Origin of the sequence: Rhizobium vallis, from assembly GCF_003985155.1 — a bacterium.
GTDB classification, from domain to species: Bacteria; Pseudomonadota; Alphaproteobacteria; order Rhizobiales; family Rhizobiaceae; genus Rhizobium; species Rhizobium vallis.
In genome coordinates, this window is the sequence record NZ_ML133687.1 from 675,182 (window position 1) to 897,918 (window position 222,737).

A 222,737-nucleotide genomic window follows, 5' to 3' on the forward strand; every position below is an offset into this window, starting at 1 on the left:
CCCAGAAAATCACCGGGAACTGATCGAATTCGTAGTCGGTGAAGCCGATCTGCTCGGCGCGCTTGGTGAGGAAGTCCTTGGGCTCGCCCTTGGCGGCGATACCGGAAAGATCGCCCTTGATGTCGGCTGCGAAAACCGGGACGCCAGCGCGCGAAAAACCTTCGGCCAGCACCTGCAGCGTCACCGTCTTGCCGGTGCCGGTGGCGCCGGTGACCAGGCCGTGACGATTGCCGAATTTCAGGTCGAGATATTCCGGCTTGTTGATGCTGTCATCGGGATTGCGGCTCGCGCCGATGAAAATCTTGCCTTCCTCGATCATTCGGAATGCTCCCTTCGGGCTCTGCCGCCATTTGTGTGCGAAGGCCTGGCGTTCTCTCTCCGCCACCTTCATCGAACCATCGTTTCCCTGTTATAAGCAGGGAGATGGATGCGGACAACTGTTTGCATTGAAAGCCAAACCGGGCAAAGGGCAGCCCGGAGGGCCCGGCTTGAGTTGCCGTGAAATATCGATTAACGTTGACGTTAACGTCAAAATAACAGGAGGCTGACGATGAATGAAATTGTGACCCAGATCGCCGATCGTGTGGGAATTGCGCCTGACTTGGCCGAAAAGGCGCTCGGCATGATGCTCGGCTTCCTCCAGCGCGAGGCAGCCGATGGCCCGGTCGCTCGGATGATCGAAGCTATCCCCGGCGGCGCCGAACTCGTCGCCCAGTTCAGCGGCGAGGGCGCCGGCGGCGGTGGCCTGCTCGGCGGGCTGATGAGCTCGCTCGGCGGCGGCGGCATCATGGCGCTTGGCCAGCAGCTGATGGGCGAAGGCCTCGGCATGGGCGAGATCACCTCGCTTGCCAAGGAAACCATCGCCATCGCCAAGCAATATGCCGGCGAAGAGGTCGTCGACGAGGTCGTCGCTTCCGTCCCCGGCCTCAGCCAGTTCGTCTGAGTGATGATGAAACTGAAGAGCCTCGCGGCATCCGCTGCGAGGCTTTTCTATTTTGCGGGTCTGCGGGTACTCCTCTCGTCGAACCTTCCTTGCAAACCATGCCGATCGAATAGGGACTATCTGGGAAGGAGAACCGCATGGCCGTCTGGCGTCCGCCGCAGCAGATCAGGGTGAAGGTCATCGGCCTTGCCTGGCGCGGAGACCGGCTGCTTGCCGCGGAAGTGGAGGATGACAGAGGCCGCATCAAGGGCGTTCGCCCGCTCGGCGGCTCGATCGAATTCGGCGAGAGCCGGGAGCAGGCCCTGCACCGGGAATTCCAAGAGGAACTCGAAACGGCAATCCGTATCGTCGGCCCCTGGCATCTTCTTGAAAACATCTACGAGCATCATGGCGCAATCGGCCATGAATTCATTTTCGCAGCCGATATCGAACTGGCCGATCCTTCGCTCTACCGTCGCGACGAAATTCGCTATTCCGAGCTCGACGAGACGGCCGCAACCGCGCGCTGGTTCGGCCGCGACATGCTGCGCGACGCCGGCATAGAACTCTACCCGACGGGCCTCGAAAACGTGCTGTCGCGCTGGCGCGATTGAGCGGAAACGGCGCGGCTCCCAAAGCCCACATGCCAATCGCCAAACTTTGATCGTCCGTCCCGCTGAAGGGGAACAAGGAAGATCGAATTGCTGTTATTATCGCATCGTTGAAACCGGAAGGAACAGCATCATGCGCAGGTTTATTGCAGCAACTTCGATCGCTCTCCTCAGCCTCTCAGCCCCGGTCCTCGCTCAGTCCAATATGGGCATGGATGCCAGCGGTCGTATCGACGGCTCGCCGCCGCTCGGCACCGCGCCGGGAGCCGAACCGCAAAGCGGGCTAACGATCCCGCTCGACTCTATAGAAACCGGCAGCGTCGACAATGGACCGGCGAGCGGTCGCGTCGACTGGGCGCGCTGCCCGCCGCGTAAAGTCCGCGGAGCGACTGCCACAGAAGGCGGCAATAGCGGCGCCTCCGTCAGCGCCGCATGTCGTGACCGAAACCAATAGCGTTGGGGGAGGGCGTTATTTGCCGTTCTTCCCATCGTGATGCAGCACAACGCCGAGTTCATGCCACCGCCGCCCGTCGCGCTCGATGAGCTCGGCGGCGCAGGTCGGTCCCATGCTGCCCGGCGTGTAGCTTTCCGGCGTGCTCGGGTCCTTCGCCCAGATATCGAGGAAGGGCTGCACCGCCGCCCAGCCGGCCTCGATGCCGTCGGCGCGCTGGAACAGCGTCTGGTCGCCGATGAAGAGATCGTAGAGCAGCGATTCATAACCGGTCGTCTTGCCGATATCGAATTTGTCGGCATAGCGGAAGTCGAGTGAAACAGGGACGGTATCGACCGAAAGCCCCGGCGACTTGATCGAGATCTCCATGCTCATGCCCTCGTCCGGCTGCACCTGGATGACAAGCCGGTTCGGGGGCAGGCGGCGGCTGACTTCGGTCTCGCGGAATTGCGCGAAGGGCACCGGCTGGAACGTGATGACGATCTCGGTATCGCGCGCCGTCAGTGCTTTGCCGGTCCTGAGATAGAAAGGCACGCCGGCCCAGCGCCATGTATCGGCATAGAGCTTCAGCGCGACGAAGGTTTCGGTCCGGCTATCAGGTGAAACGTCCTTGCTGTCGCGATAGGCCGGAAGGTCGACACCGTTGAGCGGGCCGGCGCCGTAAGTGCCGCGCACGCCATGTGTCTTGGCCTCCTCGGGCGTATAGATCCGCAGCGCCTTCAGTACCTTGCTCTTCTCGTTGCGGATCGCTTCGGCGTCGAAGCTGTTCGGCGGCTCCATGGCGATCATCGCCAGCAACTGGAAGAGATGGTTCGGCACCATGTCGCGCAGTGCGCCCGTTGCGTCGTAGAATTTGCCGCGGCTGCCGACATCGACGACCTCGGCGGCGGTAATCTGCACATGGTCGATGTAACGGCTGTTCCACAGCGACTCGATGATCATGTTGGCGAAGCGCGCCGTCATCAGGTTCTGCACCGTCTCCTTGCCGAGGAAATGGTCGAGCCGGTAGACTTGGCTTTCTTCGATCTGGGCAAGAATCTGGGCGTTGAGAGCCTGCGCTGAGGCGAGATCGGTACCGAACGGCTTCTCGATGGCGACGCGGCGGAAGACGCCGTCGCTTTCATCTGTCAGCCCGTGAGCGGCAAGTTTCTCGACGATCGTGCCGAAGAAGGATGGCGGCACGGCGAGATAGAAGGCGGCGTTGGCATTCGGTCCCAGCCGGTTGCCGATCTCGACGAAAATGTCGTCCTTGGTGAAATCGCCCGATGTGTAGGAAATCCGCCCGCGCAGGCTCTCCCAGGCCTCGTCCTTCACCGTCGGTTCCTCACCGCTCAGATGGTTTAGGAATTGGTCGAGCCGCCCGCGCAGGAATTCGTCGTCGCCGGGCTCGATGCCGATGCCGAGAATGTGGAGGTCCTCGCCGACGAGGCGCTCACGCGTCAGGTTGATGATTGCCGGCACCAGCAGACGGCGCGTCAGGTCCCCCGTGGCGCCGAAGATGACGAGGGTGACCGGCGGAGTGGGGGCAGCGTCCATGTGTGTCATCTCCCTTGATTTTCCGGCCGACTATAATCCGTGCTGGTTTTGCCGCAAGCACCATGCCTGCGAGGGATAACAAGCATTTGACACCCTTCGGGCCGCTCTACCCCTTCACCGCCACCATGAAAATCCTCGGAAATCTGAGCAGCACCCGCCCGTCCGACATCTTCGGATAGGCCTTGTCCACGCGTTCCAGATAGTCCGCCAGAAACGCTTCGCGGTGCTCCTCGCCGGCATGGGCGAGGTAGGGCATCAGCCCGGTTCCCTTCACCCATTCGACGATATCAGCTGCATCCGTCATCGGGTGATTGTAGGTGGTGTGCCAGATATCGACGCGCGAGGATTTGGCGATCAGCCTGCTATAGTAAGTGGACGGCGGCGGCAGCGCCCTACGGCGGACGCTCTTTCCCTCGAAGGCGGCCTTCCACGGACCGGCATGCGCGGTCTCTTCCATCGCCAGATGCGAGGGTTCGCCGAGATTGTCGGGCATCTGCACGGCGAGCACGCCGCCTTCAGAAAGCCCGTCCATCAGCCGGTCGAAAATGTCGAGATGATCGGGCAACCATTGGAAAACGGCATTGGCAAACAAGAGGTCGGCGAGTTCTGCCGGCTGCCAGCTGCCGAGATCGGCCTCGACGAAATCAGTGCCCGGGAGCCGCTTACGGGCCGCTTCCAGCATGTTCGTGTCGCTGTCGAGACCGGAGACGCCAGCCGCCCCAAAGCGCTCGATGATGAGTTCGGTCGAGTTACCCGGTCCGCAGCCGAGGTCGACGGCGTGGCGGAGGCTCTGCAGCGGCACTTGCGCCAGAAGATCACGCGCCGGTCGCGTGCGCTCGTCTTCGAATTTCACATATTGATGGGCGGACCATGCCATGGCGTTCACTCCTGCTGTGCTGTGTGGCACCCGCCGATCTTCAATCAGCAGACACAAGTATTTTGTCCACACGCCTCCCGTCGAGATCGATGACTTCGAAGCGCCATCCGTCTCTCGTGAAGCTTTCACCTAATTCCGGCAAATGTTTCAACTCTTCCAACACCAGGCCGGCCACGGTCTGATATTCCAGGTCGTCATCGAGCTTGAGATTCAAGAACTCAGCGAATTCGTCAATCGGCGTCCAGCCGGACACCAGGTACGAACCATCGTCTCGACGAGCGATGGCCTGCTCATCGACAGGTCCCTCCTGAAGAGCCCCCATGATCGCTTCCAGAATGTCACCTGACGAAACAATCCCCTCGAAATGGCCGTACTCGTCGAAAACCAGCACCATATGGACTGGCGATTTCCTGATTGCTTCAATCACATTGATGGCGGTTGAAAGATCTGAAACCACCGGGACGTCTTGCGTCAGAGCCTTGATGTCGGCATTGCCGCGTTCGGACATGGAGTCGTAGAAGTCCTTGACTGGAAGGATGCCGATCACTTCGTCCGAGCTGCCTTTGCGAACGGGCAACCGAGACCGTTTCGTTCGGTGCAACTGGGTTCGAATTTCATCAAGACTGTCGTCGATATCGATAATTTCGACGTCTCGCCGGGGCGTCATGAGCGCTCGGGCGGTGCGGTCCGCCAGCCGCATGACGCCTGATATCATCGCGGACTCTTCGCTTTCGATCACTCCAGCCGACTGCGCTTCGGCAAGAACGGTCTTGATCTCTTCGTCGGAGACATTGTCGCCACTTTTTCCCGTCTGGCCCAGGAGTTTCAGGACAAGATTTCCGGAGGCGTTCAGAAGCCATACGAGTGGCAGGGCAATTTTTGAAAGTACCGCCATGGCCGGTGCGACCTTCGCCGCAACCGCTTCGGGTTCTCGAAGTGCGATCTGCTTGGGAACAAGCTCGCCGACGATCAGCGAAAGATATGTGATTGCCACGACGACCGAACCTACGCCAACGGCATCAGCGGCCGTCGATGACATTCCCTGGGCTTCCAGCCATCCGCTCAGGCGGCCCCCGAGCGTGGCCCCTGAGAAAGCTCCGGAGAGAACGCCGACCAGCGTGATGCCGATCTGCACCGTAGAGAGAAAACGACCTGGGTTGTCGGCAAGTATGATCGCTTGAGCTGCCCCCTTGCTTCCGTTGTCGGAGAGAACCTTCAGGCGGGCCGTTCGAGAAGACACGACGGCCAGTTCCGACATGGCGAGCACACCATTCAGGATGGTGAGAAACGCCACAATTCCAATTTCCAGAAACACAGGGATCCTATTCGTTGAGGTTGTAATGCCGCATTCATCGGGCGACGCGGCGAGGAGCGGTCGTCGTCACGAAAGACCGCTCCTCTGAAGTGGAAGTCATATGCCGTCGGCAAGACGGAACCGGCCATGCGGGGCCAGTCGTCGGCAAAGCTATGGAAAGCGGACCGTTCTGCGCGAGCCGCGACAGGCCCGAGGCGAGACGGGCATCGCCGCGCCGTCTACAGTGGTCACCCGCTTCTTCGGCCGGGAGATCCCGGTTCGAACGGGCGGAACTGGTACTGGATGGGTCGCTGTCGGGCATGGCGCAATTTTGGCGGTGAAACGCTTCCGACGCAAGAGGCACCGGGCGAAAATCCTTTTACCGCACTGATGTGACAGTTTCGACAACGGCTGCAGCGCCGCGTTCTGATTGAAGATTTTGGAGGATTCTTTTGCCTTTATAGACATGCATGGCTCGAGGCGGCAGGTGTTGCCCGATGAAGGGATGAGAGCATATTGGCGCATTATGCAAGTGCTTTGGCATTCCTCGTCAGTGATCGAGCGTCCAACGAGCCGTAAGCTCATCCCATGACAAAGAGAGGTCGACATGATTGACAAGAAAACCGCGCTCGTCACGGGCGCATCCTCCGGAATGGGCAAGGCGATCGCCAAGCGCCTGCTCGCCGATGGCTACAGGGTCTACGTCGCCGCACGCCAGGTCGAGAAGATGGAGGAGCTTGCCCGGCTGGGCGCAACGCCCTTGCGCATGGACATATCGAAGGAAGATGAGATCAAAGCCGCGGTCGAAACCATTCTGGCGGAAGTCGGCGTTATCGACGTGCTCGTCAACAATGCCGGTTTCGGGCTCTACGGCCCGGTCGAGGAGATCGGTATCGACGAAGCCCGCTATCAGTTCGAGGTGAACATGTTCGGCCCCGCCCGGCTGACGCAGCTTCTGCTTCCGGCGATGCGGGAGAAAGGCGCCGGCACGATCGTCAACATCACCTCCATGGGCGGCAAGATTTACACCCTGCTCGGCGCTTGGTACCACGCCACCAAGCATGCGCTTGAAGGTTGGTCGGATTGCCTGCGGCTGGAGCTTGCTCCGTTCGGTATCCGGGTCGTGATTGTCGAACCGGGCCTGATCGAGACGGGATTTGGCGATGTCGTTGCCGACGGGCTGCTCAAGCGTTCGGGGAAGGGCCCCTATGCTAAGGTCACTCAGGCGGTCGCCAGGTCGACGCGTGCCGCTTATGGCAATGGCAGCGGCACCGATCCCGGCGTCATCGCCGATATCGTTTCCAAGGCGGCCAAGGCAAAGAGGCCGCGCACCCGCTACGTTGCCGGCAAATATGCCAAGCCAATGATCATGATCCGCAAATGGTTCGGCGACCGTATCTTCGACCGTGTGATCATGAGCCAGATGCGATAAGGGAGGCAGCCATGAGCGGAGCGCCGGCAGACAGGTGCAAGATACCGCGGGCTTTCTGGCTTGCGGTCGAACATGTCGGTGTGCCGCCGGCAGCACTGCTGCGCCAGGCGCGCCTGCCGGCAACACTGCATCTGAATGGCCAGGGTCTGGTGAGCACGGCGCAGTTCTTTGCCCTGTGGCGGGCGCTGGAAGAGCTGACGGCGGATCCGGGCCTCGGGATCAAGCTGGTTGAATCGGCGGAAACTGCCGTACACCCGCCCTCGAGCCTCGCGGCTTTCCATGCCCGCGACTATCGGGACGGCCTGTCCCGGTTAGCCCGGTTCAAGCGGCTTTGTACCCCCGAGCAACTGCACTTTTCCGAGCAGGGCGGGGAATGCGCGATCAAGGTCGAGTGGCTTTACGCGGCCGAACCTGAGCCGGCAATCGCTGTGGATGTCGACTTCGCCACGCTGGTTGAACTGGGCCGTCGTGGCACGGGACAGCGGCTGACGCCGGTTCGCGTCGAATTCCAGCGCGCCGATCCGCAGAGCGAAGCGCATCGGTCCTATTTCGGATGTCCCGTCCTATATGGGCAATCTCGCAACGCTCTGATCCTCAAATCCGCTGATCTCGACCGGCCTTTTCCCGGGCACAATCCGGAACTACTCGAACTTCTCACGCCCGCCCTTGCCTCGGCGCTTGGCGAAATCCAGGCGCGCAATTCGATCCGGGAGCAGGTCAAGATCGTTCTGAAGAGAAGCCTGGCGAGCGGCCGGCCGGAACTGTCCGACGTGGCTTTCGACCTGGGCATGAGCGAGCGCACGCTGCAACGCCGGATCACCGATGAGGGCTCGACCTTCCGCGAGTTGCTCGTCGAAGCACGTCAGGAATTGGGAAGGCAATTGCTCTCCGATCCCTCAGCCGGGATTGACGAGGTGGCGTGCCTGCTCGGCTACCAGGATACAAGCTCCTTCTATCGCGCTTTCCGCGATTGGGAAGGTGTGACGCCCAACCAGTGGCGGGAGCGCTATGTACAGGACGTCGGAACCCGTCCGGCCCCCGACGTCTCGATGCATTAGTCCGTCATGCCGCGAGGATGGTGATCCCGTAGGCGTTGGCCGCCGCCGTCATCCGGGCGATGGTCTCAGTCGAAGGGCTGGTCTTGGGCGGCTCGGTCGCACCTTCCGCTTCGATGAACTCGGCCATTTCTAGATCGACGACCGCGGAAAAAACCGCGGGCACGTCGCCGCGGTTGGCATAACCATGCACCACGAAAGGCGGGATGGTAACGATGTCGCCGGCGCTGGCCTCGATCTCTTCGGGACCGTTGTCGGTCAGGCGCCAGATCGTCAGGCTTCCCTCGAGAATGCGGAACACCTCAGGGCTCGCATGCGCATGTTTCGGCGTCCGGCTGCCTGATGGCACGGTGACGTCGAAGATGTTCAGCCAGGTTCCGCTGATCCGGAGCCGTCGCTCGACCCGATCACCGAGCACGAAGAAGCGCTTCGCCTCTTCGCCGGCATGCATTTTCACAAATGAGTTGGACATCATGTCTCTTTCTTTTTCTTACGGGCTTTTCTTACAGGCCCTTTCTTGCGGGCGCAGCCGTTAAACCCTTGCGCCGCCTTTGGCAACCGCCCTTTTGTCGGGGGGCACCGCGGGCAAACAGCTCCGGCACGGGATACATATCCGCGAATCCGGCGGGGCTGATATCGGTGCGGCGAACCGTTTTCGCAAGTCCGCCAATACCGCGCCGGGTGCGTAGAAATGACCAGGGCAAAAGGTTTCGAAGGGCTCCGCGCCTGTAATACCGTCGACATAGAAGGGGCGCATAGAACGCGGCGACTGTTCCTGCCCGTTCCTTGGCCGTCCTCCCACGCCGTCCCGGCATTCACATAGATGGAGCGTATCCATGTCTTCTCTTCCCGTCGTCGGCGCCGCCATGACGCTCGATGAAGTCGAGCTTCACCGCGGCTGGCTTTTCGAAAAGTCCCGCGATCTTGAATTGCAGAGCTTCGTCGATGCCGACATCCTGAATGGCGACTGGGCGCCGCTTGCTGCCCGTGCCAGGCGGCTTCTCGACGGTCACAGCGGCCGGCTCGGCATTCACGGCCCGTTCTGGGGTTTCACCATCGCCTCGGAAGATCCCGATATCCGTGCGGTCGTCACACGGCGCCTGCTGCAGGGCCTGGATGTCTGTGCCGTGATCGGCGCCACGCAGATGGTCATCCACAGCCCTTACACCTCCTGGTCCTACAACAATCTCGACAATAATGACGGCGCCCGCGAAGCTCTGGCGGAGCGCACGCACATGACGCTCCGCGACGCCGTCAAGCGCGCCGAGGATATCGGCTGCACTCTGGTCATCGAGAATATCGAGGACAAGGATCCGCATATCCGCGTCGCACTCGCCGATAGCTTCAATTCGCCAGCCGTCGCGGTTTCGATCGATACCGGTCACGCCCATTATGCCCATGGCTATACGGGGGCTCCGCCGGTCGATTATTACGTCAAGGCCGCCGGCAACCGCCTGCGGCATGTCCATCTGCAGGATGCCGACGGATATGCCGACCGCCACTGGAGCCTCGGTGAAGGCTCGATTCACTGGCATGCCGTCTTTGCGGCCCTTGCCAAGCTTGAAAGCAAGCCGCGCCTGATCATCGAGATCAAGGACAAGTCGAAGATCCCGGCTTCATCAGCCTATCTCGCTTCGATCGGCGTGGCTCAATAAGGCTCGTTGCCAAGCGGGAAGTCTGGGAAACACTACCTTATGGGAGCAGTGAGGTTGCTATTCCCTCTTCTCCCCAGCGGGGACTGTTGCGTAATGGACGTTGACGCTTGCTGAACAGCCTTGCGAGCATGTGTGATTGCCCCACTTCGGTGTGAAGCGGGGTGTTGGTGGCGGAGTTTGGTGATTTGGCAGGCGACTGGACACAGTCCGGCCGTTGGCTCAGCTGGTCAGCGTCACCCAGCGGCGCATGTTGAAGGCGATGGCGGCGATCAGCACCTGGGCCTCAGCCTTGGCCAGTCCGCGATAGCGGATGAGCGACAGGCCCATGCGCCGCTTCCATGTGGCAAAGGTCGTCTCGACGGCAGCCCGCCGCTTGGCGATCAGAGTGTTCAGGCGCTGTAGCCGCGGCGGCAATGTCTTATGATGCCGGTTCGGTCGGCGCATCAGCCGGGCCTTGATGCCTCTGGCCTTCAAGTCTTTGGCCCGGGCATGGGTATGATAGGCGCTGTCGGCCAAAAACGCCCGTTCATCGCCGCAGATCAGAGCCTCGGCGCACACCGTGTCGTTGACATTGGCCGGCGTCGTCTTCACCCGGCGGATCAGGCCGGAGCCCTCATCGACGCCGACATGGGCCTTGTAGCCATAAGACGAGCCCGCTCGGCCCTTGCGGCGCGTAAAGCGGGCATCGGGATCGCTCAGCTTGAGCGGCGAAGCCGCCTCTCCATCTGCCGGTCTCTCGTCCGCCTGCGGTTCCGGCACCTGCTGTCCGGGCAGCCGCTCGCGTGGCGGGCGCGCCGCGCCGGTCTCGATGATCGTCGCATCCAGCATCGTGCCGCGCCGCAGGATCAGCCCGGCCGCATCCAATTGCCGGTCGAGTTCGCCAAATAGCTTCTCCAAAAGCCCTGCTTGGCTCAGCAGGTTGCGGAACCGGCACCGCGTCGTGTGGTCGGGAACCGCTGCCTCCAGGCTCAAGCCGGCAAACCGGCGAAACGACAGCCGGTCATACAAGGCCTCTTCCAATTCCGCATCCGAAAGACCGTACAAGGACTGCAGCAGCAGCGCCTTGAACATCACCAGCGGCGGATAGGCCGGACGACCCGCCGACGTCTCGGCACGCAGCCCCCGTAACAGCTTCTCAAACCGATACCACTTCACCAGAGCAGACAGCCGATCAAGACGCCCACCGCCGCCTGCCTGCGGCAACAACGCATCCACAAAGCTAAATTGACCCGTCTCTTTGACCGCCATCCAAGTCATCCCCGTTCAAAACAAGGGAATCACATCCTCGATATTTTGCAACAGTCCCCAGCGGGGAGAAGGTGCCCGTAGGGCGGATGAGGGGGCCGCACGGCACGCCATTGATTGCCCTTCGCTGGCGCTCAGTGCATTCGCGGCCTTGCCGCTCACCCCCTCATCGACTCGCTATCGCTCCGGCACTTCTCCCCGCTGGGTAGAAGAGATTCGCAGCGGCCCTTTGCTCCCTCTCATGCTCGCTATGGACGGGAGCGGAATTCCCTCACGAAAACCGCGTAATCACGCTGATCCCCGTCGTCTCCGCCTTGTCGAGCGCCATCAGTGCCGGCACGGCCTCTTCGAGGCTAACCCGCCGTCCGATCAGCTTCTGCGGCGCGATCTTGCCGGCCGAAAGCATCGACAGCATGGCGTCGTAACGCCAGGCCTGCATGCCGTGGCTGCCGTAGATTTCCAATTCCTGGCTGATCACCTGCGCCATCGGAATTTGAGGGGCAGCGTGCTCACCGAGCATCAGCCCCACCTGCACATGCCGCCCGCGCCGGCGCAGGTTCTTGATCGAGTTGAAGCAGGTGGCGGGGTGGCCGAGCGCGTCGATCGAGACATGCGCGCCGCCCTTGGTAATCTCGCGCACCGCCTCTGCCACGTCTGCGACACCTGACGCGTTGACTGTCGCCACCGCCCCGCAGGCCCGGGCGAAGGCGAGCTTCTCTTCTGATATGTCGATGCCGATCGCATTGGCCCCGAGTGCGGTGGCGATCATGATCGCCGACAGGCCGACGCCTCCGCAGCCATGCACCGCGATCCATTCGCCGGGTCCCGTCCGCGCGTGATCGGCGACGGCGCGAAACGAGGTGGCGAAGCGGCAGCCGAGGCTTGCCGCCGTCGCATCGTCGATCGTATCGGGCAGGTGGACCAGATTGGTGTCGGCATAGTCGATCGCCACATATTCGGCGAAGGAACCCCAGTGGGTGAAGCCCGGCTGGAACTGGTTGGGGCAGACCTGCTGGTTGCCCGAATGGCATTCGGCGCAATGGCCGCAGCCGGAAACGAAGGGCACCGTCACCCGGTCGCCGACCTTGAAACGCATGACGCCGCGGCCGGTGGCGACGATCCGGCCGGCAAGCTCGTGCCCCGGCACATGCGGCAGGCGGATATCGGGGTCGTGGCCCATCCAGCCGTGCCAGTCGCTGCGGCAGAGCCCGCTTGCGCCGACTGATATGACGACGCCGTCTTCGGTGGGTGTCGGGTCGGGCAGGGTGCGGATCTCAGGAGCCTGTTCGAAGGCTTCGTAGAACATGGCTTTCATCGGCGTCTTCCCTTGCTGTCTCTCCGCGATTGCGTACGCATCATGGCATGCGGCAAGCGGCCGTTCCAACATTCTAATCCATCATTTTTGCTGATGCACCCATCGCGTAAGCGCCTGCCGCCGCGCACGAATATTGCGCGCCCGATGGCATCGCTGGGCATTTTCTTGCTTCCGCATTTGCGGCTCGGATTTGTCCTTGACCGGGCTCGTCACGGTGGTTTTTGCTTTCCCGGCTTCATAAGGGAGGGCAAAATGGCCGTCGATACAACACCCCGTTCAACCACCTGGACTCATGTCGACGGAGAATGGCTTCCGGGCAATCCGCCGCTGATCGGGCCGACCTCGCATGCCATGTGGCTCGGCTCGTCGGTCTTTGACGGCGCCCGCTGGTTTGACGGCGTCGCGCCGGATCTCGACCTGCACTGCCAGCGCATCAATCGCTCGGCGCTTGCCATGGGCCTGAAGCCGGTGAAATCAGCCGAGGAAATCGCGGCGCTCGCCTGGGAAGGGGTTGCGAAATTCGATGGCGCGACGGCGATCTACATCAAGCCGATGTATTGGGGCGAGCATGGTTCACCCGGCAGTGTCGTCTCCGTCGATGCGGAATCGACCCGCTTCGCGCTCTGCCTGTTCGAGGCGCCGATGGGCGGCCACGGCGGCACCAGCCTCACGGTCTCGCCCTATCGGCGTCCATCGCCGGAAACGGCGATGACCGAGGCAAAGACCGGCTCGCTCTATCCGAACAGCGGCCGCATGATCGCGGAAGCTCGAGGCCGAGGCTTCGACAATGCGCTGGTGCGCGACCTGAACGGCAATGTCGTCGAGACCGCCTCGTCGAACGTCTTCATGGTGCGCGACGGCGTGGTGATGACACCGGCCGCCAACCGCACCTTCCTCGCCGGCATCACCCGCGCCCGCGTCATCGGCCTGTTGCGCAAGGCCGGTTTCGACGTCGTGGAAGCAACACTGTCTGTCGAGGATTTCCTTCAAGCCGACGAGATCTTCACCACCGGCAACTATTCCAAGGTCGTCGGCGTCACCCGCCTTGACGGCCGCGATTTCCAGGAAGGCCCTGTTACCCGCAAGGCGCTGGAACTCTACATGGACTGGGCCTACGGCAGAAGCGAAAGCGAGGAGTGAGGGTGAGGAGCGGTTCGGCGCAGCCGAAGCAATCGATCCAGTGAATCGATTGCAGCGACGAACGCCCGAAGCGCAAGCGCTGGGCCACGGTCCCACCTGGCGAAATTCGCGCCAACTACACCTTTCTCGCTTGCCCCAATGCCCGGCTACATGCTTGAAATGACCTCGCCTTCTCGTATCTTCGCCGCACTCCCCAACATCTAGGAAAAGACCTCATGACCGTGCTGTCCGACGAACAAGGCGAGATTATCAGCGAGCTGGGCGTTGCCGCCGATATCGACGTCGAGCACGAGATCGAGCGCCGGATCGCTTTCCTCAAAGATTATCTGGTCGCCTCGGGCATGCGCGGTTACATCCTCGGCATCAGCGGCGGCGTCGATTCGCTGACGGCGGCGCTGCTGGCGCAGAGGGCCGTGCGCGAACTGCGTGACAACGGCCATGCGGCGGAATTCATCGCCGTGCGCCTTCCCTACGGCGTGCAGGCGGACGAGGCCGACGCGAGCCTGGCGCTGGAAACGATCGGCGCCGATCGCAACGTGGTGGTCAACATCAAGGCGGCGGCGGATGCGATGCTGGCCGCCGCCCAGACCGGCGGTCTCGCCTTTGCCGATGTCGGACGGCGGGATTTCACCCTCGGCAACATCAAGGCCCGCCAGCGCATGATCGCCCAGTTCGCACTTGCCGGAGCGCTCGGCGGCCTCGTCATCGGCACCGATCATGCGGCCGAGGCGGTGATGGGGTTCTTCACTAAGTTTGGCGACGGCGCAGCCGATATTTTGCCGCTCGCCGGCCTCAACAAGCGCCGCGTTCGCCTGCTGGCGAAGCGGCTCGGCGCTCCCGAGGAACTGGTGTTCAAGGTGCCCACAGCCGATCTCGAGGACCAGCGCCCGCTGCGCCCCGACGAGGAGGCTTATGGCGTTACCTATGACGAGATCGACGATTTTCTCGAAGGTAAGCCGGTCGGCGAGATCGCCCGCCGCCGGATTCTTGCAGCCTATCGGGCGACCGCCCACAAACGTGCCCTGCCGGTGGCCGTGAACACACTCTGACGATTGCCGCTGTTACGGCCGCACCGGCTCGCCCGTCCGTCCGGCCGAGGCGAGATAGGCATGTGGCGCGAAATAACCGCCGTCGGCATCGAACGCCTCGAGGTCTTCGGCCTGCAGCGCCTCACGCACCTTCGGGCGCGCCGCCACCCGTGCCATGAAGCCGTGCAGCGCCGGCCATTGCTTGAGGTCGATATCGGTCCAGGGCGACCAGTTCAGGCAGACGAAGAGATAGGCGTCCGCCACGCTGAAGGCATCGCCGGTGAGGTAGGGGCCGGTAAGACGGCTATTGAGCCACGCGAGACGCTTCGAGACCAGCGCGCGGATCTCGTCATGAACACTGGAATAAATCGGATTGAAGAGCAGCACCATCGGCTTGTGCAGCTCGGCGGTGATGAAGTTGAGATAGGACTGGACCTCGTTGCGGCGGAGATCGCCGACCGCAGGCAGCAAGCTTGCCCCATGGGGCACGCTGTCGGCGAGGAACTGCACGATCGCCGGTCCTTCGGTCAGCACCTTGCCGTCATCGAGCATTAGCGCCGGGACATAGCCGTTGCCGTTGATGGCGAGATAGTCCTCGCCTTTGCTCGTCCTGTGGCTTTGCCGGTCGACCTGGACGAGTTCAATGTCGAGCCCCAGTTCGCGGCAGACGATATGCGGCGAAAGCGAACATGCTGCGGCGTGCATATAGAGTTTCATTGCGGTTCTCCTCTCTTGCGCAGGCGATCGATGTCGCCTGGCGATATCGTTGGACATTTGTACTGTTTCGCATAAAATATCCTTCGTCAAGATTTTAATGCGAAATGGTACAAAATATGAAAGTTGAGAAGAAGCGCGGCCGCCCGAGGGCTTTCGACACGAAGGCGGCGATCGGCAAGGCGCGGGATGTCTTCTGGGACAGGGGATATGCCGCCGCCTCGCTCGACAATCTGAGTGCGGCGACCAACCTCAATCGCCCAAGCCTTTACGGCGCCTTCGGCGACAAGGAGGATCTTTATCTCGATACGCTGGAAGGGTATCGCCAGGACGGCATGGACGTGCTGACCGAAGCGCTCGATCCGTCACTGCCGCTTCGCGACAATATCGCCCGCGTCTATGCCGGGGCGCTTGAAATCTATCTGCACGGCGATACCGCCGCCCGTGGCTGTTTTCTGATCGGCACGGCGACCGCCGAGGCAGTCCAGCATGAGCGCGTCCGCGAGGTGCTCGGCCGCAGCCTCAACGATTTCGACGGCGAAATCGAAAAGCGCATGCGCCTTGCCGTGGAGAGAGGCGAGCTCCCTGAGGGCGCCGATCCGCAGACGTTCGCAAGGCTTGCCTCCGCCGTCATGCATTCGCTCGCCGTCCGCGCCCGCGCCGGCGACAGCCGCGAGGTGTTGGAAGCGATCGCCCGGTCGGGTGTCGAGCTGATCTGCGGCAGCGCCTTAGGCCGAGGCTGATCTCTCGGTATCGCTCGGCCGCACCGCCCAGGCATAGGCAGCGCCAGCCAGAAGCAGCAGAGAGGTGCCGAGGAACACAGCCCGCATGCCGACATGACCGCCGACGAAACCGCCGAGGATGGGACCGGCCACCTGACCGACATATTGCGACGAGATGGAAAGGCCGAGAATGCTGCCGGCCGCACTGTCCGGCACGCTGTGGCGGATGACGGCCGCGATGCAGGGCAGGAGCCCGCCGAGCGCCACACCCATCAGGAAGCGTAGGAGAATGAGCTGCCACGAGCTGGTGACGAAGGCCTGCGGGATCAGCAGCAGCCCGGCGACCGCGAGCGCGCCTGAAATTACCGGCCAATGGCCGATCCTGTCGGCAAGCTTGCCGAGCCGTGAGGCCGAAAGAATGCTGCCGAGGGCAGCGGCCGACATGACGATGCCCGATATCAGAGTCACCTGGTTCTCGACGGATACGATTTGGGCGACATAGACAGTGATGATCGGCTCGATGGACATGTTGGCGAACATCAGCAGCATTCCGGTCGCCAGCATCGCGATGACGGGCCGCTTGTCGGCGATGGATTTCCACCCGCCGCTTGCTTTCGCCGCCTGTTTGCGCGCGGGCGATTTCTCTTCCTTGATCAAGAAGGCCGTGGCGAGGAAGGCGAGGAAAATCATGCCGCCGGCGGTGAGAAACGTGCCGCGGATGCCGATGATGGGCGGCAGCGCCCCGCCGAGCAGCGGCCCGACGAGATTGCCGGCCATGATGCCGGAGGAGAGAACGCCGAGCGCCCAGGCCGAGCGGTCCTTGGGTGTCTGCGTCGCCACCAGCACCATCGAGCCGGAGGAGTAACCGCCGGCAAGCCCGACGAAGAGGCGTAGCGCCACCAACTGCCAGACATTGCCGGCCATGCCCATCAGCGAGATCGCCACCGTCATGCCGAGACTGGCGCGCACCAGCATCAGCTTGCGGCCATAGATATCACCGAGCCGCCCCCAGAGCGGCGCGACGAGAGCCGCGGCGAAGAAGGTGGCGCCGTAGGCGATGCCCGACCATTGCACGATCGCTGCGTGGTCGCTGACGCCGAGTTCCTCGACATAAAGCGGCAGGAAGGGCAGCAGCAGCGTCATCGCCACGATCGTGGTGAAGGAGCCGATCAGCGAGATGGCGAGGTTGCGCTTCCAGTAAATCGAGCCCGGCCTGGCGCTGGCGGCGTCCCATTGCGTATCGGTCATTCTCTCGGCCTCGGCATTGATCGTAGAACGCAGCTTCGCCGCGCCTGATGAAACGATGTGCCCCTTTGCCGCGACGAGCGGGTCGGCGCGGGTGAAACTGTCCTGAGATCGAGCTTTCTACGTCAGGCGCATGGAGACCGTAGCGGTGCACGCGCTCGTCGTTCCAGGGCGGGCACGCGCCCATATAACCGCCGTTCGGACCGTCCTTCAAGACGGTGCGACCGGTATCGCCATTGCAATCTGGACCATCTCAGGCGAAAGTGCTAAACAGATTGCATTACGCAAGCGGTCAGGAGGAGGGCATTTCCTATGAGCGACATGCGCATATCGCGCGAGCAGACAGTCCGCGATCTCTATGCCGCCTATCTCGACGATCGCAGGGATGTCGCAGGCGCCATGCTGACGGAGGATTTCACCTTCTCCAGTCCGCGTGACGACCACATCGCCCGCGCCGTTTATTTCGAGCGCTGCTGGCCGAAGGAGCCGGTCTTTCGTGGCTTTCACATCGAGTTCCTGGCGATCGACGGCGACGAGGCGGTCGTCCGCTACCGCGCCGAAAAGCTCGACGGCACCAGTTTCCGCAATATAGAAAGTCTCCGCTTCCGCGATGACAAGATCGCATCCGTGGAGGTCTATTTCGGCCGGAACCTGTAACCCCGATGGGCTGGCTTTAAAATATCCGTATCGCCGACGTTGCGATGATGATCATCGAGACCGCCACCATCAGCGGCCGCATCGGCAGGCGTTTGACGAGGATCGCTCCGAAGGGTGCCGCGATCACGCCGCCGATGATGAGGCCGATCGCGGAATCGAGTTGCGACCAGCCAAGGGTCAGGATGAAAGTCAGGGAAATCGTCAGCGTCACCGCAAATTCGGTGAAGTTGGTCGAACCGATCACCCGCCTCAGGTCATGGCCGCGGCCGATGAGTGTGCTGGTGACGATCGGTCCCCATCCGCCGCCGCCGATCGCATCGAGCACGCCGCCGCAAAGCCCGACGGGCGGCACGGCCCAGTCGCGCACCTCGCGCCGCACCGGCGGCCGAAAGGCCTTGTAGAGGATCAGCAGCCCGATCAGGACCAGATAGGCCGACACGTAGGGTTCGATCGTCTTGCCGTCGATGTTGACGAGCAGATACGCGCCGATCGCGCCGCCGATCATGCCGGCCGGCGCAAGCCGCGCCACCAGGCGCCAGTCGACGTTGCGATGATAGGCGTGCGAGAGACCCGACGCAGCCGTCGTGAACATCTCCGCCACATGCGTCATGGCGCTGGCATTGGCCGCCGGCACGCCAAAGGCCAGAAGGCTCGTCGTCGACAGCACCCCGAAGGCCATGCCGAGTGCACCATCGACGATCTGCGCACAGAAGCCTACGGCGATAAAGAAGAAGATATCCGATGTCATGCGGTCTCTCGGACGAATGATGGAGGCGACGCGGGAGGCGCCCGCCTCAGGCGACAAATCCGCGCTGTTTCAGCCGGACGATCTTGAAGAAGCCATTTGGAAAGACCGGCAGGATCTCGGCAGCCGCAAAATCGCCGCGGCGCTCGGCCCAGGCGATGATGCGATGGATACGGAAGGCGGAGGACCAGCCGATGTGGCGCACCAGCGGCGCCACCGCCACCTCGATCGCGCCCTGCAGACCGGCGCCGTCGCCAAGCTTGCTGGCGAGGATGATCTCGCCGCCCGGCCGCAGGACCCTGGCGCATTCGTCCAGCGCCCGTTCGGGATCTGGGATGAGCGTGATGACGAAGGGCAGGCAGACCGCATCGAAAGACCGGTCGGCAAAGGTGAGCGCATGCGCATCCATTACCTCAAGTGCCTGCACATGTTGTAGGTTTTCTCGTCTCGCCTTTTCGCGCGCCCGCGCGATCATGTGTTCGGAAATATCGATGCCGGTCACAAGGCAGCAGAGCGGATAGTGCCCGAGCGTCAGGCCCGTGCCGACGCCGATCTCGAGTATGTCGGTGCCAGCCGCGGCCGCGAGCGCTGCAAGCTTGCGGTGACCATCGCGCAGGATGCCGCGATAAACGCGGTCATAGACCGGTGCCCAGCGCTGATAGATTTTCTGCTGATCTTCCGCCCTGTTGCGAAGCTGTGACATGCCGGCGCCTCCCCAAAGCAATTCCGGCAAAAGTGCATAGCGGTTTTGCGTTCGGAATCGCGTAAAGCAGAAAAGTTAGAGCGGTTCCGCGCTTTCACAAAAAGCTGAACCGCTCCAAATCCCAGCCCCTAAACTCTTGAGGGCGGCCTTGGGTTCCTCACGGACAAGGTGCAAAACGCTAATTGGCGCCATGGCGGCCTATTTCGCCGGCATCAACCCGAGCTTTTTGCCGTCCAGTTCGCTGCCGATCTCGACGGTTTTCTTCTGCTTGTCGTAGACGCATATCTGGGCGATCAGCCCCTTGGCACCCTTCGGTTTGCCTGTCAGCAGGGCGAGCCCGTAATGCTCGCTGCCGAAAGAATCGACGGTGGCGACAGGCTTTTCGATCGTGACCGCCGCCTTCTTGCACTTGGCTTCCACATCAGCAGCGAACTGCTGCCAGGCCATGTCGGAGGAAGCGTACGCCGCACCTGCGAGGGAAAGAAGCGTGGCTGCGGCCAGATGCCGGATTATATTCCTGTTCATGTCGGTCCTTCCTTGATTGACGTCGCCGGCGAAACGGTTTTCGGGGCAAGCATCCTGGGTGATTTGCAGGCGCGATTTCAGCCCTGCAACTGAGGCAAATTTTCCTCTGGCCGGTCGTTTTTTGATATTTCGCCGGTTGCCTCTCCCCCTTTCCCCTCCTATGTTCCGCCTCACCTGCCGATGACGCAATCTATTGCCAAGAGGAGATCTGACATGGCTTTCGAATTGCCTGAACTTCCCTATGATTACGAAGCGCTTGCTCCCTTCATGTCGAAGGAAACGCTGGAGTTTCACCACGACAAGCACCATAAGGCCTATGTCGACAACGGCAACAAGCTCGCCGCCGAAGCCGGTCTTTCGGATCTCTCGCTCGAAGACGTGGTGAAGAAGTCCTTCGGCACCAATGCCGGCCTCTTCAACAACGCTGCCCAGCACTACAACCACATCCACTTCTGGAAGTGGATGAAGAAGGGCGGCGGCGGCAACAAGCTGCCGGGCAAGCTCGAAGCGGCTTTCACGTCCGATCTCGGCGGCTACGACAAGTTCAAGGCCGATTTCGCTACTGCCGGCGCCACCCAGTTCGGCTCCGGCTGGGCCTGGGTTTCCGTCAAGAACGGCAAGCTCGAAATCTCCAAGACCCCGAACGGCGAAAACCCGCTGGTTCATGGCGCGACCCCGATCCTCGGCGTCGACGTATGGGAACATTCCTATTACATCGACTATCGCAATGCCCGCCCGAAATACCTCGAAGCCTTCGTCGACAGCTTGATCAACTGGGACTACGTCCTGGAGCGCTACGAAGTAGCCACGAAGTAAGCGGCATTCGATTCCTGAATTCAGCACCCGGCGTTCAAAGCGCCGGGTGTTTCGTTTTGTAAAAGAAGCTCGTCACATCCCTGTCACCAGCCGCTCCTAATCACGCCCCATGTCTTCCTCTGTTTCACCCTTGTTCCGCTTCGGCATCATCGCCGACCCGCAATATGCGGCAATCGCGCCGCATGCGGGCATGGACCGCTATTATGCCAACAGCCTTGCCAAGGTCGCCGAGGCGATCGAGATATTCAACCGCGAGGATCTGAGCTTCGTCATGACGCTCGGCGATGTCATCGACCGCAGCTTCGCAAGCTTCGACGATATCCTGCCGGTCTATGAGAAGCTGCGGCATGAGACGCTCTTCCTGCTCGGCAATCACGATTTCTCGGTTTCTTCAGGACATCTGTCCGAAGTCGCTGAGCGCCTCGGCATGCCGTCGCCCTATTACAGTTTCTCCCGCCACGGTTGGCGCTTCGTCGTGCTCGACGGCAACGAAGTCAGCACCTTCGCGCCGGCTGAAGGCCATCATCATCGCACGCTTGCCGCGCGGATGCTGGCGGAGCTGCAGGCCAAAGGCGCAAGGAATGCTCATCCATGGAATGCCGCACTGAGCGACGAGCAGTTCGCGTGGCTTGGCGATGAGATCACAAAAGCGACCGAGGCCGGTGAAAAGGTGATCGTCATGAATCACTATCCGGTGCATCCGCCGAGTGAGCATGGCATGTGGGACAGCGAGCGCATCGTCGCGCTGCTCGCCGCGCAGGACAATGTCGTCGCCTATCTCAACGGCCACGACCACGCCGGCAATTACGGCAAGGCCGGCGCCTGCCACTTCGTCAATTTCAAGGGCGTGGTCGACACCGAGAGGGAAAATGCCTTCGCGATCGTCGACGTTCATGCCGACCGCATCGAAATCCGCGGCTTCGGCCGCGAAGAGAGCCGCACGCTGCTTTATTAGATTGTGCGAGACGCCGGCGGGCATCACGCCGGCACGGTCGTCTCCGTCCAACCGCTGGTCCAGATTTCCCGCAGCCTGTCGCCGTCGCCCTTGAAGAAATCCTCAGTTGCCGCGCAGCGCTCCACTCGATCGCTGCGGAAATTGCGGATCGCCTCGCGCAGTTCGCACCAGGCGACGATATTGGCGGTCTGCGAATAATAGATCAGCGCGATCGGCCGGATCATCCGCTCGCTCGCCCGGCCGAACTCGTCGCGGTAGCCGAGCAGGAGTTTGCGTTCGTCGCGGATCGCGCGGCGCACGATCGCAAGGTCGAATCCAGCAGGCGGCTGCGCGATCGTGCCCCAGGCGTAAAGCGCCTTGCTATCCATCGCCTGGCGCAACGGTGCCGGCACGGCGCCTGATATCTTCCGATTGACCCGGCGCGCGGCCTGTTTCAGCTCTTCGTCCGCTGTCCGTTCGAGCAGCGCCAGCGACAGTACGATCGCCTCCATCTCCTCGATCGAGAACATCAGCGGCGGCAGGTCGAAGCCCGGCCGCATGATATAGCCGATGCCACGTCCGCCTTCGATCGGCACCCGCATCGCCTGAAGCGCTGAAATATCGCGATAGATCGAGCGCACGGTCACTTCAAGCGTCTCGGCCATGTCAGCCGCCGTCATCGGCTTTTTTGCCAGCCTGAGGATCTGAATGATCTCGAAGAGCCGCGAGGCCTTGCGCATTTTCCTGCCTCCCACCCAACGCTCCTGACAATACACTGTCAGTTGGGTTCCGCTATAGAGCCGCCTATCGAATTGAAATCAAACACGGTCTTTCGAAAGACCCGAAAGACCCTCAGGCGGACAACTGACATGAATTACCACGAAAACCTCTGGCTTTTCTTCACCCTTCTCTTCGGCATCATCATCGTGCCAGGCATGGACATGCTCTTCGTGCTTGCCAATTCGCTGACCGGGGGCACCAAACGCGGGCTGGCGGCGACCGGCGGCATCATGGCCGGCGGCGCCGTGCATTCGGCCTACGGCGCGGCCGGCGTGGGTGTGCTCGTCACGATGCTGCCGCAGCTCTTCAACCTGCTGCTTTTTGTCGGCGTCGCCTACATGATCTGGATCGGCATTTCGCTGGTCCGCAGTTCGATAACCATCGAGGCCGTCGGGCCGGGGACGGCGCGCTCCGGCTGGCGCGCCTTCCGGCAGGGCGCCGTCACCTGTCTCGTCAACCCGAAGGCCTACATTTTCATGTTTGCCGTCTATCCGCAGTTCCTCAGACCGGAATATGGCCCGATCTGGAGGCAGGGCCTGATTATGGGTGTCATGACTGTCCTCACCCAGCTCGCCGTCTACGGCACGCTGGCGATGACGGCCGGCCGCAGCCGCGATCTGTTGGTTGCAAATCCTGACGCCACGGCCTTTGTCGGCCGCTTCGCCGGAATGCTGCTGATTGCGGTTTCCGCCTTCAGTCTTTGGCAGGGGTGGAAAACTGCTTGAGCCGCTGTCGCTTATCACATTGTTTTTATGCCGATACGGCAAAACGTGACTGTCTTCTGTCATAGATTTTGTCACGCTCTCGGTGCAGATTGGCCAGCGGCCGCCTTGGCCGAGGAAAAATGGAGAGGGAATATGAATTGGAAAGCAGTAGCTGCCGCCGTGGCGATGGCCGGCATGGCCTTCGGCTCGGTGACCGCCGCCGACGGAACCCATGATGCGCGCGTTGCTCTGATGAAGCAGATCGGCGGTTCGGCTGGCGCGTTGGCCGCCATCGCCAAGGGCACCAAGCCTTACGACGCCGACGCGGTGAAGACGGCGCTGACAACCATCGCCGCAACGGCCAAGGTTTTCCCCGATCATTTCAAGCCGGGTACGGAGACGAACGACGAAGGCGCGAGCCCGAAAATCTGGGAAAACATGGACGACTTCAAGGCGCGCGCCGCCAAGCTTTCCGGCGATGCCGAAACCGCGCTCGCCGAGCTTCCGGCCGACTCCGCGGCCGTCGGCGCAACGCTCAACACGCTCGGCGCCAATTGCGGCGGCTGTCATAAGGCCTATCGCCTCAGCAAATGAGCGATAGGTCGTTCTGATCTAAAGCAATTCCAGCAAAGGTGTGCAGCGGTTTTGCGCCCGGAATTGCGCAAGCGAAACATCCCCGATCCGCGCCGGCCTTGCCGCTGGCGCGGATCACCTTATTCTCCGCCCGTGCGGGCTGGTCGCAGAATCGTTCCGCGCAGGAAAATCTCGGCAAAAGGGGAGGCGGAGCATGGTCCGCAGGTTCATCCGGTTACTGCTCTGTCTGATCGGCGTCGCCGTCCTCGGCGGTGGCGCCTTCTATCTCGTCACCGCCCCCGATCCGCTGCCGGAGAGCCATTGGGTGGGTCTCGGCGCGCCTGATATGGCGAATGGGGAAATGGTCTTTTGGACGGGCGGTTGCGTCAGCTGTCATTCGGCGCCCGGCTCAGAGGGTGACGCCAAATTGACGCTTTCAGGCGGGCTTGCGCTGAAGAGCCCTTTCGGCACCTTCCATGTGCCGAACATCTCGCCGGATGAAAAGGAGGGCATCGGCGCCTGGACGCTTGCCGAGTTCGGAAACGCGATGAAGCGCGGCGTCGGCCCCGGCGGGCAGCATCTCTACCCATCCTTTCCCTACGCCTCCTACTCCCGCATGAGCGATAAGGACGTCAACGATCTCTTCGCCTTCCTGAAATCCCTGCCAAAGAGTACAAACGTCGCGCCGCCGCACGAGCTGCCGTTCCCCTTCAATATCCGGCTTGCGCTTGGCGGCTGGAAGTTCCTCTATTTCAACGATCAGCCGCGCGTGGCTCTGGCAAAGAGCGACGACAAGGTGAAGCGCGGGCAATATCTCGTCGAAGGCCCCGGCCACTGCGGCGAATGTCATACGCCGCGTGATGCGCTCGGCGGCTTCCGGGCCGACATGTGGCTAGCCGGCGCCCCCAACCCGGAAGGGAAGGGCCGCATACCCGACATCACCCCGGCTTCAAAGAAAATCGGCGGCTGGAGCGAGGCCGATATCGCGAGCTACCTCGAAACCGGTTTCACGCCCGATTTCGATTCCGTCGGCGGCTCGATGGTCGATGTGCAGAAGAATATCGCCCATCTGCCGGCCTCCGACCGCGAGGCGATTGCCGCCTATCTGAAGGCCGTGCCAAGCCGTTAGAGCCTGTCGCGATCAAGCAATCGACTGCATGTAGCGCATGCCGGTAACCGGGCGCGGGGTGAAGTCCAGCTGTTCGTAGAAACGGTGGGCCAGCACGTTTCCGGTCGCGGCGCTGACGGAAAGGTAGCCGCAGCCGGCATTGCGGGCCGTCTCGCGTGCCCGGTCGACGAGCAGCTGGCCGGTGCCGTGGCCGCGATGGCCGTCGCGCACGAAGAGATGGTGCAGGTCCATGCCGCGCTTGCCTTCCTGCGCCCTGTAGAGCGGCACGAGAATGGCGTAGCCGATCAGCCCTTCGCTGGTTTCCGCGACGAGCGCGGTGATCCAGGGCAACGGGCCGAACAGATCGCGCTCCAATTGCTCCGGCGTCGTGACTGCGGGATCGCCGTGATGGGCGGCAAGCAGAGCGATCATCTCGTTAAGCTCGGGCAGGTCACGCGGCTTGGCGGTGCGGATCGTCACCACAGACGGGCGCATCAATGAAATTTCGCTGTCTTCGATTTCGGTCATGGTCTTCGCGTCCTTTGATATTCTGCCGTCAGGACGCTGCCGATACAACAAAGCCGCCTGACGGCGGCTTGTTGACAATATGATCTTGTCCGGCCGCCCTTTACAGGTACAGCCAAAAATACGAGCGGCTCTGGTGCGCGTTTTCGATCATGGTGCATAGATCGTCGGAAACGCGGCTTTTGTCAATGGCGGATCGTGCCGGGCGCGGCTTTCAGCGGCAAGTGCCCTCGTCGCGCTGGAGTGGCGTCGTGCCATTTCAATGGACCGCTTCCCCGAAATAGTATACCCCCCTATATTAAATCGAGGTTCGCCATGTCCCACACCGCCTTGCAGAAGAAGAAGCTCATTGCCCGCATCAGCCGCCTCAAGGGGCAGATGGAAGCGGTCGAGCGCGCGCTGGAGGCGGAGCGTCCCTGCGGCGAAATCCTGCAGCTCCTCGCATCGGTGCGCGGCGCCCTGACGGGACTGACCGGCGAGGTCCTGGACGACCACCTGCGCGAACATGTGCTGAATGCCGAGGACGATGCCGCAAGGGCAGAGGCGGTCGAGGAAATATCGGAAGTGCTGAGAACCTATATCCGCTGAATGCCTGTGAAGAAGGAGCCTGCAATGAATGCCGGGATCGACAAGGCTGCAATGAATGCCCTGGAACATGACCATGTATTCCTCGGCGCCGATCATGCGCGCAACGAGCGGCGCATCTGGCTGGTGATCCTGCTGACGGCGGTGATGATGGTGGCAGAAATCGCCGCCGGCACCATCTACGGCTCCATGGCGCTCGTCGCCGATGGCTGGCATATGTCGACCCACGCCAGCGCTCTTCTGATTTCGGCGCTCGCCTATCTTTTCGCCCGCCGTCAGGCGCACAACCCGCGTTTCACCTTCGGCACCGGCAAGCTCGGCGATCTCGCCGGTTTCGCCAGCGCTATTATCCTTGCCCTGATCGCCTTGCTGATGGCCTGGGAAAGCGCACTCCGCCTCTCCAATCCGGTGCCGATCGGCTTTGCCCAAGCGATCGCGGTGGCGGTTATCGGCCTCGCCGTCAATCTTGCCAGCGCCTGGCTGCTTGCCGGCGGCGGCAATGTCGCGCATGGCGATCACGCGCATTACGGGCATGACCATTCTCATGGCCATCACCATGGGCACCATCATCACGGTCATGATCGCCATGGAAAGGCTGGTGACAACAATATTCGCGCCGCCTATCTGCATGTCATCGCCGATGCCTTGACCTCGGTCCTCGCCATCGCAGCGCTCACGCTCGGCAGCCTCTATGGCTGGTCGTGGCTCGATCCTGTCATGGGCATTGTCGGCGGGCTGGTCATCGCCAACTGGTCCTGGAGCCTGATGAAATCCTCAGGGGGCGTTCTTCTCGACGTCGTGCGCGAAGGCGAGACGCTGCCGAGGGAAATCCGCGATGCCATCGAGACCGAGGAAGACCGGATCACCGATCTGCATGTCTGGCAAGTCGGTCCCGGCCATCATGCCGCTATTGTCGCCGTCGTCAGCTCGAAGCCTCGCGACCCGGCTTTCTACAAGGGGAGGCTTTCGGCGCTCGAGGAATTGTCGCATGTGACGGTCGAGATTACGCACGCCGCCTGATCGCGTGCGGACGACAAGTCACCGCGATGACGAGATGCCGCCGCAATCGCCCTTTAGCTCTATCCTCCCCACCCGCCGGAGGATTTCATGGATCTCAGTTTGACTCGCCGCCTGCTGATAGGCTCGGCACTTTGCCTGCCCGCGCTGGCGCTTCCCGCCAATGCCCAAGAGAAGGTCGAAGAGAAGGCCGAACAGAATGCCGAAGAGGGTGACGACGACATCCAGCGCCGTCTTGCCGCACTCGAAAAACGCACCGGCGGCCGCCTTGGCGTCTCGGTGCTCGACACCCAGACGAGCATCTCCTTCGGCTATCGCGGCAGCGAGGCCTTTCCGATGTGCAGCACCTTCAAGGCACTGGCCGCGGGCTTCGTTCTTGCCCGAGTCGACAAGGGCGAGGAGAGCCTCGACCGCCGGGTGACTTACGGCAAGGAAAAGCTCGTCGATTATTCGCCGCTCAGTGAAAAACACGCCGGCGCCGACGGCATGACGATCGCCGAACTCTGCGAGGCGGCTGTGACCGTCAGCGACAATACCGCCGGCAACCTGCTGCTCGAAAGCTTCGGCGGGCCTCCCGCGTTGACCGACTGGCTGCGCTCGATCGGCGACGGCACCACGCGTCTCGACCGCACCGAGCCGACTTTGAACGAGGGCAGGAAGGGCGATCCGCGTGACACGACGGCACCGGATGCGATGCTCGACACGCTTGGCAACTTGACGCTTGGTTCGATCCTTACTGAGGCCTCCTGCGACAAGCTGATTGCCTGGCTGGTGGCGAGCACAACCGGCAAGGAAAGGCTCAGGGCCGGTCTGCCGGCCGATTGGAAGGTCGGCGACAAGACAGGCACCGGCCCGAACGGTTCTCTCGGCGATATCGCGGTGATCTGGCCCCCGAATCGCGGTCCGATCGTCGCCGCCGTCTATATCGCCGAGGCAACGGTGCCGGCGAAGGATCTCAACCCGGTCTTTGCCGAAGTCGGTCGCATGATCGTCGAGATGGTTTGATTCATAAGAATGCGGCGGAAGGGGCTCTCCGCCCCCTGTCGATCGCCTTTTCCGGCAGTTCAGACGGCGGTGACATCGTCCGTCGTCTTGGTTTCGTCATCCTCGATACCGGCCATCTCACGCTTGATCTGGTCGGCAATTTCCTTCTCGATCGCGGCGCGCTGGTCGGCCGGCATGGCGGCCAGAGCGGCTTCGGTCAGATCGTGCTGCTCGAGATAGCGGGCGCGGATACCGGCGTCATATTGCCCCATTTGGAGAACTCGTCGACCAGTGAGTCATGGGCAGCACTCGCCGCGGCTTCCTTATCGGAAGGCGGATTGATGTAAGGGCCTTGGCTGCTTTGCAGAGCCCAGATGGTATTGGCGATCGAAGGCGGTATGCTGCTTGGTTCGAGACCGGCCGCGGCGCCACGCGCAGTGCTGTTAAATTCCGTCGTCTGCTGATTCTTGGATTTGGCCGACTGATCGAAAAGGCTGCCGACCCCGTAATAATTGCGAATAGTACTGCTGATTTCCATAAAATTTCTCCCCGAAAACCGGGGAGAGAATGGCGTTGCAACCCTGCCTAGAGCTTGCGCTGGACCTTCTTCCTGCGGAGGAAGTTTCAATATCAAGGCAGCGTATAGGCGATCACGTAATCGCCGGGCTTCGTACCGACCGAGCCGTGGCCGCCGGCGACCATGACGACATATTGCTTGTTGTCATCGGTCGTATAGGTCATCGGCGTCGCCTGGCCACCGGCGGGAAGCCGCGCCTCCCAGAGTTGCCGGCCGCTCGTCACATCGTAGGCGCGCAGGTAGTTGTCGACCGCGGCACCTAGGAAGGCGACGCCGCCTTTGGTCAGCATCGGCCCGCCGATGCCAGGCACGCCCACCTTGAAGGGCAGGGGCAAGGGCGTCATGTCGCGCACCGTGCCGTTCTTATGCATATAGGCGATCTTGCCGGTGCGCAGATCGACGCCCGCGACATAGCCCCAGGGCGGCGCCTGGCACGGGATTTTCAGCAGCCCGAGGAAGGGCCCCATGAAAACGCCATAGGGCGCGCCGTCATTGCGGTTGAGTCCCTGTTCGCTGCCCTTCTCGTCCTGGCCTCTCGGCGGAATGTCGGCGGCCGGCACCAGGCGCGAGGTGAAGGAGAGGTAGGTTGGCATGCCGAACATGATCTGCCGCTCCGGATCCACCGCGACCGAGCCCCAGTTGAAGGTGCCGAAATTGCCAGGATAGACGATCGTGCCCTTTAGCGAGGGCGGCGTATAACGGCCCTCATAGTAGTAACGATGGAAGTCGATGCGGCAGGCGAGTTGGTCGAACAGCGACACGCCCCACATGTCTCTTTCCCTCAGCGGCTCAGGCGAGAAGGTGAGATCGGAAATCGGCTGCGTAGGCGAGGTATGATCACCCGTAACCGCTCCGCCGGGCGCCGGGATTTCCTTGACCGGGATGATCGGCTCGCCGGTACGCCTGTCGAGCACGTAGATATCGCCCTGCTTGGTTGCGCCGACGAGCGCTGGAACGACGGCGCCATCCTGCTTCGTCAGGTCGATCAGCGCAGGCTGGGCCGGGACGTCCATATCCCAGAGATCGTGATGCACCGTCTGGCGCACCCAGCGCAGCTGGCCCGTGGCGATATCGAGCGCGACAATCGATGAGGAAAATTTCTCGACATTGTCGTTACGGCCGATGCCAAGCTGGTCGGGCACCTGGTTGCCGAGCGGGATGTAGACCATCCCTAGCGCTTCGTCGACGCTGGAGACCGACCAACTGTTCGGCGAGTTGGTCGTGTAGGTCTGACCCTCGGCAATCGGCGTCGTGACATCCGGATTGCCGGAATCCCAGTTCCAGACCAGCACGCCGCTATTGATGTCGAAGGCGCGGATGACACCGGATTGTTCCTGCGTCGAATAATTGTCGTTCACCGCTCCGCCGACGATGATCTTGCCCGCCACCGCGACCGGCGGCGAGGTGGAGTAGTAATAGCCGGCCGGATTGTAGCGCATGCCGGTTTCCAGATGCAGCACGCCCTGGTCGGCAAAGCTGGTGCAGATCTTCCCATCCGCCGCATCGAGCGCAATCAGCCGGGCATCTGATGTCGGCAGGTAGATGCGCTCGGCGCAGGGCTGGCCGGCGGCAACGGCCGGATCGGCATAATAGGTAACGCCGCGGCAGGTCTGATGCTGTCGGTTGGGGTTCATGCCTGAATTGGCGTCGTATTTCCATTTCTCCTTGCCTGTTTTGGCGTCGAGCGCGATCGCCCAATTATGCGGCGTGCAGAGATAGAGCGTGTCCTTCACCTTGAGCGGCGTCACCTGGTACGTGGTCTCGCTGATATCCTCCGGCCGCTTGACGTCGCCGGTCTGGTATCGCCACGCTTCCTTGAGGGTAGAGACATTCTGCGCCGTGATCTGGTCGAGTGGCGAATAGCGCTGGCCGAAGGGCGTGCGGCCGTATTGATGCCACTCGCCGTCCGGCACGCTGCCACCGAAGGCGGGGCTGGCGGCGACTGTATCCGCCGGCAGCTCGCCGGCAAGATCGTGGGGGTCCGTCGTCATCGAATAGATGGCGACGAGGATGGCGAGAATGACGGGCACGGCGAGCGGCCAGGGATTGGCGCCGTAGGTGAAGCCGGTCGGGCTGAGCAGCCCAAGCGGCCGGCGGATCCAGGGCGTCAGCAGCCAGAGCCCGAGCAGGATAATCATGCCGCCTCGTGGACCGAGCTGCCACCAGTCGAAGCCGACCTCCCAGACCGCCCAGGCGAGAGCTGCGACGACGAGCACCGCATAGACCCACAGCGCCACCGCCTTGCGCATCAACAGCAGCCCGGCGGTGAGGAGGAACATCAGCCCGGCAAACAGATAAAAGACGCTGCCGCCGAGTGTGACGAGCCAGAGCCCGCCGCCACCGAGCGCAAGCCCGATGATGATGAAGAAGATCGAGGTGATGACGATCGCCATAAGGCTGTCTCCCGCTGAAGTGAGCCGGGGTGGAGGATTGGCGGAAAAGTCCCGCCGATCAGCCAGATAGCGCGAAGGAGATGCCTTTCAACGGCCACATTTGCCGCAGGCCGGGGTCAACTGCGGATGCGCCGGACTGGGTGTGATGCTGTGGGTGAGGGATGGGCGATGGCCGTCACGTACCGCAGAAGGTCGCCAGCACCCGTTCGTCCGGCTTTGGCGGTTGCAGATAGGCGGCAAAACCCGGCTGGTCCTCATAGGGGTTTGAAAGCACGGTGAGCAGCGCCTCGAACAGCGAGAAATCGCCATTCTCGACCGCGGCCTCGATCGCCTGTTCGACCCGGTGGTTGCGCGGGATGAAGGCCGGATTGACGCGACGCATGGCGATGGTGCGCTCAGCGGCCGTCTGCGGATCGCGCGACAGCCGCTCGCGCCATTGCGCAAGCCAGGTAGCGCAGGTCTCAGGCTCCCGGAAACACGCCGCAAAGGCAGGCTCTGCGGCCTCGTCGCCGGCAAGGTCGGATAGCAGGCGGAAGGTCAGGGTGAAATCGGCTGCCTGCGCCTGCATCAGCGCCAGCAGCGCCTGCACGAGCTCGAGATCGCCATCCTCTTCGCCGGCCAGTCCGATCTTTGCTCGCATGCCGGCCAGCCAATGTGCCTGGAACCGTTCGCCATAGGCCCGGATCACCACATTTGCCTTGTCGACCGCGCTGTCGGGCTCGGCGTCGATCAGCGGCAGCAGCGTTTCGCCGAGCCTTGCCAGGTTCCATTGGCCGATAGCGGGCTGGTTGGCATAGGCATAACGACCATGCTGGTCGATCGACGAGAAGACGGTCGCCGGGTCATAGGCGTCCATGAAGGCGCAGGGGCCGAAATCGATCGTCTCGCCGGAGACGGTCATATTGTCCGTGTTCATCACGCCGTGGATGAAACCGACATGCAGCCAGCGGGCAATCAGCGCTGCCTGGCGATCTGAGACGGCATCGAATAGCGCGAGATAGGGGTTCTCAGCCTCTTTCAATGCGGGATAATGCCGATCGATCACATAGTCGGCGAGCGCCCGCACGCCGTCGGTATCGCCCCTGGCCGCAAAATACTGGAAGGTGCCGACCCTGACATGGCTGGCCGCAACGCGGGTGAAGACTGCACCCGGCAGCACCTCTTCGCGATAGACCGGCTCGCCTGTCGTCACCGCCGCCAGCGCCCGCGTCGCCGGAATGCCGAGCGCAAACATCGCCTCGCTGATGATATATTCACGCAACACCGGCCCGATTGCAGCCCGCCCATCGCCGCGGCGCGAAAAAGGCGTCGGGCCCGCACCCTTCAGCTGGATGTCGAAGCGTCTGCCGCTGCGGTCGAGCACCTCGCCGAGAAGGATCGCCCGCCCGTCGCCGAGCTGCGGCGAGAAGCCGCCGAACTGATGCCCGGCATAGGCCATGGCAAGCGGCTCGGCCCCCTCGGGAAGGAGATTGCCGGAAAAGATCGCCGCGCCGTCGCGACGCAAGGCCTCGACATCGAGCCCGAGCTCGGCGGCGAGCGGCTCGTTGAGCTTGATCAGCCAGGGCTCGGCCACCGGCGTCGGCGCCTGCGGCGCAAAGAAGTGCTGGGGCAGGCCGACATAGCTGTTATCGAACGGAAAGGCCGCGCCGGGCCGGTTTTGCTGAAGGGTGGAGGTCATGGTTCATAGGTAGGGTCGGGGCGCGCACGGCGCAAGGCGGTTTGGATGAAGCCCCCGAAGTCCTTCACGAAGAACAGGCCGATGCAAGGAATCGTGATCCGCTTTTACCTCTCGTCAAAGCAGCTTTGCCATAAAGGACATAGCGCCGCCACGATCGCAGGCGTATAGCAAATCGTCTCCCCTTGGCCTTGCGCCATGTCATCCCCGCGGCCTTGCTGCCTCCTGTGCTCCGCCGCGCCACCGCGAGTGATTCCGCACGATGCCGGACCAGATTTACCAGGCGCCGATGGTTCGGCGCCCCGCGCCCAATTTCCGGGTGATCGCGATGATTGTCGCGAGTGCGATGCTGATGGAAAACGTCGATGCGACTGTGCTTGCGACCGCGCTGCCGACTATGGCGCGCGATTTCGCCGTCAGCGCGCCTGCCATGTCGATCGCGCTGACCTCCTATCTCTTGAGCCTTGCGATCTTCATTCCGGCCAGCGGCCGAATGGCCGACAGTTTCGGCTCGCGCACCGTCTTTCGTGCGGCAATCGCCGTCTTCGTCGCCGGCTCTATCCTCTGTGCGCTTGCGCCGACACTGTCCTTCCTGGTGCTGGCGCGGCTGCTGCAAGGCATGGGCGGTGCGATGATGATGCCGGTCGGCCGTCTCGTGCTGATGCGCAGCGTCGACCGCAAGGATATGGTCAGCGCCATGTCCTGGCTGCTCGTCCCGGCGCTGATCGGTCCCATCGTCGGTCCGCCGCTCGGCGGCTTCATCGTCACCTATCTCGACTGGCGCTGGATTTTCTACATCAACGTACCGATCGGCATCATCGGCATGATCTTCGTCTCGATCTACATCGACGAGGTGAGGGGCAAGGCGAGCGGTCCCTTCGACACGGTGGGCTTCGTCCTCTCCGGCATTTCGCTCGGCTCTCTGCTCTTCGGCTTCGAAATGTCGAGCCATGAAGGCGAGGGCGCCTTCTCGATCTTCCTGATCGCGCTTGGCCTCATCTTCGGCATCGCCTATCTCAAACATGCCCGCAAGCATCCGTCGCCGATCATGGATTTCTCGCTGATGAAGGTGCCGAGTTTCGGCACGTCGGTCATTGCCGGTTCGCTGACGCGCATCACGCAAGGGGCACAGCCTTTCCTGCTGCCGCTGCTTTTCCAGATCGGCTTCGGCCTGTCCGCCGCCGCGGCCGGTCAGATCATCATCGCGACCGCGCTTGGCGCACTCGCCATGAAGCCGATGGCGAAGTTTGTCTTCCGCCGGCTGGGCTTCCGCAGAAGCCTCATGATCAACGGCATCCTCGGTACGATCGGCTACGGCCTCTGCGCCGCCTTCCGGCCGGATTGGCCGATGCCGCTGATCTTCGTCGTCCTGGTGCTCAGCGCCTTCTTCCTGTCATTCCAGTTCACGGCCTATAACACCATTGCCTATGACGAGATCAGCAAGGAACGGATGAGCTCGGCCACGAGCTTCTACACCACCTTCCAGCAGCTGATGCTCTCGCTCGGCATCTGTATCGGGGCCTTGGCATTGCACGGCTCCATGGCCTTGTCTGGCACAGAAACGCCCGCGCTTGGCGATTTTTCCACCGCCTTCATCGTCGTCACGATCATCTCGATCACCGCGACCTTCTGGAACCTGCGCTTCTCGCCGACCGCCGGCGAAGAAATCACCGGCTACAAGGCCAAAGGCACGAAAGGCGCCGCCTGAGGTCAGCCCCTGCCTTCCATCTCGGCGGCCATTTCGGCGAGTTTGCGGACGGTATTGAGATTGCGCGAGGTTCCAGGCTTTAGCGCCGGCAGCTTCAGCTTCGACCGGCCTGAGCCATTGGGATAATGCACATAGATTTCCCGCTCCGCGAGCTTGGCCTCTTCACCGTCGGGTGCAGCCATCTTTTCCAGTGCATCGCCCGGCGGCTTTTTCGGTAGGAAGTAGACGAGCAGGAAATTCGGCTTTGCCTCGGGAAAGGGCGCTTTGTCGGCAATGCCCTCGAGTTCTTTCCGGCTACGCACCATCACGCCCGGCCGCTTGCCCATTTTTTTCCCGAGGGCCTCGTCGAGCTTGTGCTCCACCGTCTTTTCGGATTCATCCGAGCGGAAGAGCACGTTGCCGCTCTGGATGTAGGTCTTCACGTCAGTGAAACCGAGGTCTTCGCATATCGCTTTCAGTTCGGCCATCGGCAGGGCGCCGGTGCCGCCGACATTGATGGCACGAAGCAGAGCGATATAGACGGACATTTCTCTCCCCTTCGTCGGCAAGCCGTTCCCGCCCCTCCGGCGGCAGGGCAAAGGGGGTGCCAACGGCACCCCCCAACCTTTACATCTTCCCAGCCACCTTGATCGCAAATGCATACTCAAACGCGATCTCCTCCAGCCGCTGGAAGCGGCCGGAAGCGCCGCCGTGGCCGGCGTCCATATTCGTCTTGAGCAGGATCGGCGCGTTGCCGGTCGTCTTGTCGCGCAGCTTGGCGACCCATTTTGCCGGCTCCCAATAAGTGACGCGCGGGTCCGTCAACCCGCCGAGTGCCAGGACCGGCGGGTAGGCTTTTGCATCAACATTGTCATAGGGCGAGTAGGAGGCGATCTGCTCATACTCTTCCTTGCTGTCGATCGGATTGCCCCATTCCGGCCATTCAGGTGGGGTGAGCGGCAACGTGTCATCAAGCATGGTGTTGAGCACGTCGACGAAGGGAACGGCGGCGATGATGCCGGCGAACTTCTCCGGCGCCATGTTGGCAACCGCGCCCATCAGCATGCCGCCGGCCGATCCGCCCTCGGCGATGATCTTCGAGTAGGACGTGAACTTCTCCTGATTCAGATAGTCAGCGGCGGAAATGAAGTCCTTGAACGTATTGGTCTTCTTGTCCATCTTGCCGTCTTCGTACCAGGCAAAACCCTTGTCCTTGCCACCGCGGATATGGGCGATGGCATAGACGAAGCCGCGATCGGCAAGCGACAGGCAGTTGGTGTTGAAGCCGGCCGGGATGGTGATGCCGTAAGCGCCATAGCCGTAGAGCAGGCAGGGCGCGCTGCCGTCGAGCGCGGTATCCCTACGATAGAGCAGGGTGACCGGCACTTTCTCGCCATCCCAGGCGGGAGCGAAGACGCGGCGGGTGACGTAGTCGTCGGGATTGTGGCCCGAAGGCACCTCCTGCGTTTTCAGGAGTGTGCGCTCGCGGGTCACCATATTGTAGTCGTAGAGCTGCGACGGCGTCGTCATCGAGGAATAGGAGAAGCGGATGACATCCGTATCGTATTCCGCCGCTCCCGAGAGTCCGAGCGAATAGGCTTCCTCGGCAAAGGCGATCGCATGTTCCTCGCCGCTCTTCCGGTCGCGGATCATGATTTGCGGCAGTCCGTCCTTGCGCTCCAGCCACAGAAGATGGCGGGCGTAGGCCATGTGGCTGATAACAAGCGTACCGGGCTTATGCGGAACGACTTCGCGCCAGTTTTCCTTGCCCGGCTTATCAACCGGCGTTTCCATGATCTTGAAATCCTTGGCGCCGCCGTCATTGGTGAGGATGTAGAAGACGTCGCCGCCCTCGGTCAGCGAATATTCGATGCCTTCCTCGCGCGCCGCCACCAGCTTCGGCTCGGCGGCGAGGTCCTTGGTCGACAGCAGCCGGTATTCGCTGGTCTCGTGGTCGTGAATGTCGATATAGATGAAGTCGTCGAGCAGCGAGCCGCCGACACCCATGAAGAAGCCGGCATCCGGCTCCTCATAGACCAGCCGGTCTTGCGACTGCGGCTGGCCGAGAATGTGGTGGAACACTTTCGAAGGCCGGTGGTTCTCGTCGAGCGCCGAATAGAAGAAGCTCTTGCCGTCGGGCGCCCAGACGCCGCCGCCGCCGGTATTTTCGATCCGGTCGGCAAGGTCCTCGCCTGTGGAGAGGTCACGCACCTGCAGCGTGAAGAATTCCGAGCCCTTGTCGTCATAACCCCAGATGCCGCGGCTGTGGTCGCTCGTATGGTCGAGACCGGCGAGACGGAAATAGGCCTTGCCTGATGCCTCCTTGTCGCCGTCCAGCAGCACTGTGCGGATCGTCTCGTCGGCGACATCGCCGTCGCGGGGAATACGGAAATAGCGTGGCTGCTCGCCGCCGGTCACATAGAATGTGCCATAGGCATGGGCGCCGTCTTTCATCGGCACCGAACTGTCGTCTTCCTTGATGCGGCCGCGCATTTCCGAAAACAGCGCCTTCTGCAGTGGCTTGGTGTCTTCCATCGCCGCGTTCATATAGGTGTTTTCGGCTTCGAGATGCCTCCGGATGTCGGGATCGAGGATCGAGGGATCCTTGAACATCGCCTGCCAGTTGTCGGCGCGCAGCCAGGCGTAATCGTCCGTGCGTGTGATGCCGTGGCGCGTATCGGAGGCGGGTTTCTTCGGTGCGGCGGGCGGGGTCGGCAGGCTCTTGAAAGCGGACAAAGAATGGCTCCGTGGGAATGTCGGGTTTGGCAAGAGATAGAGGCGCTCCGGCGCCGGATCAAGCGGCAAGGCTGCGCCAAGGGTACAGATGCCCTTCCACAGACAAGGAGGGTGCTCTGACCGTCTTGCCTTGATGTCACCACAATATTTAAGAAAGTCCGCTCTCGTCGCGCGAAATTTGCACGTGCCAAGCCCCCGGCAAGCCGGCTGTGGCAGGGTGAAGAATGGACAACAGCAAGGGATTTTCTCCGCAATGCCGAAACGTCTGCTCCTGTTTGTATCCCTCGCAAGCCTTGCTGCCCCCGCCTTTGCCGTCGATCCCGCCATCAAGAAGCAGCTGGAAAAACTCGATCCCTCGACCCGACTGGAGCAGAGCTGCGACACCGAGGCGATGAGCCGCATCAACAACGACAGCACCGGCTTCAAGCCCGACAAGGTCATCGCCTATACCTTCAAGGACCCGATCCCCGGCGACAATTCGCTGGAGGCGCCGGGTGCGGTCTTCCGCAGCAAGGGCGATTGGTATCATCTCTCCTACAATTGCATCACCGGCCCGCAGCATATCAACGTGCGCGAGCTCAAATACGAGATCGGCGACAAGGTGCCGCGCGAGAAGTGGGACAAGTATTATCTCTACGATTGATGCTGTTGCATTTGTCCAAGCGGCTTCGGTGACATCAGGCCACATGGCGGCGGGCGAGAGCAATCGCTAAAATAGGCAGCTCGAATCATAGAAATCCACGATATGAACCGCATTCTGCTCGCTTCGGCATTTTTTCTGGCCACCGTATCAGCCGCGTTAGCGGATGAGATACCGTCGGCGCTGCCGGCCGCGGCTGCAGTGGGTTCGGCCCCGAAGGCGCCGGCGCCAAAACTCGTAGAGCCGCATCTGCATATCGCCCGTTCCAACGTCGCCGGCCACGCCCGCATCGCGCTCACCTTCGATGCCTGCATGGGGCAGGCGGACGAGCGCATATTGTCGACGCTGGTGCGGGAACGCATCCCTGCCACGATCTTCGTCACCGCCCGCTGGTTGAAGCGCAACCCCGCTGCTGTTGCCGTCTTCCTGCAGAATCCGGATCTGTTTGAACTCGAAAACCACGGCGAAAACCATATACCTGCCGTCGACACGCCGACGCTGATCTACGGCATCGCGTCTGCCGGCTCGCCGCAAGCCGTCAGGCAGGAAGTCGAAGGCGGAGCTGCCGCGATGGTCGCAGCCGGCATTCCGGCGCCCCGCTGGTTCCGCGGCTCGACCGCCAAATACGATCTTTCCGCCATCGGCGAGATCCGCGCCATGGGCTATCGCATTGCCGGCTATTCGGTGAACGGCGATGGCGGCTCGCTGCTGGGCGCGGCCATTACTGAAAAACGCATCGCCTCGGCCAGGGACGGCGACGTCATCATCTCCCACATCAACCAGCCGAACCATGCGGCGGGCGAGGGGGTGGCCAAGGCGCTGATCGATCTCAAGGCGAAGGGTACGGAGTTCGTCCGCTTGGAGGACGTCGAGGATACCGGCGACGATAAGACGACGGAGTAGTTCTGCGGTGCGGCACGCCACCCATGCGGCGTCGCTACCTCAGCTCATCGCCGACCCGCACCAAATCCTCCGCAAAACGGCGCAATCCCGGCCCGTCGCGGTCGAGTGCGAAATCTTCGAACCAGTCCCGATGCATGCCCGCCATCATCGCGCCGATCATCTGGGCGGCGAGATAGGAAAAGGTGATGCCGTTGCCGCCGTAGCCATAGGCTGCGAACACGTGCAGCATTTCCGGCAACGGGCCGATCAGCGGCAGGCCGTCGGCCGTCTCGCCGAAGGTGCCGCACCAGGTGTGTTCCACCCGCGTATCCGCCTTCGGCCACAGCCGCTTCATCTTCTCCTGTATCGCCACGATCTTTGCCGGCAGCTTGCGGTTGCGCGCCTGCGGATCGATCGTCCCGTCGTCCTCGCCGCCGGCGACGATGCGATTGTCCGCCGTCGTGCGCATGTAGAGATAGGGGTGATTGTCCTCCCAGATCAGTGCTCTGTCGCGCCAGAAATTTGCCGGATCCTGGGATACGGTGGCGAGCGCCCAGCTCGAGCTCGACCGGTGCAGTTTCGGCATGTCGAGGCCCGGCATCGAATAACCGGTCGCAAGCACGACATGCTGCGCCTCGATGAGGTGACCTCCATCCGTCTCCATCGTAACGCGATCGCCTTCGCTGTGAAGTGCCGCCACGGACGCGCTGACCAGCCGCGCACCGCGCCGCACAGCCATCTCGATCAACGCCCAGGTCAGAAGCAGCGGATCGCACTCGGCTGAACCCGGCGAATAGATCGCGCCATCCCGGTCGAGTTCGAATTGGGTGAAGAGATCGGGATGTTCGAGATAGACGCCGGGCAGCCCCGCCCGACGGCGAAGCTGGCGCTCCTCCAGCATGTTGCGCGCGCCTTCCTGATTGGCGGCAAGATAGAGCGTGTTGCGTGGTCTGAAGCCGCAGGGGATCCCGTTGGCGGCGATCAGCTTCGAAAGCCCGGCGACCGCGGCGCCGCTGCGGCGGTAGATGCCGGCCGCACGCTCGAAGCCGTAATAATCTTCAAGCTCGGCGAGCGTGCTGTCGATTTCCCATTGCAGCATCGCCGTGCTCGCTGCGGTGCTGCCGAAACCGGGCTCTTCACGGTCGATGACAACGACGGAAAAACCGCGCGCCGTCAAATGTTCGGCCACCAATGCGCCGGTGATACCACCGCCGATCACCGCCACATCGGTGGAAAAGCTCTGCTCGATCGGTCGCCACGCGGGCCGTATACCACTTTTCCCCCAGAGAGAACGACCGCTCACCATCTGGTCGTGGTCGGATTTATCGAGATCGAGATCGGATGCCATCCACGCCTCCCGTTCCCATCACTTCGGCAATTGCGGTTGCGGCTTTTCCTCGATCAGCAATTCCTCGATTATGGTGATGACGATCAGCGACAGCGGCAGTGCCAGCATCGCGCCGACGGCGCCCCACATCCATGTCCAGAACAGGATGGCGAGGAAAACGACGAAGGGATTGATTTCCAGCCGTCGTCCCATCACCGCGGGGAAGATCAGGTTTTCCATGAGAAGATGCACGGTGAAGAAGGCTGCGGCCGGCATCAACCCGACGAGCAGACCGTCATGGGTGAGGATGCCGGCGATGGCCACAGCAAGCGTCATCAGCGTGATGCCGAGATAGGGGATGAAGCTCGACAGGAAGGCGAAGAAGCCCCAGAGCACCGGCGCCGCCAGCCCGCCCGTATAGGCGATGACCGTCATGACGACGCCGAGACCGACATAGATCAGCGAGGCGGTGGCGAAATAGAAGCCGAGGACCTGTTCGACCGCGTTGATCACGCGGATTGCCGCCAGGCGCTGGGTGCGGGTGCGGAAGGTCATGATAATCGTCTTGCGCAGGTTGACGCGGCTGGCGAGAAAGAGCAGCAGCGCCGCAAAGAAGATCATCCCCTGCACCACCGCCGGTGTGAGGCTGGTCGTCACGATATGCAGCACGTTGCCGGTGTTTTCGAGCAGCGCGCCGATCGACATCGGTCCGCTTTCGAATGTCGCCGGGGTGATGTGCAGCCATTCGATGCGTTCGAGATAAGGCATAACGCGATTGATCGTTCGCTCGGCGAAGGCAGGCCCCTCATTGGCAAGCGTCATCAGCGGGTCGGCGAGCGAATTGATCAGCAGGAAGATGACCAAGGCAACGCCGCTCGACAGCATGAATGCATTGGCAAGCCGCGGCACGCCCATCTTGCTGAGCTTTTCCGCCGCCATGCCGAGGATCATGCCGACGACGACGGCAAGCGTGATCGGGATGAGGATCAGAGACATCATATAGACGGCGGCAAGGCCAAGTATGGCGAAGATTCCGATGATCGCCCAGGCCATGCTGATATCAAGCCCGTCCTTTTCCAACCGGTGCAGCGGTGGCGGGGGCAGCTCTTCCGCCGCCTCTTTCAGCGTCTGCGCCCAGGCGCTGGTATGGCGTTCGCCGATCGCGATCTTGTTAGCGTGTTTGCGGATGCCGTTGGCGATGCCCATGCGGTGCGGTCCCCGAAGCCCTATTGCTTCGCGATGGAAACGCGCTGATGCGGTTCCGGTTCCCTGGGGCTATAGGGGCGCTGGCAAAGCGCATCCCGCATGCCTCTACGCGCATCTCATTCTCGCGTGACGTCAACGTCTTCAACCGTCAAGGTTGATCTGCAGCAACTTGGAAATTACGCCGAAAGCGTCAAGCCGATCCCCCAGGGATCGCGCAGGAACACGCCGCCATCGCGCTTCTCGCTCTTGATTTCCAACTGATCGAGCTTGGCGACAGCCGCGTCCAGTGTTTGCGTGTCGTTGAAGCGGATCTTGTAATCCGAAAGCCCGGTCATGTTGCCGGCGCGCGCCGTCGCGCCGCGGCTGTTCCAGATATTGGCGGCGAGATGGTGATGATAGCCGCCGGTCGCAAAGAAGCTCGCGCCGGGACGGCTTGCCATCAGCTTCAGGCCGAGGACGTCCCGATAAAAGGCATCGGCCTGCGGGATGTCGCCGACCTGGAGATGCAGGTGACCGATCGCCGTGCCATCTGCCATGCCGCCCCATTGTTCATCGGGCGCGCTATTGTAAAGCGCCTGCAGGTCGAGGCGCAGCGTCGCCATCTCGACCATGCCGCCCTGATCGAATTTCCATTGTTCGTGCGGCCGGTCGGCATAGATTTCGATGCCGTTGCCTTCAGGGTCGGAAAGATAGATCGCCTCGCTGACCAGATGATCCGAGGCGCCGTCGAGCACGACGTTGTTGTGGGCGGCATGGCGCAGCCAGCGTGCCAGTTCGGCGCGGTCAGGCATCAGGAAAGCAGTGTGAAAAAGGCCGGCGGCGTTGCGCGGCGCAATGCGGGCATCTCTCGCCGTCGTCAGCGTCAGCAGCGGCACGCCGCCGACACCGAGCACTTCCCCGCTTGCCGTCTTCTCAATGACCTTCAGGCCGAGCATCGATTGATAGAAGCCGGAAACGAGACCAAGGTCGGTCACCACAAGATGCGACTGGTCGATATAGGCAGGCCGCGTCAGCGCATAGGAAGTTTCGGTCGTCATGGATTGTTCTCCTGCTGAATTGGCCCGTGAAAAGGTGTACCGGCGGTGGCGGCAACCATGCCGCCTGTGGCAAGCCCGAGGAAGTTTCGCCGGTTCATTCTTTGATGTCCCCTCGGCTGCCGTACTTGCATCCTATATGGCGCATTCCGATTGTTCACAGAAGATCCGTTTCTGAGGATGAAGCGTTGAGTAAATGTTGACGATGACTTGCGCCCACTTGATCGCGGTCAATGTATCCATATCTTCTTTAGAGGAAGCTTATGTATCTCAGTCATGGAGGGAAGCCATGTACAGGAAAATCATAGTCGCGATCGCGCTCGGGGGCATCGAAAAGGGAGAAATGATCCTCCGCAAGGCCGCGAGCCTGCTCGACGACGGCGGCGAGATCATAGCGCTCAACGTCATCGAGGACGTGCCGACCTATGTCGCGATCGAACTGCCCGCCAACATGCTCGAGGACGCAATGAGGGACAGCCGCGACAAGCTAAAAGAGCTGATCGACGCAACCGGCATTGCCGCAACTGTCGAGATCCGCAATGGCCCGCCCGCCAAGGCGATCATCTCGACCGCCGAGAGCCACCACGCCGACCTGATTATCGTCGCTTCGCACGTTCCGGACTTTTCCAACTACTTCATCGGCGCCACCGCCGACCGGGTGGTGCGCCACGCCAAATGCTCGGTGCTGGTCGACCGGCAGAAGGTTTGACGTATGCAGCTGCATTGCCGCTGGCTGTCAAAGGCCGGCAGGTTTGCGCCTGTCACGAAGATTTACCGCCGCGCGGTTCGTCGCAGTTGCGCACCTGCCCGTTCGATGAGACGATCTTCTTCGGGTTGTGAAACGGATGGGCGTGCATGGCCGAGTTCAACGGCATTCGCTGGGCTTACGACAGATACGAACTGATCGCCGACGGCATCGTTCACGGCGTCGGTCTGGTGCTGGCGCTGATCGGAGCGACGGTGCTAATCTTCTATGCGACGGTCTGGAGTTCCTATGGCGCACTTGCCGCCGCCTGGATCTACAGCATTGGGCTGGTGCTGACGCTTGCCATTTCCTTTTCCTACAATGCCTGGCCCGTCTCGCGCACGAAATGGTATCTGCGCCGTTTCGATCATTCGGCGATTTTCATCCTGATCGCCGCCACCTATACGCCGTTTCTCGAACGTGGCGCCGACGATCCGCTGCTCTTGTTCATGCTGATCGCGATCTGGCTGTTCGCTGTCGCCGGCATCGTCCTGAAATGCGTCTTTCCCGGGCGCTATGACCGTTTGGCCATCCTGCTTTATCTCGCCATGGGTTGGAGTGGAGTTCTGGTCGCCGAACCCGTCGCCTCGCGCATTCCTTTCACCTCGATGTTGCTGATCATCATCGGCGGCGTCCTCTATTCGCTCGGCGTCATCTTCCATGTCTGGGAGAAACTGCGCTTCCAGAACGCCATCTGGCACGGCTTCGTCGTCACGGCCGCTGCCGTGCACTATTCGGCCGTGCTCACCTGTTTCAGCCTGTCGGCGCCGGGTCTCTGAACCACGCCCGTTTGAGGATCTTCCGTCTTTCGCATTCGCCGTTTACATCTCTCGGGGCGGGGCGTATGCCACGCGGCAGTCAATTTGAACTGGGCAACCATGACAGACGCCGTTCTCCTCCGCGACGCCACCGAGGCCGATCTTCCCGCCATCCGCGATATCTACAATCATGCCGTCGAGCACACGACGGCGATCTGGAACGACACGCTGGTCGATCTCGAAAATCGGCTGGAATGGTTCAAGGCGCGTAAGGCGAGGGGCTTTCCTGTCATCGTTGCCGAGATATCAGGCAAGGTAGCGGGTTACGCCTCTTATGGCGACTGGCGCGCCTTCGACGGCTACCGCCACACGGTCGAGCATTCCGTCTATGTCGACAAGGATTGCCGTGGCGCCGGCGTGGGCGAGCGCCTGATGCGGGAACTCATCGCGCGGGCCGCGGCCGGCAATATTCATGTAATGATCGCCGGCATAGAGGCGGAAAATGCGGCTTCGATCAGGCTGCATGAAAAGCTTGGTTTTCGCATCGCCGGCAGATTTTCCGAGGTCGGCACCAAGTTCGGCCGCTGGCTGGATCTTACCTGCATGGAGCTTCGCCTGCCCGGCAAGACGGATTGATCCGCCTGCCTGGCAAGACTGGCTGATCCGGCAAATCGATCGTCGGCACGTTCGCCATCTTTTTATTGTAGCCTGAGCTGTGTAGAAATGAACGGCGGCCTGCTTCGCCAGAGGTCGCCTGAAAGCGTCATGGAGGTGAACAGTTCAATGGCAATGCCCAGATCGCCGCTCGGCCTCTTTGCCTTCGTTCTTCTTGCCTTTGCCCCGATCTCCACGCGAGCTGCCGATTGCGGCAGCACGGCGTCGCCGAAGCTCGACTGGCAGGAATGCACCAAGAAGAACCTGATGCTGCAGGACAGTGATCTCGAAGGCGCCAATCTCTACGGCACCGATTTCTCGCTGACCGATCTCGCCGGCGCAAACTTCAAATCCGCCAATCTCGAGAAAGCGACGCTGGTGCGCGCCTCGCTCGAGGGTGCCCACGCCGAAGGCGCCAATTTCGCCAAAACAGAGGCCTATCGCGCCAGCTTCACCAATATCGTGGCCGACGGTGCCTCCTTTGCCGGCGCTGAGCTGCAGCGTGCCAATTTTGCCGGCGCGCGGCTCTCCGGCGCCACTTTCGAAAAGGCCGAGCTGGGCCGCGCCGATTTCGACAAGGCGGTGCTGACAGGAGCGAGATTCTCTTTCGCCAATCTCTCCCGTGCCGATCTCTCCGGGGCGACCTTTGAGGGCCCGGCCGCGTTCGACCGCGCCTTCATGTTCCTGACCCGCATCGAGGGCCTTGACCTCTCGGCCGCAGCCGGGCTCGAGCAGGCGCAGATCGACCTTGCCTGCGGCAACGCCTCGACAAAGCTACCGGCTGGCCTCTCCACACCCGCAACATGGCCTTGTCCCGCCGATCACGAGTGATCGGCGAACCGGCGTCTTCGGCCGTCAGCTCTATGTCCAGTCCGTGATGGAGAGGTAGAACTCCATTCTGCCGCCTTCGGGAGGTACCGGTTTGACGAATGTCTCCCGCCGCCGATGCACCCGCTCGGCAACGCGCCCGGAGGGGATGTTGTCGGGCCGGACGATCGAGACGATGCGCGCAAGGCCAAGGGCGTCAAGAGCGTGGTCCCGGCAGGCAGTGGCCGCCTCGACGGCGTAGCCCTTGCCCCAATGATCGCGCCAGAGGTGGTAGCCGATCTCGGGTTCCATGCCGGCGGATGTTTCCTGCAGCGTGATGCCGCAATCGCCCAGCAATGCGCCGCTCTCTCGGTCAACCACGGCCCAGAGGCCGAAACCGTGATTGGCGTAGCTGTCGAATGCGAGCCTTCGAAACCAGCTTTCGGTTTCCTCGAAGGTCTTTATTCCGGGGTAATAGCGCATGCATTCCTCATCGCCGAAAATGCGGTGGAGGAACGGCAGGTCGCCAAGTGTGATCTCCCTCAGTCTCAGCCGGTCGGTGCTCAGGATATCTCGCGCCATCGGCCTTTTCCTGCAGGTGGGATTAAGGGCTCATCGACAGCGCGAGGAACCGAGAAATCAGCGGCCCATCGCACGGGATGAGCCGCTTGCCGAACACAGGCCCGGTGCTTACTTCCCGGGCTCGAACACCATGGCGTGCCCGTTGATGCAGTAGCGCAGGCCAGTCGGCGGCGGGCCGTCCGGGAAGACGTGGCCAAGATGGGCGTCGCAGGTGCCGCAGCGGATTTCGGTGCGCACCATGCCATAAGTGGTGTCGCGATGCTCGCTCACCGCATCAGGCGACACCGCTTCGAAATAGCTCGGCCAGCCGCAGCCGGCATCGAATTTCGTGTCGGAGCGAAAGAGCGGCGCGTTGCAGCCGACACAACGGTAAAGCCCCGTCTCGAAAGAATCCCAGTAGGGGCCGGTGAAGGCGCGCTCGGTGCCGTGCTGGCGCGTGATGCGGTATTGCTCGGGGGTGAGCTGCTCTTTCCATTCGGCATCGGTCTTGTTGATCTTGGCGGTGGTTGCAGTTTCGGACATGACGTGCTCCTTTCGCCGAGGGGCGGTTCCGTTTCGCGCAAAATGTGGTGCGCCGTCTGCGATTCATCAAGTCTTGGGCACTATCCTGCCCAATTCGCGGCGTACCGCAATTGGGAGAAGGCGGTTGTTTTTATATCCGTTAGAAATTTTCCGTTAGGGTTAATAGGGCATGCATTGGAGAGTCACTGTTGTTTGAAGCTGCAATCTTCCTGCTCTACGTCCTGGTGGCCGTGGCCGCCATGGCGGTCACGATGTTGGAAGGCTGGGCCAACCACGACGGCTTGACGCTGCATCGTCTCGCCGGGCTCTTTGCCTGCCTCGTCTGGCCGCTGACGCTTTTGCTCTTTATCCTGCACGGCTGCCTCGCCCGGCTGCTGACGCGCCTTTCCCGGACGATGGCCTGATACGCTTCGAACATCGCCCTGCAGCTTCGCCCTGTGATCGAAATTGCTTGAGGCCCTCTACCATTTCGCCTAAGTCAGAAGATGAGCTGGCCCCGCCGGCCTTCGTCTGTTGCCGGTAGAGGAGGAGACATGGCCGATGTCACGGCTTTGACATTTCTGGCCTTGTGTCTGCCGCTCGCCGGCGCTCTCGCTGCTCCCTTCGTCATCCGCGTCTTCGGGGCAAACGGTGCCTGGCTCCTGGCGATCGCTCCTTTGCTTGCCTTCCTGCATTTCCTGCGTTTCGTTCCCGTTATCGCGCGCGGCGAGGCCGTCGCCGGCGGTTATGCCTGGGTGCCGAGCTATGATCTTTCCTTCTCCTGGTTCCTCGACGGCCTGTCGCTGGCTTTCGCGCTTCTGATCACCGGCATCGGCACGCTGATCGTACTCTATGCCGGCGGTTATCTCAGAGGTCACAAGGATCAAGGCCGCTTCTTCTCCTTCATCTTCCTCTTCATGGGGGCGATGCTCGGCGTCGTCGTTTCCGACAGTTTCCTGATGTTCTTCATCTTCTGGGAACTGACATCGATCACCTCCTTCCTGCTGATCGGCTTCGATCACGAGCGCGAGGCGGCTCGCCGGGCAGCGCTGCAGGCGCTGGTCGTTACGGGCGGGGGAGGTTTGTTCCTGTTGGCCGGCCTGCTGCTCCTTTGGAACATGTCAGGCGTCACGCAGTTGTCGCTGCTCATCGGATCTGGCGATGTCGTGCGCGAGAGCCCGCTCTATCTCGCCGCTCTCATTCTGGTCCTCGTCGGCGCCTTCACCAAATCGGCGCAATTTCCCTTTCATTTCTGGCTGCCGAACGCCATGGAGGCGCCGACGCCGGTTTCGGCCTACCTCCATTCGGCCACCATGGTGAAGGCAGGCGTCTATCTGCTGATGCGGCTTAATCCGGTCATGGGCGCGACACCTGCCTGGGAAATCCTTCTGCCCTTCTTCGGTGGGTTGACGCTGGTGGTCGGCGCCGTGCTCGCCATCGGGCAGACGGACCTCAAGCTCAAGCTCGCCTATACCACCGTCTCCTCGCTTGGCTTGCTCGTCCTGCTGGTCGGCTTCGGTTCGGAATATGCGGTGGAGGCGGCGGCGCTCTATCTGGTGGCGCATTCGCTCTTCAAGGGCGCGCTCTTCATGGTCGCCGGCATCATTGATCATGAGACCGGCACGCGCGATATCACCAGGCTCGGTGGCCTGATGCGGGCGATGCCGCTGACGGCGATCATCGCGCTTGCGGCCGCATTCTCCATGGCCGGCCTGCCGCCTTTCTTCGGTTTTCTCGCCAAGGAGGAGATCTATGCGGCGCTCGCCGGTAGCGATATTCGCGCGCTCACCTTTACTTCGATCGTCGTCTTCGGCAATGCGCTGATGTTCGCCGTCGCCTTCGCCGTGGCGCTGAAGCCCTTTCTCGGACGATCGGTGGAGACGCCGAAACATCCGCACGAAGCGCCCGTCCTGCTCTGGCTCGGCCCGGCCATCCTCGCTGTCCTTGGTTTCTTTGCGGCAGTCTTTTCGAGCTCTACTCATGCAGCCCTGTCCTCGCCGATATCGGCCGCCATCCGCCAGAGCCCGGTCGACATCGACATCTCGCTCGCGCCGCATATCGGCCTGCCGCTGGCGCTCTCCGTCCTGACCGTGCTGCTCGGCATCGGCGTCTACTGGCAGTTCGCCCGCGCCCGCTCGCTGATGACAGTCCTTTTGCGCGCAGCGGGACGGGGGCCGGATCACGGTTTCGACCTTGCCGTCTCGGGTCTCGTCCGCCTCGCCGGCCGCATCACGCGTTTTACCCAGCCGGGGCGGCTCGATATCTATGTTACCTGCACCTTCGTCTGCGTCGCAGCTATCCTGTTGGTACCGCCCATCGTCTATGTCGAACTGCCGCGCCTTCCCGTCTGGCCGGCCGATGTCAGGCTCCATGAATGGGCGGTGTTCCTGATCGCCGCCGTAGGCCTTGCCGGCGTGCTCATCGCCCGCGACCGGCTGACGGCGATCGTCTCGCTCGGCATTCAGGGTTTCGCTGTCTCCATCATCTTCCTGCTGTTCGGCGCACCGGATCTATCCTTCACCCAGTTCATGGTCGAAACCCTTTCGGTGGTCATCCTTGCCCTCGTCATGACCAGGCTTCGCCTCGTCGCCGCAGACCGGCGCCCATTCGGCCGCCGGATTTTCGACGGCACCCTCGCGCTTGGCTGCGGCCTCGGCTTTACGCTTTTGCTGATGCGGGCGACGCAGATGCCGTTCAACGATGCGCTGACGGCCTTCTTCAACACCTATTCCAAATCGATTGCCCACGGCGCCAATGTGGTCAACGTCATCATCGTCGATTTCCGCGGCACCGACACGCTCGGCGAAATCGCCGTTGTCGCGGTCACTGGCCTTGCCATCCTGGCGCTGATCCGCATCCGCGCCGGCACGGAGCGCAAGCTTGCCGCCAATGATCCCCACGCAATCGAGGCGGAGGGCTGATCGCGTGAACACCCTGATCTTCCGCACCGTCGCTCCGTTCCTCACCGCGCTAATGCTGTTTTTTTCGGTCTTCGTGCTGTTGCGCGGCCATAACGAGCCGGGCGGCGGCTTCATCGGCGGGCTGATCGCAGCCTCTGGACTTGCGGTCTACGGCATTGCTCGCGGCGTTTCCGCCGTTCGCCGCGCATTGTTCTTCCATCCGCTATCGATTGCCGGCGCCGGCTTGCTGCTTTCGACGATGGCGGGTCTTCTCTCGATCTTCTTTGCGGTTCCCTTCATGACTGGTCTCTGGATCTATCCGAAACCTTTCGGCGTGGAGGTGCCGCTGTCGAGCGTCCTGCTCTTCGATGTCGGCGTCTACCTGGTCGTGCTCGGCGCCATCACGTCGATCGCGCTGGCGCTTGAGGAAAAGGAGGTGGAATGATGGAGCCGCTTCTGGCGATCCTCGTCGGCCTGTTCTTTGCCGCCGCGGTCTATCTGATGTTGTCGAAATTCTCGATCCGCATCATGCTCGGCATCGCCATCCTCGGCAACGCCGTCAACCTCCTGCTCTTTACATCAGGCCGGCTGACCCGCGAAGTGCCGCCGATCATCCCGGCGGGTCTCGACGCCTTGCCCTCCGGCACGGCGAACCCGCTGCCGCAGGCGCTCATCCTGACGGCGATCGTCATCTCCTTCTCTTTCCTCGCCTTCCTGCTGGTGCTGACCTACCGCGCCTATCAGGACCTCGGCACCGACAACACCGGCGAAATGCATGCCGCCGAGCCCGACGACCGGCCGCTGCCGCCATTGGGGTATTGAGGCAGATGCTGCTGCGGACGGTGACCCCAAGGCAAGCCCTCTCTCGCGACAGCGGAGGCGCCATCTGATGGCCGCCCCCACGCCCCCCATCGATCTCTCCGCCGCCATGATCACCGCCCCGGTGTCGATCGGGCATTGGCTCGCCATCCTGCCAGTCGCCCATTGCATCACGCTCGGCGCCGTTCTGCTGATGCTGCGCGCCTATCCCCGCCTGCAGGCCTGGCTTGCCATATCAGGTTTAGGGCTGCTGGCGTTGATGGATGCGGCGCTGCTCGCCAAGGTCGCGGCCGAGGGACCGTTCACCATGGTCATGGGTCGGTGGCTGCCGCCCTTCGGCATCGCCTTCACCGTCGATCTCTTCGGCGCGTTGATGGCGTTCACCGCAGCCCTTGCCGCTCTCGCCGGCGGCATCTATGCGCTGGCCGATATTGGTGAAAGCGGCCGACGTTACGGTTTCTTCCCACTGCTCATGCTTTTGATGGCAGGCGTCACCGGCGCCTTTATGACCGGCGATATCTTCAATCTCTATGTCTGGTTCGAGGTGCTGCTGATCTCGTCCTTCGGGCTGATCATCCTTGGCTCCGAACGCGAGCAGATCGACGGCGCGCTGAAATATGCGGTACTCAATCTCATCGCCACGACTTTGTTTCTGGCCGGCGTCGGCATCCTCTATGCCATCTTCGGCACGCTCAACATGGCCGATATCGCCGCAAAGGCGAGGGATTTGCGCGGCGTGGCGCCGCTGATGACGCTCGCAAGCCTCTTCCTGCTCGCCTTTGGCATGAAGGCAGCGGCATTTCCGGTCAATTTCTGGCTGCCGGCCTCCTACCATACGCCGCGCATCGTCGTCTCCGCGCTCTTTGCCGGCTTGCTCACCAAGGTCGGCATCTACGCGCTGATCCGGGTGATGGTCATGCTGTTGCCGGTCGAGCGAGAAGAACTGGGCTTCCTGATCGCGCTCGCCGCGGCCGCGACCATTCTCGTCAGCGCCCTCGGCGCGCTTGCCGAAAACGATATCCGCAGGCTGTTCGGGTATGTCGTCATCTCGGGCATCGGCAACATGCTTGCCGGCGTGGCCCTCGGCGGGCCTGGCGGCATCAGCGGCGCGGTCTTCTATGCGGTCCATTCCATGGTGCTGATGACGGCGCTCTATCTTGCCGCCGGCGAGATCGCCCGGCGCGGCGGCGGCTTTTCGCTCTCGGCTCTCGGCGGGCTCTATAGGCAAAGCGGCGGTTTCACCGCGGTCTCCTTCGTGCTCTTCCTTGCCGCCTGCGGTCTGCCGCCCTTTTCGGGTTTCTGGCCGAAAGTCATCCTCGTCAAAGCCTCCCTCGATCTCGGCGCCTGGTGGCTGGCGACCTCGATCCTCACGGGAGGTTTTCTGACGACGATCGCCTTCGGACGCCTCTTCCTGCTCGTCTACTGGCGGCCCGCGCCGATGGCACTCGCCCCATCGAGGACATGCTGGCGCACCGGTCTGCCGCTCGCCGCGTTGACGGCGCTGGTCGTCGGTTTCGGCATCATGCCGGAACAGTTGTTGCGATTGTCGCAGTCGGCCGCTGCCGGTCTCGTCGATCGTCAGGCCTATCTTGATTCAGTCTTTCCGGGAGGCGCGCCGTGACGGCTTTCCTCTTCAGGCTGCTGCTTGCCATTGGCTGGGTCGCCGTCACCGGCAGCGCCTCGCTGCTCAATCTCATCTTCGGCTTCCTGCTCGGGGCGTTCGCACTCTTCATCATTCGCGAACCCCTCGGCGGCAAGACCTATCCGCGTCGCGTTTGGCCCGTACTCTCGCTCGCTGCTCTGTTCCTTAAGGAGTTGTCGCTGTCGGCCTGGAGGGTCACGGTCACTGTCCTCTCACCCGACATGAAGCTGAAGCCCGGTATCTTCGCTTTCCCTCTGACGGTGACGAGCGATTTCGAGATCACTCTTCTCGCAAATCTCATCACGCTGACGCCAGGCACGCTTTCGGTCGACGTCTCCGCAGATCGCCGCACGCTCTATGTTCACGCGCTCGATTGTTCCGATCCCGAGGCGACAAGACGGAATATCGCCAACGGTTTCGAACGCAAGATCAGGGAGGCCTTCCGGTGATTACGCCCGCCGCCATCATCACGGCCGCTTCCTCGGCCGCCCTCGTCATCCTTGCCCTGGCGCTGCTCCTGACCGTCTGGCGGGTCATTGCCGGCCCGACATTGCCGGATCGTATTCTCGCCCTCGACATGCTGACCGGCACGGCGATCGGTTTCATCGCCGTCATCGCGATCAAGACCGGCTTTTCGCTCTATATTGATATCGCCATCTCGCTCGGCCTTGTCGGCTTCCTGGCGACCGTCGCCTTCGCCCGCTTCGTGCTGTCGCGCGGCAACATCAAATCCCCGCCTCCCGCCGCAGCGGCGAAGGGCGGCGCCAAAACACGCCCGGCAGGGAGGAGGAGGCGATGATGGATTATATCGTCGCTGCCGTCACGGCTCTGCTGCTGGTCGTCGGTGCGCTCTTTGCGCTTTCTGCGGCGATCGGCCTCGTCCGGCTGCCCGATCTCTATACCCGCATGCATTCGGCTTCGAAGGCAGGCACTGTTGGCTCGGGGTTGCTGCTCTTTGCCGCCGGCCTTTATTCTGAAGATCCGATGATTCTCGCCCGCGCCCTTGCCGGCTTCATCTTCTTCCTGCTGACGGCGCCGGTGTCCGCGCACCTGCTTGCTAGGGCAGCCCACCATTCGGGATATGATCTCGGCGGTATCTCGGTCCGTGACGATATGCGCAAGCGCTGAGAGATATGCTTTTCAGCGACTTTACCAGATTTATGCAAAACTTATGCACAGGAAGCTGTGAGTAAAGCTTGATAGCAGGCCCCTCAATTCTTCGTCAGCTATTTTTTCTCAAGAAAAACGACAAATAATAATTGGCCTTTCGGTCAAACGATGGTATTTGAAAATGCAAGTAGAGTTCTGATTGTGAATTACAATCGTACTGCTTCCAAGTCCCTCAGTTTTGATTTTTAATGTCTAACTGAGGCCATCGCCTGGGGCATGACGTAGTGGTTTTCCGTCAGGCAGTATAAGAACAGGTCTCGCTCTTCGGAATCTAGGGGTGGATTCGCGTTTTTCGGAACAGAAGGTCGCTTCCTGTACTTTTGCTGTTTGATTCTATGAGGAGGGTCTTTGACGCGTCAGTCGAGGACCGTTTGAGCATGCTAACAGGAGAAAAAATATGACGGATATAGCGACCGGCAATGCGCCGGAGCTGCTTGTGGAACTGACGGCCGACATCGTCGCGGCTTATGTCAGCAACCATGTTGTACCGGTCAGCGACCTGGCCAATCTGATTTCCGACGTGCATTCGGCACTCAGCAACACGTCCGTACCGCAGCCCGCTGCGGCGATCGTCGAAAAGCAGAAGCCTGCAGTTTCTGTCCGCAAATCGGTGCAGGACGAGCAGATCACGTGTTTGGAATGCGGCGGCAACTTCAAGTCCCTTAAGCGTCACCTGATGACGCATCACAGCCTCTCGCCGGAAGAGTACCGCGAGAAATGGGATCTGCCGACCGATTACCCGATGGTAGCGCCCGCTTATGCCGAAGCGCGTTCGCGCCTGGCAAAGGAAATGGGCCTGGGGCAGCGCCGCAAGCGCGGCCGCGGCTGAGCTTTTTCGAAAGCAACCAACGTCAAAAAGCCGGGTCTCACGCCCGGCTTTTTTGTATTCATTCGGGACAAAGAAAATAATCCCTCCAGTATTTCGCGCATTTGCAGCGAATCCAGGCGTGGGAGAAGATATTGGGAGGTGTCCTGTCTTATGCTTATCCAAGAGGTGTAGATTGTATTCCTCTACTGTGGGTAAGCGTTGATATACTCAGCTTCCGGGGTGGCGCTCCGAATCGATCAGGTTGCCGCGAGCTTTGTCGACGCCAATCAGCGCCAACAGAGTTCACGCCGCGGCGCGAACTCTTGCCTCTTCCCGGATCCTGTTCACCATCGACCGCAATCCGTTCGAACGCTGCGACGACAGATTCTCCACCAGGCCGATCTTCGAGAATATCTCGAAGGCATCGAGGCCGGCGATCTCGGTTGCTGCCTTGCCGGAATAGGTGGCAAGCACGATGGCGACAAGGCCCCGCACGATGTGCGCATCCGAATCACCCTCGAAACTCATGACGGGATTGTCGGGATCGCCTGTCGTATGAGTCACCAACCACACCTGGCTGGCGCATCCCATCACCTTGTTCTCGGAGGTGCGCTTCTCCTCCGGCAGTTCCGGCAGCGCCTTGCCGAGTTCGATGACATAGCGATAGCGGTCTTCCCAATCGTCCAGGAAGGTAAAGTCGTCGATGATCTGGTCGAGGGATGCCATGGGAAAGCCTTTCACTATTAGAAGTGCATATAGGTGAAAGACCGGCAGATTTGAACAGTTAAAGCAATTCCAGGCCAAGCGCGAAGCGGTTTTTCCAGGCAAGCACGAAGCGATTTGCCGGGAGATGCGCAAACACGAGATAGAAAAAACGCCGTGAGGGATGGGCATCCTCACGGCGCAGCAACATGCTGAATTGAAACAGGGCAGGCACGTCAGGCATGGGGCATTTCCGCGTCATGCGGACCACCGATGCAAGCTCAGGCAATTCCAATGTGCGTAACGGTTTTCACAGGAATTGGAGAAGTCAGGAAATGTTACGGGCGCATGCCGAAAAATCTCGTCAGATCGCCGGTTTCGGCGTCGGCAGCGGAATAGCGCCTGTGACCACCGTCTCGGCTGTATCTTTGTCGTCGACCGGCGGACGGTAAGGCATCGGCTGGTTCAGCGCCGCCTTTGCCTCGCGCAGCTTCTCCTGGATGGTGGGCGCAGCGAGGGAAGGCATGCTGAGTGCCTCCGGCGTTTGCGGTCCCGCAGGCTTTGCGGCGGCCGGGGCCTCGTCCTTGAACTGGCTGTCGAGGAGCTCGTAGGCGACGCGGGCGCCTTCACGGGCCCGGTGGCCAAGCGCTGTGAAGGTCTCCGAGCCCTTGGCGCAGACCTCAGGCTTTTCCGAGCACATGCCTGTGAGATAGTCATAGGCGCCGGTTGCCGCTGTAAACGCGTCGGAAAGCTGCAATTGCGGGCCGTTGGCCAGCTTGTCGGAACTCTCCGTGCTGAAGACGGAAAGAAGCACGAGCACAAGGCCAAACCAGAAGGATCCTTTGATCAGAAACCACATTGTCGTTGCCCATCCTGTTGTCCCGTCCGGTTCTTGTCGCCGAATCAGGCCGGTTGTCCGGTGTGCTTTCACCCTACCGCCAAGTTGCGAATGCCGCTTTTCGAAACTCACCCGCATTTGCGGCAAATTTAGTTCAAATTTTAGCAACGGGTATTTGAGCCGCATTTTACTCGAATGTGAGCGATCGCCGTTAAACATCGGGGCAGCACCTCCTTGCAATTGCAGGGCTTTTGGCAGCTCGCCTTGCCACAGGAGTTAACGCGATACTGAAATATGAGGAAAATCCGTCGCTTACCTGCCATTAACCACAAAAGGCAAAGAGGCTTCCATATGCCTCAAAACGGGATTTTCGGCCCTTTCGAGCTGTGAACAGCGCTTTTGCCTTATCCTTTCTTTAAGTCGCCGGGGCCTATTGTCCGGATCAACAGACAGCCTTTTCGGCGGGTATTGCGTGCGTGTATTGAGTGACATTGGCGGCTGGGTGACAGCCCTCGTAGACCGGGCAGCGACAAGCTGGCTCTCCCGGACGGGAGGCGGCGAAGCCGTGCGCCAACGCGAGCTTGCGATCCTGCGCCGCCTCGTCCTCATGTCGTCGGCCGCTCTTGTTGCTGCTCCGATCGGGCTTTCGGCCGTCACCAGCCCTGCCGTCGCCTTGCCGGCGGGTGTCGCTATGGTTTGCGCCGCCTTTCTCTTTTCCGCTGTCGGCAGCATCGCGCTCGCCCGTCAGGGCTCGCCCGCCGGCATTGCCACGCAGTCGGCCGAGGATTTTTTCCTGACGGCCACCCCCGGCCTCGTCTTCTTCCTCGATCCGCACGGCAGCGTCGTGACCGTCGGCGGCCGCGACCACCGCGATTTCCTCGCCTGGATGCGCAATCCCAAGGGCAGGGGCTTCCTCGAGCAGGTGCATGTCTCAGACCGCATCCTTTTCCTGCGGGCGCTCGATCTTCTGCGCCGGGGCGATGATGCCGCGAGCGTCGATCTGCGTCTCGACCGGCCGTCGGTCTCGCGCGATCAACGCCAGTTCGCCTATCTGAGGATGGACATGACCGCCCGCCGCGATGCAGACGGCGAGCTTGCCGCCGTCATCGCCCAGCTGCGCGATGTCTCCGTCGAGCAGCAGTTGCGGGACGAAGCCCAGAACCGCGCGGCCGATGCCGAATCGGCAAACGATGCCAAATCGCGCTTCCTTGCCGCCGTCAGTCATGAACTGCGCACGCCGCTGAACGCCATTCTCGGCTTTTCCGATATCCTGATCGGCGAATATTTCGGCAAGTTCGAAAACGACCGCCAGCGCGAATATGTCGGCTTGGTCCGCGAATCCGGCGCGCATCTGCTGTCCGTCGTCAACACCATGCTCGACATGAGCAAGATCGAGGCTGGTCGCTACGAACTGATCCTCGAAGCTTTCGACATCGCAAGTTCCGTCAAATCCTGCGAATCGATGCTGGCATTGCAGGCCAAGAGCAAGGGCGTCACCCTGACGAGCCGCATTCAGCGCGGACTTGGCGAGATCGTCGCAGATCAGCGAGCCATCCAGCAGGTCCTCATCAACCTCGTTGGCAACGCCGTGAAGTTCACCGAGGCCGGCGGCGTCGTCTCCGTCGATGCGGCTGCACGTGACGGTATCCTGAAGCTGACGGTTAGCGACACCGGCATCGGCATTCCGGCCGACAAGCTGGCATTGCTCGGCCAGCCTTTCGTCCAGATCCAGAACGATTACACCCGCCGGTTCGAAGGCACCGGCCTTGGTCTTTCGCTGGTCAAGGGGTTGGTGGCGCTGCATGGCGGAAACTTCGCCATCGCCAGCCAGCCCGGTGAGGGTACGATCATCACCATCGAGATCGCGGTGGATGGCTCAGGCGCCAAACACGCCGAAGATGCCGGCCATGCCGCGACTGTCGAATTTCCTCCGCGGCTGAAGGGCGCGGTCAATACCGGGGTAGATTTGGAAGAGGGGCTTTTCGATGGCCGCGCGCAAGCGAAAATCGCCTAAGGGAAAAAAGGGTCGGCAGCAGCCGGGCCTTTTGATAACAGGTGCTGCGGCCCTCGGCGGCTTCGGCCTGCAGGGCGCATCCGTGCTCGGCGGCGTCATCGGCCGCAATCCGTCGGTCGCCGGCGGCACGATAGCCTTCGTCGTCATCTTCTCCTTCGTCGCCGCCAATGCGCTCTGGTATCAGCCCGGCTCGCATCCGCACCCGATTTTCCGCACCCGTGACCCGCAGTTTCCGAATGTGCTCGGCGCCCGTCGCCCGGCCGAGGAACAGCAGGGCGACGTCACCACCTTCCGGATCGAACGGCCGGAGGATGCAGCCGCCACCAACGCGACGCCGGCGCTTGCCGCGCCGGGTCAGCAGCCCAATCAGCAGCCCAGCCAGCTCGTCATGGACATCCAGCAGCAGCTGGTGCGCCGCGGCCTCTATAACGGCATCCCCGACGGCGTCATCGGCCCCCGCACCAGTGCGGCCATCCTCTTTTTCGAGGAGACGGTCGGCATGGCTCAGAGCGGAGATGCGACGCCGGAGGTCCTGGCGGCACTGAAAACCGATGCTGCCGGTCCTTCGACCGTGCCCGCCGAAAAGCCGCGTGAGGATGTGAGCTCGAAGGCGTCGACAGAAGACCCGGTCGCTGCCGCGATCCGCAGCGCCGAAAAAACGATCAAAACGGCGCCATCGGCCGCAAAGCAGGTTCCATCAAGCGAAATCGCCAATGTTGATCTGGTGTTGAAGATCCAGAAGGGTCTTTCCAATATGGCCTATGCCAATGTCGGCGTCGACGGCGTCGCCGGCGAGCAGACCCGCGCGGCCATCCGCCATTTCCAAAAACACTATAACCTGCCCGAAAACGGCGAGCCGAACGAAGCGGTGCTGAAGAAGCTCAGGGAAATCGGCGCGATCTAGCAGCACCGCATCTTTCCCAGTCCTGACCGGCAGGTGAGACATGGGCGCAGCAATTTCGTGGTGACGAAGGATACCGCCCCATAACCGTCCGGAGACGGCATCGGGAAGGCTGGCGATCAAGGTCTTCCTCTTGGACGAAGGTTTGACCCCGGATTGCCGCCGCCGGCGCGCCGGTCTATACCGCGCCGATGAGATTGCGTGCCGACATCTTCGTTTCCGCCCTCCTGCGCCGCGTCTTCGCCAGCGGCGATTTCGCCGCCGTGGAGAAGAAGGGCGCAGAGGAGGCGGGTGCGATCTTCATCCGCCAGCACTTCCGCGACGGACTGGAAACGCTCTACGCGCCGGCGCCGCAGACCGCCTTCGACGAGGGTGAGGCCGGTGTCCGCCTGTTCGAGATCCGCCTGTCGCGGGCCGAGCCGGAAGCGGTGCACGCGATGCTGGAGCGCGAGCGCAGGTTCGACCCCGATCTCTGGATCGTCGAGTTGGAGGCGGAAGAATTGGGCGATTTGATCCCGCTTGCAAGGGACGACGGATAACGGTCGTTCGCCGAGCACTCTCGAGGTGAAAATCTCCGGACGCAGTTGGCGTTCAGGAAAACGGCCTGTTCCGCGCTATGCGGCAAGTCGGTCCGTCTATGGCTCTCAGCGAGACCGCCGGCCCATGACGCGCATGTCGCGCTGCGGCGGTGCCTGGCGAATGAAGCGGTAGTTGGCCGCTTCCGAAGGCGCAGGCGCATGCGGAACGTCGGATTTATAGGTGTAGCGATCGGCGCGCCGCCAGGCTTCCACGCGCTCGTGGCACTCTTCCGGGTCGAGCGCGTCGAGCACCATCCAGCCGCGCGTGACGTTGTGCTGCGGTTCGGCAAGGTGGGGATAGAGCTTTTCAAGCACGAAGACGGCATCGAGAAAGCCCATGCCGAGGCTCGTCAGCGTCGTGGCGAGTTGCTGGCCGGAAAGATCGAGCATGATGCGCTCGGCGAGCCAACGGCTGGCAGAAAGCGCATCGGCCAGCGCGGTTGCGAAATGCGTCGCTTCGCGGGAGCGGGCGAAGCGCACCAGCAGCGCTTCCTGAATGTCACTCAGCGTGCGCAGGCCGAGCCTGTCCTCATCGTTGCGGCCGAGATGACCGGCAAGGTCGAGGATGCGCTCGCGCAATGCCTCTTCATTGGCAACCCGCTGTTCCTTCAGCGCGTCAGCCTCGTTCGTTTCAGTCGGCATCGGTGCAAGCGGCACGGCCGGCGTTTCGGTCATGGGAGCGATAGGGGCGGCGGTCCTCGGGCCGGCCTGGCGCAATGCCACCAAGGCGTCGATGACCTTCGGCGAGAGCGAATCGCGGCTGACGATCGCCTTCACATGCGCCTTGCCCTGCGTGCGGGCGATGGTGATCAGCGTATCGTCGCTGATTGCCCGTGAAGCGGCAATGAAAGGCGCTGCAATCTCGATCGGCTGGCTGCCGATGAACAGCGCCACGGCTGCCGGTATGTGTTCGCATTGGGACAGGGCGGCGACCGCCTGGCGCTTGGCCTCGTCCGAGGAGGCCTGGAACAACGGCGTGAAAAGCTCGGCAAACTGGCGCAGCTCGGAACGTGTCGGATGAGACAGATTCTCGAAACTGCTGACAGTCGCCATCAATACCACGTCCTTTTTCCTGACGGCCAAGGGGCCTTCTAGGTCTCTAAACCGGTCACGCACAAGCACACCCTGAAAACGCAGAACAAGGGGAACCACGGGCCAATATGCGCTGGCGGAACGCATGTCAGGCCATACGGTTATGAACAAATCCTACACCGGTACGGTTAATGCATGCTGAAGATTTTATTAAAATGCAACAGAAATACACACGTTTAGCGTGCTCTAATATTATTAGCCGGCAATATAAATCGGCTTGTTTTTGAAGGGGCATTGCGGCGATTGAGCATCGAGTTGTGGCTCTGGAAAGGTCAGGTGTTTCGGTGGTCGCGCGACGCGTGCAGCAGCTCTCGAAGCTGTCGTGACCGGCATGATAAAGGTCGAATGCCTTAGATGCGTCAGATTGCGCCTCGACGCTCTTGATGTCGGCGCGTCGTTCCACTCTCCTGGTATCCAGCGTGCTGGGACAGCATGTCGAAATCCCTGGGCGAAAACATCGCTGGCCCTACGCATCTCCGCCAAGGGGTAAACGATCCCCGATCGATCGCTGTCTGGAACGGTTGGTCAGCGCGGGCGAAAATACGAATATTTTCGTGACGTATATTTGCAACGCCACCCCTTGCGGCCGGGATAAACTGAAGCATTCTCGCCAACTATATGAATCTCTTTCAATTTTATGGCCCGATTCACGCGGCGCTTTTGTGTGGGCGGCGTGAAACCAAAACAACTGTCCATGCGTTACAAGCAAATGACGTGAACTATGTTTGGCATCAGCTGAATATTAGTAAACTGTTAACTGTCATGTGTCTCAATTCGGATGGGAACGACGCGATTTGAGTATCTGGATCGTTGAAACTCCGCATCACGGTATTTCGATCAGGTGCCGTGGGAAAGGCGCGAATGCCCTCGGTCCGGTTATCCCGGCACCGCAGGACGCGCCGGCCCGCAGAATGGCGGGCAGGGTGAAATCCGTCGCAAGTTCATCCGTCTCGGGCAGTGCATGGAGACGAGAATGGCAACAATAGTCGCATTGGCGGATCGGCGGCCACGGGCACCGCGTCGCCCGGATAAAGAGCCTCGCGAGGGCAAAATCCTGTGGTTCACCGGCGTTCGTTATGAGCGATTGGCCGAGAGCCCGAAGCATCGCCCGGCGCCTGCGCCGCGCGTCAATAAGAAGTAACGCGTATCAACCTCAGCGCGTGGAAAATTGTTCGCAGCCGGCTTCGGTGAGGAAGTTCTGTGCGGCTTCATCGAAGCTCGCTTGCGGCGCCAGCGTACGCAGCACGGCATAACCGTCCGGCCGCGCCATTTCCACCAGGATCGTCTGCTGCAGCTCCTGCGGCAGGTTTTTGCGCAGGTCCGTAAGCTGGATCGGACCACCCGCCAGCACATCGAGCGCGCCGCCGACCGATGTCCGGTCATTCATGCTGAAGACCTCGTTGGAGGCGCTGTCGTAGATCGCGATCGACCAGAAGGGTACGTTGCCTCTAGCCGTGAAGTGCACCGGCGCATCCTCGACATCGAAGGAGCAGACGGCGGTGCGCACGAACGGATCGCCGTTGGCAAGGCCGGCATCGTCATACTGACCGCTCAGCAGGTAGAAATTGTTGAGATCGCCCTCCGCCTCTATGCGGGTGGCTGCGTCCTTGCCGGTGAAGTGGGGCAGCGAAAGGATGATGACCAGGTGCAGCAGCGCTGCGCCGAAAAGGCCGGTGAGGACCGCGAAGAATATCCTAAGCATTGCCGCATCCGGTCTTCGTGAGCTTCGGCATAGCGAGATCGATTACGCCGGAACTGCCGGCCGTCGGCGTATCGAACAGCGTCAACACCAGCCGGAACGTGCCGGCCTGCGGCAGCGCCAGCCAATTGCCCGGCTGGGCGACGGCTGATATGTCGATCGAGAAGCTGCTATCGGGTTGGCGAAGCGCTGTCCACGAGTTCAGCGCAGAGGGAAGCCCGGGTTTCACTGCCGCCGGATTACCGCCATTGTCGGCGGTGAAGAGGGTCCAGAGCCGGGCAGGGGGTGTCTGCCCGCTGATGCGGTAGCGGCAGCCGGCATTCAGCCGCGCGCCTTCGTCGTCGACGCTGGCCGTGAAGGTCAATCCCTCGGCGCTGCCATAAAGCAACTTGCCGGCGCGTGCCCGGTGCGACTTGGCGTAAGGGTCGGCATCGACGGTCTGCAATGCCGGAAAGGCTTCCCAGGCGCCGAGCTTGATCGCTCCAAAACCCTGTGTCGCATCCAGCGCATAAAGCGAAATCATGATCCCGCCGCCGAAGGCGACGATCAGCGTGATCGCAATAAAAAGGGGAAATCGAAACACGTCATGACCTTGGAAACCGAGATGAAAGGGTTACCACTGATTCTGGCGGGGTGGAATGCCACGCCGGGAGATAGGCGCTGATCTATCCACGGTCAGGGCAGCACAGGAATGCCGGCTTAAGCGACATCCGCACGCCGGCTATTCCGCGCTCGCCACCTTGGCCGACGCGAGCGGCGCAGCATTCTTCAGCTTCTCGCCGAGAGCCTTGAGGATGTCGGTGGATTGAACCGAGAGCATGCGCGGCCGGATGAGCTGCGGCAATCCGTCCTGCGGCTTGGCGGCGGTCTTGGCGAGATCTTTCTCCGAGGCCAACGGGTTTTCGACGCCGGGGATGGCCCGCAGCGTCACGCCCTGATGGGCGTAGTCCATGGCCCGCTTGAAGGTCATCGCCGGCAGCGAGCCGCCGGTCATGTTGTTGGTCGAGGTGTAGTCGTCATTGCCGAACCAGACGGCGCAGGTGTAATTGCCGGTGAAGCCGACGAACCACGCGTCGCGATAGGCTTGGGTCGTGCCGGTCTTGCCGGCCGTCAGGACGCCGTTGTCGAGGGCTGCCTTGCGCGCCGTGCCGACATAGGGAACGCGCGAGAGCATCTGGTTCATATAGGCGTCGGCCTGTTCGGACAGCACGCGCTTTGCCGCCGGCTCGTCACGATCGAAATCGTAGAGCACGTCGCCGCCGTAATCGAGGACCTGGGTGATGCCGTGGCGGCGCGACTGGTAGCCGCCGGCCGGGAACGTGGCATAGGCGGTCGCCTGGTCGAGCACCGTCACTTCGGACGTGCCGATCGGGATGGTGACGTCGTCGCGGATCGGCGTTTCGACGCCGAGGTTCTTCGCCATCGCCCGGATCGGCTGGATGCCGAGCTTCTCCTTGGCAAGCCGTACCGGTACGGTGTTGATCGACTGGGCTATCGCGGTCTCGAGCGTTATGCGGCCGGCATAGCGGTTGGCATAATTGTGCGGGCTCCAGTTGCCCCAGGAGATCGGCGCGTCGACGATCGTCGTCTGCGGGGTCATCCCACTCTCCATGGCCACCGAATAGGTATAGACCTTGAATGAGGAGCCCGGCTGGCGCAGCGCCTTGGTGGCGCGGTTGAACTGGCTCTCGCCATAATCCCGCCCGCCGACCATCGCGCGCACCGCGCCGCCATTCTCGATCATCACCATGGCGCCCTGCTTGGCGTGATAGGCCTCGCCATATTCGCGCAGCGACGTCTCGATCGAATCCTCAGCCGCCTTCTGGATGCCCATGTCGATCGTCGTGCGCACGATCAGCGAATGCTGGTGGAAGCGCGGAGAAAGCCGCTGTACCTCGTCGAAAGCCCAATCGAGGAAGAAATCGGGCGATTCCACCTCGTTGCGGTCGACGACGGTCGCCGGGTTGCGCCTGGCGGCGATCACCTGGCCTTCGGTCATCAGCCCGCTTTGCACGAGATTGGTCAGCACCTCGTTGGCGCGTGCGCGTGCCGCCGGCAGGTTGACATGCGGCGCATATTTCGCCGGCGCCTTGAACAGGCCGGCCAGCATGGCCGATTCTGCAAGGTTCACGTCGGTGATGTTCTTGCCGAAATAGAACTGGGCCGCCGCAGCAGCGCCAAAGGTGCCGCCGCCCATATAGGCGCGGTCGAGATAGGTAGAGAGGATTTCCTTCTTGGAAAGATTCGCCTCCAGCCATAGCGCCAGGAAGGCCTCGGTGATCTTGCGGTCGATCGAGCGCTCATTGGAAAGGAAGAGGTTTTTGGCGAGTTGCTGCGTCAGCGTCGAGCCGCCCTGCACGACTTCGCCGGCCTGGGCGTTGGTGACCATGGCGCGGAACAGACCGATGGCGTCGATGCCGAAATGGTCGAAGAACCGCCGGTCCTCGGTGGCGATGACCGATTTGATCAGCGAATCCGGCAACTCGTCGATCGGTACGGAATTCTGGTGGATGACGCCGCGATGGCCGATGACGTTGCCGTAGCGGTCGAGGAAGGTGACGGCGAAATCGCCGCGGTTGCGCCAGTCTTCCTTGGTGGCCTCGAAAGCCGGCTGGGCGAGTGCCAGCATCAGCACCATGCCGGCGGCGCCGAGCGTCAGCCCTTCGCCCGCCAGTTCGAAGACCATGCGCTTCCAGCCGCGAACCCGGAAGCGGCGGAAGAAGATGGTCGTGTCTTCCCAGATCTCGGCGGCGCGGAAGCCTGTGTTCCAGACGGTCGAATCGATCCACGAATCGATGCGCAGCAGAATGTGACGGCTCTTCACCGGCCGCCTGTCTGCTTCCTTTTCTGGCCCGTTTTCTGGCCCATTTTCTGGGTTGTCCGGATCCTGCACGTCCTGTATTCCCGCCTGATCGCGCTTCGCTCATGTCCGGCTGCCAAACGCGGCGAAAGCGCAAGGCCCGCATATGGCCGTGAACTCTCCGGTAGCAGGAGCATGCTGAAGAATTGATTGATTTCTCGGCTGATAACAAGAGAGATAGAATGCGGTCACATCAATTTGCGGCTGCTGTTGCAAGAAACGAGTGATGAACGACCTGCCCTTCTGGAAGAGCAAGACGCTTGCCGAAATGACCGTCTCCGAGTGGGAAAGCCTCTGTGACGGCTGCGGCCTCTGTTGTCTCAACAAGATCGAGGAATGGGATAGCGGCGACATCTATTTCACCTCGGTCAGCTGCAAACTGCTCGACGGCGAAAGCTGTCGCTGTTCCAGCTATGAGAACCGCTGGGATTTTGTGCCGGACTGCGTGCAGCTGACGAAGGAGAACGTGCCCGACATCGCCTGGCTGCCACCCACTTGCGGCTACCGGCTGGTCAACGAGGGCCGCGACCTCTACTGGTGGCATCCGCTCGTCTCCGGCGACCCGGAGACCGTGCATGCCGCAGGCATTTCCGCCCGGGGCCGCACGATCAACGAAAATGAGATCGATATCGACGATCTCGAGGATTACGTCGTCGACTGGCCGCTGACCGTGGGCGAGGAGAAAGACGACGAAGAAGCATAAGCAGGCTCAGCATTGCACGGCTGCGAGGAAGCGTCGCAGCTCGGTTTCCACATAGGCATCCACCGGCCCGTCTGCGCCAAAGCCCCACCAGAGAAGAGAGCCTTGCCATTGCGACAGCATCAGCCGAGCGATGGTTTCCGGCGCCGCAGCCGATCCGAAACATTGGGCGATCGCCGCCGTCAGCGCCGCACCCCAAGCGCCACCCCGCGCACGTAGCACCGGATCGCGGAAATCCTCGCGAAGTACCAGCAACCCCTCGCCATAGGCGGCGGCATCGTCGCCGTAATCCTGAGACAGGCCGACGAGCAGCGCGACCGCGCCCTCAGGCGTTTTCGCCACCGCCTCGGCAAGCCGCGCCGTCTCCGCGTCCAGCCGGTCCCAGGCGTAAAGCAGCGCCGCGCGCAGCATCGCCGCCTTGGTCGTGAAACGCTGCACCAGTGTCGAGCCGGAAAGGCCGCTTACTTTCGCCACTGCTGCAAAGGTTGCAGCGTCCGGCCCCTCGGCCTGGATTACCCCCAGCACCATGGCGAGAAGCTGCTCATCGGAAAGGGTGCGGCGGCGCGGCATGAAATTCCTCTTGCACAAGGCTTATTTATAAACGATCATTCGTTTATATGCAATAGATGGCAAACACGGCCGATCAGTTCTCACTACGGCATGAAGGCCGTTCTATCGAGGAGGATGGAAAGATGACAGCGGACTTGCGGGAGAAAGTGGCTTTGGTGGCGGGTGCAACGCGCGGCGCCGGCCGTGGCATCGCCGTGGAACTCGGTGCTGCCGGCGCCACCGTCTATGTGACGGGGCGCACGACACGCGCTCGGCAATCCGAGTATGCCAGGCCGGAGACGATCGAAGAGACGGCCGAGCTGGTGACATCGGCCGGCGGCAAGGGGATTGCAGTGCAGGTTGATCATCTGGTCAGCCAGGAGGTCGAGGGGCTGGTCGCCCGTATTCGCGGCGAGGCCGGCCGGCTCGATATCCTTGTCAACGACATCTGGGGCGGCGAGAAACTGTTCGAATGGGATAAGGCTGTCTGGGAGCATTCGCTCGACAAGGGCCTGCGCATGTTGCGGCTCGGCATCGAAACGCACCTGATCACTGCCCACTACGCCCTGCCGCTGATGATCGAGCGGCCGGGGGGGCTGCTGGTGGAGGTCACCGACGGCACGGCCGAATACAATGCCACGCACTATCGGCTTTCGCCCTTCTACGACCTCGTCAAGACAGGCGCCACCCGCATGGCTTGGGCACATGCGCAGGATTTGGCAAAACACGGGGCCACCGCCGTTTCGATCACACCCGGCTGGCTGCGTTCCGAAATGATGCTGGAGGCCTATGGCGTGCGCGAGGAGAATTGGCGCGACGCGACGAAGGTGCAGCCGCATTTTGCCATTTCCGAAACGCCGCGCTTCGTCGGCCGCGCCGTCGCGGCCGTGGCCGCCGATCCTGACCGCGCCCGCTGGAACGGTCAGTCGCTGTCGAGCGGGGGATTGGCCAAGACCTATGGCTTTGACGACATCGACGGTTCGCGGCCGGATTGCTGGCGCTACATGGTGGAAGTGCAGGAGCCGGGCAGGCCGGCCGATGTGACGGGCTACCGCTAAGACGGCTCGCTATCGTACGGCGGTGAGCTGCGCCGCATCGCGAAACGAGACCAGCCGCTTCGTCTGTTCGTCCCACAACACCAGCTTGACGCAGCGCAGGCTCTCCATGAGCGTGATGCGGCCGATCTCGGCAAGTTCAGGATGGTCCCGCAGCACCTCGGGCAGCCGGTAGTAGGGCACCCGGCTCGACAGATGATGCACATGGTGGATGCCGATATTGCCGGTGATCCAGCGCAGCACCGGCGGCAAATCGTAATGCGAGGCGCCGTGGAGGGCAGCATGCTGGAACTGCCAGTCCGGCTTCTTCGACCAATGCGTTTCCTCGAACTGGTGCTGGACATAGAACAGCCAGACGCCGGCTGCACCCGCAAGCAGCACAATCGGCAGATGCACCAGCAGAAACGGAATGATCCCGATTGCCCAGATCAGCAGTGCGGCGGCCGCCGCGATGGCAAGGTTGGTCGCCATGGTCGAGATCCAGGGCAGGGCGCCGGAGCGCATCATGCCGAAAGGCAGGCGCTGCTTGATGATGAACAGCCATGCCGGTCCGATCCCGAACATTACGATCGGGTTCCGGTAAAGCCGGTAGCCGAGCCGGCCCCAGCGCGAAAGCGCGTTGTATTCGGCGATCGTCAGCGTCTCGATGTCGCCAACGCCGCGCTCGTCCAGATTTCCGGCCGAGGCGTGGTGTTCCGCATGTGCCCGGCGCCAATAGTCGTAAGGCGTCAGCGTCAGGATGCCTATCGTGCGTCCAACCCAGTCGTCGACGCCGCGACGGGCGAAAAACGAACCGTGGCCGCAATCATGCTGGATCATGAACAGCCGGAGCAAGAAAGCGGCGGCAGGAATGACGAGGATCAAGCCGGGCCAGAAGCTGTAATGAACCGCTGCCCATGCGGCAGCCCAGAACAGTGCGAAGGGAACGACGGTGACGGCAAGCTCGAACACACTTCGTCCGGCTCTCGGCTGGCGATATCCGGCAAGGATCTTCAACCAGCGCTTTTCAGCGAAAAGCGTCCCGTCTCCTCCGGGCTGCTCCGGGTTTTCGCCATGTTTGCCTGAAGGCGCAACTCGGATTTCCTCGTAATCGTTACGGCGCGCAGATTCGATCACAGAGCGGCGCCGTGAAAGGGAGCGATGGCCGAAAAGCCGGGTGCAATCACCACGGCCTTGAGGAAGAGCGGATTATCGAAATGGTAGGTCGTATGAAGAACGGTCATGGTGGCAGCAATTCCTGCTTTTTTCGAAACATGTCAACGGGTGATAGTGTCGCGCCGGAACGCGGCGCGTCCGAAGGGAGCGCTATCACTTTGAATTCACGCATAATACTCTCGCAAATCGATCCTGATTTGCGCTGTCATGCGCTGGGAGGGTGAAGCCGGCGGCTCGATAAGAGGCTTTATTTCTTTGGAGCACTGCCGTGCGGGGCGCTTGCGGTCGCCGTCTTCATCTGGTTGGCGAATGTGCTTTCCACCTTCGCCGCTTGCTTGTCCTTCTTCGGCTTCCGGACCTCGCGATTGCTTCTTACTTGTCCTTTTGCCATGGATGGATCTCCCTTTAGATCGAAATTGAAAGCTGCAGCCTGCGTGGTATTCGCCCCGCTTGTCGGTCGCGACCAGTGGCCGCGTGATCGTCATGTGGGCAACCCGACAACACCGGGACGCAGGAATGGAATGAAATGATGCCTGCTGAAACCGCATCGCAGTCTGGAGGCGGATGACCGGAGAGGTCACCGAAAGCCAAACCCGACATTGAGACGGGACGTCACCATGCTTTCGCGATCGGGAAAATGGCGGGGCCGGAAATCCGGTCACCGCAATGCCGCATCGGCCAAATCAGCGAGCCATCTCTATAGAATAAAATTGCGGTGCCATTAAGGCCGTTGCCGCAGGAAAGCCATATTTCCACAAGGGCTTCAGTCATTGGGAAACAGGCGGATCAGCTTGGTTCTTTCCATTTCCGCTCCGTCCCGCACAATAATCCTTCAGTGATACAAACGGATAGAGCGTTCTTGGTGCGTCTGAAGAGATGCTCTAGCCGGCAGCACGCCTTTCGCGGGGCAATCCTTGTATCGCATAGCGATTGCAGACAGGGGTGATTGGTTTCGGCGGCGCCTTCGGCTTGCCGAAATGGTATTCGAGCGCCCGCGACAGCAGGACCGGCGAGGTGACGCCCTCCTGGAACAGTCTGATCAGCAGCATGGCGGCGACGTTGAAAACCCGTTCGTCGTCGATCAGGATTTTGGCATCGTAGCCGGCGTCGTCGAGCACGCCCTGAAGCATGTCGAGATCGGATGAGGTCAGATATGGCTTTTCGGAATTGGAAGACATCGGTCCTCCTTTCGTCGGGGCGAGGGTATGCAAACCCTCAGTCGGCAGCGCCCGTACCATGGCTGCCGAAGTTGCGACCATGCGCCTTTCGCTAAGGCAACGCAACGGGATTCTTGGTACGATATCGCTCCGGTTAGTGAGTAGCCCGCACCGGTTAGGGTGCGGGCCGTCAGGGTCATTCCGCCGCCTGATAGGCCGCCGGCCGTGCGGACGATGTCCGTGGCCCCGCGGCTGCAAGCAGGGTGATTGCGACTGCAAGCAGCGCCACGAAGCTGATGCCGGCGATATAGGGATTCCAGCCGAAATTCGGTGCGGCGGCGAAGACCGCCGAGGCGGCCGCGAGCACAATGCCGCCACCGATCTGGAAGGCGGCAAAGAGCAGTCCGGAGGCGAGCCCCGACTTGTCGTCTTCGACGTCGGCAAGGGCTGCGACCTGCACCGAGGGGTAGGTCATGGCGTAGCCTAGGCCGAGCGGGATCTGCGAGAAGATGACGAGCAGGATCGGGTCAACATGGCCGAATGCGGTCACCCAGAAGATGTAGCTGAACGCCTGCAGGCCGACACCGGTGGCCATCAGGCCGGTGGTGCCGCGGTTCTGCGCAATCGTTGCGAAACGTGGCGCCAGGAACATCACGAAGACGCCGCCGAGGGCAAAGCAGAAGCCGGTCGTGAAGGCCGACCAGCCGATGACATTCTGGTAGTAGAGCGTCGCCAGGAACTGGAAGCCGACATAGGCGCCCTGGAAGAGCGCGGCGATCGCATTGGAATGCCGGAGCTTGGCTCGGCGGAACATGCCGAGCGGCACCATTGGATCGGCATGGCGTGCTTCGACTACGAGGAAGAGCAGGATCAGCACCAGCGACGCCAGCAACGAACCCCAGGTCGGGAAGGCTCGCCAGCCGGTTGCCGCGGCATTGGTGATGCCGAAGACGAAGAGCAGCAGGCCTGGCGTGATCGTCAGTGCTCCGGCCCAGTCGAAGGCGGGCCGGGGCCCCGTCCTTTTGGGGTCTGCGGGCAGCACCAGCGGCGCAAGAACGAGCGTCAGGATGGCAACGGGCGCGCCCATGACAAGCGTCGCCCGCCAATTGAAGATCGTCGCCGCACCGCCGAGCACCATGCCGAGCACGAAGCCGGCGGCGCCGGTGGAAGAGAAGACCCCGAGGGCTTTTGCCCGCGCTGTTCCCTCGCCGAAGACGGAGAGCAGCAGTGCAAGGGCCGCGGGCGCCGTGAAAGCGGCGGCAATGCCCTTGATCAATCGGGCGGCGATCAGTGTCGGCCCGCTGTCGACGAAGCCGCCGGCGATGCTGGCGGCGGCAAAGATCGCCAGCGACCACAGGAAGACGCGGCGATGGCCGAAGACGTCGGCGACCCGGCCGCCGAGCAGCAGGAAGCCGCCATAACCGAGCACATAGGCGCTGACCGCCCATTGCAGCGATGTCGCCTCCATGCCGAGTTCGGCCTGGATGGCAGGGAGTGCTACGCCGATGGTGGAGACGTCCATGGCGTCGAGAAAATTGGCGGCGCACAGCAGCAGCAGTGCCAGCCATGCGCCATTTGGCGATTTGGAAAGAGTCATCGAAATCGTTCCTTCTTTGCTGCCGCCTCATCGGGGGAGATTGCCGGGCGGCAGGGAACGAGAAAATGTACAGCTTCCTTTCCTATTGCAAATTGATAGTAGCCATGTCGGGTATTACTCACGATGATGAATGACGCCACTCTTCGTAGGATCGACCTCAATCTCCTGCTCGCCTTTTCGGTGCTAATGCAGGAGCGCAATGTCAGCCGCGCTGCCGAACGTCTGCTGCTCGGCCAGCCGGGCCTGTCGGCCGCACTGCGGCGCCTGCGCGAGGCGCTGGACGACGAATTGTTTGTGCGCGTCGGTCGCGGCCTGCAGCCGACGCCGCGTGCCCTTTCCATCGCCCCGGCAATCGAGGATGCGCTGTCCGGCATCGAGCGCGCCATCCGCCCGCAGGACGAATTCGATCCGGCAACTTGGCAGGGCGAGTTCCGCATCGGCATGTGCGACAACCTGGAATCGGCCTTCTTCGGGCCGCTCGCGGCCCGCCTTCTCCAGCTTTCTCCCGGCGCCCGGCTGATCGGTATCGCGGCGGAAAAGCGCGATGCCGCCCGCCGGCTGGATGATGGCGTCTTCGATTTCAGCGTCTCCGTGCACGAGGAGCCGGCCTCCTGGCACATCCGCGCGCCATTGTTCGACCAGGTATCCATCTGCATCTACGACGCTACCCAGCTCAGGCTGAAGGCTCCGTTGAGCCTCAAGGATTTTGCCGATGTCGCCCACGTTACCGTCTCGTTTGAAGGTAACGTCTCGACCGGCATCGACATGGCGCTGAACCGTACCGGCCAAAGCCGCGAAGTGGTGGCGACCGTACCGCGCTTTTCCGCTCTGCCGATGGTGCTGAAGGCGATGCCTGCCATCGCCACCGTGCCGGAATCGATTGGACGCTGCATGGCGCAGCTGCATGGGCTGACGCTTTGCGAGCCGCCGCTTTCGTTGCCGGCCGATCCCGTGACGATGCTTTACCGCCGGGTCGACCAGGCCGACGGCCGCTCCCGCTGGTTCCGCCGCCTGTTTATCGACGTCGCCAACGAAGCGCTAAAGGCCTCCGGCTGCTGCGTATCGATTCCGAGGGCCGCCGCCTGACCGTCCGTTACAGCTCGCCTTTGTGGAAATAGGCTTCGAGGCGGTAACCATCGGGATCGATGATGAAGGCGGCATAATAGAACCGCCCGTAATCCGGCCGGATACCCGGTTCGCCATTATCGGTACCGCCGGATGCGATGGCTGCCGCGTGGAAGGCATCGACGGCGGCTTCATCAGGGGCGACGAAGCAGAAATGCAGACCGGACTGCATGTCGGCGACAACGGGATGCTCGACTTGCATCACCCAGAACCCGACCTTGTCGGGCCCGTAGCCGATCAGGCCATCGGAATTGGATAGCCGCTCATATCCGAGCGGCGACAGCGCCGCGTCGTAGAACCGGCGGGCTCTTTCGAGATCTTTCACGCCGATGGAGACATGATCGAACATGGACCGCAAACTCCTTCTCGTCGGTTCATCCCGGGGGATGGTTGCCCATCCCGGAGGTGGCACGACGCCACCATCTTTCAAGCGATATCCGAAGTCAACGAAGTCCCGCCACGCTGGTCGCAGCGATGGTCACGTCGGAGAATCTTTGAAGCGGATCAGAGGACTGGCTCGGGCCTTACTGCAATTGCGGCTTTCTCAGAAAGCTGTTGCGGTCGGCGGATTTGATGCGCAGCCATGCTTCCCGGCCGTTTCTCAATATCCGCAGGGGAATCTCGGCGCCGGCCGGGCCGCTGCTCCACACCTTGCGATAAAAATCGGCCAGGCCATCGACCTCTTCGTCCCGGATTTCCGAGATGATATCACCCTGGCGCAAGCCGGCCTGGGCGGCAGGACCGCCTTCGGCCACGCTCATGACCACCACGCTACCATTGCTCTCGGCGGCGAATGCGCCGAGCCAAGGCCGGGGCGGCCTGTTGACCTGGCCCCGGTTCAGCAGGTCGTCGAGAATCGGCAGCAGCAGGTCGATCGGTACGACCATATTGATATCGGCGGTCTCGTCGCCCTGGCTCATCTGCAGGCGAAGCGAACCGATGCCGAGAAGCTTGCCATCCGAGCCGATCAGCGCAGCACCTCCCCAGGACGGATGAGCCGGCGCGATAAAAATCGCCTCATCAAGCAGATATTCCCAATAGCCGGCGAATTCCTGCCGGGCGACGATATTCGCCTCTACGAATTCACCGATCCCATCGGCAAGCACGACAGGGTCGCCGGGCTTGGCCCCGGGCGCGTCGCCGAAAGCCACTGCCGGGGCATCGAGGGCGCCGAGCGCCTGTACCAGGCCGAAGCCGCTCTCCTGATCGTAGGCGAGGGGATGAGCGGGAACCACGCGCCCGTCCTGGGTCGTCAGCCAGACTTCTTCGGCTTCGGTGATGAGATAGCCGATGGTCAGCACCAGCCCATTGTCACGGATGACCACGCCACTGCCTTCTCGGATCGTGCCCAGCGTCTCCGCTGTGAAGGCATTTTCCGGAATTGAGGAACGCACGGCCACGACTGACCGCAAAATCGGATCGATATTCATGCTTTCATCCCATAGGGCGCCGGCCCGGAAGGCTGAAAGCCGGCACATCCCGCATTGAATAGGTAAGAAGATGGAGGGGCGGAGGCAAGGCTTGCCGAACGGAATTTCCATGACGCGCCGCAATGCCACATTTTTGATGACAGGAGCGGAATGCAACAATATACAGTCAATGCAATCAGAATTGGACCGACACGGATTACAAGATGAAGGACTGGCATCCCGATCTCAGCCGCAGCAGCAGCCCCCGCTACATGGCGATCGCCGATTTGATCGAAATGGATCTGCGCAGCGGGCATCTGGCGATCGGGGACCGGTTGCCTCCGCAACGCGAACTTGCCAAGCGGCTGAATGTCGATTTCACCACTGTGGCCAGAGGTTATGTGGAGGCGCAGAAGCGCGGTCTCGTGGATTCACATGTCGGCCGCGGGACTTTCGTCACCGGTGGCGCGGGTGGGGGAAGTCAGGGTTTCGCGCCCGACACCGCGCCCGATCCCCGCCGCGCATCCGTCGTCGATCTGTCGATGAACATGCCGCCGGAGCCTGACGATCCGGAACTAATCGCCCGCATGCGCGAGGGCATGTCGGCCGTGGCGGCGAACCTCGTTCCGCTTCTGCGCTATCAGGGCTTCGGTGGCTCCGGTATGGATAAGGAAGCCGCCGCCGCCTGGCTCGGCCGTCGCGGGCTCAAGCCCTCGCAGGAACGGATATTCGTCACGCCTGGCGCCCATCCGGCGCTGCTGGCGATCTTCGGCCTGCTCGCAAAGCCCGGCGATACCGTGCTTTCGGAGGTCGTCACCTATCCCGGCATGCGTTCGATCGCCGCCCAGTTGCGGCTCAATCTCGCCGGCCTGCCGATGGATGAGGATGGCATCATGCCGGATGCCTTTGCCAGAGCCTGCGAGAGATTGAAGCCGAAGGCGCTCTATCTCAATCCGACGCTGCAGAACCCGACGACACTGACCATCCCTGCCCAACGGCGCGAGGAAATCTCAGCTGTTGCCCGCAAGTATCAAGTGCCGCTCGTCGAGGATGATGCCTACGGCTTCATTCCGCTGCAAGGCCCGCCGCCGCTTGCGGCAACAGCGCCTGATCTGACCTGGCATATCGGCGGACTGGCGAAATGCATTGGTGCGGGCCTGCGCCTTGCCTATGTCGTGGCGCCGGATACCAAGGTGGTCTGGCCTTTCGTCAGCGCCATGCGCGCCAATAATGTCATGGCCTCGCCGTTGAATATGGCGCTCCTCACCCGCTGGATCGAGGACGGCACGGCCGATGCGATCCTGCGCTTCATCCGCGCCGAGACCGCCGCCCGCCAGCAGATGGTCGCCGCCATGCTGCCTGCCGGCAGCTACCGCGCCGATCCGATCAGTTTCAACATCTGGCTGCCGCTGTTGAATGGTTGGACCCGCTCCACCTTCGCCAGCCATATGCATTCCTCCGGCATCGGTGTGCTGGCAAGCGATGCCTTCACCGTCGAGGGCCCTGCGCCTGAGGCGGTGCGGGTGTGCCTTGGTGGCCCTGTCACCCGGGAGAAATTGCAGGGCGCATTGGAATTCATGGCGCATGCGCTCGAAGGCCCGCCGGAGATGGCGGCTTCATTTTTCTGACAGGCAAGCCGCCGACCTGCTTGCCGGCGCGATCGAACGCCGGGCGGCTAGGATCAAATCGACCGCGACATCGACTTTCTGGCCTGCCTCGGCTCTCAAATTAGCTTGTGAAATCGCGATCGGCTTGATGCCGACTGGCGGGCGATCTGCGTCATTCTGACAAATTGATTGGTAAATCTCCGATGATGTAACTATATTGAATGCATACATTGATGGACATTGATCGTATCTATGTCCACGGCGCACGAAAGCGAGATCGTTATGGACACCGAATATCCTCCGCTTCCTCCAATGCAGACCGGCATCAGGGGACGCTGCCCGCGTTGCGGCCAGGGACACATGTTCCAGGGTTTCCTGACATTGCGGCCCGAATGCGAGGCTTGTGGCCTCGATTATTCCTTCGCCGATCCGGCTGACGGTCCGGCCTTCTTCGTCATCTGCTTCGCCTGCATACCGAGCGTACTGCTCGGCGTCTGGCTGGAGGTGGCTTTCTCTGCGCCTGTCTGGGTGCAACTCCTGGTCACCGGCCCCTTCATGCTCGCCACCTGCATCCCGCCGCTGCGGCCGCTGAAGGGCTGGCTGGTCGCCAGCCAGTATTTTTACAAGGCGGAAGAGGGCAAGCTCGCCTGATCCTTACTCAGCGTCGCCCGCAGGCGCGGCGTCGCGAAATCGATGAGCGCCCGCAATTTCAGGGGCACCAGCCCCTGCGCGGGATAGACGAGATGTACTGGTGCCGGCGGCGGTTCGAAATCTTGGAGCAGCGGCGCGAGGAGACCCGCCCCCTCGGCGCGTGCGGCCTGATAGGAGAGCACGCGCGTGATGCCGAGGCCGGCGACAGCCGCGTCCACCGCGGCCTCGGCGGTGTTGACGGCAAGCCGTGAGCGGATCGGCACGATGAGATCGCGTTTTCCCTCGGTGAATGTCCAACTCAACGACGACGACATGTTGTCGAAGGTGATGCAGTCATGCGCGGCGAGATCGCCCGGATGCCCGGGTGCTGCGTGCCGGCTGAGATAATCCGGGCTGGCGTAGACCGTGCGGCGGATCGCGCCGAGCCTGGTGGCAATCAGGTTGCTGTCTGGCAGGTTGCCGATCCGGAGCGCCACGTCGATGTGATCCTCGACGAGATTCGACAGCCGGTCGCCGAGCATCAGTCGCAGATTGATATCGGGATAGGCTTTCAGAAAATCCACCACGACAGGCAGGACATGCAGCCGCCCGAAAACGATCGGCGCGGTCATCGTCAGCTCGCCCTTCGGTGCGCTATATTCGCCTGCGGCCGTCCTTTCCGCCTCTTCCACCCGGTCGAGAATCTCCCGCGCCGCCTCCACATAGGAGCGGCCTGCCTCCGTCAGCGCGACCTTCCGGTTGGTCCTCTGCAGCAGTTGGGCGTTGAGGTGGGCTTCCAGCTCCGAAACCTTGCGGCTGACAGTTGCGAGCGGAGACCGCAGATGCCGTGAGGCCGCCGACAGGCTGCCCTGTTCGACAACGGCAAGAAGCACTGTCATGGCGTCGAGGCGGTCCATTCTATCCTTCCATGAATTGGTAACATGCCTTCCATATTAGCATTCTACTGCGCTCAATTGGAAGGCAGTAGTTTGATCTACAGATAGTTCGAAAGATCATCGCCAACCGCATCTCGTCGATCAGAAGACCAGAGGAACCATCATGAAGCTCTATCACCACCCGCTTTCCGGCCATTCCCACCGGGCTCACCTGTTCCTGTCGCTGCTCGGCGTCCCTTACGAGCTGGTGGAGGTCGACATGGCGGCACGCGCCCACAAGGCTCCGGATTTTCTGACGCTCAATCCCTTTGGCCAGGTGCCGGTGCTAGACGACAATGGCACGATCATCACCGATTCCACGGCCATTCTCGTCTATCTCGCGCGCAAATACGGCCGCACCGACTGGCTGCCGGAAGAGGCATTGGCAGCAGCCAGAGTACAGAAATGGCTCTCGGTCGCCGCGGGTGAGATCGCCTATGGGCCATGTGCCGCTCGCCTGGTCACCGTCTTCGGCGCCGATTTCCGCACCGACGAAGTGATCGCCCGGGCGCACCGTATTCTGGCGCTGATCGAGGCGGAACTCGACGGCCGCAGTTTCCTGCTCGGCGACAATCCTGTGATCGCCGATATCGCGCTCTACAGCTACATCGCCAATGCGCCGGAGGGTAACGTCGATATCTCGGCCTATTCAAACCTCCGCGCCTGGCTCGCACGCATCGAAGCGCTGCCGGGTTTCGTCGGCTTCCGCAGGACCAAGATCGGCCTTGCCGCATAAAGCCTTCGGGGCGCGGGACCGTCGCCCCGGTTTCCAAAAGTGATCCCCGTAAGGAGGCCAGTAATGCTGGAGCAGGCAAGACAGGACGCGCAGTCACCCTGGCATGAGGGTGAACTCGCCATGCAGCGCAGTGTCGGCGTTGTCGAGCGCATGGACGGGCCGGGACGGAACTTCGTCCGCAAGGCCATGCCGGAGCAGCACCGTGCCTTCTTTCCAATGCTGCCTTTCGTCGTGCTCGGCGCGGTGGATGCCAAGGGCGATGTCTGGGCGACAGTGCGGGCCGGGCACCCGGGTTTTTTGGCCTCGCCGGAGCCGGAGCTCCTCGATGTCAGTCTGGCGCGCGACCCGGCCGATCCGGCCGACGCCGGCATGGAGGATGGCGACGCCATCGCGATGCTCGGCATCCAACTCGAGACCCGGCGACGCAACCGGCTGAACGGCGTGATTCATAGGAGAGAGGCCAAAGCTTTCCAAGTCCGCGTCGGCCAGAGTTTCGGCAATTGCCCGCAATATATCCAGCCTCGCTCTTCCGCCTTTGTCCGCGATCCCGATCGAGGCACAGCGTTGCAGCCGCTTCGTTCAGGCCGGCTCGACGATCGGGCGCGGCGAATGATCGAGGGTGCCGATACGTTTTTCGTCGCCTCCTATGTCGACCGCGACAATGGCGAGCGGCAGATCGACGTGTCGCATCGTGGCGGCAATGCCGGCTTCGTGCGTATCGATGCCGACGGCGTGCTGACCATTCCCGATTTTCCCGGCAATCGGTTCTTCAACACGCTTGGCAATTTCCTCGTCAACCCGAAGGCGGGGCTGGTTTTCCTCGATTTTGCAACCGGCGACATGCTGCAGATGGCGGGCAGGGCGGAGGTGCAGCTGGATTCGCCTGAGGCCGCCACCTTTGAGCGGGCGGAAAGGCTGTGGCGTTTCACGCCCGAAGAGATCGTGTTTCGCCCGGATGCTTTGCCGCTGCGCTGGAGCAGCTTTAATCGCGACCTCTGAGGCGAACGCCGCCTCGCGCCGACTTGCCAATCAATGTACCGATAGGTACAATGGAAACCAAACAGTACAGGAGAGCACATGTCCAGCCTTGTCCCACCCTTCACCCTCGAGACCGCCACTCAGAAAGTCCGCCTGGCCGAGGACGGCTGGAACAGCCGTGATCCCGAGCGCGTCTCGCTCGTCTATACGCCCGACAGTCGATGGAGGAACCGCGCCGAATTCATCACCGGTCGCGCCGAGATCGTCGCTTTCCTCACCCGCAAATGGGCCAAGGAATTGGATTATCGGCTGATCAAGGAGATATGGGCCTTCACCGATAACCGCATCGCGGTACGCTTTGCCTATGAATGGCACGACGACAGCGGCAACTGGTTCCGCTCCTACGGCAACGAGAACTGGGAGTTCGATGCCGCAGGCTTGATGCAGCGCCGCTTCGGGGAAATCCACGGGTGAAAACCGTCTATGAACGCGCCGACATCGTGCCAATGCTCGCGGAGATCTTCCGCGAGTTCGGCTACGAGGGCACGTCGCTCACCCGGATCACCGAACGCACCGGCATCGGCAAGGGCAGCCTTTATCACTTCTTCCCCGGCGGCAAGGAGGAGATGGCAAGCGCCGTCATCGCCGAGGTCGACGCCTGGTTCGAGCAGGCGATCTGTCGGCCGCTGAAGGGTGACGACGCCCATTCGGCGATCGAGGCCATGTGGGCTGATGTGAATGATTATTTTCGCTCGGGTGGCCGCATCTGCCTTGTCGGGGCCTTCGCGCTTGACGAGACCCGGGAACGGTTTTCGGCGGCGATCGGCGACTATTTCATTCGCTGGATCGACGCATTGCGCTCGGCGCTGATGCGGGCAGGCTGCCCTGAGCAGGAAGCGCGAGCGCTCGCCGAAGAAAGCATCGCCGGCATTCAAGGAGCGCTGGTGCTGTCGCGCGCGTTGGATGACAGCGCGGTTTTCACCCGGTCACTGCAAACGCTGGCGAAACGGCTTGAGGCTGCCTTGCGATGAGGCTGTCGGCGGTTCCTGCATCGAGGACGTCCGCCCAGAGCCAGACGGCATCCACGTCCCCGTCGATCAATGCTCCGAAACGTGCTGGCCATGACAATACCCGGCCGCTATGAGCTGGCCGGGCATGGGTCGAACTTGGCGGCGCACGAGGCGGGGAAGCGTGAGCGGAGGCAGACAGGCGGCTCGATTGACGGTTGCCCTTACATCGACGCCGCTTTGTGTATATTTCTCAGCGTTGTTGCTGAGGCTGCTGGGCCGGACGGGGATTTTCCCGTTCAAGGCGAATCTGGCGCCACTCATTTTCCATCTGGTCGACCAGGTGCTGGGGAATGGTGGTTTGCGTGTTGGCGGGCGTCTGCATCGGAAGTCTCCTCTTTCGGGGTCAAGGCTTCAGGGCAGGGAGATGCATTGCACAAGACAAAAGGCGTGTAAATCAGTGGCTTAAACACTTTAAACGATTAAATGGATTTTAATCGATTAAGACGGTTTTAACCATGATATTTGTGGGAAGCGCGGAATGGTTGTCCACATGGACCGGGTATTCTTTTTCGATGCAGTGCGGGACGGGCTCTTCAAAGGAAAGCTGACTCAGCCTCAGGTAGTGGGTATCACGGCGATTCTCGACGCATGGGAAAAGCGGTTTTCCCATGCCGACCAGCGGTGGCTCGCCTATATCCTCGCCACCGCTTTCCACGAGACCGCCTATACGATGCAGCCGGTACGGGAGACGCTGGCGGAAAGCGATGCTCGCGCGGTCGAGATCCTTGAGGCGGCCTTCGCCGCGGGCCGGCTCTCCTGGGTGAAAACGCCTTACTGGCGGCCGGACGAGGACGGTCGCAGCTGGCTCGGACGCGGGCTGGTGCAGCTCACCCACAAGCGGAATTATGAGGCGATGAGTGTGCTGACGGGTATCGATCTCGTTGCCGATCCCGATCGGGCGATGGAGATGGATGCGGCGGTGACGATCCTGATCGACGGCATGCTGCAGGGCAGTTTCACCGGTCACAAGCTCGAGGATCATCTGAATGCGGCGACCGAGGATTGGGTGAACGCGCGCCGCATCGTCAACGGCACCGACCGGGCGGAAAAGCTGGCAAGCTATGCGATGGCCTTCCATGCGGCGATACGTCCCGAGGCGGCGCCTAGCTTGATCGATCGGTTGAAGGCCTGGGGCTCACGTGTTATCGCGCGGCTGCCTAGAATTTGACAGGAGCTTCCGCGTGATCCGCCATATCGTCTTCTTCACCGTGCAGGAGGAACATCTGGAGGAGGTGAGGGCAGGGCTTTCGATCCTGACCGCCATTCCGCATGCGCGGCTGCTGGAGATCGGCACCAATGTTAAGACTGATCAGCTGGGTACCGAGATCGATCTCGTGGTCTATGGCGAATTCGACGACGAGGCGGCCCTTGCCGCCTACAAGGCGCATCCCGATTATCAGCTCTCGATCGAGCGCGTGCGGCCGCTTCGGGAAAAGCGCATCGCCGCCGACTATGACAGCCATGCCGCAGTGACGCGGCCGCTCTGAATTCCATGAAGAATACGCAGCACGGCTGCTATTTCATTGGAAGTTCAGATAGATGACTGGCTCTTCGGAATCGGGCCGTTGCGAAGTTGATTCAACTTCTAAGCCGCCGGACTCGACTTGTGAAAAGGCGACGATAGGCGATTCAAAAGATTCGCCAAAGTGGCTGCACACTTATGGAAGGTCGGTCGCCGCGGCCTGCTTGCGTAGACGCAAAAGCCCTTTCATTCCGGCCGAGACGACAATCGAAAAATCTGAAGAATGGCTGATGTTCCGGCGGATGCCGGAGTATCGGCGACGGCACTGCGGGGTCACGAAACGGCCGGACTCGGCTCCGACGAGCGAGCCCCGCGCACCAGCGCCATCAGCATCAGCACGAAGGTCAGCGCCGCCGCTGCGAGAACGGCGCAGGCAAAGAGCGCCGGGCCGGTGCCGGCGCGGTCGAGAATGGCGGTGACAACAACCGGAGCGACGGCGTTGGCGAGGTTTTGCGGCAATGACAGCCGGGCCGATTGCAGGCCGAATTCGCGCGGCGAAAACAACGCCAATGGCAGCAGCGCGCGGGCGACGGTCACCACGCCGGAGCCGAAGCCATAGAGCAGGACGAAGGTGATGAGCAGCGGCGTTGAAGAACTGGTGACCAGCATCATCAGAAAACTTGCCATCATCAGGCTGATGCCCATTGCGGCGCTGAGGATGGGGTTGCCGCGTCGGCCGAGCAGCAAGTCGAGGAAACGTGCGGAGATGCCGAGGACACCGCGTGCCGAGCCGAGCTGTAGCGCCAGCGCCGGGGAGGCGCCGGACTGGCGGAAGATTTCGAGCAGCGACGGCGAGAGACCGAAGGTAACGAAGGTCGAGATCGTCGTGGCTGCGGCAATCAGCAGGAAGGCTTTGCGCTGCGCCGCCTTCGAAAGTGGCACGGGGGCGATTTCTGCCGTGCCGCCTTCGACATGTGTGATGATCGGTCTCGGCAGGGCGAAAAGATGCAGCGGCAGGCAGACGAAGAATTGCAGCGCCGCGCAGGCGAGGAAGGTGAGGCGCCAGCCGACTGCCTCATTGAGCAGGCTCAGGATCGGCCAGAAGATGGCGCTCGAAAGCCCGGTAAACAGCATCAGGATGGCGATGACGCGCTTGCCGTTCGCACCTTCACGCTCGACGACTGCCGTATAGGCCGGCGCCGAAAGGCCGAGTGCGCCGCCGATGCCGATGACAATCCACGCTGCGGCATAGAGCACGATGCCGTTTGCGGCGGCAAGCAGAAGTAGGCCGAGCGCGAAGACCAGCGAGGCCGCCGAAAGCACGCGGGCAGCACCATAGCGGCCGAGCCAACGGCCGGTCGCGGGACTGACAATTGCGCTGACCATCATCATGATCGTCAAGCCGGCAAACACCACCTCGTTCGGCAGGCCGAGATCGGGCGCCACAACACGGCCCATGACGCCGAGCATGTCGAATGTCGTGCCCCAGCCGATGAGCTGGGTGATGGCGAGGACGGAGACCGTCTGCGCCGAGCGGAAGCGGGAGGAGTTTGGCATTGGTGCTGGAACGGTTTGAAATGCGGGAGCGGCAAGAGCGTACCAATTTCAATCGGCGGGTGAAAGCGACGATCGGACCTCGGTGAGCAGCGGCCTGCACTTTTCCTTAAACGGAGGAAAAGATGGAATGATGACAGGAAACATTGGTACAATTTCAGCGTGACCGGCGCGGGAAGTCCGCTGCCATCGGCCGGTGTGTCAGGCATCGATACGGCGTGGCCGATTCGGGAGCGGAGGCCATGGTAAGACTCACCCGGGTTCTTCACTTCGTGGAAGGTAATGGCAAGCTCGGTGATCCCATGAGTGAGGGATATTTTTCCATTGGGAGGGAGGCTGCCGAAGCTTGCCGCAGGGGCCGTTTCCCATGGCGGAAATCGATCGTCCCGAACTGTCGAGAACAGTTCTAAACGCCCTGTGTTACCGTGCATTCATTTGCCATTCAGGTCGCGTGAGTACATATTCGGGTCAAGTTGGCATTACCTTGAAAGCATAAGACATGGCCTTTCCTCTGAGCGTCGCAGCATTGGCCGCCGGACTGGTGGTATCGGCGCCCTCACCGGACGCCGCAGGCACTCTCGTCGTGCGCGTGACGAACGATTGCAGCGCCGCCGCAGCCCAGGTCGTCGAGGAGACGGGCGGCCAGCTTCTGTCCGTACAACCGGTGGGTGATTCTTGCATTATCACCGTTCTCGTGCAGGGCAACGGACAGCGTCCACGCAAGGTGACGGTAAAGGTTCCGATGTAAGCGGAATCGGCTTATTCATGACATGATCGATTTGAAGCGGACGAAGGCGGACCGATGCGCATCCTCGTAGTCGAAGACGACGTTAATCTGAACCGGCAACTGGCCGACACGCTGAAGGAGGCCGGATATGTCGTCGACCAGGCGTTCGACGGCGAGGAAGGCCATTTCCTCGGCGATACCGAACCCTATGACGCAATCATTCTGGATATCGGCCTGCCGGAGATGGATGGCGTCACGGTGCTTGAAAAATGGCGCGGCGCCGGCCGCGGCGTGCCGGTGCTGATCCTGACGGCGCGCGACCGCTGGAGCGACAAGGTCGCCGGCATCGATGCGGGCGCCGACGACTACGTCACCAAGCCCTTCCATGTCGAGGAAGTGCTAGCGCGCATTCGGGCGCTGATCCGCCGCGCGGCCGGGCATGCTTCGTCCGAGATCATCTGCGGACCGGTGCGGCTCGATACCAAGTCGTCGAAGGCGACGGTGAACGGCACGACGCTGAAGCTGACTTCGCACGAGTATCGCCTGCTTGCCTATCTCATGCATCATATGGGCGAGGTCGTCTCGCGCACGGAACTGGTCGAACATATGTACGACCAGGATTTCGACCGCGATTCAAACACGATCGAGGTGTTCGTCGGCCGCCTGCGCAAGAAGATGGGCGTCGACCTGATCGAAACGGTGCGCGGTCTCGGTTACCGCATCCAAGCGCCGAAACATGCGAATTAAGTCGCTCACCGCACGTGTGTTGTTGCTGACCACGGTCTGGTCGACGGTGGCATTGGTGGTTATCGGGCTCTTGATCTCCACCCTCTACCGCAAGAGCGCCGAGCGCGGCTTTCAGGATCTCTTACGGGCACAGCTCTATAACGTCATCAATTCGGTGACTATAGGCGATCAGGGGGCTCTGAGCGGCAGTCCGCAGCTCGGCGACCTTCGCTTTGCCCAGCCGAAGACCGGCTGGTATTGGGTGGTGGAACCGCTCGGCACCTATACGACCGCGCCGCTGGTCTCGCCGTCACTCGGCTCGGCGCTCATTCCGGTTCCCTCAGTCGTCGAGGCGCCCTTCGATAAGAATTATGAGCGCTACTATCAGGTGACGGATGCCTCCGCGAACCGCGTGCAGGTGGCCGAAACCGAAGTGGTGCTCGATACTGACGGGCGCGCGGCGCGCTTTCGCGTCACCGGCAACGTCGATGTCGTCGAAGACGACGTGCGCACCTTTTCCCACAGCCTCTATCTGGCGCTCGCCGGTTTCGGTGTCGGCAGCCTGATCGTCAATGCGCTGGCAATTCTCTACGGCCTGAAGCCGCTCGATAAGGCGCGCGCCGCCCTGGAGCGCATCCGTGCCGGCGAGAGCGAGCAGCTGAAGGGCGATTTCCCGCGGGAAATCCTGCCGCTCGCCAACGAGGTGAACGCGCTGATCGACAGCAATCGCCGCATCGTCGAGCGGGCGCGTATGCAGGTCGGCAATCTCGCCCATTCGCTGAAGACGCCGATCGCCGTCTTGCTGAACGAGGCGCGGGTGCTTGAAAAATCCCATGGCGAGCTGGTGCGCAGCCAGGCGGAATCGATGCAAGGACAAGTGCAGTCCTATCTCAATCGGGCGCGCATCGCCGCGCAGCGCGAATCCGTGCTCGCCCGCACCGACGCGGAACCCGCGCTGGAGCGGCTGGTGCGCGTCATGCGCCGGCTGAACGTGGATACCGAATTCGACCTCGTGGTTTCGCCGCCGCATCTGGCCGTCGCCATGGAGCAGCAGGATCTCGAGGAGACTGTCGGCAATCTCCTGGAGAATGCGGCGCGTTTTGCCAAAAGTAGGGTGCGGCTTTCGGCCGTCGAAGCCGGCGAGGACGTGAAGGGGACGGAGGCGAGCGCGCGCCGCCACTGGGTGGAGCTCGCCGTCGAGGACGACGGGCCGGGTCTGGAGCCTGACCAGATCCGTGAGGCGCTGAAGCGCGGCCGCAGGCTCGACGAAAGCAAGCCCGGAACCGGGCTCGGCCTTTCGATCGTCACTGAGATATCCAACGAATATCAGGGGCGGCTCGAGCTTTCCCGTGGCGAGTGGGGCGGGCTGAAGGCGAAGCTTATCCTGCCCGGCGTCACAAAGGATGTTGCATGAGCAACTACTTGATGTCACAAAGATAGTGGCAAATGTATAGCATGCTTTGCCTTAATGCTGACACGGGGACGCTGCACTTCGATCGGCTGATTTTGACCCCTGATCGTGGTTCGACGCAATGATTTTACGCTCGCAAGGCATGATCGTTTCCGCCCTTTTTGTCGCCGTCGCGCTGTCTGGCTGCGTGACGACGAAGGGCGCCACGTCACGCGGCATTTTTTCAAGCAAGCCCTCTGCATCGGCCGCTTTCATCACTGCGCTTGAGGGTGGCCTCGTCGGCCGCAGCGGCGTCACGCTCACCGACAGCGACAAGCAGCGGGCGCTCGAGGCGGAATATCGGGCGCTGGAGGGAGCTGCCGTCGGCCAGCCGGTTCTCTGGACCGGCAAGGACATCAGCGGCAAGGTCGTCGCGGCCGCACCCTATCAGGTCGGCTCGCAGAATTGCCGCCAGTATACCCACACGCTGACCGTTGACGGCAAGGACACTGTGGTGCGGGGCGCCGCCTGCCGCAACGACGACGGAAGCTGGTCGCCGCTTGGCTAAATTGGTTTGATATCTGAGTGGTTTCACATCTCTATTGCGGCCAATAGCCTCAAATCTTCGTCATTCCGGCTTTGGCAGTTGGAATGGCGGCGCGCTTCAAGTATTTGAGCCGATATGCTGTTCTGGATTCTCGTTGCCGTACTGACGGCAGTCGTCGCCGCCATCCTGCTCTACCCCCTTCTGCGCGGAGCGAAGGCGGCGGAGAAGAGCCGCGCGGGCGAGGCGGCAGTCTATCGCGACCAGTTGCGCGAACTCGAGCGGGATCTCAATGGCGGGCTGATCACGGCGGAGGAGGCCGACTATGCGAGGGCCGAAATCGGCCGGCGGCTGATCGCCGTCTCTGCCGATGAGCCCGGAGAGGCGCCGAAGGCGCCACGGCATCACCGCCTTACCGAAGCCTTCGTCCTCCTGCTCCTGCCGGTTCTCGGGCTCTGTCTGTATTTGACGACGGGCAGGCCCGACCTGCCATCACAGCCGCTGGAAGCGCGGCTGGAAAACCCCGGTGACGACGTGGCCGTGCTGATCGCCAAGGCGGAACGGCATCTGGCGCAAAATCCCGATGACGGCAGGGGCTGGGATGTGCTCGCGCCGATCTATGTCCGCACGATGCGGGTGAACGACGCGCAAGTGGCCTATCGCAATGCCATCCGGCTTCTCGGCCCGAGCCCGATCCGGCTCGACGGCCTTGCCGAGACGCTGATGGCGGTCTCCGACGGCGTGGTAACGGAAGAGGCGCGTCAGGTGCTCGAACAGTCGCTGACGCTGGAGCCGGACAATCCGCGTGCCCGTTTCTACGTCGCGCTCAGCATGGAGCAGGCGGGAAAGCCCGACGAGGCGCGCCGGGCCTTCGAGGTGCTGGCGAAACAATCGCCGGCCGATGCGCCCTGGCTGCCGCTCGTCAACGAGCATATCGCCATGAATGGCGGCGCGCCGGCAAATCTCGGTACCGATCAGGCCGCCCCCGGCAATCCGACGCAGGAAGATGTGGCAGCGGCTGAGAACATGAATGCCGGCGACCGACAGCAGATGATCCGCGGCATGGTCGGAAGCCTCGATGCCAAGCTCAGCCAGGATCCGAACAATTTCGAAGGCTGGATGCGGCTCATCCGCTCTTACGCCGTATTGAACGACAAGGATCGCGCGGCCGGCGCCCTGAAGCGCGGCCTTGCGGCTTTTCCGCCGCCCGGCGAACAGGGCAGGCAATTGCTGGCGCTTGCCAGGGAACTCGGAATATCAACGGAAGGAATGGCGCAATGACGCGCAAGCAGAAGCGCTTGGCGGTGATCGCGGGCGGCATGGGCTTCATTGCCGCCGCCGTGCTGCTTGTCATGTTCGCCTTCAGTCAGTCGGTCGCCTATTTCTACATGCCGGCGGATCTGGCAAAGACGCCGGTGGCGCCGGAAACCCGCATCCGGCTCGGCGGCCTGGTCGGCGAGGGCAGTGTCGTGCGCGATACCGGCTCGACCGTGGAATTTTCCGTCACCGACGGCAGCGCCAATGCCGTGAAGGTCAAGTATACCGGCATCCTTCCTGATCTTTTCCGTGAGGGCCAGGGCGTCGTCACTGAAGGCATGTTTTCTGCTGGAACGAACGTCTTCATCGCCGACACCGTGCTCGCCAAGCATGACGAGACCTACATGCCGAAGGACGTGGCCGACCGGCTGAAATCCCAGGGGCTGTGGAAGGAAGGCCAGGGAGAGGAAGCGAAGGCGACGCAATGATCATCGAGATCGGCCATTATGCGCTGGTGCTGGCGCTTGCAACGGCGCTCATCCTCTCCATTGTTCCGGTGTTGGGGGCTCGCCGTCACGACCGGGCGATGATGGATGTGGCGACGATCGGCTCGGTCACGATGTTTTCGCTTGTCGCCTTCTCCTTCGGCGTTCTGACCTATGCCCATGCCGTCTCGGATTTCTCGGTGGAGAACGTCTGGGAGAATTCGCATTCGCTGGTGCCGCTGATCTACAAGTATTCCGGCGTCTGGGGCAATCACGAGGGATCGATGATGCTCTGGCTATTGATCCTGACGCTGTTCAGCGCGCTGGTCGCCGTCTTCGGGCGCAATCTGCCGGAGACGCTGAAAGCCAACGTGCTGGCCGTTCAGGCCTGGATTTCGGTCGCCTTCACGCTTTTCATCCTGCTGACCTCTAATCCCTTCCTGAGGCTTGACCCGGCGCCGGCCGAGGGCCGCGATCTCAATCCCGTCCTTCAGGATGTCGGGCTGGCGATCCACCCGCCGCTGCTCTATCTCGGTTATGTCGGCTTCTCCATCTGCTTCTCCTTTGCGGTTGCAGCCCTCCTGGAAGGACGGATCGATGCCGCCTGGGCGCGCTGGGTGCGGCCCTGGACGCTGGCCGCCTGGACCTTCCTGACGCTTGGCATCGCCATGGGCTCCTACTGGGCCTATTACGAACTCGGCTGGGGCGGCTGGTGGTTCTGGGACCCGGTGGAAAACGCCTCCTTCATGCCGTGGCTCGCCGGCACCGCGTTGCTGCATTCGGCCCTCGTCATGGAAAAGCGCGAGGCGCTGAAGATCTGGACGGTGCTGCTTGCCATCCTCACCTTCTCGCTGTCGCTGATGGGCACATTCCTGGTGCGCTCCGGCGTGCTGACCTCGGTACATGCCTTTGCCAGCGATCCGAGCCGCGGTATCTTCATTCTCTGCATCCTGCTGATTTTCATCGGCGGCGCGTTGTCGCTGTTTGCCTTCCGCGCGCCACGGCTTTCGGCCGGCGGGTTGTTTGCGCCGATTTCGCGCGAGGGTGCGTTGGTCGTCAACAATCTGATCCTGACGGTTGCCTGCGGCACGGTGCTGACCGGCACGCTCTATCCACTGCTGCTGGAGACGCTGACCGGCGATAAGATCTCCGTCGGGCCGCCCTTCTTCAATATGACTTTCGGCCTGCTGATGGCGCCGCTGATCTTCATCGTGCCCTTCGGGCCGTTGCTTGCCTGGAAGCGTGGCGATCTGCTCGGCGCCCTGCAGCGGCTCTATGTCGTGGCGGGGCTGGCCTTCGTTGCGGCGCTGATCTTCTTCTATATCGAACATGGCGGGCCGGTGCTTTCAGTGCTCGGGCTGGCGGCCGGGCTCTTCCTGATCCTTGGTGCCGCGGCCGATCTCTGGTATCGCGCCGGCATCGGCAAGGTCGCAGGCGGTGTCGCCTGGCGGCGTCTGACCGGTCTGCCGCGCTCGGCCTTCGGCACGGCACTCGCCCATGCCGGGCTCGGCGTCACCGTGCTCGGCATCGTCGCGGTCACGACCTTCCAGACCGAGCACGTCATCGAGATGAAGCCCGGCCAGACGGTGGATGCCGGCGGCTATAGCCTGAATTTCGACGGCATGCAGCCGGGCAGAGGGCCGAACTATACCGAGGACCGCGGCCACTTCACCATCTGGCGCGGTGGTGTCGCGGTTGCCGATACCTGGTCGGCCAAGCGCCTCTACACCGCCCGCCAGATGCCGACGACGGAGGCGGGTATCCTGACCTTCGGGCTCAGCCAGCTCTACGTTTCGCTGGGCGACGCCACTAAGGATGGCGGCATCGTCGTGCGCATCTGGTGGAAGCCGTTCATCCTCTGCATCTGGGGCGGAGCTGTGATCATGGCGTTCGGCGGCATGGTGTCTCTCAGCGACCGCCGCCTGCGCGTCGGCGCCCCGCGCAGAAAGGCGAAGGCAAAACCGGCGGTGCCTGCAATGGAGCCGGCCGAATGATGCGGCGTCTCCTCCTGGCTTTCGCTTTGCTGCTGATGGCAGCCCCCGCCTTCGCCGTCAATCCGGACGAGGTGCTGACCGATCCGGCGCTCGAGGCGCGAGCCCGCGCCCTTTCGGCCGAACTGCGCTGCATGGTCTGCCAGAATCAGTCGATCGACGATTCCAATGCCGATCTGGCCAAGGACCTGCGAATTTTGGTGCGCGAGCGCATCACCGACGGCGACAGCGACGACGCGGTGCTGAATTATATCGTCTCGCGCTATGGCGAATTCGTATTGCTGAAACCGCGTGTCAACAGGAAGACGCTGCTGCTCTGGGGAGCACCGGTGTTGTTGGTGCTCGCTGGCGGGCTGTCGCTGCTGGCCTTTGCGCGCAAGAGGGCTGGCAAACCGACCGGAAGCAAGCTGACGGCGGACGAACAGGCGCGGCTGAGCGAACTTCTGAAGAAATAGCCGACCGAGCGGCAATTGGGGGCGAACCGAGAGGCGGGATTTCCGATCGCGTCCGGTCCATCCGGCTGCGCATTTTGGCCGTTTGCCAAACATTGCAAACATTACGAATTTTTCATTGGCCGGACAGTTCGCAGTAAGGTGCGGCATCCTATATCTTTAGTCATCGACTGATCCGGCGCCGCCGGTCTGAAGATCTAAGAACAAGAGAAGGTGCTCCAATGCTTAAGAATTTCAACGGACGTCCGTCCCTCGCCACTGTGCTCAAGGCTTCTACCGTCGCCGGTATCGCAGCCGCTGTGCTCGCAACCGGCGTTCCGCTCGAAATCACCCGGTCTTATGCTGAAGCCGTCAAGGTTCAGGCGCCCGCCGTTCCGAGCTTCGCCAATGTCGTCGACGCCGTTTCGCCGGCCGTCGTTTCCGTCCGCGTCGAAAACCGCGTCAATCAAGTCGCCGACAACGACGGCTTTTCCCTCGACGGCCGCGGCTTCGACGATCTTCCCGACGATCATCCGCTGAAGCGCTTCTTCAAGCAGTTCGGCCAGGACCCGAATGACCAGCAGGGCCATCCGCGCCGCTTCGGCCAGAATGGCCCGAATGGCGGTCCGAACGGCCCGGGCGGCAAGGGCCGTCTGCGCCCCGTCGCCCAAGGGTCCGGCTTCTTCATCTCTGAAGACGGCTATATCGTCACCAACAACCACGTCGTTTCCGATGGCCAGGCCTTCGTCGCCGTCATGAATGACGGCACCGAGCTTGACGCCAAGCTGATCGGCAAGGATCCGCGCACCGATCTCGCCGTGCTCAAGGTCGACGGCAAGGGCAAGAAGTTCACCTACGTCAACTGGGCCGACGATAACAACGTCCGCGTCGGCGATTGGGTCGTTGCCGTCGGCAACCCCTTCGGCCTCGGTGGAACGGTCACTGCCGGCATCGTCTCGGCTCGCGGCCGCGACATCGGCTCCGGTCCTTATGACGATTACCTGCAGGTGGATGCGGCCGTGAATCGCGGCAACTCAGGCGGTCCGACCTTCAACCTCAGCGGCGAAGTCGTCGGCATCAACACCGCGATCTTCTCGCCGTCGGGCGGCAGCGTCGGCATTGCCTTCGCCATCCCGGCTTCGACCGCAAAGGATGTCGTCGCCGACCTGATGAAGGACGGCCAGGTTTCGCGCGGCTGGCTGGGCGTCCAGATCCAGCCGGTGACCAAGGATATCGCCGAATCCATCGGCCTTTCCGAGCCGAGCGGCGCCCTCGTCGTCGCCCCGCAGGCCGGATCGCCGGGTGACAAGGCAGGCATGAAGGCAGGCGACGTCGTCACCGCCCTCAACGGCGAAACGATCAAGGATGCCCGTGATCTCAGCCGCCGCATCGGTGCGATGCAGCCGGGCAGCAAGGCCGAGCTTTCGGTCTGGCGTGCCGGCAAGGCGCAGTCGCTCACCGTCGAACTCGGCACGTTGCCGGCCGATCAGAAGGATGCCTCCGCCGATGAGAACATTCAGCCGCAGCAACCTGAGGCGCCGGCTTCCGAGAAGGCGCTTGCCGATCTCGGCCTGACGGTCGGTCCCTCCGACGACGGCAAGGGCCTGGCGATCACTGGTATCGACCCGGACTCCGACGCTGCCGACAAGGGCATCAAGGAAGGCGAAAAGATCACCTCCGTCAACAATCAGCAGGTCTCCACCGCTGCCGATGTCGTCAAGGTGCTGAACCAGGCCAAGAAGGACGGCCGCACCCGCGCTCTCTTCCAGATCCAGTCCAGCGAGGGAAGCCGTTTCGTAGCGCTTCCGATCAACGGCCAGGGCTGATCCCCGGGAAACAACAGCCCGCGCGGACGAAAGTCCGCGCGGCTCGATTCCTCTGATCTTTGAAGGATGATCTCAATGAGCGCCGCCCCGCAGGAACATGCTTTGAGCCTTGCCGAAACGCAGCCGGCGGGTAATGTCGGCCGCATGAAGATTCTCATCATCGAAGATGATCTCGAAGCCGCAGTCTACCTCACGAAAGCCTTTCGTGAGGCGGGCATCGTCGCCGATCACGCCAGCGACGGCGAGAGCGGCCTGTTCATGGGGTCCGAAAATACCTACGACGTCATCGTCATCGACCGCATGCTGCCGCGCCGGGACGGGCTGTCCGTCATCAGCGAGCTGCGCCGCAAGGCCATCCATACGCCGGTCCTCATCCTCTCCGCGCTGGGTCAGGTCGATGACCGTGTGACCGGTCTTCGCGCCGGCGGCGATGACTACCTGCCGAAGCCTTATGCCTTCAGTGAATTGCTGGCGCGTGTCGAAGTGCTCGGCCGCCGCAAGGGCACGCCGGATCAGGACGTCGTCTATCGGGTCGGCGATCTCGAACTCGACCGGCTTTCCCACGAGGTGCGCCGCGGCGGCAAGGAGATCCTGCTACAGCCGCGCGAATTCCGCCTGCTCGAATATCTGATGAAGAATGCCGGCCAAGTGGTGACCCGCACCATGCTGCTCGAAAACGTCTGGGATTACCATTTCGACCCGCAGACCAACGTGATCGACGTGCACGTCTCGCGCCTGCGCTCGAAAATCGAGAAGGACTTCAGCCAGCCGCTCCTGAAGACGATCAGGGGCGCGGGGTACATGATCAAGGATGAGGGATGAGCCGCTTCAGGGTTCTCTTCAAGTCCACCGCAGTCCGCCTTTCGGCACTCTACATCCTGCTTTTCGCCATCTGCGCCGCGACGCTCGTCTTCTATGTGACGGCGATGTCGGAACGGCTGCTGACGGGCCAGATCCGTGATGCCGTCAGGCAGGAAGTGGAGCAGGTACAGCGCGCCTATGACACCGGCGGCATGAACCTTCTTCTGCGCACCATGGAGCGGCGGGCCCGCCAGCCGGGCGCCAACCTCTACATCATCGCTGGTCCCTCGGGCGATATTCTCGCCGGCAATGTCGCCTCGGTGCAGCCTGGCGTCTTCGAGGAGATTGGCTGGACCTCCGCGCCTTTCGCCTATCAACGCTACACTGACGGTGGGGGTGTCGAGCGCCGTCATCGGGCGATCGCCAATATCTTCGTGCTCGACAACGGCTTGAGAATCCTCATCGGCCGCGACCTCGGCGACCCCGAGCGGTTCCGGCTGCTGGTCCGCCAGGCGCTGATGGTGGCTTTGGCGATCATGGGTCTCGGCGCAATCATCATCTGGTTCGCCATCGGCCGCAATGCGCTGAAACGCATCGACCGCATGTCGGATGCGAGCAAGAAGATCATGGCAGGCGATCTCTCGCAGCGCCTGCCGGTGGGCGGATCCGGCGATGAATTCGACCGGTTGTCGGTGTCGCTGAACACCATGCTGGAGCGGATCGAGAAGCTGAACGAGGGGCTGCGGCAGGTCTCAGACAACATCGCCCACGATCTCAAGACGCCGCTGACGCGGCTGCGCAACAAGGCGGCCGACGCGCTTGATATGACCGACGGCGATACCCGGCGCGTAGCTCTTGAGGGCATCATTTCAGAATCGGACCAGCTGATCCGCACCTTCAACGCGCTGTTGATGATCTCCCGAGTCGAGGCTGGATCGGTCGCAGCGGAAATGTCGCCGGTCGAGCTTTCGGCCATCGTCTCCGACAGCGCCGAGCTTTACGAGCCGGCGGCGGAGGAAGCCGGCCTCGGCCTCAGCTCCAGCATCGAGCCCGATGTCGAAGTGCAGGGCAATCGCGAACTGATCGGCCAGGCGATCTTCAACCTGCTCGACAATGCGATCAAATATTCCTCCGACACGGAGGGAGCAGGCGTGGTGTCGCTGAAGCTCGCCCGCCGCCCGGACGGTATCTGCCTTTCGGTGGTTGATCACGGGCCGGGTGTCCCGGCCGAAAGGCGCGATGACGTGGTGAAACGCTTCGTTCGCCTCGACGAAAGCCGCTCGAAGCCCGGAACGGGGCTGGGGCTTTCGCTTGTTGAAGCCGTGATGGAACTGCACAACGGCCGGCTCGAACTTTCCGATACCGATCCAGACAAGCCCGAACGGCGCGGATTGACCGTCAGTATGATCTTCCCGGCCAAGGCTGCCTGATCTCTTCCGCCGAATTACGATCGGGTGAATCGCGTATTGGCGGTTTTATGCCGAGACCCTAGTTTAATGCCGATCGAAGGAAGTGGCTCGCGATTCTGTGTGACTGTTTCCCTCCATGGTAAAGCAGGGAGAGCGCATGCTGACGAAATCGACGCACGGCCTGAAGGATGTCGCCGAGGGGCTGCTGCGTCCATTGAACCAGACGGAGCTGAAGCTGGCGCTGGCCGACCTTCAGGAGGCCGGCAGACACGAGCCGTCGGTGGCTGCGATGCTTAAGACGGAGGGACCGCTGCGCGATTTCATCGCGGCGGTGCTGACGCTGTCGCCTTATTTGCGTGAAATCGTCAATCTCGATCCCGCCGTGCTTGCCGGCGCCATTACGCAACCGCTGGAGCCGCAGATCGAGGCGCTGGTCGCCGAGGCGCGGAGCTGCTGGCGGCCAGACTGCGAGGGGGCGGCGCCCCCAGAATCCGTAGTGATGAGCAGGCTGCGCATCATCAAACGCAAGGTGGCCTTCCTGGTCGCAGCCGCCGATCTCTCGCGCATTATTGACGGGCGGGCGACGACGGCCTGGCTGAGCGAGCTTGCCGAGGCTTCAGTTGCCGCCGCCATCGACCATCTGCTGCTTTCGGCGCATGAAGGCGGAAAGCTGCGGCTGCCGGACCCGGCGGCACCGAGCGAGGGCTCCGGGCTGATCGTGCTCGGCATGGGCAAACTCGGCGCATGCGAACTCAACTATTCCTCCGATATCGATCTCGTCGTCTTCTTCGACGAAGAGGCAGGCATCGTGCCCGACCCCGATGACGCGATCGAGGTCTTCCCCAGGATGATGCGTCGGCTGGTGCGCATCCTGCAGGAGCGGACTGCAGACGGTTATGTCTTCCGCACGGATCTCAGATTGCGCCCCGATCCCGGCTCGACGCCGCTGGCGATCCCGGTCGATGCGGCGATGATCTATTACGAGGGCAGGGGCCAGAACTGGGAGCGGGCAGCCTTCATCAAGGCGCGCGCCGTTGCCGGCGACCTCGCTGCGGGTGCAGACTTCCTGCGCGGGCTCGCCCCTTTCGTCTTCCGTAAATATCTCGATTACGCGGCGATTGCCGACATCCATTCGATCAAGCGGCAGATCCACGCGCATAAGGGCCACGGTGCGATTGCGGTCAAGGGCCATAACGTCAAGCTCGGCCGCGGCGGCATCCGCGAGATCGAATTCTTCGTCCAGACCCAGCAGCTGATCGCCGGCGGCCGCATGCCGGCGCTGCGTGGCCGGGCGACGGAGGAGACGCTCGGTGAACTCACCAAGGCGAAGTGGATCGACGCGGAGACTCGTGACGAACTGACGGAAGCCTACTGGTTCCTGCGCGATGTCGAACATCGCATCCAGATGGTGCGCGACGAGCAGACCCACCTGCTGCCGGAGACAGATGCCGACCTGAAGCGCATCGCCTTCATGTTGGGCTACACCGATACGCCGAGCTTTTCCGAACGGCTGGTCGGCGTGCTGAAGACGGTGGAGCGACGTTATGCCCACCTGTTCGAACAGGAGAGCAAGCTTTCCACGGACACTGGAAACCTCGTCTTCACCGGCCAGGGTGACGACCCGGATACGCTGGAGACGCTGAAGAAACTCGGTTTCACCAGGCCGTCCGACATTTCCCGCATCATCCGCACCTGGCATTATGGCCGCTACCGCGCAACGCAGTCGGTCGAAGCGCGCGAAAGGCTGACGGAACTGGCGCCGGAGCTCCTGCGGGTCTTCGGCGAAAGCAAGCGCGCCGACGAGGCGCTGCTGCGCTTCGACAGCTTCATCTCGGGCCTTCCCTCCGGCATCCAGCTTTTCTCGCTGCTCGGCAGCAACCCGGCGCTCTTGTCGCTGATCGTCAACATCATGTCCTCGGCACCCCGGCTTGCCGAGGTGATCGCCGCCAAGCCGCACGTCTTCGACGGCATGCTCGACCCCGGCCTGATGGCCGAGCTGCCGACGCGCGAATACCTCGGCGAGCGGCTGAAAGGCTCGCTCGCCCAGGCGCGCCACTATGAGGAAGTGCTCGACCGGCTGCGCATCTTCGCCGCCGAGCAACGCTTCCTGATCGGCATCCGCCTGCTGACTGGCGCGATCAATGGCGCGATGGCGGCGCGCGCCTTCACCCATCTCGCCGACCTCATCATCACAGCCGCGCTTGACGCCGTGGTGAGCGAAATGCGGGCAGCACACGGCGACTATCCCGGCGGGCGCATCGCGGTCGCCGGCATGGGCAAGCTCGGCAGCTTCGAGCTGACGGCTGGTTCCGATATCGATCTGATCCTGCTCTACGATTACGACGACGCGGCCGGCGAATCCGGCGGGCCGAAGCCGCTCGACGCGACCCGTTACTTCACCCGCATCACCCAGAGGCTGATCGCCGCCTTCTCGGCGCCGACTGCCGAAGGCGTGCTCTATGAGGTCGACATGCGGCTGCGTCCCTCCGGCAACAAGGGGCCGGTCGCAACCCGCATCAACGCCTTCGGTAAATATCAGCGCGAGGAGGCATGGACCTGGGAGCATATGGCGCTCAGCCGCGCCCGGCTGATCTGCGGCGACGACAGCCTCATCGCCGAGGCGGAGCAGATCATTCGGGCAGTGCTGTCGGCCGACCGCGACATCGCCAAAGTGGCGCATGACGTCGGCGAGATGCGCGAACTAATCGACAAGGAAAAACCGCCTTCCGGCCCGTGGGACTTGAAGCTGATCCCCGGCGGCGTCATCGACCTCGAATTCATCGCCCAGTACCTGGCGCTGATCGCGCCGACCAAGGGTGTCGGCATTGCCGTGAACGGCATGAGCACAGGCGAGGCGCTGAAGGTGCTGGGCGACCGGCTGATGGCAACGGCCGATCTCGACCTGTGCCTCGAGGCCTTCGCGCTTTATACCGGCCTTTCGCAGCTGATCCGTCTCTCCATCGACGGTCTGTTCGATCCGAATGATGCGCCATCAGGCCTCATCGAGCTCGTCTGCCGCGCCGGTGACTGCCCCGACATCAGGATGCTGGAAGGGGAGGTGAAACGGTTGTCAAAGGCAGTCAGGAAAATATTCCTGACCGTTGTGAAGACCTAGCAATTCCAGCGCTGTCCGGCAGTTCAGCGCGGATCAAAATTCCTCCCACGTCTGAGCGGCATTAGCCTTGCTCCCGCCGCCGAAGGCGCCGGCAATCTTCCGGGTAAGTGCGCGGGCAGGTGAACTTACAGGCTGGCTGGCATGATTGGCCACTCGCGGTGCCGCCGCTCCGAGTTTGAAGCGCGCGACGAGGTCGCGAAGCTTTGCGGCTTCCTGTGCCAGGCTTGAGGCGGCAGCTGTCGATTCTTCCACCATCGCCGCATTCTGCTGCGTGCTCTGGTCCATCGAATTGACCGCGGTATTGATCTCCGCCAAACCCGTCGCCTGCTCCTTTGCGGAGACGGAGATCGAGCTCATATGGTCGTTGATCTGCCTGATGAAGCTACCGATGACGTTCAATGCCTCTCCGGTATCGTGCACCAGCTTCACGCCGCCTTCCACTTCGGCCGTCGAATTTTGGATCAGGTCCTTGATCTCCTTGGCTGCCTTGGCCGAACGTTGCGCCAGTTCGCGCACTTCCTGCGCGACGACCGCAAAGCCCTTGCCTGCCTCGCCGGCACGCGCCGCCTCGACCCCGGCGTTGAGCGCCAGCAGATTGGTCTGGAAGGCGATCTCGTCGATGACGCCGATGATGTTGGAGATTTGCTGTGCGCGCTGCTCGATCCGCCGCATCGCCTCTTCGGCCTGTGAAACCACCTCGGCAGATTTCGCCGCACTCTGGTTGGCCTGGGTCGCGACGGTGCGGGCTTCTTCCGTCGTCTTCGTTGACGAGCTGACATTGGCGGTGATCTGATCGAGCGCGGCTGCGGTCTCCTCCAGCGAGGCAGCCTGCTGCTCGGTGCGTTTGGCGAGATCCCCGGCGCCAGTGGCGATTTCGCGTGTGCCGCCGTCCATTATGGTGATGCTCTCAGCCATCGTCGACAGAGCTGTATTCAACTGGCGGACCGACTCGTTGAAGTCATGGCGAAGAGGTTCGAAGTCGGATGCAAAAGCCTCGTTCAGCTGAAAAGCCAGGTCGCCGGCCGCCAAGCGCTTCAGGCCGGCGCCGAGATGTTCGGAGGCAAAGCGCAGTTGCTCGGCTTCCATTTCCATGCGCTTCTGGGTCGCGGCCCGCTCGGCGTCCTGTTGTTCACGCGACGCCCGTGCGTCACCTTCGAGACGGCTGTTGGTGATGGCCGCTTCCCGGAACACGTCCACCGCGGCCGCCATTGCCCCGATCTCGTCCAGACGACCGACGAACGGGACCTGTGCCGTTGTATCGCCGGAAGCGAGATTGCCCATCGCGCTGGTGATCCGCGCAATCGGTTTGGCGATAGCGCGGCTGCCGAAAACAGCGGAAGCTGCGAGCGTCATGAGAACAAGCATGCCAACGCCGAGATTCAGCTTTTGGGCCAAACTTTGAATGTCGATCTTGTCAACGTCTGCCTGCTGCGCACTCTCCTTGGCGGCGTTAACGCCCTCGTCCAGCGTCTTGGTCGCCTTTTGAGCAATTCCCAGCAGCTTTGCCCTAAGTTCTTCCTCTTGCCCTTTCAGGTTTGCATCAGTCGCCGGTTGACCGAGCTTTGCTCTGATGACCTTCGCGAGATCGCCCGCCAAGGCGAAGTAAGCGTCGGTCATGCCTTTGACATTCTGCATTCGATCCGAGTCGACGCCTACTGCCATGGCGGACATCGCCTCGTTCAGGTATTTGCTCGCCGATTCGTGGTTCTCGGCTATGAAGGCAACGGCTGTCGCAACTTTGTCCGTCGAATCGGCAAGGCGGAGGTCGCGTACGCCGACCTGCATGCCTCGGACAGAAGCCTTGATATCCACGGCAATGCGCGAAATGATCAGCTGTCGCCGTTCGAGACTGGAGCTTTCGCCGACCATTCGGTTCGTCAGCCAAGTGGTTGTCAGCATGGTGATGACCATCACCATTCCGAGACCAGACATGATTGCCAGTTTGGAGCTAATGCGGGAGAAGATGGATGACGGCAACATTCGGTTTCTCTGTATGGAAAACAGGATGTCGTCATGATCCCTGTCTTAAGATCCTGAGAATAGCTCGCAGAAACGGTGGCCGGATGAGTGATTCACCCGACGGAAATTGATTTGTTTAAGCTGAGCAGGCAGATGAAGAATGTTTGTCAGCTACACGCCCGTTATCGGTTGCGGCAGTTGCTAAATCGTTACCTTCGCATATCCGCATAAATTGTGCGGCGTAAACGCAAATTTTACTTCGCATTTTGGATACATTAGTGTTTGCGCAAGTTCCGTCTGTGGGCGCAGGACTTCGCGGAGCCGTATGACACAAGCATCACAGGGCCGGGCAATGACGGGCGTTAGATGGAGTTCGAAACCATTGCCGGAGCACGTGATCCATCGCCGCTTGCCCCGAGGCAGAGGGATAACCGACTCATTCATCAGGTGCTTGACGCAGTCGTCCTGAAGCTTTCCTTCAATATGGAGCGACCCTAGACATCATCCGGAATGCGCAGCGAGATCACGGTACCCACCGCCTCGCGGGAGCGGATCTTCATGCGGCCGCCATGCAGCGAGGTCAGCGAGCGTGAGATGGCGAGCCCGAGGCCGGAGCCGCCCTTGCTCTTGGCGTACTGGCTCTGCACCTGTTCGAAGGGCTGGCCGATCTTGGATAGCGCCGAGCGCGGAATGCCTATGCCGGTGTCGGCGATGGTGACGAAGACGGCGCCTTCGACACGGCGGGTGCGCACCGCGATGCGGCCGCCATTGTCGGTGAACTTCACAGCATTGGAGAGCAGATTGAGCAGCACCTGTTTCATCGCCCGGCGATCGGCCATCAGCGTGAGGCCGGAGCAGATGCGCTGGTCGATGACGATGTTCTTTTCAGCCGCCGGAATGGCGGTGAAGCGCAGGCTTTCCTCGATCAGCGGCACGAGGTCGATGCGCTCGCGGTGCAGCTTGAGGTGGCCGGCCTCGATCTTCGACATGTCGAGAATGTCGCTGATGACGTTGAGCAGATGTTTGCCGCTGTCATGGATGTCGCGGGCATATTCGTCGTATTTCAGCGAGCCGAGCGGCCCGAACATCTGGTTCTGCAGGATTTCCGAGAAGCCGAGGATGGCGTTGAGCGGCGTGCGCAGCTCGTGTGACATGTTGGCGAGGAATTCCGATTTCGCCTTGTTGGCGGCCTCGGCGCGCTCTTTTTCCGCCTGGTAGTTGGCGTTGGCCGTCGAAAGCTCGGATTTCTGGACCTCCAGCGTCTGGCGCGAGGCTGATAGATCGCCGATCGTTGCCATCAGCCGGCGTTCGGATTCGCGCAGCCGCTCCTGGTGGCGCTTCATCAACGTGATGTCGGTTCCGACCGAAACCCTGCCGCCGTCGCGGGTGCGCCGTTCGTTGATCTGCAGCCAGCGCTCGTCGGCAAGCTGCACCTCGGTCGTGCGCGAATAACCGGAGCCGTCGGCATCGGCGATTCGCCGTTCGATGACGGGGCGGGCGGCCGCGGCATTGACGATCGAGCGCTCGGTGCCAGGCACCAGCACGCTGTCCGGCAGCCCATAGGCCTGCTGGAAATGGGTGTTGCACATGACAAGCCGATCGTTTTTATCCCAGAGCACGAAGGCTTCCGAGGTGCATTCGATGGCGTCGGCGAGCCGTTGGTCTGCTTCCGCGTAGCGTTGGGCGAGCCGATGCTGTTCGGTCACGTCCATGGCGATGCCGATCAGGTGCATGCGGCCGGAATTGCTGCGGATCACCTGGGCGCGGGCGCGCATCCAGACATAATGGCCGCCGGCATGCCGCATGCGAAAGATCTGATCGACCTGGCCGGAATGGCCCTTGGCGATGGCACGCGCGATCTCGTAGAGCCCGCCGTCATCGGGATGCATCAGCCGAGCAGCTTCGCCGAAGCCCATCGTCTTGTCGGAACCGGGCAGGCCGAGCATATCGTACATCGAGCGCGACCAGAAGAATTCCCGATTCTCGAAATCGAAGTCCCAGAGGCCGCAGCGGCCACGTGACAGCGCCGTCTCGACCCGCAGGTTCGATTCAAGGAAGATGTCGTCGGCGTCGCGGGCGCGCTTCACCTGCGTGTAATAGGCATAGAGGATCACGAGCAGGATCGAGGAAATGCCGGCAAACAGCGTGACGTTGAGCGCCAGTTCCTCGCGCCACAGCCGGCTGATCTCGTCGAGCGAAGTGGCGGCGACGATATAGCCGCCGGCATTGCCCATCAGTGTGATCTCGGCATAGTGCGGCACGCCGCCGATCGTCGTTTCGATGACGCCGGCACGATCGCCGAAACGCCGGATCGCCGAAACCTCGGGGAAGAAATCACCGACATTGCTGCCGACATGCGAAAGCCCGGCGGTCGTCGCGGCAAAGACCTTGCCGCTTGCCTGCACGAGCAGCACGAAGGCGCCGCTGTCCAGCCGGTCCTGCGGCAGGAACCTGGCAAGCCGCGCCTGCGCCTCAGCGATATCACCGCTGTCGAAGATATCGGCGGCGTCGGCAAATACGGCGGAGGCGGTCGCCGCCGAAAGCGCCGTGGCATGGCGGGCCGATGCCTCCAGGCGGGCGTATTCGCTCATCATGCCGAAGAAATGCGAGGCGGCGACGACGGTGAGGAAGGCAACGATCAGCGCCGGAATGGCGCGCTTCAAGATGAGCTCCGCCTTCGGCAGATGGCGAAGAAGCGGTTCCGATGTCGCATGACCGGAAAGGCTGTCTCGCCAGGCTTTCAGCCCGTCAAAATCGACACGCAGCCGTCCTCCGGCCACGGTTGCCCGCCGCACGTCCATCATCTCTTCGCCTTGTCCCTCATGTGATTCGCGCGCCGCTCGCTCGAACCTGACCTAGAGAATCATGGGTGATTCGCCTTGTCCAGAGGTAAAGGTAAAAATCCGTTAACTATTTCTGATTTCGCGCTTTTCCGCCGATTCGGGTCGCCGGATGGAAGGCCGGCGCATCGTTGCGACGGCCCGTCCGAAGTCGATCACCCTTTAAGCGTGCGTTCGACGATGTCGCGCACGTCGGTCGAAAGAGCTGGAGCCCGCTCGATCTCAAGGAGTGCTGCGCGGGCATGGTCGGCACGCACCGGCTCCAGCGAGCGCCAGGAGCGCATGGAGGTGAGGATGCGTGCGGCAAGCTGCGGGTTGCGCCCGTCAATATCGAGAATCTGGGCGGCCAGGAAGCGATAGCCTTCGCCATCGGCGCGGCCGAAGCCGGTCGGATTGCCGAAGGCGAAGCTTCCGACCAGAGAACGCATCCGGTTCGGGTTGGTCCGCTTGAAAAGCGGATCGTCCATCAGAGCGCGAACCCGATCCAGGGTTTTCGCGCCGGGAATGCCGGCCTGGATCGCGAACCATTTGTCGATGACGAGCGCATTCTCCGCGAAACGGTCACGGAATGTCGCCAGCGCCTCGCTGGCCTCCGCGCTGTCGGGGAAACGGTGGGCCAGGATCGTCAGCGCATGGCTGAGATCGGTCATGTTATTGGCCGCATCGAAGGCGGTCTTGGCGCGAGCCGGCGTCTGTTCGGTATACGAGAGATAGGTGAGGGCGGCATTGCGCAGCGCGCGCAGACCGGCGCTTTTCGCGTCAGCATTGAAATCGCCCGATGTCGTCATCGTTGCGTAGAGGGCGGCAAAGACGTCCTTTCCGGCATCGGCGATCTGTTTCAGGACCGCTTGCCTGCCGGCATGGATGGAATCGGGATCGTTGTTGCCGCCGAGTTCGCGGGCGATGTCGGATTCGCTCGGCAGCGCCAGCGCCTGGGCGCGGAAGGCGGGCTCGAGGCTCTCGTCGGCGGCGGCCGCAATCAGCGTCTCGACGAAGGTCGCCTCGCAGGCGACCGGCTTGCCCTCGCGGGCGTCGCGCGCTGCTTTCAGGAGGTTCGGCAGCGCAAGGTCGGTCAGCGCCTGCCAGCGGGCGAAATGATCCGTCTCATGGCGAGCGAGATGGGCGAGATCGGCCGGGCTCTGATCGAAATGCAGGTTGATCGGCGCCGAGAAGCTGCGGTTGATCGAAACGACCGGCCGCGAGCCAACGCCATGGAACACCGCCGTCTGCGTGCGGCCTGTGAGATGCAGCACGTCGCCGGCGTATTCCGCGCCCTCGACGGAGCTCGGCTCGATCTTGCCGCCGTTTTCACCGAAGAGCGCCACGCTCAGCGGAATATGCATCGGCTCCTTGACCGATTGGCCGGGGGTAGCAGGCGTCATCTGTTCAAGCGACAGGGTGAAGCTGGCCGCCGCCGCATCGTAGCTGCCCGACGCAGTGACGAGCGGCGTGCCGGCCTGGTGGTACCAGAGCGAAAATTGCGCGAGGTCGCGCCCGCTTGCCTCTTCGAAGCATTTGACGAAATCCTCGATCGTCACCGCCTGGCCGTCGTGGCGGTCGAAATAGAGGTCCATGCCCTTCTTGAAGTCGCCTCTGCCAAGCAGCGTCGCGATCATCCGCGTGACTTCGCTGCCCTTCTCGTAAACCGTCGTCGTGTAGAAATTATTGATCTCGCGATATTTCGTCGGCCGTACCGGATGGGCAAGCGGACCGCTGTCTTCGGGAAACTGCTCCGATTTCAAATGACGCACCTCGGCGATGCGCTTGACCGGGCGCGAGCGCTGGTCGGATGAAAATTCGTGGTCGCGATAGACCGTCAGGCCTTCCTTGAGGCAGAGCTGGAACCAGTCGCGGCAGGTGATGCGATTGCCGGTCCAGTTGTGGAAATATTCATGCGCGATGATCGTCTCGATATTGGCATAGTCGGCATCGGTCGCGATCTCGGGATCGGCGAGCACGTATTTGTCGTTGAAGATGTTGAGGCCTTTGTTCTCCATGGCGCCCATGTTGAAGTCGGACACGGCGACGATCATGAAGATATCGAGATCGTATTCGCGGCCGAAGACCTCTTCGTCCCACTTCATCGACCGTTTCAAGGCGTCCATGGCATAGGCGGCGCGCGGCTCCTTGCCGTGCTCGACATAGATCTTCAGCGCCACTTCACGGCCGGACATGGTCGTGAACGTGTCTTCGACGACGCCGAGATCGCCGGCGACGAGCGCAAAGAGATAGCTCGGCTTCGGATGCGGATCGAACCAGGCGGCGAAATGCTTGCCGGGGCCGTAGCCCGCGCCGCCGAGAAAGTTGCCGTTCGACAGGAGCAGCGGGTTGGCGTCCTTGTCGGCGATGATGTTGACCGTGAATGGCGCGAGCACGTCCGGCCGGTCGGGGAAATAGGTGATGCGGCGGAAGCCCTCAGCCTCGCACTGTGTGCAATAGATGCCGCCGGTGCGGTAAAGGCCCATCAGCTGGGTGTTGGCCTCGGGATTGATGATTGTCGTGATCGTCAGCTCGAACGGCGCGCTTTCCGGCAGGTCGCGCACCGTCAGGCTGTCCGGCGTCGCGTCGTAGCGCGAAGGGTCCAGCTCCACCTGGTCAAACAGCAGCCCCGACAGCGTCAGTTCGTCGCCGTCAAGAACGATTGGCGCCGTGGGATCGGCGCCCGGGCGGCGGTGAAAGATGAGGCGGGCCTCGACCTTTGTCTCCGTCGGGTCGAGTTCGAAGGTCAGGTCCACGCGTTCCAGCTCGAAGTCGGTGGGGCGGTAATCTGCCAGATGAATAACCTGGCCGGTATCTGTTCGCATGGTGGTTCCTGAAGACCGTTATTGGACAATCGCGGAATACAGAGGCGGGCGCACTCTGCTATAAATTTGCCGGGCATGATTACATTAAAGTCTGAACTAAAGTTAAAGCAAATTGCCCGAGAACATGAAGTTCCCGGGCAATTACTCTGTTTGTAACCGTGAGGCGCGATTTCAAGTGGCCACTATTTTAGGTTGAGCGCTATCTTGATCGCCGCATCGCTTTCCGTCCGCTGCACGACGACGCCGTACCAGCCGAGTCCGTCATAGTCCTCGTAGCCGAGGGTGCGCGCGAAGGCGACGATCGAGCCATTGTTGTCGTAGTAGCTGCCTTTTGCCTGGCCGGATGGGTTGGCGAGCGCAAAATGGGAAAAGAGGAACGCGGGATTGGTGGTGGCGATGACCCGGCTCTTGCCGTCGAGCAGCATGACCGTCGTCTTTTCCGCCAGCTGCGGCGGCAGGTTCGCCTCTTTCTCGACGATCGCCTGGCCTTGGTTCTGCCAGTCGAAATAAACGCCGAGCGTGCCGATCAGCCGCCCGTCAAGCTTGCCGTTTTCGCGGATGCCGGTGGCATAGACGAGCGCATGCCTGTTGTCGTGGAGAGGGCTGGATTTGACGTCATCGACGATATACGCGTCGCCGGAAGCGCAGGCCGACGCAGCACGGAACCATGGGTCGCCGGCAAGGCTCGTTCCCGCGAGCTTGCGCTGGAAATGGGGATTGGCCGAGGCGATCACCTTGCCCGAGAGATCGGTCATGACGAGATCGAGATAGACGGTGTAGAAACGGTTAATGGCGCCGAGACGCTCCGCTGCGAAGGCAACGGTTTCCCGGCCGGGTTCCTGCAGCGCCTGCCAGAGTGCCGGGTCCGTTGCCCACCAGCGCACATCGGCCGTGCGCTCGAAGAGATTGCGCACGATGAGCTGCACCAACGTTTGCGCGAGATCCGTCAGGCGCACGCCCTCCATCTCTTCGACAAGTGAATCGGCCATGGCGCGGCTGAGGCCGATGCGGCCGAGCACGTTGCTCTCGAACTTGCCGGTGATGTCGGTTGCGATCTGAGCCAGCCGCTGTACCTCGTTGGCGACGACCGCAAAGCCCTTCCCGGTCTCGCCGGCTCTTGCCGCCTCGATCAGCGCATTGATCGCAAGCAGCTTGATCTGCTTGACGATATGCGTGTTGTCGGCGCTGAAGCGCTCGAGATCGGTGCTGATGCCGTCGGTAACGACGCGCATGGAGCGCGGTGTCGCATTCTGCGATTGGGCAATTGTTTCTGCGCTGAGCGGCTTCATCAAAGTATCCTGGAGGGTGGGCAATCGTTTGGCGGTGAAGGTGATTTTTGAAATGGATGACGAAAAACGATGCTCGGCTATGGTTTTCAATTGGTTAATGCCGAGCGGCCGCGCTTGGACATTTTAGGGTGAATGGCCTCAGGGAGGAGAATTTTCGGCGCAATGCGGATGTAGCTGCGCAGATCGAGCCTCCGCGGAAGCGAAATTGCGATTCTCCCGGATTTGACTGCGGTTTTTTCGCCCATCGGAAATTTCTTTCGATACGATGCGGGAAATCATCCGCTGCGTTCCCGAGTCGAACGCATCTCCCCGCCGTGTTAAGTCAGTATCAAGAGCCAGGATCATGCACTCGGTTCTCAGAAATCCGATGAGAGGCATCATGCTGAAAGTCTCGTCGGTCGTGGTCTTCCTGGCCATGCAGACTTTCATCAAACTGGCCGGCTCGGACATTCCGCCCGGTCAGGTCACTTTCTTCAGGTCCTTCTTCGCGCTTTTCCCGATCATGGCCTTTCTCGCCTATAACAGGCAGTTGCGGCCGGCTTTCTACACGGCCAATCCGATTGGGCATCTGAAGCGCGGCACGATCGGCATCATGTCGATGGCTTTCGGCTTTTACGGCCTCATGCATCTGCCGCTGCCGGAGGCGATCGCGCTCGGCTATGCGTTGCCGCTCGTCGCTGTGATCTTCGCCGCGGTTTTTCTCGGCGAGACCGTGCGCGTCTATCGCTGGAGCGCTGTTTTGGTCGGCATCGTCGGCGTCGCCATTATCTCCTGGCCGAAACTCACCCTGTTTCGTGACGGCGGCATGGAGGCAGAACAGGCAATCGGCGCGCTCTCCGTGCTACTTTCGGCCGTTCTCGGCGGCATGGCCATGATTCAGGTTCGCCGCCTCGTCGAGGAGGAGAAGACCACGACGATCGTGCTCTATTTCTCGATCACCGCATCGGTCTTTTCGCTAGTCTCGCTTCCTTTCGGCTGGCTCATGCTGCCATGGCCTTCGGCGCTCTGCCTGATCGCGGCCGGCTTCTGCGGCGGCGTCGCGCAGATACTGCTGACGGAAAGTTACCGTCATGCCGATGTCTCCACCATCGCACCGTTCGAATACACGTCGATCCTGCTCGGCGGTATCGTCGCCTATTTCGTCTTCGGCGACGTGCCGAGCGCCACCATGCTGATCGGTACGGTCATCGTTGTCGCCGCCGGCATCTTCATCATCTATCGCGAGCATCAGTTGGGTATCGAGCAGAGGGAGGCGCGCAAGGCCACCACGCCGCAAGCCTGAGCAGCAAGCTCATGATATAGAAGGTTTTTAACCCAGGAATTGCCGCGGTGCGAAAGTTGCGCTCAAAGGCTGAAAAGAATGGTGAATTTTTAGGATATCGCCGGCCTGCGAAATATGATTGTAGAACGTGAGAGACTATCATTTATTCGAAGCTGTGCATGTCTGAATGGCCGCTGATGCCGGAGGAGCTTCCGGTATCGCTGCTCCGAACGCTGGCCTGTGAGCGGGGGTGGAGAAAAGCATAATGGCGTTCACGGCGGAGCAATTGGCGGGGAACTCCTCCTTTCTGATGAGCATCCGCTTTTTGGCTGGCCGGACGCGCGGCATGTTCGATGCCGGTCCTCGGCTGGCGCGGCTGCTCGCCTCCCACCAGCGCTGGCTTCTGACCCAGACTGCCTATGCTCTCAACCTCGAATATGATCCGCGCGATCCGACGTCGGGCTTCACCGCCGTGCGGCTGACCGGACGCATCACTGCCCACAAGGTCGCGAGCCGCAATACAGTGCTCGCCTTCATCGAAGAACTCCATACTTACCGCTTCATCGTGCATACGCCGGGCGACGAGCGGCGGCGGCCGCGCCATTTCGAGCCGGCCGAAGTCAGCCATCAGGCGATGTTCGGGTGGATTCTTGCCAATCTCGCCGCGCTCGACCTGCTCGATGGCGGTCAAAGGGCAGCTTTTTTTCAGGCAAACCCCTCTTTGATGAAGCTCGCCCAGCCGCGCATTGCCCGCCATTGCCTCGAAGATGCCGCCTGGCGCGAACCGCCGGAACAGGTGGCGCTGTTTCTCTGGACAGAAGCCGGCGGCCTTGTCGTCGATCACCTCATGGCCCGGATGGATATCGAAAACGCGGAGCCGGAAAGGTTCCCTGTCGGCCGCGTCGAAACCCGCGCGCTCGCCGGCGATTTCATGATGTCACGCACGCACCTGCAACGGCTGCTGGCAAAGGCGGCGCAGCGCGGCTGCCTCGGCTGGCACGACGAAACGCGCAAGACGCACCTTTGGATATCGCGAAATTTCGTCGAGGAATATTGCGCCTGGCAGGCGGTCAAATTCGCCTATGTCGATGAAGCCTTCGAATGGGCGAAAGCCCAGGGCGAGGAAATGACCGCCTGATCAGAGAACGATTGCCGCAGCGCCTGCGCCAATTCGTTTGTCCGCATCGGCCGGCTTGACGGAAAGCTCGCGCTCATATTCCCGCGCGGCGCAGACCGCTGCACGGATATGCTCGAACGTGTCGATGTTGCTCAGAAGCGATATCAGGATCGTGGACATTTCAGGGTACTCTTGACATGAGAGGGCAGGCTGCGCGGCTGAAAAGACGCGCGGCGCTGCGGAGCCTGCCGCTCAATACTGCTGGAAGTCCGCGAAGATAGCGGTCGGGCGCGCGATACGGCTGCTGACGCCGGTGCCGCGGGCAACCATCTGTTCGTTCGTGGCAAAGCCGAAACGGCTGTAGCCCTGAGCGGAACGAAGTTGATCGCCGGCGAGGCGAAGGGTTTCAAACCCGCAATGGATAGGACGAAAACGCTTGTTCATGGCCTTGGTTCCTGTGATTCCTCCCAAGACACAGAGTTATATTGCGGTGCAGCATAGATTTCGCAATGCACTGTGGCGCGATGCAGCTATGCGAAAAATGCATAGGCAGCTTCATAAATTATTCAACTTTGGCTAATTTCTAAGCAAAGAGAGGGACTTAAGCTTCGCCTGAAAGGCGAGCAGATCATTCCAGGCCAGCCGTTTATTGACAGGCGCGGTCAGGAGATCCTGCGGATGCAGGCTTGCTATGGCAGGAATGACACAGTCCGCAACGGCGATCTCCTTCCAATGACCGCGCAGGCCATGAATCGTGTCGTTTTCGCCGAAGAAGAACCGCGCCGCAAAATTGCCGAGCAGCAGAATCACCTTGGGTTCGGCCAGCGCGATCTGCCGCTCGATGAAGGGCCGGCAGATATCCATTTCCGCCGCAGAGGGCGCACGATTGCCGGGTGGCCGCCAGGGGATGACCTGTGTCAGCAGGATAGTCGAGCGGCTAAGCCCGATCGCGGCCAGCATCTTGTCGAACAGCTGGCCGGATTTTCCCGAGAAGGGCACACCTTCGCGATCATCCTCGGCGCCCGGCGCCGAACCGATCACCATGATGCCGCTTTCGGCATCGCCGGCGGCAAAGATGGTCGAGCGGGCGCTGTGCTTGAGGTTGCAGCCGTTGAAGGTTTCGATCGCCGTCTTGAGCTCGCCGAGCGATCGCGCACTTTCGGCAGCGAAGCGAGCCTGCTGCACGGCCTCGCCGTCGGGAATGGCAGGTTGCGGGCCGGACGCTGCGCGTTCGGCCGGGGCCGGGCGCGCCGCCGCATTCGGACGCGGTGATACCTGACGTTCCCTAGGGGCAGGGCGCTCCTGCTGCGCGGGTGTCGCGGGACGGCGGGCGGCCTTCATCGCCTCGAACTCGGCGAAGCGGTCGATCGCCTGTTCCTCCAGCAGCCATTCCACGCCGGCATCCGCATGGAAATGCAGAAGCGCTGCTAGCTCGGCGGGCGAAAGGTCGTTGGCGGAGATCATGCGGCAAGTCTAGCGGAGAGAAATGGGCATTGAAAGGGCGGGCGGCGCATTGCCGGCCCTTGCTCGTTCTATTGCACAGTCCATTGCGAGATGTCGTCGCGTTCGCCGATCAGCGCCAGGCCATGGGCGATCGACAGCAGTTCGCCGCCGCTTTCGATCCGGTCGCGCTCGAAGCGCTCGGTGAAGATGCGGCGCACCGCCGGGACGAAGGAGGTGCCGCCGGTCAGGAACACCTTGTCGATCTCAGTCGCTTTCGTTTCGGTCTTCTCGAGCACGTCGTCGAGCGCGCCTTCGATGCGCGCAAGGTCCTCGGCGATCCAGCCTTCGAAGTCGCGGCGTTTGATGCTGCGATGCCCGCCGCGGCCAAGCGGCGCGAAATCGAAAGCTGCCTCTTCCGAATTCGAGAGCGCCATCTTGGTCGCCGACACCGCCTGATAGAGCGGATAGCCCTCGTCATGGTCGATGAGGTCGATGAAGATTTCGAGCTTTTCCGGCTCCAGGCTGGTGCGCACCAGCTTCTTCAGATCCTCGAATTCGCGCGTGGTCTTGAAGATTGACAGCTGGTTCCAACGGCCGAAGCTGGAATAGTAGTTGGAGGGCACTTCGAGGATCTTGTCGAAGCTCTTGAAATGGCTGCCCTTGCCGATCAGCGGCGCAACGATGTTGTCGATCATCCTATAGTCGAAATGATCGCCGGCGACGCCGACGCCGGAGTGACCGATCGGCGTGGCGGTGAGCTTGCCGGCGATCGTCTCGAAGCGGATCAGCGAATAGTCGGTCGTGCCGCCGCCGAAATCGGCCACCAGCACCGTCGCATCCTGCTTCAGGTTCTGCGCGAAGTAGAAGGCGGCGGCGACCGGTTCGTAGACATAGTGGATTTCGGGAAAGCCGAAGCGCGACAGCGCCTCATTATAGCGTTCGGTCGCCAGCACAGGATCGGGGCTCGCTCCGGCAAAATGCACCGGTCGGCCGGTGACGATGCGGCTGACATCCGAAGGCCAGTGATCACCGGCATAGTTGCGCAGGCGCCTGACGAAAACCTCCATCAGATCCTCGAAATTATGCCGCTTGGCGAAGATCAGTGTGCCCTGGAACAGGGCGCTGGCCGCAAAGGTCTTGATCGACTGCAAAAAGCGGCATTCGCCGGGATTGTCAATGAATTGGCGGATCGCCGCATGGCCGGCCTCCACCTTCAGTGCTGACGCGCCGAGCTGCGCATCCTTCATGAAGGAAAGTGCCGTGCGCATGCTGTCGGCCGTACCCTCCGTGCTCGTGAACGCCATCGAGCGTGTCGTCCCGCCGTCCGCCATAGCGAGAACCGTATTCGTCGTGCCGAAGTCGAAACCCAGCGCCTGAGCCATGCTCGCACCTCTTCATGCCGATTGTTATTGAAGACGGAGCATCGCTCCGCAATGGGCGCCCGGGCGCCCGGATTCAGGAGGGCGGGTGATGCCACAGGGGCGTGACACATTCAAGGGGATTGAAGGCTCATATGACCACGGGCGCACTTCGTCTTCCGGCTAGAAAGAAGAAGTGCGCCCTGGGCTCATCGGTTATGCCGAAATCAGCAGGCTGTCGTTACTCGGCGGCCATCGCCCTTGCCTCTTGCACCTCCGGCTCCTGGACCTTCTTCTCGCCGATCAGGCGGCCGAGGAAATTACCGAAGCGGTCCATCTCGACGAAGATGACGGGGGTGATGAAAAGCGTCAGCATCTGCGAGACGATGAGACCGCCGACGACGGCGATGCCGAGCGGTTGGCGCAGCTCGGAGCTTGCGCCGCTGCCGAGCGCAATCGGCAGGGCGCCGAGCAGGGCGCAGAAGGTCGTCATCATGATCGGCCGGAAGCGCCGCACGCAGGCCTCGTGGATCGCCGCCGTCGCCTTTTCACCCGTCGTGCGCATCGTCTCCACCGCCACGTCGATCATCATGATCGCGTTCTTCTTGACGATGCCGATCAGCATCAGGAGGCCGATCAGCGCGATGATCGAGAGGTCGAAGCCCATGATCTTCAGCGCCAGCAGCGCACCGAAGGCCGCGGCCGGCAGGCCGGACAGAATAGTGAGCGGATGGATGAAACTTTCATAGAGCACGCCGAGCACGACATAGATGGTCAGAATGGCCGCCAGGATCAGATAGGGCGTATTGCCCTGCGACTGCTGGAAGATCTCGGCCGTACCGCCATAGGAGGTGAAGACGTCCGCCGGCGTGGCGATGTCCTTCTTGATCTGGTCGATCGCCGCCGTCGCGTCGCTGAGCGAGACGCCTTCCGGCAGGTTGAAGGAAACCGTCGTCGAAACGAGCTGGCCGGTCTGGTTGATGGTGACGGGGCCGGTGGTGCGCTGGACATGCGCGAAGTTCGAAAGCGGCACCAGGCTGCCATTGGCCGAGGCGACGCGGATCTCCGACAGCTTCTGGTCGTCCCAGGGTTTGCTCGTATCATATTCGACGATGACGTTGTAGCTGTCGCCGGTCGATTGGATTTCGGCTGCCGTATATCCGCTGAAGGATTCCTGCAGGGTCTTGCGCAGCGTGCCGTTGTCGATCCCGTAGGCGGCAGCCCGCTCGGTATCGATGACGATATTGGCCTGTAGGGCGTTGTTCTGGGCGTCCGACGTCACGTCGGTGAACTGCTGGCGATCCGCGCGCATCGCCGCCTGGATCTTGCCGGCCCAGAGGTTGGTCTGGTCGGTATTCAGCGCCTGCACGACCAGCTGATATTGGCTGGCGGTCTGGCGGCCGCCGAAGCGTAGGCTCTGGTTCGGCGTCACGAAAGCCTGCAAGCCGGGGATCTTGTTGATCGCCGTGCGCAGCTCGCGCAGCGTCTGGTCGAGCGGCGGGCGCTCCGTCTTATCCTTGAGCTCGACGAACATCGAACCGTTGTTCTGCGGTTTGTTCGGGTTGCCGCCGATCGTGGACATGACGTGATTGACCGCCGGGTTGGCCTTCACTGCGGCTGCCGCCTGCTGCTGCAGCGCTTCCATGGCGGAATAGGAAATATCCTGGCGGGCCTGGGTGCTGATCGTCAGGCGGCCGATATCCTCCTGCGGGAAGAAGCTCGTCGGCAGCGTCATGAAGAAATAGACCGTCAGCGCGACCGAGCCGAGGAAAACGCCAAGGATCGTAACGCGATGACGCAAGCACCAGCCGACCGACCTGTCGTAGCCGCGCAGGGTCCGCTCGAAACCGGCATCGAAGAGGCGGATGAGGAGCGGCGGGCGGCTGTGGTTGTTGGACAGACGCGAGCCGAGCATGGGCGTGACGGTCAGCGAGACGATCGCCGACGAGATGATGGCGATGGCGACCACCATGCCGAATTCGTTGAACACGCGGCCGACGACGCCGCCCATCAAGAGGATCGGGATAAAGACCGCGATCAGCGAAACCGACATCGAAATGATGGTGTAGCTGACCTCGCCGGCACCCTTGATCGCCGCCTCTCGCACCGGCATGCCTTCCTCGACATGGCGGAGAATATTCTCGAGCATCACGATCGCGTCGTCGACCACGAGCCCCACCGCGAGCGTCAGCCCGAGCAGGGAGATGTTGTCGATGCTGTAGCCCAGCACATACATCATGCCGAAGGTCGAAATCAGCGATAGCGGAACGGCAAGCCCGGGAATGATCGTCGCCGTCGCATGGCCGGTGAAGAGGTAGATGACGAGAACGACGAGGCCGATCGTCAAGAGCAGCGTGAACTTCACGTCGGCGATGGCGGCGCGGATCGGTTTTGCCGCATCGTTCATCACGACCGTGGCGACCGAGGGCGGAATTTCGGCATGAAGCTGCGGCAGCTTGGCGTTGATCGCATCGACGACATCGACCGTGTTGGCATCCGGCTGTCGCTGGATGGCGAGGATGATGCCGCGCTGGCCGTCATACCAACTGCCGGTATATTGGTTCTCGACGCTGTCCTGAACATCGGCGATATCGCCAAGATGGATCGGCGCGCCGTTCGGAGTGGCGATGACGAGCGAACGGAATTGGTCGGCATTGGTGCGCTGCGTATTCGCAGTGATGGTCATGGCCTGCGAATTGTTCTGCAGCGTTCCCACGGGCTGCTGGCTGTTGGCGGCAGCAAGCGCCTTGTTGACGGTATCGATGCCGATGCCGCGGGTGAGCAGCTTGTTGGGATCGACCTCGACGCGCACGGCATAGGTCTGCGCGCCGTAGACGCTGACCTGGGCAACGCCAGGAAGTGTGGAAAGCGACGGCGAGATGATGTCCTCGGCGATCTCGTCGAGCTTGCTGCGCGGCATGGTGTTGCTCTGCACGGAGAGCAGCATGACGGGCGCATCGGCGGGGTTTGTCTTGCGGTAGCTCGGCGGCGTCGTCAGGTTGTCGGGCAGCTGGCGGGTCGCATGCGAGATCGCGGCCTGGACGTCGGCTGCAGCCGAGTCGATGTTGCGGTTGAGGTCGAATTGCAGCACGATGCTGGTGCTGCCGAGCGAGCTCGACGCACTGATTTCGCTGATTCCGGGGATCGTCTCGAATTGCTTGATCAGTGGCGTGGCGACCGAGGTCGCCATCGTCTGCGGCGAGGCGCCGCTCAGTTGCGCCGAAACGTTGATTGTCGGAAAGTCGACCTGCGGCAGCGCCGCGACCGGCACGAGCTGATAACCGGCGAGGCCGGCCAGAATGACGCCGATGGCAAGCAGCGTCGTCGCGACGGGGCGCTGGATGCAGAAATTGGGGATCATTGCTCAGCTCCCACCGCGATCGTCTCGGACTGCTGCTGTTGCCGAGGCTTTTCGGCGGACGCGACATCGAGCGTCTTTTCGTCGAACTGCTCCTTGATGGCCTGCTGGTCGCTGAGCTGGCCCTGGCCCTCGACGACGACGTGGTCGCCTTCCGAAAGGCCCGAGGCAATTGCGGTAAAGCTGCCATTGGCGCGGGCAACGGTGACGGGCGTCAGCTGTGATTTGCCGTCCTTGGCAACGAAAGCGAAAAACCCATCCGGCCCGGGGCTGACGGCAACCGTCGGCACGACCACCTGCTGTTCCTCATTGTTGAAATGCACCACGATGTTGACCGACTGGCCCGGCCACAGAGCGCCGGAGGCATTCTCGAACTTCGCCTTGGCGAGGATCGTGCCCGAGGCCATGTCGACCGTGTTGTCGTAGAAGCTGATCTCACCCTTGCGGACCTTTCCCTTGGTGGAAGAGGGAACCGTGCTGACCTGGACCGGCCCGGCTGCGAGAGCGATCTTCAGCTCGCGCAGATAGCGTTCCTGCAGGTGGAATTTCACATAGATCGGATCGTATTTGGCGATGGTCACGATTGCAGCACCAGCATTAAGAAAAGCGCCCTTGCTGATGGCGATATCGCCGAGCCGTCCGTCGAAGGGAGCGCGGATATCGGTATGCTCGAGCAAGATCTGATCAGAGGCAAGGGTCGCCTTGTCGGCGTCGACCGTTGCCGCGGCGGTATCGCGGGCGGCGACCGCCTGGTCGAGGCTCTGTTGGGTGCCGGCTTTCTGGTTGAAGAGGTCCTGCGCGCGCGTCAATGCGGTCTCGGCTTCCGAACGGGTCGCCGTATCCCGCACGATCATCGCATTGTCCTTGTCGACGGCCGCCTTGGCCGTCCGATCGTCCAGCTTTGCGATCAGGTCGCCGTCTTTGACGGTCGCACCATCCTCAGCGTTGATGCTGACGATCAGGCCCTGCTCCTGCGCCGCAATGGTTGTGTTGTCATCGGCATCGGCCCAGCCGGTAGCCGTCACATCGGTCGGCAGCGCCGTTTTCACGGCGGCAACCGTCTTGACGACAGTTGGGCCGCCGCCGCTGCGTCTACGGCCGCCACCCTGATGCTGCCCGCCATCCGGGGCTTGATCGGTCTGTGCCTGTTGTCCGCCGCCATTGGCGCCTACCGGCTGCTTGATGATCTGCGAAAGATAGGGAATGCGGGATGCATAGGGGATGAGATTCCCGAATTGCCAGATGCCGACGGCGGCGACTGCGATAAGGCTGACGGTGATCCAAAATTTCTTCATGGGTGAGACCGGACTTTGGGCAAGGTTGCTGGGGGCAAGGTTGCAAAATTTTATGCCCTGATTGAACCACTTCTATTGCGGCGCAAAAAAGACATAATTGTCCGTCCACGATCACTAAGTGGTTATAACGGCTTAAATTTTTGTAATGAATATTCCGTAATATTCAAACACTACTAATATAGTGGCCTGCGCAACTTGATGCAGTCCGACGGCTGTAGCGTATGCCTTTCGTTGCGCGGAAAAACGCAGAAAAAACAGAAAAGGCAGGTCGTCATGACTGAGTTGGACGCCAGCGAGTTTCGCTCTCTCATCACAAGCGTGTTTCCTCATCTCACCGGGGCTGTCTTCAGACTGGCGGCGAAGGGCTGGGATTCGATGGCGATTGACGTCGACGACACGCTGATTTTCAAATTTCCCCGCACTCTCAGTGCGGAACGAGCGCTTCAAAAGGAAGCTGCCTTGCTCGACGTCATCAGGCCGTCGCTTTCGATAGCGGTTCCCGACATGCATATTCATGACGGTCCGCCGGTCTTCTCCAGCCATACCAAGATCGAGGGCGAACATCTCATCACCGAGGATTACGAGGCGCTAGGCGGCGGCGACCGTCAGCACCTGGCGGAGGATCTCGCGCGGTTTTACGCCGAGCTGCATGTGCTCGATGCCGGTCGCATGCGCACCGCTGGCGCAACCGCAATCCTGCCATGGCAATCGCCGGAGGCGGTCAGGTCCAAGGCTTTGCCGCTGTTGCCGCCCGATATCGGGAGCTTTGCGGAGGCCATCATTTGGGATTTCCAAGCCTTGCCGCCCGATCCTTACGGCAACGTCTTCGGCTTTTTCGACGGCCACGGCTGGAACATGGCCTTCGATCATGCGCATAGGAGGCTGAACGGCATCTACGATTTCGCCGATTCTGGCTTCGGCCCGTTGCACCAGGAATTCATCTACTCGAACTTCATTTCGCCTGATCTGACCGCCCGCATCGTATCGGCCTATGAAATTCTGACCGGACGCAGGCTTGACCGGCGGCGCATCGCAATCCTGACCGGTTTCCATCGTCTTTCCGAACTCGCCGAAATCGCGGACGATCCGGCCAATGTCGAGCAGATGATCCGAAGTGTCGCGACATGGACCGCCGCCGCGGCCCGCGTCGGCTAAGGTTAGACAGATCGCGCCGCGCCGCCGTCGCAGCGGATGAGCGAGCCGGTGATATAGCTTGCCGGCTGGCTGCAGAGGAAGGCGGCCGTTGCGGCAAATTCCTCGACCTTGCCATAGCGACCGACCGGAATGCGCGTTTCCTTCTCAGTGCGGATTTCGTCCAGGCTCTTGCCTGTCCGCTTTGCCGCAGCGCCGTCGAGATCGTCGAGCCGCGCGGTCAGGATGCTGCCCGGCAAAAGCAGGTTGGTGGTGACGCCGAAGCGCGCGACTTCCGAGGCAAGCGTCTTGCTCCAGCCGGCTAGCGCTGGGCGCAGCGTATTCGACAGTGCCAGATTGGCGATCGGTTCGATCACGCCCGAAGAGGCAACGGTCAGGATGCGGCCCCAGCCCTGCGCCTTCATGCCGGGCAGCAGCGCATTGGTCAGCGTGATGACGCGGGCGACCATGGAGAAGAAATAGGTCTCAAGCTTTTCGACCGTCATGTCCTCGGTTGTCCCGGGCGTCGGCCCGCCGGTATTGTTGACGAGGATATCGAGCCCTGCGAATTTCTCTTTCACCGCCGCCGTTGCTGTCTCGACGAAGCGTTCGTCGCCGAGATCGGCCCAGATCCAGTCGGCCTTGCCCTTGCCTTCGGCATTGATCGCCTTGCAATTGGCCTCCAGCTGTTCGCCGCTGCGCCCGCAGAGCAGTACGTTTGCGCCCTCCCGCGCCAGCGCCACAGCGATGCCGAGGCCCAGGCCGCGTGAGGAGGCGAGAACGAGCGCGCGTTTGCCTTCGATGCCGAGATCCATGACTTTGTCCTCCGATGTCTTCGAGCGAGGTATAAGGCGCAAACGGCGAAAAAGGAAAGGCTGCGTGATTGGGCTGGCGACGTTTGCTAATTGACGTTAACGTAAACGTTATGTCATCCTCGTGCAGGACGCGTATCATTGTGCGAATTGGAAGATCGGCTGTCGTATCCCGGCTCGACAATCCCTTCTCGTTTTGACAAGAAAGTGCCGATCAGGGGATGACGGCCGCCTGCGGCCAAGTGGAGACGAATGGATGACCGAGCTGAGTGAGCTGCCCGAACGCGAAAGCATGGAATTCGACGTGGTGATCGTCGGCGGCGGACCTGCCGGTCTGTCCGCGGCGATCCGCCTGAAGCAGGTCAATCCTGAACTGTCGGTCGTCGTCCTGGAGAAGGGCTCCGAGGTCGGTGCCCATATCCTGTCCGGCGCCGTCGTCGATCCCATTGGCATCGATCGGCTGCTGCCGGGCTGGCGCAGCGAGAGCGACCATCCCTTCAAGACCGAGGTCACGGCCGATCACTTTCTGGTCCTTGGTCCGGCAGGCTCGATCCGGCTGCCGAATGTGCTGATGCCACCCTTGATGAACAATCACGGCAATTACATCGTCTCACTCGGCAATGTCTGTCGGTGGCTCGCGACCAAGGCGGAAGAACTCGGCGTCGAGATCTATCCGGGCTTTGCCGCAACCGAAGTGCTCTACAATGATGCTGGCGCGGTCATCGGTGTGGCGACCGGCGATATGGGCATCGAGAAGAACGGCGAGCCTGGGCCGAACTATACCCGTGGCATGGAACTGCTCGGCAAATATGTGCTGATCGGCGAGGGCGTGCGCGGCTCGCTCGCCAAGCAGTTGATCGCCAAGTTCGATCTCTCGAAAGACCGTGAGCCGCAAAAGTTCGGCATCGGCATCAAGGAGCTCTGGCAGGTCAAACCGGAGAACCACCGGCAGGGGCTGGTGCAGCACTCCTTCGGTTGGCCGCTCGGCATGAAGACCGGCGGCGGCTCGTTCCTCTATCACCTGGAAGACAATCTGGTGGCCGTCGGTTTTGTCGTCCATCTGAACTACAAGAACCCCTATCTCTATCCCTTCGAGGAATTCCAGCGATTCAAGACGCATCCCGCGATCCGCGGCACCTTCGAGGGCGGCAAGCGCCTGTCTTACGGTGCGCGTGCGATCACAGAGGGTGGCTACCAGTCGGTGCCGAAGCTGTCCTTCCCCGGCGGGGCGCTGATCGGCTGTTCAGCCGGTCTCGTCAACGTGCCGCGCATCAAGGGCAGCCACAATGCCGTGCTGTCGGGCATGCTGGCGGCCGAAAAGATCGCTGCGGCGATCGAAGCCGGTCGCAGCCATGACGAGGTGGTCGAGATCGAGAATGAATGGCGCAAGGGCGACATCGGCCAGGATCTAAAGCGGGTTCGCAACGTCAAGCCGCTGTGGTCGAAGTTCGGCACGGCGATCGGCGTGGCGCTCGGCGGTCTCGATATGTGGACGAACACGCTGTTCGGCTTCTCCTTCTTCGGCACGCTGAAGCATGGCAAGACCGATGCCCAATCGCTCGAACCCGCCTCGCAGCATAAGCCGATCGCCTATCCGAAGCCGGATGGCGTCCTGACCTTCGATCGTCTGTCCTCGGTGTTCCTGTCGAACACCAACCATGAAGAGGACCAGCCGGTGCATCTGCAGGTGAAGGACATGGGCCTGCAGAAGCGCTCCGAACATGACATCTATGCCGGTCCATCGACGCGCTACTGTCCGGCCGGCGTCTATGAGTGGGTGGAGAAGGACGGCAAGGACGTCTTCGTCATCAACGCTCAGAACTGCGTGCACTGCAAGACCTGCGACATCAAGGACCCGAACCAGAACATCAACTGGGTGCCGCCGCAGGGCGGCGAAGGACCGGTCTATCCGAATATGTGAGGCGGATCGGCATCGCAGCCGGCAATTTCACGGGTTGACGCTTTCGTGATCGTTTGCCGGCGGCGGGTCTTAGCTATTCGTTAACCATAAATTCCTTAGCTTGCGACATCTTCGTGACGCACTAAGGACACTTTCATGACGATCTCCCGCCGGGGCTTTCTGATTGCTCTGCCCCTTGTCGTGGCCGGCTGCTCTTCGACAGGTTTGAACAGCCAGACGAATTACGCAGCACTTCCTGATGAGAAATTTCCACTGAGGCAGGTGCCGATCGACAAGATCAAGCCGGAGCTCCGTCGCCAGGAAGTCGCCTACGAAACCACGCATGCAGCGGGCACCATCGTCGTCGATACGCCGGCGCGTCGCGCCTACTATATCCTCGGTGACAACAGGGCGATGCGTTACGGCGTGGGTGTCGGGCGCGAGGGGCTGGCCTTTGCCGGCGACGCCTATATCGGCCGCAAGTCCGAGTGGCCGAACTGGACGCCCACCGAAAACATGCAGCGCCGCGAAGAGCGCTATCGCAAGCTTGCCGGCGGCATGCCGGGCGGCCCGAACAACCCGCTCGGCGCACGCGCTATGTATCTCTATCGCGGTGGCAACGATACGCATTTCCGCATTCACGGCACGAACCAGCCGGAATCGATCGGCCTGGCCATGTCGAGCGGCTGCATCCGTATGATGAACCACGACGTAATCGATCTCTACAGCCGCGTCGATGTCGGCGCCAGGGTTGTCGTTATCCAAGCTACGGCCTAAGCCCAGGGCCGAAAGCAAAGCGATGCGCTCAGGGCGAGCACGGCGAACATCGCTGATGGAAGTGATTTGACGAACGGGACAAGTGTGCTCAGTATACTGCAGTCTTTTCATAGAGGGAGGCCGCAATGCGTAGTATAGGCGTAATAGTTTCTATCGTGGCACTGTCTGCGTTTGCCGGTGCTTTACCCGTACTGGCGGCCATCAAGACCGTTACGCAGAGGCCGACAACTCAGTCATTGCCGGCGGGACATGCGGTGCTTTTTAATGACGGGCAGTGTCCTGCAGGGCAGATTGCCAAATTCGTGCATAAAGAGAAGTCGGGTCAACTCAAAAAATCCTGCGTTCATTCGAACTGAACCGCCGCAGCATATCGCTGACGGCGGCTCTTGATTGATCGAAACGCTCAGCGACGCTTGGCGGCAATGCCGGTCGAAAGCGCCACGCCGATGCCGGTGGTGACAGCGGCGCTGATTTCGGCAAGGCCCGTCTGCTCGCCGAGCAGGAAGCCGCCGCCGAGCGTCGCAAGCACCGGCGTCAGCGCCGTGAAGGCCGCAGCCTGTGTTCCCCCGAGGGTGCGAACGGCCGTGCCATAGGCGACCATGGCGACGAGACCGGAAAGAATGCCCTGGCTCAGGACCTGCAGGCCGACTTCAGGGAGCGGAGCCTGCGGCAGCGAAATTCCGAAGACGAGAGCAAGTACGGCCATGATCAGGAAAGACCAGACGGCAATCAGGGCACTGGCCTGAACGGCAGTCAGACCCGAGCGGCGAAAGGCATGTGTATAGCTTGCCCAGAGCGCTGCGCCGGCCGGCAGCATGACAAAGCTCGTCCAGGGCAGGGAGGCATCGGCAAGGCTGCGGCCCAGCAGGATCAGCACACCGCCAACGATTGCCGCCAGCCCGGCGATGCGCGTAACATCCGGACGTTCCCGAAACAGCAGAATGCCGATCAGCGCGGTGGCCAGTGGCATCGAGCCGCCGAGCAGAATGCCCGATGAGGCGGCCGGTGTGGAGTGAATGGCAAGCGTCGTCACCAGGAAGAAGATCGCGCCGCAGCCGGCGACCATGATCGCCAGCAGATGAAGCGGCAGGCCCTTCGGAAACAAGCCGGTACGAAGCCAGACCGGCGAGAGAACGAGCGCCGGAATACCGAAACGGATGAGCCCGATATCGATCGAGCCGAGCGATGTCGCGGCACTGTGGCGGGTTGCCAGAAACCAGGTCGACCAGATCAGCACGGTGATCGTGCCAGCGGCATAACCCAGCGTCTGCGACGGCGATCTTTCATTTGAAAATGCAATCGTGCTCATCGTCCTAATCCTTTCCTTCATCCGGATCTGTCCGGTCGAAGAGAAGATTAGCGCCAGATGCCGAGGCATGTCCTTGCTATCTGTGGCTCGAAAATCGTATCATGCGCAATCTTCTGCCAATTGATGTCAATGGATATTACGAAAATGCCAAATCTCGATAAATTCGATATTGCCATCCTGAAATGCCTGCAGGAGGATGCGCGGGCCACCAATGTCGAAATCGCCGAGAAGGTCAATCTCTCGCCGTCACCCTGCCTGCGCCGCATTCGCAATCTCGAGCGCTCCGGTATCATTCGCGGATACACCGCCGACATCGATCGCAAGGAGGTTGGTCTCGGCCTGACGGTCTTCGTGGAATTCAAGGTGGTCCATCACAGCCGCGAGAATTCGGAGGCGCAGCAGAAGGCGCTGCTCGCCATCCCCGAGATCGTTTCCTGTTTTCTGATTTCGGGCACGGCCGATTTCCTCGCCGAAGTGGTGGTGGAGGATCTCGCCGCCTATGAGCGGCTTCTGACCGAGACGCTGCTGACCCTGCCGAATGTCAGCGACATCCGCTCCAACTTCGCCATCCGCAGCATCAAGACGCATGGACCGTTGAAGCTGCCCGAGCGAAAATAATTCCCCTCGGGCTTGCCGCATGCATGTTCTACAGCAGCGTGCCGCTGAGGATGAGCAGCGCCACCGAGAAGTAGATGACGAGCCCGGTGACGTCGACCAGCGTGGCGACGAAGGGGGCGGAGGCGCTGGCCGGATCTAGCCGCAGCTTCTGCAACACGAAGGGCAGCATCGAGCCGCAGATCGAGCCGAAGGTCACGATGCCGATCAAGGCGGCAAACACCGTGATGGCGACCATCTGCCAGTGCGGGCCATAGTCGTAGAGCCCGGCCGATTGCCAGAAAACGATGCGCATGAAGCCGACGAGGCCGAGGATTGCGCCGAGCACGATGCCGGTCGGCAATTCGCGCAGGAGCACCTTCCACCAGTCGGAAAGCTTCAACTCCCCGAGCGCTAAGGCCCGGATGATCAGCGAAGTTGCCTGCGAACCGGAATTGCCGCCCGAGCTCATGATCAGCGGGATGAACAGGGTCAGCACCACGGCCTTCTCAAGCTCGCCTTCGAAATGCTGCATGGCGCTTGCCGTCAGCATCTCGCCGAGGAACAGGGCAGCCAGCCAACCGGCGCGCTTGCGGATCATGCCGGCGAAGCTGATCTTCATGTAGGGCTGGCCGAGCGCTTCCATGCCGCCGAATTTCTGGGCCGCTTCCGTCGTGTCTGAGATCATCGTATCGATCACGTCGTCGACCGTGACGATGCCAAGCACCTGCCCATGTTCGTTGGTCACCGGCAGGGCGAGCAGATCGTGTTTGCGGATCAGGCGGGCGACATCCTCCTGCTTCATCAACGGATCGGCTGAAACCGGGGTTCCCTTCTGAGCCACCGAGAGGATGGAGGCGTCTGGCTCGCCGGTAATCAGGCGGCGCAGCGTCACCACATGCATCAGCGCGTGGCTCACCTCGTCGAGCACGTAGATGGCATAGACGGTTTCGCGTGAGCGTTCGACCTGGCGCACATGGTCCAGTGTCTGGGCGACGGTCCAGCTCACAGGCACGCTGACAAACTCTGTCGTCATGATGCCGCCGGCCGTGCGCGGCGGATAGCCCATCAAGTGCTGGATAGCGATGCGCACCGGCTCGTCGAGGCTGGAGAACAGACGGGCGCGGGTCTCGCCGTCGAGTTCGAGCAGCACGTCGGCGACGCGGTCGTTTGACATGCCGTGCAGCAGCCGTGCTGCGTCCTCGTCGCTCATCAGCGCTAGAATCTGTGCGGCGTTGCGAAGCTCCGGCCGGTCGAGAATGTTGACGGCATAGTCCATCGGCATGCCGGACAACACGCGCCCTGCGTCCTGGACGGTCAGCGCATTCAACGCATCGACGTGTTCGGCGATCGTTGCGCCGCGGCTATTGTTGATGAAGGCACGGGCGGCATGGCCTGCCCGAAGTGGGAAGCGATTGATATTCATATAAGGCTCGCCTTTCCGTCGATCCGCCGTAGCGTCCGACGAGCGAGCCGACAGGAGTCGGTCAGCGCACGAGGGCCGCGTACGGCAAAGGCAATCGACTGCTACTGTCGCTTGGCATCGTGAAGATGGCTCCGTTGAAATCCGCGGAAGACAAGTGCCGTCCACGTGAGATGCTAGGTGGTCCCGAACGCGAAAAAAGTCAAGCGGGGTAAATGCTTAACGCCAGAATGTCGCACCCCCCCCGCGCCTTGCGGACGTGGATGCTTTAGGCAGCCTGCGCGCTCCGGCCACGGCGTTCCAGGCGGAACGACGCTGCAAAGACGAAGAGGCCGAGGAAGGAGAGTGCCGCACCGACATAACCGGTTGCCGCAAAACCGTAGCCCCAGGCGATGACGAGGCCGCCGAGCCAGGCGCCGATCGCATTGGCGATGTTGAAGGCGGAATGGTTGGACGCGGCGGCAAGCGTTTGCGCATCGGCGGCGACATCCATCAGCCGCGTCTGCAGCGCCGGACCGGCGGCAAAACCGCAGCCGACGAGGAAGACGCAAAGACCGAGCATATAGGGGTTGGCGGCGGTCAGCGAGAAGGTCGTAAGCACGACGATATTATAGACGAGCGAGCCGCCGATCGTGCCGAGCAACGACTTGTCGGCGAGCCACGAGCCGATGAAATTGCCGGCATTCATGCCGACGCCGAAGAGAACAAGCATGATCGGAACGGCGCTTTCCGACAGCATCGCCACCTCGGTCGTCGTCGAGGCGATATAGCTGAACATCGCAAACATGCCGCCATAGCCGACGGCGGCGATGCCGAGGGTCAGCCACACCTGCGGCCGGCGAAAAGCGCCGAGTTCGCGCAGGAACCCCGCTTCCTCGGAAACCTTGTCCCTGGGAACGTAGAACCAGATCAGCGCCACCGTCAGCAGGCCGACGAAGCCGACCGAGAAAAACGCGACCTGCCAGTCGAGCGACTGGCCGAAGAACGTCGTCAGGGGGGTGCCGAGAAGGGTCGCGACGGTCAGGCCGAGCATGACGCGTCCGACCGCGCGGGCGCGCCGCTGCACCGGCACCATCGAGGCGGCAACGAGGGCTGCGACGCCGAAATAGGCGCCATGCGGCAGGCCGCTTACGAAACGCATGAACGTGAATGTCTCGAAGGTCGGCGCCATGGCGCTTGATATATTGCCGGCCGCAAAGACCAGCATGAGCGTCAGGAGCAGGGTGCGGCGCGCCATCTTTGCGGCCAGCACGGCAATGACCGGCGCGCCGATGACGACGCCGAGCGCATAGGCGCTGATGACGTAGCCGGCCTGCGGCGTCGTCACCGAGAAAGTGTCGGCAACATTTGGCAGCAGTCCCATGATCGCGAATTCGCCGGTGCCGATGCCGAAGCCGCCACAGGCAAGCGCCAGCTGAACCAGCGCCACTGTCGTTGCTGACGGCAGCTCTTCAGCCGGTTGGCTATCGATGGAATCATTAATGGCGATCTCACTCACGATAGCTCCTCGAGGCGGGGATTTGCTTGGCAATGGCCCCTGGCGCAAGCACGGTCATGGGCCGATCGTTGGAAATGGCGGGAAGTGGAGAGATCTCTCCGATATATGATCTATCCGTGATGCATCGGCAGGCGTCGAGTGCATTTTTCGCAGTGCAGCGTCCTGCTATGTGCATATGTCCGTTGCAGTATTTGCATTTCTGCCATTTTTCGGGGGAAGCGCCGGCGCTTGAAATCGCCGATACCGCAACCATCTCAGGGGCAAAGGCAGGATCATTTCCGCGCCAGAGACAGGAGCCCTCATGAAGCTTGTAGGCTTTTTTAATCGCGACGGCGGTACCTTCAAGACCACCGACATGCTGGCCTACGAAAAGAGGGCGGAGGAGGCATTCCGCGACGCGGGGCACGATTTCGACGCCATCGTCTTCTCCGGAAAGGAAATCATTCCCGCCATGGAGCGGGCGGCCAAGCGCGACGATATCGACGGGATCGTCGCCGGCGGCGGCGACGGCACGATTTCGGCGGCGGCATCGATCGCCTGGAAGAACGGAATTGCGCTTGGTGTCGTGCCGGCCGGCACCATGAACCTCTTTGCCCGCTCGCTGCGCGTGCCGCTCGATATCTGGCAGGCGCTCGATGTGCTTGCCACCGGCGAGATTGACAACGTCGATATCGCCAGCGCCAACGGCCGGCCCTTCATCCATCAGTTTTCTGCTGGCCTGCATGCCCGCATGGTGCGCTACCGCAACGCCTACAGCTATCGCTCCCGGCTGGGCAAGATCAGGGCGAGCACGAAGGCGGCCTTGGGCGTCGTGTTCAATCCGCCGGAGTTCGAGGTCGAGTTCGAGGCGGCCGGCATGCGCGAGCGCCGCTGGGTATCGGCGATCTCCGTCTCCAACAATCCCTTCGGCGAGAATGCGCTGCTTTACGCCGACAATCTGCGAAGCGGGGAACTCGGCTTCTACACGGCAAATCCGCTAAAGCCCCTCGGCGTCGCCCGTCTCGCCATCGACATGCTGCGTGGCAAGGTCCGCGAGAATGCCGACGTCATGGTGATGCATCCGGCCGAGGTGCATCTCCATTTCCCCAAACTACGCTCCAAGGCCAATTGCGTCATGGATGGCGAGCTATTGCCGCTTCAACGCAACGTCTCGATCCGGCTTCATCCCGGCGAATTGAAGGTCTTGGTCAAGCAGGGTCTCGCTGCCCAGGTGAATGCGGACGAACGCCGCGAGCCGGCTGCGTAAGCCGGCCTGTCGCTCGAGGGATTAGAGCCGCGGCAGATAAGTGCGATAGTCGAAATCGGAGACGGTGCGCAGATGCGCGAGCGCCTCCTTGCGCTTGGTATCGCCATAGAGCGCCTGATAGCGGGCGCCGAAGATATCGGCGATGAAGGGCGAGGCGCGGAAGGTCTCGACGGCGCTCAGGAAGTCATGCGTCAGCCGCGCGGTATTTGCAGGCGTAAACGAGGGTGTCGTTTCCTCGCCGGGGTCGAGTTCGCCGTCGAGGCCGGCCAGCATGCCGCCAAGGATTGCAGCCAGCAACAGATAGGGATTGGCGTCGGCGCCGGCGACGCGATGCTCGATGCGCGCGGCCGGCCCATCCTTGTCGGGTATGCGGATCGCGGTGCCGCGATGGCCGCTGCCCCAGGTGAGATCGACCGGCGCAAACGAGCCCGGCTGGAACCGCCGGTAGGAATTGGCGAAGGGGGCGAAGATCAACTGCGCCTCGCGCATGCTATCGAGCAGGCCTGAAATGACCGATTTGATGAGCTTCGGCTCGCCGCCTTTGGCATCGAGGATGTTGCGGCCTTGACCGTCGATGATGCTCGCATGCACATGCAGGCCGGAGCCGGCATGTTCGGAATAGGGCTTGGCCATGCAGGTCGATTTCAGCCCGTGCCGGCGCGCCGCCTGCTCGGCGATGCGCTTGAGATAGAGGCAGTCGTCGGCAGCGGCCAGCGCATCGGGACGGTGCAGCAGGTTGACCTCGAACTGGCCTGGGCCGAATTCCGCCGTTGTCGCATCCGCCGGCAGTCCCTGCGCCCGCGCATAGGCCCTCAGCGTCCCAAGGTAGTCGTCGAGTGCGCCGACGGCGCTCATGTCGTAAAGCTGGAAGCCGTTCGGTTCGCCGCGATAGGTGAGGCTTTCGGGCGGGGAGGGACGCCCGGTTTGGCGCCAGTCCCCTGACATGACATAGAATTCCAGTTCGGTCGCCACGACCGGCGTCAATCCGCGCGCGGCATAACGCTCCAGCACCGAGGCGAGGATGGCGCGCGGGTCCATGAAGCTCGGGCTGCCGTCGAATTCGTGCATGGTGGCGAGCACCTGCATCGATCCATCGGGCGCCCAGGGCATCGGCGTGAGGCTGCGCCGGTCGGGAATGAGCTTGCCATCGGGATCGCCGATCGTCAGCGACACGCCGGTGATGTCGTCATTGTCGTCGCCCCAGATGTCGAGCGATTGCGTCGAGGTCGGCAGGCGGATTTCGCCGGCCCAGACCTTGTCTTCGGCGCCTGATGGAAGCTGCTTGCCGCGCAGGTCGCCGTTCATGCCGACGATCAGGATCTCAAAACGCTTGTCGCCGCCTTCGGTCTTGCCGTCCATCCTGTCGCTCGCCATGGCCTTGAAAATTCTCCGGAACAAGGCCAAGCTCCTATCTCATCGACTGCAGCCTTTCAATCCGCGGGGGGGCTTTCACCAGCCACGCCAGATACCTACCCATCCTCGAACCTCGCCGCGATCGACGCCACGCACCCTCCTGCTTTCGCAATGGGGCTCTTGCCGATGCCAGGTCACCGCAGCTGTTGTCGGATAATGGGCAAAGCCAAGGTGAGAAGCGCGGCGAAAACCATGACGACGCCATAAGGTACCTTCCGGCTCGCCCGGATTTCCTCGATGCGCATGAAAAAGGCGAGATGTGCGACAGGCAGTGGCACCGGCAGTCGCAGGAGCAGGAGCGTCACGATGCCGAGGACGAGAAGCAAAAACGAAAACGGCAGCATTCCGTGCCATCCGATAAAAAGGCCGATCGGCAGGAAAAGCTTGGCGTCTCCTGCGCCAAACAGCCGGAACGCCCAGAGCGCCACCCCAAGGGCGAACATCAGTAGACCGGCCGCGAGGTCGCCGCCAATTCCGCTCGAGGCAAACAGCGCAGCGCCGACATCCTGTGAGCCAAGTATCACGGCCACGGTGCGTAGCGCATAAAGTGCAACGAGCGCGAGCACAATCGCGTTGGGGATCTTCCATGTGCGGAAATCGGTCCAGGCGGCGTAGAGAAAAACAAATACCGAAAGCGAATTAATAACATCGATCATTTGCGGCATGGTATTCACCCTTTTGGGCTATTATAGCCTGATTTGCAAGTTGTTATACAGTAAATCCAGACGACTGAGTCAGTTTTTACGAATAGACGCCGGGACTTTGGTCTTAACCATAAAGTATAGATGTCGAGAGGCCACGTATAAATCGATTGACTAAATTAGAGTTAAGAGATTATTAATAATCCCAGTCGAAGAGGCGGTCTCGACGACAAGGCGGCCGGGGGGAATTACGGCGCACAACTTATCTGGGAGGAAATTCTCGATGAAAGCCTTTGTAAATAGCGTACGCGCTTTCGCGCGGGAAGAAGATGGCGTCGCACTCACTGAATACCTCATTCTGCTTGCCTTGTTGGTTGGTGGCGTGATCACGGCGGTGACACTGGCCGGCACCAATCTGGCTGCCGTTTGGAACGGTTGGGCAGGGTGGTTTACGACCAAGCTGGCCGTCCCGGCCTGATATTGGCGTTCGAGAGAGAGAGGGGTTTTGTTAACCCCTCTCCCCTAAATTAGCATCAATGAATGGATGCGCTCCGTCCAGTGTAGCGAGTAACCGCGATGCGTTCTTCAACGATTTTAAGTCTCGTTATTGCGTTTGTTCTCGCAGCAGCAGCCGTTTTCGGCATGCGCGAGTATCTCTCCGATCAGAAGGCCCGGCTGCTGGCGATGAACGGCGTGAAGGCCGAGGAAAGAACACTCATAGTCGCCGCCAAGGCAATGCGCTTCGGCGACCGGATCCGATCCGAAAATCTCAGGGCCATTCCGTGGCCCTCGAATGAAACACCCGCAGGCTCGTTCGTCAGCATCGAGGCGGTTGTTGGCAGCGATGCCCAGCCGCGCTATGCCATGGCGGCGATCGACCCCGGCGAGCCGGTGCTATCCTCGAAAATCACTGGTGCCGGCGAACGCGCCACGCTGTCGGCGGCGCTCGACCAGGGCATGAAGGCGGTTTCCATTCGCGTTAACGACGTGCTTGGCGTCGCCGGCTTCGTAAGGCCTTCCGATCGCGTCGACGTGCTTCTGACGCGGGTCGTCCGCGGGCCGGAAGGCAACGATCAGACCTTCGTCGACGTGTTGCTGCAAGGCGTCAAAGTGCTGGCGGTGGACCAGACGGCAGACGAGCGCAAGGACGAGCCGTCCGTCGTGAAAACCGTGACCTTCGAGGTCACGACCGACGAGGCGCAGCGCCTTACCCTCGGCTCCAGTATCGGCACGCTCTCGCTGGCGCTTCGCAATGTTGCCTCTTCCTCTATCGAGCAAACCCGTCCGATCACCGTCGCCGACCTCGGTGGCGGGGCGATGGCGACGGAACTCGGCAACGATCTGGAAAAGAATAAGTTGCCAGAACCCGAAAAACAAGTGCAGATTGTGGAACAAAAAGTCGAGCCGGTATTGCCGGTCGAGCCGAAGTGGGTAACGGTGGGGGTCTGGAACACGACGAAGCGCGAGGAGCACCGAGTCGGTCTGATCCAGTGATGTTTATGCGGCCTGCCGCAGGTGCGGCCGGCCGAATGAGGGGGGCTAACGCAGGCATGGCGAACGGCAAGAGAAGAATCGCAAGGACGAAAAGCCTTGCGGCATTGGCGGCAGTGTTTTCGGCCTGTGTGTTTTTAGGGCCTGGATTTACCGGCTGCGCCAACGCACAGGAAAAGTCGGTCACCTTAGGCAAATCGGTCCAGCGTGTGACATTGCCTCCGAACGCGACGCTGACGCTCAATACCGGCCAGACCTTCGGCGATCTCGTCATCGGCAACGCCGAAATGATCGACGTGGTCCCGCTTTCCGACCGGTCGCTTTTCATTCGCGGCAAGAAGATCGGCGCCACCAATATCTCGGTCTATGGCGATGACAAGTCGCTTCTCGGTGTCATCGACATCCGCGTTGCCAGCGATTTCACCGAAGTCGCCTCCGCCATTCGCTCCGCCGCGCCTTCGGCCCGGGTTACCGTGGTCAACTCCAACGATCGCATTCGTCTGACAGGCATGGTCCGTGACGGCGTTGAATTGCAGCGGGTGATGGAAGTCGCCCAGTCCTATTCCGACCAACCGGTGCTGAACCAGTTGCGCGTCGGCGACAGCCAGCAGGTGATGCTGGAGGTCCGTGTCATTGAAGCCTCACGCCAGACGGGTCGTGACCTTGGGATCGGTTGGTCCGGGCGCGGCAACAACGGCATCGGCAAGGCAACGACCAGCCAGGGTATCGGCGTGGACGACAACGGCAGCTTGGTCCGCACCCTCGTTGACCCCAAGGGCGCGGCAACGGGTATGCTGCCCTTCGGCCAGTTGATCGCCAAGGTTCTGGAAATTTCGGGCGGCCGCATCGACGTGGTCATCAATGCGCTCGAGCAGAAGGGATTGGTGCGTCGTCTGGCCCAGCCGAACCTCATCGCAATGAGCGGCTCGACCGCCAGCTTCCATGCCGGCGGTGAAGTGCCGATCCTGAAGACGACGAACAACGGCACGACGGTCGCCACCGAGACGGACTATCGCCCCTTTGGTGTGCGGCTGACCTTCAAGCCGGTGGTGCTTGACGACGGCGTTATCAATTTGGAGATCGAGCCTGAGGTTTCCGAGATTGACCCGTCGATCAACGTCAACGGCAATCCGGGTTTCATCTCGCGCGCTGCCAGCACCACGGTAGCGCTTCGCGACGGCCAGAGCTTTGCCATGGCGGGCCTGCTGCAGTCGATCAATGCCAAAGACATCCAGCAATTGCCGGGCCTCGGGCAGATACCGGTCCTCGGCGCACTGTTCCGTTCGACGAGTTTCCAGAAGAAGGAATCCGACCTCGTTATCGTCGTCACTCCGCACATTGTGCGACCTGCCCGCCCGGGTGAGGACCTCTACAGTCCGCTCGATCAGACGCGTTCGTCCAACGACGCCGAGCTTTTCGCGCTCGGTGTCTTGGAAGTCGACAAGGATATGCTCCGACGCTTTCGCAATGGCGAAGGCGTGACTGGGCCCTATGGCCATCGTCTCGACCTGAACCAGGGAGGCCAAGTTGCTCTTACAAAACGCTAAACGCGTCCTTTTTGTCCTTGCTGCCGCCGGCCTGACTTCGGGCTGTGCCGACTACATGAACCATCGCGATACGATCACATTCGGGGCCGGGAACGCCATGGAAGCAAACAAGGCCATCCATACCGAGGACCCGTTCCCGCCGGAAGCCCAGCGAACCCGTATCGCAAGCGACGGCAAGGTGATCCGCAGGGTGGTCACTGAGTACCAGAATGGCGGGGCGGGCGTTATTCAGCCATCGCCTGCCATGGAGGCCAATGGTGCGGCCAGTGGGGCCACCGTTAGCCAGTAGCTGTTCGAAAGGCATGAACGGCGGCAGCGCGCCGGAAGGGAAAATGCACGAAACTGGGTCGTCACGGCGATAGCGCCGTGATGGGGGTATGCCAATGCTGAGCAGGGTTGTCAGACGGTTCTGGAACGATCATCGTGGCTATGTCATCGCCTTGACGCTCATCGCCATGCCAATGCTTCTCGGCTTTTCGCTGTTGGTCATCGATGTCGGCCGCAGCAGCAACCTGCATACCGATCTCCAGAACGCGGTCGATGCGATGGCGCTGGCGGGAGCCCGCGAACTCGATGGCCGCGATGATTCCATTTCGAGGGCGCAGACGGCGATCAAGAAAATCGCCAATAGCGCGGCTTTTTCCGGGGGCGGGACCGGCATGTCGCTTGGCTCGTATATTACCGTTGCCTACGACCCCGGAAACGATGCCGCGAGCACTGTCAACGTGCGTTTTCTGAAGAGCATCCCGGCCGACGACGATACGCCCATCCCGTCTTCGATGGAAACGACCACGGCCAGCGAAGCTTCCTACGCCTGGGTCATCGCCAAGCCGCAGGCGATGCAGACGATCTTTCCGATCCCGGTTGGCTTCACCCGCAATACGATCAACATCGCTGCGGACGCCGTGGCGGTATACCACGCCAGCGCCTGCGACGTGACGCCGATCTTTATCTGCAATCCGTATGAGCCAGCGGGCAACACGAGTGAAAGCGCCAGCGACGTTGCAGCTGCGGCCTTGCACACTAATTTTGCGGCCGGCAATCTCTACGGGCGACAGATCGAGCTTCACAGCACTTCGGCGTCCAATCCCGGTCCCGGCAATTTCGGGTTCCTGCGGACCCCCTTGGGCAATGGTGCCTCCGTGCTGGCGGAGGCTCTTGCCACCGGCAATCCCGGTACCTGCTACACACAGGACAGCCTCGATACGGAGACCGGCGCAAAGGCGGGGCCGGTCGAGGACGGCGTGAATACACGCTTCGGCTTTTACTCCTCGTCGTTCAACAAGGCGAACGGCGACTATCGTTACCGACCGGCGCAAGATGTACGCTCCGCTCAGACAATCAGCGGTAAGGGAAAGAAAGCCTGCGATACCTACGATCCGGTCATGGCCGGAGCCGTTGTCGGCGATGCCACCAAGGCTTTGCCGCTCGGCTACGGAGCGTCCATGACTTCGCTTTCCGGCGGCAAGATCAGCAGCAGCAACAATTGGCAGTACACGACATATTGGAATGTCGCGCAGGGGACGGCCGTACCGTCGGTGAGCACTGTCCTCAGCAACTACTCCAGTTATCCAGCGCCGACTGGAGCACCAAACCAACCATCCGCTTACGACGTTTATCGTTACGAGCTTGCAAACCCGTCTCTCATCAACCATGCCTCGGCGAATGGTGAGACCGGAACACCGGCAACTGGCGGCCAGTGCTATACCGGCCCGGACCTTTCGAACTATACGGCGGCCGAATATGGTGATCGCCGCGAGATCTTCTCAGCCATCGTCAATTGTGGTTATGAAGCTTCGGTCGGCCATCTAAACGGTCACAAGGCCACCCGCGCCGTGGCCTTTGCGCGCATGTTCCTGACCAAGCCGGCGATAAAGGATTCCAGCGAACGATACCTTTCCCTGGAGATGATCGACATCACCGGCAAGGGTGGTCGTGGCACGCTGGACGAATTCCTGCGGGAAGAAGCGGAGTTGGTCAGATGATGGCGCTCCGCAACTTTATCAGGCATCGGCTTTGCCTCGGCTTCTGGCGGCGGGAGGAAGGCGCGGTGCTTGCCGAAGCGCTGCTCGCGATTCCCTTTGTGACGATCTTTGCAGCGGGGATACTGGAGTTTGGCAGCATCTTCTGGCAGCGCATGCAGATCGACGCAGGGTTGCGCGATGCGGGTCGTTACCTTTCGCGATGCCGACCGGTGTCGGGAACCTATGTGCCGACATGTAATCAGGCGACTGCGAAGACGATCGCCTTTTACGGAACGCAAACACCTGCCGCAGGCGCTATACCCCGCGTCCCCGGCTGGAACGACCCTGCCGACATTACCATCACTGCACCCGATGCAGACGGGAACATCACCATCTCAACCGCTCATCTCTACCAGACCTCGCCGGTGTTCGGCTTTCTGGGAATCGATGCGATCACGATCAGCTCCTTCCATGAAGAGAGATACATCGGATGGTGACCTCTAGGGCGATCAAGACATTCTGGCAGGATAACAGTGGTGCCAGCCTTATCGAAGCATTGCTTACCTTTCCGATCGTCATGCTGGTATTCGCCGCCTTCATCGAGTTCGGCTATGCCATGTCGCAGTGGAATCAGACGGTCAAGGCACTGCAATATGGTGCCCGTTTGGCCGCTGTATCCGATCCGTTGACAACGAATTTCAATGCCGTCTTCCCGATCTCAGCTGCCGATCCACTCAACAACGGCAAAGCGGCGCCGAACGATGCAACAATATCCTCGACCTGCGGACCGGCCCTTGCGAACTGCACGGCGGCATTGAACCGGATCGTGCTCGGAAGCGACGGCGTTTGCAGCGCCGGAACTGATCCTCACCCCGGCATTTGCGACCTGAATTGGCGCATCGAGCCGAAGAATTTGGTGGTCACCTATCAGCGATCGGGGCTTGGCTATTGGGGCCGGCCGGACGGGCCCGTCCTGACGATGCGGCTGGAGGTGCGCGATATCACCTTCGATCTGCCGGTCCTCGGCGGGCTGTTGGGGCTTAACAAGATCACCATACCGGCCCATCCGGTGACGATCACGACGGAAGATCTAAAGACGTGCTCCACCTGCTGACTCCTTAAATCACGCGTAGGAAAGCGAAATGACAGCTCACATGAACATAGTCGCATCTACCAAGATCCTGGTTCTCTCCGACGATGCGGCTGCAGCGAGCTTGATGCTCGATACGTTCGGGTCGCTTTCTCGTTACGATGTCCGCCATCTCTCGCTGAAGGCGCTCGGAGAAAAGGGCCGGTTCGATCCGACGCAATTCAACCTGATCGTTCTCGACGTCGACAATGGGAACTTACTACACCAACCGGAGCTTTTCGCGTTTCGCACCAGTTATCGGGACATTCCGCTCGTGGTCGTTTCCGAAGACCTGCCTGATGACATGCTGCGGCTGCTTTTCCGCCTGAACGGCAATGACTGGCTGAAGAAGCCGCTCGAGCGCCGCGCACTGATCGAGATGATTTCGACCCATGCGCCTGGCACTGGGGCCAGCGACAGCCGGGTGCATGCCGTGGTCTCGGCCGTCGGTGGCGCGGGCGCCAGCATGATCGCTTCGTCGCTTGCGCATGTGCTGGCCCAGCCGACCAAGAATTCCACGCCGCGGATCGACTTGTTCGACACGGATTTTTGCTCCGGGGCGCTTGGCTATTATCTCAACCTTGTCAACGACTACGACCTGAAACCAGTCATCGCCAATCCTTCCCGGGTCGATCTGGAATTCATCGATCTGGTCCGAAAGCGCCATTCGGGGGGCTTTTCACTCCTGTCCTTCAAGCAGCCATCAGTTCTTCTGGCGCCGAAGGGCCGTGAACTCGTGCTGCGTATGCTCGACGTGGCCGCCTTCGAGAGCGATCACACGATCATCGACATTCCCTATTATGACACGCCGTGGAAATACGAGGTGCTCACTTCCGTCAACAGCATCTGCATCGTCACCGAAATGACGGTCCCTGCGCTTTCTCAAGCCAAGGATTTGTTTGCCAATCTGGTACGGCTGCGCGGCAGTTCGGATCAGATATTCATCGTCATCAACAAATACCGCTCCAAGCTTTTCGGCCTGGGCCTGCGCCGACAACAAACGGAAAAGATATTCAAGGAGATCCCCACACATGTCATTGCGGATGACTGGGAGACTCTGAGCGAGGCGGTCAACCGCGGCGTGCTGCCATTTCAAGTGAATTCCCGGGCGCGCTTCTGCGGCGCGGTCGGTAAGCTTGGAGCGCTGGTGCGATGAAGGCGATCGGTGTCGGCCTTGCAGTTTTGGCAATTCTGGCCACCGCCGGGGATACCGCGGCGGGCGGGCTTGTGCCGCGAAGCCTTGGGCCGACGACAAGTGCCGTGGTGACGATCGAAAAAAGCTACCCGGCTGGGACAATCGTCATCGCCAGCGGCAATCGTACGCTGGATCTCGTCATCTCCGAAGGACGCGCGATCCGTTACAAAATCGGAGTCGGACGAGACGGATTTCGCTGGAGCGGTACCGTCAAGATTGGACGCAAGGCAGAGTGGCCTGACTGGCGCCCGCCTGCCGAGATGAAGGCGCGCGCAGCTGGACTTCCGGATCTGGTGCCGGCCGGGCCGCTTAATCCATTGGGTGCCCGCGGGATCTATCTCTACAAGGGCGGGAGCGACACACTCTACCGCATTCATGGAACGAACGAGCAGTCGACGGTCGGCGGTTTCGCGTCATCGGGCTGTTTTCGCATGAGCAATGCCGACGTCATCGATCTCTATGCGAGGGTGAAAGTCGGTTCCACGGTCATTGTAAAATAAGAGTTCGGGGGCGGGATATGGCGAACGGTATCATCGGGCGTTTCTACAAGCAGCGGGAGCCGGAAAACCTGGAACATCCGGAGGCGGCCGAACTGTCTTTGGTCGGCGCAGTTGAGAACATGCCAGCACAGCCTGCTTCTGACGCCGCCGCGGCGAGTGACGAAGAGGCTTCGCTCGGGCCGGATATGGTTTCCGAGCGGGTCAACCTGCACCGCTACCTGCTCGATCGCATCAACCTCGGGATCCTCGACACGCTCGACAACGAGGAGATCGCCACCGAGATCCGGCCGTTGGTCAAGGACTATATCCGGAACAACAACTTTCCGCTGAATGCCAAGGAAATCAATGATCTGATCCGCGATATCACCGACGAGATGCTTGGGCTCGGACCTATCGAGCCGCTGCTGGCCGACGACACGATCGCAGATATTCTCATCAACGGCTATAACAGCGTCTATGTCGAGCGCAGCGGCAAGCTCGAGAGCACCGCCGTGCGGTTCAAAGACGAGGATCATCTCCTTCGGGTGATCAACAAGATCGTCTCGGCGGTCGGCCGCCGTGTCGACGAGTCGACGCCGATGGTTGACGCCCGCCTCAAGGATGGTTCGCGTGTCAACGTCGCCATCCGGCCGATCTCGGTCGATGGGCCGCTCGTTTCCATCCGCAAATTCACGCGCAAGCCGCTGACGATGGAGCGCCTGGTGCAATATGGCGCCATGGCCGATGCGATGCGCATCCTTCTCAGCGCCGCGGTCAAGGGCAAGGTGTCCATGGTCATTTCAGGCGGCACCGGTTCTGGCAAGACTACCTTGCTCAACGCGCTCTCGTCGCAGATTTCTCCAAAGGAGCGCCTTATCACCATCGAGGATGCGGCCGAGCTTCAACTGCAGCAGCCGCATGTCGGGCGTTTGGAAACCCGACCGCCGACGCTCGATGGGCGCAACGAGATCCGTCAACGCGAACTTTTGAAAAACGCCCTGCGCATGCGTCCCGACCGAATCATCGTCGGCGAAGTACGCGGCGACGAGGCGTTCGACATGCTGCAGGCGATGAATACCGGTCATGAGGGGTCGATGACGACCATTCACGCCAACACGCCGCGCGACGCCGTCGGCCGACTTGAGCAGATGGTCGGCATGGCGGGGATGCCGATGTCGCAGTTGAGCATTCGCTCGCAGATCTCGTCCGCCATCACCATGATCGTGCAGGTCCAGCGCCTGAGCGACGGCAGCCGCAAGATTGTCTCGATTTCCGAGATCACCGGTATGGAAGGCGAAGTCGTGCAGATGCAGGAGATCATGAAATTCAAGAAAATTGGCACCGATGAAGGTGGGCGGATCCATGGAGAATTCCGCGCCACCGGCATCCGGCCGCGGTTCGTCGAGGAATTTGCCGAACTCGGGATCGAGATCCCTTTGACGATTTTTGATCCCGGCAAACCGCTGCAAACGGGACCTGTTCAATGACCCTGACTCTCCTTTACGCCGCCGTTTTCACCGCCGCCCTTGTTGCCGTCGAAGCGATCATGCGCGGCTACTTCAAGACGTCCGAACGCCACCGCGCCGTGAACCATCGGTTGAGCTTGCTCGAGGTCAGCGACGATCATCGCAAGACCTATCGAGATATGCTGAAGGAGCGCGGTGCCGGCGGTGGTTGGCGGCAAACCCCCATCATGCAGCGGCTGTTGCAGTTCTACGCCCAGTCGGGAATCAAGTTCGATGCCAGGCGATTTGCTCTTTTCGCGATCGCGGGCGCCCTTTTGACGTGGCTGGCCGTGGGGTTTCTCGTGCCGAGCACTCTGTTCAGGATCCCCGTCTTTCTCCTCGTCTGCCTCCTTATCCCGACACTGGTCGTCTGGCGCGCCCGGGCGCGCCGCATGAAGAAATTCGAACTGAAGCTTCCTGAAGCACTCGATGTCGCCAATCGCAGCTTGGCCGCCGGCCACCCGCTGCCGGCGGCGATTTCTTTGGTGGCACGCGAGATGCCTGATCCGATCGGCACCGAGTTCGGCCTCCTCTCGGATGAGCTCACCTACGGCGTGACGCTGGACGATGCCCTTGTCAACTTGGCCGACCGGGTCGGCGTCGAGGACCTGAACCTGCTTGCGATATCGCTGAGCGTACAGGCCGGAACCGGCGGAAACCTAGTGGAGATCCTGCAGAACCTGTCGAAGACGCTGCGCGACCGGTATATGCTGAAGGCAAAGGTCAAGGCGATTTCCTCGGAAGGACGCATCACCGCGATCTTCATGTCGATGTATCCGTTCCTCCTCTACGCGATGATCAAGGCGTTGTCGCCGACCTACTTCGATCCCGTTTGGGATAGCGGCCACGGAGCCACGGTGGTGAGCGTGCTGCTGGCCGTCATGGCGATCGGCAATGTCATTCTCTACAAGATGGTCAACTTCGAGTACTGAGGCGGTCATGTCGAGTGAGTATGGAATTTACCTCATCGTCTTCTTTGCAGTGCTGATCTTTTCCGCAGCAGCATCGGAATTGTTTTTTCGACAACGCGAGGTCTCGGTTCGGGTGTCGAAGAGCTCGGCGGCATCAGGCGAGGAGTTCCACCTTGGCGATACGACGATTGCCGATCTCGGCGAGGCGGAAAACCGCCTGATCCGCCGCTATTTCGAAATTACGCGACGTGACACCAATGCGAACTCCACCCAGAACCGGCTGATCCGGGCGGGGTATTTCGCTGCCGGCGCCGTGACCACCTTCCAGGTGGTCCGCGCGGTGATTTGTATCAGCATGCTGGTCGCAGCGGTCTGGGCCTTAAACCGGTTCGCGCCTGATATGTCGCAGGTGGTGACGCTGATCCTTGGCATGTTTGCTGCGGGCGCGACCTTTATTCTGGTCAACATCTATATCGACCGGCGTGGCGCCGCCAAGGAGCGGGAGTACCGCCGCCTCTTTCCCGATTTCATGGATATGCTGATCGTCTGCCTCGATGCGGGGATGAGCATCGAGGCGGCGGCGAACCGTGTTGCCCGGGAGTTCGTTGCCAAGCGGCAGGACTTCGGCCTGCATCTCTCGATCATGATGCTGGAAGTGCGGGGCGGCCGGCGATTGCGCGAGGCGCTCGCTAATCTTGCCATCCGCCTCAGGATTGACGAAGCCCGGGCCCTTTCCGTTCTGTTCCGGCAATCGGAGGAACTCGGGACCAGCGTAACGCAGACGCTGCGGGTCTACTGCAAGGAAATGCGCGACCTCCGTATTGTTCGCGCGGAGGAAAAGGCTAACGCCCTGCCGGTCAAAATGCTGCTGCCGCTCGGCGCGTTCCTTTTTCCGGTAAGCCTCATCATCGTTCTCGTTCCCGTAGTTATCCGCGTCGTCGAACTTTTGATCAGCATGAAACCCGGCGGTTGAGCCAAGCGAGGTCGTATGCAGTATTCGCTCGAACAGGATCGTAACGATGCCATCATTTCCCTCGATCCGCGCATGCCGATGGCGCCGGCAAGCATAGAGCAAGCCGGACTGGATCTGTCCTTCCTGCTTCGGCTGGCGTCAAAATGTGCGGCCGAGCAGGACACAACTACGGCCTCTCATCTGGCTGACCGCATGAAGTTGCCGAAAGTGATCGTCAATATCCTGATCAAGGAACTCGTGAAACTCGCATACCTCGAGGCTCGCGGCCTGGCTGGTGAGGATGTAAGATCCGATATTCGATATGCGCTTTCCATGAAGGGGGTCGAATATGCCCACGCGGCGTCGCGTCAATGCCAATATGTCGGGCCGACGCCGGTATCGCTTGACGCGTTCTGCCGGCAAGTCGGTTTGCAGTCTATCCACTACGAGCGCGTGACCCCAGAGCGGCTGACCGATAGCCTTGACGGGCTGGTGCTCTCAGACGCCTTGGTCGAAAAGCTCGGCCCCGCCATCAATTCCGGTCGCTCTATCCTGCTTTACGGACCACCTGGAAACGGAAAGACGAGCATCGCCGAGCGGACGTCGCAACTGTTTTGCCAGACGATCTGGGTGCCCTATGCCATCGAGGTCGGCGGCCATGTCATCAGTTTCTATGACGAAGCCGTGCATCACTCCGTATCGGAGGCTGACGCGGGTTCTCATCCGAAAGCGGATCAACGATGGATCGAATGCCGGCGTCCGGTGATCAAGACGGGCGGGGAATTGACCCTCGATCAGCTCGACCTCACCTTCAATGAAGGACCAAATGTCTACGAAGCGCCCATCCACTTGAAGGCATCCGGCGGCGTTTTCATCATCGACGACTTCGGGCGCCAGCAAGTGGCGCCGCAGGCGCTCATCAACCGCTGGATTGTGCCGCTCGAACGCGGATATGACTTCCTGACCCTGCACACCGGCAAGAAGTTCCGGGTTCCCTTTGACGAGCTGGTCGTATTTTCGACGAATATCGCACCGAGGGACCTTTCCGACGAGGCGGGCTTGCGGCGACTCAAGTATAAGATCTTTGTGAACACCCCGTCGCGCGATGAATATATCAGAATCTTCAAATCCTATGCCAGCAGCACCGGATTGGCTGTCTGTGATCCAGACCTGAACCTGTTCTACGATCGCAAGTACAAAGGCGATGTGCTGGCGTCTTGCTACCATCCGAAATATCTTCTGGATTTCGTCGGTTCTTACTGCGAGTTCAACGGCATAGCTGGAAACGCGTCGCTCGATATGCTCGAACGGGCGTGGGAAGGTGTGTTTACATCGGAATGATTGCGGACCTTGTACTGATCGCGGCCAACGCAGATTTAATGACTTACGGGGGAGTAAACGAATGACCAGCATCCCAAGTATCGAGGTCGAAGTCGACGTCACAAAACCGAGCAAGACGCCAGCCATGGAGCCGAGAGGCTCAAAAAATCCGTTGCTCGTCGGTTTGCTCCTGATGCTCCTGCCTGTGAATGCCGGCGTTCTCATCTATACCGCCAAAAACTCTGCGGATGTTCGCGAGAGCCGCGAGACCATTGCCGCGCTCAAAAGGTCCATCGATGGGCTGAAAGGACAAATGGAAAAGCAGTCCGGCCACATCGCGGACAATGCCAAGGCCGACGACGTCGCACTTGTCCGCCAGGAGATGGATAGCCTGCAAAAGGCTATTTCGTCGATGAACGAACGGATGCGCAGCGACACCAGCGTCACACGCATGGGGTCAGCTTTGGTCCTCAGTGCGCCCGGCAAGGAACCGGCACAATTTTTCGCACCCCGTGCCATGCCGGCGGAAACGCAAACTCCGGATAGCACTCTGGCATCCATCGAAGCCGGGGGCATTTCAGCGAGTGACCTGCCGCGTTACGAACGAACACTCTCGCCTGAGGGTCAGCTCATACTTCGCAAGGCGCGGTAAACAACGACGTCACCGAAATCTCCAAGCAATCGCTGGACGCTACCAGGAGGCGCCGCGCAGCGCCCCAATGCGGCTAGGGCGCTCTCATCTCGACGCAGATTGCCGATCGCTTGAAGGGCCCATCACCGCTGAGCGTAATTCACGCTGTTTTTCATCAATTCGAGATTACGGGCAGTGATTTCGTTTCCGGGATCAAGCTCATAAGCTTTCAGGAAATACCCTCTCGCAGTGCGCAAGTCGCCGCGTAATAGGTGAGAATATCCGATATTATTGTAGTAGACCGGGGTGTTGCCGATCATTCGTGAGAGCACCTTGTAGGCACGGTCGGACGTATCGAAGCGGGCAACCATGTCGGCGGAGGCCGCTAAGCCTAGCCAAGCGGCCGGATCCTGCGGAAAAACGTCAACCGCTCGCTTGTAAATGGCGTAAGATTTTCCGTAGTTCTTTTCCTGAAACTGCAGTTTGCCGGTGGTTATCAACTCGTCGTTCTTATAGAAGGCGACGGCTGAGTCATCCGCGACGGTCTTTGCACTATCGCCATAAGCAGCAAGGCCATCAACGCCGGATGACTGGCAACCAGCTAAAATCGCTCCAGTCGCTATCAAAAACGCGATGCATTTAGTTCCAGCTCTGATCTGCAACATTGGCAATTTGATCCCCATCAGACACTCTTACCTAAGACTCGGATGCGTTCACCGGCAATCATCGTGAAAAAAAGCTAACAACTCAAGAATTTAAGCATATACTCACAAAAAAGCGACAGAGGCGGTCTTCGCCGGAACGCGAGAGCGTGATAAAAATGCCTACTATCCAAAGTAGGCATCATCTGTACCGTTACTCCTTGAGTGGAAATCAATCAACGTCGCCTATCCCCCTCCTGAGGTCAAAGGATGGAACGCCGCATGTGGATCGCTATTTTCACACTGATGCGGCTTGGGCCATCGCTGGCTTACGCGATAGCATCGATCTTCGTTCTCAGCATACCGCTCCTGGAAAGCCACCCCTCAAGTGCCTTCGCCTGGTGGCTGTACCTGACGATACTCCCGGTCATGCGCGAGCCCGTCTATCTGCTTTTGGCCGTACCCGGAATTGGAATTTGGAGCGCCACGGTCCTGTTGATGCTTGCATCGATTTTCGGGATTCGAGTGGCCATGCAGCCGCAAAGACACCGCCGGTCAGGATTCATCCATGCCCATATCGCGCTGATCGCGACAGGCCTAAATATGGGGCGGGCAGTTGCGCAAGCCGGCCTTTCCGACGCTGCGCTGCCTCAATTTCAACTCGGCGACTGGTCGTTCCTGCCGCTATCCCAACCGCTTGGGACCTTCCTTTTCATATCCGTGCTGTTGGCTTGCATTTGCTGGCATTTAACAGTCATCAAGCGTGCAATATCGGCGTGATGGAAAGGGGTTGAACCGCCCCCGCCGGAGGCACGCAAGACGTGCTTCAAGTTGAGGCAGAGCAGGCAAGACCGGCTCCCGTCAAGGCGCTGGAGAAGCCGAAGCTTGACGCAGCCGCCTTGAAGATTTGCGGTTTCGCTGGGGGTAGGCGCCTTCTGCCTTCTGTCCATCCCATTGCTCGCCAAGACCTTGAAAATCCTCCGGAACAAGGCCAAGCTCCGATCCCATCGATAGCAACCTTTCCAATCCATGAGGGTCTTTCACCAGCCATGCCCGATACTTACCCGCTCTCGAATCTCGCCGCGATCGACGCCGCACACCATCTGCATCCCTTCGCCGATATGAAGAAGTTGAATGCCGAAGGCACGCGCGTCATCCAGCGCGGCGAGGGCGTCTACATCTTCGACAATCACGGCAGGAAATACCTTGACGGTTTCGCCGGCCTCTGGTGCGTCAATATCGGTTATGGCCGCCGGGAGATCACCGAAGCCGTCGCGCGGCAGATGAACGAACTGCCCTATTACAACACCTTCTTCGGCACGACCTCGACGCCGACGACGCTGCTGGCTGAGAAGGTCACCTCCCATGCCGGCGGACGTTTCAACCATATCTTTTTCACCGGCTCCGGCTCTGAAGCGAACGACACATGGTTCCGCATGGCCCGCGTCTATTGGAGCGCCGTCGGCAAGCCGTCGAAGAAGATCGTCATTGCGCGAAAGAACGGCTATCACGGCTCGACCGTCGCGGGCGCCAGCCTCGGCGGCATGAAATACATGCACGAACAGGGCGACCTGCCGATCCCGGGCATCGTTCATATCGGCCAGCCTTACTGGTATGGCGAGGGCGGCGATCTCTCGCCTAATGAATTCGGTCTCAAGGTCGCCCGCGAGCTCGAAGCCAAGATCGATGAACTGGGCGAGGAAAATGTCGCCGCTTTCGTCGCCGAACCGGTGCAGGGGGCTGCCGGTGTCATCGTCCCGCCCGAGACCTACTGGCCGGAGATCGACCGCATCTGCAAGGCGCGCAATATCCTGCTCGTGACCGACGAGGTGATCTGCGGTTTCGGCCGTCTGGGCTCCTGGTTCGGCCACCAGCACTTCGGCGTGGAGCCCGATCTTGCACCGATCGCTAAGGGGCTCTCCTCGGGTTATCTACCGATCGGCGGCGTGCTCGTCAGCGACCGCATCGCCGATGTGCTGATCAACGACATCGGCGACTTCAATCACGGCTTCACCTATTCCGGCCATCCGGTCTGCGCCGCCGCCGCCCTCGAAAACCTGCGCATCATCGAAGAGGAACGGCTGGTCGAGCGCGTGCGCGACGATATCGGGCCCTACTTTGGCAAAGCCTGGGCAGCGCTGGCGGACCACGATCTTGTCGGCGAGGCTGATAGCATCGGGCTGATGGGCGGCTTGCAGCTAGCCGCTGAGAAGAGCACGCGGACACGTTATGAAAAGCCCGATCAGGTCGGTTCGCTGGTGCGCAACCACGCGCTGGCGAACGGCCTCGTGCTGCGCGCCACCGGAGACCGTATGCTCGCCTCGCCGCCGCTCGTCATCAGTCATGTTGAAGTGGATGAGATGGCGAGAATTACCAGGCTCGCGCTGGACTCGGCATGGAAGGAGCTGAAATCCTGACGTCGCTCAGGCCGGCGGGTTGATCCAGGCGTAGCCGAAACGAAAGGTATCGTCGCCGCGCCCATAGAAATAGGGCACGTCGATCACCGACGCATCAGGCGCAGTTACGCCGAGATTGGTCTGCAGCCATGCAGCCATGGCCGCGGGAAGCGCTTCGTTTTCTCCCTTCCGCGGGATGAGCCACACGAGGAGCAGCGGCCGCCGGCCGGAAAGATCCGGCTTGAAGCTGGGATAATCCATGGAAACGACTGGCACGCCGGGAATATCCTGCCTGAGATTGCCGGCGAGCAGGCTGTCGCCGGCCAGGATCGCTGCCGGTTCGGCCTGTTTGCGCAGGATTTCGAGCATGCTGGCATAAGGCCTGTTCAGGCGTTCGTAATGACCTGAAACGCGCGCGGTCGCCACACTGCCGTAAAGGACTGCCGGTACGCCGATCATTATGATGGCGATAACGGGCAGGAAGCGCCGAAAAGCTTTGTCAGTCTCCACGCCCGCCGCCTCGATCTTCAGGCAGAAATAGAGCGGCAGGATGAAGAGCATCGGCACCAGCCAGCGATCCTTGATGCCGGCAGCACCCCCGAAAACGATCAACAGCAGAATGCCGATGACGAAAACGAGCATCATCCGCTCGAGGAGCCGCGTCCATTCCGACTGGGTAGCGAGCGCCGGACGAAGGCTCTTGCCGAATACCAGCGCGAACACTGCCACCGCCAATCCGGCGAAGCCGACGATGGCGAGGCCGAGCGAACTGACGCCCATCGCCACCTGCATTGGATAGCTCGCATTATCGCTCGCGGTCATCTTTTCCAGGGTTCGCGCGGTCGCGAAATGGAGATTGTCCTTAAGCCAGAAGAGATGCGGCAGGGTGATGACAAGCGCCACCGCCGCAGTCAGCGTGAGGCGCCAGTCGAAGATCCGCGGCCGCAGGCGCGCATCCGCCAGCGCCGCAACCAGGGCGGCGGCCGGCAGGATCGCAAAATTGTATTTGGCAAGCAGGCCGAAGCCGATGCCGAGACCTGCGATTGCATAGGAGCTGAGGCTCGGCTGCTTCAGGCTGCGAACGAAGCCGTAGAAGAAGACGGTGGCCGAAAAGAACACCGCGACCGTATGCGTCAGGTCCCGTTGCATCTCGAAAACCATCTGCGGGATTGTCAGCAGCCCGAGCGTCGCGATCGCCGCGAGCGCCTTGTCACGCAGAATGAGACGCGCGGTCAGGCCATACAGCAGGTAGGAAGCGAAGAGCAGAAGGTTCTTCACCACCGAAAGAGCGGCAAGCGAAACGCCGGTAAACTGGAAGACGGTGTATTGCAGCCAGTTGTAGAACGGCGGCTGCGGGCCATAACCGGCGGCGAGCCATTGCGAGCGAAAGGCCTGTTCGGCCTCGTCGAGATCGAGCGAATGGGAGGTCGCAAGCCGCACGCCAAATTGAAGAGTGAAATAGGCGGCCAGTAGGACGAAAATCCATCGCATGTCGCGAGTGCTGGTTTCGGTCATCTATCTAATTCCCGGCTCGAGCCCAGGCATAACCGAGCGAAAAATTGTCGCCCTGGCGGCCGAAATAATAGGGAAGCGACAGCGAGCCGATCGCCTCCGACGCGATGCCGGCGGCGGCCAGCGCCGATGAAAACCGCTCCGGCATCACCGCATCCGCATCCGCAGCCGTCGTCTTCTTGCCACGCCAGGCGATGAGTACGGGGCCGTCCGCCGACGCATAGGCCGGAATGCCGGCTACAGGAAAATCCGGAATCACGACCGGCACATCGGGAAACTGCAGCCGCATGTTGCCGCCGATATAGGTATCCGACGCGATGATGAGCGCCGGTTGGGCCTGCCGCGTCATTTCGCGTGCAAAGCCGGCCATCGGCACGTTCGGTCGGCTGTAGGTGCCGATCAGCCCGGCGCCGACGACGCGGAAGCCGAGCGCGATCAGCACGCAGGCCATCAGCACCGGCACGACAGGCCGGAAGCGGCGCAGTCCAGCGGAAAGGTCGAGCCCGGCTGCCTGCATCTTCGCGAGGAAATAGATCGGCAGCACGAGCAGGAACGGGTCGAGCCAGCGTTCGCGGACCATGGTGGAGCCGGTGAAGAGCACGATGAGAGCGATGCCCGCAAGGCTCGCGAGCATCATCCGCTCCATCATCCCAGTCCATCGGTTTCCAGATGAAAACGCCCGGAAGAAATCCCGGCGGAAAGTGGCGGCAAAGACGGCGACGGGCAGCGCCGCGAAGGCGATGATGGCGACGAGAAAGGCGAGAAGGCCCTTGCCGATCCGCACGATGCCGGCGGGTTCGTTGCCAGCGGCCATCTTGACCAGAGTATCAGAGGAAGCGAATGCGAGATTGCTCCGCAGCCAGATCGCGTGCGGCAGGACGATAACGAGCGCGATCGCGATGGCGATCAGCAGACGCCAGTCGAGCACTCTCCGCCGCCATTCGGCATCGGGCAGGATGGCGATCACTGCGACGACAGGCATCAGCGCAAAATTATATTTCGAGATCAGCCCGATGCCGGTCGCAAGACCGAGCAGGAAGTAGCCGCCGATATCGGGCCGGTCGAGCGTGCGGAAGAAGCCGTAAAGGAAGAGCGAGCTCGCAAAGAGCAGCGCGGTCGTGTGGGTCAGATCCTGCTGGGCCATGTAGGAGACCTGGGGCAGGGTGATCAACGCCAGCATGCCGACGGCGGCAAGCGTCTGGTCTTTCAACGCTTCGCGTCCGGCAAGACCGTAGAACAGATAGCACAGGAAGAGCAGGATGTTCTTCGGGACAATAAGCGCGCCCATCGACATGCCCGTCACCGAAACGACGGCATACTGCATCCAATTGTAGAAAGGCGGCTGCGGGCCGTAGCCCGCCAGCAGATATTGCGAGAAGAAGGACTGCTCGGCTTCGTCGAGCTCCAGCGAATGCGGAAGCGCGATGCGCAGCACGATGTTGATTGCGAAATAGGCTGCAAGCAGCAGGCTCGCGGTTCCAATCGTCCTCGTCGCGCGCTTCAGCATCGTGCTGCCGGCTTACGCTTTGGTTTGATCGTCGAAGATCTGCCGCACGATATAATTCGGCGAGGCGTCGTCGCGGTAATAGGTCCGCGCGATCATCTCCGCCAGGATGCCGGTGGTGATCATCTGCACCGAGGATAGCAGAAGAACGACGCCGACCATCAGCATTGGGCGGGTTCCGATATCATTGCCCATGATGAACTTGTCGAAACCGAGATAGAGCAGGATCAGCATGGCGATCGCGCCGAGGCCAAGACCCAGCGAGCCGAAGAAATGCCCGGGCCGCGCCTTGTAGCGCATGAAGAACATCACCGAGAGCAGATCGAGGATGACACGGAAGGTGCGCGAAATGCCGTATTTCGAAACGCCGTGCTCGCGAGCATGATGGGTGACGGCCATTTCGCCGATACGTGAGCTCGGGACGACGCCTGCGACCCAGGCCGGGATGAAGCGGTGCATTTCGCCCATCAGCTTCACCTGCTTGATGATCGAGGCACGGTAGATCTTCAGGCTGCAGCCGTAATCGTGCAGCTTGACGCCGGTGATGCGGCCGATCAGGTAGTTGGCGCACCAGGAAGGGATCTTGCGCAAGAATAGCCCGTCCTTGCGGTTCTTGCGCCAGCCGACCAAGAGGTCGAGTTCGCGCCGCTCCAGTTCGGCGACCATCGCAGGAATGTCCTTCGGGTCGTTCTGCAGGTCGCCGTCCATCGTCGCAATCAGGCGGCCCTGGGCAGTGTCGATACCGGCCTGCATAGCGGCGGTCTGACCGAAGTTGCGCTGCAGCTCGACGATCCTGAGCGTCAGCCCCTCGCGTCCGACGAACTTGCGGGCGTTGACGAGCGTCGCATCCGTGCTGCCGTCATCGACGAGGATCAGTTCCCAGGGATGTCGATAGGCGGCCATCGCAGCCACGACACGCTCGACAAGCGGGCCGACGCTTTCCTCTTCGTTGAAAATAGGCACGACCAGCGACAGTTCGAGCGATTGTACCGGATCATTCGCACCGCGAATGGTTTCTACCGTTGTTTGCAACTCTTATCTCCAAAAGGCCGTCGGGCGAAACGGCTTCTTATAGCCGCCGCTGCACATGGGAAGCCTACTACATGAAGTGTTCGCCTGTTGCCAGCCGCCAATGCCGGATTCCCCGTAATCGGCTAATATGGCGCCGGCTGTCCGTATCCTATTTCGCGCCGCCCTCGACCCAGGAGTAACCGATCGAGAAGAGGTGTTTGTCGTCACCAAAGAGATAGGGCAGCGTCAGCGTGTTCAACTCTTGCAGATGAATGCCCGATGCTTCGAGATCGGCTGCGAAGTCTGGCGGGATGGCTTTGTCATCAGGCGTCTTGCCGCGCCAGACGACCAGCACTGGCCCTTTCGCCTGTGCGTATTCGGGAACGCCGGAACCGGCGAAGTACGGCATTGCACTGGGAACATTGAGCTCCAGTCGCAGATTGCCGGCAAGGTACTTGTCCGATGCCACGATGAGAACGGGCTTGCGGGCCGCGGTCAATTCGGCCGCGAAGCCGGCGATGGGCACGTTCGTTCTGGTATAGCCGACATATTGCACGCCGACGATCCGGATCAGCAGGATCAGCGGGATGACGACCATGAAGACGGGCACCACGGGCCGGAACCGCGCAAGCCCGGCGGAAAGGTCGAAGCCTGCCGTTTCCAGTTTCAGTAACAGGTAGAGTGGCAGGACGAGCAGAAACGGGTCGAGCCAGCGCTCGTGGATATCGCTCGCGCCGCCAATGAAGACCAGGCTGAGGACCGCAAGCAGGCTGATGGCCATCATGCGCTCGATCACCCGTATCATTGGGCCGGAGGAGGAGAGTGCGCGAAAGAAATCCCGCCGGAACGATGCCGCGAAGAGCACGATCGGCAGCGCGACAAAGCCGAGGACGGCGATGATGAAGGAGAGAAGCCCCTGTCCGATGCGGGGAAGGCCGGCGGCGGCCTCGTCCTTGGCGGCCATCCGCTTCAGCGTCGAGGCGGAGGCACGGGCGAGATTGTCGGGCAGCCAGAGCGCGTGCGGCAATACGATGAGAATGGCGACGACGATCGCCGCCAGCAGACGCCAGTCGAACAGGCGCCCGCGCCATTCCCGATTCGGCAGCACGGCAATGAGGGCGGCGAACGGAAGGATGACGAAATTATACTTCGAGATCAGGCCGATGCCGGTGGCGATGCCGATGACGAGATAGCTTCCGAGCGTCGGCCGTTGCAGCGTACGGAAGAAACCAAAGAGGAAAAGCGAGCTGGCAAACAGCAGCGCAACCGTGTGGGTGAGTTCCCTCTGTGCCAGGAAGCCCACCTGCGGCAACGTGATGAGACTAAGCATGGCGACGGCGGCAAGTGATCGGCTTTTCAGCACTTCGCGGGCGGCAAGGCCGTAGAAGAGGTAGCTTGAGAACAGCAGGATGTTCTTCGGAATCGAAATCGCCGCCATCGATATGCCGGTCACCGAGACGACGGCATATTGCATCCAGTTGTAGAAAGGCGGCTGCTCGTTATAACCGGCAAGCAGATATTGCGAAAAGAACGACTGCTCGGCTTCGTCGAGATCAAGTGTGTGCGGCAACGCCAGCCGAAGCGCGATATTCAGCAGGAAATAGCATGCCAGAAAGATGCTTGCGCCCGTAATGCCTTTGGTAATCCGCTCCAACATCGATCTCCACGTCAAGCCGGCAAGGCGCCATCATTTACCTGTCGGTCGCCGGCGTGGAAGCGAGTCCACCGCCATCGCCATCAACTCCGGCGTTGTGCGCAACCTTCATTTCTCCTAAAAGGCCGGGCGACGGAACCGAGGCCGCTAGCCGACGCCAAGCGAGGATTGCCTACTACATGAAGAGTTCGATCGTTGAAAGCCGGCAGTCCTGGTTTATGCGCAATCGCATGACCGTGCTGACGGTCGTCATAGTCGCAGCCTATGCGCTCTTCGTGCAATGGTTCTGGGGCTGGCCCGTCATCATCAAGCAGTGGAGCGATGTTGGCGCGGGTCCAGTGATCGGCGCGCTGGTCGCTCTGACGAGCACCTATTTCCTGCGTACGTGGCGCATCTACGACTATTTTCCCAAGGAAACGGCAGGCCGCTTCGCCACGCTCTTCCGCGTCACGCAGATCCACAATCTTCTGAACATCATGCTGCCCTTCCGCACCGGCGAGACCAGCTTTCCGCTGTTGATGCGCACGGAATTCGGCATTCCGTTGACACGGGGAACCTCGGCGCTTTTCGTCATGCGGTTGCTCGACCTGCACGCGCTTCTGGCCGCCGCCGGCATCGGCTTTGCGCTCGCCGCCGCAAATATGGTGGTTGCGTGGTTGCTCTGGACCGCCTTCCTGCTTGTGCCGGTTGCCTGCTTCGCCGCCCGCAAGCCGCTACTGCGACTGGCGGCCAGGCTGCTGCCTGCCAAGGCGCAGAAATTCGTCGCGGAGATCGAAAACGGCTTGCCGCTCGATGCCGTCGCCTTTGCGCGCGCCTGGGCGATGACCATCGTCAACTGGCTGGTGAAGGTGGTGGTACTTGCCTGGGCACTAGGCCTGATGGGCGTGCTGCCGATGGCGGCAAGCTTCGGCGGTGCGCTCGGCGGCGAACTCTCCTCCGTACTGCCGGTGCATGCGCCGGGCGGCGTCGGCACCTATCCGGCCGGCATCACCGCCGGCGCCATCGCTTTCGGCGCCTCGAGCGAGCGGGCAGCTCTCGCCGCGCTGGCGCAGGCGAGCGTCAATGCCCACCTGCTGATCATCGTCTCGGCACTCACCGGCACGGCGATCTCACTTCCGCTCGGACGTCGCGGCAAGCTCTGAAATCCGCTTTCTCAGAAACGCCTGCTCCGGCTCCTGCCGGCAGAGCGACAGCGCCGTTTCATAGGCCCCGATCGCCTCGCGCCTCCGGCCGAGACGGCGCAGAAAATCGGCGCGCGCCGAATGAGCGAGGTGATAGGTCTGTAGCTCCCGGCGCCCCAGAATGGCATCGACCAGTTCCAGCCCCTTCGCCGGGCCTTCCGCCATGGCGATCGCCACGGCGCGGTTGAGTTCCACGATCGGCGAGGGCTGCGCCGCCAGAAGCAGATCGTAATAGAAGACGATCCGCCGCCAGTCGGTCTCCTCAGCCGTCGGCGCTTTGGCATGCTCGGCGGCGATCCCCGCCTGTAGCGTATAGGTGCCGATCTCTGCCGCCCGCATCGCCTCGGCAAGTAGCGCCAGGCCTTCCGAGATCTTCCCATTGTCCCAGAGCGAACGGTCCTGATCCGCAAGCAGCACCAACGATCCCTCGCCGCCGCGGCGAGCGTTGCGGCGGGAGTCCTGTAGCAGCATCAGGGCCAGCAGGCCGTAGACGTCGGGGTGCGGCAGCAGCGTCAGAAGCAGCCGCGCCAGCCGTATCGCCTCCGCGGTCAGGTCGGCACGAACCACCTCTTCGCCCGAGGAGGCCGAATAGCCTTCATTGAAGACGAGATAGATGACGTGCAGCACCCGGTCGAGCCGCTCCGGCAGTGCCTCGCGGCCCGGCACCTCATAGGGGATTTTCGCCGCCCGGATCTTGCCCTTGGCGCGCACGATCCGCTGGGCCACCGTCGGTGGCGGAATAAGGAAAGCATGGGCGATCTCTTCGGTGGTCAATCCGCAGATTTCCCGAAGCGCCATCGCCATCTGCGCATCGGCGGGAATAACGGGATGGCAGCAGGTGAAGACCAGCCGCAGCATGTCGTCCTCGATCGCTTCCATGTCGCCGATCTCCGTTTCGTCGACCGTGTAGAGACTGTCTTCGATGTGCTGCTGCGAGGCATCGAAGCGCGCCCGGCGCCGGATCGTATCGATTGCCTTGAAGCGTCCCGTCGAAACGAGCCATGCGAAGGGGTTGCCGGGAATGCCGTCGTCTGGCCATGTCCGGGCAGCGGCGGCAAAGGCGTCGTGCAGTGCTTCCTCCGCCCGGTCGAAATCGCCGAGCAGGCGGATCAGCGTCGCCAGAGCCCGGCGCGATTGCGTTCGGTAGATTTCCTCGATCACGCTTTCCAACGGCGCACCTCAATCCTGCAGGGTCAGTATCCGAACCGGCCTGAGTTCGACCGCGCCGAAACGCGCCGACGGGATCCGCCCGGCAATCTCCCTTGCCTTGGCCATGTCGGGGGCCTCGATGACATAGAAGCCCGCCAGATGCTCCTTCGTCTCGACATAGGGCCCGTCGGTGACAGACAGCGTGTTGTTTCGAACGCGCAGCACCGTCGCCTTGTCAGGCATCTCCAACGCGTCGGAATGGATCATGATGCCGTCGCGGAGTAATTCCTCGTCGAAGGCGAAATGGGCTTTGATCAGTTCATTGGTTTCATCAGGCGTCAGCGTGCCGTCGGTGTCGGTGGAATTGTAGATCAGGCAGATGTAACGCATGGCTATTTCCCATCCTGAATTGCGTAAGTCGGGCGCACTTCAATTGAGGCATATCTGAGGATCGGAAAACTCGACGCGATCGTCTTTGCCTCCTCGATATTCTCGGCTTCGACAAGCACAAAACCGCCGAGGTGCTCTTTGATTTCGGCAAATGGGCCGTCGGTCGCAGAGGCTTCGCCGTTGCGCAGGCGGACCGTGATTGCTGTTGACGGTTCATGCAAGGCGAGCGCCACCAACAGATGACCGCTCTCGCGCCAGCGATTGTCGCTGATGATGCATTCCTGTGTGAGCGCATCCCATTCGGTCTGGGGGACCTGCTTGCTTTTTTCCGTGTCGAACCAGATCTGGCATAGAAATTTCATTGGTCTCTCCTCATTCAGTTCCGAATTATTTAGCTCCAAATTCGTGGATTGGCCGCACCTCGATCGCGCCGAGCTTAGCGAGCGGGATGCCGGCGGCAATCCGGATCGCCTCGTTTAGGTCCTTGGCCTCGATCAGGATGAAGCCGCCGAGGGCCTCTTTTGTCTCGACGAAAGGACCGTCCGTCACCGACGTCTCACCGCTTCGCACCCGGACGGTCACCGCCGATGTCGGCGGCTGCAGCGTATGGGCGACGATCAGATGCCCGCTTTCGGCAAGCGACTTGTCATAGTTCAGTGAGTTCGTGCCGAGTTCGGCCTTTTCCTCTTTCGTCCTGGCGCCGAGCACTGCGCCATCGAACCAGACCTGACAGAGATATTTCATCGCAGACAGCCTCCTTGTGCGTGTTCAACAACCCTGGACGACCGAGCCGCACGCATTTCGACAACGGCGGGAAAAATCTTTTGCTCCGGTCCGGTGTCGAAATCTCAGGGCAGCACTCGACTAGGCATCGTCGAAACCTGTCGAGGAGAATGACAATGAGTATTCTTGAAATTGCGCTGGCAAGCCACATCTGGGCGCGCCGCCATGAAAAGCGTGAGCTGGAGTTCCTCGAAAGCGATGGGCTGAAGGTCCTCCTGCGCGTCGCTTTCGCTTTCCTGGCCTTCAGCCTGTTGATCGCAGGGCTGAATATTGCCGCCGGCAGGCCGCAGACGCTTGCGCAGCGCTCAGTGCCTGTTGTGACAAGCCGATGAGGAAACGGCCTATTGGAAGGCCGTTTCGAAGAAGCTGCGGAGCTTGCGTGAATGCAGCGCTTCCGTCGGCATGGCGGCAAGCTTTTGCACGGCGCGGATGCCTATCTGCAGGTGCTGGTTGACCTGGGTGCGGTAGAAGGCCGTCGCCATGCCCGGCAGCTTCAATTCGCCGTGCAGCGGCTTGTCGGAGACGCAGAGCAGCGTGCCGTAGGGTACGCGGAAGCGGAAGCCGTTGGCAGCGATGGTTGCCGATTCCATGTCGAGCGCGATTGCGCGCGCCTGGGAGAGCCGCTTCACCGGCCCGCGCTGGTCGCGCAGTTCCCAGTTGCGGTTGTCGATCGTGCCAACGGTGCCGGTGCGCATGATGCGCTTCAGCTCGAAGCCCTCGTAACCGGTGATTTCGGCAACGGCGGCTTCCAGCGCCACCTGCACTTCGGCGAGCGCCGGGATCGGCACCCAGACCGGCAGGTCGTCGTCGAGAACATGGTCCTCGCGCATATAGGCATGGGCGAGAACATAATCGCCGAGCCGCTGGCTATTGCGAAGACCGGCGCAATGACCGAGCATCAGCCAGGCATGCGGGCGCAGCACGGCGACATGGTCGGTGATCGTCTTGGCGTTGGAGGGGCCGACGCCGATATTGATCATGGTGATCCCGGCATGGCCCTTCTTCTTCAAATGATAGGCAGGCATCTGCGGCAGGCGGGTCAGCGCCGCATCCGTTTCCGGTGCGTTTGAACCGGGCAGGGTGACGACATTGCCGGGCTCGACGAAGGCGGTATAGCCGTCGCCGCCCTCCGCCATCAGCTTGCGCGCCCAGCTGCAGAATTCATCGATATAGAACTGGTAGTTCGTGAACAGCACGAAATTCTGGAAGTGCTCGGCATGCGTCGCCGTATAATGCGACAGCCGGGCGAGAGAATAATCGATGCGTTGCGCGGTGAACGGCGCCAGCGGCGAGGGCTCTCCCGGCGGCGGGATATATTCGCCATTGGCGATCTCGTCGTCGGTGGTATTGAGATCGGGCGTGTCGAAAATATCGCGCATCGGAATGTCGATGAAGGCGTTGGTCGATGCTTCCACATGTGCGCCCTCGCCGAAGGCGAAGTGCAAAGGGATCGGCGTCGTCGACTCCGAGACGATGACTGGAACATTGTGGCTCTTCACCAAGAGCGCCAACTGCTCCTTCAAGTAATGCTTGAAGAGCTTCGGCCGGGTGACTGTCGTCGTATAGATGCCCGGTGCCGTGACATGGCCGTAGGAAAGGCGCGAATCGACGTGGCCGAAGCTTGTCGTCTCAATGCTGACCTGCGGATAGAAAGCACGGTAGCGAGAAGAGATCGGCGCGCCTTGCGCAAGCTCGGTGAAGCTCTTGATCAAGAACGCCGTATTGCGCTCGTAAAGCGCCGTCAGCGCTTCTACGGCCTTGGCGGAGTCATCAAAGCTTTGCGGCTGGAAAGGGGGTGGTGAGGATGTGTCGAGCGGCGACAAAGGGGAGATTCGTTTGTTCATGACGCATTATAGAGAGTTGTTTTTGACAAGCAAACGACGCGCGCCGACGGAATCCGATTATTTTATCTTCTTCCGTGTCCGATGCCGGTCACTGCACCGACGGCGCGCAGAAGTTGCCGTTTCTCTCCAGGCAGGTATAGCTTGCCCCGAAATGCGACTGCGTGCCGCCACCGCCATTGTGCACCACGACTGCTGAAAATGTGATCGCGAAGATCGCCGCAAACAGCGTGATGATGCTAAAGCGCCTTGCCAGAATATAGATGTTCATCGCCTTGCCCCCGATACGCACTTCATCGTGACAAGAGTTTTGCCATGCGACGGCTGAACGAGTGCTGAGATACCGGTTCATCCACCGTTCAGCTTGCCGGGCAGGCTCGGGCGGGGTTGTGCAGAAGATCAAGGAGCCCCAAGGGAGTTCGAAGCATGCCGGTGTGTCGACATGCTTTTGAGTTCCGGGATCGTTGGGTGGAGGCTTATCGCCTCAGAGTCGCGTCCAGGTCTGCGTCTTGCAGAGGACCTTCATTACGCAGCCCTGCATCCTCAGCGAGTTGCCGGAAACCTTGCCAGAGCCGCTATAGGTCTTATCGGCGGCCGGGTCGGTGATCTCACCCGCGTAGCTGCCGGCGGTTCCCGCAAGCGTGCCGATCTTGCGGCCAGCATATTTCCCGGTCTTCAGCGTCACGCAGTAACTGCCGCCGCAGGATGCGATCACTGCCGTATCGCCGGCGGCCGTCTTCCAGTTGCCGACGATGGGCTCCTCGGCATGCGCGATACCCGCGATCAGTGACATAGTGCCGGCGAGAACGAAGCTGCGGATCATCTTTTCCTCCATGATGTCTTTTGCCGGCCGCGAAAATAACTGACGCGAACGTAAAGGTAAATAAGCCCGACCGTTGTTCTGCGGATTGGGTAAAACGCGAGAAAAAAGCCATGTGGCGGGCTTGTAAAGATATCGCCTGCTGATTTCATGATGAACGATCCCTTTATTTTCAAATCTGAATCTTTCGTAAAATTCGAGCAAAAATCCTTAAATCGCAGGGAATCCGATGTTTAACAAAAATCCAATTTTACCAAGCATTTGCACTTTGTTTGTCTCAAATTAATCATGCATTTTAGGCGTTTTTTGAAAGCCGTTTGGCATAGTGAACCCATCAAACGAGCGGGGCAAACCCGCCGGACCGGAAGGGCCGAAAGCCGCGATAGACGGCAGGGCCCCAAAGGTAAAACAGGGTAAGTCATAAACAGGCTAACAGGGATAAAACCGATGGCACGCTTTGAAATGCATAATGCTGAAACGGCCACCATGGGTGGCGACAACAACAGCGCCGATGTCTTCTGCGAAATGGGTCTGATGTATGCGACCGGCCGCGGCTGCAAAGTCGATCTCGTCGCTGCCCACAAGTGGCTGAACATCGCCGCGATCAAGGGCAACGACCGCGCCGCCGAGCTTCGCGCCGACGTGGCCGCTTCCATGGACAAGATGCAGCTCGCGGCAGCGCTGCGCGCAGCCCGCGAATGGATGACGGTTCACTGAGACCGTCTCCAGCTGAGAATTAGACAGGAATAACAACCTCGAAAGAGGGGGCTGGCGGGTCGCTTTGTACGAGGCCGACGCCAGGAGAAGAGAGCCGCGCCCGGATCCTCCACCGGTCGCGGTTCTTCTGTTTTACCGGCCGGCCTTTTTCAGCACCTGCGGCAGCGATTCTTCGAGGAGCGCCATGTCAGTCTCCGGCCCGACGCTGACACGAATGCAGCGATTGAGCGGCGCCACGCCGGGCATGCGGATGAAGACGCCGTGCTCCATCAGTCCATCGACGATCGCCCGCGCATAGACGCCGTCGCGCCCGGCGTCGATCGCCACGAAATTCGTGGCCGATGGCAGCGGCTGAAGGCCGTTTGCGCGTGCGATGCCGCCGATCCGCTCCCGCGCCGCATGGATTTTCCCGACCACTTCGGCAAGATAGGCCTGGTCCTTGAGGGCCGCGAGCGCTGCTGACGTCGCCAGCCGGTTCATGCCGAAATGATTGCGGATCTTGTCGAAGGCCTGCGCCGTGCCTGCGGTCGAGATCACGTAGCCGGTGCGTGAGCCGGCAAGCCCGTAGGCCTTCGAAAAGGTGCGGGTGCGGACGACGTTCGGCATGTCGATGAGCGAGGAGATCGACGGCAGCGCATTTGCAGGCCCCGTCTCGCTATAGGCTTCGTCCAGCACCAGCAGCGTCGTCTCGGGCAGCGCCTTGGCGAAGGCGACGATCCGGTCGGCGTCCCACCAGCTTCCCATCGGATTGTCAGGATTGGCGAAATAGACGAGCGGCGCGTTTTCGCGCTTCGCGGCATCGAGGAGCCCGTCGAGGTCCTCGCGGTCGTTGACATAGGGAACGGTCACCAGCCGGCCGCCGAAGCCGGCGACATGGAAGTTGAAGGTCGGATAGGCGCCGAGCGAGGTGACGACGGGGGCGCCAGGCTCGATCACCAGCCGGACGATCTGGCCGAGCAACTCGTCGATGCCGCTGCCGATGTTGATATTGGCGGGGGGAATGCCGAGATGAGTGCCCAGCGCTTCTCTGAGCGCGAAATTCTCCGGATCATTGTATTTCCAGATATCGCCGGCATCCTCGCGCATCGCCGCAAAGACGGAAGGGGCAGGGCCGAAGCCGTTCTCATTGGCACCGATGCGTGCCAGGACGGCCAGTCCGCGCTGGCGCTCAATCGCCTCCGGACCGACGAAGGGAACTGTGGAGGGCAGGGCGCTGGCAAGAGGCGTTAGGCGCGAAAAGGCGGACATGCGAAGGCAATTTCCCGGGCACGGTGATATCAGGCGCAACAATAGGCCCGGGCACGGCCAAGGCAAGCAAGATTATTCCCGCGTCTAGCCTATCAGCAGCCTACATTACGCGCGGAAGATCGGCGCCCGCCGGGCGTTGATTGCTTCCATGTTGCCGACGAGGAAGTCGGTGCGAACAACGCGGCGCAGAACTTCGGGATCCAGGATGTTGATGAACCGCACCCCGATGCGTTCCTTGTGGCGGTAGACCTCCGCGCAGCCGATACGATAGGCGAGGCCGAGAATGTTGAGATAGTAGTGCTTCGGCAGACCGGCAGTGGTCGACACGATGAAGGTGGCGCCGCCTTGCGAGATATCGATGATCTCAGCGCTACGCATCGAGACGCCGGTGAGGCATGGCCGGACCGCGACGATGCGGGCGGGCCGCTTAACATTGAACTCTTCCCAGCGCAGGTCGTAAACGGCGGATTTGACCGTGGCAAGGTGTGTAGCGCGGAGCATAGTCATCTCACATTCTCCGTCATTCAGGGCACATTCGGGGTCTTGTTCCAACCAAGGTCACATGAATGTTTTGCGCATTCGTCAAATATAAAATTACCATTTTAACGAGTTTAAACTTTGTTCCCAAGCGGGACGGCAGGATGTCCATTATCGGGACGCGCGCTTTCACGTTTGGCTCTCTCGTTTCAGCCGATGAGCCTGACGGCGAAATATCCGCCGGCGGCCGTCAGCGCCGTCAGAGCGGTGCCCCAGGCCATGTCGACCACGCTCATGACGAGCGGCCAGTTGCGCAGCGTGGCGAGATTGGTGATGTCATAGGTACCATAGGCCGCCAGTCCCAGAATGGCACCATGGACAAGCGCTGTTGTGATCGACCCTGCCGACAGCGCCGGCAGCACGGCAAGCACGACGACCGCGGCGGTGAAGAACAGATAGAATAACGCGGCGAGCGCAAGATTGGGCGAAGGCAGCATCAGCGCCCCCAGCTGGTCGCGATAGAAGCTGCGGGCGATGAGGCCGAGCCATACCCCGTCGCCGAAAAGAAGGGTGAGGAGGGTGCCGGCATAGGCGATCAGGGCTGTCTTCATCGTCAATCTCCCAACCTGTCTTTCTACGCGGCAAAGGCCGACCGGATTGCCGCTCGATCGATTTCGACGCAATTTTCCTGAACTCTTTCAATGGCAGGGCGTTCTGCGTTGATCGATGATGCGGCGCGCGCGCTTCGAACGACGATAGCAAGGAGTTGAAGATGACCGACGTCAAAGTCCCTTGGGAATCATGGGTTGTGGTCTGCAACGGAGCCAAGGCTCTGATCATGCAGAATGCCGGCGATGCCCAACTGATGAACCTGAAGGTACTGGAAACCCTGAAACAACCGAGCGAACCGGATCGCGAGATCGGCACCGGCAAGCCTGGCCGCAGCCATGCCGCCGATGGCCTCAGCGGAAGTGCCGTCGAGGAGACCAGCTGGCAGGATCAGGCTGAAGCGCAATTTCTGAAACAAGTGGCGGAGAAGCTGGACGAACTGGTGCAGGAAAAGGACGCCCGCCGCATCGTCCTCGTTGCGCCGCCGAAGGCGCTTGGCGTGTTGCGGCCCGCGCTCCGGGCCGATACGCAGGCGGCGATCTCGGCCGAATTGGCAAAGGATTACACGAATATGCCGGTCGATGAGATCGAACGGCATCTGGCCGCTTGAAACGGCCGCAGTTAAACGAAGGGACGCGGGCCAAAGGCCCGCGTCTTCCGTGTCGATGCGTCACCTTGCGGCTCGCTGCCCGGCAAGCAAATCTTCATGATCGGCAAAGAGCGCTGCAAGACGATCGATAACGGTCCTGACCTCGGGCCGTTGTCGCTCGTCGTCATGCGCAACGATCCACATTTCATATGTCAATTCGTCGATCACAGGCCCGGCGCGGACGAGCCTGCGCTCCTGATCGCCGATGAAACAGGGGAGCACGCCGCGGCCGGCACCGCCGCGGATCAGGTGAAACAGCATATGCGGTGTGTTCGTCCAACTGGTGATCCAGTAATCCGGCTGTTCGAACGTCCATTTGTCTGCCGGCGTGATGGCTGTATCGGTGCCGAGCGAGATCCAGTTGCAGTTGGCCTCGTCATAGTCTGCCGCCTGGTAGGCCGCATGCGCCACCTTGACCGAACGGCGGATCGCAACATTGCCGCTGTCCGGCCGGCCGTGGCGAATGGCGATATGCGCCTCGCGATAAGTGAAGTCGATGCTTGCGTCACAGGTCTTGTAGCACATGCGGAAGCTGTCCTTCGGCGTCCAGACGCTGGTGAGATGGTCAGCGATGAAGCGCGACGTCCAGCTGTCGGCAGCGGTCGAGACGATCGGTAGCGTCAGCACCTCGCCGCGCCAGTCGGAGATCGCGCGCGCCGCGTCCTGCATCAGCCGGACACGATCGAGCAGTTCCTGCCCGTCCTTCGCCAGCAGATAGCCGGTCGGGCCGCGACTGAACAGTGACCGGCCCGTCACCCGTTCGAGCGTCAGCATACGCCGGCCGATCGTCGGCGCGCTGAGCCCGGTGCGCGCCGCCGCCGCCGAAAGGCCGCCGCCCGTCGCGACATGGAAGAAAAGTTGAAGGTCGTCCCAGCTCGCGTCTTTCATGGATGAAAACCCCCTTTCCTCGGCGCCTCTACATCGCAAGGGTGTGAAGCCTTAGCTCAATTACTCCAGCAAATAGATGGAGGACGAGGCAATGCTTCTCAACTGGGTTATTCTCTTCAACGAACTGAAAGGCCACGATCGCCGGCCGCGCCGCGATCCTTTTGCCGATCCGCTTGACCAGCCGGAGTGGCGCGGACTTCTCTGGATCATTCCTGTTATCGCGCGCCTCACCACAAGGCGGGGCGCCGAAACAAGGGTACTGCGCCGTGACGAACCACCGATCGGAGCGAACCTCAGTTTTCGAAGCTCAGCCGCAGCACGTGGTGCAGGAATTCCGGATTGATCAGCATGTTGAAGCTGATCGTCACCAATTCCTCTTCGCGCTTGACCACGGTCGCGCCGATTTCGTCATGGATGCCGAGGATTTCGAGGAAGAAATGACTCGGCATTTCCAGGTTAGGGCTTACTTCGAGCAATGCGCCGGCAAGCGTGATCGTGCGGATCAGGCAGCGTACCTGCGTTCCAGTGCTGAGGTGATGGCCGACGAAGATGATGTTGCCGGGTCTATCGAGAGTGAATTCCCTGTAAGCACGTTCCGGCTTGGGGTGTTCTGTATCGAGGTGCATCTGAAAGGCCCTTTTAGCCTCCGCTCATTGTATGACAGGATAATAACGCAGGAGTGCTGACAATTGCTGAAGAGCATCATTAAGATTGAAGCCTTCTGCCGGACCTGCCGGAGAATCGCACCGATTTCGAGCAGATTTGCCCCAAATCTGTTCATTGACAGCGACCTGCGCCATTCTTGACATGCCGGCGGTGTTCGCGCATACAAAGGGCCGGTTCGAGGCACCGGCCGCTCGCGGATGAAAATCCATGGTGAAGCCCTCGCGATCATGGTCACGGCCCTTGTGCATGCTGACTGGCGGCAATGCGAGCTCCCATCTGCAGTCGAAGAGCATGCCTTGCGAAGGCTCACTCCATGACGACGACTTATCCTGCCATTGAAGAATTGAAGGCCCAGGCCAAGCGCCTACGCCAGGCGATGAACGATCGCGGCACCCCGCTGACCCACAGTGCGGCCTTGGAAATGATTGCCCGCCAGCACGGCGCGCGCGACTGGAACACGCTCGCAGCTCTTGCGGCAAAGCCCAATGCCGGACCGAAGACGCCGCTCTTCGTCGGCGCACATATTCGCGGCCGTTATCTCAATCAGCCGTTCACCGGTGAAATTCTGGCGCTTTCGGCCCTGCCGGGCGGCGATCTCCACAGGATCACCATCCATTTCGATGAGCCGGTTGACGTCGTCACCTTCGAAAGCTTTTCGGCCTTTCGCCGGCGTGTGAACGCGCAGATCGATGCCGACGGCATCTCGCCGAGGAAAACCTCGAACGGCGTGCCGCATCTGGTGCTCGACCTTTAAATTTTTCCCATCCTCTTCAGGCCGATATTTCCGGATGATTTTAACCCGGATCGGGCTTGGCCGGATATTACACGGATTTTTCCATGACTGACCTTTCCGAAGGCAATGCTTTTCTCACCGGCTGGCTGCCGGGCGTCTTCATCAAGACCGCGGCGCCGATCGTCGCGATCACCACCGTCAACGGCCTCTTCGCCGTCGTCGACGCGTATTTCCTCGGCGCCTATGTCGGCCCGGATGCGCTCTCTGCGGTCAGTCTGATCTTTCCGGGACTGATGCTGTTGATCGCGCTGCAATCGCTGGTCTCGAACGGCATGGCGAGTATCCTCGCCCGCCGGCTCGGTGCCGGCGATCGCCAGGGCGCGCAAAGGCTATTTGCCGGCGCCCATACGCTGGCGCTCGTCGTCACCCTGGTCCTCAATCTGGTCTACTGGACCGTCGGCCGGCAGATCATCGATGCCGGTGCCGCGGGCAATGCCACCGTTACCCACAGCGCCATGCAGTTCATGGGCATGATGATCGTCTTTGCGCCGGTGAGCTTCTTCCTGTCGCTGCATCTCGACGGGCTGCGCTGCGAAGGCAAGATCGGTTTCATGACGTTGGTGACGCTGTCGGCTTCGCTGCTCAACATTCTCGCCAACTGGCTGTTCATGGCGGTGATGCATTGGGGTGTGCTCGGTTCTGCGACGGGATCCATCGCCTCGCAATTCGTCTGCCTTGCGATCGTGCTCGCCTATCGCAAGCTCCGGCCAGCGGCGCTGAGGCCCTCCGGGGGATTCGCCCGTGCCGAATGGCGTGAGATCATCGCCTTCGGAGCGCCCATGAGCCTCGGCTTCATCGGCATATCGCTGGCTTCCGCCGCCATTCTGATCAACGTCTCGCTGTGGAGCGAGCATGACTATGTCGCGACGGTCGCCGCCTATGGCATCATCACACGGATCATGACCTTCACCTATCTGCCGCTGCTCGGTCTCAGCATCGCGCTACAGACGATTGCCGGCAACAATCATGGTGCCGGTCTCGGTCTCCGCGTCGGCCGCAGCCTGCAGATCGCGATGGGCGCAGCACTCGTCTATTGCACTCTGGTGGAGATCACAGTCGAACTGCTGGCGGGCCGTCTCGGCGCGGTCTTCGTCGCCGATCCCGCCATTATCGCCGAGGTCAGGCGAATTCTGCCGTGGACGATCGGCGCCTATTTCCTCTTTGGGCAGATGCTGATTCTCTCATCCTATTTCCAGTCGATCGGCGATGCGCCGCGGGCGGCGATCTTCGGTCTGTCCCGGCCCTATCTCCTGACCCTGCCGCTCACCTTCCTGTTGCCGCTGGTCTTCGGCGAGCAGGGAATCTGGATGGTGCCGGTCTTTGCCGAGGCGGGAATGCTCGTACTGGCCTTCCTGGTGCTGTCGCAGAACGCCAAAAGCCGCGGCTGGCGCTACGGGCTTCTGCCCGCCTGAAATGGAAAAGCCGCGCTCCCTGGCGCGGCTTTTGCCCGTATCTTCTATTCCTTGTCACTCAAAGCGGCCGATGTCGCGGCGTCGGCCTCGTTCAGCGCCTTGGCGCATTCCTCGCAGCAAACCTCGACAGCATTGCCGCCGAGCTTGACGGTGACGGTCTCCGGGCCGAGTTCGCAGTCGCAGGCGGCGCATGTGGTCTTTTTCATCTGATGATCCTCCGGTTGATCGTCCCGGGATCGGGACAGGTCCATAAGATCATCGAAGGCCGCATCGCCGCTGTCGAAATCTTTAGCGATCGACCTCCGCTCTACTTGCGCCGCAATTGCGCCGAGCGCTGAAATTCGGCCGGAGTCTGTCCGTAGGACTGCTTGAAGGAAGCGCTGAAATGGCTGTGGCTGGAAAAACCGAGGTCGAGCCCCAGCGCGGTGAGATCGTCATACTGGCCGAGAAGATCCAGCGCGCGGGCAAGCCGCAGCCGTAGTTGGTAGCGGTAAAGCGGCGTCGCCTCGACCTGCTGGAAGACCTGGGTGAGATAGACGGGCGAGACACCCACCTCGGAGGCGATTTCCCCGAGTGTCCAACGCCGCGCGAGATCGGAGGAAAGCACCAGCTTTGCCCGGTCGACGAGCTTCTGTCGGCCAACGCTGGCGCCCGCCGCATGTGACGTGCGTTCGCCGAGCGAGCGACGCACGAGCGTCAAGGCCAGTGTTTCCGCCTCTAGCGTTTCGGCGACGTTGCGGCTGAGACCGTGACGCAGGAGAGCGACCAATGCCTGTGCACGCGGATCGATCCGCCGGCGCTGGCGGCGGAAGGAAAACGGTGGGCCGGCCTGTACCTGATCCTTCGGCGCCAGCTCTTCGAGCATGGATTCATCGATCGCCAGATCGATGCAGGCGTCGCCGCCTTCGATGGGATGGCTGATGCGATATCCCTGGCCGGCGTTGAAGAACAGCATCTGGTTGGCTTCGGCCACCGTATCATTGCGGCCGACATGGCGCATGAAGACGCCGCGATAGGGGTAGACGAGGCTCGTCTTGTGGGCGCACTCCTCGTCGCTCTTGTGACGGCAGTCGCCATTACAGACGATGTCACGAATGGTGACGGTCTTTGTCTTCAGGAGCGGTGCTATTGAAAACTGCGACATGGCGTCTTCCGGCTTGGACAGGCCGCCTGACGAGGCGGCCCCGGGCACAGTATCATACCGAAACCGATGTTTCAGTAGCGGCTGTAGACGTGTACATCACTTTCCGTCTGCCCCCGCGAGAGGCCGATATCTTTCAACTGGTCGTCGGAAAGTTCCATCAGCGCATTTCGTGCGCGCCGTTCTGTCATCTTGTGCGACAGCCAACGGGCTGCCGCGATTGCCGCAAGAAACAGGCCGGGATACCGCGAAGGGTTGGCGTTCCCGGCCGATATCGTGAAATTCGAGCTGTGCATGGTAATCCTCCATCCGTGTTTGGATGGAGGCAGTGAACCATCTGCAGCAATGGCGCGCTGTCAGATTATTTAGCGATCGAACGCGGCTCTCACGCTTTCAGCAACCACTCGTGCTCAGGGGCGTTGTGGAATTTCCAGATGCGCTTCGGTCCGGCCATGACGTTGAGATAATAGAGATCGTAGCCATGGGTTGCCGCGCAGGGGTGATAGCCCTTCGGCACCAACGTCACGTCGCCATCCTCGATCGCCATTGCCTCGTCGAGCGACCGATCGTCAGTGTAGACGCGCTGGAAGCCGAAACCCTGTGGCGGGTTGAGGCGGTGGTAATAGGTCTCTTCCAGGAAGCTTTCGTTCGGGAGATCGTCCTGGTCGTGCTTGTGCGGCGGATAGGAGGAGGTATGGCCGCCCGGGGTAATCACCTCGACGACGAGCAGCGAATGCGCCGAGCTGTCGTCTTCCGGCATGATATTGTTGACATAGCGCACATTCGTGCCTTTGCCGCGTGTCACCTGTGGATGCGTGCCGGGCGATATTTCCTTCGCCTGATAGGTGCCCCCGCCGGGCGCCGAGCAGACGGCGAGCTCCAGATCGGTCTCCGCTGTCACCGACCACGTCGATTCCATCGGGATATAGAGCGCATGCGGAGCGCCTTCGAACGGGCTCATGCGGCCGCCGAGGGTCCCGAAATCCTTCGTTCCGGCCGATGCCTTGCCCTTGCCGGTCACCCAGACAAGGCAGACTTCGCGATCGCCCGTCTCGCCGGAAACGCTTTCGCCCGGCTTCAGGCGATGCAGATCGAAGCCGACATAGGTCCAGCCGGCGCTTTCCGGCGTGACATGCGTGACGCGACCATGCGTGCCTGATGGTTTCACCTTGAGGTTTGGCATTGGCTTTTCCTTCGTTACTTGGAAAATTCCCCTCCCCAACCCCTCCCCACAAGGGGGAGGGACTACCTGCCGAGCTCTCTCCATTCTCGCCGTAACTTCTCGTCCAGAAGGACGCTCGCTCATGGCGTGAGGCGGTGCCGACGTTAAGTCCCTCCCCCTTGTGGGGAGGGGTTGGGGAGGGGTCTCTCAGCTCGTTATCCCTTCGGGAAACCTTCGGTTTCCACCGTATAACCCGCAGCCGTCATGACGCGCATCAGTTCGGCATGGCCGATCTCTGCCATCTTCTGCGGGGGCGCTTTACGTGGATCCTGTTCGGCTTCGACGACGAACCAGCCTTCATAGCCGTGATCGGCGAACCGCTGGACGATGGCGCCGAAATCGAGCGAGCCGTCGCCCGGCACCGTGAAGGCGCCGAGCGCCACCGCATCCAGGAAGGACTGCCGGCTGCGGTCGAGCCCATCGACCACAGACTTGCGGATGTCCTTGACGTGGACGTGGTTGATACGGGCGTGGTGATTGTCGATGGCGCGCAGCACGTCGCCGCCGGCAAAGGCGAGATGCCCGGCGTCGAGTAGCAGCGGAATGCCTTCGCCCGAATGGCGCATGAAGGCATCGAGTTCCGGCTCGGTCTCAACGACCGCCGCCATGTGGTGGTGATAGGAGAGTGGCATACCCTGTTCGGCGCACCATTCGCCGAATTCGGTGACGCGGCGCGCATAGGCCTTCATCTCGTCATCGGAAAGGCGCGGCTTGGTCGCGAGCGGCTTGGAGCGGTCGCCCTGGATCGAGCGGCCGACTTCGCCATAGACGATACAGGGCGCATTGACCGCCTTGAACAGCTCGATCATCGCAGCGATGCGATCCTTGTTGGCTGCAAGCTCCTCATTAACAAGCGTGCCGGAGAACCAGCCGCCGCACAGCGTCACGTCGGCGGCGCGGAGGATCGGGAGCATCTCTTCCGGGTTGCTGGGGAAACGGCGGCCTTGTTCCATACCGGTGAAACCGGCGCTGCGCGATTGCCGCAGGCATTCCTCGAGGGACACATCGTCGCTAAGCTCAGGAAGGTCGTCGTTCCACCAGGCGATGGGCGACATGCCAAGTTTGGCCTTCATCAATATTCTCCTTAAAGACATTGCAGAGGAGCGGTTGCGCTCCTCTGGAAAAAATGACGGTAGCTGGTTCAGCCGATCCGCTGGGAAGCGCGCGCTTCGACGTAGCCCTTGCGCGCCTTGTTGACCTCTTCGCGCGGGCTGACTTCCGGCACCGCGACATCCCACCAGTGGCCGCCGGCCTCGGTGGTGATCAACGGATCGGTGTCGATGACGAAGACCGACGTGCGGTCGTTCTTCCGGGAATCGACGATTGCCTGCTCGAGTTCTGCGATGGAGCTGACCTTGACGGCGATGGCGCCCATGCTTTCGGCGTGCGCGCGGAAATCAATCTCCGGCATCACCTCGTGATAAGAGTCCTTGAGCAGATTGTTAAAGTTCGCGCCGCCGGTGCCCATCTGCAATCGATTGATGCAGCCATAGCCGCGATTGTCGAGCACGACGATGTTAAGTTTGAGGCCGAGCATGACCGAGGTCGCAAGCTCGGAATTCATCATCATGTAGGAGCCGTCGCCGACCATGACGACGACATCCCGCTCGGGGCGCGCCATCTTGGCGCCGAGCCCCCCGGCAATCTCGTAGCCCATGCAGGAAAAGCCATACTCCATGTGATAGCTGCCCGGCGCTGTCGCCGGCCAGAGCTTGTGCAGCTCGCCGGGAAGACCGCCCGCAGCACACAGCAGCGTCGTGTTCTCGCCGCCGATCGTGCGCACCACCGCGCCGATCACCTGCGCATCGGAGGGCAGGGCGGCGTTGGTCGTCGCCATCGCCTTGGCTGCAGCCTCCATCCAGACCTTTTTCTCTGCGGCTGCCTTGTCGGCGAGTGCCGCCGGCGCCTTCCAGACGGCAAGCCCCGATGAAAGAGCCTTCAGCCCTTCACGGGCATCGGCCACCAGCGGATGGCTATCGTGCTTCACAGCATCATAGGCGGCGACGTTGAGGCCGATCATCTTGAGACTGTCGTTCTTGAAGAGCGCCCAGGAGCCGGTGGTGAAATCCTGGCAGCGTGTGCCGACGGCGATGACGAGATCCGTCTCTTCGGTGATCGCATTGGCCGCCGACGTACCGGTGACGCCGACCGAGCCGAGGGCGAGGGGATGGGTTTCGTTGATCGCCGATTTGCCGGCCTGGGTGACGACGACGGGAATGCCGTGCTTCTCCGCGAAGGCGGCAAGCTCCTTCGTTGCCTGCGAATAGAGGACACCGCCGCCGGCAAGGATAACCGGCTTCTGCGACACCTTGATCAGTGCGATGGCATTTGCCAGTTCGTCCGCATCCGGCTGCGGCCGACGGGTCGTCCAGACCTTTTCCTCAAACAGGCTTTCCGGATAATCGAAGGCTTCGGCCTGAACGTCCTGGCAGAGCGACAATGTCACCGGACCGCAATCGAGCGGATCGGTCAGCACCTGCATGGCGCGCTTCAGCGCCGAGATGATCTGTTCGGGCCGGGTAATGCGGTCGAAATAGCGCGAGACCGGACGGAAGGCATCATTGGCGGAAACCGTGCCGTCGCCGAAATCCTCGATTTGCTGCAGCACCGGATCGGGCGCGCGGTTGGCGAAGATGTCGCCGGGCAGGAAGAGAACCGGAATGCGGTTGACATGCGCGACACCCGCGGCCGTCACCATGTTCAGTGCCCCCGGGCCGATCGAGGTCGTGCAGGCCATGAAGCGGCTGCGGAAATTCGCCTTGGCATAGGCGATCGCGGCATGCGCCATGCCCTGTTCGTTATGAGCGCGATAGGTCGTGAGTTCACCACGAACCTGATAGAGCGCCTCGCCGATGCCGGCGACGTTGCCATGGCCGAAGATCGCCCAGACGCCGCCGAAGATCGGCACTTTCTTGCCATCGACGATCGTCATTTGAACTTTGAGGAAATGCGCGACGGCCTGCGCCATCGTCAACCGTATCGTCTTGCCCATCGGGGCCTCCCGCAATCTTTGTTCTACTTGGCTTCCCCTCCCCAACCCTCCCCACAAGGGAGGGGTTAACCTGTCGTGCCGTTTCACGCCTATTGCAGCGCTTCTCCCGGCAGGACGGCTGCCGCCTAGTTGCGAGGCGGTGCCCCAAGTTAAGTCCCTCCCCCTTGTGGGGAGGGGTTGGGGAGGGGTCTTAATTCTCAGTGAAGCCCGCGCGTCTTAAGCCAGGCTTCTGTCAATTGCCGGAAGCGGCCGGCCATGTCGGCGATCGCCTCCTCGTCGTTCATTCCGCCAGAAAGCCAAGCGCGCGCCGGATCGGCAAAGATCGTCCGGCCGACGGCAAAGCCCTTCACGGAGGGAGCTGCCAGTGTCGCCTCGAAGCAGGAGATCAACTCGTCGGCCGGCGCCTCGAGCCCCAGCAGCACGATACCACGGCACCATGGATCATTTTTGGCGATCACCGCATCGATTTTCTTCCAGGCCTCGCGCGATGCCTGCGGCTCGAGCTTCCACCAGTCCGGCTTGATGCCGAGCGCATAGAGCTCCTCCAGCGCGGTGGCGATCGTATCGTCGGTGAGCGGCCCGTTCTTGCCGGCGATGATCTCGACCAGCAACTCGCGGCCAACCTTGCGCGCGGCCTCGAAAAGCGTGCGCAGTTTTTCCTGCTGCTCCGTCTTCAATTCCGAAGGATCATCTGGGTGATAGAAGCACAGGCACTTGATGCAATGGCCAAGCGGCCATTCCACAAGCTGCGAGCCGATATCCTGGCTGAATTCAAAGCGCAGCGGCTTCGAGCCCGGCAATTCCACCGGCCGGCCGATCCAGGAGAAGTTCTTCGTTGCCGCATCAAAGAAGGCGTCGCGGCCGAAGCGTTCGTCGATCAGCATGCCGTAGCCATCGCGGCCGTTCGAAACACGCGCCGCTGCCTCGACCGCCAGCCGCTTGAAAGCGACGATCCTGTCATGGCCGACGCCGAGCTCATCGGCAACGCTGACGAGCTGCGAACGGTGATCGATCGCCAGCGCCATCAACAGCGGAATTTCACCCCGCCGGGTCGATGCCCAATGGATATGGTTGATCGCCTCGTCTTTGCGAAGTGCGCGATGCTTGCTGCCGGTCTTGAGGAAGAAGTCGAGTTCCGCCCAGGTCGGATATTCCGGCGAGCAGAGCAGGCGGGAGACAGCAAAGGCGCCGCAGGCATTGGCCCAGGTGGCGCAGGTCTTCAGCGGTTCGTCGCGCAGGAAGCCGCGCAGGAAGCCGGACATGAAAGCATCGCCGGCGCCGAGCACGTTGAATACCTCGATCGGAAAACCTTCGCCCACGATGCCGGCTTCGAGATCGTCGGCGATTGGCCCGTCATAGACGATGCAGCCCATGGCGCCGCGCTTGAGCACGATCGTCGCCGGCGTAAGGCGGCGGATCTCCTTCAGCGCGCCGAGCACGTCGTCGGCGCCGGAAGCGATCAGGATCTCCTCTTCGGTGCCGACGATGAGGTCGCAGTCGGGCAATGTCTCCTTCATCTTGGAGGAGACGCGGTCGGATTTCACGTAGCGCTCGAAACCTTCCGCATGACCGGCAAGACCCCAGAGATTCGGCCGGTAATCGATGTCGAAGATCACCTTGCGGCCGTTCGCCTTGGCGATGCGGATAGCCTTGCGCTGCGCGGCCTCGGTATTCGGCCGCGAGAAATGCGTGCCGGAAACGAGAACGGCGCGCGAGGATTTGATGAAGTTTTCGTCGATATCGCCGTCATCGAGCGCCATATCGGCGCAGTCGGAGCGATAGAAGATCATCGGCGACACGCCCTCGGCCTCGACCGCAAGCAGCACCAGCGCGGTCAGCCGTTCCTTGTCGGTAATGATGCCGTCCGTCGCAACGCCTTCGCGCGCCGCCTGCTCGCGAATGAAGCGTCCCATCTGCTCGTCGCCGACGCGGGTGATGAGGCCGGATTTCAGGCCGAGTCGCGCCGTGCCGATGGCAATGTTCGATGGGCAGCCGCCGACGGATTTGGCGAAGGAGGCGATATCCTCCAATCGCGAACCGATCTGCTGGCCGTAAAGATCGACCGAGGAGCGGCCGATAGTGATTACATCAAGCGCCGGCTCCGGCTGTATGCCCGGATTCGATTGTACCATGATGTCCTCCCGCTAGATTTTGCGCGGCTTCCAGTGCCTGCGAATTTTCAATAATGAAACATCGGTTCCACAAACTTGTCAATTCGGAATGTTTATTCCATTTTCACTTTTGCGGATTTTGAATGCTGACGCTTGCGCCGCCGCTCGGCGATTGCGACCGGCAGTGCCATGGCGAGCGCCATCGAGGCTGAAAGCGAGCGGAAGCCGGCAAAATCGGCCTCAGCCACTTCGAACCAATGCGTTGCGCAGGCGGCAAGGGGCGAGAAGGCCGAATCGGTGATCGCGATGACGGGAACGCCGCGATCGGCAAGCTCCTGGCTCTGGGTAAGGCTGTCGGCCGCATAGGGCGAGAAGCTCGCCGCGATTGCCGCATCCTTGGGGGTTGCGAACTGCACCATTTCAGGGTCGACGCCGTTCGGCGAGGCGACGATCTGGTGACGGATGTTGAGCTTGGAAAAAGCGTAGGTCATATGCGCCGTCAGCGGATAGGAACGCCGCTTGGCGATCAGATAGATCGTCTCGGCGCTGGCAAGGATATTCACCGCGTTCGTGAAGGTGTCGCTCCGCACTGTCGCCGCCAGCCGGTTGACCGATTGGTTTGCCGCGGCAATGAAGCCCGAAAGCAGATTGGCATCTTCATCGTCGCCGCTCGATTGTTCCAGCGTGACCAGCCGCTCTTCGTAGCTCAGCGTCCGATCGCGCAGCCTTTCGCGAAAGATGCTTTGAAGGTCGGAAAAGCCTTCATAGCCCAAATGGTGCGCCAGGCGCACCAATGTCGAAGGCTGGACGTCGGAAGCAGCTGCGATACTCGCCGTCGTGCCGAAGGCGATCTCATCGGGATTGCCGAGCGCGAAGGCTGCGACCTGCGCCAGTCGCTTCGGCATGCTCGCCTTGCGCTCGATGATGGTGCTGCGCAGACTTTCGAAATCGCGCGGCACACGCGCGTGCCTCGGGGAATCGTTATCCATGCTTGCGGCTCACGAGATGAAACAAATATTCCATAATTGCCGAGCATAGACGATTTCAAAGGGCGTGCCTAATTGTTTTTAATGCCCTGTAATTGAAGGGTTTTGAACAGTTTGCCTGGCGGTAGACCAGAAAAGCCGGCCCGATCATCCCTTGTCAAAATGATCCAAATATTCCAAAAATCTGCGGCATAGCTCTTGAGGAGACAGAAAATGAAGCCACTCGGCATCGGTTTGATCGGCACCGGCTATATGGGCAAGTGCCATGCATTGGCGTGGAATGCGGTGAAGACGGTGTTCGGCGATGTCGAGCGTCCACGCCTCGTGCATCTTGCGGAAGCCAATGCAGGGCTCGCTGAGACGCGTGCCGCTGAATTCGGCTTCGAGAAGGCGACGGCCGATTGGAGAGCGCTGATCGCCGACCCCGAGGTCGACGTCGTCTCCGTCACCACGCCCAATCAGTTCCATGCCGAGATGGCGATTGCGGCCCTGGAGGCCGGCAAGCATGTCTGGTGCGAAAAGCCGATGGCGCCGGCCTACGCCGATGCCGAACGCATGCTGGAAACGGCGAAGAGATCAGGCAAGGTCGCCGCGTTGGGCTATAATTACATCCAGAATCCGATCATGCGCCACATCAAGACGCTTGTCGGTGAGGGCGCCATCGGCGCGGTCAACCATATCCGCGTCGAGATGGATGAGGATTTCATGGCCGATCCCGATGCCTTCTTCTATTGGAAGAGCGAGCTTTCTGCAGGCTACGGCGCGCTCGACGATTTCGCGGTGCACCCGCTGTCGCTGCTCTGGTATCTTTTCGGGCATGTCGAGGCGGTCATAACGGATATGGCAAAGCCCTATCCGGATCGCCCTTTGAGCGAAGGTGGTCGCCGCACAGTCGAAAACCATGATGCCGCCAACGTGCTGATGCGGCTTGGTGGGGGCATTTCCGCGGTGTTGATGGCGAATCGGGCCGCCTGGGGGCGCAAGGGCCGCATCGCCCTGCAGATTTTCGGCTCGAAAGGCTCGATCGTCTACGATCAGGAGCGCATGAACGAATTCGAACTTTATCAGGCCGAAGGGCGTGGCTCGGAACAGGGTTTCCGCAAGATACTGGCGGCACCTTCCCATCGGCCTTATGATCGCTTCATTCCGGCGCCCGGCCACGGGCTCGGCTTCAACGATCTGAAGATCATCGAATGCCGAGAGCTGATTCTGGCAATATCCGGCGAGCCGTCGTCGATCGTGACATTCGAAGACGGTCTCAGGATAGAGAAGTCGGTGCATGCCATGGCACAGTCCTTCCACGAGCGTCGCTGGATCGAGATCGGCTGAATGTAAGAAGCCGCTTTCCGTTGACGGCGCGCGGAGCAGGGGATACGCCTCGCATGGTTGTCAGGCGCAGTTTCGGGAGTGAGATCGTGACGGATAGATTGGTGATCATTGGCGCGGGGCAGGCCGGTTTCGCATTGGCTGCCAAACTGCGCGCGTTGAAGGATACGCGCCCGATCACCCTTATCGGCGCAGAAGACGTCGCTCCCTATCAGCGCCCGCCGCTTTCGAAAAAATACCTGCTCGGCGAAATGAGCTTCGACCGGCTGCTGTTTCGCCCGGAGCACTGGTATCCCGACAATGACGTCGACCTTCGTCTTTCGACTTGGGCCGAACAGATCAATCGTGAGAACAAGCAAGTCCTGCTGCAGGATGGTTCTGTTCTAGATTATGGCACGCTTGTGCTCGCCACCGGCTCGACGCCGCGCCGGTTGCCGGCCGCAATCGGCGGCGATCTCGAAGGCGTTTATGTCGCTCGCGACAAACGCGATGCCGATCTGCTTGCCGACGAGATGCGTCCCGGCCGTCGCGTCCTCATCATCGGCGGCGGTTACATCGGCCTCGAGGCGGCAGCCGTCGCCCGCCATCGCGGCCTTGAAGTCACCGTCATCGAGATGGCCGACCGTATCCTGCAGCGCGTTGCGGCGAAGGAGACCGCCGACATCATGCGCGCGATCCATCAGACTCATGAGGTGGTAATCCGCGAGAAGACCGGACTCAAGCATCTAATCGGCAAGGATGGTCGCGTCGCTGGTGCGGCACTTTCCGACGGTTCGGTCATCGATGTCGACTTCGTCGTCGTCGGCATCGGTGTCGTGCCGAACGACCAGCTCGCCAAAGAAGCCGACCTTGAAGTCGCCAACGGCATCATTGTCGACGAATTCGCCCGCACCTCTGATCCCGCGATCTTCGCGGCGGGCGATTGCGCAGCACTTCCCTGGCAGGGCGGCCGCATCAGGCTCGAATCCGTGCAGAACGCCGTTGACCAGGCCGAGGCAGCGGCAGCCGTCATCGCCGGCGGCAACGAGCCTTATGAACCGAAACCGTGGTTCTGGTCCGACCAGTACGACGTCAAGCTGCAGATTGCCGGCTTCAATCTTGGTTATGACGAGACGCTGCAGCGCCCCGGCGCCCGCGAAGGTGCCCACTCGATCTGGTACTTCAGGGAAGGGCTGTTGATTGCAGTCGACGCGATCAACGACGCCAAAGCCTATGTGACCGGCAAAAAACTGCTGGAATCCGGGACCAATCCCGACAAATCGATTCTCGCCGATCCCTCTACAGACCTGAAGAGCCTTTTGGGCTAAGGCAGGAATCGATCATCGCCAAAGGATTGCCGCCGGTAGAAATGCCGCCTTGCCAATCCTTTGCCTGGTCGCTGGCGGACGAGCTCATCGAACTGAACGGAGCGCGGTCAAATTCCGCGGATCACGGTGTGAAACGCCGTTTGTGTGTTCAACCAGCTGAAATGCCGTCCGGTGTATTTCTTCTGGTGAAAGCTCAAAAAACCCTTGCATTCACAGACCGGTCACCATAGTTAGGCCGCACCGGAGAGGTGGCCGAGTGGTCGAAGGCGCTCCCCTGCTAAGGGAGTATACGTCAAAAGCGTATCGTGGGTTCGAATCCCATCTTCTCCGCCATTTTGATTTCCCAGCATATATCGCTCTTTAGCTCCCAACAGGGAATCAGTTCGCTTAGTCGGCTGTGGTTGTCGGTCGGGTGGCGGGAAAATCTTTCCGGCTCTGTCGAGAGAATCGAATACGGGAATCAGCTCCCGCGCCCATGGTCCGATTGGACGGCGAAAGCGGATCCGTGAACGTTCGGTTACGCTTCCAGTCGTCGTGCTCTAGTCTCCGTAGACCTGATTTTGTCCGAAAAGTGTCGTGAATGTGCCGGGAAGCGTATGTCCAGCGCTTCATCGATCTCGCCTAAGCCGCCGCAAAATCAGGGTTTTCTTAACAAAGCATAAAGGAAATCGGGCCCGCCCGCCCGACTTGTGTCCTTTCAGCAACAGGACGTCGGGAAGGCTCCGGTAAACCCCCCATCCGAGTAAGTTGGTGATTGCGTGACGGCGCCCGTCTTGTATTTTCAGCCTCGGAAGCGAGGGCGACTGATCGTCCACTTCTTGAAACACGGGGATGGGGCAGGGAACGCTGCTCAGCGAAAGATCCCAAACCCGATCGAAACTTTGAATTGGAGGTCATTTATGAACATCAAGAGCCTTCTTCTCGGCTCCGCTGCTGCTCTCGCAGTAGTTTCCGGTGCTCAGGCTGCTGACGCTATCGTTGCTGCCGAGCCGGAACCGGTTGAATATGTTCGCGTCTGCGACGCTTACGGCACCGGCTACTTCTACATCCCGGGCACCGAAACCTGCCTCAAGATCAACGGCTACATCCGTTTCCAGGTTAACGTTGGCGAAGACGTCGGCGGCGACTCTGACTGGGATGCAGTTACCCGCGGTCAGGTTCAGTTCACGGCTAAGAGCGACACCGAATACGGTCCGCTGACCGGCGTTATCGTCATGCAGTTCAATGCTGACAACGCTTCCAGCCAGAATTCCAAGCTCGACTCCGCTTACCTCGACGTCGCGGGCTTCCGCGCCGGTCTCTTCTACAGCTGGTGGGACGATGGCCTCTCTGGCGAAACCGACGACATCGGCTCGGTCGTAACGCTGCACAACTCCATCCGTTATCAGTATGAAACCAGCGACTTCTATGCTGGCATCAGCGTTGACGAACTGGAAGACGGCGTATTCAAGACTGGCGAAGCTCCGAACAACGTCGGCGTTGCTGTCGGTCTCGGCGGTAAGGCTGGCATCTTCAGCTACCAGATCACTGCCGGCTACGACGTCGACAACGAAGACGGTGCTGTCCGTGCAATGGGTACGGTTGACATCGGTCCCGGCACGCTCGGCCTCGCTGGCGTATACTCTTCCGGCCCGAACTCCTACTACTCGCAGGCTGAATGGGCTGTTGCTGCCGAATACGCCATCAAGGCAACTGACAAGCTGAAGATCACCCCGGCTGTTCAGTACTACGGCAACTACTACGGCACCCCGACCAAGGTTGGCGTTGCTGACGACTTCGACGGTCTCGGCGATGCTTGGAAGGTTGGTCTGACGGTTGATTACCAGATCGTCGACAACTTCTACGCCAAGGCTTCGGTTCAGTACTTCGATCCGGACAACGGCGACGACTCCACGACGGGTTACTTCCGTCTGCAGCGTTCGTTCTAATCTGATCTGATTAGGCAATACGGAAAGCCCGGCTCTTGAGCCGGGCTTTTTGCTTTTGGGCAACTGTCTCTATACGTGGAGAACGAAAGAGCGATGCCTATCAGAAACCGGCAAGAAAAGCCTGAATTGCAGCCGGAATGCTCCCCAGATGCAGAAGCGGCGCGTGCCCCTGCTTTGACGCGGTATGCAGAACCAATCCCGGATGCCGCCGCGCCATTTCGTTCGCGGTTTCCTGTGAAAGCAGCAGTGTATATTCACCGCGGATCAGCATGAGCGGCAATGGCTTCAGGCTTTCGAATTGAGCCCAGAGATCAGGCAGCGGCTGGGTGAAATCGACGGATTGAAGCGCCTCAGCAATTGCAGGGTCGAAATCGGCGACCGGCTTTCCATCGACATCGCGGTAAAGGGCGTGCGCCATCTCGCGCCAATCTTGCTCCCCGAGCCCGGTAAACGCTGCGCCGTGATATTCTTTCAGTATATCGGCCGCGTCGCTCCAGTCCGCTGGTCTCCTGCCGCTGTTGAGGTAATCGCGAATCCGCGCCAGTCCCTCGGCCTCGATCACAGGCCCGATATCATTGAGGACGACGGCTTCGAGAAGATCCGGCCGTGTTGCCGCGATGAGATGCAGGATCAGCCCGCCCCGCGACGTGCCGATGAAGATGGCCCGCTCGATGCCAAGCGCCGCGCAAGCGGCAATGACGTCGCCTGCTTCGATGGCGAGATTGTAGTTCGTCTTGTTCTCATCCCATGCTGAGTTTCCACGGCCGCGTGAATCGAGCGCGATCACCCTGCGAGGCACCGTTGTGTCCCGGGAGAGAAGCAGCGCAAGCGGATGGAAATCCCGCGTATTGCGAGTGAGGCCCGGCAGGCAGATCACCGGCAGCCGTTGAGCGGCTGCCGCCGCTTCCGGCTGGTAGTCACGGGCGTAAAGTTTCAGCCCGTCGGAGGACGTGTAAAATCGTTCCTGAAAGTCGGTTGCGTAAGTATCCAGCATCGCATCCCTCGAGATCTGTTGATCCCCGAAGGTGTAGCTTGATTTTCATGCCGCGCCAAACGGCTTCAGGAGGCGCTGCGCCCACCGATGAGATCGTGCTCGATATCGGTCGGCTGACCGAGACGGGCCTTGTAGACTTCGTAATTCTCCATCACCCGCTGCACGTAGTTGCGCGTTTCGGGGAAGGGGATACGCTCGATCCAGTCGACGATGTCGTCGACCGGCTTGCCGCGCGGATCACCATAGCGGCCGATCCATTCCGGCACGCGCTTCGGTCCGGCATTGTAGGCGATGAAGGTGAGGATATAGGAGCCGCCGAAGGCGTCGATCTGCTCGCCGAGATAATGCGCGCCGAGTGTCGCGTTATAGCCGGCATCGGCGGTCAGCTTGTCCTTGGAATAAGCGATGTTGTGGCGCTTGGCCACCGCCTGCGCTGTTCCCGGCAGAAGCTGCAGCAAGCCGCGCGCATTCGCTGCCGAAACGGCCGCTGGGTTGAAGGCGCTCTCTTGCCGGGCGATAGCATAGGCAAGCGCCTTGCCGGAGCCTGAAATATTGGCGTTTGCAGGGATCACCCCAACGGGGAAGGCGAGCGCCGCCACATCGATGCCGCGCCCATAGGCGACCTTGCCGATCTGCAGCGAGAGATGATGATTACCCGATTGCTCGGCCTGTGCCGCAAGGATTGCCAGTTCACCGGGGCTTTGCAGTTGGTCGGCGAGTGCGAGATAGAGCGTGTCGGCCCGCCATCCATGGCCGGCAGCCTCCAGCCGGGCAATCGCCTGTACGGCTTCGCGGGCCTGTAGGCTTTGCCGGTCGGCCGCACTCGGCGAGGGATAAGTGACGTTCAAGGTCTTTCGCCCCAGCCGTTCGGCCGCAAGCTGCCCGTAGAAGGTGCCAGGAAAATTCGCGGCCTTCACGTAGAATTCGCTTGATTTGCCAGGGCCACCGGCTTCTGCTGCCCGTCCCAGCCAATACCAGGCGCGGGAAACCGAGATCGGCCCGTTCGACGTCTCGAGGATCTTACGGAAATGTTTTTCCGCCGTTTCTGCATCCTGCAGACCGCGAAGCGCATACCATCCCGCGTGGAATTCCGCCTCGACGATATCTGTCGGGCTCGTTGCGGCATAGTTTGCGACGATCCGATAGGCGGGTTTGAACTGCCCTTGGTCGACGAGGCCGCGGCTGACGATGCGCTGCTCGTTCCACCATTCGCCTGAGTTGACGAGCTCGCTGCGCTCGCGCGGCATCTGTTCCAGAAGCGCTGCCGCTTCGGCATATTTGTCCTGTTTGCGCAGATATTCGATCCGCGCAAACAGCAGGCCGGCATCGCCGCGCCATTTCGCATCGACTGAATTGAGCAGCGCCCCGGCATTGCCGGCCTTGGCATCGACCGCAGCCCAGGCCTTATAGAGCGACTGCGCCTGGCCCATGTCGCCGAAGCGTTTGGCCTGCGCCACCCGGCCGCGATACATCAGGTAATCCATCCGCGCCTTGTGGTCGGCAGGCGTCAACAGAGCGGAAAACTCGAGGAGGATCTTGTCCTCCATCGGCTTGTCGAGACCTTCTGCGCGCCAGACCTTGCGAATATATTTGGCTGCCTGCGCTTGGCTGCCTGTTGCAACCAGCGCCCGGCCGAGGATGACGGCGCCCTGTACCGTCTCTGGTGCCGTATCGCCGAAGGCGGCAAGCACGGCTGATGGAGCGGGGTTTTCATCATAGAGGGCGCGCTCGGAATAGGCTCGCAGCCGCGAAAGACCCGGCCAGCCCTTGAGCTCCTGTGAAGCACTGGCGATTTCATAGGAAGGAACGCCCTTCAACCCGGAAACGGCGATTGCCCAGGTGAGGATATGGCGGTCGAGCGTGCCGTCAGGCATGCTGTCGCGGATCGAAACCGCTAGCTGCGGGTTCTTGTCGGAAAGCGCGTCGAGGCCGGCCTTCAGGTCGCTGTTGACAGGAGCGATTGCCGGATTGCGTGGAATGGCGCCTGTTGTGATCGATTCCGGTATGGCTGTCTCGGGAATGAAGCCGAGCGGCTTGACATCAGGCACGGGGGTGCTCTCGCCGGGAAGCGGCGACGCAACGCTGCCCCACGCAGCGGCAACGAGGCCGAAGGCGGACAGAATCAGGACAGCTTTCTTCATCCGGGATCTCGCAACGAAAACACGCCCTGCCATTTGGCTAGAGGTATCTTAACGAAACCTTACCATTGCAGGTAAATTTCATTCACATCTGCTATCGGAATTTGCCCTAAACCGAACTCTACGCGCTTGTCGCGATGATTTCGGCGCTCTATGGTGCGCAAAATATTCATGGAATGCGGCCGAAGCAAGGATTTGGTCGTGAGGAGCTTTGCATGTTCAATGGGTCCATTCCCGCCCTCGTCACTCCCTTCACGGATGCTGGACTGATCGACGAAGACAGCTTCGCCGCCCATGTCGACTGGCAGATCAAGGAAGGCAGCAGTGGTCTCGTTCCGGTCGGCACGACCGGCGAATCCCCGACCCTGTCGCATGCCGAGCATAAGCGGGTCGTGGAACTCTGCATCGAAGTCGCCGCAAAACGCGTTCCCGTCATGGCAGGCGCCGGTTCGAACAACACGCGCGAAGCGATCGAGCTTGCCCAGCATGCTGAGAAGGTCGGTGCGAACGCTGTTCTGGTCGTCACTCCCTATTATAACAAGCCAACGCAAAAGGGTCTGATCGCGCATTTTTCGGCGATCGCCGAGGCCGTCGATCTGCCGATCTATATCTATAATATCCCCGGCCGGTCGGTGGTCGACATGACGCCGGAGACGATGGGCGCGCTCGCCAAGGCGCACAAGAACATCGTGGGCGTCAAGGATGCGACAGGCAAGATCGAGCGCGTCTCCGAACAGCGCATCACCTGCGGCAAGGATTTCCGGCAATTGTCCGGCGAGGATGCGACGGCACTCGGCTTCAACGCCCATGGCGGCGTTGGCTGCATTTCGGTGACGGCCAATGTCGCCCCACGCCTCTGCGCCGAGTTCCAGGCGGCGACGCTGGCTGGTGACTATGCCCGCGCGCTGGAATATCAGGACCGGCTGATGCCGCTGCATAAGGCGATTTTCCTCGAGCCTGGTTTGTGCGGCGCCAAATACGGGCTCTCCAGACTTGGCCGGATGAGCCGCAACGTCCGCTCGCCGCTGCTTTCGACGCTGGAGCCGGCAACGGAAACCGCGATCGACGCAGCCCTGCGTCATGCCGGCCTGCTGAACTGAAGAGACCGGCCGTCTTCACAAGGCAGGGTCGTTCTCTTACATAGAGAGTAAGAAATGGGGCGCGCTCCTCGCGCCCCAAGCAATGGAATATCGTCATGGCCCCCAAAGGCAGCCAGCGTGTGGTGAACAAGGTCGTGGCCGAAAACCGCAAGGCCCGCTTCAACTACGAGATCATCGATACCTACGAGGCTGGCCTCGTGCTGATGGGCACGGAGGTCAAGTCGTTGCGGGAGGGCAAGGCCAATATCGCCGAATCCTACGCTTCGGATGAAGACGGCGAGATCTGGCTGATCAATTCCTATCTGCCGGAATATCTGCAGGCGAACCGCTTCAACCACGAACCGCGCCGACGCCGCAAGCTGCTGCTGTCGGGGCGTGAAATTCATCGCCTGCGTTCTGCCGTCAACCGCGAAGGCATGACGCTGATCCCGCTGAAGATCTATTTTAATGATCGCGGCCGGGCGAAGATGGAACTGGCGCTCGCCAAAGGCAAAAAATTGCACGACAAGCGTGAATCCGAGAAGGAGCGCGATTGGAATCGGCAGAAAAGCCGCTTGCTGAAGGACAATGGCTGAACGCATGGGCCATTGTCGCCACGCCGCGATCTTTTAGCCGCTTACCCTGAAATGAAGAAGCCGGCCGCGCTTTGACACGCACGCCGGCTTCGAAATGTGAATCGCTTAGTCTTCGAAATCGCTCGCGGGGGCGACTTCGGCCGGGCGCGGCGCGCGCTCGGAGGGATCGCGACCGATTTCGGCCTTCAACGACAAGAGATCGATGAAATGGTCGGCTTGGCGGCGCAGGTCGTCGGCGATCATCGGCGGCTGGGTCGCCATGGTCGAGATCACTGAGACCTTGCGGCCTCTGCGCTGCAATGCTTCGACCAGGTTTGTGAAATCGCCGTCGCCCGAGAAGATGACGAGATGGTCGACCGTTTCGGACTGTTCCATGGCGTCGATCGCAAGCTCGATATCCATGTTGCCCTTGATTTTGCGGCGTCCCATGGAGTCCGTGAATTCCTTGGCGGGCTTGGTGACGACTTTATAGCCGTTATAGTCAAGCCAATCGATCAGCGGTCGGATCGACGAATATTCCTGATCCTCGATCAGAGCGGTGTAATAATAGGCACGCAGCAGGTAGCCACGTTTCTGGAATGCTTTCAAAAGCTTACGATAATCTATATCGAAACCGAGGCTCTTGGATGCAGCGTAGAGGTTGGCGCCGTCAATGAAGAGTGCAATTTTTTCGCGTGGGTCAAACATCGCTTACCAATCCAATGAGAGCAATCGAAATCCGCAGACACAGAACTCAATAAAAACAATGGCTTGTGTTGCGATTTCGATCTGATCCTTACTTTATGAATTATTCATATACAAAAGATTTAGGGCACGATTCGGCATATTCCAAGCAACCATAGGTAGAATTGTGACGTTCTCCATGGAAATTTAGATCAACCGCCGACAAAGACGAGGGAACCGGAACGAAAAACTTGTATTTGCCCGGTTTTAATTGTATCGGGCGTGCTAATCCCGAAATGACGACCGCAAAGGACAGGCAATGGCCCGTGTCACAGTTGAAGATTGCATTGACAAGGTGGAGAACCGCTTCGAGCTGGTTCTGCTCGCCAGCCACCGCGCCCGGCTGATTTCCCAGGGTGCCTCGATCACCATCGATCGCGACAACGACAAGAATCCTGTTGTGGCCCTGCGCGAAATTGCTGACGAGACGCTTTCGCCTGATGACCTCAAGGAAGACCTGATCCATTCGCTGCAGAAGCATGTCGAAGTCGACGAGCCCGAGCCCGATCCGGCAAGCATGATCGCAGCCGGCGGCGTAGCCGCGGCCGACAGCGAGGAGCAGGACGACCTGCCGGAAACGATCACTTTCGACCAGATGTCGGAAGAAGAGCTGCTTGCCGGCATCGAAGGCCTGGTGCCGCCGGAAAAGAGCGACGACTACTAAGGATGTAGCCGAATTGCCCGGCCTTGGTTCGCCGGCAATTCTGAAAAGCTTCCGGCGATGTAAAAGAGCGACGATTACCAATCGTCAATCTTGCACCTTTATTGCTTAGGCATATTATTGCCCATGTGTGCGCCAATCGTTGATTGGCGCGCTTTTATTTTTATCGGAGTGGCTTTGGAATGATGCGGCAGTACGAGCTCGTGGAGCGGGTTCAGCAATACAAGCCCGATGCCAATGAAGCACTGCTGAACAAGGCCTATGTCTACGCCATGCAGAAGCATGGCCAGCAAAAGCGCGCGAGCGGCGATCCCTACATTTCCCACCCGCTCGAGGTTGCCGCCATCCTCACCGACATGCATCTCGATGAATCGACGATCGCGGTGGCGCTTCTGCACGATACGATCGAAGATACGACGGCGACACGCGCCGAGATCGATGAACTCTTCGGCGAGGATATCGGCCGCCTCGTGGAGGGCCTGACGAAGATCAAGAAGCTCGATCTCGTCACCAAGAAAGCCAAGCAGGCGGAAAACCTGCGCAAGCTGCTGCTCGCCATATCAGATGATGTGCGGGTGCTGCTCGTCAAACTTGCCGACCGCCTCCACAATATGCGCACCCTCGATCACATGTCGGCCGACAAACGTGCCCGCATTTCCGAGGAGACGATGGAAATCTATGCGCCGCTCGCCGGCCGCATGGGCATGCAGGACATGCGCGAGGAGCTGGAGGAGCTCTCCTTCCGCCATATGAACCCGGAAGCCTACGAGACCGTCACAAAGAGGCTGGAAGAGCTTTCGAAGCGCAACGAGGGTATCGTCAAGAAGATCGAGGCCGAACTGCGGGATCTGCTGGTCGCAAGCGGCCTGACAAGTGCCTATGTCAAGGGCCGGCAGAAGAAGCCCTATTCGGTCTTTCGCAAAATGCAGTCGAAGTCGCTTTCCTTCGAGCAGCTTTCCGATGTCTACGGCTTCCGTCTCATCGTCGAGGACATCCCGTCCTGTTATCGTGCGCTTGGCATCGTTCACACCCGCTGGCGCGTCGTGCCGGGCCGCTTCAAAGATTATATCTCGACGCCGAAGCAGAACGATTACCGTTCGCTGCACACCACCATCGTCGGTCCCTCCAGCCAGCGTATCGAGCTGCAGATCCGCACCAAGCGCATGCACGAAATCGCCGAATTCGGCATCGCCGCCCATGCGCTCTACAAGGATGGCGCCACCAATGCCGATGGCGACATCCTTTCTCGCGAATCGAATGCCTATTCCTGGCTGCGCCATACGATCGAGGCGCTGGCCGAGGGCGATAGTCCGGAAGAATTCCTCGAGCACACAAAGCTCGAGCTCTTCCAGGATCAGGTCTTCTGCTTCACGCCGAAAGGCAAGTTGATCGCCCTGCCGCGTGGCGCCACCCCGATCGATTTCGCTTATGCGGTGCATACCAATATCGGCGATACCACGGTCGGCGCCAAGATCAACGGCCGCATCATGCCGCTCGTCACGCGGCTTGCCAATGGCGACGAGGTCGAGATCATCCGTTCCGGCGTGCAGGTTCCGCCCGCCGCCTGGGAAGAAATCGTTGTAACGGGCAAGGCGCGCGCTGCCATCCGCCGCGCCACCCGCATGGCGATCCGCAAGCAATATGCCGGCCTCGGCCACCGTATTCTGGAGCGCACTTTCGACAGAGCCGGCAAGATCTTCTCGCGCGAGGCGATGAAGCCGGCGCTACATCGGCTCGGCCAGAAGGATGTCGAGGATGCGATCGCCGCCGTCGGCCGCGGCGAGATGTCCTCGCTCGACGTGCTGCGCGCCGTCTATCCCGATCATCAGGACGAGCGCGTCACCGTGAAGCCCTCCGGCGACGACGGCTGGTTCAACGTCCGCAGCGCCGCCGGCATGATCTTCAAGATCCCTGGCAAGGCTAAAGCCGGGGCTGACGGCGGCCACTCGGATATCGACGCCGATGCCGCGATCGGGCCGATCCGCGGCCTGTCCGGCAATGTCGACGTCAAGTTCGCGACCACAGGCGCCGTGCCCGGCGATCGCATCGTCGGCATCATGGATCAGGGCAACGGCATCACCATCTATCCGATCCAGTCGCCCAGTCTGCAGCGCTTCGACGATCAGCCTGACCGTTGGATCGATGTTCGCTGGGATCTCGACGAGGCCAACAAGTCGCGTTTCATGGCCCGCATCATGGTGAATGCATTGAATGAGCCCGGTACACTGGCAAAGGTCGCCCAGACGGTTGCGGGCCTCGATGTCAATATCCGTTTGCTGAACACGGTGCGGGTGGCGGCTGACTTCACCGAAATGATGCTCGAGGTCGAGGTCTGGGATCTGCGTCAGCTCAATCAGTTGCTCGCCCAGATGAAGGAACTGGACTGCATTGCCACGGTCCGGCGACTCTACGATTAAGCTTTTGTTAGAATCTGTCGCGGGCTCGACTGGGAATTGCACATTTTGTGATCGTTTGATGGTCGAAATGGCGCATCAAAAGGGCAAGCAATGCGCTGAATGCATGGCTGTCTCCATGTTGCGGTGGTGGTAATTAACCTTTGCCGGGACTATCTTCTGGTCATCGAAACGTACACAGAAGATGAGACAAGATAATGTTTGACCCTCTCAGGAAAATCGCTCGCGCCTTTCGTGCTCCGAGCACTCAGGAACGTGAAATGGCCTATCTCAATGGCTCGTTCGATCGTATTGATCTCGAGTTTCGTCAGCGCCAGGTCGACCGCGGTCTGTTCCGCAATCGCTGATACTGAGCTTATACTTGAAATGAGTGAGGGACGTTATGCATGACGGACGCCCCTCGAAAGTGGCTGCTCGATAGAGCGAGGACCGGCGCTTGTTTTTCAAACGGTAGCACTTGGTGCTCTTGTCATGGCCGCATGCGCTACACTAAATACCGGCCATGTTGTTTCGCCGTCGCAAACCTGCGGGATTTAAGGAAAAGATGCGGGAGCTTTTATGGCCCCGTAAAGGTTTCCTTCGCCCGATCCGCTATCTGACAATGCGCATCCTGCGCCTGAGCGCCTCGCCGCACGCGGTTGCGGCCGGCGTCGCCGCAGGTGTCTTCGTCTCCTGGACGCCCTTCATCGGCGTTCATTTCATCATGGCTTTCGTCATCACCTATTTCCTCTCCGGCAATATGGTGGCTGCCGCTCTCGGCTGCGCGGCCTTCGGCAATCCGCTGACCTATCCATTCATCTGGGGCATCACCTGGGAGATCGGCCATCTGTTGCTCAGCCGCGAGGATCATCTCGCCGGTCAGGCGGTGGATCTTGCCGCCCTGTTCCATAAGCTGAACTTCATGGAGTTGTGGAAGCCAGTTCTGGAGCCGATGCTGCTCGGCGCCATCCCGCCGGGGATCGTCACCGCCGTTGCGCTCTATGCATTGACGTTCTACACGGTGAAGGGTTTTCAGACGCGCCGCCGCACACGGCTGATGGAGAGGGCGCGCCTTCGGCTTGCCGATCCGGCCAGCGACATGCCGAGCGTGTGAATCAGAATTCTTAAGCGACGGAAGGCTCCGGCATGATCATCGGCATTGGCAGCGATCTGATTGACATTCGCCGTGTCGAGAAGTCCATCGAGCGCTTCGGGGAGCGCTTCACCCATCGCTGCTTCACTGAAATCGAGCGCGCGCGTTCCGACCGGCGCGCAAACCGCGCCGCATCCTATGCCAAGCGTTTCGCTGCCAAGGAGGCCTGTTCCAAGGCGCTTGGCACCGGCATAGCGCAAGGCATCTTCTGGAAGGACATGGGCGTGGTCAACCTGCCGAGCGGCAAGCCGACCATGGTTTTGTCAGGCGCGGCCGCTGTCGTGCTGGAATCGATGCTGCCCGCGGGCCACAGGCCCGCCATTCATTTGACAATAACGGATGATTATCCCTTGGCGCAGGCCTTCGTCATTATCGAGGCGTTGCCCGAGAGCCTTTGACCGCGACCAAGGGAGCGATTGATCGCGACCCCGGGAGCGTTTTGATCGCGACCTCTCGTCGCTTTTGATGTTGTCGCCATTGCCGCAACCGACCGAAGCCGCTAGAGAGAACGACAGAAAGAATTGCGCCTCCGCGGCGTCTTGAAGGAATAAGACTGCGTGTCCGAAAAAGTCGATACCAAGCCGAACGCCCTCTGGGAAAACATCAAAGTCATCATTCAGGCGCTGATTTTGGCGATGCTGATCCGAACTGTGCTGTTCCAGCCCTTTACGATCCCGTCCGGTTCGATGATGCCGACGCTGCTCGTCGGCGACTACATCTTCGTCAATAAGTTCGCTTACGGCTATTCGAAATATTCGCTGCCCTTCTCGCCTGATATCTTCAGCGGCCGCCTATTCGGCTCCGATCCGAAGCGCGGCGACATCGTCGTCTTCCGCTTTCCGCCCAATCCCGAGGTCGATTACATCAAGCGCTGCGTCGGCCTGCCGGGCGATCACATTCAGGTTACCGATGGCGTTCTCTACGTCAACGGCAAGCCGGTTCCCAAGGTGGCGGACGGCAGCTTCACCTCGGATTACAAGCTCGACCCGGGCGAGGACGTGCCGGTTTTCCGCGAAACGCTCGACAACGGCAAGACCTACGATACGCTCGACCAGTCCCCTGTATCGCGCGGTGACAACACCCGCGAGTTCATCGTGCCGGAAGGCCATTATTTCATGATGGGCGACAACCGCGACAACTCGCTCGACAGCCGCTTCGACGTCGGCTTCGTACCCGCGGAAAATCTTGTCGGCCGCGCCAGCGTCATTTTCTTCTCGCTCGGCAACGACACTTCCTTCCGCGAAATCTGGAAGTGGCCGACGAACATGCGCTGGGACCGCCTCTTCAAGGTCGTTGAATGAGCAAGGCGCAGACGCTTTCTGCGGCGGACCGCGCGAAGCTAGAAGCCCTGATCGGTCATGACTTCGCCGAAAAGGAACGCCTGGACCGTGCGCTGACCCATGCCAGCGCCCGCACGGAAAAGGGCAGCAATTACGAAAGGCTGGAATTCCTCGGCGACAGGGTCCTCGGGCTTTGCATCGCCGAGCTTCTGTTCCGCACTTTCGGCACGGCGGCGGAAGGCGAACTCTCGGTTCGCCTCAACCAGCTTGTCAGCGCTGAAACCTGCGCTGCGGTCGCCGACGAACTCAATCTCCACCTCTATATCCGCACCGGCGCCGACGTGAAGAAATTGACCGGCAAGCGGATGATGAACGTTCGCGCCGATGTCGTCGAAAGTCTGATCGCGGCGATCTATCTCGATGGTGGCCTCGAAGTCGCCCGTCGGTTCATCCTGCGTTACTGGCAGGGCAGGGCGGTGCGGGCCGATGGCGCCAAGCGCGACGCCAAGACCGAGCTACAGGAATGGTCGCATGCGAAATTTGGCGTCACGCCCCTCTACCGGGTTGATGAACGCAGCGGGCCGGATCATGATCCGCGTTTCAAGGTGACGGTGGAAGTCGCTGGCATTAAGCCTGAAACCGGCGTAGAGCGGTCGAAGCGAGCCGCCGAACAGGTCGCGGCGACAAAAATGCTCGAGCGCGAAGGCATTTGGCAGCAATCGCCTGCCGGAAACTGACGGAACGATGACACAAGAAGAAAATATCGCGGCTGAAGCCGCCGCCGAAACCAGTGGCCCGACGCATTCGGGCTTCGTCGCGTTGATCGGGCCGACCAATGCCGGCAAGTCGACGTTGGTGAACCGCCTCGTCGGCGCTAAGGTCTCGATCGTCAGCCACAAGGTGCAGACGACGCGCGCGATCGTCCGCGGCATCGCGATCCACGACAACGCTCAAATCGTCTTCATGGATACACCCGGCATCTTCAAGCCGCGCCGCCGGCTCGACCGCGCCATGGTGACCTCGGCCTGGGGTGGCGCCAAGGATGCAGATCTGATCACGCTGCTGATCGACAGTGAGCGTGGCCTGCGCGGCGATGCCGAAGCCATCCTCGAAGGCCTCAAGGAGGTCAAGCAGCCGAAGATCCTGCTGCTCAACAAGATCGACCGCGTCAACCGCGAGGATCTGCTGGCGCTGGCCGCCGCTGCCAACGAGAAGATCGCCTTCGAACGCACCTTCATGATTTCAGCCGAAAACGGCTCCGGCTGCGACGATGTCATGGACTATCTGGCCAAGACGCTCCCGGAGGGCCCCTGGTACTATCCGGAAGACCAGATCTCCGATCTGCCGATGCGCCAGCTTGCCGCCGAGATCACCCGTGAGAAGCTGTTTCTGCGCCTGCACCAGGAGCTTCCCTACGCCTCGCATGTCGAAACCGAGAAGTGGGAAGAGCGCAAGGACGGCTCGGTGCGTATCGAGCAGGTGATCTATCTCGAGCGGGACAGCCAGAAGAAGATTGCCCTCGGCAAGGGCGGCGAAACCATCAAGGCGATCTCGACTGCCTCGCGCAAGGAGTTGTCGGAGATCCTTGAGCAGCCGGTCCATCTCTTCCTGTTCGTCAAGGTCCGCGAGAATTGGGGCGACGATCCCGAGCGGTTCCGTGAAATGGGTCTCGATTTCCCGAAATAGTCACGGCAAGAATTTCATCGGGCGGACGCCAGCCCTTTGTTTCCGTGGAAAAAATCCGCCTCGTTGCGGAACGAATCCAGCCTTTGCGCATTCCTTGCTCGACGGCGCCAATAATGGCCCGCCGGTTGGTGCGATCGCAAGGGCAGGTATGGCAACATCGAAACCCATCCATTCTTTCAAGACCCCTTGCGAGCAATGTCCCTTGCGGCCCTTGCCGCATTTTAGGGAGTTCAGCCGCGACGAGCTGGAATTCGTCAGCCATTTCAAGCGGGGCGAGCTTGCCGTCGATGCTGGCTCCACTATCCTCGTCGAAGGCGCGCACAGCGCTCATCTTTTCACCGTGCTCGCCGGCTGGGGCTTCCGCTACAAGATGCTGGAGGATGGGCGCCGCCAGATCCTCAACTATATTATGCCGGGCGACCTGATCGGCCTGCAGGGAACGATCGCCGGCGAGATGCAGCATTCCGTCGAAGCGCTTTCATCCGTTTCGCTCTGCGTCTTCGAGCGCGACAGGCTGATGACGCTCTATAACAAGCACCCCTCTCTTGCCTTCGACATCACCTGGATCGCGGCGCGCGAAGAGCGAATCCTGGACGAACATCTCCTGAGCATCGGCCGTCGCACGGCGCTGGAAAGGGCTGCCTATCTGATTGCCTTCCTCTTCGAGCGCGGCCGGCAGCTTAGTCTCTTCAATGGCCGCAAATTCATCCCCATTACCCAGCAGCACATTGCCGACACGCTCGGGCTTTCCATCGTCCACACCAACAAGACCTTGAAGAAGCTCAGTGAGCGCAGATTGATCCGCTGGCAGGAGGGAGGCTGCGAGGTACTGAACGGCGAGGAATTGATGGCAATCGCCGGCTGGGAGGGGCTCGGAGAGGGCAAGCGCCCCTTCATCTAAAGCATGTCGCGCAAAAGTGTGCAGCGGTTTTGCGATAACGACATGCGTGGAAACAAAAGCCAATCGGTCTCACTATGTCTTTTTTAAATGCGGATTAGCAGGAGAGAAAATAAGGTCGATCTTCATCTTTCCTCCGATTTTGATTCTTATCGAGCCGGCAGAAAAATGTTCTATTCAGCAAATGGTGGCGGAATTCATCGATAGCGTGCCATGCGGATACCAGAGAGCAATGATGTTGGCGAAATGGCCTGGGCGCTGCGGCAAGCGCCCGACAAAGGGCATGGAATCATGAGCGCAATCCGTGTTCTGGTTCTTGAGGACAGTCTGATCATCGCGATGGAGGCAGAAGATATTCTGCGCCTGGCCGGTGTCGAGAGCATCGATATCGTCGGCAGTCTGGAACAGGCCAGAGCCGCCACTGCTGCGAAAACCTATGATTTCGCTCTTCTCGACGTCAATCTTGGCGAGGGCATGAGCTTCGGATTTGCCCGCTATCTTCTCGATATCGGCATCCCTTTCGGTTTCGTCAGCGGCTATTCCGACCCACGCGATTTCCCGCCCGACCTGCAGCACATACCGCTTCTGGTGAAGCCTTTCGACGAAAAGGCGATGGGCGAATTTTTGCAGAGGCTTTCTCCGGCCTCCGCCTGACGCGGCCCGACGGGCTCCATGACATAAGGCATCCCTTGCATTAGGATGGATTCGTTATCCGTAAGGACTTCTTTCCATGCAGTGGCAGGACCATGCGATCATTCTGGGCGTCAAGCGCCACGGCGAGACCAGCGTCATCGCCGAGGTGATGACGCGCGATCGCGGCCGCCATCTCGGCCTGGTGCGTTCGGGCCGCTCGCGCGCCATGCAGCCGGTGCTACAGCCAGGCAATGCGGTGGAGGTCATCTGGCGTGCCCGGCTTGACGAACATCTCGGCGAATTCCGTGTCGAGCCGGTGACGCTGCGCGCCGCCCGCCTGATGGAAACGGCGACGGCCGTCTACGGTGTCCAGGCGATGGGCGCGCTGCTGCGGCTGCTGCCGGAGCGTGACCCGCATCCGCATCTCTTCGATGCGCTGGAGGTCATTCTCGATCACCTGCATAATCCGGCCGATGCCGGCGAGCTTTTCGTGCGGTTCGAACTCGCGGTGCTGAATGATCTCGGCTACGGCTTGGATCTTGCCGAATGCGCCGCGACGGGCGCCCGTTCCGATCTCGTCTATGTCTCGCCCAAATCCGGCCGCGCCGTCAGCCGCAGCGCCGGCGCGCCCTGGGCGGACAAGATGCTGCTCCTGCCGCCGTTCCTCGGCGCCGAAGGCAATCACGCCGCCGACTTCGACAGTCTTTCGGCCGCATTCCGTCTGACGGGATTCTTTCTGCATCGCCACGTCTACGAGCCGCGCGGCATAGAGGCTGCCGCAGCCCGGGACGGTTTCGTTCAGGCAGCGCTCAAGGCGCTTAATCCAGCCTTGCGGACGCTTTCCAGCCCGAACGGCATGTCCGCCTAAATAGATTTCTCGACCGGCGTTTTTTGCGGCTGCAAAACATCCTCCGGATTTGGCGGTTTACCCGCTCTTGAGCGCTTCCTATGTCTTGGTGACTGCCAACCAAGGAGGATCTCATGCTGACCAAGCCCGCATCACCGACGACAATTACGCTCTGGAACGGCCGCGAAATTCCGCGTCTTGGCATGGGATGCTGGGCGATCGGCGGTCCCTTCTTCGCCGGCGATACGCCGCTCGGCTGGGGCGATGTCGACGACGAGGAATCGGTCGAAGCGATCCACCGTGCCATCGACCTCGGCATCCGCTTCTTCGACACCGCCTCGAATTACGGTGCCGGTCATTCGGAGGAAGTGCTCGGCCGGGCAATCGGCAATCGCGGCGATATCATCATCGCTACCAAGTTCGGCTTCGCCACCGATCCGGAAACGAAGCAGGCAACCGGCGCCTTCGCCGATGAGGCCTTCATCCGCCGTTCGGTCGAGACCTCATTGCGCCGCCTCAAGCGCGACCGTCTCGATCTCCTGCAATTCCATATCAATGATTTTCCGCCGGAACAGTCGGATGCCGTCTTCGATACGCTGGAAACGTTGCGCGCGGAAGGCAAGATCGATGCGTTCGGCTGGAGCACGGATTTTCCCGATCGCGCCGCCCGTCATACCGGCCGTCAAGGTTACGTCTCGGTGCAGCACACGATGAACGTCTTCGAGCCGGTGCCGGAGATGGTCGCGCTGATCGAGAGAGAAGGCCTGATCTCCATCAATCGCGGTCCGCTGGCCATGGGTCTGCTGACCGGCAAATTCACCGCCGATAAGGCTGTCGGTGCGAAAGACGTCCGCGGCGCGGCGCTCGACTGGATGGTCTATTTCAAGGACGGGCGCATGGCCCCGGAATTTGCCGCAAGGCTCGATGCAGTCCGCGATCTCCTGACATCGGGCGGCCGCACGCTGACCCAAGGAGCACTTGCCTGGCTCTGGGCGCACTCGCCGCGCGCCCTTCCCATTCCGGGCTTCCGCACCGTCGCGCAGGTGGACGAAAATGCCGGCGCGCTGGAAAAGGGGCCGTTGTCAGCCGATGCCATGGCGGGGATCGATGCCGCGCTCGCCCGCGTTTGACGGCCTCAGGCCGCGGCGCGACGCTTGAGCGCCCAGCCTTCCGGTCTCTCTTCGACGACGCGAACGGCGTCGCCGATCGATATCCCGCCGCTGCCGCGCGGCGTGGCATTCCAGCCGAAGAGCGGGCCGGGCACGCGCCGGTCGGCCGACATGCGGATGCGGCCCATCGCCGGCATCGGGTTTGCTACGTCACGTGATCCGCTCAACTGGTCCTGGGTCGTCATGATGCAGCGGGAGCAGGGTTTGACGAGATCGAAGCGGATGCCGGATATCTCGATTGCCGCCCAGCGGTCTTCCGGCCAGGCCTCGTCGGTATCGATGACGATGTTCGGGCGGAAGCGGTCCATGCCGACGCTGCCTTCGCCGTGGGCGGCAAGATCGGCATTCAAAGCCTTCAGCGAGCCGGTCGTGGTGACCAGGATCTGGTAGCCGTCGGTAAAGGTGACCGGCGTGCCGTCGCCGGCCCATTCGGCATTCGCCGTCCGCCGTGCTTGCCCGTCGAAAAAGACCAGCCGCACCTCGCGGCCGAGCCATTCGGAAAGCTGTCGGTTGCTCTCGGGATCGGCAACGGCGGCGCTGACGGTCGATTTCCACACGGTCACGTCCATGCGTGTTTCGGTCTGCGGCGGCTGCACGGATATATCAGGCTTTCCCTGCATCAGCAGCCGGAAGGCGCCGGGCTCCGGCCGCACATCGATGCGCGCGAGCTCCGGCAATTCGCGCTGGGTGAAGAAATGACCCTGTGCATCCGTAATCATCGCCCGTCGGTCGCCAGGAAGCCCATAGGCATCTATTTCGGCGGCGGGCAGCGCAATGCCGCGGGCGCTCTTGAGCGGGTAGATGAAGAGGTCGCTGACACGCATGCCGTTCTCCTGATTTTCGTCCTCTAAATTTCGTCCATAAAGGCCGAGAGGAAATCGCGCAGGCTCTGGTCGCGCGCGGCGGCCAGCCTGCGGCCGGTCTCGGTCTGGAATCCTTCCGCCAGTTTGAACAGCTTCGTCTGGAAATGGTCAATGGCATAACGTTTGTCGTCGAGCGGACGGTTCGTCGCTGCCGGATCGAATGGATCATAGAGCCCCGATCCCAGACGCCCGCCGATATAGAAGCAGCGCGCGGCGCCGACCATGCCGATTGCGTCCAGACGGTCCGCATCCTGCAGGATTTTCGCCTCCAGCGTCTGCGGCGCCACGCCAGCCGAGAAACTATGCGCGGTGATGGCATGGGCCGCGGCTTCGATATCCCCGTTGCTCCAGCCGAGCTTCACCAGGATCGCCGATGCCTTCTCCGCCGCCAGCGCCGATGCCTGTGCCCGTAACGGCGAATTCTTCTCGACGGCGACACAGTCGTGCAGAAGCACCGAAGCGGCGAGAACCCGGCCATCGCCGCCTTCTCCGGCGTGGATGCGCATGGCGTTCCTGAAGACGCGCAGGATATGGGCAAGGTCGTGCGAGCCATCGTCGCCTTCGGCCGCATGTGGGATCAGCGCGGCGGCAAGCGTTTCATGAGGAAAGAAGGCTTCGGCCTCGAACATTGCGTCACCTGTCGTTGAAACCGGTCTATCGATAAGGCATCGAGCCGAACGCGGGTGTGGCTCTTTAAGATGCGGCAACGAAGACCTGCAGAACTTGGAGCCGATTGTGTAGCGGCTTGCCGTGCGAGTCGCAATCAAACGCGATCCCAGCTTTTAACCCCGGGAAGGCCCGTCACGCGCCGTTCTTCGGCGGCAACGAGAGAAGATGGGGCACGTCACGCGCAGGTCTCGGCGGGCTGATGTGGTAGCCCTGGATTTCGTCGCATTCTTCGCATTCCAGCAGCGCCAATTGCGCGGCCGTTTCGACGCCCTCCACGGTGACGCGCATGCCGAGTGCATCGCCGAGCAGGATGATCGCGTGCATGATCGCATACGCCTCCTTGTTGTCGACGATGTCGTTGACGAAGGATTTGTCGATCTTGATCTTGTCGAAGGGGAAGCTTGCCAGGTAGCTCAGCGAGGAATAGCCGGTCCCGAAATCATCCATCGAGATGCGGATGCCGCGCTCCTTCAGCGCATGCAGTATCGGCAGCACCTCGCCGAGATTTTCCATCAGCACGCTCTCGGTGATTTCGAGTTCGAGCCGCGACGGCGTCAGCGAGGCGGCGGCAAGCGCCTCGCTGACATCCTGCGGCAAGTCGCTGCTGCTGAATTGGATAGCTGAAACGTTGACCGCGACCTTGATGCTCTCCGGCCATTGAGCTGCATCGTTACAGGCGCGGTGCAAAACCCAGCGGCCGATATCGACGATGACGCCGACCTCTTCCGCAAGCGGAATGAAATCCATCGGCGGGACACGGCCGCGAATCGGGTGGTTCCAGCGGATCAGGGCTTCGAAGCCGCAGATGCGCCGCTGCGAAAGGTCGTAGAGCGGCTGGTAATGCAGCTCGAATTCCTCGTTCTCGACGGCAGCGCGCAGATCCGCTTCCAGCGCGTGGCGCAGTTGCATCTGCGCGTCCATCTCACTGGTGAAGAAGCGCTCGCGCTTGCGCCCGTCCGCCTTGGCGTGCGACAGAGCCACAGCGGCGTTCTTCAACAGGATGTCGGTTTCCTCACCATTGTCAGGGGCGATTGCGATGCCCATGGAGACGCCGAGTTCCACCTGTTTTTCGCCATGGAAGAACGGCTCGGAAAGCTCGCGGCGGATCCGATCGGCCAGCGCCGTCACGTTCCATGGCTGCTGCCTGCACGTCTGGAGAATGGCGAATTCGTCCGAGCCGAGGCGCGCCAGGTTGTTTTCGGCGCCGGCCGAGGCGCGGATGCGCTCTGCGACCTGCTGCAGGATCTTGTCACCGACCGAAACGCCCATCGTGTTGTTGATCGATTTGAACCGGTCGAGATTGAGGTGCACGAGGGCGATCTGCTCGTCCGGCTTCCGCTCGGCGAGCGCCGCATCGACCTGCTCGCGAAAATGGATGCGGTTCGGAAGGCTGGTCAGCGGGTCGTGGTGGGCGAGATAGGTGATACGCTCGGCCGCCTTTCGATCCTCGGTGATATCGGCGTGGATGGCGATACTGCTGCCGTCGGAAAGGATGGTCACCATGCTTTGGATGATGCGGCCGTCCTCCATCAACCACTCGCGCCGGCGGAAACTGCCGCTTCTTGTGGTTGCCGGGGAAAGTTTCTTGCGTCCCCGGCGGGGTTTTGCGCTGACGCTCTCCGTGCCGCCTATCTTGCCGAGCAGATCGGCGATCGTCGCGCCTGGGGCGACATCTTCCCGCCTCAGACCGAAGAGTTGACGGAAGCGGATATTGGATAGGCTCAGCCGCTGATCGGCGTCGAAGACGCTGAGGCCGAGCGGCAGATTGTTGAGAACGATCTCGAAGAGTTTCTTCTGCTCGTCGAATGCCTGCGTGACGGCGGAAATATTGCCTCTCAACGCATGATTTTCCGCCAGCAGCGTTTCCGCGCTTCTCTCGATTTCGTCATAGTCGCTTTCGTGGCCGCGATAGGTCGCGATCACCAGCTCCATCAAACGCTCGGCATCGATCGAGCCATCGTCCGTGACGGCCTGGTTGCATTGCTGCCAGAAGAGGGCTTCGGCTTTCATGCGGGTGCGTCTTCAAGGATAGCTGCGACGGCAGAAGGCGTCTTCATTTGATGAACGTGCCTCATCATGATGGACATGGGAAATCTTTCCAAACTGAATGCAGAAATTGCTTTTCTTATAGGATGAACTGTCAGGTGGTAATTTGTGAAGCCCATCTTCCATGGGCCCGATTAATATTCGGTTGCAGTGCAGCGACGACGACGCATGGTTAGGCGTTTGTTTTATATGTGTAAAATCGCTGAAATATCGGTCGGTAAGCTCGGCTGACGCAGCCGGAAGACTTGGTCGGACGCGTTCCGTTACCTTTTGTCAATCATCGTTAATAGGAAGTTAACAGCTTATTGACGCACTGCGCAAATCAGTTTAACCAGCGATTCAACACCTGATTTTCTCACCTTCGTATTGCGTACAGACACCACCGGCAAAAGGCGGTGGATGGAGGTTTGTATGACCCGCACCACATCCATTTCAGACACTTCATACGCGTATCTGGCAACGCTATCGCGGCTCGATTCCAATGGAGATGGCGTACTCAGCCGCGGCGAACGTGCTGCCGATGAGAGGCCGGGTATCATCAAGGAGCTGTTGGATGACGACAGGGCCGGCGATGCGACGCAGCCGAAATTCTCCGGCAGCCTTGTCGCGCTGATGATGGATACACGCGACGGCGGCGCGGAAAACAGCATCGTCGTTCCCTATCCGTTGCAGCAGACTGCGCCCACATCGAGCAATCAGTCTGACGATCTCTACCGCAATACCTACGGTCAGTTCGATTTCGACGCCGTCGCCTGAGCGGCGGTTCGATTCAGACCATCTGCAAGCCGGCCGTTTGGCCGGCTTTCTTCGTTCGATATTCCCTGCGCCCAGCGTCGAAAATTGGAGTGATTTTCGGCGAGAACTATGCGCCTGGGAGCGTCCTTGGCGCGTCCTATCGCAGGTGCGATGGGCTTTGGGTCAGGAACACCTTCCGGGCTGGGACGTTCAAGAGGACAACCGGACGGAAGGAGATCTCCATGAAAGCCATGTGCACTATCGCCGCCTTCAGCCTGCTTGCGATTGCATTACCGGCTGCTGCCCAGGACAAACAGACGGCGATCGCCAATTTCGTCGACAAGGACGGCAAGGAAGACGGTCGCGCGCAGCTGACGGCTGCTGCCAATGGCGGCGTCCTGATCGAAGTCGAGATATCGGGGCTGCCGGCGAACAAATGGGTGGCCTTCCATGTTCATGAGACCGGGCGTTGCGACGCAGCGACCCATCACGAATCGGCGGGCGGTCATTTCAATCCTGAAAAGGCGGAGCATGGCATTCTTGCCGCCAAGGGTCCGCACCCCGGCGACATGCCCAACCAATATGTCGGACAGGATGGCACGCTGCGGGCACAGATCTTCGATACCATGGTGACGCTCGACGGCAAGACGGACGGCATTCGCGGCCGCGCATTGATGGTGCACGCCAATTCGGATGACTATCGCAGCCAGCCGTCAGGGGACGCCGGCGAAAGACTTGCCTGCGGCGTCATTCAATAGGCCAGCAGTCTTACTGCCGCGTCTGCGCTGGTTTCGGTCGCCCCGCCGCCCGTTGGATTTCTTTGCCGCCGCGGTGGGCGTGGCGGGAGGACATCGGTTGGAGCGGACGGCAGCGCCTTCGACCCTACGCAACGTCCCGAATCGCCAGCAGGAAAGGTGCATTGCCATCGGCATCCGCACCGCGTCCGATGGCCCGCACGGCCGCAACCAGCCGGCCGCTGCGGCCGAGCAGGGCGTCGCCGATCTCGATCAGCCGGGAATTCGGTGTCGCGAAAGGCGAGGCGGCGCGCAGCCGGCGGGCAAGTGTTTCCTCGCTCTGTTCAGGTGCAAGCGACAGCGCTGCGATCAGGGCGGCCGCAGGCGACCGAGACACCCCCATCCAGCAATGGATGAGCAGCGGCGTCTCCTGCCGCCACGAGGCGGCAAAGTCGATAATCCCGCGGACATGCGTCTCATCGGGCGCCACGAGACCGCCGGTACCCTTGAAGGTGATGTCGTTCATTGCCAGCGTCAGATGACGGTCGGCCGCGATCACGCCTGGCCGATGGAAAGCCTGCTCTTTGGCGATCAGGCTGATCATGTCGCGCGTCTTATGACGCACCGCCATTTCCGCGATACGCGACAGCGGCGAGACGACGATGAAGGTCACGATCCCATCCCCCGCTCGGCCTCGATCGCCGCGAAGCGCTCGCAGAACAGCCGCTGCGCTTCCACGGCGGGCAGGGGCTGGATCATCAGCATATCCTTGTTGACGCCGCGCGGCTGGCCGAAGAATTTCTGTGCCTCGGCAGGCGTGAAGCCGGCGAGCACGGTCGCCTCGAAATAGGCGGCGATCGTGTCGGCCTTCTTGATCCGGTCCTTGAGGTCGCGCGAGGGATGCGGCGGCAGGCCGAAGCGCAGATGGACGGCGGCTTCCAGCCGCGTTTCCACCGTCTTGTAACCGCCGCCGACCACCGATTTGAACGGCGATATCATGTCGCCGATCACATATTCAGGCGCGTCATGCAGCAACGCCATCAGGCATTCCTCCGGTTGCGGATTGTTCAGGCGGCGGAAAATGTCCTCGACGACGAGACTGTGCTGGGCCACCGAAAAAGCATGATCGCCTGATGTTTGGCCGTTCCAGCGGGCAACGCGCGCAAGCCCATGGGCGATGTCGGCGAGTTCGACATCGAGCGGCGAGGGGTCGAGCAGGTCGAGCCTGCGCCCGGAGAGCATGCGCTGCCAGGCACGCGGAGCTTTCGCAATTGTCACGCGCTGGCCTCGTCGGCGCTGGTGGGAAAGACAAGGCCGGACCATCCCGGCAGGGCAAGGGAAACCGGCGTTTCGCCGGCGAGCAGTGGCGTGCCGGCCGCCATCGCCGCACCGGCGCGGTCGATCCGCACGATCGCAAGTCCGCTGCCACCTTCGACCGAACCGAGCGTTCCCACAGGTTTGCCGGCGGCGGTGATCTCAGTCCCCGTCACCGGCAAGGCGGTTGCGGAGGATACCGTGACGACGCGCCGGCGCGCAGTGCCTCGGTGCTGCATCCGCGAGACAACTTCCTGGCCGACATAGCAGCCCTTCTTGAAGGAGAGACCGCCGTTCAGATCCATCAGCACGTCATGCGGAAAGGCGTCTTGCAGGGCGAAGTCCGGTCCCGATGTCACGATGCCGAGGCTGATCCGCAGCGCGTCGTAGAGTGCTCTCTCGCCGTCGCCGTGTTTGCCAGGCCGGCGGGTCAGCGTGACGCCCGCCTTGGCGAAACGGCTGTCTTGGACGCCCTGGTTGCCGTTGACATCCTCACCCCAGGAAACGGTGACACCCTCTTCGGCATGCGGCGCAAGGGTAACGGCGGCGCGCAGTTTGTACATCGTCAGCCGCTTCAGCAGGCCCTCACGCTGTCCGGCATCCGTTTCGATCACGTATCCGTCGCCATCCTGCCAGATCATGAAGTCGAACAGGATCTTGCCTTGCGGCGTCAGCAGCGCTCCGGGCCGCGCCTCGTCACGCCCGAGCGAAACGATATCGGTGGTGATCAGGTTCTGCAGGAAGGATTGAGCTTCCGCGCCGCTGACAACGAGTAATGAGCGGTCTTTCAGGAATACGTCTGGCATGGCGGAACCTGTCGCGTTGGTTATCGCTCAGAGGTATGTCTTTGCGGGATGGATCGCAAGCGCCACGCAGGATGCAAAAGGTGCAAGCGAGATGGGCTCAGTCGCCCGCGGTGAAGAATTTCCACTTGCCCTCAGGCGTGATGCCGAGGCGGTAGAAATTATATCCGCCGAATTCCTGCATGTCGGAGAGATCGCCTGCTGTGACGATGCGCAGCAGCTCGACGCGTTCGGGCGGCGTCAGCGACTTCAGATCCTTCTCGGCAAAATAGGGCCAGACATACATGTCGTCGGGCGTGCCCTGGCCGACATGGACGAAGCCTGTCGAGACGATGTCGAGCATGATGGCGAGGATTTCGTCTCCATCGGGATCGCCGGAAAGATCCTTGAGCGTGCCGATCGGATCTTCGGTCGGTTCGCCCACGGTCACCTGCGTCTGGTCGGCGCCGGTGCCCATCAGCGGCCGCAGCCTTTCGAGATCGCCGGAGGCGGCCGCCTCGACGATCTGTTCGCGCATCTTGCGAACCGGTTCGGGCACCTTGCTGATATCGTAGATCACCTCGACGGGCTTGGAATTATCCTCAGCTCCCGGTGTCTTGTCGACACTCTGGTTGTTCTGGTTTTTCACCAGCGGATCGGCCATGGGAACGTTGGGAGCGGCCCCGCCCTGCGGCTGGCTCTGCCCTTGAGCGTTTCCAGGTGCGGCCGGTGTATCGTTGGCTGCCTGGCCGGGGATCTTGTGCAGTTCGGAAAGCGCGTAGGCTGCCGGCGCCAGGGAAACATTGCCGGCGGCGAGGCTGAGCGCAAGCAGGACCGGCGCGAGCGGAATTCGCGGAACTTTCTCTTTACCGGTGCGCATAGAACTCTCTGATATCGGTTATTGCAGGGTGCGGTTGGCGGAGAATTCGCCGGCAAGCATGCGGTCGCGCAGCGAATCAAGCAGGGCTTCAGCGCTGCTTTCCCCATGCAATCTGATCGTTTCGCGCAAAGCATGCGCAATGGCGGCATCGGCAATGATTTCAGGCTCGATTCCGTCGGCCATGCCGTCGGCCCAAGCCTCGTTCTGGTACTCCAGAGCCGCCTGCATCTTCTCGTGGACGATCATGTCGTCGATGTCGTTGAGGCTTGCTTCCATTGTCTTTTCCTCAGAACTTCTCATGTCTTACTGCACCGTTAACAACACTAACAGCCTTTTCCCAAAACGACACGTCCGCATGCGAAAACAGGTTAATTAAACGTCAATTTCCAAAGCGCGAAGTAATTTCTGTGGCGAGTGTTGCACCTTCGTTACGGTAGCGCTCTTCTGCCACGATGGCCGCCGCGGTGCAATCCGTATAGACCGAGGCAAAGGCGCGATAGCCGCGATTGAAGGCTGCGGTGAGCTTTTCCTTGCGCTGCGGCTCGTTGCCGGTCTCCGAATCGAGCAGTTGCTGCATGCCGTTTCGCCACTGGTCGCCATCAGGCGCCTTGCAGAGCGTCCTGAGATAATGCACGGATCCCAGCACCTCGGCGAGCCGCGCCAGCTTGTCGTCATAGGGCACGTTTACCGCAGCCGGTGGCTGAGTTTCCTCTACCGGTGGCGGTGGCGTGTTCTTGCCCTGCGCCAGGGCAGGGCCGGCGAGGACGAGCAAGGACAGGAAGACGCGCCGAACAGGAATCATGCCCCCAGTTGATACGTTGAGCATGACGGCAACAAGGCGGTCGCCCAAATTTCCACTTCTATTCGCCGCTTGAAAGGCGCTCCGCGCATTCGAGCACACTCTGCGGCACCGGCAGCCGGCGGATATCTTCCACCGTGTACCAGCCGAGAGCGGCGGCATCGTCGGCGGCCTGCGCCTGCGCATCCCCATCCGCATCGACGCGAAAGACCGAGAGCAGGAAATGGCTGCTGACGCTGCCGTCGGCGGCGTGAGTCTTCAGGTCATATGTCGAAAACAGCCGTGGATTGCGTGCTGAAATGCCGGTCTCTTCGCGGAGTTCCCGCAGCGCTGTTTGCTCCGGCGTTTCGCCGGGTTCGGCGCGGCCGCCGGGAAAGGCATACATGTCGGCGGAAGGCGGATTGCGCCGCAACACCAGAAGGAATCGCCCGTCACGTTCGAGAATGGCTGAGGAGGCGGCTTTAGCGGTGGAGGTCATCGGGGCCTGCTCTTGCTGCGATGGGTTATCTTATCGGATGAATAGGACGACGGGGATTCGAAAGGTACATCTGTGACCTACATCATCTATGCGTTTGCCGCACTCTTCGAGATCGCAGGTTGCTTTGCCTTTTGGGCATGGCTGAAACTGGCAAAGCCCATCTGGTGGCTGGCGCCGGGTATGGTCTCGCTCGCGCTTTTCGCCTGGCTTCTGACGCTGGTCCCAAGTGCGGCTGCCGGCCGCACCTTCGCCGCCTATGGCGGCATCTATATCCTCGCCTCGCTGCTCTGGTTGTGGCTGGTCGAGAGCCGCGTACCGGACCGTTACGATGTCGGCGGCGCGCTGATCTGCTTCGCCGGCACGAGCGTCATCCTCTTTGGGCCGAGAGGCTGACCCGTCTTGACCGGGCACGAGACGGGTGCAAAGACAGGCCAATGTGTGGACGTTTCGCCCTGACAATCTCCAGCGCCGACCTGCGCGACATCTTCTCCGGTCTCGATCTCGACGATTTTCCGGCGCGCTATAACATCGCGCCGACGCAGCCGATCCTCGTCGTCATTGCGGGCGAGGGCAGGGAGCAGGGCAGCAACTTGGCCGACCGGCGCGCGGTGCTCGTGCGCTGGGGCCTGACGCCCGCCTGGGTCAAGGACCCGAAGGAATTTCCGTTGCTGATCAACGCCCGTGCCGAGACCGCGATCGGCAAGGCGTCCTTCCGCGCGGCCATGCGCCATCGTCGCGTGCTGATTCCAGCCTCGGGCTTTTATGAGTGGCATCGCCCGGCCAAGGAAAGCGGCGAGAAGCCGCAAGCCTACTGGATCAGGCCGCGCCGCGGCGGCGTCATCGCCTTTGCCGGGTTGATGGAAACATGGTCTTCGGCCGACGGCTCCGAAGTCGATACCGGCGCCATCCTGACGACGTCGGCCAACGCGGGCATATCGGCCATCCACGATCGCATGCCTGTCGTCATCAAGCCGGAGGATTTCTCCCGCTGGCTCGATTGCAAGACGCAGGAACCGCGCGAGGTGGTCGATCTGATGCAGCCGGTTCAGGACGATTTCTTCGAGGCTATCCCGGTGTCCGACAGGGTCAACAAGGTTGCCAATATGGGTCCCGACCTGCACGAGCCGGTCGTCATCGAAAAGCTGCCCAGGCAGCCCGAGAAGCAAAGGCCGGATGACGGCCAGCTCAGCTTCTTCTGAACACCAATGCCGCACCGGCGGGCCCGCCGGCGACCCATCGGCGCCGACGTCTCACATAAGCGGCTGCAATGCGTCGCTTCATCCATCAGGTTTTTCGGGTTGAGCTTATGTCGACAGAGCGTTGTCAGGCGATCGCCTGGTCATTCTTCGTCAGCGGTGCCTAACGCATGTAACCCGAAAGCACGCATGATTCCAATTTGAAGCCTTCAGCTTCAAGCGGATTTTTTGACACTGGTCGGCTTATGCTTCGCCATCAGCGATGCTGCGGCAACAGCCTTCAGGCCGACGGGGCGATAGTTGGCGGCGAGGTCTGGCTTGGCCGCCTGCTGTGCGCCGGTACTGCTCTTCTTCGAAGTCACGATACTCTCCTTACGTGGTTCTTCCCTGGGTATTTTATAGTTTGATGTTTCGTCACGAATAGCGACAAAACGGGGGCGTAGCTTATCAGGATTTGTAAACGCTCACCATAATTCGCGAGGCTTAACTGAAGCCTACGTTGGTTAATACTTACTGAAGAGAGCAGTTCCAATAAAAGTGCGAAAGCGGTTTTCTGGGGAAAAGCGCGAAACGGCTTGCCTCCGGATAAGCACGTGCTTTTCCAGGGATTCAGTCGAAACGAAGGGAGAGAAGCATTTCCGTCATTCGGAGAAATCCGGAAATGCTCGGGAGATCAGATGTGCCGGCCGATATCGTCGTCGCCGACGCCGGGTTCTTCGATCGTCAGCGTCCCGTATTTCCGGCGCCATTTCCGCGCGCCGAAGGGAAGCGAAATGAGATAGGCGGCGACGGTAAAGACCATCACCTCCCAGGTATAGCTCATCAGCAGGGCGACGTAGAGCACGACGCCGAGCATCATCGGCAGCACGAGATCGCGCCGCAACCGATTGCCCTCCGACTTGCCCGACCAGACCGGCAGCCGGCTGATCAGCAGGAAGGCAATGGCAACGGTGTAGATCGAGGAAATGAAGGCGAAGGTGCGGTCGGTCGCAAGCCCGAGGAAGCCGAGATAAACCGGCAGCAGCACCAGCATTGCGCCGGCTGGTGCCGGCACGCCGACGAAATATTCCGATTGCCAGCTCGCCTTGTTCTCACGTTCGGCCATGACGTTGAAACGGGCAAGGCGAAGCCCGGCGGCGATCGCATAGATCAGCGCGGCGATCCAGCCGAGCGAACGCGCCTGGTCGAGCGCGAAGACATAGACGACGAGGGCCGGTGCCACGCCGAAATTGACGATATCGGCAAGCGAATCCATCTGCGCGCCGAATTTCGAGGTCGCCTTCATCAGCCGTGCCACACGCCCATCGATGCCGTCGAGGAAGGCGGCAAGCAGCACCATGGAAACGGCGAGCTCGTAGCGATTTTCGAATGCCAGCCGGATGCCGGTCAGGCCGGCGCAGATCGCCAGGATGGTGATGAGGTTCGGAAAAACGAGCCGCAGCGGGATCTCGCGCAGACGCGGGCCGCGGGCGGAATCATCAGGTCCATTGGGCTCGAAGGGCGGAAAGGGCGTTTCCATATCGACGTTCCTAGCTGCGACGGCTGATGACGGGACCCTTGGCCGAGGCGAATTCGGCAATGACCGTTTCTCCCGCAACTGCCGTCTGGCCGAGCGAGACGCGTGGTGCCGCACCGGCGGGCAGGAACACGTCAAGCCGCGAACCGAAACGGATCAGCCCGAAGCGCTCGCCGGCATCCAATGGTTCGTTGGTATTGGCCCAGCAGAGGATGCGCCGGGCGACGAGACCGGCGATCTGCACGACGCCGATCTGCCCGTGGCGGGTTTCGATCACCAGCCCGTTGCGCTCGTTGTCCTCGCTCGCCTTGTCGAGCTCGGCATTGACGAAGCTGCCGGAGCGGTAATTGATGCTGACGATGCGCCCGCGCATCGGCGCCCTGTTCACATGGCAATTGAAGACGTTCATGAAGACCGAGATGCGCAGCATCGGCTCGGAACCGAGGTTGAGCTCAGCCGGCGGGGTGACCATCTGGATCGCCGAGACCTTGCCGTCGGCAGGCGAGATCACCAGGTCGTCGTCCTGTGGGGTCACGCGCTCCGGATCGCGGAAAAAATAGGCGCACCAGAGCGTGAAGATCATGCCGATCCAGAAAAGCGGCTTGAAGATCCAACCGAGCACCAGCGATGCGACAAAGAAGGCGGCGACGAAGGGATAGCCCTCCTTATGCACGGGGACGATCGTGTTGCGAACCGTGTTGAACAGGCTCATGGCTGCCGGTCTCCTTGCGTTGTCGTTTTTTGCTGGTTAGCGAAAAACCGTCTCCGGGGCAATGCCGTGGCCCCGGCCCTGGTTCCCGCGCCGGGGTTCTGAACAATAAAAGCCCGCGCCGCGACCGGTCTTCCCACTCAGTTTGCCGGTGCAAGCCGCGTTATGACGCCCATGTCGTCGCTTTCGCGCACCTGCTTCAGATGTTCCTCGGCTTGCGTCGCTTCGCGCTGGCGGTTCCACATCGAGGCATAGAGGCCGTTCCTTTCGAGAAGGGCGGCATGCGTTCCGCGCTCGGCGATTTCGCCGCTTTTGAGCACGATGATCTCATCGGCGCTGATGACGGTCGAAAGCCGGTGGGCAATGACAAGGGTCGTGCGGTTCTTCGAGACCACGTCGAGCGCCGTCTGGATTTCCCGTTCCGTCGTCGTATCGAGCGCCGATGTCGCCTCGTCGAGGATCAGGATCGGCGGCGCCTTAAGGATGGTGCGAGCGATCGCCACCCGCTGTTTCTCGCCGCCCGAAAGCTTCAGCCCGCGCTCGCCGACCTTGGTCTCGAAACCCTCCGGCAGCATTTCGATGAAATGCGCGATCTGCGCCACTTCGGCAGCCGCGAAGACCTCGCCGTCGCTGGCTGATGTGCGGCCGTAACGGATATTGTAGGCGACGGTGTCGTTGAAGAGCACGGTATCCTGCGGCACCATGCCGATCGCCGTGCGCAGGCTCTTCTGCGTCACCGTGCGGATATCCTGGCCGTCGACGGTGATCGCGCCGCTCTGGATATCGTAGAAGCGATAGAGCAGGCGCGACAGCGTCGATTTGCCGGCACCGGACGGGCCGACGACGGCGACCGTCTTGCCGGCCGGCACCTCGAAGGAGATGCCCTTGAGAATTGGACGGGCCGGATCATAGGAGAACTGCACGTCCTTGAAGGAGATCGCGCCCTGGCCGATCCGAAGCTCGGTCGCATCAGGCGCGTCCTTGACCTCGGCCTTCACTTCGAGAAGGTCGAACATCTGCTCGATGTCGGTCAGTCCCTGGCGGATTTCGCGATAGACGAAGCCGATGAAATTGAGCGGCACCGAGAGCTGCAGCAGCATCGAATTGACGAAAACGAAATCGCCGACGGTTTGCTCGCCGCGCTGAACGGCCATCGCCGACAGCACCAGCATGATGGTTGTGCCGATGCCGAAGATGACGCCCTGTCCGAAGTTCAACCAGCCGAGTGAGGTCCAGACGTCAGTCGCCGCCTTCTCGTAGCGCTCCATCGATTTGTCGAAGCGCTTGGCCTCCATCTCCTCATTGCCGAAATATTTGACGGTCTCAAAATTGAGAAGTGAGTCGATCGCCTTGGTGTTGGCGTCGGTATCGCTGTCGTTCATCGTCCGGCGGATGGCGATGCGCCAGTCCGATGCGCGGATCGTGAACCAGATATAGGCCCAGACCGTGAAGGCTGTGACGGCGAGATAGGAGAAGCCGTAGCCCCACCAGAAGATCACCGCCGTCAGCAGGAATTCGATAAGGGTCGGGACCGTGTTGAGGATCGTGAAGCGCACGATCGTCTCGATACCCTTCGTGCCGCGCTCGATGATGCGCGAAAGCCCGCCGGTCTTGCGCTCGAGATGGAAGCGCAGCGACAGTTCATGCATATGCACGAAGGTCTTGTAGGCGAGCTGGCGCACCGCATGTTGCCCGACGCTGGCAAAAAGCGCGTCGCGCAGCTGGTTGAGGCCGAGCTGGATCAGCCGAGTGACGTTATAGGCGATGACAAGCGCCACGGCGCCGGCAAGCAGCGGCGGCACGGTGCCGGCGAGATCCATCCTGCCGTTCAGCGCATCGGTCGACCATTTGAAGAAATAGGGGACGAGCAGCAGTACGAATTTCGAGATCAGCAGGTAGACCGAGGCCCAGACGACGCGCATCTTGAGATCCGCCCGACCAGCCGGCCACATATAAGGCCAGAGGTTAAGAAGCGTCCGCAGCAGGTGGGATTCAGAGACTGTCTTGCCGTTTGCCATGGGTGTCTCCAGCCCGGATGAAATTTGCCGCGGTTGCGGCGCTTCGATGCCGTCAAAAGCACAGGCCCGGAACGTGCCCGAAAGCGCTTTCCGCAACCCGCAGGCGCCATCGCCAGATAGGGTGCCGGATCGACGAATACAACAGTTGCGGGGTCGAGGAAAAGAGAAGCCGGGCGGTTATGCCGCCCGGCCTCGTCATGCTGTTTTTGAAGCCTAGAGGTGCTGGCCGGAAAGACGCTTGCGGTGCAGTTCCTCGGCGTTCGGCAATGCATCCTTCGGCAGGCCGAAGATCTGCCCGGGCCGGATGCGATCCGGATCGACGATCTTGTCCTCGTTGGCGATGTAGATCGTCGTATAGCGAACGCCGAGGCCATAGGTGCGTCGCGAAATCTGCCACAGCGTGTCGCCGCGGCGAATGATGACCGCCGCGTTGTTTGCCGTCAGCGGCGCTTGTTCGATCGTCTTCGGCTCGTTGCTGGCCGCCTCATTTGCAGCCGGTGCGGCCGGCGCAGGTGTCGCGGTGAGTTCGGCGATGATTGAGCCGAGTTGGTCGAGCGCAGCGCCGACCGATTTCGCATCCTTGGGCAGGCCCTGGATCAGTTTCAGCGCTTTAGCGGCGGTCTGCGAGGCCGAGCCGGAGGCTTGCTTGAAGACGTCGGAGGCATCGGCTGCTGGGCGGAATTCGGCGACCGAGCGTAGTGCGAATTCCGTTGCCGAGCGCGCGGCCGCAAGCTGTTCGGCACCGGGTTGCTTACCGTCGGCAAACAGCCCCTTCAGCAGACCGAAAGCCTTGCCGGCCTCGGCCTTGCGTTTGCCGAGCTCGCCTTCGTCCAGCGGCACCAGCGAAGAGCCGCTGCTTGCCTCGGCTGGAACGGATTGCGCGGCAACCCTTATCTGATCGCCCGCCGGGCGGTTGAAGTTCACCGAAGCGCGCACGATCACCTTGCCGGCGGGATCGACGACATCGACGCGGATCTTGTGGTCGCCGACCGAGAGCGCCACCACGCCGTCGATGACGAAATGGCCGTCGGAGCCGGCCGTGTCCTGGCCGACGAGGCTGTCGTCGGCATAACCGATGACCTTGGCGTTGGAGCGCGTCGTTCCGGCAATGAAGATCTTGTTGCCTTCGATCTCGACGGCATTGACCATCACATCGGGCGCGACCGTCTTGTCGGGTGCGGCCGTGCCGGGAATGGCGGGCTGGGTATTGGCGCTGCCGGGAGAGGTATCCGGCAGGCCCGGCGTCTGCAGCGCCAGCTCGCCGGTCGGGGCAGGCGCGGCCGAGGTTTCGCTCGTCGCCGGCTTGACGGCAGTGGGCGACGCCTGGTTGGAGGCATCGGCGACTTCGGTTCCGCCCTTTGGCGCGGTGATGATGCGGCTCGCTGCGCCCGGTTTGGAAACCATGGCGAGCAGGTTGGCGCCATTGCCGTCCTTCGGCACGGAAATGGTCGCGACCTCTTCGGAAAGCATGCTCTTGCCGTCCTTGCCGGTGAACTTGAGCACGAGCTGGTGGTCGCCCGCCGGGAGCGGATCGTCGAGCACGGCGGCGAAATCACCGCTCGCATCGACATCGGCCGTCGTCACTACCTTTTCACCGTCGAGCACTTCGAGCTTGCCGTTCGGCTCGGCTGAGCCGGCAATCACAGTCGAGCCGTCGGGCTCGACGCGAAGCACGTCGAAGGCCGGAAGCTTAGGCCCGGCATCCTTGGCTGCCGCGGCCGCTGCGGCAGGTTCAGGCACGCCGGTCAGCGCGGCCTCGGCCTTGGCGATTGCGGCAAGCGCATCGGCGACAGTCTGAGGCAGCGATTGCACGATGGCGAGCGCCTTTGCCGCGCCGTCCTTGGCCTTCGAGGCAAGGGCCTGGGTCGCAGGATCGAGCCCCTCGGGGATTGCGAAGTCGGCAAGCGTCTTCAAAGCGCCGACCGCCTTGGTCTTGGAGGCGGCGAGCGCGTCCGCAGCCGGCTCCTTGCCGTCGGCAAACAGTGTCCTGAGTTCGCTGAGCGACTTGCCCGCATCGGCGGAGAGGCGGCCCACCTGATCGGCGACCGTAGCCGCGTCGGCCACGGCGGGGCGCGATGTCTTTGCCGACTCGTTAACCGTGTTCTTGAGGTCCGTGCTCGCCTGGTTGATGGCGTCGCCGACTTTGGCTGCATCCCCGCCGATGCGCGGCATGACGAAAAACACCATCAGTAAGATTGCGATTACGAGGACTGCAAGAGCCAGCAAGCCGGCACGGTTCTTCATCATTATGTCTCCCAAGGCGGCAATTTGCCGTAGTACCTAAAATTGCTAGCGATTCCCGTTGCTTTTCACAAGCATTCAAAGCAATTAGGCAAGCTAGGCACGCTGCTTTTCAGTCAATTTTCTTGACTGCATTGAAATGGAATAGTTGTTTTGCCTCCATGACCGAACAATCTGTATCGATTCGATCCATCTGCGTTTATTGCGGTTCCAGGCCGGGACGCGATCCCTCTCACATGGCGGCCGGGCGGGCTCTCGGAAGAGAGATCGCCGAATACGGCCTGCGCCTCGTCTATGGCGGGGGAACCAAAGGCATCATGGGCGCGGTTGCAAGCGGGACGCTTTCAAGTGGCGGTCAGGTTACGGGCATCATCCCCGAATTCCTGATCGATATGGAAGCGACTCGCCACTCGCTCGGTCAGCTCAACGAACTTATTGTAACTCCTGACATGCATGCGCGCAAACACACGATGTTCGAGCGCTCCGATGCCTTCGTCGCGCTCCCAGGCGGCATCGGCACGCTGGAGGAGATCGTCGAGATCATGACCTGGGCGCAGCTCGGCCGCCACGAGAAGCCGATGGTATTTGCCAATATCAACGGCTTCTGGGATCCGATGATGGAACTGATGCGCCATATGACCGAGGAAGGCTTCCTGCACACCGCCCACAGGGTGCAGCCGCTTGTCGTCGACGAGGTCTCCGGCATCATTCCGGCGATCATGGCCCAGGCCGCCCAGCTCGCCGCCGACCGTGACGGCGAGGACGAGGTGATTTCGAAGATGTAGGCGGCCGGGCGGTGCCGGAGCAGTCAAGCTTTTCTGCAGGCAAATTCAGCTATATGCCGAGATAAGCTGCGTCACCTGAGATCGCATCCATCGGCTGGCGGGATCATTGTCACTTGCCGTCGACCAGACCATCGATATCGGGCTTACCGTTAGATCGAGGGGAACGTCGGCGACCGCCAAGCCGAACAGGCCGGCATACCGCTTCACGATTCTGGTCGGCAGGGTCGCGATCAAGGGCGCTTCCAGAACAGCGGTCAGCACAGTCAGGAATTCCGGCGCTGCCACCGACACGTCGAGCCGCACATTGATCCGCTTCAATGCATCATCAATGCAGCCTTCGATGGCGTCTTTCTGTGAAACCAGTGCATGCTTCAGCCCGACATAGCTGTCTCGGTCCAATGTTTCGGGTAGATCGAGAAGCTTCGGATTGTAGCAACACATCAGCGATTGCTCGAACAGCAGGCTCCGCCGATGTCTGTTGTTGCCGTCATCGTAGCAGCCGACGCCGAGATCGATGACGTTGTCGTCCAGAAGCTTGTGGACCATCTCTGGATCGACCGCGCGGGCGAGTACCCTGATGCCGGGCGCCGTTTCGTTCAACATAGCGGCGAGGCGCGGCACGAGCAGCACCTCAAGCTCGCTGGAAAAGCCGATGCGGAATATCTGTTCGGCCTCACCGGGCTCGAAGGTCGATGGCGTTACGATCGCCTGCTGCGTACGGCTGAGGATCTGCTCGACGGCCTCGGCGAAACGCAGTGCGCGATGGGTCGGCTGCATGACCTGACCGACACGCACGAACAACTCGTCCTGAAGCAATGTCCGAAGCGTTCCGAGATTGTGGCTCATGGCAGGCTGCTGGATTTTCAGACGAACAGCAGCCTTCGTCACGCTCCGCTCCTTCATCAGCGCATCGAATGCGACGAGCAGGTTCAGGTCGAAAGACCACAAATTGAAATGATCGATGGGGACAATTTCATTCATCGATTTGATCGTTTCACGAATTCTCCCTATTGTCCACAGCCATCAGACAGCGCTGTCCCGATCCCAGTTCAACTCGAAAGGAAGTTCCATGAGCGATCTTGGAAAGGAATATCGTATTGCCGGCGTGACGGTGAGAAAGGTGCAGGAGCAATATCTGCATAACGTGCCGCCGTCGTTTCTCTATCCGGATGCTGGTTCTGAGGAGATCAAGGCGGTCGAGCCGCGGCTTTCCGCCGTTGATATGGAAGAGGGCCGCGATGCCCTTGTGGTGAGCATACATAGTTGGCTTGTGAGAACGCCCGACCACGTCATCCTGATCGATACGAGCTCGGGCAACGACAAGGAAAGACCGCGTAACCCAAGCTTCCATCAACAGACCATCCCGTTTCTCGACAGGCTGCGCCAGGCGGGTGTCGGGCCGGAAGACGTCGACTTCGTCATCAATACTCATCTCCACGTCGATCATTCCGGCTGGAATACCGTGCTTGAGGACGGAAGATGGATTCCCACCTTCAAAAATGCGCGCTACATCTTCCCGCGCGCCGAGCAGGAATACTACTCGTCAACGGCAAGCCACAACGACGTCAACATTCCGAGTTCCGGCGTCTATGAAGACAGCGTGCGGCCCGTGATCGAGGCGGGGCTTGCGGATTTCATCGACAGTGCTGGCGGTCCTTTCCTGGATCGCTTCACCTTCTTGCCGACACCTGGCCACAGCATCGGCCACATGTCCGTTCTGCTGGAATCGGACAATGAAGCGGCGATTTTTGCCGGCGATGTCATGCACCATCCGATCCAAGTGGAGCGTCCCGACCTCAACACGGTGTTCTGCGAATTCCTGGATCAGGCTGGCCAGTCCAGACGGCGTGTCCTCGAGCTCGCAGCTGATAATCGCGCCATTTACTTCTCCACGCATTTCCCCGGCTCGTCTGCTGGTTATGTGACTCGCGACGGCGAAAAATTCAGGTGGTCCTATGTCTGAGAACAAGCTCGCATCTTCAGCTTTTGACGCAGGCGAGATCGTATTCGACGAGCATTACGTCGATAGCGGAACCGACGGCATCAAGCTCTATCTCCGCAATAAGCGAAGGAAAGATCACAAGACCTTTCTCGCCGAGAAGACAATCGTGATGGTGCACGGGGCGACCTTCTCGTCCGGAAGTCTTTACGATGTTCCCTTCAACGGGATGTCCTTCATCGACTTCCTCGCTCATCAAGGCTTCGATGTCTTTGCGGTCGATGTCAGAGGCTATGGAAAATCGACCCGCCCGCCGGAAATGCAGGCGGAGCCCGATCTCAACCCGCCGCTTGTCGCTACCGACACCGGCGTCACGGACTTCGCAACGGCTGTCGATTTCGTCCTTCGACTGCGCGGTTTGAAGGCTGTCAACGTCTTCGCCATGTCGTGGGGCGGCACCGTGGCCGGCGCATATGCTGCGCGCAACGGCGACAAGGTCGTCAAGCTCGCGCTACTCGCGCCGCAATGGCTGAGCGACGTTCCCATCCCGATCGACCAGGGTGGCGTCCTCGGTTCCTACCGGCTTGTTCCGGTCCAGGCGGCCTTGGCGCGTTGGCTGAGCACCGCACCCGAACGCGCGCGTGAACGTCTTGTGCCGGAGGGCTGGTTCGACCTCTGGGCCAAACTGACCCTTTCCGAGGAGACGTCGCAGGCTGACAGGGAGCAGGGCAAACTCCGGGCTACCAACGGGCCGATCCAGGATATCCGGACCTATTGGCGGGCTGGAAATCCCTACTATCGGCCGGGCGAGATTCGCGCGCCGGTGCTGCTGTTGCACGGTGAATGGGACATCGACGTCCCGCTTGATCTGGCGCGGGCCTATTTCGAGCAGCTGACCGGCGCCTCCTACAAGCGATGGGTGGAAATCGGGGAGGCGACGCACCTCGCCCTGATGGAAAGCAACCGCATGCAGGCCTATTCCGAGGTTGCCCGCTTCTTCGATGAAACCTTCCAACCGGAATAGAATTTGAACGAGTGGGCTCCGGGATCAAATCCGGGCTCGCTTCCTCCATCAGCCTGCCGCAAGCTCGGCGCGGCCATCAAGTCACTCGTTCCCATGACAATACTGATCAACGCCATCTTGGATGCCGGACGAAGTGCCGTCGACATCGCGATATTCACCTTTCTGCCGTTGATGATCGTGACATTCTCGCTGATGCGCTATCTCGAGGGTATGAGCGCCTTGCGATGGATGGCCGGCAAGGCCGACCCACTCTTCCGATTGTTCGGTCTGGACGGTTTCGGAGCCTTGGCGATTATCCAGCTCAGCCTTGTCAGTTCGGCTGCTCCGGTCGCGGCCCTGTCGCTCATGGCGCACAAACGGACATCGGAGCGATTCATGGCCGCCGCCTTTGCCGCGGTGCTTGCGGCCGCGCCGGCAAATGCCAGTTTGCCGCTAGCAAGCCTCGGTGTCGATCCCGGCTTGATCATCGTCAACGGTCTTTGCGGAGCGCTTGTGGCGTCCACTCTCGCTTGCTGGATGATTGGACGCCGTTCCTTGTTTGAAACGGTCTGTTCCCGTGACACGGCCGATGACCACGTCGCCGCAAGACGCGATCTGCTGGCGGCGATCAACCGCGGTGGCGCAGATGCCGTTCGGGTCATTTCGGCAATTCTGCCGGTGCTCGTGATCTCCCTGGCGATGGTGAGGCTAATCCAAAGCACAGGCGCACTTTCGGTCTTCACGTCCGTTGCGCAGCCGTTGCTTCAGTTGCTCGGCGTCTCGCAGCAGGATGTCCTGTTCTTCCTCACAAAGTGCCTGGCAGGGTCGAGCGCAGCGGTCACGCTGTTACTCGACCTCCACAAGGAGCAGGGCCTTGCGCCTGAGAAGATCATTCACGGGTCCGCATTTCTGCTAAACCCTCTCGACGTTCCCGGTCTTTCCATCCTGATCGCTTCGGTGCCGGCGCTCAGGCCGGTGGCAGGCGTCGCCGTCGTGAGCGCATTGGCCGGGATCGTTGTCCGCACGGCGCTGCTGTCCTGGTTTTAAAGCCGACGCGCTCCGGCTTTCGATGGTTCGATCGTTACGTAGCAACGACGACATCCGTTGGACAGGGACTCCGAACTAGCGCCCGCGGCTACCCTTCAGCATCGACCAGCTATAGAGGAACAGCCCTGCCCAGATCAGCGGGAAGGCGATCATGCGAGCTGTGCCGAGCGGCTCGTGAAAGGCGAAGACGGCGATCAGGAAGATCATCGTCGGCGCGATATACTGCATGATGCCGATCGTCGAGAGCTTCAGCAGCTTGGCGCCGTTTGCGTAAATCATCAGCGGCACGGCGGTGATGAGGCCGCAGCCGAGCAGCAGGGCCGTATCGGCAAGGCCGGTGCGATAGAGATGGCCTTGGCCGCTGCCGAATTCGAGATAGAGGATGTAGAGGAGGGCCGGTCCGCTGAGGAGCAGCACTTCGAGGAAGAACCCCTGGTTCGGTCCGAGCGGCAGCGTCTTGCGGAACAGGGCGTAAAAACCCCAGGAGATCGCTAGCGTCAGCGCCACCCACGGAATGCCGCCGCTATCGAATGCGAGAACGACGACGGCGAGGCCCGCAAGCGCGATCGCCGCAATCTGCAGCGGCTGCAGCTTCTCCTTGAGAAGCACCGATCCCAGGAAGATGCTGAACAGCGGATTGATGAAATAGCCGAGTGCCGCATCGAGCGAGTGGCCGGCGCCGATCGCCCAAACGTAAGTGCCCCAGTTGACGGTGATCAGCGCCGCCGTCAGCGCCGCCATCGCCAGCATACGCGGCGAGCGGAGGGCTGCGCGGATATCCCCAGTGCGTCCGAGCACGATCAGCACGATGCCGGCCAGCGGCAGCGACCAGACGATGCGATGCGCAATCACCTCGGCCGGCGAAATATGCGCCAACGCCTTCATGTAGATCGGCAGGAAGCCCCAGAGCAGATAGGCCGTCAGCGCGAAGGCGAAACCGCGCGGACTGTCTTCGTTCTTAGCCAACGGGGCGGATACATCGGTCGACATCGAGTGTTTCCATCTTTGTTCTTCTTCTGATCCGGCCTAGCTTAAGCGCCGTGAATAGGCCAATTCATTTCGTTGAATGAAGCTTGAGAGAATTTGAAGCGCAAGACGCAGGCACGCATCGGCCGCACCGACGCCCGATGGGAACGGATGGTATTTGGACGGCGGTCTTTTCGCCGAACCGGCGGAATGGACTTATTCCGCCGCGATCTTGCCTGCCAGCTGCCGATTCTTCATCAGCTTGTAGATGACGGAGTCCATCAGCGCCTGGAACGAGGCGTCGATGATGTTATCCGAGACACCGACCGTCCACCAGCGCACGCCGTCGCTGTCGGTGGATTCGATCAGCACGCGGGTAATGGCTGCCGTGCCGCCGTTGAGGATACGCACCTTGAAATCGGCGAGCACCAGATCATCGATCTCGTGCTGATACTTGCCGAAATCCTTGCGCAGCGCGAGGTCGAGCGCGTTGACCGGTCCTTCGGCTTCAGCAACCGACATCAGTGTCTGGCCGTCGATGGTGATCTTCACCACGGCTTCCGAGACGATCTTGATGCGGCCGTGGGAATCGAAGCGCCGTTCGATCATCACCCGGAAACCGTCGATCGAGAAGAAATTGGGAATCGTGCCCAGGGTGCGGTGCGCCAACAGTTCGAAGCTCGCATCCGCGCCTTCATAGGCATAACCGGTCGCCTCGCGCTCCTTGACGATCGAGATCAGCAGATCGAGCTTCGGATCGTCCTTGGCGACGATGATGCCCCGCCGCTTCAGCGCATTGATGAAATTCGCCTTGCCGCCCTGATCGGATACCATGACCTTGCGGAAATTGCCGACGCTTTCCGGCGGCACATGTTCGTAGGTGCGCGGGTCCTTGATCAGCGCCGAGGCGTGGATGCCGGCCTTGGTAGCGAAGGCGGAAGCGCCGACATAGGGCATCTGATGGTCGGGCGAGCGGTTGAGAAGCTCATCGAAGGCATGCGAGAGCCGGGTGAGGTTGAGCAGCCGCTCCTCGTCGATCGCGGTTTCGAAACGCGAGATATAGGTGCTCTTCAGCGCCAGGGTCGGGATCAGCGTCACCAGATTGGCATTGCCGCAGCGCTCGCCGATACCGTTTAGCGTGCCCTGGATCTGCCTGACGCCGGCTTCGACGGCGGCAAGCGAATTGGCGACCGCCTGGCCGGTGTCGTTATGGGCGTGAATGCCCAGACAGTTGCCGGGTACGCCCGCTGCAATCACCGCCTCGACGATCGCGCGCACTTCCGGCGGCTGCGCGCCGCCATTGGTGTCGCAGAGCACGACCCAGCGCGCGCCGCTCTCATAGGCGGTCTTGGCGCAGGCGAGCGCATAGGCCGGATTGGCCTTGAAGCCGTCGAAGAAATGCTCGCAATCGACGATCGCCTCCTTGCCGGCACCGACCGCCGCCTTGACGCTTTCGGCGATGCATTCGAGGTTTTCCTCATTGGTGCAGCCAAGCGCCACAGCGACGTGATAATCCCAGCTCTTGGCGACGAAACAGATGGCGTCGCTCTTTGCCTGCAGCAGCCCGGCAATGCCGGGATCGTTGGAGACCGAAACACCCGCCCGCTTCGTCATGCCGAAGGCGACGAAACTGGCCTGGCTGGTGCGCTTCTCGCTGAAGAAGGCGGTATCCGTCGGATTGGCGCCGGGATATCCGCCCTCGACATAGTCGAGGCCGAACTCGTCGAGCATGGTAGCGATCGCAATCTTGTCCTCGACGGAAAAGTCGATGCCGGGCGTCTGCTGCCCGTCCCGGAGCGTCGTGTCGAAGAGGTAGATTTTTTCCTTGGTCACCACGATGCCTCCTGGGCATTGAATGCTTTTATCCGAGGCGTACACACGGCTTGCAGCATCAGTTTTGTTTCCCGGCGAACTTGTCCGTCGCCCGGATCAGGCGATCGAGAATTCCCGGCTCCGAATAGGCATGGCCCGCGCCCTCGATCAGGTGGAACTCAGCCTTCGGCCAGGCTTTGTGCAGCCGCCAGGCATATTTTGCCGGGCAGGGCATGTCGTAGCGTCCATGCACGATGACACCTGGGATATCCTTGAGCCTGCCGGCATCGCGGATCAGTTGCCCTTCGTCCATCCAGCCGGCATTGACGAAGAAATGGTTCTCGATGCGTGCGAACGCATAGGCGAACTCCGGTTCCTCGAACTTGCCGCTCGTCGAAGGCTCCGGCAGCAGCGTGATCGTTTCACCCTCCCAGATGCTCCAGGCCTGCGCGGCCTCGAGGCGCACATTCCTGTCCGCATGCGTCAGGCGGCGATGATAGGCATGCATCATCTCATGGCGCTCTTCCGGCGGGATCGGAGCGATGAAGCGCTCCCATTTGTCGGGGAACATTTCCGAGACACCGAATTGATAATACCAGTCAAGCTCGGCCTTGGTCAGCGTATAGATGCCGCGCAGGATGAGCTCGGACACGCGCTCGGGATGCTTTTCGGCATAGGCGAGCGCCAGCGTCGAGCCCCAGGAGCCGCCGAACACCTGCCAGGCGTCGACGCCGGCCATTTCGCGCAGCCGCTCGATATCGGCAACGAGGTGCCAGGTCGTGTTGGCGTGGAGTTCGGCATGCGGCGTCGACCTGCCGCAGCCGCGCTGGTCGAACAGCATGACGTCGTAGAGCGCGGGGTCGAAAAGCCGGCGGTGGGCGGGCGAAATCCCGCCGCCCGGGCCGCCATGCAGGAAGACGGCAGGCTTGGCGCCAGGCGTTCCCGAGCGCTCCCAATAGATCACATGGCCGTCGCCGACATCGAGATGGCCAGAGGCATAGGCTTCGATTTCGGGATAGAGCGTGCGCAGCACTTCAGTCATATCTTCACGCCTTTCGCGGGCCAGACAGCGGTATCGTGGTCGGGATGCTGGAAGGAGATGATTGCTTCCTGCCGGGCATAGAAATCGGGATCGGTGTGCACAGGCGCCTCGAAGATCGTCTCGACCCAGGGCAGGCGGGCATCGTAATTGACCTGGATCTGCGGTGCGAGGTCGCTGCGATCATCGAAGGTCCCGATCGCAAGCTCCAGTCCGCCCGGATGGCGATAGGTCATCGGCGTGCCGCAATCCCTGCAGAAACCACGTTCGATATTGACCGAGGACTGGAAGTAGCTCGGCTCGCCGCGCGTCCATTCCATGCCTTCTTCCGGCGCTGTCACCAGCGCTGAAAAGAAGCCGCCGAACTGCTTCTGGCACATGCGGCAATGACAGATCGAAGGCCGCCCGAGCTTACCTGAGATGCGGAAGCGCACGGCGCCGCACTGGCATCCGCCTGTTCTGATCTTATCCGTCATGGAATTCTCCGTGGCCAATGGGAAGTGTCGTGATCGGGGTGCTGATGATTACTTGCCGCGATCGCGTTTTCGCGCTCGGGCGTTTCAGGCTCGGCTTCCACCGGCAGCCCGTCGAGGGCGTGAAACCAGGACATCTTGCGGCCGGTGTTGGATTGCATCACGGGCTTGACCGCATCGGGATTGTCCAGCGAGCCGAGCGTGATGTTGATGAAATCAGCTCCCGGAATGTCGTAGAACAGCGGCGTGCCGCAATCGCCGCAGAAGCCGCGCCGGACGAGATCGGAAGAGTTGAACCATTTCGGCTCGCTGCGCGTCAGCTCAAACTGCTCACGCTTGGCCGCCGCGAGCGGCAGGAAATAGTTGCCGGCCGCCTTCTGACACATGCGGCAATGGCAGATATGGGGGTAGCCGAGTTCGCCACTGGCCCGATAACGAACCGCGCCGCACTGACATCCGCCCGTTTGCTCTGCTGTTTCCATCATGCGCGGTCCTCTGGCGGCCAGACCGGCGTATCGTGGTCTGGATGCTGATAGGAAACGAGTTCGTGCAGGAAGGAGCCCGCCGTCAGATCCGCCTCGGTTCGCTCTCCGGGCAGTTCGTGCAGATGATCGACGAATCCGATCTTGCCTTCCACACCCCATTGAATGGTCGGGGGAAGGGATGCCGGATCGTCGAAGGTGCCCGCGGCAACCGCCATTCCATCCGGCGCCTCATAGGTCAGCGGCGTGCCGCAGTCGCCGCAGAAACCGCGCTCGACCAAGTTGGAAGAGCGGAATTTCTTGCGTTGGCCCCGTGTCCACTCGAATTCCATTCCGCGCACAGAAACCAACGGGGCGTAGTAGGCGCCGAACGCCTTCTGGCACATGCGGCAATGACAGATCGAGGAATCCGATGGCGTCCCTCGCGCCCGAAACCGGATCGCACCGCACTGGCATCCGCCGGTATAGGTATTCATCGACTATTCCCCCCTTGGGATTCCAGCCTGGACGCCGAGACCCCTCCCAACCCTCCCCACAAGGGGGAGGGCTCTCTCGTGCCACGGCCTTCGGTTCCAACTCGAATGTTTGTTGTTGTAGGGAGGTCGCGCCCGAGCAGCGCGGCACGGTAGCCCCTCCCCCTTGTGGGGAGGGGTTGGGGAGGGGTCTTATCCCAACACACCACTCTCACCGCTTCACTTCCCACGTCGTCACACGCTCGCCCGTCACAGCATCCTTGCCGTCCTTCAGCTGGATGCCCTTTGCCGTCAGTTCGTCGCGGATCTTGTCGGCCTCGGCGAAGTTTTTCGCCTTCAGCATTTCGAGACGCATGGCCACCAGCGCATCGACCGCCGCTGCGACGGCTTCGTCGATTTCGGCCTTCTTCGGCAGCAGGCCGAGGAGGGCGGCCGTTGCGGCAAAGGTGGCGGCGGCAGTGGGATCGGTGTGAGCGGCCTGCGCCAGGGCATGCAATGCCTGCACCGCCGCGACCGTGTTGAGATCGTCGGCGAGAGCATTCAGCACGGTCTCGTCGGGCGCCGCATCGCCGGCTTCCGTCGCCGGCCATTTGGCCAGCAGTCGTTCTGCCTCTTCCAGCCGCTTGACCGAGAAATCGATCGGCTCGCGGTAATGGGTCATCAGCATGGCGAGCCGCAGTACCTCGCCCGGCCACCGCCGACCGCCGAAAGTCTGCGTGTGCAGCAGATCGTAGATGGTGACGAAATTGCCTTCGGACTTCGACATCTTGCGGCCTTCGACCTGCACGAAGCCGTTGTGCATCCAGACGTTCGCCATCACCTCGGTCCCGTGGGCGCAGCGCGACTGGGCGATTTCGTTTTCATGGTGCGGAAAGATCAGGTCCAGCCCGCCGCCGTGAATATCGAAGACATCGCCGAGATAGCGCCTGCTCATCGCCGAGCATTCGATATGCCAGCCCGGCCGGCCGCGGCCCCATGGGCTTTCCCAGCCGGGTTCGTTATCGCTCGACAGTTTCCAGAGCACGAAATCGCCCGGGTTCTTCTTGTGCGCATCGACGGCGACGCGGGCGCCGGCCTGCTGCTCGTCGAGCGGGCGCTTCGAGAGCTGGCCGTAATCCGCCATGGACTTGGTGTCGAATAGCACTTCGCCTGATGCCACATAGGCATGGCCGTTGCCGATCAGCTTCTGGATGATCTCGATCATCTCTTCGATATTGTCGGTGGCGCGCGGCTCGACGCCCGGCTCGAGGCAGCCGAGTTCGGCGACATCGGCGTGAAACTGCGTCTCGGTCTTCTCCGTCACCGCCCGGATCGCTTCATTGAGCGGAAGACCCGGATGATCTCTCAGCGCCCGCGCATTGATTTTGTCGTCGACGTCGGTGATGTTGCGGGCATAGGTGACGTGATTTTCGCCGTAGACATGGCGCAGCAGCCGGAACAGCACGTCGAAGACGATGACCGGCCGGGCATTGCCAATATGGGCGAAGTCATAGACCGTCGGGCCGCAGACATACATGCGGACGTTCTCGGCATCGATCGGCTTGAAGACCGATTTCTCCCGCGTCAGCGTATTGTACAGCTTCAGTTCCGGCGTGCCGCCCATTCCACTCTCCCAAGATGCATAAGCAAAAAAATACCGCCACCGGCGGGCCGGGGCGTTTCTCATCTTGGACATTTGGGAGACGAAAACGGCCAGGCCAGCTTTTGGCTAGCGAATAATGTTCCGGCAGTTAATGCAGATAACCGTTTTCATGACGCGTTTTATGGCTTGGGATCGGAGTTTGGTCAAGGAGAATAAAGCGATCCGAAGCAGCGAATTAGCTCCGGTGACACAGTCAAGACTTCATCGGTTGTTCAGGTCTTGGCTCTCCGAGAAAACCGGTTGAGAGCGCAATTTTTGAGTAAAGCCGGTTGATGAAAAAGAGATAACACCTTTATCCAACTCAACCTCATAATTCCAGACGAACAGTTTGCCGCTTGGAGTAGGGCGCACTTTTTTCCGCGTAATGTCCGATATGATCGTTGGAAAAGTGTTTTCAGGCTGGATCGAGATCTTGAAATCGGAGACGTGGTGAAACGTGAGGTCGCATTCGGAGACCCAAAAGCCGACGAAACGCTCTTCTCGTCTTTCCAATTTGAAAATGTAATCGATATCGATTTTGAATTCGAAATTCTCGGTGGGAAGCGAAATTGAATAGAGACGGCAATCATGCCAGCCCATCACATCAAAATCGGCGTCTGCCCAAACTTCCTTTTCCACCAAGGCATCATCCCGGCAGCCGGTAATCAACCAGCTTGTTTTCGCGCACGACGAACAACTTGCCCGTCTCGGTCACACCGGGCCCGAGAAAGGGCAGGATCGCCTTCGCGACCTCGGAAGGATGCGGCAGGCTCATCGGATCTTCGCCGGGAACCGCCTGCGCGCGCATGGCCGTACGCGTGGCGCCCGGATCGACGCTCGTGATGCGCAGCGGCGTCGATTGCGTCTCGCCGGCCCAAGTGCGTGCCAGCGCCTCGACGGCGGCCTTGGAGGCGGAATAGGCGCCCCAGAAGGGACGGCACTTGTGAGCCGCGCCCGAGGACATGATGACGGCGCGGCCGGCATCCGAGCGTGTCAGCAGCGGGTCGACCGAACGGATCAGCCGCCATGTCGCGGTGACGTTGATGTTCATGACCTTTTCGAAGACTTTCGCTTCGATATGGCCGATCGGGGAGATGACGCCGAGCACGCCGGCATTGGCGACGAGGATGTCGAGCTTGCCCCAGCGCTCGAAGATCGAGCCGCCGAGCGCATCGATCGCATTCATGTCGGCGAGATCGAACGGGACAAGCGTGGCAGAGCCGCCGACGGCCTTGATGGCATCATCGAGGTCTTCCAGGCCGCCGACGGTGCGGGCGCAGGCAATCACATGCGCGCCGGCCTTGGCGAGTTCGAGGGCCGTGAAATAGCCGATGCCGCGCGATGCGCCGGTGACCAGCGCGATCTTGCCTTCAAG

General features: G+C 61.3%; 225 protein-coding genes, 1 tRNA gene and 3 pseudogenes (2 of these 229 running past the window's edge). 117 read left to right on the forward strand and 112 right to left on the reverse strand.

The window, feature by feature from the left end; translation table 11 throughout:
* Window positions 1–319: the 5' portion of a helicase HerA-like C-terminal domain-containing protein gene (locus EFQ99_RS08420; RefSeq protein ID WP_126920570.1), read on the reverse strand. It extends 1,244 nt beyond the left edge of the window; the window shows 319 of its 1,563 coding nt (coding positions 1–319); it begins with the start codon at window positions 317–319; the stop codon falls past the left edge of the window.
* A 231-nt stretch (window positions 320–550) separates the two neighbouring features.
* Here EFQ99_RS08420 and EFQ99_RS08425 point away from each other — a divergent pair, with 231 nt between their 5' ends.
* The 3 genes from EFQ99_RS08425 (at window position 551) to EFQ99_RS08435 (ending at window position 1,987) form a co-directional block, all read left to right on the forward strand.
* The gene (locus EFQ99_RS08425) at window positions 551–943 is read left to right on the forward strand and encodes a hypothetical protein (RefSeq protein ID WP_126920571.1); all 393 of its coding nucleotides are present in this window, start codon (window positions 551–553) and stop codon (window positions 941–943) included.
* 137 nt (window positions 944–1,080) lie between these two features.
* Entirely contained in the window at window positions 1,081–1,536 is a 456-nt protein-coding gene (locus tag EFQ99_RS08430) for an NUDIX hydrolase (protein WP_126920572.1), read from the forward strand.
* Window positions 1,537–1,666: 130 nt separating this feature from the next.
* Window positions 1,667–1,987 carry a hypothetical protein gene (locus EFQ99_RS08435; RefSeq protein WP_126920573.1) on the forward strand — a complete coding sequence of 107 codons (321 nt, stop codon included), beginning with the start codon at window positions 1,667–1,669 and terminating at the stop codon, window positions 1,985–1,987.
* Between the two features lie 15 nt (window positions 1,988–2,002).
* On the opposite strand, the gene zwf is transcribed toward EFQ99_RS08435, so the two are convergent.
* The 3 genes from zwf to EFQ99_RS08450 form a co-directional block, all read right to left on the reverse strand.
* On the reverse strand, window positions 2,003–3,520 hold the full coding sequence (gene zwf / locus EFQ99_RS08440) for a glucose-6-phosphate dehydrogenase (RefSeq protein WP_126920574.1): 1,518 nt from the start codon (window positions 3,518–3,520) through the stop codon (window positions 2,003–2,005).
* Window positions 3,521–3,626: 106 nt separating this feature from the next.
* Window positions 3,627–4,397 carry a trans-aconitate 2-methyltransferase gene (tam, locus tag EFQ99_RS08445; RefSeq protein ID WP_126920575.1) on the reverse strand — a complete coding sequence of 257 codons (771 nt, stop codon included), beginning with the start codon at window positions 4,395–4,397 and terminating at the stop codon, window positions 3,627–3,629.
* A 40-nt stretch (window positions 4,398–4,437) separates the two neighbouring features.
* The gene (locus EFQ99_RS08450; RefSeq protein WP_126920576.1) at window positions 4,438–5,712 is read right to left on the reverse strand and encodes a hemolysin family protein; all 1,275 of its coding nucleotides are present in this window, start codon (window positions 5,710–5,712) and stop codon (window positions 4,438–4,440) included.
* A gap of 586 nt (window positions 5,713–6,298) precedes the next feature.
* On the opposite strand from EFQ99_RS08450, the gene EFQ99_RS08455 reads away from it, so the two are divergent.
* Entirely contained in the window at window positions 6,299–7,123 is an 825-nt protein-coding gene (locus EFQ99_RS08455; protein WP_126920577.1) for an oxidoreductase, read from the forward strand.
* Between the two features lie 11 nt (window positions 7,124–7,134).
* On the forward strand, window positions 7,135–8,181 hold the full coding sequence (locus tag EFQ99_RS08460) for an AraC family transcriptional regulator (protein ID WP_126920578.1): 1,047 nt from the start codon (window positions 7,135–7,137) through the stop codon (window positions 8,179–8,181).
* A gap of 4 nt (window positions 8,182–8,185) precedes the next feature.
* Here the strand turns inward: EFQ99_RS08460 and EFQ99_RS08465 are convergent, their stop codons facing one another.
* Complete coding sequence (locus tag EFQ99_RS08465) at window positions 8,186–8,653, reverse strand: cupin domain-containing protein (protein ID WP_126920579.1); 468 nt, start codon at window positions 8,651–8,653, stop codon at window positions 8,186–8,188.
* Window positions 8,654–9,014: 361 nt separating this feature from the next.
* Here EFQ99_RS08465 and EFQ99_RS08470 point away from each other — a divergent pair, with 361 nt between their 5' ends.
* Window positions 9,015–9,833, forward strand: coding sequence for a sugar phosphate isomerase/epimerase family protein (locus EFQ99_RS08470; RefSeq protein ID WP_126920580.1), 819 nt, complete (start codon window positions 9,015–9,017; stop codon window positions 9,831–9,833).
* 219 nt (window positions 9,834–10,052) lie between these two features.
* On the opposite strand, the gene EFQ99_RS08475 is transcribed toward EFQ99_RS08470, so the two are convergent.
* The gene (locus EFQ99_RS08475) at window positions 10,053–11,081 is read right to left on the reverse strand and encodes an IS5 family transposase (protein WP_126920581.1); all 1,029 of its coding nucleotides are present in this window, start codon (window positions 11,079–11,081) and stop codon (window positions 10,053–10,055) included.
* 268 nt (window positions 11,082–11,349) lie between these two features.
* Window positions 11,350–12,393, reverse strand: coding sequence for a zinc-dependent alcohol dehydrogenase family protein (locus EFQ99_RS08480; RefSeq protein ID WP_126920582.1), 1,044 nt, complete (start codon window positions 12,391–12,393; stop codon window positions 11,350–11,352).
* 252 nt (window positions 12,394–12,645) lie between these two features.
* Between EFQ99_RS08480 and EFQ99_RS08485 the strand changes: the two genes are divergently transcribed.
* Complete coding sequence (locus EFQ99_RS08485; protein ID WP_126920583.1) at window positions 12,646–13,533, forward strand: branched-chain amino acid aminotransferase; 888 nt, start codon at window positions 12,646–12,648, stop codon at window positions 13,531–13,533.
* A gap of 215 nt (window positions 13,534–13,748) precedes the next feature.
* A complete protein-coding gene (nadE, locus tag EFQ99_RS08490; protein WP_126920584.1) occupies window positions 13,749–14,582 on the forward strand; it encodes an ammonia-dependent NAD(+) synthetase in 834 nt (277 codons plus the stop codon).
* 12 nt (window positions 14,583–14,594) lie between these two features.
* On the opposite strand, the gene gstA is transcribed toward nadE, so the two are convergent.
* Entirely contained in the window at window positions 14,595–15,278 is a 684-nt protein-coding gene (gstA, locus tag EFQ99_RS08495; RefSeq protein WP_126920585.1) for a glutathione transferase GstA, read from the reverse strand.
* Window positions 15,279–15,394: 116 nt separating this feature from the next.
* Here gstA and EFQ99_RS08500 point away from each other — a divergent pair, with 116 nt between their 5' ends.
* On the forward strand, window positions 15,395–16,018 hold the full coding sequence (locus tag EFQ99_RS08500) for a TetR/AcrR family transcriptional regulator (RefSeq protein ID WP_126920586.1): 624 nt from the start codon (window positions 15,395–15,397) through the stop codon (window positions 16,016–16,018).
* Here the strand turns inward: EFQ99_RS08500 and EFQ99_RS08505 are convergent.
* Window positions 16,004–17,245: an MFS transporter gene (locus tag EFQ99_RS08505; protein ID WP_126920587.1), complete on the reverse strand. Its 1,242-nt coding sequence runs from the start codon at window positions 17,243–17,245 to the stop codon at window positions 16,004–16,006. The two genes, EFQ99_RS08500 and EFQ99_RS08505, sit on opposite strands and share 15 nt — an antisense overlap.
* 309 nt (window positions 17,246–17,554) lie before the next feature.
* Here EFQ99_RS08505 and EFQ99_RS08510 point away from each other — a divergent pair, with 309 nt between their 5' ends.
* A complete protein-coding gene (locus tag EFQ99_RS08510) occupies window positions 17,555–17,899 on the forward strand; it encodes a nuclear transport factor 2 family protein (protein WP_126920588.1) in 345 nt (114 codons plus the stop codon).
* A gap of 16 nt (window positions 17,900–17,915) precedes the next feature.
* Here the strand turns inward: EFQ99_RS08510 and EFQ99_RS08515 are convergent, their stop codons facing one another.
* The 3 genes from EFQ99_RS08515 to EFQ99_RS08525 all read right to left on the reverse strand — a co-directional run bounded on the left by EFQ99_RS08515 (window position 17,916) and on the right by EFQ99_RS08525 (window position 19,872).
* Complete coding sequence (locus EFQ99_RS08515; RefSeq protein WP_126920589.1) at window positions 17,916–18,647, reverse strand: sulfite exporter TauE/SafE family protein; 732 nt, start codon at window positions 18,645–18,647, stop codon at window positions 17,916–17,918.
* 46 nt (window positions 18,648–18,693) lie between these two features.
* The gene (locus tag EFQ99_RS08520) at window positions 18,694–19,347 is read right to left on the reverse strand and encodes a class I SAM-dependent methyltransferase (protein ID WP_126920590.1); all 654 of its coding nucleotides are present in this window, start codon (window positions 19,345–19,347) and stop codon (window positions 18,694–18,696) included.
* A 198-nt stretch (window positions 19,348–19,545) separates the two neighbouring features.
* Window positions 19,546–19,872 (reverse strand): hypothetical protein, encoded by a 327-nt coding sequence (locus tag EFQ99_RS08525; protein ID WP_126920591.1) that lies wholly within the window; start codon window positions 19,870–19,872, stop codon window positions 19,546–19,548.
* A 213-nt stretch (window positions 19,873–20,085) separates the two neighbouring features.
* Between EFQ99_RS08525 and EFQ99_RS08530 the strand changes: the two genes are divergently transcribed.
* Together EFQ99_RS08530 and EFQ99_RS08535 are read left to right on the forward strand one after the other, a co-directional pair.
* Entirely contained in the window at window positions 20,086–20,688 is a 603-nt protein-coding gene (locus tag EFQ99_RS08530; protein ID WP_126920592.1) for a superoxide dismutase, read from the forward strand.
* 109 nt (window positions 20,689–20,797) lie between these two features.
* Entirely contained in the window at window positions 20,798–21,643 is an 846-nt protein-coding gene (locus EFQ99_RS08535) for a metallophosphoesterase (RefSeq protein ID WP_126920593.1), read from the forward strand.
* A gap of 23 nt (window positions 21,644–21,666) precedes the next feature.
* On the opposite strand, the gene EFQ99_RS08540 is transcribed toward EFQ99_RS08535, so the two are convergent.
* Complete coding sequence (locus EFQ99_RS08540) at window positions 21,667–22,362, reverse strand: helix-turn-helix transcriptional regulator (protein ID WP_126920594.1); 696 nt, start codon at window positions 22,360–22,362, stop codon at window positions 21,667–21,669.
* Window positions 22,363–22,491: 129 nt separating this feature from the next.
* On the opposite strand from EFQ99_RS08540, the gene EFQ99_RS08545 reads away from it, so the two are divergent.
* The 3 genes from EFQ99_RS08545 to EFQ99_RS08555 all read left to right on the forward strand — a co-directional run bounded on the left by EFQ99_RS08545 (window position 22,492) and on the right by EFQ99_RS08555 (window position 24,808).
* Window positions 22,492–23,127, forward strand: a complete 636-nt coding sequence (locus EFQ99_RS08545) for a LysE family translocator (protein ID WP_126920595.1) — start codon at window positions 22,492–22,494, stop codon at window positions 23,125–23,127.
* Between the two features lie 132 nt (window positions 23,128–23,259).
* The gene (locus EFQ99_RS08550; protein WP_126920596.1) at window positions 23,260–23,700 is read left to right on the forward strand and encodes a c-type cytochrome; all 441 of its coding nucleotides are present in this window, start codon (window positions 23,260–23,262) and stop codon (window positions 23,698–23,700) included.
* A 193-nt stretch (window positions 23,701–23,893) separates the two neighbouring features.
* A complete protein-coding gene (locus EFQ99_RS08555) occupies window positions 23,894–24,808 on the forward strand; it encodes a cytochrome c (RefSeq protein ID WP_126920597.1) in 915 nt (304 codons plus the stop codon).
* 12 nt (window positions 24,809–24,820) lie between these two features.
* On the opposite strand, the gene EFQ99_RS08560 is transcribed toward EFQ99_RS08555, so the two are convergent.
* Entirely contained in the window at window positions 24,821–25,315 is a 495-nt protein-coding gene (locus EFQ99_RS08560) for a GNAT family N-acetyltransferase (RefSeq protein ID WP_126920598.1), read from the reverse strand.
* A gap of 312 nt (window positions 25,316–25,627) precedes the next feature.
* Between EFQ99_RS08560 and dmeR the strand changes: the two genes are divergently transcribed.
* The 3 genes from dmeR to bla all read left to right on the forward strand — a co-directional run bounded on the left by dmeR (window position 25,628) and on the right by bla (window position 27,919).
* Window positions 25,628–25,900, forward strand: a complete 273-nt coding sequence (gene dmeR, locus EFQ99_RS08565; protein WP_126920599.1) for a Ni(II)/Co(II)-sensing transcriptional repressor DmeR — start codon at window positions 25,628–25,630, stop codon at window positions 25,898–25,900.
* Window positions 25,901–25,924: 24 nt separating this feature from the next.
* The gene (gene dmeF, locus EFQ99_RS08570; protein ID WP_126920600.1) at window positions 25,925–26,917 is read left to right on the forward strand and encodes a CDF family Co(II)/Ni(II) efflux transporter DmeF; all 993 of its coding nucleotides are present in this window, start codon (window positions 25,925–25,927) and stop codon (window positions 26,915–26,917) included.
* Window positions 26,918–27,004: 87 nt separating this feature from the next.
* Window positions 27,005–27,919: a class A beta-lactamase gene (bla, locus tag EFQ99_RS08575; RefSeq protein WP_126920601.1), complete on the forward strand. Its 915-nt coding sequence runs from the start codon at window positions 27,005–27,007 to the stop codon at window positions 27,917–27,919.
* A gap of 59 nt (window positions 27,920–27,978) precedes the next feature.
* Here bla and EFQ99_RS35455 read toward each other — a convergent pair whose 3' ends face one another.
* The 3 genes from EFQ99_RS35455 to EFQ99_RS08590 form a co-directional block, all read right to left on the reverse strand.
* A complete protein-coding gene (locus EFQ99_RS35455; RefSeq protein WP_245441462.1) occupies window positions 27,979–28,170 on the reverse strand; it encodes a hypothetical protein in 192 nt (63 codons plus the stop codon).
* Window positions 28,171–28,528: 358 nt separating this feature from the next.
* Window positions 28,529–30,868 (reverse strand): glucose/quinate/shikimate family membrane-bound PQQ-dependent dehydrogenase, encoded by a 2,340-nt coding sequence (locus tag EFQ99_RS08585; RefSeq protein WP_126920602.1) that lies wholly within the window; start codon window positions 30,866–30,868, stop codon window positions 28,529–28,531.
* Between the two features lie 175 nt (window positions 30,869–31,043).
* Window positions 31,044–32,546 (reverse strand): protein adenylyltransferase SelO, encoded by a 1,503-nt coding sequence (locus tag EFQ99_RS08590; protein WP_126920603.1) that lies wholly within the window; start codon window positions 32,544–32,546, stop codon window positions 31,044–31,046.
* 259 nt (window positions 32,547–32,805) lie between these two features.
* Here EFQ99_RS08590 and EFQ99_RS08595 point away from each other — a divergent pair, with 259 nt between their 5' ends.
* On the forward strand, window positions 32,806–34,251 hold the full coding sequence (locus EFQ99_RS08595) for a DHA2 family efflux MFS transporter permease subunit (RefSeq protein ID WP_126920604.1): 1,446 nt from the start codon (window positions 32,806–32,808) through the stop codon (window positions 34,249–34,251).
* Window positions 34,252–34,253: 2 nt separating this feature from the next.
* Here EFQ99_RS08595 and EFQ99_RS08600 read toward each other — a convergent pair whose 3' ends face one another.
* Window positions 34,254–34,778, reverse strand: a complete 525-nt coding sequence (locus EFQ99_RS08600) for a DUF1697 domain-containing protein (protein WP_126920605.1) — start codon at window positions 34,776–34,778, stop codon at window positions 34,254–34,256.
* A 79-nt stretch (window positions 34,779–34,857) separates the two neighbouring features.
* The gene (locus EFQ99_RS08605) at window positions 34,858–36,966 is read right to left on the reverse strand and encodes a S9 family peptidase (RefSeq protein WP_126920606.1); all 2,109 of its coding nucleotides are present in this window, start codon (window positions 36,964–36,966) and stop codon (window positions 34,858–34,860) included.
* A gap of 253 nt (window positions 36,967–37,219) precedes the next feature.
* On the opposite strand from EFQ99_RS08605, the gene EFQ99_RS08610 reads away from it, so the two are divergent.
* Complete coding sequence (locus EFQ99_RS08610; protein ID WP_126920607.1) at window positions 37,220–37,609, forward strand: DUF930 domain-containing protein; 390 nt, start codon at window positions 37,220–37,222, stop codon at window positions 37,607–37,609.
* Window positions 37,610–37,711: 102 nt separating this feature from the next.
* Window positions 37,712–38,509 (forward strand): polysaccharide deacetylase family protein, encoded by a 798-nt coding sequence (locus EFQ99_RS08615; RefSeq protein ID WP_126920608.1) that lies wholly within the window; start codon window positions 37,712–37,714, stop codon window positions 38,507–38,509.
* A gap of 34 nt (window positions 38,510–38,543) precedes the next feature.
* Here EFQ99_RS08615 and EFQ99_RS08620 read toward each other — a convergent pair whose 3' ends face one another.
* From EFQ99_RS08620 to EFQ99_RS08630, 3 genes are all read right to left on the reverse strand, one after another.
* Window positions 38,544–39,836 (reverse strand): NAD(P)/FAD-dependent oxidoreductase, encoded by a 1,293-nt coding sequence (locus EFQ99_RS08620; RefSeq protein ID WP_126920609.1) that lies wholly within the window; start codon window positions 39,834–39,836, stop codon window positions 38,544–38,546.
* A gap of 18 nt (window positions 39,837–39,854) precedes the next feature.
* Window positions 39,855–41,021 carry an AI-2E family transporter gene (locus EFQ99_RS08625; protein WP_126920610.1) on the reverse strand — a complete coding sequence of 389 codons (1,167 nt, stop codon included), beginning with the start codon at window positions 41,019–41,021 and terminating at the stop codon, window positions 39,855–39,857.
* A 176-nt stretch (window positions 41,022–41,197) separates the two neighbouring features.
* A complete protein-coding gene (locus tag EFQ99_RS08630) occupies window positions 41,198–42,058 on the reverse strand; it encodes a VOC family protein (RefSeq protein ID WP_126920611.1) in 861 nt (286 codons plus the stop codon).
* A 286-nt stretch (window positions 42,059–42,344) separates the two neighbouring features.
* Here EFQ99_RS08630 and EFQ99_RS08640 point away from each other — a divergent pair, with 286 nt between their 5' ends.
* The 4 genes from EFQ99_RS08640 to EFQ99_RS08655 all read left to right on the forward strand — a co-directional run bounded on the left by EFQ99_RS08640 (window position 42,345) and on the right by EFQ99_RS08655 (window position 45,043).
* Window positions 42,345–42,764, forward strand: coding sequence for a universal stress protein (locus tag EFQ99_RS08640; protein WP_126920613.1), 420 nt, complete (start codon window positions 42,345–42,347; stop codon window positions 42,762–42,764).
* Between the two features lie 146 nt (window positions 42,765–42,910).
* Window positions 42,911–43,579 carry a PAQR family membrane homeostasis protein TrhA gene (trhA, locus tag EFQ99_RS08645; protein ID WP_126920614.1) on the forward strand — a complete coding sequence of 223 codons (669 nt, stop codon included), beginning with the start codon at window positions 42,911–42,913 and terminating at the stop codon, window positions 43,577–43,579.
* Between the two features lie 99 nt (window positions 43,580–43,678).
* On the forward strand, window positions 43,679–44,194 hold the full coding sequence (locus EFQ99_RS08650) for a GNAT family N-acetyltransferase (RefSeq protein ID WP_126920615.1): 516 nt from the start codon (window positions 43,679–43,681) through the stop codon (window positions 44,192–44,194).
* Between the two features lie 147 nt (window positions 44,195–44,341).
* Window positions 44,342–45,043: a pentapeptide repeat-containing protein gene (locus tag EFQ99_RS08655; protein WP_126920616.1), complete on the forward strand. Its 702-nt coding sequence runs from the start codon at window positions 44,342–44,344 to the stop codon at window positions 45,041–45,043.
* A gap of 30 nt (window positions 45,044–45,073) precedes the next feature.
* On the opposite strand, the gene EFQ99_RS08660 is transcribed toward EFQ99_RS08655, so the two are convergent.
* Entirely contained in the window at window positions 45,074–45,601 is a 528-nt protein-coding gene (locus EFQ99_RS08660; protein WP_126920617.1) for a GNAT family N-acetyltransferase, read from the reverse strand.
* Between the two features lie 108 nt (window positions 45,602–45,709).
* Window positions 45,710–46,123 (reverse strand): peptide-methionine (R)-S-oxide reductase MsrB, encoded by a 414-nt coding sequence (gene msrB / locus EFQ99_RS08665; RefSeq protein WP_126920618.1) that lies wholly within the window; start codon window positions 46,121–46,123, stop codon window positions 45,710–45,712.
* 188 nt (window positions 46,124–46,311) lie between these two features.
* Here msrB and EFQ99_RS08670 point away from each other — a divergent pair, with 188 nt between their 5' ends.
* The 9 genes from EFQ99_RS08670 to EFQ99_RS08710 all read left to right on the forward strand — a co-directional run bounded on the left by EFQ99_RS08670 (window position 46,312) and on the right by EFQ99_RS08710 (window position 53,462).
* Entirely contained in the window at window positions 46,312–46,527 is a 216-nt protein-coding gene (locus tag EFQ99_RS08670) for a hypothetical protein (RefSeq protein ID WP_126920619.1), read from the forward strand.
* Window positions 46,528–46,656: 129 nt separating this feature from the next.
* Entirely contained in the window at window positions 46,657–49,023 is a 2,367-nt protein-coding gene (locus tag EFQ99_RS08675; RefSeq protein WP_126920620.1) for a putative monovalent cation/H+ antiporter subunit A, read from the forward strand.
* A gap of 4 nt (window positions 49,024–49,027) precedes the next feature.
* A complete protein-coding gene (locus EFQ99_RS08680; RefSeq protein WP_126920621.1) occupies window positions 49,028–49,447 on the forward strand; it encodes a Na(+)/H(+) antiporter subunit B in 420 nt (139 codons plus the stop codon).
* On the forward strand, window positions 49,447–49,824 hold the full coding sequence (locus EFQ99_RS08685; protein WP_126920867.1) for a Na+/H+ antiporter subunit C: 378 nt from the start codon (window positions 49,447–49,449) through the stop codon (window positions 49,822–49,824). The genes EFQ99_RS08680 and EFQ99_RS08685 overlap by 1 nt, the downstream gene beginning before the upstream one ends.
* 67 nt (window positions 49,825–49,891) lie before the next feature.
* Complete coding sequence (locus tag EFQ99_RS08690; protein ID WP_126920622.1) at window positions 49,892–51,442, forward strand: Na+/H+ antiporter subunit D; 1,551 nt, start codon at window positions 49,892–49,894, stop codon at window positions 51,440–51,442.
* Window positions 51,439–51,912 (forward strand): Na+/H+ antiporter subunit E, encoded by a 474-nt coding sequence (locus tag EFQ99_RS08695; RefSeq protein ID WP_126920623.1) that lies wholly within the window; start codon window positions 51,439–51,441, stop codon window positions 51,910–51,912. The genes EFQ99_RS08690 and EFQ99_RS08695 overlap by 4 nt, the downstream gene beginning before the upstream one ends.
* On the forward strand, window positions 51,909–52,262 hold the full coding sequence (locus EFQ99_RS08700; protein WP_126920624.1) for a cation:proton antiporter: 354 nt from the start codon (window positions 51,909–51,911) through the stop codon (window positions 52,260–52,262). The genes EFQ99_RS08695 and EFQ99_RS08700 overlap by 4 nt, the downstream gene beginning before the upstream one ends.
* A complete protein-coding gene (gene mnhG / locus EFQ99_RS08705) occupies window positions 52,259–52,591 on the forward strand; it encodes a monovalent cation/H(+) antiporter subunit G (RefSeq protein ID WP_126920625.1) in 333 nt (110 codons plus the stop codon). The genes EFQ99_RS08700 and mnhG overlap by 4 nt, the downstream gene beginning before the upstream one ends.
* Window positions 52,592–53,030: 439 nt before the next feature.
* Window positions 53,031–53,462, forward strand: coding sequence for a Ros/MucR family transcriptional regulator (locus EFQ99_RS08710; RefSeq protein ID WP_003557810.1), 432 nt, complete (start codon window positions 53,031–53,033; stop codon window positions 53,460–53,462).
* Between the two features lie 282 nt (window positions 53,463–53,744).
* On the opposite strand, the gene EFQ99_RS08715 is transcribed toward EFQ99_RS08710, so the two are convergent.
* From EFQ99_RS08715 to EFQ99_RS08720, 3 genes are all read right to left on the reverse strand, one after another.
* Window positions 53,745–54,167, reverse strand: a complete 423-nt coding sequence (locus EFQ99_RS08715; protein ID WP_126920626.1) for a SufE family protein — start codon at window positions 54,165–54,167, stop codon at window positions 53,745–53,747.
* 58 nt (window positions 54,168–54,225) lie between these two features.
* A complete protein-coding gene (locus EFQ99_RS34950; RefSeq protein WP_164736351.1) occupies window positions 54,226–54,387 on the reverse strand; it encodes a hypothetical protein in 162 nt (53 codons plus the stop codon).
* Between the two features lie 120 nt (window positions 54,388–54,507).
* Entirely contained in the window at window positions 54,508–55,002 is a 495-nt protein-coding gene (locus EFQ99_RS08720) for a DUF5330 domain-containing protein (protein WP_126920627.1), read from the reverse strand.
* Between the two features lie 412 nt (window positions 55,003–55,414).
* On the opposite strand from EFQ99_RS08720, the gene EFQ99_RS08725 reads away from it, so the two are divergent.
* The 3 genes from EFQ99_RS08725 to EFQ99_RS08735 all read left to right on the forward strand — a co-directional run bounded on the left by EFQ99_RS08725 (window position 55,415) and on the right by EFQ99_RS08735 (window position 58,435).
* Entirely contained in the window at window positions 55,415–56,995 is a 1,581-nt protein-coding gene (locus EFQ99_RS08725; RefSeq protein ID WP_245441463.1) for a sensor histidine kinase, read from the forward strand.
* Window positions 56,967–57,899 (forward strand): peptidoglycan-binding domain-containing protein, encoded by a 933-nt coding sequence (locus EFQ99_RS08730; protein WP_126920629.1) that lies wholly within the window; start codon window positions 56,967–56,969, stop codon window positions 57,897–57,899. Before EFQ99_RS08725 ends, EFQ99_RS08730 begins: the two co-directional genes overlap by 29 nt.
* 188 nt (window positions 57,900–58,087) lie before the next feature.
* The gene (locus EFQ99_RS08735) at window positions 58,088–58,435 is read left to right on the forward strand and encodes a DUF1491 family protein (RefSeq protein ID WP_126920630.1); all 348 of its coding nucleotides are present in this window, start codon (window positions 58,088–58,090) and stop codon (window positions 58,433–58,435) included.
* 105 nt (window positions 58,436–58,540) lie between these two features.
* Here the strand turns inward: EFQ99_RS08735 and EFQ99_RS08740 are convergent, their stop codons facing one another.
* From EFQ99_RS08740 to EFQ99_RS08760, 4 genes are all read right to left on the reverse strand, one after another.
* The gene (locus EFQ99_RS08740; protein WP_126920631.1) at window positions 58,541–59,590 is read right to left on the reverse strand and encodes a DUF2336 domain-containing protein; all 1,050 of its coding nucleotides are present in this window, start codon (window positions 59,588–59,590) and stop codon (window positions 58,541–58,543) included.
* Window positions 59,591–60,719: 1,129 nt separating this feature from the next.
* Window positions 60,720–61,268, reverse strand: a complete 549-nt coding sequence (locus EFQ99_RS08750) for a DUF1254 domain-containing protein (protein ID WP_126920632.1) — start codon at window positions 61,266–61,268, stop codon at window positions 60,720–60,722.
* The gene (locus EFQ99_RS08755; protein ID WP_126920633.1) at window positions 61,261–61,848 is read right to left on the reverse strand and encodes a DUF1214 domain-containing protein; all 588 of its coding nucleotides are present in this window, start codon (window positions 61,846–61,848) and stop codon (window positions 61,261–61,263) included. The genes EFQ99_RS08750 and EFQ99_RS08755 overlap by 8 nt, the downstream gene beginning before the upstream one ends.
* 138 nt (window positions 61,849–61,986) lie before the next feature.
* The gene (locus tag EFQ99_RS08760) at window positions 61,987–64,158 is read right to left on the reverse strand and encodes a transglycosylase domain-containing protein (RefSeq protein ID WP_126920634.1); all 2,172 of its coding nucleotides are present in this window, start codon (window positions 64,156–64,158) and stop codon (window positions 61,987–61,989) included.
* Window positions 64,159–64,351: 193 nt separating this feature from the next.
* On the opposite strand from EFQ99_RS08760, the gene EFQ99_RS08765 reads away from it, so the two are divergent.
* Window positions 64,352–64,828 (forward strand): YcgN family cysteine cluster protein, encoded by a 477-nt coding sequence (locus EFQ99_RS08765; RefSeq protein ID WP_126920635.1) that lies wholly within the window; start codon window positions 64,352–64,354, stop codon window positions 64,826–64,828.
* 6 nt (window positions 64,829–64,834) lie between these two features.
* Here the strand turns inward: EFQ99_RS08765 and EFQ99_RS08770 are convergent, their stop codons facing one another.
* Window positions 64,835–65,395 carry a TetR family transcriptional regulator gene (locus EFQ99_RS08770; RefSeq protein WP_126920636.1) on the reverse strand — a complete coding sequence of 187 codons (561 nt, stop codon included), beginning with the start codon at window positions 65,393–65,395 and terminating at the stop codon, window positions 64,835–64,837.
* 122 nt (window positions 65,396–65,517) lie between these two features.
* Here EFQ99_RS08770 and EFQ99_RS08775 point away from each other — a divergent pair, with 122 nt between their 5' ends.
* Entirely contained in the window at window positions 65,518–66,432 is a 915-nt protein-coding gene (locus EFQ99_RS08775; RefSeq protein ID WP_126920637.1) for an SDR family oxidoreductase, read from the forward strand.
* 9 nt (window positions 66,433–66,441) lie between these two features.
* Here the strand turns inward: EFQ99_RS08775 and EFQ99_RS08780 are convergent, their stop codons facing one another.
* From EFQ99_RS08780 to EFQ99_RS08790, 4 genes are all read right to left on the reverse strand, one after another.
* Window positions 66,442–67,545 (reverse strand): fatty acid desaturase, encoded by a 1,104-nt coding sequence (locus tag EFQ99_RS08780; RefSeq protein WP_126920638.1) that lies wholly within the window; start codon window positions 67,543–67,545, stop codon window positions 66,442–66,444.
* 286 nt (window positions 67,546–67,831) lie between these two features.
* On the reverse strand, window positions 67,832–67,975 hold the full coding sequence (locus EFQ99_RS34955) for a hypothetical protein (RefSeq protein WP_164736352.1): 144 nt from the start codon (window positions 67,973–67,975) through the stop codon (window positions 67,832–67,834).
* Between the two features lie 490 nt (window positions 67,976–68,465).
* Window positions 68,466–68,843, reverse strand: a complete 378-nt coding sequence (locus EFQ99_RS08785) for a hypothetical protein (RefSeq protein WP_208722732.1) — start codon at window positions 68,841–68,843, stop codon at window positions 68,466–68,468.
* Window positions 68,844–68,937: 94 nt separating this feature from the next.
* On the reverse strand, window positions 68,938–70,338 hold the full coding sequence (locus EFQ99_RS08790; protein ID WP_126920640.1) for an MFS transporter: 1,401 nt from the start codon (window positions 70,336–70,338) through the stop codon (window positions 68,938–68,940).
* Window positions 70,339–70,461: 123 nt separating this feature from the next.
* Between EFQ99_RS08790 and EFQ99_RS08795 the strand changes: the two genes are divergently transcribed.
* On the forward strand, window positions 70,462–71,424 hold the full coding sequence (locus tag EFQ99_RS08795; protein WP_126920641.1) for a LysR family transcriptional regulator: 963 nt from the start codon (window positions 70,462–70,464) through the stop codon (window positions 71,422–71,424).
* A gap of 7 nt (window positions 71,425–71,431) precedes the next feature.
* On the opposite strand, the gene EFQ99_RS08800 is transcribed toward EFQ99_RS08795, so the two are convergent.
* Both EFQ99_RS08800 and EFQ99_RS08805 read right to left on the reverse strand, forming a co-directional pair.
* The gene (locus EFQ99_RS08800; RefSeq protein ID WP_126920642.1) at window positions 71,432–71,812 is read right to left on the reverse strand and encodes a VOC family protein; all 381 of its coding nucleotides are present in this window, start codon (window positions 71,810–71,812) and stop codon (window positions 71,432–71,434) included.
* Window positions 71,813–71,987: 175 nt separating this feature from the next.
* A complete protein-coding gene (locus tag EFQ99_RS08805) occupies window positions 71,988–72,893 on the reverse strand; it encodes a S1C family serine protease (RefSeq protein WP_126920643.1) in 906 nt (301 codons plus the stop codon).
* A gap of 203 nt (window positions 72,894–73,096) precedes the next feature.
* Here EFQ99_RS08805 and EFQ99_RS08810 point away from each other — a divergent pair, with 203 nt between their 5' ends.
* On the forward strand, window positions 73,097–74,500 hold the full coding sequence (locus EFQ99_RS08810) for an aminotransferase-like domain-containing protein (protein ID WP_126920644.1): 1,404 nt from the start codon (window positions 73,097–73,099) through the stop codon (window positions 74,498–74,500).
* Window positions 74,501–74,761: 261 nt separating this feature from the next.
* Window positions 74,762–75,130, forward strand: a complete 369-nt coding sequence (locus EFQ99_RS08815; protein WP_126920645.1) for a DUF983 domain-containing protein — start codon at window positions 74,762–74,764, stop codon at window positions 75,128–75,130.
* On the opposite strand, the gene EFQ99_RS08820 is transcribed toward EFQ99_RS08815, so the two are convergent.
* Window positions 75,100–76,026 carry a LysR family transcriptional regulator gene (locus EFQ99_RS08820; RefSeq protein WP_126920646.1) on the reverse strand — a complete coding sequence of 309 codons (927 nt, stop codon included), beginning with the start codon at window positions 76,024–76,026 and terminating at the stop codon, window positions 75,100–75,102. The genes EFQ99_RS08815 and EFQ99_RS08820 overlap by 31 nt on opposite strands.
* A gap of 142 nt (window positions 76,027–76,168) precedes the next feature.
* Between EFQ99_RS08820 and EFQ99_RS08825 the strand changes: the two genes are divergently transcribed.
* From EFQ99_RS08825 to EFQ99_RS08840, 4 genes and pseudogenes are all read left to right on the forward strand, one after another.
* Entirely contained in the window at window positions 76,169–76,780 is a 612-nt protein-coding gene (locus EFQ99_RS08825) for a glutathione S-transferase family protein (RefSeq protein WP_126920647.1), read from the forward strand.
* A 63-nt stretch (window positions 76,781–76,843) separates the two neighbouring features.
* Window positions 76,844–77,779 (forward strand): pyridoxamine 5'-phosphate oxidase family protein, encoded by a 936-nt coding sequence (locus tag EFQ99_RS08830; RefSeq protein ID WP_126920648.1) that lies wholly within the window; start codon window positions 76,844–76,846, stop codon window positions 77,777–77,779.
* Window positions 77,780–77,857: 78 nt separating this feature from the next.
* Window positions 77,858–78,226 (forward strand): annotated as a pseudogene (locus tag EFQ99_RS08835) (nuclear transport factor 2 family protein); the annotation flags it as partial.
* Window positions 78,227–78,228: 2 nt separating this feature from the next.
* Window positions 78,229–78,789 carry a TetR/AcrR family transcriptional regulator gene (locus EFQ99_RS08840; protein WP_126920649.1) on the forward strand — a complete coding sequence of 187 codons (561 nt, stop codon included), beginning with the start codon at window positions 78,229–78,231 and terminating at the stop codon, window positions 78,787–78,789.
* A gap of 229 nt (window positions 78,790–79,018) precedes the next feature.
* Here the strand turns inward: EFQ99_RS08840 and EFQ99_RS35980 are convergent, their stop codons facing one another.
* On the reverse strand, window positions 79,019–79,150 hold the full coding sequence (locus EFQ99_RS35980; protein ID WP_281015403.1) for a hypothetical protein: 132 nt from the start codon (window positions 79,148–79,150) through the stop codon (window positions 79,019–79,021).
* Between the two features lie 156 nt (window positions 79,151–79,306).
* On the opposite strand from EFQ99_RS35980, the gene EFQ99_RS08845 reads away from it, so the two are divergent.
* A complete protein-coding gene (locus tag EFQ99_RS08845; RefSeq protein ID WP_126920650.1) occupies window positions 79,307–79,996 on the forward strand; it encodes a hypothetical protein in 690 nt (229 codons plus the stop codon).
* A 13-nt stretch (window positions 79,997–80,009) separates the two neighbouring features.
* A complete protein-coding gene (locus EFQ99_RS08850) occupies window positions 80,010–80,315 on the forward strand; it encodes a Dabb family protein (RefSeq protein WP_126920651.1) in 306 nt (101 codons plus the stop codon).
* 308 nt (window positions 80,316–80,623) lie between these two features.
* Here EFQ99_RS08850 and EFQ99_RS08855 read toward each other — a convergent pair whose 3' ends face one another.
* Window positions 80,624–81,847 carry an MFS transporter gene (locus EFQ99_RS08855; protein ID WP_126920652.1) on the reverse strand — a complete coding sequence of 408 codons (1,224 nt, stop codon included), beginning with the start codon at window positions 81,845–81,847 and terminating at the stop codon, window positions 80,624–80,626.
* Window positions 81,848–82,343: 496 nt separating this feature from the next.
* On the opposite strand from EFQ99_RS08855, the gene EFQ99_RS08860 reads away from it, so the two are divergent.
* From EFQ99_RS08860 to EFQ99_RS08915, 12 genes are all read left to right on the forward strand, one after another.
* On the forward strand, window positions 82,344–82,592 hold the full coding sequence (locus EFQ99_RS08860; RefSeq protein ID WP_126920653.1) for a hypothetical protein: 249 nt from the start codon (window positions 82,344–82,346) through the stop codon (window positions 82,590–82,592).
* Window positions 82,593–82,646: 54 nt separating this feature from the next.
* Entirely contained in the window at window positions 82,647–83,318 is a 672-nt protein-coding gene (locus EFQ99_RS08865) for a response regulator transcription factor (protein ID WP_125846223.1), read from the forward strand.
* Window positions 83,308–84,711, forward strand: a complete 1,404-nt coding sequence (locus tag EFQ99_RS08870) for a sensor histidine kinase (RefSeq protein WP_126920654.1) — start codon at window positions 83,308–83,310, stop codon at window positions 84,709–84,711. Before EFQ99_RS08865 ends, EFQ99_RS08870 begins: the two co-directional genes overlap by 11 nt.
* A gap of 118 nt (window positions 84,712–84,829) precedes the next feature.
* A complete protein-coding gene (locus tag EFQ99_RS08875; RefSeq protein ID WP_126920655.1) occupies window positions 84,830–85,255 on the forward strand; it encodes a hypothetical protein in 426 nt (141 codons plus the stop codon).
* 114 nt (window positions 85,256–85,369) lie between these two features.
* Window positions 85,370–86,512, forward strand: coding sequence for a c-type cytochrome biogenesis protein CcmI (ccmI, locus tag EFQ99_RS08880; protein ID WP_126920656.1), 1,143 nt, complete (start codon window positions 85,370–85,372; stop codon window positions 86,510–86,512).
* Window positions 86,509–86,976, forward strand: coding sequence for a cytochrome c maturation protein CcmE (gene ccmE, locus EFQ99_RS08885; RefSeq protein ID WP_126920657.1), 468 nt, complete (start codon window positions 86,509–86,511; stop codon window positions 86,974–86,976). Before ccmI ends, ccmE begins: the two co-directional genes overlap by 4 nt.
* On the forward strand, window positions 86,973–88,967 hold the full coding sequence (locus tag EFQ99_RS08890) for a heme lyase CcmF/NrfE family subunit (RefSeq protein WP_126920658.1): 1,995 nt from the start codon (window positions 86,973–86,975) through the stop codon (window positions 88,965–88,967). Before ccmE ends, EFQ99_RS08890 begins: the two co-directional genes overlap by 4 nt.
* Window positions 88,964–89,419, forward strand: coding sequence for a cytochrome c-type biogenesis protein (locus EFQ99_RS08895; protein WP_126920659.1), 456 nt, complete (start codon window positions 88,964–88,966; stop codon window positions 89,417–89,419). The genes EFQ99_RS08890 and EFQ99_RS08895 overlap by 4 nt, the downstream gene beginning before the upstream one ends.
* Window positions 89,420–89,637: 218 nt before the next feature.
* The gene (locus EFQ99_RS08900) at window positions 89,638–91,221 is read left to right on the forward strand and encodes a Do family serine endopeptidase (RefSeq protein ID WP_126920660.1); all 1,584 of its coding nucleotides are present in this window, start codon (window positions 89,638–89,640) and stop codon (window positions 91,219–91,221) included.
* A 66-nt stretch (window positions 91,222–91,287) separates the two neighbouring features.
* The gene (locus EFQ99_RS08905) at window positions 91,288–92,043 is read left to right on the forward strand and encodes a response regulator transcription factor (RefSeq protein WP_425376266.1); all 756 of its coding nucleotides are present in this window, start codon (window positions 91,288–91,290) and stop codon (window positions 92,041–92,043) included.
* Window positions 92,040–93,452, forward strand: coding sequence for a sensor histidine kinase (locus EFQ99_RS08910; RefSeq protein ID WP_126920662.1), 1,413 nt, complete (start codon window positions 92,040–92,042; stop codon window positions 93,450–93,452). Before EFQ99_RS08905 ends, EFQ99_RS08910 begins: the two co-directional genes overlap by 4 nt.
* A 136-nt stretch (window positions 93,453–93,588) precedes the next feature.
* Window positions 93,589–96,546 (forward strand): bifunctional [glutamine synthetase] adenylyltransferase/[glutamine synthetase]-adenylyl-L-tyrosine phosphorylase, encoded by a 2,958-nt coding sequence (locus EFQ99_RS08915; protein WP_126920663.1) that lies wholly within the window; start codon window positions 93,589–93,591, stop codon window positions 96,544–96,546.
* Window positions 96,547–96,579: 33 nt separating this feature from the next.
* Here EFQ99_RS08915 and EFQ99_RS08920 read toward each other — a convergent pair whose 3' ends face one another.
* From EFQ99_RS08920 to EFQ99_RS34960, 5 genes are all read right to left on the reverse strand, one after another.
* Complete coding sequence (locus EFQ99_RS08920) at window positions 96,580–98,526, reverse strand: methyl-accepting chemotaxis protein (RefSeq protein ID WP_126920664.1); 1,947 nt, start codon at window positions 98,524–98,526, stop codon at window positions 96,580–96,582.
* Window positions 98,527–98,999: 473 nt separating this feature from the next.
* Complete coding sequence (locus EFQ99_RS08925; protein WP_126920665.1) at window positions 99,000–101,309, reverse strand: PAS domain-containing sensor histidine kinase; 2,310 nt, start codon at window positions 101,307–101,309, stop codon at window positions 99,000–99,002.
* 191 nt (window positions 101,310–101,500) lie between these two features.
* The gene (gene pepN / locus EFQ99_RS08930; RefSeq protein WP_126920666.1) at window positions 101,501–104,149 is read right to left on the reverse strand and encodes an aminopeptidase N; all 2,649 of its coding nucleotides are present in this window, start codon (window positions 104,147–104,149) and stop codon (window positions 101,501–101,503) included.
* A 182-nt stretch (window positions 104,150–104,331) separates the two neighbouring features.
* Window positions 104,332–105,438 carry a methyl-accepting chemotaxis protein gene (locus EFQ99_RS08935; protein ID WP_126920667.1) on the reverse strand — a complete coding sequence of 369 codons (1,107 nt, stop codon included), beginning with the start codon at window positions 105,436–105,438 and terminating at the stop codon, window positions 104,332–104,334.
* An 86-nt stretch (window positions 105,439–105,524) separates the two neighbouring features.
* Complete coding sequence (locus EFQ99_RS34960; protein WP_164736353.1) at window positions 105,525–105,683, reverse strand: hypothetical protein; 159 nt, start codon at window positions 105,681–105,683, stop codon at window positions 105,525–105,527.
* Between the two features lie 98 nt (window positions 105,684–105,781).
* Here EFQ99_RS34960 and EFQ99_RS08940 point away from each other — a divergent pair, with 98 nt between their 5' ends.
* Window positions 105,782–106,720: a DMT family transporter gene (locus tag EFQ99_RS08940; RefSeq protein WP_126920668.1), complete on the forward strand. Its 939-nt coding sequence runs from the start codon at window positions 105,782–105,784 to the stop codon at window positions 106,718–106,720.
* Between the two features lie 244 nt (window positions 106,721–106,964).
* Window positions 106,965–107,837 carry a hypothetical protein gene (locus tag EFQ99_RS08945; protein WP_126920669.1) on the forward strand — a complete coding sequence of 291 codons (873 nt, stop codon included), beginning with the start codon at window positions 106,965–106,967 and terminating at the stop codon, window positions 107,835–107,837.
* Here EFQ99_RS08945 and EFQ99_RS34965 read toward each other — a convergent pair whose 3' ends face one another.
* The 6 genes from EFQ99_RS34965 to EFQ99_RS08970 all read right to left on the reverse strand — a co-directional run bounded on the left by EFQ99_RS34965 (window position 107,838) and on the right by EFQ99_RS08970 (window position 115,270).
* Window positions 107,838–107,996 carry a hypothetical protein gene (locus EFQ99_RS34965; RefSeq protein ID WP_164736354.1) on the reverse strand — a complete coding sequence of 53 codons (159 nt, stop codon included), beginning with the start codon at window positions 107,994–107,996 and terminating at the stop codon, window positions 107,838–107,840.
* 72 nt (window positions 107,997–108,068) lie between these two features.
* The gene (locus EFQ99_RS08950; protein WP_126920670.1) at window positions 108,069–108,260 is read right to left on the reverse strand and encodes a hypothetical protein; all 192 of its coding nucleotides are present in this window, start codon (window positions 108,258–108,260) and stop codon (window positions 108,069–108,071) included.
* A gap of 132 nt (window positions 108,261–108,392) precedes the next feature.
* The gene (locus EFQ99_RS08955) at window positions 108,393–109,280 is read right to left on the reverse strand and encodes a uracil-DNA glycosylase (protein ID WP_126920671.1); all 888 of its coding nucleotides are present in this window, start codon (window positions 109,278–109,280) and stop codon (window positions 108,393–108,395) included.
* A 68-nt stretch (window positions 109,281–109,348) separates the two neighbouring features.
* On the reverse strand, window positions 109,349–110,641 hold the full coding sequence (locus EFQ99_RS08960) for an Hsp70 family protein (protein WP_126920672.1): 1,293 nt from the start codon (window positions 110,639–110,641) through the stop codon (window positions 109,349–109,351).
* A gap of 217 nt (window positions 110,642–110,858) precedes the next feature.
* The gene (locus EFQ99_RS08965; RefSeq protein WP_126920673.1) at window positions 110,859–113,978 is read right to left on the reverse strand and encodes an efflux RND transporter permease subunit; all 3,120 of its coding nucleotides are present in this window, start codon (window positions 113,976–113,978) and stop codon (window positions 110,859–110,861) included.
* The gene (locus EFQ99_RS08970; protein ID WP_126920674.1) at window positions 113,975–115,270 is read right to left on the reverse strand and encodes an efflux RND transporter periplasmic adaptor subunit; all 1,296 of its coding nucleotides are present in this window, start codon (window positions 115,268–115,270) and stop codon (window positions 113,975–113,977) included. Before EFQ99_RS08970 ends, EFQ99_RS08965 begins: the two co-directional genes overlap by 4 nt.
* 273 nt (window positions 115,271–115,543) lie before the next feature.
* Between EFQ99_RS08970 and EFQ99_RS08975 the strand changes: the two genes are divergently transcribed.
* Window positions 115,544–116,425, forward strand: coding sequence for a phosphotransferase family protein (locus EFQ99_RS08975; protein ID WP_126920675.1), 882 nt, complete (start codon window positions 115,544–115,546; stop codon window positions 116,423–116,425).
* Window positions 116,426–116,427: 2 nt separating this feature from the next.
* Here EFQ99_RS08975 and EFQ99_RS08980 read toward each other — a convergent pair whose 3' ends face one another.
* A complete protein-coding gene (locus EFQ99_RS08980; protein WP_126920676.1) occupies window positions 116,428–117,216 on the reverse strand; it encodes an SDR family oxidoreductase in 789 nt (262 codons plus the stop codon).
* 253 nt (window positions 117,217–117,469) lie between these two features.
* Here EFQ99_RS08980 and EFQ99_RS08985 point away from each other — a divergent pair, with 253 nt between their 5' ends.
* The 3 genes from EFQ99_RS08985 (at window position 117,470) to EFQ99_RS36280 (ending at window position 120,246) form a co-directional block, all read left to right on the forward strand.
* Window positions 117,470–119,134: an electron transfer flavoprotein-ubiquinone oxidoreductase gene (locus EFQ99_RS08985; RefSeq protein WP_126920677.1), complete on the forward strand. Its 1,665-nt coding sequence runs from the start codon at window positions 117,470–117,472 to the stop codon at window positions 119,132–119,134.
* Between the two features lie 135 nt (window positions 119,135–119,269).
* On the forward strand, window positions 119,270–119,890 hold the full coding sequence (locus tag EFQ99_RS08990; protein WP_126920678.1) for a L,D-transpeptidase: 621 nt from the start codon (window positions 119,270–119,272) through the stop codon (window positions 119,888–119,890).
* A 125-nt stretch (window positions 119,891–120,015) separates the two neighbouring features.
* Window positions 120,016–120,246: a DUF6719 family protein gene (locus EFQ99_RS36280; protein ID WP_425376267.1), complete on the forward strand. Its 231-nt coding sequence runs from the start codon at window positions 120,016–120,018 to the stop codon at window positions 120,244–120,246.
* Window positions 120,247–120,293: 47 nt separating this feature from the next.
* Here EFQ99_RS36280 and EFQ99_RS09000 read toward each other — a convergent pair whose 3' ends face one another.
* A complete protein-coding gene (locus EFQ99_RS09000) occupies window positions 120,294–121,199 on the reverse strand; it encodes a DMT family transporter (RefSeq protein ID WP_126920679.1) in 906 nt (301 codons plus the stop codon).
* A gap of 144 nt (window positions 121,200–121,343) precedes the next feature.
* Between EFQ99_RS09000 and EFQ99_RS09005 the strand changes: the two genes are divergently transcribed.
* The gene (locus tag EFQ99_RS09005; protein WP_126920680.1) at window positions 121,344–121,817 is read left to right on the forward strand and encodes an Lrp/AsnC family transcriptional regulator; all 474 of its coding nucleotides are present in this window, start codon (window positions 121,344–121,346) and stop codon (window positions 121,815–121,817) included.
* Between the two features lie 28 nt (window positions 121,818–121,845).
* Here EFQ99_RS09005 and mgtE read toward each other — a convergent pair whose 3' ends face one another.
* Window positions 121,846–123,219 carry a magnesium transporter gene (gene mgtE / locus EFQ99_RS09010; protein WP_126920681.1) on the reverse strand — a complete coding sequence of 458 codons (1,374 nt, stop codon included), beginning with the start codon at window positions 123,217–123,219 and terminating at the stop codon, window positions 121,846–121,848.
* Window positions 123,220–123,484: 265 nt separating this feature from the next.
* A complete protein-coding gene (locus EFQ99_RS09015; RefSeq protein ID WP_126920682.1) occupies window positions 123,485–124,714 on the reverse strand; it encodes an MFS transporter in 1,230 nt (409 codons plus the stop codon).
* A 301-nt stretch (window positions 124,715–125,015) separates the two neighbouring features.
* Between EFQ99_RS09015 and EFQ99_RS09020 the strand changes: the two genes are divergently transcribed.
* Window positions 125,016–125,960 (forward strand): diacylglycerol/lipid kinase family protein, encoded by a 945-nt coding sequence (locus EFQ99_RS09020; protein WP_126920683.1) that lies wholly within the window; start codon window positions 125,016–125,018, stop codon window positions 125,958–125,960.
* Between the two features lie 21 nt (window positions 125,961–125,981).
* On the opposite strand, the gene EFQ99_RS09025 is transcribed toward EFQ99_RS09020, so the two are convergent.
* Both EFQ99_RS09025 and EFQ99_RS09035 read right to left on the reverse strand, forming a co-directional pair.
* Window positions 125,982–127,334: a glutamine synthetase family protein gene (locus tag EFQ99_RS09025; protein ID WP_126920869.1), complete on the reverse strand. Its 1,353-nt coding sequence runs from the start codon at window positions 127,332–127,334 to the stop codon at window positions 125,982–125,984.
* A 173-nt stretch (window positions 127,335–127,507) separates the two neighbouring features.
* Window positions 127,508–128,038 carry an A24 family peptidase gene (locus EFQ99_RS09035; RefSeq protein ID WP_126920684.1) on the reverse strand — a complete coding sequence of 177 codons (531 nt, stop codon included), beginning with the start codon at window positions 128,036–128,038 and terminating at the stop codon, window positions 127,508–127,510.
* A gap of 259 nt (window positions 128,039–128,297) precedes the next feature.
* Between EFQ99_RS09035 and EFQ99_RS09040 the strand changes: the two genes are divergently transcribed.
* From EFQ99_RS09040 to EFQ99_RS09105, 14 genes are all read left to right on the forward strand, one after another.
* Window positions 128,298–128,492: a Flp family type IVb pilin gene (locus EFQ99_RS09040; RefSeq protein WP_126920685.1), complete on the forward strand. Its 195-nt coding sequence runs from the start codon at window positions 128,298–128,300 to the stop codon at window positions 128,490–128,492.
* Window positions 128,493–128,590: 98 nt separating this feature from the next.
* Window positions 128,591–129,508 (forward strand): Flp pilus assembly protein CpaB, encoded by a 918-nt coding sequence (gene cpaB, locus EFQ99_RS09045; RefSeq protein WP_126920686.1) that lies wholly within the window; start codon window positions 128,591–128,593, stop codon window positions 129,506–129,508.
* 56 nt (window positions 129,509–129,564) lie between these two features.
* Complete coding sequence (locus tag EFQ99_RS09050) at window positions 129,565–131,052, forward strand: type II and III secretion system protein family protein (protein WP_126920687.1); 1,488 nt, start codon at window positions 129,565–129,567, stop codon at window positions 131,050–131,052.
* A complete protein-coding gene (locus EFQ99_RS09055; protein ID WP_126920688.1) occupies window positions 131,033–131,341 on the forward strand; it encodes a hypothetical protein in 309 nt (102 codons plus the stop codon). Before EFQ99_RS09050 ends, EFQ99_RS09055 begins: the two co-directional genes overlap by 20 nt.
* Window positions 131,342–131,435: 94 nt before the next feature.
* On the forward strand, window positions 131,436–133,037 hold the full coding sequence (locus EFQ99_RS09060; protein ID WP_126920689.1) for a TadE/TadG family type IV pilus assembly protein: 1,602 nt from the start codon (window positions 131,436–131,438) through the stop codon (window positions 133,035–133,037).
* Entirely contained in the window at window positions 133,034–133,513 is a 480-nt protein-coding gene (locus EFQ99_RS09065; RefSeq protein ID WP_126920690.1) for a TadE/TadG family type IV pilus assembly protein, read from the forward strand. The genes EFQ99_RS09060 and EFQ99_RS09065 overlap by 4 nt, the downstream gene beginning before the upstream one ends.
* Window positions 133,507–134,130: a TadE/TadG family type IV pilus assembly protein gene (locus EFQ99_RS09070; RefSeq protein ID WP_126920691.1), complete on the forward strand. Its 624-nt coding sequence runs from the start codon at window positions 133,507–133,509 to the stop codon at window positions 134,128–134,130. Before EFQ99_RS09065 ends, EFQ99_RS09070 begins: the two co-directional genes overlap by 7 nt.
* A 28-nt stretch (window positions 134,131–134,158) precedes the next feature.
* Window positions 134,159–135,301 (forward strand): pilus assembly protein, encoded by a 1,143-nt coding sequence (locus EFQ99_RS09075; protein WP_126920692.1) that lies wholly within the window; start codon window positions 134,159–134,161, stop codon window positions 135,299–135,301.
* Window positions 135,298–135,840, forward strand: a complete 543-nt coding sequence (locus EFQ99_RS09080) for a L,D-transpeptidase (protein WP_126920693.1) — start codon at window positions 135,298–135,300, stop codon at window positions 135,838–135,840. The genes EFQ99_RS09075 and EFQ99_RS09080 overlap by 4 nt, the downstream gene beginning before the upstream one ends.
* Window positions 135,841–135,857: 17 nt before the next feature.
* Window positions 135,858–137,306, forward strand: a complete 1,449-nt coding sequence (locus tag EFQ99_RS09085; protein ID WP_126920694.1) for a TadA family conjugal transfer-associated ATPase — start codon at window positions 135,858–135,860, stop codon at window positions 137,304–137,306.
* Window positions 137,303–138,256, forward strand: a complete 954-nt coding sequence (locus EFQ99_RS09090; RefSeq protein WP_126920695.1) for a type II secretion system F family protein — start codon at window positions 137,303–137,305, stop codon at window positions 138,254–138,256. The genes EFQ99_RS09085 and EFQ99_RS09090 overlap by 4 nt, the downstream gene beginning before the upstream one ends.
* Window positions 138,257–138,263: 7 nt before the next feature.
* The gene (locus EFQ99_RS09095; protein WP_126920696.1) at window positions 138,264–139,208 is read left to right on the forward strand and encodes a type II secretion system F family protein; all 945 of its coding nucleotides are present in this window, start codon (window positions 138,264–138,266) and stop codon (window positions 139,206–139,208) included.
* A gap of 15 nt (window positions 139,209–139,223) precedes the next feature.
* Complete coding sequence (locus EFQ99_RS09100) at window positions 139,224–140,528, forward strand: ATP-binding protein (RefSeq protein ID WP_126920697.1); 1,305 nt, start codon at window positions 139,224–139,226, stop codon at window positions 140,526–140,528.
* A gap of 61 nt (window positions 140,529–140,589) precedes the next feature.
* A complete protein-coding gene (locus tag EFQ99_RS09105; RefSeq protein WP_126920698.1) occupies window positions 140,590–141,159 on the forward strand; it encodes a hypothetical protein in 570 nt (189 codons plus the stop codon).
* A 122-nt stretch (window positions 141,160–141,281) separates the two neighbouring features.
* On the opposite strand, the gene EFQ99_RS09110 is transcribed toward EFQ99_RS09105, so the two are convergent.
* The gene (locus EFQ99_RS09110) at window positions 141,282–141,803 is read right to left on the reverse strand and encodes a tetratricopeptide repeat protein (RefSeq protein WP_126920870.1); all 522 of its coding nucleotides are present in this window, start codon (window positions 141,801–141,803) and stop codon (window positions 141,282–141,284) included.
* 258 nt (window positions 141,804–142,061) lie between these two features.
* Between EFQ99_RS09110 and EFQ99_RS09115 the strand changes: the two genes are divergently transcribed.
* Window positions 142,062–142,559, forward strand: a complete 498-nt coding sequence (locus tag EFQ99_RS09115; RefSeq protein WP_126920871.1) for a hypothetical protein — start codon at window positions 142,062–142,064, stop codon at window positions 142,557–142,559.
* A 269-nt stretch (window positions 142,560–142,828) separates the two neighbouring features.
* Complete coding sequence (locus tag EFQ99_RS09120) at window positions 142,829–144,196, forward strand: aspartate aminotransferase family protein (protein WP_126920699.1); 1,368 nt, start codon at window positions 142,829–142,831, stop codon at window positions 144,194–144,196.
* A 6-nt stretch (window positions 144,197–144,202) separates the two neighbouring features.
* Here EFQ99_RS09120 and EFQ99_RS09125 read toward each other — a convergent pair whose 3' ends face one another.
* The 4 genes from EFQ99_RS09125 to EFQ99_RS09140 form a co-directional block, all read right to left on the reverse strand.
* Entirely contained in the window at window positions 144,203–145,690 is a 1,488-nt protein-coding gene (locus EFQ99_RS09125) for an ArnT family glycosyltransferase (protein ID WP_126920700.1), read from the reverse strand.
* A gap of 4 nt (window positions 145,691–145,694) precedes the next feature.
* Entirely contained in the window at window positions 145,695–147,194 is a 1,500-nt protein-coding gene (locus EFQ99_RS09130; protein WP_126920701.1) for a glycosyltransferase family 39 protein, read from the reverse strand.
* A 12-nt stretch (window positions 147,195–147,206) separates the two neighbouring features.
* Window positions 147,207–148,223: a glycosyltransferase family 2 protein gene (locus tag EFQ99_RS09135; RefSeq protein WP_126920702.1), complete on the reverse strand. Its 1,017-nt coding sequence runs from the start codon at window positions 148,221–148,223 to the stop codon at window positions 147,207–147,209.
* 148 nt (window positions 148,224–148,371) lie between these two features.
* Window positions 148,372–149,859: an ArnT family glycosyltransferase gene (locus tag EFQ99_RS09140; protein WP_126920703.1), complete on the reverse strand. Its 1,488-nt coding sequence runs from the start codon at window positions 149,857–149,859 to the stop codon at window positions 148,372–148,374.
* 176 nt (window positions 149,860–150,035) lie between these two features.
* Here EFQ99_RS09140 and EFQ99_RS09145 point away from each other — a divergent pair, with 176 nt between their 5' ends.
* Window positions 150,036–150,998 (forward strand): lysylphosphatidylglycerol synthase domain-containing protein, encoded by a 963-nt coding sequence (locus tag EFQ99_RS09145; protein ID WP_126920704.1) that lies wholly within the window; start codon window positions 150,036–150,038, stop codon window positions 150,996–150,998.
* On the opposite strand, the gene EFQ99_RS09150 is transcribed toward EFQ99_RS09145, so the two are convergent.
* From EFQ99_RS09150 to EFQ99_RS09165, 4 genes are read right to left on the reverse strand one after another with little or no spacing between them, the layout of a single operon-like run.
* Window positions 150,966–152,207, reverse strand: coding sequence for an RNA polymerase sigma factor (locus EFQ99_RS09150; RefSeq protein ID WP_126920705.1), 1,242 nt, complete (start codon window positions 152,205–152,207; stop codon window positions 150,966–150,968). The genes EFQ99_RS09145 and EFQ99_RS09150 overlap by 33 nt on opposite strands.
* A 9-nt stretch (window positions 152,208–152,216) precedes the next feature.
* Window positions 152,217–152,576, reverse strand: coding sequence for a YciI family protein (locus EFQ99_RS09155; RefSeq protein ID WP_126920706.1), 360 nt, complete (start codon window positions 152,574–152,576; stop codon window positions 152,217–152,219).
* 2 nt (window positions 152,577–152,578) lie between these two features.
* Window positions 152,579–152,938 carry a YciI family protein gene (locus EFQ99_RS09160; RefSeq protein WP_126920707.1) on the reverse strand — a complete coding sequence of 120 codons (360 nt, stop codon included), beginning with the start codon at window positions 152,936–152,938 and terminating at the stop codon, window positions 152,579–152,581.
* Window positions 152,939–152,963: 25 nt separating this feature from the next.
* Window positions 152,964–153,320, reverse strand: coding sequence for a YciI family protein (locus tag EFQ99_RS09165; protein ID WP_126920708.1), 357 nt, complete (start codon window positions 153,318–153,320; stop codon window positions 152,964–152,966).
* 155 nt (window positions 153,321–153,475) lie between these two features.
* On the opposite strand from EFQ99_RS09165, the gene EFQ99_RS09170 reads away from it, so the two are divergent.
* Window positions 153,476–153,691 (forward strand): hypothetical protein, encoded by a 216-nt coding sequence (locus EFQ99_RS09170; RefSeq protein WP_245441464.1) that lies wholly within the window; start codon window positions 153,476–153,478, stop codon window positions 153,689–153,691.
* A gap of 9 nt (window positions 153,692–153,700) precedes the next feature.
* Here the strand turns inward: EFQ99_RS09170 and EFQ99_RS09175 are convergent, their stop codons facing one another.
* The 3 genes from EFQ99_RS09175 to EFQ99_RS09185 form a co-directional block, all read right to left on the reverse strand.
* Complete coding sequence (locus EFQ99_RS09175; protein WP_126920709.1) at window positions 153,701–155,203, reverse strand: AMP nucleosidase; 1,503 nt, start codon at window positions 155,201–155,203, stop codon at window positions 153,701–153,703.
* 88 nt (window positions 155,204–155,291) lie between these two features.
* Window positions 155,292–155,471: a hypothetical protein gene (locus tag EFQ99_RS09180; RefSeq protein WP_126920710.1), complete on the reverse strand. Its 180-nt coding sequence runs from the start codon at window positions 155,469–155,471 to the stop codon at window positions 155,292–155,294.
* A gap of 213 nt (window positions 155,472–155,684) precedes the next feature.
* A complete protein-coding gene (locus EFQ99_RS09185) occupies window positions 155,685–156,023 on the reverse strand; it encodes a DUF2147 domain-containing protein (RefSeq protein WP_126920711.1) in 339 nt (112 codons plus the stop codon).
* A gap of 444 nt (window positions 156,024–156,467) precedes the next feature.
* On the opposite strand from EFQ99_RS09185, the gene EFQ99_RS09190 reads away from it, so the two are divergent.
* Window positions 156,468–156,737 carry an SEL1-like repeat protein gene (locus EFQ99_RS09190; RefSeq protein ID WP_126920712.1) on the forward strand — a complete coding sequence of 90 codons (270 nt, stop codon included), beginning with the start codon at window positions 156,468–156,470 and terminating at the stop codon, window positions 156,735–156,737.
* A gap of 132 nt (window positions 156,738–156,869) precedes the next feature.
* On the opposite strand, the gene EFQ99_RS09195 is transcribed toward EFQ99_RS09190, so the two are convergent.
* From EFQ99_RS09195 to EFQ99_RS09205, 3 genes are all read right to left on the reverse strand, one after another.
* Window positions 156,870–157,985 carry a pyridoxal phosphate-dependent aminotransferase gene (locus tag EFQ99_RS09195; protein WP_126920713.1) on the reverse strand — a complete coding sequence of 372 codons (1,116 nt, stop codon included), beginning with the start codon at window positions 157,983–157,985 and terminating at the stop codon, window positions 156,870–156,872.
* Between the two features lie 105 nt (window positions 157,986–158,090).
* Window positions 158,091–158,492, reverse strand: a complete 402-nt coding sequence (locus EFQ99_RS09200; protein ID WP_126920714.1) for a PilZ domain-containing protein — start codon at window positions 158,490–158,492, stop codon at window positions 158,091–158,093.
* Between the two features lie 179 nt (window positions 158,493–158,671).
* Window positions 158,672–159,073, reverse strand: a complete 402-nt coding sequence (locus tag EFQ99_RS09205) for a DUF2177 family protein (RefSeq protein ID WP_126920715.1) — start codon at window positions 159,071–159,073, stop codon at window positions 158,672–158,674.
* Between the two features lie 161 nt (window positions 159,074–159,234).
* Here EFQ99_RS09205 and EFQ99_RS09210 point away from each other — a divergent pair, with 161 nt between their 5' ends.
* Complete coding sequence (locus EFQ99_RS09210) at window positions 159,235–159,681, forward strand: baeRF12 domain-containing protein (RefSeq protein ID WP_126920716.1); 447 nt, start codon at window positions 159,235–159,237, stop codon at window positions 159,679–159,681.
* 60 nt (window positions 159,682–159,741) lie between these two features.
* Here the strand turns inward: EFQ99_RS09210 and EFQ99_RS09215 are convergent, their stop codons facing one another.
* Window positions 159,742–160,608 carry a LysR family transcriptional regulator gene (locus EFQ99_RS09215; RefSeq protein ID WP_126920717.1) on the reverse strand — a complete coding sequence of 289 codons (867 nt, stop codon included), beginning with the start codon at window positions 160,606–160,608 and terminating at the stop codon, window positions 159,742–159,744.
* 91 nt (window positions 160,609–160,699) lie between these two features.
* Here EFQ99_RS09215 and EFQ99_RS35460 point away from each other — a divergent pair, with 91 nt between their 5' ends.
* Window positions 160,700–160,951 (forward strand): hypothetical protein, encoded by a 252-nt coding sequence (locus tag EFQ99_RS35460; RefSeq protein WP_126920718.1) that lies wholly within the window; start codon window positions 160,700–160,702, stop codon window positions 160,949–160,951.
* On the opposite strand, the gene EFQ99_RS09225 is transcribed toward EFQ99_RS35460, so the two are convergent.
* Together EFQ99_RS09225 and EFQ99_RS09230 are read right to left on the reverse strand one after the other, a co-directional pair.
* Window positions 160,902–161,234: a hypothetical protein gene (locus EFQ99_RS09225; RefSeq protein ID WP_126920719.1), complete on the reverse strand. Its 333-nt coding sequence runs from the start codon at window positions 161,232–161,234 to the stop codon at window positions 160,902–160,904. The two genes, EFQ99_RS35460 and EFQ99_RS09225, sit on opposite strands and share 50 nt — an antisense overlap.
* Window positions 161,235–161,258: 24 nt before the next feature.
* Window positions 161,259–161,537, reverse strand: coding sequence for a hypothetical protein (locus EFQ99_RS09230; RefSeq protein WP_126920720.1), 279 nt, complete (start codon window positions 161,535–161,537; stop codon window positions 161,259–161,261).
* A 50-nt stretch (window positions 161,538–161,587) separates the two neighbouring features.
* Here EFQ99_RS09230 and EFQ99_RS09235 point away from each other — a divergent pair, with 50 nt between their 5' ends.
* Window positions 161,588–162,028 (forward strand): glyoxalase superfamily protein, encoded by a 441-nt coding sequence (locus tag EFQ99_RS09235; protein WP_126920721.1) that lies wholly within the window; start codon window positions 161,588–161,590, stop codon window positions 162,026–162,028.
* 83 nt (window positions 162,029–162,111) lie between these two features.
* On the forward strand, window positions 162,112–163,479 hold the full coding sequence (locus EFQ99_RS09240; RefSeq protein WP_126920722.1) for an MATE family efflux transporter: 1,368 nt from the start codon (window positions 162,112–162,114) through the stop codon (window positions 163,477–163,479).
* A 44-nt stretch (window positions 163,480–163,523) separates the two neighbouring features.
* Here the strand turns inward: EFQ99_RS09240 and EFQ99_RS34970 are convergent, their stop codons facing one another.
* The 8 genes from EFQ99_RS34970 to EFQ99_RS09275 all read right to left on the reverse strand — a co-directional run bounded on the left by EFQ99_RS34970 (window position 163,524) and on the right by EFQ99_RS09275 (window position 171,934).
* Window positions 163,524–163,685 (reverse strand): hypothetical protein, encoded by a 162-nt coding sequence (locus EFQ99_RS34970; protein ID WP_164736355.1) that lies wholly within the window; start codon window positions 163,683–163,685, stop codon window positions 163,524–163,526.
* 101 nt (window positions 163,686–163,786) lie between these two features.
* Window positions 163,787–164,623 (reverse strand): helix-turn-helix transcriptional regulator, encoded by an 837-nt coding sequence (locus EFQ99_RS09245; RefSeq protein ID WP_126920723.1) that lies wholly within the window; start codon window positions 164,621–164,623, stop codon window positions 163,787–163,789.
* Between the two features lie 71 nt (window positions 164,624–164,694).
* Window positions 164,695–164,916, reverse strand: a complete 222-nt coding sequence (locus EFQ99_RS09250) for a DUF1127 domain-containing protein (protein ID WP_126920724.1) — start codon at window positions 164,914–164,916, stop codon at window positions 164,695–164,697.
* Window positions 164,917–165,005: 89 nt separating this feature from the next.
* Entirely contained in the window at window positions 165,006–165,803 is a 798-nt protein-coding gene (gene iolB / locus EFQ99_RS09255) for a 5-deoxy-glucuronate isomerase (protein ID WP_126920725.1), read from the reverse strand.
* Window positions 165,804–165,997: 194 nt separating this feature from the next.
* Window positions 165,998–166,915, reverse strand: coding sequence for a myo-inosose-2 dehydratase (gene iolE / locus EFQ99_RS09260; RefSeq protein WP_126920726.1), 918 nt, complete (start codon window positions 166,913–166,915; stop codon window positions 165,998–166,000).
* Between the two features lie 68 nt (window positions 166,916–166,983).
* Window positions 166,984–168,834, reverse strand: coding sequence for a 3D-(3,5/4)-trihydroxycyclohexane-1,2-dione acylhydrolase (decyclizing) (gene iolD, locus EFQ99_RS09265; protein ID WP_126920727.1), 1,851 nt, complete (start codon window positions 168,832–168,834; stop codon window positions 166,984–166,986).
* Between the two features lie 197 nt (window positions 168,835–169,031).
* Window positions 169,032–170,966: a bifunctional 5-dehydro-2-deoxygluconokinase/5-dehydro-2-deoxyphosphogluconate aldolase gene (locus EFQ99_RS09270; protein ID WP_126920728.1), complete on the reverse strand. Its 1,935-nt coding sequence runs from the start codon at window positions 170,964–170,966 to the stop codon at window positions 169,032–169,034.
* A 92-nt stretch (window positions 170,967–171,058) separates the two neighbouring features.
* Window positions 171,059–171,934: a MurR/RpiR family transcriptional regulator gene (locus EFQ99_RS09275; protein ID WP_126920729.1), complete on the reverse strand. Its 876-nt coding sequence runs from the start codon at window positions 171,932–171,934 to the stop codon at window positions 171,059–171,061.
* 210 nt (window positions 171,935–172,144) lie between these two features.
* Between EFQ99_RS09275 and EFQ99_RS09280 the strand changes: the two genes are divergently transcribed.
* From EFQ99_RS09280 to EFQ99_RS09295, 4 genes are all read left to right on the forward strand, one after another.
* Entirely contained in the window at window positions 172,145–173,260 is a 1,116-nt protein-coding gene (locus EFQ99_RS09280; protein WP_126920730.1) for a Gfo/Idh/MocA family protein, read from the forward strand.
* A gap of 86 nt (window positions 173,261–173,346) precedes the next feature.
* A complete protein-coding gene (locus EFQ99_RS09285) occupies window positions 173,347–174,564 on the forward strand; it encodes an NAD(P)/FAD-dependent oxidoreductase (RefSeq protein WP_126920731.1) in 1,218 nt (405 codons plus the stop codon).
* Between the two features lie 242 nt (window positions 174,565–174,806).
* Window positions 174,807–174,897, forward strand: a tRNA-Ser gene (locus EFQ99_RS09290).
* Between the two features lie 566 nt (window positions 174,898–175,463).
* Window positions 175,464–176,492 (forward strand): porin, encoded by a 1,029-nt coding sequence (locus EFQ99_RS09295; RefSeq protein ID WP_126920732.1) that lies wholly within the window; start codon window positions 175,464–175,466, stop codon window positions 176,490–176,492.
* A gap of 100 nt (window positions 176,493–176,592) precedes the next feature.
* Here EFQ99_RS09295 and EFQ99_RS09300 read toward each other — a convergent pair whose 3' ends face one another.
* Together EFQ99_RS09300 and EFQ99_RS09305 are read right to left on the reverse strand one after the other, a co-directional pair.
* Window positions 176,593–177,486 (reverse strand): alpha/beta fold hydrolase, encoded by an 894-nt coding sequence (locus EFQ99_RS09300; RefSeq protein ID WP_126920733.1) that lies wholly within the window; start codon window positions 177,484–177,486, stop codon window positions 176,593–176,595.
* A gap of 65 nt (window positions 177,487–177,551) precedes the next feature.
* A complete protein-coding gene (locus EFQ99_RS09305; RefSeq protein ID WP_126920734.1) occupies window positions 177,552–179,627 on the reverse strand; it encodes a lytic transglycosylase domain-containing protein in 2,076 nt (691 codons plus the stop codon).
* Window positions 179,628–179,839: 212 nt separating this feature from the next.
* Between EFQ99_RS09305 and dapA the strand changes: the two genes are divergently transcribed.
* Window positions 179,840–180,724, forward strand: a complete 885-nt coding sequence (dapA, locus tag EFQ99_RS09310) for a 4-hydroxy-tetrahydrodipicolinate synthase (protein WP_126920735.1) — start codon at window positions 179,840–179,842, stop codon at window positions 180,722–180,724.
* A 95-nt stretch (window positions 180,725–180,819) separates the two neighbouring features.
* Entirely contained in the window at window positions 180,820–181,299 is a 480-nt protein-coding gene (smpB, locus tag EFQ99_RS09315; RefSeq protein ID WP_085736719.1) for an SsrA-binding protein SmpB, read from the forward strand.
* A 105-nt stretch (window positions 181,300–181,404) separates the two neighbouring features.
* Here smpB and EFQ99_RS09320 read toward each other — a convergent pair whose 3' ends face one another.
* A complete protein-coding gene (locus EFQ99_RS09320) occupies window positions 181,405–181,986 on the reverse strand; it encodes a LabA-like NYN domain-containing protein (RefSeq protein WP_003546927.1) in 582 nt (193 codons plus the stop codon).
* Window positions 181,987–182,281: 295 nt separating this feature from the next.
* On the opposite strand from EFQ99_RS09320, the gene rpoZ reads away from it, so the two are divergent.
* From rpoZ to EFQ99_RS09380, 12 genes and pseudogenes are all read left to right on the forward strand, one after another.
* Window positions 182,282–182,686: a DNA-directed RNA polymerase subunit omega gene (gene rpoZ, locus EFQ99_RS09325; RefSeq protein ID WP_003574261.1), complete on the forward strand. Its 405-nt coding sequence runs from the start codon at window positions 182,282–182,284 to the stop codon at window positions 182,684–182,686.
* Between the two features lie 179 nt (window positions 182,687–182,865).
* Window positions 182,866–185,100, forward strand: coding sequence for a RelA/SpoT family protein (locus EFQ99_RS09330; protein ID WP_126920736.1), 2,235 nt, complete (start codon window positions 182,866–182,868; stop codon window positions 185,098–185,100).
* Window positions 185,101–185,294: 194 nt separating this feature from the next.
* A complete protein-coding gene (locus EFQ99_RS09335; RefSeq protein WP_126920737.1) occupies window positions 185,295–185,444 on the forward strand; it encodes a DUF3563 family protein in 150 nt (49 codons plus the stop codon).
* Window positions 185,445–185,599: 155 nt separating this feature from the next.
* Window positions 185,600–186,190: a DUF2062 domain-containing protein gene (locus tag EFQ99_RS09340; RefSeq protein ID WP_126920738.1), complete on the forward strand. Its 591-nt coding sequence runs from the start codon at window positions 185,600–185,602 to the stop codon at window positions 186,188–186,190.
* 32 nt (window positions 186,191–186,222) lie between these two features.
* Window positions 186,223–186,627: a holo-ACP synthase gene (gene acpS, locus EFQ99_RS09345; RefSeq protein ID WP_126920739.1), complete on the forward strand. Its 405-nt coding sequence runs from the start codon at window positions 186,223–186,225 to the stop codon at window positions 186,625–186,627.
* Window positions 186,628–186,786: 159 nt separating this feature from the next.
* Window positions 186,787–187,530: a signal peptidase I gene (gene lepB, locus EFQ99_RS09350; RefSeq protein WP_126920740.1), complete on the forward strand. Its 744-nt coding sequence runs from the start codon at window positions 186,787–186,789 to the stop codon at window positions 187,528–187,530.
* Entirely contained in the window at window positions 187,527–188,246 is a 720-nt protein-coding gene (gene rnc / locus EFQ99_RS09355; RefSeq protein WP_126920741.1) for a ribonuclease III, read from the forward strand. The genes lepB and rnc overlap by 4 nt, the downstream gene beginning before the upstream one ends.
* Before the next feature lie 7 nt (window positions 188,247–188,253).
* A complete protein-coding gene (gene era, locus EFQ99_RS09360; protein WP_126920742.1) occupies window positions 188,254–189,195 on the forward strand; it encodes a GTPase Era in 942 nt (313 codons plus the stop codon).
* 148 nt (window positions 189,196–189,343) lie between these two features.
* Window positions 189,344–190,096, forward strand: a complete 753-nt coding sequence (locus tag EFQ99_RS09365) for a Crp/Fnr family transcriptional regulator (protein ID WP_126920743.1) — start codon at window positions 189,344–189,346, stop codon at window positions 190,094–190,096.
* A gap of 181 nt (window positions 190,097–190,277) precedes the next feature.
* Window positions 190,278–190,747, forward strand: a pseudogene (locus tag EFQ99_RS09370) (response regulator).
* A gap of 76 nt (window positions 190,748–190,823) precedes the next feature.
* Entirely contained in the window at window positions 190,824–191,594 is a 771-nt protein-coding gene (gene recO / locus EFQ99_RS09375) for a DNA repair protein RecO (protein ID WP_126920744.1), read from the forward strand.
* A 113-nt stretch (window positions 191,595–191,707) separates the two neighbouring features.
* Window positions 191,708–192,703 carry an aldo/keto reductase gene (locus EFQ99_RS09380; RefSeq protein WP_126920745.1) on the forward strand — a complete coding sequence of 332 codons (996 nt, stop codon included), beginning with the start codon at window positions 191,708–191,710 and terminating at the stop codon, window positions 192,701–192,703.
* 5 nt (window positions 192,704–192,708) lie between these two features.
* Here EFQ99_RS09380 and EFQ99_RS09385 read toward each other — a convergent pair whose 3' ends face one another.
* The 3 genes and pseudogenes from EFQ99_RS09385 to EFQ99_RS09395 all read right to left on the reverse strand — a co-directional run bounded on the left by EFQ99_RS09385 (window position 192,709) and on the right by EFQ99_RS09395 (window position 196,284).
* Window positions 192,709–193,566 carry an MOSC domain-containing protein gene (locus tag EFQ99_RS09385; protein WP_126920746.1) on the reverse strand — a complete coding sequence of 286 codons (858 nt, stop codon included), beginning with the start codon at window positions 193,564–193,566 and terminating at the stop codon, window positions 192,709–192,711.
* Between the two features lie 23 nt (window positions 193,567–193,589).
* Entirely contained in the window at window positions 193,590–194,234 is a 645-nt protein-coding gene (locus tag EFQ99_RS09390) for an HD domain-containing protein (protein WP_126920747.1), read from the reverse strand.
* 134 nt (window positions 194,235–194,368) lie between these two features.
* Window positions 194,369–196,284, reverse strand: a pseudogene (locus tag EFQ99_RS09395) (putative bifunctional diguanylate cyclase/phosphodiesterase).
* A 447-nt stretch (window positions 196,285–196,731) separates the two neighbouring features.
* Between EFQ99_RS09395 and EFQ99_RS09400 the strand changes: the two are divergent.
* Together EFQ99_RS09400 and EFQ99_RS09405 are read left to right on the forward strand one after the other, a co-directional pair.
* Window positions 196,732–197,076 carry a hypothetical protein gene (locus EFQ99_RS09400; RefSeq protein ID WP_126920749.1) on the forward strand — a complete coding sequence of 115 codons (345 nt, stop codon included), beginning with the start codon at window positions 196,732–196,734 and terminating at the stop codon, window positions 197,074–197,076.
* A gap of 221 nt (window positions 197,077–197,297) precedes the next feature.
* The gene (locus EFQ99_RS09405; RefSeq protein WP_126920750.1) at window positions 197,298–197,813 is read left to right on the forward strand and encodes a superoxide dismutase family protein; all 516 of its coding nucleotides are present in this window, start codon (window positions 197,298–197,300) and stop codon (window positions 197,811–197,813) included.
* A 124-nt stretch (window positions 197,814–197,937) separates the two neighbouring features.
* Here EFQ99_RS09405 and EFQ99_RS09410 read toward each other — a convergent pair whose 3' ends face one another.
* From EFQ99_RS09410 to EFQ99_RS09440, 7 genes are all read right to left on the reverse strand, one after another.
* A complete protein-coding gene (locus EFQ99_RS09410; protein WP_126920751.1) occupies window positions 197,938–198,462 on the reverse strand; it encodes a tyrosine phosphatase family protein in 525 nt (174 codons plus the stop codon).
* Window positions 198,459–199,067, reverse strand: a complete 609-nt coding sequence (locus tag EFQ99_RS09415) for an HD domain-containing protein (protein WP_126920752.1) — start codon at window positions 199,065–199,067, stop codon at window positions 198,459–198,461. The genes EFQ99_RS09410 and EFQ99_RS09415 overlap by 4 nt, the downstream gene beginning before the upstream one ends.
* Entirely contained in the window at window positions 199,064–199,909 is an 846-nt protein-coding gene (gene ygfZ, locus EFQ99_RS09420) for a CAF17-like 4Fe-4S cluster assembly/insertion protein YgfZ (protein WP_126920753.1), read from the reverse strand. The genes EFQ99_RS09415 and ygfZ overlap by 4 nt, the downstream gene beginning before the upstream one ends.
* Window positions 199,910–200,006: 97 nt before the next feature.
* Entirely contained in the window at window positions 200,007–200,765 is a 759-nt protein-coding gene (locus EFQ99_RS09425; protein WP_126920754.1) for a hypothetical protein, read from the reverse strand.
* An 18-nt stretch (window positions 200,766–200,783) separates the two neighbouring features.
* Window positions 200,784–201,041, reverse strand: a complete 258-nt coding sequence (locus EFQ99_RS09430; protein ID WP_008522468.1) for a hypothetical protein — start codon at window positions 201,039–201,041, stop codon at window positions 200,784–200,786.
* A 103-nt stretch (window positions 201,042–201,144) separates the two neighbouring features.
* The gene (locus tag EFQ99_RS09435) at window positions 201,145–201,591 is read right to left on the reverse strand and encodes a TIGR02301 family protein (protein ID WP_208722738.1); all 447 of its coding nucleotides are present in this window, start codon (window positions 201,589–201,591) and stop codon (window positions 201,145–201,147) included.
* Window positions 201,592–201,625: 34 nt separating this feature from the next.
* Complete coding sequence (locus tag EFQ99_RS09440; RefSeq protein ID WP_126920756.1) at window positions 201,626–202,042, reverse strand: NUDIX hydrolase; 417 nt, start codon at window positions 202,040–202,042, stop codon at window positions 201,626–201,628.
* Window positions 202,043–202,114: 72 nt separating this feature from the next.
* On the opposite strand from EFQ99_RS09440, the gene EFQ99_RS09445 reads away from it, so the two are divergent.
* Both EFQ99_RS09445 and EFQ99_RS09450 read left to right on the forward strand, forming a co-directional pair.
* A complete protein-coding gene (locus tag EFQ99_RS09445) occupies window positions 202,115–202,435 on the forward strand; it encodes a YnfA family protein (RefSeq protein WP_126920757.1) in 321 nt (106 codons plus the stop codon).
* A gap of 41 nt (window positions 202,436–202,476) precedes the next feature.
* Window positions 202,477–203,241 (forward strand): SOS response-associated peptidase, encoded by a 765-nt coding sequence (locus tag EFQ99_RS09450; protein WP_126920758.1) that lies wholly within the window; start codon window positions 202,477–202,479, stop codon window positions 203,239–203,241.
* Between the two features lie 212 nt (window positions 203,242–203,453).
* On the opposite strand, the gene EFQ99_RS34975 is transcribed toward EFQ99_RS09450, so the two are convergent.
* From EFQ99_RS34975 to EFQ99_RS09470, 5 genes are all read right to left on the reverse strand, one after another.
* Window positions 203,454–203,600 carry a hypothetical protein gene (locus tag EFQ99_RS34975; protein ID WP_164736356.1) on the reverse strand — a complete coding sequence of 49 codons (147 nt, stop codon included), beginning with the start codon at window positions 203,598–203,600 and terminating at the stop codon, window positions 203,454–203,456.
* A gap of 311 nt (window positions 203,601–203,911) precedes the next feature.
* On the reverse strand, window positions 203,912–204,757 hold the full coding sequence (gene pssA / locus EFQ99_RS09455; protein ID WP_126920759.1) for a CDP-diacylglycerol--serine O-phosphatidyltransferase: 846 nt from the start codon (window positions 204,755–204,757) through the stop codon (window positions 203,912–203,914).
* A 10-nt stretch (window positions 204,758–204,767) separates the two neighbouring features.
* Complete coding sequence (locus EFQ99_RS09460) at window positions 204,768–205,466, reverse strand: phosphatidylserine decarboxylase (protein ID WP_126920760.1); 699 nt, start codon at window positions 205,464–205,466, stop codon at window positions 204,768–204,770.
* Between the two features lie 137 nt (window positions 205,467–205,603).
* Window positions 205,604–207,481, reverse strand: a complete 1,878-nt coding sequence (locus EFQ99_RS09465; protein WP_126920761.1) for an ABCB family ABC transporter ATP-binding protein/permease — start codon at window positions 207,479–207,481, stop codon at window positions 205,604–205,606.
* A gap of 213 nt (window positions 207,482–207,694) precedes the next feature.
* Window positions 207,695–209,728, reverse strand: a complete 2,034-nt coding sequence (locus EFQ99_RS09470) for a LysM peptidoglycan-binding domain-containing protein (RefSeq protein WP_126920762.1) — start codon at window positions 209,726–209,728, stop codon at window positions 207,695–207,697.
* A gap of 155 nt (window positions 209,729–209,883) precedes the next feature.
* On the opposite strand from EFQ99_RS09470, the gene EFQ99_RS09475 reads away from it, so the two are divergent.
* Window positions 209,884–210,507, forward strand: coding sequence for an LOG family protein (locus EFQ99_RS09475; RefSeq protein ID WP_126920763.1), 624 nt, complete (start codon window positions 209,884–209,886; stop codon window positions 210,505–210,507).
* A gap of 45 nt (window positions 210,508–210,552) precedes the next feature.
* On the opposite strand, the gene EFQ99_RS09480 is transcribed toward EFQ99_RS09475, so the two are convergent.
* On the reverse strand, window positions 210,553–211,488 hold the full coding sequence (locus EFQ99_RS09480) for a LysR family transcriptional regulator (protein ID WP_126920764.1): 936 nt from the start codon (window positions 211,486–211,488) through the stop codon (window positions 210,553–210,555).
* A gap of 88 nt (window positions 211,489–211,576) precedes the next feature.
* On the opposite strand from EFQ99_RS09480, the gene EFQ99_RS09485 reads away from it, so the two are divergent.
* Genes EFQ99_RS09485 through EFQ99_RS09495 form a run of 3 tightly spaced genes read left to right on the forward strand, consistent with a single transcriptional unit; the run spans window position 211,577 to window position 214,496 of the window.
* The gene (locus EFQ99_RS09485; RefSeq protein ID WP_126920765.1) at window positions 211,577–212,470 is read left to right on the forward strand and encodes an MBL fold metallo-hydrolase; all 894 of its coding nucleotides are present in this window, start codon (window positions 211,577–211,579) and stop codon (window positions 212,468–212,470) included.
* A complete protein-coding gene (locus tag EFQ99_RS09490; protein ID WP_126920766.1) occupies window positions 212,463–213,470 on the forward strand; it encodes an alpha/beta hydrolase in 1,008 nt (335 codons plus the stop codon). The genes EFQ99_RS09485 and EFQ99_RS09490 overlap by 8 nt, the downstream gene beginning before the upstream one ends.
* Window positions 213,471–213,473: 3 nt before the next feature.
* Window positions 213,474–214,496, forward strand: coding sequence for a hypothetical protein (locus tag EFQ99_RS09495; RefSeq protein WP_245441468.1), 1,023 nt, complete (start codon window positions 213,474–213,476; stop codon window positions 214,494–214,496).
* A gap of 75 nt (window positions 214,497–214,571) precedes the next feature.
* Here the strand turns inward: EFQ99_RS09495 and rarD are convergent, their stop codons facing one another.
* From rarD to EFQ99_RS09545, 9 genes are all read right to left on the reverse strand, one after another.
* Entirely contained in the window at window positions 214,572–215,486 is a 915-nt protein-coding gene (rarD, locus tag EFQ99_RS09500) for an EamA family transporter RarD (protein WP_126920767.1), read from the reverse strand.
* 192 nt (window positions 215,487–215,678) lie between these two features.
* On the reverse strand, window positions 215,679–217,295 hold the full coding sequence (gene cimA, locus EFQ99_RS09505; protein WP_126920768.1) for a citramalate synthase: 1,617 nt from the start codon (window positions 217,293–217,295) through the stop codon (window positions 215,679–215,681).
* Window positions 217,296–217,353: 58 nt separating this feature from the next.
* Window positions 217,354–218,316 carry a prolyl aminopeptidase gene (gene pip, locus EFQ99_RS09510; protein ID WP_126920769.1) on the reverse strand — a complete coding sequence of 321 codons (963 nt, stop codon included), beginning with the start codon at window positions 218,314–218,316 and terminating at the stop codon, window positions 217,354–217,356.
* Window positions 218,313–218,789, reverse strand: coding sequence for a GFA family protein (locus EFQ99_RS09515; protein WP_126920770.1), 477 nt, complete (start codon window positions 218,787–218,789; stop codon window positions 218,313–218,315). The genes pip and EFQ99_RS09515 overlap by 4 nt, the downstream gene beginning before the upstream one ends.
* Complete coding sequence (locus EFQ99_RS09520; protein ID WP_126920771.1) at window positions 218,786–219,271, reverse strand: GFA family protein; 486 nt, start codon at window positions 219,269–219,271, stop codon at window positions 218,786–218,788. Before EFQ99_RS09520 ends, EFQ99_RS09515 begins: the two co-directional genes overlap by 4 nt.
* On the reverse strand, window positions 219,268–219,744 hold the full coding sequence (locus tag EFQ99_RS09525; protein ID WP_126920772.1) for a GFA family protein: 477 nt from the start codon (window positions 219,742–219,744) through the stop codon (window positions 219,268–219,270). Before EFQ99_RS09525 ends, EFQ99_RS09520 begins: the two co-directional genes overlap by 4 nt.
* A gap of 208 nt (window positions 219,745–219,952) precedes the next feature.
* Window positions 219,953–221,344 (reverse strand): cysteine--tRNA ligase, encoded by a 1,392-nt coding sequence (cysS, locus tag EFQ99_RS09535; protein WP_126920774.1) that lies wholly within the window; start codon window positions 221,342–221,344, stop codon window positions 219,953–219,955.
* 240 nt (window positions 221,345–221,584) lie between these two features.
* The gene (locus EFQ99_RS09540) at window positions 221,585–222,001 is read right to left on the reverse strand and encodes a hypothetical protein (RefSeq protein ID WP_126920775.1); all 417 of its coding nucleotides are present in this window, start codon (window positions 221,999–222,001) and stop codon (window positions 221,585–221,587) included.
* A gap of 7 nt (window positions 222,002–222,008) precedes the next feature.
* Window positions 222,009–222,737: the 3' portion of an SDR family NAD(P)-dependent oxidoreductase gene (locus tag EFQ99_RS09545; protein ID WP_126920776.1), read on the reverse strand. 12 nt of this gene lie beyond the right edge of the window; 729 of the gene's 741 nt are visible here — the last part of the coding sequence; its start codon lies off the right edge, out of view; it ends in the stop codon at window positions 222,009–222,011.

Coding starts and splice junctions, on each gene's coding strand:
- EFQ99_RS08425 (WP_126920571.1), top strand. CDS start 551: ATGAATGAAATTGTGACCCAGATCGCCGATCGTGTGGGAATTGCGCCT.
- EFQ99_RS08430 (WP_126920572.1), top strand. CDS start 1,081: ATGGCCGTCTGGCGTCCGCCGCAGCAGATCAGGGTGAAGGTCATCGGC.
- EFQ99_RS08435 (WP_126920573.1), top strand. CDS start 1,667: ATGCGCAGGTTTATTGCAGCAACTTCGATCGCTCTCCTCAGCCTCTCA.
- zwf (WP_126920574.1), bottom strand. CDS start 3,520: ATGGACGCTGCCCCCACTCCGCCGGTCACCCTCGTCATCTTCGGCGCC.
- tam (WP_126920575.1), bottom strand. CDS start 4,397: ATGGCATGGTCCGCCCATCAATATGTGAAATTCGAAGACGAGCGCACG.
- EFQ99_RS08455 (WP_126920577.1), top strand. CDS start 6,299: ATGATTGACAAGAAAACCGCGCTCGTCACGGGCGCATCCTCCGGAATG.
- EFQ99_RS08460 (WP_126920578.1), top strand. CDS start 7,135: ATGAGCGGAGCGCCGGCAGACAGGTGCAAGATACCGCGGGCTTTCTGG.
- EFQ99_RS08465 (WP_126920579.1), bottom strand. CDS start 8,653: ATGATGTCCAACTCATTTGTGAAAATGCATGCCGGCGAAGAGGCGAAG.
- EFQ99_RS08470 (WP_126920580.1), top strand. CDS start 9,015: ATGTCTTCTCTTCCCGTCGTCGGCGCCGCCATGACGCTCGATGAAGTC.
- EFQ99_RS08475 (WP_126920581.1), bottom strand. CDS start 11,081: ATGGCGGTCAAAGAGACGGGTCAATTTAGCTTTGTGGATGCGTTGTTG.
- EFQ99_RS08480 (WP_126920582.1), bottom strand. CDS start 12,393: ATGAAAGCCATGTTCTACGAAGCCTTCGAACAGGCTCCTGAGATCCGC.
- EFQ99_RS08485 (WP_126920583.1), top strand. CDS start 12,646: ATGGCCGTCGATACAACACCCCGTTCAACCACCTGGACTCATGTCGAC.
- nadE (WP_126920584.1), top strand. CDS start 13,749: ATGACCGTGCTGTCCGACGAACAAGGCGAGATTATCAGCGAGCTGGGC.
- gstA (WP_126920585.1), bottom strand. CDS start 15,278: ATGAAACTCTATATGCACGCCGCAGCATGTTCGCTTTCGCCGCATATC.
- EFQ99_RS08500 (WP_126920586.1), top strand. CDS start 15,395: ATGAAAGTTGAGAAGAAGCGCGGCCGCCCGAGGGCTTTCGACACGAAG.
- EFQ99_RS08505 (WP_126920587.1), bottom strand. CDS start 17,245: ATGACCGATACGCAATGGGACGCCGCCAGCGCCAGGCCGGGCTCGATT.
- EFQ99_RS08510 (WP_126920588.1), top strand. CDS start 17,555: ATGAGCGACATGCGCATATCGCGCGAGCAGACAGTCCGCGATCTCTAT.
- EFQ99_RS08515 (WP_126920589.1), bottom strand. CDS start 18,647: ATGACATCGGATATCTTCTTCTTTATCGCCGTAGGCTTCTGTGCGCAG.
- EFQ99_RS08520 (WP_126920590.1), bottom strand. CDS start 19,347: ATGTCACAGCTTCGCAACAGGGCGGAAGATCAGCAGAAAATCTATCAG.
- EFQ99_RS08525 (WP_126920591.1), bottom strand. CDS start 19,872: ATGAACAGGAATATAATCCGGCATCTGGCCGCAGCCACGCTTCTTTCC.
- EFQ99_RS08530 (WP_126920592.1), top strand. CDS start 20,086: ATGGCTTTCGAATTGCCTGAACTTCCCTATGATTACGAAGCGCTTGCT.
- EFQ99_RS08535 (WP_126920593.1), top strand. CDS start 20,798: ATGTCTTCCTCTGTTTCACCCTTGTTCCGCTTCGGCATCATCGCCGAC.
- EFQ99_RS08540 (WP_126920594.1), bottom strand. CDS start 22,362: ATGCGCAAGGCCTCGCGGCTCTTCGAGATCATTCAGATCCTCAGGCTG.
- EFQ99_RS08545 (WP_126920595.1), top strand. CDS start 22,492: ATGAATTACCACGAAAACCTCTGGCTTTTCTTCACCCTTCTCTTCGGC.
- EFQ99_RS08550 (WP_126920596.1), top strand. CDS start 23,260: ATGAATTGGAAAGCAGTAGCTGCCGCCGTGGCGATGGCCGGCATGGCC.
- EFQ99_RS08555 (WP_126920597.1), top strand. CDS start 23,894: ATGGTCCGCAGGTTCATCCGGTTACTGCTCTGTCTGATCGGCGTCGCC.
- EFQ99_RS08560 (WP_126920598.1), bottom strand. CDS start 25,315: ATGACCGAAATCGAAGACAGCGAAATTTCATTGATGCGCCCGTCTGTG.
- dmeR (WP_126920599.1), top strand. CDS start 25,628: ATGTCCCACACCGCCTTGCAGAAGAAGAAGCTCATTGCCCGCATCAGC.
- dmeF (WP_126920600.1), top strand. CDS start 25,925: ATGAATGCCGGGATCGACAAGGCTGCAATGAATGCCCTGGAACATGAC.
- bla (WP_126920601.1), top strand. CDS start 27,005: ATGGATCTCAGTTTGACTCGCCGCCTGCTGATAGGCTCGGCACTTTGC.
- EFQ99_RS35455 (WP_245441462.1), bottom strand. CDS start 28,170: ATGGGGCAATATGACGCCGGTATCCGCGCCCGCTATCTCGAGCAGCAC.
- EFQ99_RS08585 (WP_126920602.1), bottom strand. CDS start 30,868: ATGGCGATCGTCATCACCTCGATCTTCTTCATCATCATCGGGCTTGCG.
- EFQ99_RS08590 (WP_126920603.1), bottom strand. CDS start 32,546: ATGACCTCCACCCTTCAGCAAAACCGGCCCGGCGCGGCCTTTCCGTTC.
- EFQ99_RS08595 (WP_126920604.1), top strand. CDS start 32,806: ATGCCGGACCAGATTTACCAGGCGCCGATGGTTCGGCGCCCCGCGCCC.
- EFQ99_RS08600 (WP_126920605.1), bottom strand. CDS start 34,778: ATGTCCGTCTATATCGCTCTGCTTCGTGCCATCAATGTCGGCGGCACC.
- EFQ99_RS08610 (WP_126920607.1), top strand. CDS start 37,220: ATGCCGAAACGTCTGCTCCTGTTTGTATCCCTCGCAAGCCTTGCTGCC.
- EFQ99_RS08615 (WP_126920608.1), top strand. CDS start 37,712: ATGAACCGCATTCTGCTCGCTTCGGCATTTTTTCTGGCCACCGTATCA.
- EFQ99_RS08620 (WP_126920609.1), bottom strand. CDS start 39,836: ATGGCATCCGATCTCGATCTCGATAAATCCGACCACGACCAGATGGTG.
- EFQ99_RS08625 (WP_126920610.1), bottom strand. CDS start 41,021: ATGGGCATCGCCAACGGCATCCGCAAACACGCTAACAAGATCGCGATC.
- EFQ99_RS08630 (WP_126920611.1), bottom strand. CDS start 42,058: ATGACGACCGAAACTTCCTATGCGCTGACGCGGCCTGCCTATATCGAC.
- EFQ99_RS08640 (WP_126920613.1), top strand. CDS start 42,345: ATGTACAGGAAAATCATAGTCGCGATCGCGCTCGGGGGCATCGAAAAG.
- trhA (WP_126920614.1), top strand. CDS start 42,911: ATGGCCGAGTTCAACGGCATTCGCTGGGCTTACGACAGATACGAACTG.
- EFQ99_RS08650 (WP_126920615.1), top strand. CDS start 43,679: ATGACAGACGCCGTTCTCCTCCGCGACGCCACCGAGGCCGATCTTCCC.
- EFQ99_RS08655 (WP_126920616.1), top strand. CDS start 44,342: ATGGCAATGCCCAGATCGCCGCTCGGCCTCTTTGCCTTCGTTCTTCTT.
- EFQ99_RS08660 (WP_126920617.1), bottom strand. CDS start 45,601: ATGGCGCGAGATATCCTGAGCACCGACCGGCTGAGACTGAGGGAGATC.
- msrB (WP_126920618.1), bottom strand. CDS start 46,123: ATGTCCGAAACTGCAACCACCGCCAAGATCAACAAGACCGATGCCGAA.
- EFQ99_RS08675 (WP_126920620.1), top strand. CDS start 46,657: ATGGCCGATGTCACGGCTTTGACATTTCTGGCCTTGTGTCTGCCGCTC.
- EFQ99_RS08685 (WP_126920867.1), top strand. CDS start 49,447: ATGGAGCCGCTTCTGGCGATCCTCGTCGGCCTGTTCTTTGCCGCCGCG.
- EFQ99_RS08690 (WP_126920622.1), top strand. CDS start 49,892: ATGGCCGCCCCCACGCCCCCCATCGATCTCTCCGCCGCCATGATCACC.
- mnhG (WP_126920625.1), top strand. CDS start 52,259: ATGATGGATTATATCGTCGCTGCCGTCACGGCTCTGCTGCTGGTCGTC.
- EFQ99_RS08710 (WP_003557810.1), top strand. CDS start 53,031: ATGACGGATATAGCGACCGGCAATGCGCCGGAGCTGCTTGTGGAACTG.
- EFQ99_RS08715 (WP_126920626.1), bottom strand. CDS start 54,167: ATGGCATCCCTCGACCAGATCATCGACGACTTTACCTTCCTGGACGAT.
- EFQ99_RS34950 (WP_164736351.1), bottom strand. CDS start 54,387: ATGCCTGACGTGCCTGCCCTGTTTCAATTCAGCATGTTGCTGCGCCGT.
- EFQ99_RS08720 (WP_126920627.1), bottom strand. CDS start 55,002: ATGTGGTTTCTGATCAAAGGATCCTTCTGGTTTGGCCTTGTGCTCGTG.
- EFQ99_RS08730 (WP_126920629.1), top strand. CDS start 56,967: ATGGCCGCGCGCAAGCGAAAATCGCCTAAGGGAAAAAAGGGTCGGCAG.
- EFQ99_RS08735 (WP_126920630.1), top strand. CDS start 58,088: ATGAGATTGCGTGCCGACATCTTCGTTTCCGCCCTCCTGCGCCGCGTC.
- EFQ99_RS08750 (WP_126920632.1), bottom strand. CDS start 61,268: ATGCTTAGGATATTCTTCGCGGTCCTCACCGGCCTTTTCGGCGCAGCG.
- EFQ99_RS08765 (WP_126920635.1), top strand. CDS start 64,352: ATGAACGACCTGCCCTTCTGGAAGAGCAAGACGCTTGCCGAAATGACC.
- EFQ99_RS08770 (WP_126920636.1), bottom strand. CDS start 65,395: ATGCCGCGCCGCCGCACCCTTTCCGATGAGCAGCTTCTCGCCATGGTG.
- EFQ99_RS08775 (WP_126920637.1), top strand. CDS start 65,518: ATGACAGCGGACTTGCGGGAGAAAGTGGCTTTGGTGGCGGGTGCAACG.
- EFQ99_RS34955 (WP_164736352.1), bottom strand. CDS start 67,975: ATGGCAAAAGGACAAGTAAGAAGCAATCGCGAGGTCCGGAAGCCGAAG.
- EFQ99_RS08785 (WP_208722732.1), bottom strand. CDS start 68,843: ATGGTCGCAACTTCGGCAGCCATGGTACGGGCGCTGCCGACTGAGGGT.
- EFQ99_RS08790 (WP_126920640.1), bottom strand. CDS start 70,338: ATGACTCTTTCCAAATCGCCAAATGGCGCATGGCTGGCACTGCTGCTG.
- EFQ99_RS08795 (WP_126920641.1), top strand. CDS start 70,462: ATGATGAATGACGCCACTCTTCGTAGGATCGACCTCAATCTCCTGCTC.
- EFQ99_RS08800 (WP_126920642.1), bottom strand. CDS start 71,812: ATGTTCGATCATGTCTCCATCGGCGTGAAAGATCTCGAAAGAGCCCGC.
- EFQ99_RS08805 (WP_126920643.1), bottom strand. CDS start 72,893: ATGAATATCGATCCGATTTTGCGGTCAGTCGTGGCCGTGCGTTCCTCA.
- EFQ99_RS08810 (WP_126920644.1), top strand. CDS start 73,097: ATGAAGGACTGGCATCCCGATCTCAGCCGCAGCAGCAGCCCCCGCTAC.
- EFQ99_RS08815 (WP_126920645.1), top strand. CDS start 74,762: ATGGACACCGAATATCCTCCGCTTCCTCCAATGCAGACCGGCATCAGG.
- EFQ99_RS08820 (WP_126920646.1), bottom strand. CDS start 76,026: ATGGACCGCCTCGACGCCATGACAGTGCTTCTTGCCGTTGTCGAACAG.
- EFQ99_RS08825 (WP_126920647.1), top strand. CDS start 76,169: ATGAAGCTCTATCACCACCCGCTTTCCGGCCATTCCCACCGGGCTCAC.
- EFQ99_RS08830 (WP_126920648.1), top strand. CDS start 76,844: ATGCTGGAGCAGGCAAGACAGGACGCGCAGTCACCCTGGCATGAGGGT.
- EFQ99_RS35980 (WP_281015403.1), bottom strand. CDS start 79,150: ATGCAGACGCCCGCCAACACGCAAACCACCATTCCCCAGCACCTGGTC.
- EFQ99_RS08845 (WP_126920650.1), top strand. CDS start 79,307: ATGGTTGTCCACATGGACCGGGTATTCTTTTTCGATGCAGTGCGGGAC.
- EFQ99_RS08855 (WP_126920652.1), bottom strand. CDS start 81,847: ATGCCAAACTCCTCCCGCTTCCGCTCGGCGCAGACGGTCTCCGTCCTC.
- EFQ99_RS08860 (WP_126920653.1), top strand. CDS start 82,344: ATGGCCTTTCCTCTGAGCGTCGCAGCATTGGCCGCCGGACTGGTGGTA.
- EFQ99_RS08865 (WP_125846223.1), top strand. CDS start 82,647: ATGCGCATCCTCGTAGTCGAAGACGACGTTAATCTGAACCGGCAACTG.
- EFQ99_RS08870 (WP_126920654.1), top strand. CDS start 83,308: ATGCGAATTAAGTCGCTCACCGCACGTGTGTTGTTGCTGACCACGGTC.
- EFQ99_RS08875 (WP_126920655.1), top strand. CDS start 84,830: ATGATTTTACGCTCGCAAGGCATGATCGTTTCCGCCCTTTTTGTCGCC.
- ccmI (WP_126920656.1), top strand. CDS start 85,370: ATGCTGTTCTGGATTCTCGTTGCCGTACTGACGGCAGTCGTCGCCGCC.
- ccmE (WP_126920657.1), top strand. CDS start 86,509: ATGACGCGCAAGCAGAAGCGCTTGGCGGTGATCGCGGGCGGCATGGGC.
- EFQ99_RS08890 (WP_126920658.1), top strand. CDS start 86,973: ATGATCATCGAGATCGGCCATTATGCGCTGGTGCTGGCGCTTGCAACG.
- EFQ99_RS08895 (WP_126920659.1), top strand. CDS start 88,964: ATGATGCGGCGTCTCCTCCTGGCTTTCGCTTTGCTGCTGATGGCAGCC.
- EFQ99_RS08900 (WP_126920660.1), top strand. CDS start 89,638: ATGCTTAAGAATTTCAACGGACGTCCGTCCCTCGCCACTGTGCTCAAG.
- EFQ99_RS08905 (WP_425376266.1), top strand. CDS start 91,288: ATGATCTCAATGAGCGCCGCCCCGCAGGAACATGCTTTGAGCCTTGCC.
- EFQ99_RS08910 (WP_126920662.1), top strand. CDS start 92,040: ATGAGCCGCTTCAGGGTTCTCTTCAAGTCCACCGCAGTCCGCCTTTCG.
- EFQ99_RS08915 (WP_126920663.1), top strand. CDS start 93,589: ATGCTGACGAAATCGACGCACGGCCTGAAGGATGTCGCCGAGGGGCTG.
- EFQ99_RS08920 (WP_126920664.1), bottom strand. CDS start 98,526: ATGTTGCCGTCATCCATCTTCTCCCGCATTAGCTCCAAACTGGCAATC.
- EFQ99_RS08925 (WP_126920665.1), bottom strand. CDS start 101,309: ATGATGGACGTGCGGCGGGCAACCGTGGCCGGAGGACGGCTGCGTGTC.
- pepN (WP_126920666.1), bottom strand. CDS start 104,149: ATGCGAACAGATACCGGCCAGGTTATTCATCTGGCAGATTACCGCCCC.
- EFQ99_RS08935 (WP_126920667.1), bottom strand. CDS start 105,438: ATGAAGCCGCTCAGCGCAGAAACAATTGCCCAATCGCAGAATGCGACA.
- EFQ99_RS34960 (WP_164736353.1), bottom strand. CDS start 105,683: ATGGGCGAAAAAACCGCAGTCAAATCCGGGAGAATCGCAATTTCGCTT.
- EFQ99_RS08940 (WP_126920668.1), top strand. CDS start 105,782: ATGCACTCGGTTCTCAGAAATCCGATGAGAGGCATCATGCTGAAAGTC.
- EFQ99_RS08945 (WP_126920669.1), top strand. CDS start 106,965: ATGGCGTTCACGGCGGAGCAATTGGCGGGGAACTCCTCCTTTCTGATG.
- EFQ99_RS34965 (WP_164736354.1), bottom strand. CDS start 107,996: ATGTCCACGATCCTGATATCGCTTCTGAGCAACATCGACACGTTCGAG.
- EFQ99_RS08950 (WP_126920670.1), bottom strand. CDS start 108,260: ATGAACAAGCGTTTTCGTCCTATCCATTGCGGGTTTGAAACCCTTCGC.
- EFQ99_RS08955 (WP_126920671.1), bottom strand. CDS start 109,280: ATGATCTCCGCCAACGACCTTTCGCCCGCCGAGCTAGCAGCGCTTCTG.
- EFQ99_RS08960 (WP_126920672.1), bottom strand. CDS start 110,641: ATGGCTCAGGCGCTGGGTTTCGACTTCGGCACGACGAATACGGTTCTC.
- EFQ99_RS08965 (WP_126920673.1), bottom strand. CDS start 113,978: ATGATCCCCAATTTCTGCATCCAGCGCCCCGTCGCGACGACGCTGCTT.
- EFQ99_RS08970 (WP_126920674.1), bottom strand. CDS start 115,270: ATGAAGAAATTTTGGATCACCGTCAGCCTTATCGCAGTCGCCGCCGTC.
- EFQ99_RS08975 (WP_126920675.1), top strand. CDS start 115,544: ATGACTGAGTTGGACGCCAGCGAGTTTCGCTCTCTCATCACAAGCGTG.
- EFQ99_RS08980 (WP_126920676.1), bottom strand. CDS start 117,216: ATGGATCTCGGCATCGAAGGCAAACGCGCGCTCGTTCTCGCCTCCTCA.
- EFQ99_RS08985 (WP_126920677.1), top strand. CDS start 117,470: ATGACCGAGCTGAGTGAGCTGCCCGAACGCGAAAGCATGGAATTCGAC.
- EFQ99_RS08990 (WP_126920678.1), top strand. CDS start 119,270: ATGACGATCTCCCGCCGGGGCTTTCTGATTGCTCTGCCCCTTGTCGTG.
- EFQ99_RS36280 (WP_425376267.1), top strand. CDS start 120,016: ATGCGTAGTATAGGCGTAATAGTTTCTATCGTGGCACTGTCTGCGTTT.
- EFQ99_RS09000 (WP_126920679.1), bottom strand. CDS start 121,199: ATGAGCACGATTGCATTTTCAAATGAAAGATCGCCGTCGCAGACGCTG.
- EFQ99_RS09005 (WP_126920680.1), top strand. CDS start 121,344: ATGCCAAATCTCGATAAATTCGATATTGCCATCCTGAAATGCCTGCAG.
- mgtE (WP_126920681.1), bottom strand. CDS start 123,219: ATGAATATCAATCGCTTCCCACTTCGGGCAGGCCATGCCGCCCGTGCC.
- EFQ99_RS09020 (WP_126920683.1), top strand. CDS start 125,016: ATGAAGCTTGTAGGCTTTTTTAATCGCGACGGCGGTACCTTCAAGACC.
- EFQ99_RS09025 (WP_126920869.1), bottom strand. CDS start 127,334: ATGGCGAGCGACAGGATGGACGGCAAGACCGAAGGCGGCGACAAGCGT.
- EFQ99_RS09035 (WP_126920684.1), bottom strand. CDS start 128,038: ATGCCGCAAATGATCGATGTTATTAATTCGCTTTCGGTATTTGTTTTT.
- EFQ99_RS09040 (WP_126920685.1), top strand. CDS start 128,298: ATGAAAGCCTTTGTAAATAGCGTACGCGCTTTCGCGCGGGAAGAAGAT.
- cpaB (WP_126920686.1), top strand. CDS start 128,591: ATGCGTTCTTCAACGATTTTAAGTCTCGTTATTGCGTTTGTTCTCGCA.
- EFQ99_RS09050 (WP_126920687.1), top strand. CDS start 129,565: ATGGCGAACGGCAAGAGAAGAATCGCAAGGACGAAAAGCCTTGCGGCA.
- EFQ99_RS09060 (WP_126920689.1), top strand. CDS start 131,436: ATGCTGAGCAGGGTTGTCAGACGGTTCTGGAACGATCATCGTGGCTAT.
- EFQ99_RS09065 (WP_126920690.1), top strand. CDS start 133,034: ATGATGGCGCTCCGCAACTTTATCAGGCATCGGCTTTGCCTCGGCTTC.
- EFQ99_RS09070 (WP_126920691.1), top strand. CDS start 133,507: ATGGTGACCTCTAGGGCGATCAAGACATTCTGGCAGGATAACAGTGGT.
- EFQ99_RS09075 (WP_126920692.1), top strand. CDS start 134,159: ATGACAGCTCACATGAACATAGTCGCATCTACCAAGATCCTGGTTCTC.
- EFQ99_RS09080 (WP_126920693.1), top strand. CDS start 135,298: ATGAAGGCGATCGGTGTCGGCCTTGCAGTTTTGGCAATTCTGGCCACC.
- EFQ99_RS09085 (WP_126920694.1), top strand. CDS start 135,858: ATGGCGAACGGTATCATCGGGCGTTTCTACAAGCAGCGGGAGCCGGAA.
- EFQ99_RS09090 (WP_126920695.1), top strand. CDS start 137,303: ATGACCCTGACTCTCCTTTACGCCGCCGTTTTCACCGCCGCCCTTGTT.
- EFQ99_RS09095 (WP_126920696.1), top strand. CDS start 138,264: ATGTCGAGTGAGTATGGAATTTACCTCATCGTCTTCTTTGCAGTGCTG.
- EFQ99_RS09100 (WP_126920697.1), top strand. CDS start 139,224: ATGCAGTATTCGCTCGAACAGGATCGTAACGATGCCATCATTTCCCTC.
- EFQ99_RS09105 (WP_126920698.1), top strand. CDS start 140,590: ATGACCAGCATCCCAAGTATCGAGGTCGAAGTCGACGTCACAAAACCG.
- EFQ99_RS09110 (WP_126920870.1), bottom strand. CDS start 141,803: ATGTTGCAGATCAGAGCTGGAACTAAATGCATCGCGTTTTTGATAGCG.
- EFQ99_RS09115 (WP_126920871.1), top strand. CDS start 142,062: ATGTGGATCGCTATTTTCACACTGATGCGGCTTGGGCCATCGCTGGCT.
- EFQ99_RS09120 (WP_126920699.1), top strand. CDS start 142,829: ATGCCCGATACTTACCCGCTCTCGAATCTCGCCGCGATCGACGCCGCA.
- EFQ99_RS09125 (WP_126920700.1), bottom strand. CDS start 145,690: ATGACCGAAACCAGCACTCGCGACATGCGATGGATTTTCGTCCTACTG.
- EFQ99_RS09130 (WP_126920701.1), bottom strand. CDS start 147,194: ATGCTGAAGCGCGCGACGAGGACGATTGGAACCGCGAGCCTGCTGCTT.
- EFQ99_RS09140 (WP_126920703.1), bottom strand. CDS start 149,859: ATGTTGGAGCGGATTACCAAAGGCATTACGGGCGCAAGCATCTTTCTG.
- EFQ99_RS09145 (WP_126920704.1), top strand. CDS start 150,036: ATGAAGAGTTCGATCGTTGAAAGCCGGCAGTCCTGGTTTATGCGCAAT.
- EFQ99_RS09155 (WP_126920706.1), bottom strand. CDS start 152,576: ATGCGTTACATCTGCCTGATCTACAATTCCACCGACACCGACGGCACG.
- EFQ99_RS09160 (WP_126920707.1), bottom strand. CDS start 152,938: ATGAAATTTCTATGCCAGATCTGGTTCGACACGGAAAAAAGCAAGCAG.
- EFQ99_RS09165 (WP_126920708.1), bottom strand. CDS start 153,320: ATGAAATATCTCTGTCAGGTCTGGTTCGATGGCGCAGTGCTCGGCGCC.
- EFQ99_RS09170 (WP_245441464.1), top strand. CDS start 153,476: ATGAGTATTCTTGAAATTGCGCTGGCAAGCCACATCTGGGCGCGCCGC.
- EFQ99_RS09175 (WP_126920709.1), bottom strand. CDS start 155,203: ATGAACAAACGAATCTCCCCTTTGTCGCCGCTCGACACATCCTCACCA.
- EFQ99_RS09180 (WP_126920710.1), bottom strand. CDS start 155,471: ATGAACATCTATATTCTGGCAAGGCGCTTTAGCATCATCACGCTGTTT.
- EFQ99_RS09185 (WP_126920711.1), bottom strand. CDS start 156,023: ATGATCCGCAGCTTCGTTCTCGCCGGCACTATGTCACTGATCGCGGGT.
- EFQ99_RS09190 (WP_126920712.1), top strand. CDS start 156,468: ATGGCACGCTTTGAAATGCATAATGCTGAAACGGCCACCATGGGTGGC.
- EFQ99_RS09195 (WP_126920713.1), bottom strand. CDS start 157,985: ATGTCCGCCTTTTCGCGCCTAACGCCTCTTGCCAGCGCCCTGCCCTCC.
- EFQ99_RS09200 (WP_126920714.1), bottom strand. CDS start 158,492: ATGACTATGCTCCGCGCTACACACCTTGCCACGGTCAAATCCGCCGTT.
- EFQ99_RS09205 (WP_126920715.1), bottom strand. CDS start 159,073: ATGAAGACAGCCCTGATCGCCTATGCCGGCACCCTCCTCACCCTTCTT.
- EFQ99_RS09210 (WP_126920716.1), top strand. CDS start 159,235: ATGACCGACGTCAAAGTCCCTTGGGAATCATGGGTTGTGGTCTGCAAC.
- EFQ99_RS09215 (WP_126920717.1), bottom strand. CDS start 160,608: ATGAAAGACGCGAGCTGGGACGACCTTCAACTTTTCTTCCATGTCGCG.
- EFQ99_RS35460 (WP_126920718.1), top strand. CDS start 160,700: ATGCTTCTCAACTGGGTTATTCTCTTCAACGAACTGAAAGGCCACGAT.
- EFQ99_RS09225 (WP_126920719.1), bottom strand. CDS start 161,234: ATGCACCTCGATACAGAACACCCCAAGCCGGAACGTGCTTACAGGGAA.
- EFQ99_RS09235 (WP_126920721.1), top strand. CDS start 161,588: ATGACGACGACTTATCCTGCCATTGAAGAATTGAAGGCCCAGGCCAAG.
- EFQ99_RS09240 (WP_126920722.1), top strand. CDS start 162,112: ATGACTGACCTTTCCGAAGGCAATGCTTTTCTCACCGGCTGGCTGCCG.
- EFQ99_RS34970 (WP_164736355.1), bottom strand. CDS start 163,685: ATGAAAAAGACCACATGCGCCGCCTGCGACTGCGAACTCGGCCCGGAG.
- EFQ99_RS09245 (WP_126920723.1), bottom strand. CDS start 164,623: ATGTCGCAGTTTTCAATAGCACCGCTCCTGAAGACAAAGACCGTCACC.
- EFQ99_RS09250 (WP_126920724.1), bottom strand. CDS start 164,916: ATGCACAGCTCGAATTTCACGATATCGGCCGGGAACGCCAACCCTTCG.
- iolB (WP_126920725.1), bottom strand. CDS start 165,803: ATGCCAAACCTCAAGGTGAAACCATCAGGCACGCATGGTCGCGTCACG.
- iolE (WP_126920726.1), bottom strand. CDS start 166,915: ATGAAGGCCAAACTTGGCATGTCGCCCATCGCCTGGTGGAACGACGAC.
- iolD (WP_126920727.1), bottom strand. CDS start 168,834: ATGGGCAAGACGATACGGTTGACGATGGCGCAGGCCGTCGCGCATTTC.
- EFQ99_RS09270 (WP_126920728.1), bottom strand. CDS start 170,966: ATGGTACAATCGAATCCGGGCATACAGCCGGAGCCGGCGCTTGATGTA.
- EFQ99_RS09275 (WP_126920729.1), bottom strand. CDS start 171,934: ATGGATAACGATTCCCCGAGGCACGCGCGTGTGCCGCGCGATTTCGAA.
- EFQ99_RS09280 (WP_126920730.1), top strand. CDS start 172,145: ATGAAGCCACTCGGCATCGGTTTGATCGGCACCGGCTATATGGGCAAG.
- EFQ99_RS09295 (WP_126920732.1), top strand. CDS start 175,464: ATGAACATCAAGAGCCTTCTTCTCGGCTCCGCTGCTGCTCTCGCAGTA.
- EFQ99_RS09300 (WP_126920733.1), bottom strand. CDS start 177,486: ATGCTGGATACTTACGCAACCGACTTTCAGGAACGATTTTACACGTCC.
- EFQ99_RS09305 (WP_126920734.1), bottom strand. CDS start 179,627: ATGAAGAAAGCTGTCCTGATTCTGTCCGCCTTCGGCCTCGTTGCCGCT.
- dapA (WP_126920735.1), top strand. CDS start 179,840: ATGTTCAATGGGTCCATTCCCGCCCTCGTCACTCCCTTCACGGATGCT.
- smpB (WP_085736719.1), top strand. CDS start 180,820: ATGGCCCCCAAAGGCAGCCAGCGTGTGGTGAACAAGGTCGTGGCCGAA.
- EFQ99_RS09320 (WP_003546927.1), bottom strand. CDS start 181,986: ATGTTTGACCCACGCGAAAAAATTGCACTCTTCATTGACGGCGCCAAC.
- rpoZ (WP_003574261.1), top strand. CDS start 182,282: ATGGCCCGTGTCACAGTTGAAGATTGCATTGACAAGGTGGAGAACCGC.
- EFQ99_RS09330 (WP_126920736.1), top strand. CDS start 182,866: ATGATGCGGCAGTACGAGCTCGTGGAGCGGGTTCAGCAATACAAGCCC.
- EFQ99_RS09335 (WP_126920737.1), top strand. CDS start 185,295: ATGTTTGACCCTCTCAGGAAAATCGCTCGCGCCTTTCGTGCTCCGAGC.
- EFQ99_RS09340 (WP_126920738.1), top strand. CDS start 185,600: ATGTTGTTTCGCCGTCGCAAACCTGCGGGATTTAAGGAAAAGATGCGG.
- acpS (WP_126920739.1), top strand. CDS start 186,223: ATGATCATCGGCATTGGCAGCGATCTGATTGACATTCGCCGTGTCGAG.
- rnc (WP_126920741.1), top strand. CDS start 187,527: ATGAGCAAGGCGCAGACGCTTTCTGCGGCGGACCGCGCGAAGCTAGAA.
- era (WP_126920742.1), top strand. CDS start 188,254: ATGACACAAGAAGAAAATATCGCGGCTGAAGCCGCCGCCGAAACCAGT.
- EFQ99_RS09365 (WP_126920743.1), top strand. CDS start 189,344: ATGGCAACATCGAAACCCATCCATTCTTTCAAGACCCCTTGCGAGCAA.
- recO (WP_126920744.1), top strand. CDS start 190,824: ATGCAGTGGCAGGACCATGCGATCATTCTGGGCGTCAAGCGCCACGGC.
- EFQ99_RS09380 (WP_126920745.1), top strand. CDS start 191,708: ATGCTGACCAAGCCCGCATCACCGACGACAATTACGCTCTGGAACGGC.
- EFQ99_RS09385 (WP_126920746.1), bottom strand. CDS start 193,566: ATGCGTGTCAGCGACCTCTTCATCTACCCGCTCAAGAGCGCCCGCGGC.
- EFQ99_RS09390 (WP_126920747.1), bottom strand. CDS start 194,234: ATGTTCGAGGCCGAAGCCTTCTTTCCTCATGAAACGCTTGCCGCCGCG.
- EFQ99_RS09400 (WP_126920749.1), top strand. CDS start 196,732: ATGACCCGCACCACATCCATTTCAGACACTTCATACGCGTATCTGGCA.
- EFQ99_RS09405 (WP_126920750.1), top strand. CDS start 197,298: ATGAAAGCCATGTGCACTATCGCCGCCTTCAGCCTGCTTGCGATTGCA.
- ygfZ (WP_126920753.1), bottom strand. CDS start 199,909: ATGCCAGACGTATTCCTGAAAGACCGCTCATTACTCGTTGTCAGCGGC.
- EFQ99_RS09425 (WP_126920754.1), bottom strand. CDS start 200,765: ATGCGCACCGGTAAAGAGAAAGTTCCGCGAATTCCGCTCGCGCCGGTC.
- EFQ99_RS09430 (WP_008522468.1), bottom strand. CDS start 201,041: ATGGAAGCAAGCCTCAACGACATCGACGACATGATCGTCCACGAGAAG.
- EFQ99_RS09435 (WP_208722738.1), bottom strand. CDS start 201,591: ATGCTCAACGTATCAACTGGGGGCATGATTCCTGTTCGGCGCGTCTTC.
- EFQ99_RS09440 (WP_126920756.1), bottom strand. CDS start 202,042: ATGACCTCCACCGCTAAAGCCGCCTCCTCAGCCATTCTCGAACGTGAC.
- EFQ99_RS09450 (WP_126920758.1), top strand. CDS start 202,477: ATGTGTGGACGTTTCGCCCTGACAATCTCCAGCGCCGACCTGCGCGAC.
- pssA (WP_126920759.1), bottom strand. CDS start 204,757: ATGGAAACGCCCTTTCCGCCCTTCGAGCCCAATGGACCTGATGATTCC.
- EFQ99_RS09460 (WP_126920760.1), bottom strand. CDS start 205,466: ATGAGCCTGTTCAACACGGTTCGCAACACGATCGTCCCCGTGCATAAG.
- EFQ99_RS09465 (WP_126920761.1), bottom strand. CDS start 207,481: ATGGCAAACGGCAAGACAGTCTCTGAATCCCACCTGCTGCGGACGCTT.
- EFQ99_RS09470 (WP_126920762.1), bottom strand. CDS start 209,728: ATGATGAAGAACCGTGCCGGCTTGCTGGCTCTTGCAGTCCTCGTAATC.
- EFQ99_RS09475 (WP_126920763.1), top strand. CDS start 209,884: ATGACCGAACAATCTGTATCGATTCGATCCATCTGCGTTTATTGCGGT.
- EFQ99_RS09480 (WP_126920764.1), bottom strand. CDS start 211,488: ATGAATGAAATTGTCCCCATCGATCATTTCAATTTGTGGTCTTTCGAC.
- EFQ99_RS09485 (WP_126920765.1), top strand. CDS start 211,577: ATGAGCGATCTTGGAAAGGAATATCGTATTGCCGGCGTGACGGTGAGA.
- EFQ99_RS09490 (WP_126920766.1), top strand. CDS start 212,463: ATGTCTGAGAACAAGCTCGCATCTTCAGCTTTTGACGCAGGCGAGATC.
- rarD (WP_126920767.1), bottom strand. CDS start 215,486: ATGTCGACCGATGTATCCGCCCCGTTGGCTAAGAACGAAGACAGTCCG.
- pip (WP_126920769.1), bottom strand. CDS start 218,316: ATGACTGAAGTGCTGCGCACGCTCTATCCCGAAATCGAAGCCTATGCC.
- EFQ99_RS09515 (WP_126920770.1), bottom strand. CDS start 218,789: ATGACGGATAAGATCAGAACAGGCGGATGCCAGTGCGGCGCCGTGCGC.
- EFQ99_RS09520 (WP_126920771.1), bottom strand. CDS start 219,271: ATGATGGAAACAGCAGAGCAAACGGGCGGATGTCAGTGCGGCGCGGTT.
- EFQ99_RS09525 (WP_126920772.1), bottom strand. CDS start 219,744: ATGAATACCTATACCGGCGGATGCCAGTGCGGTGCGATCCGGTTTCGG.
- cysS (WP_126920774.1), bottom strand. CDS start 221,344: ATGGGCGGCACGCCGGAACTGAAGCTGTACAATACGCTGACGCGGGAG.